Origin of the sequence: Rhodococcus sp. 27YEA15 (assembly GCF_049739425.1) — a bacterium.
GTDB lineage: Bacteria > Actinomycetota > Actinomycetes > Mycobacteriales > Mycobacteriaceae > Rhodococcus_F.
Window position 1 is genome coordinate 2,501 of record NZ_JBMHHW010000001.1, and the last position, 230,686, is coordinate 233,186.

At 63.0% G+C, this 230,686-nt stretch carries 204 protein-coding genes, 2 rRNA genes, 6 pseudogenes and 4 riboswitches (2 of these 216 cut by a window edge); of the genes and pseudogenes, 120 read left to right on the plus strand and 92 right to left on the minus strand.

Features of this window, described 5'->3' with window-relative positions; genetic code table 11:
• Nucleotides 1–2,824, plus strand: a 23S ribosomal RNA gene (locus ABH922_RS00010); it begins 309 nt to the left of the window's first position.
• A gap of 171 nt (nucleotides 2,825–2,995) precedes the next feature.
• Nucleotides 2,996–3,112: ribosomal RNA gene (gene rrf, locus ABH922_RS00015) — 5S ribosomal RNA — on the plus strand.
• Between the two features lie 62 nt (nucleotides 3,113–3,174).
• Here the strand turns inward: rrf and ABH922_RS00020 are convergent.
• Entirely contained in the window at nucleotides 3,175–4,632 is a 1,458-nt protein-coding gene (locus tag ABH922_RS00020; RefSeq protein WP_424804978.1) for a PLP-dependent aminotransferase family protein, read from the minus strand.
• Nucleotides 4,633–4,681: 49 nt separating this feature from the next.
• On the opposite strand from ABH922_RS00020, the gene ABH922_RS00025 reads away from it, so the two are divergent.
• Nucleotides 4,682–5,137 (plus strand): carboxymuconolactone decarboxylase family protein, encoded by a 456-nt coding sequence (locus ABH922_RS00025; RefSeq protein WP_424804979.1) that lies wholly within the window; start codon nucleotides 4,682–4,684, stop codon nucleotides 5,135–5,137.
• An 18-nt stretch (nucleotides 5,138–5,155) separates the two neighbouring features.
• On the opposite strand, the gene ABH922_RS00030 is transcribed toward ABH922_RS00025, so the two are convergent.
• Nucleotides 5,156–6,268: a GGDEF domain-containing protein gene (locus ABH922_RS00030; RefSeq protein ID WP_424804980.1), complete on the minus strand. Its 1,113-nt coding sequence runs from the start codon at nucleotides 6,266–6,268 to the stop codon at nucleotides 5,156–5,158.
• Between the two features lie 188 nt (nucleotides 6,269–6,456).
• On the opposite strand from ABH922_RS00030, the gene ABH922_RS00035 reads away from it, so the two are divergent.
• Both ABH922_RS00035 and ABH922_RS00040 read left to right on the plus strand, forming a co-directional pair.
• Nucleotides 6,457–7,101 carry a GntR family transcriptional regulator gene (locus ABH922_RS00035; protein ID WP_424804981.1) on the plus strand — a complete coding sequence of 215 codons (645 nt, stop codon included), beginning with the start codon at nucleotides 6,457–6,459 and terminating at the stop codon, nucleotides 7,099–7,101.
• An 8-nt stretch (nucleotides 7,102–7,109) separates the two neighbouring features.
• Nucleotides 7,110–8,369, plus strand: coding sequence for an MFS transporter (locus ABH922_RS00040; RefSeq protein WP_424809507.1), 1,260 nt, complete (start codon nucleotides 7,110–7,112; stop codon nucleotides 8,367–8,369).
• A 54-nt stretch (nucleotides 8,370–8,423) separates the two neighbouring features.
• Here ABH922_RS00040 and ABH922_RS00045 read toward each other — a convergent pair whose 3' ends face one another.
• The 6 genes from ABH922_RS00045 to ABH922_RS00070 form a co-directional block, all read right to left on the minus strand.
• Nucleotides 8,424–9,995 (minus strand): SPFH domain-containing protein, encoded by a 1,572-nt coding sequence (locus tag ABH922_RS00045; protein WP_424804982.1) that lies wholly within the window; start codon nucleotides 9,993–9,995, stop codon nucleotides 8,424–8,426.
• 11 nt (nucleotides 9,996–10,006) lie between these two features.
• Nucleotides 10,007–10,522: a hypothetical protein gene (locus ABH922_RS00050; RefSeq protein WP_424804983.1), complete on the minus strand. Its 516-nt coding sequence runs from the start codon at nucleotides 10,520–10,522 to the stop codon at nucleotides 10,007–10,009.
• 452 nt (nucleotides 10,523–10,974) lie between these two features.
• Nucleotides 10,975–12,303 carry a M1 family metallopeptidase gene (locus tag ABH922_RS00055; protein ID WP_424809508.1) on the minus strand — a complete coding sequence of 443 codons (1,329 nt, stop codon included), beginning with the start codon at nucleotides 12,301–12,303 and terminating at the stop codon, nucleotides 10,975–10,977.
• Nucleotides 12,288–16,181, minus strand: a complete 3,894-nt coding sequence (locus ABH922_RS00060) for a Pls/PosA family non-ribosomal peptide synthetase (protein WP_424804984.1) — start codon at nucleotides 16,179–16,181, stop codon at nucleotides 12,288–12,290. The genes ABH922_RS00055 and ABH922_RS00060 overlap by 16 nt, the downstream gene beginning before the upstream one ends.
• Nucleotides 16,182–16,301: 120 nt before the next feature.
• Nucleotides 16,302–18,191 (minus strand): BCCT family transporter, encoded by a 1,890-nt coding sequence (locus tag ABH922_RS00065; protein WP_424804985.1) that lies wholly within the window; start codon nucleotides 18,189–18,191, stop codon nucleotides 16,302–16,304.
• Nucleotides 18,192–18,609: 418 nt separating this feature from the next.
• Nucleotides 18,610–18,882 (minus strand): hypothetical protein, encoded by a 273-nt coding sequence (locus tag ABH922_RS00070; protein ID WP_424804986.1) that lies wholly within the window; start codon nucleotides 18,880–18,882, stop codon nucleotides 18,610–18,612.
• 350 nt (nucleotides 18,883–19,232) lie between these two features.
• Between ABH922_RS00070 and ABH922_RS00075 the strand changes: the two genes are divergently transcribed.
• From ABH922_RS00075 to ABH922_RS00125, 11 genes are all read left to right on the plus strand, one after another.
• On the plus strand, nucleotides 19,233–19,964 hold the full coding sequence (locus ABH922_RS00075; protein ID WP_424804987.1) for an SDR family oxidoreductase: 732 nt from the start codon (nucleotides 19,233–19,235) through the stop codon (nucleotides 19,962–19,964).
• 128 nt (nucleotides 19,965–20,092) lie between these two features.
• Nucleotides 20,093–21,433 (plus strand): purine-cytosine permease family protein, encoded by a 1,341-nt coding sequence (locus ABH922_RS00080; protein ID WP_424804988.1) that lies wholly within the window; start codon nucleotides 20,093–20,095, stop codon nucleotides 21,431–21,433.
• Nucleotides 21,434–21,467: 34 nt separating this feature from the next.
• A complete protein-coding gene (locus tag ABH922_RS00085; protein WP_424804989.1) occupies nucleotides 21,468–23,048 on the plus strand; it encodes a hydantoinase/oxoprolinase N-terminal domain-containing protein in 1,581 nt (526 codons plus the stop codon).
• The gene (locus ABH922_RS00090) at nucleotides 23,045–24,154 is read left to right on the plus strand and encodes a DUF917 domain-containing protein (RefSeq protein WP_424804990.1); all 1,110 of its coding nucleotides are present in this window, start codon (nucleotides 23,045–23,047) and stop codon (nucleotides 24,152–24,154) included. Before ABH922_RS00085 ends, ABH922_RS00090 begins: the two co-directional genes overlap by 4 nt.
• Nucleotides 24,155–24,175: 21 nt before the next feature.
• A complete protein-coding gene (locus ABH922_RS00095; protein ID WP_424804991.1) occupies nucleotides 24,176–25,213 on the plus strand; it encodes a DUF917 domain-containing protein in 1,038 nt (345 codons plus the stop codon).
• A complete protein-coding gene (locus tag ABH922_RS00100; protein WP_424804992.1) occupies nucleotides 25,210–26,745 on the plus strand; it encodes a PucR family transcriptional regulator in 1,536 nt (511 codons plus the stop codon). The genes ABH922_RS00095 and ABH922_RS00100 overlap by 4 nt, the downstream gene beginning before the upstream one ends.
• Before the next feature lie 60 nt (nucleotides 26,746–26,805).
• Nucleotides 26,806–26,920, plus strand: a riboswitch (SAM riboswitch).
• Nucleotides 26,921–26,971: 51 nt separating this feature from the next.
• Nucleotides 26,972–28,297 carry an aminotransferase class V-fold PLP-dependent enzyme gene (locus ABH922_RS00105; RefSeq protein ID WP_424804993.1) on the plus strand — a complete coding sequence of 442 codons (1,326 nt, stop codon included), beginning with the start codon at nucleotides 26,972–26,974 and terminating at the stop codon, nucleotides 28,295–28,297.
• Between the two features lie 48 nt (nucleotides 28,298–28,345).
• Entirely contained in the window at nucleotides 28,346–28,492 is a 147-nt protein-coding gene (locus tag ABH922_RS00110) for a putative leader peptide (RefSeq protein WP_424804994.1), read from the plus strand.
• Between the two features lie 50 nt (nucleotides 28,493–28,542).
• Nucleotides 28,543–29,157, plus strand: a complete 615-nt coding sequence (locus ABH922_RS00115) for a hypothetical protein (RefSeq protein ID WP_424804995.1) — start codon at nucleotides 28,543–28,545, stop codon at nucleotides 29,155–29,157.
• Between the two features lie 408 nt (nucleotides 29,158–29,565).
• The gene (locus tag ABH922_RS00120) at nucleotides 29,566–29,892 is read left to right on the plus strand and encodes a DUF6616 family protein (RefSeq protein WP_424804996.1); all 327 of its coding nucleotides are present in this window, start codon (nucleotides 29,566–29,568) and stop codon (nucleotides 29,890–29,892) included.
• A gap of 27 nt (nucleotides 29,893–29,919) precedes the next feature.
• Nucleotides 29,920–31,377, plus strand: coding sequence for an amidase family protein (locus ABH922_RS00125; protein ID WP_424804997.1), 1,458 nt, complete (start codon nucleotides 29,920–29,922; stop codon nucleotides 31,375–31,377).
• A gap of 55 nt (nucleotides 31,378–31,432) precedes the next feature.
• Here ABH922_RS00125 and ABH922_RS00130 read toward each other — a convergent pair whose 3' ends face one another.
• Nucleotides 31,433–32,113, minus strand: coding sequence for a lysostaphin resistance A-like protein (locus ABH922_RS00130; RefSeq protein ID WP_424804998.1), 681 nt, complete (start codon nucleotides 32,111–32,113; stop codon nucleotides 31,433–31,435).
• Between the two features lie 139 nt (nucleotides 32,114–32,252).
• Between ABH922_RS00130 and ABH922_RS00135 the strand changes: the two genes are divergently transcribed.
• Nucleotides 32,253–33,293 carry an NAD(P)H-binding protein gene (locus tag ABH922_RS00135; RefSeq protein WP_424804999.1) on the plus strand — a complete coding sequence of 347 codons (1,041 nt, stop codon included), beginning with the start codon at nucleotides 32,253–32,255 and terminating at the stop codon, nucleotides 33,291–33,293.
• Between the two features lie 562 nt (nucleotides 33,294–33,855).
• On the opposite strand, the gene ABH922_RS00140 is transcribed toward ABH922_RS00135, so the two are convergent.
• A complete protein-coding gene (locus ABH922_RS00140) occupies nucleotides 33,856–34,320 on the minus strand; it encodes a nuclear transport factor 2 family protein (RefSeq protein WP_424805000.1) in 465 nt (154 codons plus the stop codon).
• 128 nt (nucleotides 34,321–34,448) lie between these two features.
• Between ABH922_RS00140 and ABH922_RS00145 the strand changes: the two genes are divergently transcribed.
• The 3 genes from ABH922_RS00145 (at nucleotide 34,449) to ABH922_RS00155 (ending at nucleotide 39,073) form a co-directional block, all read left to right on the plus strand.
• On the plus strand, nucleotides 34,449–35,030 hold the full coding sequence (locus tag ABH922_RS00145; protein ID WP_424805001.1) for a TetR/AcrR family transcriptional regulator: 582 nt from the start codon (nucleotides 34,449–34,451) through the stop codon (nucleotides 35,028–35,030).
• Between the two features lie 82 nt (nucleotides 35,031–35,112).
• Nucleotides 35,113–35,772 (plus strand): class I SAM-dependent methyltransferase, encoded by a 660-nt coding sequence (locus tag ABH922_RS00150; protein WP_424805002.1) that lies wholly within the window; start codon nucleotides 35,113–35,115, stop codon nucleotides 35,770–35,772.
• A gap of 151 nt (nucleotides 35,773–35,923) precedes the next feature.
• Complete coding sequence (locus ABH922_RS00155) at nucleotides 35,924–39,073, plus strand: NAD-glutamate dehydrogenase domain-containing protein (protein WP_424805003.1); 3,150 nt, start codon at nucleotides 35,924–35,926, stop codon at nucleotides 39,071–39,073.
• Here the strand turns inward: ABH922_RS00155 and ABH922_RS00160 are convergent.
• The gene (locus ABH922_RS00160; RefSeq protein WP_424805004.1) at nucleotides 39,038–40,555 is read right to left on the minus strand and encodes a PucR family transcriptional regulator; all 1,518 of its coding nucleotides are present in this window, start codon (nucleotides 40,553–40,555) and stop codon (nucleotides 39,038–39,040) included. The genes ABH922_RS00155 and ABH922_RS00160 overlap by 36 nt on opposite strands.
• Before the next feature lie 184 nt (nucleotides 40,556–40,739).
• Here ABH922_RS00160 and ABH922_RS00165 point away from each other — a divergent pair, with 184 nt between their 5' ends.
• The 3 genes from ABH922_RS00165 to ABH922_RS00175 all read left to right on the plus strand — a co-directional run bounded on the left by ABH922_RS00165 (nucleotide 40,740) and on the right by ABH922_RS00175 (nucleotide 44,409).
• Nucleotides 40,740–41,426, plus strand: a complete 687-nt coding sequence (locus ABH922_RS00165) for a TetR/AcrR family transcriptional regulator (RefSeq protein WP_424805005.1) — start codon at nucleotides 40,740–40,742, stop codon at nucleotides 41,424–41,426.
• Between the two features lie 171 nt (nucleotides 41,427–41,597).
• Nucleotides 41,598–42,962 (plus strand): 4-aminobutyrate--2-oxoglutarate transaminase, encoded by a 1,365-nt coding sequence (gene gabT / locus ABH922_RS00170; protein WP_424805006.1) that lies wholly within the window; start codon nucleotides 41,598–41,600, stop codon nucleotides 42,960–42,962.
• Between the two features lies 1 nt (nucleotide 42,963).
• The gene (locus ABH922_RS00175) at nucleotides 42,964–44,409 is read left to right on the plus strand and encodes an NAD-dependent succinate-semialdehyde dehydrogenase (RefSeq protein ID WP_424805007.1); all 1,446 of its coding nucleotides are present in this window, start codon (nucleotides 42,964–42,966) and stop codon (nucleotides 44,407–44,409) included.
• An 88-nt stretch (nucleotides 44,410–44,497) separates the two neighbouring features.
• On the opposite strand, the gene ABH922_RS00180 is transcribed toward ABH922_RS00175, so the two are convergent.
• The 5 genes from ABH922_RS00180 to ABH922_RS00200 all read right to left on the minus strand — a co-directional run bounded on the left by ABH922_RS00180 (nucleotide 44,498) and on the right by ABH922_RS00200 (nucleotide 48,197).
• A complete protein-coding gene (locus ABH922_RS00180) occupies nucleotides 44,498–45,505 on the minus strand; it encodes an aldo/keto reductase (RefSeq protein WP_424805008.1) in 1,008 nt (335 codons plus the stop codon).
• Between the two features lie 137 nt (nucleotides 45,506–45,642).
• The gene (gene dszD / locus ABH922_RS00185; protein ID WP_424805009.1) at nucleotides 45,643–46,221 is read right to left on the minus strand and encodes an NADH:FMN oxidoreductase DszD; all 579 of its coding nucleotides are present in this window, start codon (nucleotides 46,219–46,221) and stop codon (nucleotides 45,643–45,645) included.
• 45 nt (nucleotides 46,222–46,266) lie between these two features.
• Nucleotides 46,267–46,365 (minus strand): putative leader peptide, encoded by a 99-nt coding sequence (locus ABH922_RS00190; protein ID WP_424805010.1) that lies wholly within the window; start codon nucleotides 46,363–46,365, stop codon nucleotides 46,267–46,269.
• A 48-nt stretch (nucleotides 46,366–46,413) separates the two neighbouring features.
• Nucleotides 46,414–46,887, minus strand: a complete 474-nt coding sequence (locus ABH922_RS00195; RefSeq protein WP_424805011.1) for a YbaK/EbsC family protein — start codon at nucleotides 46,885–46,887, stop codon at nucleotides 46,414–46,416.
• A gap of 206 nt (nucleotides 46,888–47,093) precedes the next feature.
• A complete protein-coding gene (locus tag ABH922_RS00200; RefSeq protein ID WP_424805012.1) occupies nucleotides 47,094–48,197 on the minus strand; it encodes a hypothetical protein in 1,104 nt (367 codons plus the stop codon).
• 124 nt (nucleotides 48,198–48,321) lie between these two features.
• On the opposite strand from ABH922_RS00200, the gene ABH922_RS00205 reads away from it, so the two are divergent.
• From ABH922_RS00205 to ABH922_RS00220, 4 genes and pseudogenes are all read left to right on the plus strand, one after another.
• Complete coding sequence (locus ABH922_RS00205; protein WP_424809509.1) at nucleotides 48,322–48,903, plus strand: TetR/AcrR family transcriptional regulator; 582 nt, start codon at nucleotides 48,322–48,324, stop codon at nucleotides 48,901–48,903.
• Between the two features lie 85 nt (nucleotides 48,904–48,988).
• A riboswitch (M-box (ykoK) riboswitch) is annotated at nucleotides 48,989–49,162 on the plus strand.
• Between the two features lie 353 nt (nucleotides 49,163–49,515).
• Nucleotides 49,516–49,761, plus strand: a pseudogene (locus tag ABH922_RS00210) (cation-transporting P-type ATPase); the annotation flags it as partial.
• Nucleotides 49,762–50,017: 256 nt separating this feature from the next.
• Nucleotides 50,018–52,210, plus strand: coding sequence for a magnesium-translocating P-type ATPase (mgtA, locus tag ABH922_RS00215; RefSeq protein ID WP_424805013.1), 2,193 nt, complete (start codon nucleotides 50,018–50,020; stop codon nucleotides 52,208–52,210).
• A 9-nt stretch (nucleotides 52,211–52,219) separates the two neighbouring features.
• Entirely contained in the window at nucleotides 52,220–52,933 is a 714-nt protein-coding gene (locus ABH922_RS00220) for an MgtC/SapB family protein (protein WP_424805014.1), read from the plus strand.
• Between the two features lie 19 nt (nucleotides 52,934–52,952).
• Here ABH922_RS00220 and ABH922_RS00225 read toward each other — a convergent pair whose 3' ends face one another.
• From ABH922_RS00225 to ABH922_RS00285, 13 genes are all read right to left on the minus strand, one after another.
• Nucleotides 52,953–53,420, minus strand: a complete 468-nt coding sequence (locus ABH922_RS00225) for a GNAT family N-acetyltransferase (RefSeq protein ID WP_424805015.1) — start codon at nucleotides 53,418–53,420, stop codon at nucleotides 52,953–52,955.
• Nucleotides 53,421–53,596: 176 nt separating this feature from the next.
• Nucleotides 53,597–54,727, minus strand: a complete 1,131-nt coding sequence (locus tag ABH922_RS00230) for a ParB/Srx family N-terminal domain-containing protein (protein ID WP_424805016.1) — start codon at nucleotides 54,725–54,727, stop codon at nucleotides 53,597–53,599.
• A gap of 117 nt (nucleotides 54,728–54,844) precedes the next feature.
• Complete coding sequence (locus ABH922_RS00235) at nucleotides 54,845–56,188, minus strand: FAD-binding oxidoreductase (RefSeq protein WP_424805017.1); 1,344 nt, start codon at nucleotides 56,186–56,188, stop codon at nucleotides 54,845–54,847.
• Complete coding sequence (locus ABH922_RS00240; protein WP_424805018.1) at nucleotides 56,185–57,060, minus strand: sulfurtransferase; 876 nt, start codon at nucleotides 57,058–57,060, stop codon at nucleotides 56,185–56,187. The genes ABH922_RS00235 and ABH922_RS00240 overlap by 4 nt, the downstream gene beginning before the upstream one ends.
• A 36-nt stretch (nucleotides 57,061–57,096) precedes the next feature.
• Entirely contained in the window at nucleotides 57,097–58,422 is a 1,326-nt protein-coding gene (locus ABH922_RS00245; protein ID WP_424805019.1) for an NtaA/DmoA family FMN-dependent monooxygenase, read from the minus strand.
• A gap of 16 nt (nucleotides 58,423–58,438) precedes the next feature.
• Nucleotides 58,439–59,245, minus strand: coding sequence for a hypothetical protein (locus tag ABH922_RS00250; RefSeq protein ID WP_424805020.1), 807 nt, complete (start codon nucleotides 59,243–59,245; stop codon nucleotides 58,439–58,441).
• Nucleotides 59,238–59,558, minus strand: a complete 321-nt coding sequence (locus ABH922_RS00255; protein ID WP_424805021.1) for a hypothetical protein — start codon at nucleotides 59,556–59,558, stop codon at nucleotides 59,238–59,240. The genes ABH922_RS00250 and ABH922_RS00255 overlap by 8 nt, the downstream gene beginning before the upstream one ends.
• Nucleotides 59,559–59,597: 39 nt before the next feature.
• Nucleotides 59,598–60,554, minus strand: coding sequence for an NAD(P)-dependent oxidoreductase (locus ABH922_RS00260; protein WP_424805022.1), 957 nt, complete (start codon nucleotides 60,552–60,554; stop codon nucleotides 59,598–59,600).
• Nucleotides 60,554–61,639 (minus strand): ABC transporter permease, encoded by a 1,086-nt coding sequence (locus ABH922_RS00265; protein WP_424805023.1) that lies wholly within the window; start codon nucleotides 61,637–61,639, stop codon nucleotides 60,554–60,556. The genes ABH922_RS00260 and ABH922_RS00265 overlap by 1 nt, the downstream gene beginning before the upstream one ends.
• On the minus strand, nucleotides 61,632–62,582 hold the full coding sequence (locus ABH922_RS00270; protein WP_424805024.1) for an ABC transporter permease: 951 nt from the start codon (nucleotides 62,580–62,582) through the stop codon (nucleotides 61,632–61,634). The genes ABH922_RS00265 and ABH922_RS00270 overlap by 8 nt, the downstream gene beginning before the upstream one ends.
• Entirely contained in the window at nucleotides 62,582–63,589 is a 1,008-nt protein-coding gene (locus ABH922_RS00275; RefSeq protein WP_424805025.1) for an ABC transporter ATP-binding protein, read from the minus strand. The genes ABH922_RS00270 and ABH922_RS00275 overlap by 1 nt, the downstream gene beginning before the upstream one ends.
• 1 nt (nucleotide 63,590) lies before the next feature.
• A complete protein-coding gene (locus ABH922_RS00280) occupies nucleotides 63,591–64,604 on the minus strand; it encodes an ABC transporter ATP-binding protein (RefSeq protein WP_424805026.1) in 1,014 nt (337 codons plus the stop codon).
• 6 nt (nucleotides 64,605–64,610) lie between these two features.
• Nucleotides 64,611–66,356, minus strand: coding sequence for an ABC transporter substrate-binding protein (locus tag ABH922_RS00285; protein WP_424805027.1), 1,746 nt, complete (start codon nucleotides 66,354–66,356; stop codon nucleotides 64,611–64,613).
• Between the two features lie 248 nt (nucleotides 66,357–66,604).
• Between ABH922_RS00285 and ABH922_RS00290 the strand changes: the two genes are divergently transcribed.
• Nucleotides 66,605–67,468, plus strand: a complete 864-nt coding sequence (locus ABH922_RS00290; RefSeq protein ID WP_424805028.1) for a LysR family transcriptional regulator — start codon at nucleotides 66,605–66,607, stop codon at nucleotides 67,466–67,468.
• An 81-nt stretch (nucleotides 67,469–67,549) separates the two neighbouring features.
• Here the strand turns inward: ABH922_RS00290 and ABH922_RS00295 are convergent, their stop codons facing one another.
• Entirely contained in the window at nucleotides 67,550–67,810 is a 261-nt protein-coding gene (locus ABH922_RS00295; RefSeq protein WP_424805029.1) for a hypothetical protein, read from the minus strand.
• A 61-nt stretch (nucleotides 67,811–67,871) separates the two neighbouring features.
• On the opposite strand from ABH922_RS00295, the gene ABH922_RS00300 reads away from it, so the two are divergent.
• A complete protein-coding gene (locus ABH922_RS00300) occupies nucleotides 67,872–68,201 on the plus strand; it encodes a hypothetical protein (protein ID WP_424805030.1) in 330 nt (109 codons plus the stop codon).
• Here the strand turns inward: ABH922_RS00300 and ABH922_RS00305 are convergent.
• Nucleotides 68,148–69,029, minus strand: coding sequence for a siderophore-interacting protein (locus ABH922_RS00305; RefSeq protein ID WP_424805031.1), 882 nt, complete (start codon nucleotides 69,027–69,029; stop codon nucleotides 68,148–68,150). The genes ABH922_RS00300 and ABH922_RS00305 overlap by 54 nt on opposite strands.
• 70 nt (nucleotides 69,030–69,099) lie before the next feature.
• On the opposite strand from ABH922_RS00305, the gene ABH922_RS00310 reads away from it, so the two are divergent.
• From ABH922_RS00310 to ABH922_RS00325, 4 genes are all read left to right on the plus strand, one after another.
• A complete protein-coding gene (locus tag ABH922_RS00310) occupies nucleotides 69,100–70,110 on the plus strand; it encodes an ABC transporter substrate-binding protein (RefSeq protein ID WP_424805032.1) in 1,011 nt (336 codons plus the stop codon).
• Between the two features lie 59 nt (nucleotides 70,111–70,169).
• Nucleotides 70,170–70,841, plus strand: coding sequence for a hypothetical protein (locus tag ABH922_RS00315; RefSeq protein ID WP_424805033.1), 672 nt, complete (start codon nucleotides 70,170–70,172; stop codon nucleotides 70,839–70,841).
• A 320-nt stretch (nucleotides 70,842–71,161) separates the two neighbouring features.
• A riboswitch (ZMP/ZTP riboswitch) is annotated at nucleotides 71,162–71,241 on the plus strand.
• Between the two features lie 23 nt (nucleotides 71,242–71,264).
• Nucleotides 71,265–72,137 (plus strand): bifunctional 5,10-methylenetetrahydrofolate dehydrogenase/5,10-methenyltetrahydrofolate cyclohydrolase, encoded by an 873-nt coding sequence (locus ABH922_RS00320; RefSeq protein ID WP_424805034.1) that lies wholly within the window; start codon nucleotides 71,265–71,267, stop codon nucleotides 72,135–72,137.
• 260 nt (nucleotides 72,138–72,397) lie between these two features.
• Nucleotides 72,398–72,808, plus strand: coding sequence for a hypothetical protein (locus tag ABH922_RS00325; RefSeq protein WP_424805035.1), 411 nt, complete (start codon nucleotides 72,398–72,400; stop codon nucleotides 72,806–72,808).
• A gap of 126 nt (nucleotides 72,809–72,934) precedes the next feature.
• Here ABH922_RS00325 and ABH922_RS00330 read toward each other — a convergent pair whose 3' ends face one another.
• A complete protein-coding gene (locus tag ABH922_RS00330) occupies nucleotides 72,935–73,330 on the minus strand; it encodes a pyridoxamine 5'-phosphate oxidase family protein (protein ID WP_424805036.1) in 396 nt (131 codons plus the stop codon).
• Nucleotides 73,331–73,594: 264 nt separating this feature from the next.
• Between ABH922_RS00330 and nrdF the strand changes: the two genes are divergently transcribed.
• Nucleotides 73,595–74,569, plus strand: a complete 975-nt coding sequence (nrdF, locus tag ABH922_RS00335) for a class 1b ribonucleoside-diphosphate reductase subunit beta (protein WP_424805037.1) — start codon at nucleotides 73,595–73,597, stop codon at nucleotides 74,567–74,569.
• Between the two features lie 410 nt (nucleotides 74,570–74,979).
• Here nrdF and ABH922_RS00340 read toward each other — a convergent pair whose 3' ends face one another.
• The 3 genes from ABH922_RS00340 to ABH922_RS00350 form a co-directional block, all read right to left on the minus strand.
• Nucleotides 74,980–75,126 (minus strand): hypothetical protein, encoded by a 147-nt coding sequence (locus ABH922_RS00340; RefSeq protein WP_424805038.1) that lies wholly within the window; start codon nucleotides 75,124–75,126, stop codon nucleotides 74,980–74,982.
• A gap of 14 nt (nucleotides 75,127–75,140) precedes the next feature.
• The gene (locus ABH922_RS00345; RefSeq protein WP_424805039.1) at nucleotides 75,141–76,262 is read right to left on the minus strand and encodes a DUF475 domain-containing protein; all 1,122 of its coding nucleotides are present in this window, start codon (nucleotides 76,260–76,262) and stop codon (nucleotides 75,141–75,143) included.
• A gap of 139 nt (nucleotides 76,263–76,401) precedes the next feature.
• The gene (locus ABH922_RS00350; RefSeq protein WP_424805040.1) at nucleotides 76,402–76,977 is read right to left on the minus strand and encodes a TerD family protein; all 576 of its coding nucleotides are present in this window, start codon (nucleotides 76,975–76,977) and stop codon (nucleotides 76,402–76,404) included.
• Between the two features lie 234 nt (nucleotides 76,978–77,211).
• Here ABH922_RS00350 and ABH922_RS00355 point away from each other — a divergent pair, with 234 nt between their 5' ends.
• The 10 genes from ABH922_RS00355 to ABH922_RS00400 all read left to right on the plus strand — a co-directional run bounded on the left by ABH922_RS00355 (nucleotide 77,212) and on the right by ABH922_RS00400 (nucleotide 87,630).
• Nucleotides 77,212–78,348 carry a hypothetical protein gene (locus tag ABH922_RS00355; protein ID WP_424805041.1) on the plus strand — a complete coding sequence of 379 codons (1,137 nt, stop codon included), beginning with the start codon at nucleotides 77,212–77,214 and terminating at the stop codon, nucleotides 78,346–78,348.
• Nucleotides 78,349–78,444: 96 nt separating this feature from the next.
• Nucleotides 78,445–79,602 (plus strand): HpcH/HpaI aldolase/citrate lyase family protein, encoded by a 1,158-nt coding sequence (locus ABH922_RS00360; RefSeq protein WP_424809510.1) that lies wholly within the window; start codon nucleotides 78,445–78,447, stop codon nucleotides 79,600–79,602.
• On the plus strand, nucleotides 79,599–80,900 hold the full coding sequence (locus ABH922_RS00365; RefSeq protein WP_424805042.1) for a phosphoribosyltransferase family protein: 1,302 nt from the start codon (nucleotides 79,599–79,601) through the stop codon (nucleotides 80,898–80,900). The genes ABH922_RS00360 and ABH922_RS00365 overlap by 4 nt, the downstream gene beginning before the upstream one ends.
• Nucleotides 80,897–82,006 (plus strand): cysteine protease StiP family protein, encoded by a 1,110-nt coding sequence (locus ABH922_RS00370; protein WP_424805043.1) that lies wholly within the window; start codon nucleotides 80,897–80,899, stop codon nucleotides 82,004–82,006. Before ABH922_RS00365 ends, ABH922_RS00370 begins: the two co-directional genes overlap by 4 nt.
• Nucleotides 82,007–82,050: 44 nt before the next feature.
• Nucleotides 82,051–82,872 carry an HAD family hydrolase gene (locus ABH922_RS00375; protein WP_424809511.1) on the plus strand — a complete coding sequence of 274 codons (822 nt, stop codon included), beginning with the start codon at nucleotides 82,051–82,053 and terminating at the stop codon, nucleotides 82,870–82,872.
• A 29-nt stretch (nucleotides 82,873–82,901) separates the two neighbouring features.
• Nucleotides 82,902–84,389, plus strand: a complete 1,488-nt coding sequence (locus ABH922_RS00380; protein WP_424805044.1) for a TerD family protein — start codon at nucleotides 82,902–82,904, stop codon at nucleotides 84,387–84,389.
• Nucleotides 84,390–84,552: 163 nt separating this feature from the next.
• On the plus strand, nucleotides 84,553–85,452 hold the full coding sequence (locus ABH922_RS00385) for an SGNH/GDSL hydrolase family protein (protein WP_424805045.1): 900 nt from the start codon (nucleotides 84,553–84,555) through the stop codon (nucleotides 85,450–85,452).
• Nucleotides 85,453–85,498: 46 nt separating this feature from the next.
• A complete protein-coding gene (locus tag ABH922_RS00390) occupies nucleotides 85,499–86,725 on the plus strand; it encodes a TerD family protein (protein WP_424805046.1) in 1,227 nt (408 codons plus the stop codon).
• A complete protein-coding gene (locus ABH922_RS00395) occupies nucleotides 86,646–87,053 on the plus strand; it encodes a hypothetical protein (protein WP_424805047.1) in 408 nt (135 codons plus the stop codon). The genes ABH922_RS00390 and ABH922_RS00395 overlap by 80 nt, the downstream gene beginning before the upstream one ends.
• 121 nt (nucleotides 87,054–87,174) lie before the next feature.
• Nucleotides 87,175–87,630: a tellurite resistance TerB family protein gene (locus ABH922_RS00400; protein WP_424805048.1), complete on the plus strand. Its 456-nt coding sequence runs from the start codon at nucleotides 87,175–87,177 to the stop codon at nucleotides 87,628–87,630.
• A gap of 5 nt (nucleotides 87,631–87,635) precedes the next feature.
• Here ABH922_RS00400 and ABH922_RS00405 read toward each other — a convergent pair whose 3' ends face one another.
• Together ABH922_RS00405 and ABH922_RS00410 are read right to left on the minus strand one after the other, a co-directional pair.
• Nucleotides 87,636–87,947 (minus strand): 2-oxo-4-hydroxy-4-carboxy-5-ureidoimidazoline decarboxylase, encoded by a 312-nt coding sequence (locus tag ABH922_RS00405; protein ID WP_424805049.1) that lies wholly within the window; start codon nucleotides 87,945–87,947, stop codon nucleotides 87,636–87,638.
• 126 nt (nucleotides 87,948–88,073) lie between these two features.
• Nucleotides 88,074–90,053 carry an amino acid transporter gene (locus ABH922_RS00410; protein ID WP_424805050.1) on the minus strand — a complete coding sequence of 660 codons (1,980 nt, stop codon included), beginning with the start codon at nucleotides 90,051–90,053 and terminating at the stop codon, nucleotides 88,074–88,076.
• A gap of 162 nt (nucleotides 90,054–90,215) precedes the next feature.
• On the opposite strand from ABH922_RS00410, the gene ABH922_RS00415 reads away from it, so the two are divergent.
• The 3 genes from ABH922_RS00415 (at nucleotide 90,216) to ABH922_RS00425 (ending at nucleotide 93,052) form a co-directional block, all read left to right on the plus strand.
• On the plus strand, nucleotides 90,216–91,745 hold the full coding sequence (locus ABH922_RS00415) for an LCP family protein (RefSeq protein WP_424805051.1): 1,530 nt from the start codon (nucleotides 90,216–90,218) through the stop codon (nucleotides 91,743–91,745).
• 133 nt (nucleotides 91,746–91,878) lie between these two features.
• Complete coding sequence (locus ABH922_RS00420; protein ID WP_424805052.1) at nucleotides 91,879–92,166, plus strand: hypothetical protein; 288 nt, start codon at nucleotides 91,879–91,881, stop codon at nucleotides 92,164–92,166.
• A gap of 55 nt (nucleotides 92,167–92,221) precedes the next feature.
• A complete protein-coding gene (locus tag ABH922_RS00425) occupies nucleotides 92,222–93,052 on the plus strand; it encodes a crotonase/enoyl-CoA hydratase family protein (RefSeq protein ID WP_424805053.1) in 831 nt (276 codons plus the stop codon).
• Nucleotides 93,053–93,139: 87 nt separating this feature from the next.
• On the opposite strand, the gene ABH922_RS00430 is transcribed toward ABH922_RS00425, so the two are convergent.
• Nucleotides 93,140–93,631, minus strand: a complete 492-nt coding sequence (locus ABH922_RS00430; RefSeq protein WP_424805054.1) for an inorganic diphosphatase — start codon at nucleotides 93,629–93,631, stop codon at nucleotides 93,140–93,142.
• Nucleotides 93,632–93,734: 103 nt separating this feature from the next.
• Between ABH922_RS00430 and dacB the strand changes: the two genes are divergently transcribed.
• The 18 genes from dacB (at nucleotide 93,735) to ABH922_RS00520 (ending at nucleotide 111,101) form a co-directional block, all read left to right on the plus strand.
• On the plus strand, nucleotides 93,735–95,144 hold the full coding sequence (dacB, locus tag ABH922_RS00435; protein ID WP_424805055.1) for a D-alanyl-D-alanine carboxypeptidase/D-alanyl-D-alanine endopeptidase: 1,410 nt from the start codon (nucleotides 93,735–93,737) through the stop codon (nucleotides 95,142–95,144).
• A complete protein-coding gene (locus ABH922_RS00440; protein WP_424809512.1) occupies nucleotides 95,144–96,214 on the plus strand; it encodes a zinc-dependent metalloprotease in 1,071 nt (356 codons plus the stop codon). The genes dacB and ABH922_RS00440 overlap by 1 nt, the downstream gene beginning before the upstream one ends.
• The gene (gene tilS / locus ABH922_RS00445; RefSeq protein WP_424805056.1) at nucleotides 96,215–97,192 is read left to right on the plus strand and encodes a tRNA lysidine(34) synthetase TilS; all 978 of its coding nucleotides are present in this window, start codon (nucleotides 96,215–96,217) and stop codon (nucleotides 97,190–97,192) included.
• Nucleotides 97,193–97,195: 3 nt separating this feature from the next.
• Complete coding sequence (gene hpt / locus ABH922_RS00450) at nucleotides 97,196–97,750, plus strand: hypoxanthine phosphoribosyltransferase (RefSeq protein ID WP_424805057.1); 555 nt, start codon at nucleotides 97,196–97,198, stop codon at nucleotides 97,748–97,750.
• A 419-nt stretch (nucleotides 97,751–98,169) separates the two neighbouring features.
• Nucleotides 98,170–99,465, plus strand: coding sequence for a hypothetical protein (locus ABH922_RS00455; protein ID WP_424805058.1), 1,296 nt, complete (start codon nucleotides 98,170–98,172; stop codon nucleotides 99,463–99,465).
• Between the two features lie 280 nt (nucleotides 99,466–99,745).
• Nucleotides 99,746–102,325, plus strand: a complete 2,580-nt coding sequence (ftsH, locus tag ABH922_RS00460; RefSeq protein ID WP_424805059.1) for an ATP-dependent zinc metalloprotease FtsH — start codon at nucleotides 99,746–99,748, stop codon at nucleotides 102,323–102,325.
• A gap of 63 nt (nucleotides 102,326–102,388) precedes the next feature.
• Nucleotides 102,389–103,006 (plus strand): GTP cyclohydrolase I FolE, encoded by a 618-nt coding sequence (gene folE, locus ABH922_RS00465; RefSeq protein WP_424805060.1) that lies wholly within the window; start codon nucleotides 102,389–102,391, stop codon nucleotides 103,004–103,006.
• A gap of 43 nt (nucleotides 103,007–103,049) precedes the next feature.
• Nucleotides 103,050–103,871: a dihydropteroate synthase gene (gene folP, locus ABH922_RS00470; protein WP_424805061.1), complete on the plus strand. Its 822-nt coding sequence runs from the start codon at nucleotides 103,050–103,052 to the stop codon at nucleotides 103,869–103,871.
• A gap of 1 nt (nucleotide 103,872) precedes the next feature.
• Nucleotides 103,873–104,238 carry a dihydroneopterin aldolase gene (gene folB, locus ABH922_RS00475; RefSeq protein ID WP_424805062.1) on the plus strand — a complete coding sequence of 122 codons (366 nt, stop codon included), beginning with the start codon at nucleotides 103,873–103,875 and terminating at the stop codon, nucleotides 104,236–104,238.
• Complete coding sequence (gene folK, locus ABH922_RS00480; RefSeq protein WP_424805063.1) at nucleotides 104,235–104,738, plus strand: 2-amino-4-hydroxy-6-hydroxymethyldihydropteridine diphosphokinase; 504 nt, start codon at nucleotides 104,235–104,237, stop codon at nucleotides 104,736–104,738. Before folB ends, folK begins: the two co-directional genes overlap by 4 nt.
• 20 nt (nucleotides 104,739–104,758) lie before the next feature.
• Nucleotides 104,759–105,226, plus strand: coding sequence for a DUF3180 domain-containing protein (locus ABH922_RS00485; RefSeq protein ID WP_424805064.1), 468 nt, complete (start codon nucleotides 104,759–104,761; stop codon nucleotides 105,224–105,226).
• A 68-nt stretch (nucleotides 105,227–105,294) separates the two neighbouring features.
• The gene (locus tag ABH922_RS00490; RefSeq protein ID WP_424805065.1) at nucleotides 105,295–106,482 is read left to right on the plus strand and encodes a DUF6779 domain-containing protein; all 1,188 of its coding nucleotides are present in this window, start codon (nucleotides 105,295–105,297) and stop codon (nucleotides 106,480–106,482) included.
• A gap of 109 nt (nucleotides 106,483–106,591) precedes the next feature.
• The gene (locus ABH922_RS00495) at nucleotides 106,592–107,533 is read left to right on the plus strand and encodes a Rossmann-like and DUF2520 domain-containing protein (protein WP_424805066.1); all 942 of its coding nucleotides are present in this window, start codon (nucleotides 106,592–106,594) and stop codon (nucleotides 107,531–107,533) included.
• Nucleotides 107,526–108,458, plus strand: a complete 933-nt coding sequence (gene panC, locus ABH922_RS00500; protein WP_424805067.1) for a pantoate--beta-alanine ligase — start codon at nucleotides 107,526–107,528, stop codon at nucleotides 108,456–108,458. The genes ABH922_RS00495 and panC overlap by 8 nt, the downstream gene beginning before the upstream one ends.
• Nucleotides 108,459–108,506: 48 nt before the next feature.
• Nucleotides 108,507–108,953 (plus strand): aspartate 1-decarboxylase, encoded by a 447-nt coding sequence (gene panD, locus ABH922_RS00505; protein ID WP_424805068.1) that lies wholly within the window; start codon nucleotides 108,507–108,509, stop codon nucleotides 108,951–108,953.
• 3 nt (nucleotides 108,954–108,956) lie between these two features.
• On the plus strand, nucleotides 108,957–109,775 hold the full coding sequence (locus ABH922_RS00510) for a type III pantothenate kinase (RefSeq protein WP_424805069.1): 819 nt from the start codon (nucleotides 108,957–108,959) through the stop codon (nucleotides 109,773–109,775).
• Between the two features lie 388 nt (nucleotides 109,776–110,163).
• Nucleotides 110,164–110,682, plus strand: coding sequence for a cysteine dioxygenase (locus ABH922_RS00515; protein WP_424805070.1), 519 nt, complete (start codon nucleotides 110,164–110,166; stop codon nucleotides 110,680–110,682).
• Nucleotides 110,679–111,101: a rhodanese-like domain-containing protein gene (locus ABH922_RS00520; protein WP_424805071.1), complete on the plus strand. Its 423-nt coding sequence runs from the start codon at nucleotides 110,679–110,681 to the stop codon at nucleotides 111,099–111,101. Before ABH922_RS00515 ends, ABH922_RS00520 begins: the two co-directional genes overlap by 4 nt.
• On the opposite strand, the gene ABH922_RS00525 is transcribed toward ABH922_RS00520, so the two are convergent.
• The 8 genes from ABH922_RS00525 to ABH922_RS00560 are packed head-to-tail and all read right to left on the minus strand — an operon-like array spanning nucleotide 111,095 to nucleotide 119,586.
• A complete protein-coding gene (locus ABH922_RS00525; protein WP_424805072.1) occupies nucleotides 111,095–112,717 on the minus strand; it encodes a helix-turn-helix domain-containing protein in 1,623 nt (540 codons plus the stop codon). The genes ABH922_RS00520 and ABH922_RS00525 overlap by 7 nt on opposite strands.
• On the minus strand, nucleotides 112,714–114,042 hold the full coding sequence (locus ABH922_RS00530) for a hydantoinase/oxoprolinase N-terminal domain-containing protein (protein WP_424805073.1): 1,329 nt from the start codon (nucleotides 114,040–114,042) through the stop codon (nucleotides 112,714–112,716). Before ABH922_RS00530 ends, ABH922_RS00525 begins: the two co-directional genes overlap by 4 nt.
• On the minus strand, nucleotides 114,039–115,136 hold the full coding sequence (locus tag ABH922_RS00535) for a DUF917 domain-containing protein (protein ID WP_424805074.1): 1,098 nt from the start codon (nucleotides 115,134–115,136) through the stop codon (nucleotides 114,039–114,041). The genes ABH922_RS00530 and ABH922_RS00535 overlap by 4 nt, the downstream gene beginning before the upstream one ends.
• 19 nt (nucleotides 115,137–115,155) lie before the next feature.
• Nucleotides 115,156–116,370 carry a M20 family metallopeptidase gene (locus tag ABH922_RS00540; RefSeq protein WP_424805075.1) on the minus strand — a complete coding sequence of 405 codons (1,215 nt, stop codon included), beginning with the start codon at nucleotides 116,368–116,370 and terminating at the stop codon, nucleotides 115,156–115,158.
• On the minus strand, nucleotides 116,367–117,275 hold the full coding sequence (locus ABH922_RS00545) for a DUF1028 domain-containing protein (protein WP_424805076.1): 909 nt from the start codon (nucleotides 117,273–117,275) through the stop codon (nucleotides 116,367–116,369). The genes ABH922_RS00540 and ABH922_RS00545 overlap by 4 nt, the downstream gene beginning before the upstream one ends.
• Nucleotides 117,272–118,096, minus strand: coding sequence for an alpha/beta fold hydrolase (locus tag ABH922_RS00550; RefSeq protein ID WP_424805077.1), 825 nt, complete (start codon nucleotides 118,094–118,096; stop codon nucleotides 117,272–117,274). Before ABH922_RS00550 ends, ABH922_RS00545 begins: the two co-directional genes overlap by 4 nt.
• Nucleotides 118,093–118,548, minus strand: a complete 456-nt coding sequence (locus ABH922_RS00555) for a YybH family protein (protein ID WP_424805078.1) — start codon at nucleotides 118,546–118,548, stop codon at nucleotides 118,093–118,095. The genes ABH922_RS00550 and ABH922_RS00555 overlap by 4 nt, the downstream gene beginning before the upstream one ends.
• Nucleotides 118,549–118,581: 33 nt before the next feature.
• A complete protein-coding gene (locus tag ABH922_RS00560; protein ID WP_424805079.1) occupies nucleotides 118,582–119,586 on the minus strand; it encodes an LLM class flavin-dependent oxidoreductase in 1,005 nt (334 codons plus the stop codon).
• Nucleotides 119,587–120,017: 431 nt separating this feature from the next.
• Between ABH922_RS00560 and fgd the strand changes: the two genes are divergently transcribed.
• From fgd to ABH922_RS00580, 4 genes and pseudogenes are all read left to right on the plus strand, one after another.
• Nucleotides 120,018–121,064: a glucose-6-phosphate dehydrogenase (coenzyme-F420) gene (gene fgd, locus ABH922_RS00565; protein WP_424805080.1), complete on the plus strand. Its 1,047-nt coding sequence runs from the start codon at nucleotides 120,018–120,020 to the stop codon at nucleotides 121,062–121,064.
• Nucleotides 121,065–121,084: 20 nt separating this feature from the next.
• A pseudogene (locus ABH922_RS00570) lies at nucleotides 121,085–123,608 on the plus strand (bifunctional FO biosynthesis protein CofGH).
• Nucleotides 123,605–124,273, plus strand: coding sequence for a 2-phospho-L-lactate guanylyltransferase (gene cofC, locus ABH922_RS00575; protein WP_424805081.1), 669 nt, complete (start codon nucleotides 123,605–123,607; stop codon nucleotides 124,271–124,273). The pseudogene ABH922_RS00570 and the gene cofC overlap by 4 nt, the downstream one beginning before the upstream one ends.
• 26 nt (nucleotides 124,274–124,299) lie before the next feature.
• Complete coding sequence (locus ABH922_RS00580) at nucleotides 124,300–124,704, plus strand: nuclear transport factor 2 family protein (protein WP_424805082.1); 405 nt, start codon at nucleotides 124,300–124,302, stop codon at nucleotides 124,702–124,704.
• A 7-nt stretch (nucleotides 124,705–124,711) separates the two neighbouring features.
• On the opposite strand, the gene ABH922_RS00585 is transcribed toward ABH922_RS00580, so the two are convergent.
• A complete protein-coding gene (locus ABH922_RS00585) occupies nucleotides 124,712–125,725 on the minus strand; it encodes an AraC family transcriptional regulator ligand-binding domain-containing protein (RefSeq protein WP_424805083.1) in 1,014 nt (337 codons plus the stop codon).
• Between the two features lie 148 nt (nucleotides 125,726–125,873).
• Here ABH922_RS00585 and ABH922_RS00590 point away from each other — a divergent pair, with 148 nt between their 5' ends.
• From ABH922_RS00590 to lysS, 3 genes are all read left to right on the plus strand, one after another.
• On the plus strand, nucleotides 125,874–126,629 hold the full coding sequence (locus ABH922_RS00590) for an SDR family oxidoreductase (protein WP_424805084.1): 756 nt from the start codon (nucleotides 125,874–125,876) through the stop codon (nucleotides 126,627–126,629).
• Nucleotides 126,626–127,780 carry a phosphotransferase family protein gene (locus ABH922_RS00595; protein ID WP_424805085.1) on the plus strand — a complete coding sequence of 385 codons (1,155 nt, stop codon included), beginning with the start codon at nucleotides 126,626–126,628 and terminating at the stop codon, nucleotides 127,778–127,780. Before ABH922_RS00590 ends, ABH922_RS00595 begins: the two co-directional genes overlap by 4 nt.
• Nucleotides 127,781–128,360: 580 nt before the next feature.
• A complete protein-coding gene (gene lysS, locus ABH922_RS00600) occupies nucleotides 128,361–129,872 on the plus strand; it encodes a lysine--tRNA ligase (RefSeq protein ID WP_424805086.1) in 1,512 nt (503 codons plus the stop codon).
• A 79-nt stretch (nucleotides 129,873–129,951) separates the two neighbouring features.
• On the opposite strand, the gene ABH922_RS00605 is transcribed toward lysS, so the two are convergent.
• On the minus strand, nucleotides 129,952–131,337 hold the full coding sequence (locus ABH922_RS00605) for an aspartate aminotransferase family protein (protein ID WP_424805087.1): 1,386 nt from the start codon (nucleotides 131,335–131,337) through the stop codon (nucleotides 129,952–129,954).
• 16 nt (nucleotides 131,338–131,353) lie between these two features.
• Entirely contained in the window at nucleotides 131,354–132,844 is a 1,491-nt protein-coding gene (locus ABH922_RS00610; RefSeq protein ID WP_424809513.1) for a CoA-acylating methylmalonate-semialdehyde dehydrogenase, read from the minus strand.
• A 172-nt stretch (nucleotides 132,845–133,016) separates the two neighbouring features.
• On the opposite strand from ABH922_RS00610, the gene ABH922_RS00615 reads away from it, so the two are divergent.
• Nucleotides 133,017–134,648 carry a PucR family transcriptional regulator gene (locus ABH922_RS00615; protein WP_424805088.1) on the plus strand — a complete coding sequence of 544 codons (1,632 nt, stop codon included), beginning with the start codon at nucleotides 133,017–133,019 and terminating at the stop codon, nucleotides 134,646–134,648.
• Between the two features lie 71 nt (nucleotides 134,649–134,719).
• Here ABH922_RS00615 and ABH922_RS00620 read toward each other — a convergent pair whose 3' ends face one another.
• Nucleotides 134,720–136,183 carry a PucR family transcriptional regulator gene (locus ABH922_RS00620; RefSeq protein ID WP_424805089.1) on the minus strand — a complete coding sequence of 488 codons (1,464 nt, stop codon included), beginning with the start codon at nucleotides 136,181–136,183 and terminating at the stop codon, nucleotides 134,720–134,722.
• A gap of 55 nt (nucleotides 136,184–136,238) precedes the next feature.
• Between ABH922_RS00620 and ABH922_RS00625 the strand changes: the two genes are divergently transcribed.
• The 10 genes from ABH922_RS00625 (at nucleotide 136,239) to ABH922_RS00670 (ending at nucleotide 148,478) form a co-directional block, all read left to right on the plus strand.
• Complete coding sequence (locus ABH922_RS00625) at nucleotides 136,239–137,234, plus strand: isopenicillin N synthase family dioxygenase (protein ID WP_424805090.1); 996 nt, start codon at nucleotides 136,239–136,241, stop codon at nucleotides 137,232–137,234.
• 55 nt (nucleotides 137,235–137,289) lie between these two features.
• Nucleotides 137,290–138,093 (plus strand): tyrosine-protein phosphatase, encoded by an 804-nt coding sequence (locus ABH922_RS00630; protein ID WP_424805091.1) that lies wholly within the window; start codon nucleotides 137,290–137,292, stop codon nucleotides 138,091–138,093.
• 620 nt (nucleotides 138,094–138,713) lie between these two features.
• Nucleotides 138,714–139,706, plus strand: a complete 993-nt coding sequence (locus tag ABH922_RS00635; RefSeq protein WP_424805092.1) for an isopenicillin N synthase family dioxygenase — start codon at nucleotides 138,714–138,716, stop codon at nucleotides 139,704–139,706.
• Nucleotides 139,706–139,984, plus strand: a complete 279-nt coding sequence (locus ABH922_RS00640) for a 2Fe-2S iron-sulfur cluster-binding protein (protein ID WP_424805093.1) — start codon at nucleotides 139,706–139,708, stop codon at nucleotides 139,982–139,984. Before ABH922_RS00635 ends, ABH922_RS00640 begins: the two co-directional genes overlap by 1 nt.
• 15 nt (nucleotides 139,985–139,999) lie before the next feature.
• Nucleotides 140,000–140,395 (plus strand): VOC family protein, encoded by a 396-nt coding sequence (locus tag ABH922_RS00645; RefSeq protein WP_424805094.1) that lies wholly within the window; start codon nucleotides 140,000–140,002, stop codon nucleotides 140,393–140,395.
• 57 nt (nucleotides 140,396–140,452) lie between these two features.
• Entirely contained in the window at nucleotides 140,453–141,751 is a 1,299-nt protein-coding gene (locus tag ABH922_RS00650) for a uracil-xanthine permease family protein (protein WP_424805095.1), read from the plus strand.
• Nucleotides 141,752–141,758: 7 nt separating this feature from the next.
• Nucleotides 141,759–143,180, plus strand: coding sequence for a dihydropyrimidinase (hydA, locus tag ABH922_RS00655; RefSeq protein WP_424805096.1), 1,422 nt, complete (start codon nucleotides 141,759–141,761; stop codon nucleotides 143,178–143,180).
• Nucleotides 143,181–143,237: 57 nt separating this feature from the next.
• The gene (locus ABH922_RS00660) at nucleotides 143,238–144,257 is read left to right on the plus strand and encodes a TIGR03842 family LLM class F420-dependent oxidoreductase (RefSeq protein WP_424805097.1); all 1,020 of its coding nucleotides are present in this window, start codon (nucleotides 143,238–143,240) and stop codon (nucleotides 144,255–144,257) included.
• 20 nt (nucleotides 144,258–144,277) lie between these two features.
• On the plus strand, nucleotides 144,278–145,579 hold the full coding sequence (locus ABH922_RS00665; protein WP_424805098.1) for a M20 family metallo-hydrolase: 1,302 nt from the start codon (nucleotides 144,278–144,280) through the stop codon (nucleotides 145,577–145,579).
• A 355-nt stretch (nucleotides 145,580–145,934) separates the two neighbouring features.
• Nucleotides 145,935–148,478, plus strand: coding sequence for an ATP-dependent Clp protease ATP-binding subunit (locus tag ABH922_RS00670; protein WP_424805099.1), 2,544 nt, complete (start codon nucleotides 145,935–145,937; stop codon nucleotides 148,476–148,478).
• A 68-nt stretch (nucleotides 148,479–148,546) separates the two neighbouring features.
• On the opposite strand, the gene ABH922_RS00675 is transcribed toward ABH922_RS00670, so the two are convergent.
• Complete coding sequence (locus tag ABH922_RS00675; RefSeq protein ID WP_424805100.1) at nucleotides 148,547–149,341, minus strand: LLM class flavin-dependent oxidoreductase; 795 nt, start codon at nucleotides 149,339–149,341, stop codon at nucleotides 148,547–148,549.
• A 278-nt stretch (nucleotides 149,342–149,619) separates the two neighbouring features.
• Between ABH922_RS00675 and ABH922_RS00680 the strand changes: the two genes are divergently transcribed.
• The 6 genes from ABH922_RS00680 (at nucleotide 149,620) to ABH922_RS00705 (ending at nucleotide 153,544) form a co-directional block, all read left to right on the plus strand.
• Nucleotides 149,620–149,919, plus strand: a complete 300-nt coding sequence (locus ABH922_RS00680; protein ID WP_424805101.1) for a hypothetical protein — start codon at nucleotides 149,620–149,622, stop codon at nucleotides 149,917–149,919.
• 83 nt (nucleotides 149,920–150,002) lie between these two features.
• Entirely contained in the window at nucleotides 150,003–150,929 is a 927-nt protein-coding gene (locus ABH922_RS00685) for a hypothetical protein (RefSeq protein WP_424805102.1), read from the plus strand.
• Entirely contained in the window at nucleotides 150,929–151,909 is a 981-nt protein-coding gene (locus ABH922_RS00690) for a hypothetical protein (protein WP_424805103.1), read from the plus strand. The genes ABH922_RS00685 and ABH922_RS00690 overlap by 1 nt, the downstream gene beginning before the upstream one ends.
• A complete protein-coding gene (locus ABH922_RS00695) occupies nucleotides 151,902–152,441 on the plus strand; it encodes an LpqN/LpqT family lipoprotein (RefSeq protein ID WP_424805104.1) in 540 nt (179 codons plus the stop codon). Before ABH922_RS00690 ends, ABH922_RS00695 begins: the two co-directional genes overlap by 8 nt.
• An 89-nt stretch (nucleotides 152,442–152,530) precedes the next feature.
• On the plus strand, nucleotides 152,531–153,013 hold the full coding sequence (locus ABH922_RS00700) for a nucleoside deaminase (protein ID WP_424805105.1): 483 nt from the start codon (nucleotides 152,531–152,533) through the stop codon (nucleotides 153,011–153,013).
• Between the two features lie 96 nt (nucleotides 153,014–153,109).
• Entirely contained in the window at nucleotides 153,110–153,544 is a 435-nt protein-coding gene (locus ABH922_RS00705) for an OsmC family protein (protein ID WP_424805106.1), read from the plus strand.
• Here the strand turns inward: ABH922_RS00705 and ABH922_RS00710 are convergent.
• Both ABH922_RS00710 and ABH922_RS00715 read right to left on the minus strand, forming a co-directional pair.
• Nucleotides 153,519–154,001, minus strand: a complete 483-nt coding sequence (locus tag ABH922_RS00710; protein WP_424805107.1) for a hypothetical protein — start codon at nucleotides 153,999–154,001, stop codon at nucleotides 153,519–153,521. The genes ABH922_RS00705 and ABH922_RS00710 overlap by 26 nt on opposite strands.
• On the minus strand, nucleotides 153,998–154,552 hold the full coding sequence (locus ABH922_RS00715; protein WP_424805108.1) for a DUF4352 domain-containing protein: 555 nt from the start codon (nucleotides 154,550–154,552) through the stop codon (nucleotides 153,998–154,000). Before ABH922_RS00715 ends, ABH922_RS00710 begins: the two co-directional genes overlap by 4 nt.
• Before the next feature lie 127 nt (nucleotides 154,553–154,679).
• On the opposite strand from ABH922_RS00715, the gene ABH922_RS00720 reads away from it, so the two are divergent.
• The 4 genes from ABH922_RS00720 to ABH922_RS00735 all read left to right on the plus strand — a co-directional run bounded on the left by ABH922_RS00720 (nucleotide 154,680) and on the right by ABH922_RS00735 (nucleotide 159,488).
• Nucleotides 154,680–155,894 (plus strand): sensor histidine kinase, encoded by a 1,215-nt coding sequence (locus ABH922_RS00720; RefSeq protein ID WP_424805109.1) that lies wholly within the window; start codon nucleotides 154,680–154,682, stop codon nucleotides 155,892–155,894.
• A gap of 34 nt (nucleotides 155,895–155,928) precedes the next feature.
• The gene (locus ABH922_RS00725) at nucleotides 155,929–156,582 is read left to right on the plus strand and encodes a response regulator (protein ID WP_424805110.1); all 654 of its coding nucleotides are present in this window, start codon (nucleotides 155,929–155,931) and stop codon (nucleotides 156,580–156,582) included.
• Nucleotides 156,583–156,651: 69 nt separating this feature from the next.
• A complete protein-coding gene (locus tag ABH922_RS00730; RefSeq protein WP_424805111.1) occupies nucleotides 156,652–157,281 on the plus strand; it encodes a DsbA family oxidoreductase in 630 nt (209 codons plus the stop codon).
• A 377-nt stretch (nucleotides 157,282–157,658) separates the two neighbouring features.
• Nucleotides 157,659–159,488 (plus strand): NAD(P)-binding domain-containing protein, encoded by a 1,830-nt coding sequence (locus tag ABH922_RS00735; RefSeq protein ID WP_424805112.1) that lies wholly within the window; start codon nucleotides 157,659–157,661, stop codon nucleotides 159,486–159,488.
• A gap of 58 nt (nucleotides 159,489–159,546) precedes the next feature.
• Here ABH922_RS00735 and ABH922_RS00740 read toward each other — a convergent pair whose 3' ends face one another.
• The 3 genes from ABH922_RS00740 to mhuD form a co-directional block, all read right to left on the minus strand.
• Nucleotides 159,547–160,311: a CbtA family protein gene (locus ABH922_RS00740; RefSeq protein ID WP_424805113.1), complete on the minus strand. Its 765-nt coding sequence runs from the start codon at nucleotides 160,309–160,311 to the stop codon at nucleotides 159,547–159,549.
• Nucleotides 160,302–160,496 carry a CbtB domain-containing protein gene (locus ABH922_RS00745; RefSeq protein ID WP_424805114.1) on the minus strand — a complete coding sequence of 65 codons (195 nt, stop codon included), beginning with the start codon at nucleotides 160,494–160,496 and terminating at the stop codon, nucleotides 160,302–160,304. The genes ABH922_RS00740 and ABH922_RS00745 overlap by 10 nt, the downstream gene beginning before the upstream one ends.
• Before the next feature lie 25 nt (nucleotides 160,497–160,521).
• A riboswitch (cobalamin riboswitch) is annotated at nucleotides 160,522–160,646 on the minus strand.
• Nucleotides 160,647–160,722: 76 nt separating this feature from the next.
• Nucleotides 160,723–161,031 carry a mycobilin-forming heme oxygenase MhuD gene (mhuD, locus tag ABH922_RS00750; RefSeq protein ID WP_424805115.1) on the minus strand — a complete coding sequence of 103 codons (309 nt, stop codon included), beginning with the start codon at nucleotides 161,029–161,031 and terminating at the stop codon, nucleotides 160,723–160,725.
• 45 nt (nucleotides 161,032–161,076) lie between these two features.
• Here mhuD and ABH922_RS00755 point away from each other — a divergent pair, with 45 nt between their 5' ends.
• Nucleotides 161,077–161,820, plus strand: a complete 744-nt coding sequence (locus ABH922_RS00755) for an alpha/beta fold hydrolase (protein WP_424805116.1) — start codon at nucleotides 161,077–161,079, stop codon at nucleotides 161,818–161,820.
• A gap of 12 nt (nucleotides 161,821–161,832) precedes the next feature.
• Here ABH922_RS00755 and ABH922_RS00760 read toward each other — a convergent pair whose 3' ends face one another.
• From ABH922_RS00760 to ABH922_RS00815, 12 genes are all read right to left on the minus strand, one after another.
• On the minus strand, nucleotides 161,833–164,442 hold the full coding sequence (locus ABH922_RS00760; protein ID WP_424805117.1) for a LuxR C-terminal-related transcriptional regulator: 2,610 nt from the start codon (nucleotides 164,440–164,442) through the stop codon (nucleotides 161,833–161,835).
• Nucleotides 164,443–165,113: 671 nt separating this feature from the next.
• Nucleotides 165,114–166,001: an A/G-specific adenine glycosylase gene (locus ABH922_RS00765; protein WP_424805118.1), complete on the minus strand. Its 888-nt coding sequence runs from the start codon at nucleotides 165,999–166,001 to the stop codon at nucleotides 165,114–165,116.
• 129 nt (nucleotides 166,002–166,130) lie between these two features.
• Complete coding sequence (locus ABH922_RS00770) at nucleotides 166,131–166,601, minus strand: hypothetical protein (protein ID WP_424805119.1); 471 nt, start codon at nucleotides 166,599–166,601, stop codon at nucleotides 166,131–166,133.
• A gap of 131 nt (nucleotides 166,602–166,732) precedes the next feature.
• Nucleotides 166,733–167,971, minus strand: coding sequence for an MlaD family protein (locus ABH922_RS00775; protein WP_424805120.1), 1,239 nt, complete (start codon nucleotides 167,969–167,971; stop codon nucleotides 166,733–166,735).
• Nucleotides 167,968–169,038: an MCE family protein gene (locus tag ABH922_RS00780; protein WP_424805121.1), complete on the minus strand. Its 1,071-nt coding sequence runs from the start codon at nucleotides 169,036–169,038 to the stop codon at nucleotides 167,968–167,970. Before ABH922_RS00780 ends, ABH922_RS00775 begins: the two co-directional genes overlap by 4 nt.
• Nucleotides 169,038–170,120 (minus strand): MCE family protein, encoded by a 1,083-nt coding sequence (locus ABH922_RS00785; protein WP_424805122.1) that lies wholly within the window; start codon nucleotides 170,118–170,120, stop codon nucleotides 169,038–169,040. Before ABH922_RS00785 ends, ABH922_RS00780 begins: the two co-directional genes overlap by 1 nt.
• The gene (locus tag ABH922_RS00790; protein ID WP_424805123.1) at nucleotides 170,117–171,109 is read right to left on the minus strand and encodes an MCE family protein; all 993 of its coding nucleotides are present in this window, start codon (nucleotides 171,107–171,109) and stop codon (nucleotides 170,117–170,119) included. Before ABH922_RS00790 ends, ABH922_RS00785 begins: the two co-directional genes overlap by 4 nt.
• Complete coding sequence (locus ABH922_RS00795; protein ID WP_424805124.1) at nucleotides 171,106–172,116, minus strand: MCE family protein; 1,011 nt, start codon at nucleotides 172,114–172,116, stop codon at nucleotides 171,106–171,108. The genes ABH922_RS00790 and ABH922_RS00795 overlap by 4 nt, the downstream gene beginning before the upstream one ends.
• Nucleotides 172,113–172,511, minus strand: coding sequence for a hypothetical protein (locus ABH922_RS00800; RefSeq protein WP_424805125.1), 399 nt, complete (start codon nucleotides 172,509–172,511; stop codon nucleotides 172,113–172,115). The genes ABH922_RS00795 and ABH922_RS00800 overlap by 4 nt, the downstream gene beginning before the upstream one ends.
• On the minus strand, nucleotides 172,474–173,298 hold the full coding sequence (locus ABH922_RS00805; RefSeq protein ID WP_424805126.1) for an MCE family protein: 825 nt from the start codon (nucleotides 173,296–173,298) through the stop codon (nucleotides 172,474–172,476). The genes ABH922_RS00800 and ABH922_RS00805 overlap by 38 nt, the downstream gene beginning before the upstream one ends.
• The gene (locus tag ABH922_RS00810) at nucleotides 173,295–174,140 is read right to left on the minus strand and encodes an MlaE family ABC transporter permease (protein ID WP_424805127.1); all 846 of its coding nucleotides are present in this window, start codon (nucleotides 174,138–174,140) and stop codon (nucleotides 173,295–173,297) included. Before ABH922_RS00810 ends, ABH922_RS00805 begins: the two co-directional genes overlap by 4 nt.
• Nucleotides 174,140–174,904, minus strand: a complete 765-nt coding sequence (locus tag ABH922_RS00815) for an MlaE family ABC transporter permease (RefSeq protein ID WP_424809514.1) — start codon at nucleotides 174,902–174,904, stop codon at nucleotides 174,140–174,142. The genes ABH922_RS00810 and ABH922_RS00815 overlap by 1 nt, the downstream gene beginning before the upstream one ends.
• A gap of 306 nt (nucleotides 174,905–175,210) precedes the next feature.
• On the opposite strand from ABH922_RS00815, the gene ABH922_RS00820 reads away from it, so the two are divergent.
• Entirely contained in the window at nucleotides 175,211–175,843 is a 633-nt protein-coding gene (locus ABH922_RS00820) for a carbonic anhydrase (protein WP_424805128.1), read from the plus strand.
• A gap of 92 nt (nucleotides 175,844–175,935) precedes the next feature.
• Nucleotides 175,936–176,688: a DUF4232 domain-containing protein gene (locus tag ABH922_RS00825; protein ID WP_424805129.1), complete on the plus strand. Its 753-nt coding sequence runs from the start codon at nucleotides 175,936–175,938 to the stop codon at nucleotides 176,686–176,688.
• A gap of 71 nt (nucleotides 176,689–176,759) precedes the next feature.
• Here the strand turns inward: ABH922_RS00825 and disA are convergent, their stop codons facing one another.
• Nucleotides 176,760–177,854 (minus strand): DNA integrity scanning diadenylate cyclase DisA, encoded by a 1,095-nt coding sequence (disA, locus tag ABH922_RS00830; RefSeq protein ID WP_424805130.1) that lies wholly within the window; start codon nucleotides 177,852–177,854, stop codon nucleotides 176,760–176,762.
• Nucleotides 177,855–177,938: 84 nt separating this feature from the next.
• Between disA and ABH922_RS00835 the strand changes: the two genes are divergently transcribed.
• Complete coding sequence (locus ABH922_RS00835; protein WP_424805131.1) at nucleotides 177,939–178,499, plus strand: PaaI family thioesterase; 561 nt, start codon at nucleotides 177,939–177,941, stop codon at nucleotides 178,497–178,499.
• Between the two features lie 6 nt (nucleotides 178,500–178,505).
• Here the strand turns inward: ABH922_RS00835 and radA are convergent, their stop codons facing one another.
• Together radA and ABH922_RS00845 are read right to left on the minus strand one after the other, a co-directional pair.
• Nucleotides 178,506–179,939 (minus strand): DNA repair protein RadA, encoded by a 1,434-nt coding sequence (radA, locus tag ABH922_RS00840; protein WP_424805132.1) that lies wholly within the window; start codon nucleotides 179,937–179,939, stop codon nucleotides 178,506–178,508.
• Nucleotides 179,940–180,047: 108 nt separating this feature from the next.
• Nucleotides 180,048–180,683, minus strand: coding sequence for a hypothetical protein (locus ABH922_RS00845; RefSeq protein WP_424805133.1), 636 nt, complete (start codon nucleotides 180,681–180,683; stop codon nucleotides 180,048–180,050).
• Between the two features lie 264 nt (nucleotides 180,684–180,947).
• Between ABH922_RS00845 and ABH922_RS00850 the strand changes: the two genes are divergently transcribed.
• From ABH922_RS00850 to rlmB, 5 genes are read left to right on the plus strand one after another with little or no spacing between them, the layout of a single operon-like run.
• Nucleotides 180,948–181,436 carry a CarD family transcriptional regulator gene (locus tag ABH922_RS00850; protein ID WP_424805134.1) on the plus strand — a complete coding sequence of 163 codons (489 nt, stop codon included), beginning with the start codon at nucleotides 180,948–180,950 and terminating at the stop codon, nucleotides 181,434–181,436.
• A 24-nt stretch (nucleotides 181,437–181,460) separates the two neighbouring features.
• Complete coding sequence (gene ispD / locus ABH922_RS00855) at nucleotides 181,461–182,156, plus strand: 2-C-methyl-D-erythritol 4-phosphate cytidylyltransferase (protein WP_424805135.1); 696 nt, start codon at nucleotides 181,461–181,463, stop codon at nucleotides 182,154–182,156.
• Complete coding sequence (gene ispF / locus ABH922_RS00860; protein ID WP_424805136.1) at nucleotides 182,147–182,623, plus strand: 2-C-methyl-D-erythritol 2,4-cyclodiphosphate synthase; 477 nt, start codon at nucleotides 182,147–182,149, stop codon at nucleotides 182,621–182,623. The genes ispD and ispF overlap by 10 nt, the downstream gene beginning before the upstream one ends.
• 11 nt (nucleotides 182,624–182,634) lie before the next feature.
• Nucleotides 182,635–184,029 carry a cysteine--tRNA ligase gene (gene cysS, locus ABH922_RS00865; protein WP_424805137.1) on the plus strand — a complete coding sequence of 465 codons (1,395 nt, stop codon included), beginning with the start codon at nucleotides 182,635–182,637 and terminating at the stop codon, nucleotides 184,027–184,029.
• A gap of 2 nt (nucleotides 184,030–184,031) precedes the next feature.
• Nucleotides 184,032–185,009, plus strand: coding sequence for a 23S rRNA (guanosine(2251)-2'-O)-methyltransferase RlmB (rlmB, locus tag ABH922_RS00870; RefSeq protein WP_424805138.1), 978 nt, complete (start codon nucleotides 184,032–184,034; stop codon nucleotides 185,007–185,009).
• 37 nt (nucleotides 185,010–185,046) lie between these two features.
• Here the strand turns inward: rlmB and ABH922_RS00875 are convergent, their stop codons facing one another.
• From ABH922_RS00875 to ABH922_RS00910, 8 genes and pseudogenes are all read right to left on the minus strand, one after another.
• Nucleotides 185,047–186,792, minus strand: coding sequence for an ABC transporter ATP-binding protein (locus ABH922_RS00875; RefSeq protein ID WP_424805139.1), 1,746 nt, complete (start codon nucleotides 186,790–186,792; stop codon nucleotides 185,047–185,049).
• Entirely contained in the window at nucleotides 186,789–188,408 is a 1,620-nt protein-coding gene (locus ABH922_RS00880) for an ABC transporter transmembrane domain-containing protein (protein ID WP_424805140.1), read from the minus strand. The genes ABH922_RS00875 and ABH922_RS00880 overlap by 4 nt, the downstream gene beginning before the upstream one ends.
• Before the next feature lie 106 nt (nucleotides 188,409–188,514).
• Entirely contained in the window at nucleotides 188,515–189,312 is a 798-nt protein-coding gene (locus tag ABH922_RS00885) for an AraC family transcriptional regulator (RefSeq protein WP_424805141.1), read from the minus strand.
• 127 nt (nucleotides 189,313–189,439) lie between these two features.
• The gene (locus ABH922_RS00890; protein WP_424805142.1) at nucleotides 189,440–190,117 is read right to left on the minus strand and encodes an LpqN/LpqT family lipoprotein; all 678 of its coding nucleotides are present in this window, start codon (nucleotides 190,115–190,117) and stop codon (nucleotides 189,440–189,442) included.
• Nucleotides 190,118–190,244: 127 nt separating this feature from the next.
• A pseudogene (locus tag ABH922_RS00895) lies at nucleotides 190,245–191,007 on the minus strand (LamB/YcsF family protein).
• Nucleotides 191,008–191,024: 17 nt separating this feature from the next.
• A complete protein-coding gene (locus ABH922_RS00900; protein ID WP_424805143.1) occupies nucleotides 191,025–191,906 on the minus strand; it encodes a metal ABC transporter permease in 882 nt (293 codons plus the stop codon).
• Nucleotides 191,903–192,751 (minus strand): metal ABC transporter ATP-binding protein, encoded by an 849-nt coding sequence (locus tag ABH922_RS00905; protein WP_424809515.1) that lies wholly within the window; start codon nucleotides 192,749–192,751, stop codon nucleotides 191,903–191,905. The genes ABH922_RS00900 and ABH922_RS00905 overlap by 4 nt, the downstream gene beginning before the upstream one ends.
• 79 nt (nucleotides 192,752–192,830) lie before the next feature.
• A complete protein-coding gene (locus ABH922_RS00910) occupies nucleotides 192,831–193,781 on the minus strand; it encodes a metal ABC transporter solute-binding protein, Zn/Mn family (RefSeq protein WP_424805144.1) in 951 nt (316 codons plus the stop codon).
• 139 nt (nucleotides 193,782–193,920) lie between these two features.
• Between ABH922_RS00910 and ABH922_RS00915 the strand changes: the two genes are divergently transcribed.
• A complete protein-coding gene (locus tag ABH922_RS00915; RefSeq protein ID WP_424805145.1) occupies nucleotides 193,921–195,009 on the plus strand; it encodes a LacI family DNA-binding transcriptional regulator in 1,089 nt (362 codons plus the stop codon).
• A gap of 1 nt (nucleotide 195,010) precedes the next feature.
• On the opposite strand, the gene otsB is transcribed toward ABH922_RS00915, so the two are convergent.
• Nucleotides 195,011–197,551, minus strand: a complete 2,541-nt coding sequence (otsB, locus tag ABH922_RS00920; protein ID WP_424805146.1) for a trehalose-phosphatase — start codon at nucleotides 197,549–197,551, stop codon at nucleotides 195,011–195,013.
• A 109-nt stretch (nucleotides 197,552–197,660) separates the two neighbouring features.
• Nucleotides 197,661–198,278 (minus strand): annotated as a pseudogene (kstR, locus tag ABH922_RS00925) (cholesterol catabolism transcriptional regulator KstR); the annotation flags it as partial.
• A 130-nt stretch (nucleotides 198,279–198,408) separates the two neighbouring features.
• Between kstR and ABH922_RS00930 the strand changes: the two are divergent.
• The 12 genes and pseudogenes from ABH922_RS00930 to ABH922_RS00985 form a co-directional block, all read left to right on the plus strand.
• Nucleotides 198,409–199,166: pseudogene (locus ABH922_RS00930) on the plus strand (hypothetical protein); the annotation flags it as partial.
• A 243-nt stretch (nucleotides 199,167–199,409) separates the two neighbouring features.
• Complete coding sequence (locus ABH922_RS00935; protein WP_424805147.1) at nucleotides 199,410–200,342, plus strand: LysR family transcriptional regulator; 933 nt, start codon at nucleotides 199,410–199,412, stop codon at nucleotides 200,340–200,342.
• An 81-nt stretch (nucleotides 200,343–200,423) separates the two neighbouring features.
• A complete protein-coding gene (locus ABH922_RS00940; RefSeq protein ID WP_424805148.1) occupies nucleotides 200,424–202,079 on the plus strand; it encodes an AMP-dependent synthetase/ligase in 1,656 nt (551 codons plus the stop codon).
• Nucleotides 202,080–202,253: 174 nt separating this feature from the next.
• Nucleotides 202,254–203,489 (plus strand): NAD(P)/FAD-dependent oxidoreductase, encoded by a 1,236-nt coding sequence (locus ABH922_RS00945; RefSeq protein ID WP_424805149.1) that lies wholly within the window; start codon nucleotides 202,254–202,256, stop codon nucleotides 203,487–203,489.
• 11 nt (nucleotides 203,490–203,500) lie between these two features.
• Nucleotides 203,501–204,091, plus strand: a complete 591-nt coding sequence (locus ABH922_RS00950; protein ID WP_424805150.1) for a GDSL-type esterase/lipase family protein — start codon at nucleotides 203,501–203,503, stop codon at nucleotides 204,089–204,091.
• A 106-nt stretch (nucleotides 204,092–204,197) separates the two neighbouring features.
• Nucleotides 204,198–205,211, plus strand: coding sequence for a beta-ketoacyl synthase N-terminal-like domain-containing protein (locus tag ABH922_RS00955; protein ID WP_424809516.1), 1,014 nt, complete (start codon nucleotides 204,198–204,200; stop codon nucleotides 205,209–205,211).
• A pseudogene (locus ABH922_RS00960) lies at nucleotides 205,099–206,682 on the plus strand (acyltransferase domain-containing protein); the annotation flags it as partial. The gene ABH922_RS00955 and the pseudogene ABH922_RS00960, both read left to right, overlap by 113 nt.
• A gap of 574 nt (nucleotides 206,683–207,256) precedes the next feature.
• Nucleotides 207,257–210,529 carry a KR domain-containing protein gene (locus ABH922_RS00965; protein WP_424805151.1) on the plus strand — a complete coding sequence of 1,091 codons (3,273 nt, stop codon included), beginning with the start codon at nucleotides 207,257–207,259 and terminating at the stop codon, nucleotides 210,527–210,529.
• Complete coding sequence (locus tag ABH922_RS00970) at nucleotides 210,526–212,523, plus strand: beta-ketoacyl synthase (protein ID WP_424805152.1); 1,998 nt, start codon at nucleotides 210,526–210,528, stop codon at nucleotides 212,521–212,523. The genes ABH922_RS00965 and ABH922_RS00970 overlap by 4 nt, the downstream gene beginning before the upstream one ends.
• Nucleotides 212,520–214,100, plus strand: coding sequence for a PfaD family polyunsaturated fatty acid/polyketide biosynthesis protein (locus tag ABH922_RS00975; RefSeq protein WP_424805153.1), 1,581 nt, complete (start codon nucleotides 212,520–212,522; stop codon nucleotides 214,098–214,100). The genes ABH922_RS00970 and ABH922_RS00975 overlap by 4 nt, the downstream gene beginning before the upstream one ends.
• Before the next feature lie 44 nt (nucleotides 214,101–214,144).
• Nucleotides 214,145–215,524: a pyridoxal phosphate-dependent decarboxylase family protein gene (locus ABH922_RS00980; protein WP_424805154.1), complete on the plus strand. Its 1,380-nt coding sequence runs from the start codon at nucleotides 214,145–214,147 to the stop codon at nucleotides 215,522–215,524.
• Between the two features lie 16 nt (nucleotides 215,525–215,540).
• Nucleotides 215,541–216,182 (plus strand): hypothetical protein, encoded by a 642-nt coding sequence (locus ABH922_RS00985; protein ID WP_424805155.1) that lies wholly within the window; start codon nucleotides 215,541–215,543, stop codon nucleotides 216,180–216,182.
• A 29-nt stretch (nucleotides 216,183–216,211) separates the two neighbouring features.
• On the opposite strand, the gene ABH922_RS00990 is transcribed toward ABH922_RS00985, so the two are convergent.
• The 8 genes from ABH922_RS00990 to ABH922_RS01025 form a co-directional block, all read right to left on the minus strand.
• On the minus strand, nucleotides 216,212–217,057 hold the full coding sequence (locus ABH922_RS00990) for a carbohydrate ABC transporter permease (protein WP_424805156.1): 846 nt from the start codon (nucleotides 217,055–217,057) through the stop codon (nucleotides 216,212–216,214).
• The gene (locus ABH922_RS00995) at nucleotides 217,047–218,006 is read right to left on the minus strand and encodes a carbohydrate ABC transporter permease (protein ID WP_424805157.1); all 960 of its coding nucleotides are present in this window, start codon (nucleotides 218,004–218,006) and stop codon (nucleotides 217,047–217,049) included. The genes ABH922_RS00990 and ABH922_RS00995 overlap by 11 nt, the downstream gene beginning before the upstream one ends.
• A 10-nt stretch (nucleotides 218,007–218,016) precedes the next feature.
• Nucleotides 218,017–218,880, minus strand: coding sequence for a metallophosphoesterase (locus ABH922_RS01000; RefSeq protein ID WP_424805158.1), 864 nt, complete (start codon nucleotides 218,878–218,880; stop codon nucleotides 218,017–218,019).
• On the minus strand, nucleotides 218,877–220,232 hold the full coding sequence (locus tag ABH922_RS01005; protein ID WP_424809517.1) for an ABC transporter substrate-binding protein: 1,356 nt from the start codon (nucleotides 220,230–220,232) through the stop codon (nucleotides 218,877–218,879). The genes ABH922_RS01000 and ABH922_RS01005 overlap by 4 nt, the downstream gene beginning before the upstream one ends.
• A gap of 105 nt (nucleotides 220,233–220,337) precedes the next feature.
• Nucleotides 220,338–221,504 carry an ABC transporter ATP-binding protein gene (locus ABH922_RS01010; protein WP_424805159.1) on the minus strand — a complete coding sequence of 389 codons (1,167 nt, stop codon included), beginning with the start codon at nucleotides 221,502–221,504 and terminating at the stop codon, nucleotides 220,338–220,340.
• A gap of 177 nt (nucleotides 221,505–221,681) precedes the next feature.
• Nucleotides 221,682–222,578: an alpha/beta fold hydrolase gene (locus tag ABH922_RS01015; RefSeq protein ID WP_424805160.1), complete on the minus strand. Its 897-nt coding sequence runs from the start codon at nucleotides 222,576–222,578 to the stop codon at nucleotides 221,682–221,684.
• 9 nt (nucleotides 222,579–222,587) lie between these two features.
• The gene (locus tag ABH922_RS01020) at nucleotides 222,588–223,124 is read right to left on the minus strand and encodes a YiiD C-terminal domain-containing protein (protein ID WP_424805161.1); all 537 of its coding nucleotides are present in this window, start codon (nucleotides 223,122–223,124) and stop codon (nucleotides 222,588–222,590) included.
• A 54-nt stretch (nucleotides 223,125–223,178) separates the two neighbouring features.
• Entirely contained in the window at nucleotides 223,179–224,360 is a 1,182-nt protein-coding gene (locus ABH922_RS01025) for an acyl-CoA dehydrogenase family protein (RefSeq protein ID WP_424805162.1), read from the minus strand.
• 176 nt (nucleotides 224,361–224,536) lie between these two features.
• On the opposite strand from ABH922_RS01025, the gene ABH922_RS01030 reads away from it, so the two are divergent.
• The 4 genes from ABH922_RS01030 (at nucleotide 224,537) to ABH922_RS01045 (ending at nucleotide 227,861) form a co-directional block, all read left to right on the plus strand.
• Nucleotides 224,537–225,490 (plus strand): PDR/VanB family oxidoreductase, encoded by a 954-nt coding sequence (locus ABH922_RS01030; RefSeq protein ID WP_424805163.1) that lies wholly within the window; start codon nucleotides 224,537–224,539, stop codon nucleotides 225,488–225,490.
• 239 nt (nucleotides 225,491–225,729) lie between these two features.
• Nucleotides 225,730–226,686 carry an ATP-binding cassette domain-containing protein gene (locus ABH922_RS01035; RefSeq protein WP_424805164.1) on the plus strand — a complete coding sequence of 319 codons (957 nt, stop codon included), beginning with the start codon at nucleotides 225,730–225,732 and terminating at the stop codon, nucleotides 226,684–226,686.
• A complete protein-coding gene (locus tag ABH922_RS01040) occupies nucleotides 226,683–227,483 on the plus strand; it encodes an ABC transporter permease (RefSeq protein WP_424805165.1) in 801 nt (266 codons plus the stop codon). The genes ABH922_RS01035 and ABH922_RS01040 overlap by 4 nt, the downstream gene beginning before the upstream one ends.
• A 147-nt stretch (nucleotides 227,484–227,630) precedes the next feature.
• Nucleotides 227,631–227,861 carry a hypothetical protein gene (locus ABH922_RS01045; RefSeq protein ID WP_424805166.1) on the plus strand — a complete coding sequence of 77 codons (231 nt, stop codon included), beginning with the start codon at nucleotides 227,631–227,633 and terminating at the stop codon, nucleotides 227,859–227,861.
• Here ABH922_RS01045 and ABH922_RS01050 read toward each other — a convergent pair.
• A complete protein-coding gene (locus tag ABH922_RS01050) occupies nucleotides 227,858–228,706 on the minus strand; it encodes a putative protein N(5)-glutamine methyltransferase (protein WP_424805167.1) in 849 nt (282 codons plus the stop codon). The two genes, ABH922_RS01045 and ABH922_RS01050, sit on opposite strands and share 4 nt — an antisense overlap.
• A 167-nt stretch (nucleotides 228,707–228,873) precedes the next feature.
• On the minus strand, nucleotides 228,874–229,458 hold the full coding sequence (locus ABH922_RS01055) for a TetR/AcrR family transcriptional regulator (RefSeq protein ID WP_424805168.1): 585 nt from the start codon (nucleotides 229,456–229,458) through the stop codon (nucleotides 228,874–228,876).
• 87 nt (nucleotides 229,459–229,545) lie between these two features.
• On the opposite strand from ABH922_RS01055, the gene zapE reads away from it, so the two are divergent.
• The gene (zapE, locus tag ABH922_RS01060) at nucleotides 229,546–230,487 is read left to right on the plus strand and encodes a cell division protein ZapE (RefSeq protein WP_424805169.1); all 942 of its coding nucleotides are present in this window, start codon (nucleotides 229,546–229,548) and stop codon (nucleotides 230,485–230,487) included.
• 11 nt (nucleotides 230,488–230,498) lie between these two features.
• Here the strand turns inward: zapE and ABH922_RS01065 are convergent, their stop codons facing one another.
• Nucleotides 230,499–230,686: the final stretch of a PE-PPE domain-containing protein gene (locus ABH922_RS01065; RefSeq protein ID WP_424805170.1), read on the minus strand. 640 nt of this gene lie beyond the right edge of the window; only the last 188 of its 828 coding nucleotides appear in the window; its start codon lies beyond the right edge, outside the window; its stop codon occupies nucleotides 230,499–230,501.

A 230,686-nucleotide genomic window follows, 5' to 3' on the forward strand; every position in this document is an offset into this window, starting at 1 on the left:
TGTGGGGTTGTGGGGTTCATTTTCTCGTTGCTGCCGCAGCGGGCAACAGTAAAAAATCATGGAGTTAGTGGAAGTGGTCTGGAACGGCCTGTCGTAGAGGGTGAGAATCCCGTACACGAAAACTTTGTGACTGTTGTAATGGAAACCCAAGTAGCACCGGGCCCGTGAAATCTGGTGTGAATCTGTCGGGACCACCCGATAAGCCTGAATACTCCCTGGTGACCGATAGCGGACTAGTACCGTGAGGGAAAGGTGAAAAGTACCCCGGGAGGGGAGTGAAATAGTACCTGAAACCGTGCGCTTACAATCCGTCAGAGCCTTTGAGTGACTTGTCACTGGGGGTGATGGCGTGCCTTTTGAAGAATGAGCCTGCGAGTTAGTGGTATGTCGCGAGGTTAACCCGTGTGGGGTAGCCGTAGCGAAAGCGAGTCCGAATAGGGCGAGTCAGTGGCATGCTCTAGACCCGAAGCGGAGTGATCTACCCATGGCCAGGTTGAAGCGACGGTAAGACGTCGTGGAGGACCGAACCCACTTAGGTTGAAAACTGAGGGGATGAGTTGTGGGTAGGGGTGAAAGGCCAATCAAACTCCGTGATAGCTGGTTCTCCCCGAAATGCATTTAGGTGCAGCGTCGCGTGTTTCTCACCGGAGGTAGAGCTACTGGATGGTCTAGGGGGCCTACAAGCTTACCGAAATCAGCCAAACTCCGAATGCCGGTGAGTGAGAGCGCGGCAGTGAGACTGCGGGCGATAAGGTTCGTAGTCGAGAGGGAAACAGCCCAGATCGCCAGCTAAGGTCCCTAAGCGTGTACTAAGTGGAAAAGGATGTGGGGTCGCGAAGACAACCAGGAGGTTGGCTTAGAAGCAGCCACCCTTGAAAGAGTGCGTAATAGCTCACTGGTCAAGTGATCCTGCGCCGACAATGTAGCGGGGCTCAAGTACACCACCGAAGCTGCGGCATTCACACAATAGCCCGTTCATTCCTTGCGGGGGGTGAGCCAGGTGTGTGGATGGGTAGGGGAGCGTCGTGTGGCCATGGAAGCAGCGGGGTGACCTAGTTGTGGAGGCCACACGAGTGAGAATGCAGGCATGAGTAGCGAAAGACGAGTGAGAAACTCGTCCGCCGAATGACCAAGGGTTCCTGGGCCAGGTTAATCCGCCCAGGGTGAGTCGGGACCTAAGACGAGGCCGACAGGCGTAGCCGATGGACAACGGGTTGATATTCCCGTACCCGTGTGAACGCGCCCATGATGAATCAGGAGTACTAACTGCCCTGAAGCCGCGAGAAGACCTTCGGGTCTCGAGTTGGTGGATGCGTGGGACCTTTCCTGGTAGTAGTCAAGCGATGGGGTGACGCAGGAAGGTAGCTGGGCCGGTCAGTGGTAATACCGGTGTAAGCGTGTAGGGCGTGTCCTAGGTAAATCCGGGGCGCATACAAGCCTGAGACGTGATGCGTAGCCGATTGAGGCGAATTCAGTGATCCTATGCTGCCGAGAAAAGCCTCTAGCGAGCTTTCACACGGCCCGTACCCCAAACCGACACAGGTGGTCAGGTAGAGAATACTAAGGCGATCGAGATAACTATGGTTAAGGAACTCGGCAAAATGCCCCCGTAACTTCGGGAGAAGGGGGGCCTCGTCTGGTGACGGAATTTACTTCCTGAGCTGGGTGGGGCCGCAGAGACCAGTGAGAAGCGACTGTTTACTAAAAACACAGGTCCGTGCGAAGTCGTAAGACGATGTATACGGACTGACGCCTGCCCGGTGCTGGAAGGTTAAGAGGACCGGTTAGCTTTTCGGAGCGAAGCTGAGAATTTAAGCCCCAGTAAACGGCGGTGGTAACTATAACCATCCTAAGGTAGCGAAATTCCTTGTCGGGTAAGTTCCGACCTGCACGAATGGCGTAACGACTTCTCAGCTGTCTCAACCATAGACTCGGCGAAATTGCATTACGAGTAAAGATGCTCGTTACGCGCGGCAGGACGAAAAGACCCCGGGACCTTCACTACAGCTTGGTATTGGTGTTCGGTTCGGTTTGTGTAGGATAGGTGGGAGACTGTGAAACGGTGACGCCAGTTATCGTGGAGTCGTTGTTGAAATACCACTCTGATCGAATTGGACCTCTAACCTCGGACCATGATCTGGTTCAGGGACAGTGCCTGGTGGGTAGTTTAACTGGGGCGGTTGCCTCCCAAAATGTAACGGAGGCGCCCAAAGGTTCCCTCAGCCTGGTTGGCAATCAGGTGTCGAGTGCAAGTGCACAAGGGAGCTTGACTGTGAGACTGACAGGTCGAGCAGGGACGAAAGTCGGGACTAGTGATCCGGCACCGGCAAGTGGAAGCGGTGTCGCTCAACGGATAAAAGGTACCCCGGGGATAACAGGCTGATCTTCCCCAAGAGTCCATATCGACGGGATGGTTTGGCACCTCGATGTCGGCTCGTCGCATCCTGGGGCTGGAGTAGGTCCCAAGGGTTGGGCTGTTCGCCCATTAAAGCGGCACGCGAGCTGGGTTTAGAACGTCGTGAGACAGTTCGGTCTCTATCCGCCGCGCGCGTAAGAAACTTGAGGAAGGCTGTCCCTAGTACGAGAGGACCGGGACGGACGAACCTCTGGTGTGCCAGTTGTTCCACCAGGAGCACCGCTGGTTAGCTACGTTCGGAAGGGATAACCGCTGAAAGCATCTAAGCGGGAAGCCTGTTCCAAGATGAGGTTTCTCACCCCCTCGAGGGGGTAAGGCCCCCGGCAGACCACCGGGTTGATAGGCCAGAACTGGAAGTGCGGTAACGCATGCAGGTGACTGGTACTAATAGGCCGAGGACTTACCACAAAGAAGCTACGCGTCCACTGTGCGGTATCTGAAACAACACAGATACCCGATCACCGAACATGATGTTCGCACCCACCCCCCACCCCAGCTCACCGAGCCGGCGACAGGGGTGGATCCGAACATGGTGTCCGCTGATCGCGGTTATCGTCCACTGTGACAGTTTCATAGAGTTACGGCGGCCATAGCGAAGGGGAAACGCCCGGTCCCATTCCGAACCCGGAAGCTAAGCCCTTCAGCGCCGATGGTACTGCACTCGACAGGGTGTGGGAGAGTAGGACACCGCCGAACACCCGTTAACCGAAAGCCCCCCAACACAGTTGGGGGGCTTTCGGCATTTCACAACTTGTTCGTCAGGGAGCTTTTGACGATCTGGCTGGGCTTGTGCGGGTCGAGTCCGGCCGGCTCGCACGTGAAGGCCGTTGTCGAAGAACGGATTCGATGGCGTCACAGAGCACTGTCAACGTGGCGGAATACAGTGAGAGTGCCGGCGTGCTGTAGCCGACCACGATGCCCTCGGCGAGGGTGCCGGAAGCATCGGGATGGCGAAACGTGGAAAGGCCCTCGATAGCGAGTCCGCGCTTCGCCGCAGCGTCGATCACAGTCCGTTCGGTACCGAGAGGAAGCCGCACAACTGCGTGAAGTCCGGCAGCTATACCTTCGATTCGAAGTTCCGGCAGTCGTTGTGTCAGCATGTCCACGAGTCGGTCACGGCGATGCCGATAGGCGACGCGCATTTTTCGTACGTGTCTGTCGAATTTTCCGGATTCGATGAAGTCTGCCAGCGTCAGCTGATCGATTGCGCTCACCCAACGTTCGTACGGACCTTTGAGATCGAGAACGGGCTCGACCAGATCTTCCGGCAAGACCATCCATCCGAGGCGGAGTGCCGGCGACAACGTCTTGCTCACCGTTCCGAGATACGCCACCTCGCGAGGAGCGATGCCCTGAAGGGCGCCAACCGGTTTCCGATCGTATCTGAATTCGCCGTCGTAATCGTCCTCGAGCAGCACACAGCCGTTATGAGATGCCCATTCGACTGCTATTCGACGTCTGTCGGCGCTCATCGGTCCGCCCAGCGGGAACTGGTGTGCTGGAGTCAGAAGCGCGCCCTTTGCAGTGGTTGACTTCAATTCTTCTGTATCCGTGCCGAATTCGTCGACGGCAATCGGGACGGTCGGCACGCCTTCGTCGGCGATGTACTTTCGATGCAGGTGTAGTCCATATGCGTCGACGGCGAGAGTCCCGGCGAGTGCTCGGGCGATCAGGGTGATGCCGTGCCCGGAACTGGCGCTGACGACGATCTGCTGTGGATGTGCCCGAGTGCCGCGAGTTCGGTTGAGATAGGTGGCCAACGCGATTCGGAGTTCAACGCGACCGCGGGGGTCCGTCGGCCCGAAGGCGTCGTTCGGGGCAGCGTTCAATACGCGCCTGATCGACGTGCTCCAGTCGCCGCGAGGAAACGCCGACACGTCGGGTGCGCCGGGCATCAGGCTGTACGTCGGCCGTCGTGTGATCGCCCGCGCAGACGGCGGAGCCGAAACGCCCGGGACCGGTGCGACGACGGTTCCGGAACCCTGTCGTGTGACGAGCCAGCCCGCCGCGGCCAGTTCTGTGTAACAACCTGCAACGGTATTTCGTGAGAGCCCGAGATCTCCGGCGAGCGCTCGCGCCGGCGGGAGCCTCGTCCCGGCAGTCAGACGCCCACTCTGCACGGCGTCGCGGAGGGCATGAAGTAGTGCAGCTTTCACACCAGTACCACTTGGCAATTCCAGGTGAAGATCTGCTCCCGAATTAGCCCATGAATTCATCGCTTGATTGAACCATGTTTGTGGGTCACTTCGGGATTACGGTGGAGGTATGACAACAACAGGACGACGACTCGACCTTGCGCAACTGGCACCCGAGGTCTACAAGGCGATGATCGCTCTCGATACCGCTGCCAGGAAGGGGCTCGATCCAGTTCTGGTCGAGCTGGTATTGACTCGGGCATCACAGATCAATCACTGCGCCTGGTGCGTGGACATGCACACCCGCGATGCTCGTGAGATCGGAGTGAGTGAGCAGAAACTGTTTCTGCTCAACGCCTGGGAAGAAGCGCGTGGACATTTTTCCGCGCAGGAACGGGCTGCATTGGCGCTCACCGAAGCCGTGACGGTGCTGACCGACGGATTCGTTCCCGACGACGTCTACGCGGAGGCCGCCGATCACTTCACGGAAGCCGAACTGGCACAACTCATCAGCGTCATCCTGACCATCAATGCCTGGAACCGGGTCGCGGTCACCACTCGGATGGCGCCGCCGGTTCGCGACTGATCCGGCCACAGACAACGGCTACTGATCACGCTGCTGCGTCGTGACGATGGTGTGGACGCGGCCACCACCTAGCCGTTTGCATTCGTACATTGCAGAGTCTGCGACCTTCAGAACCTCGGCGAAGGCCACGTCCAACCTTTCGTTCGGCGCGAATCCCGTGGTCCGGACGGCGACACCGATGCTCGTGGTGGAGGGAATCTGCTCGGAATCGGTCTGCATCGCCGGTCCGATGGAATCGAGAAGAGGGCCGATCGAGGGGATGGAGAGGCGGTGAACCAGGATGAATTCGTCGCCGCCCACTCGGCCGACCACCGCCTCCGACGGAGCCCACGAGGACAAGTGCTGAGCGACTCTCAAGATTATGCGGTCTCCGACGTCATGGCCGTACACGTCGTTGATCGTCTTGAATCTGTCGATGTCCACCGCAACGACGAGCAGGGCGACGCGATCGGCGGATCGGAATTTTTGAAGCAATATCTCGACCTGCCGATCGAGTCCTCGTCGGTTCAACAGCCCGGTCAGGGGATCGAGGTCGGAACTGGAGGCGTCCATGCTGAGCATCGTGACGATCTGTGAGATGAGGGCACAGATGATCAGAGCGGCAATCACCAGAATGAACTTCGACGCGCTTGTCGCCGGATCCGCACCGGGGCCGAACATGATCGGCTGAGCTGCCACCGCGATCATGCTTCCGGCGAAGACCAGATGTGCAATCTGCATCCTGGGATTGTGGAAGTAGGCGATATAGATGCCGACAAGGGCGAAGATCACGGCGGTGAGCAGCCGAGAGATCGCGTCGGGGTCACCGAGGATGACGACGGCGGCCACCAAGTCGCATCCGACGACCAAGCAATACGAGCGGTTTCGCGTTGTGCCGAAGATCCACCAGCAGATGCCACCGACGAAACACGCAAGTGCGGCTACCGCGTTGAAAAACAACGCCGTCGGACTGGACGGCCCGTTCAGGCTGTAGCGCGTAAGGACGGTATACACACCCAAGCCGACCAGGAGAACGCTGAACAGTACCCGAGATGCAGTGCTGAGCCCGTTGTCTCTGAGATAGCGGGTAAACCGGTCATACTGGTCTGGAAGGGTCAACCATTCGTGGATCAGTGTGCCGAATGCTTTCATTCGGAACGGCGCCTAGCTCTGTTCGCAGGATGTGAGCATATTCGCACTGTAGATCGTCGTCTCACGTGTCGCCCCGAATGCATTGGCTAATGCTAACTGGAAGTGTGCCAATCGCAGTGCGGAAGTGGCCAACGGCCACCCGGTCGGCGATTCGTCTGCGACCGGGAGTATAAATACATCTTGTGTCTATGTCGTATTCCGCAGCCGAGTCGGTGTTTCGCGATGTGAAGGAACTCATCCTGTCGGGGGAGTTGGCCGGTGGAGAATTGATCAGTGAGGGCGCGATTGCCCAGCGCACCCAACTCAGCAGGACCCCGGTTCGGGAAGCATTTCTACGGCTCGAAGCGGAGGGGTGGATGCGCCTCTACCCGAAGAAGGGGGCATTGATCGTTCCGATTGCGCAGGGGGAGGCCGAGCACGTAGTCGGTGCGCGACAACTGGTGGAGACCCACAGTGTCCGCGTCGTCAGCGAGCAACCCTATGCGCGCAAGCTCCTGGTCAACGAGCTCCGTCTGAATCTGGAGGAACAGCGGGCGATAGTCGACCGCGGTGACGTCGCAGCGTTCAGTGCTGTCGATGCAGACTTTCACAAGATGATCGTGGCAGCTGCCGCCAACCCCCTACTCGACGCGTTCTATGCGGGACTGCGCGATCGACAACGCCGCATGACAGCCAGGTCGATCGCACGCGATCCGGATCAGCTTCCGCGAATCCTGGCAGACCACGTCGAACTCGCGAATCTCGTCGATGCCGCAGATGCGGCCGGTTACGACGCCGCGGTCCTGACTCACATGCGCCAGGTCCACGGGCTCGGCCTCGGAGCATCTCGGTGACGAATACGGTGGCATCGAATCCGGGCACACCCGACGTGCCTACCAGCCGTCGCGCGAATTGGCTGTGGTTGTCCGTAGCGGCCGCCGTGTTCGCCGTGGCGTGGGGTGGGAACGAATTCACTCCCTTGTTGGTGATGTATCACCTCGATCACGGGTTTTCGCCAGTGCTCGTCGATCTCTTCCTCTTTGCCTACGTGGTGGGAATAGTTCCGGCACTTCTGCTCGGCGGGCCACTGTCGGACCGGCTGGGCAGAAGGCCGATCATGTTGCCTGCTCCGCTGATCGCCGTCGCGGGATCGATAGTGTTGGCGTTCGGCGCACATTCGGCCCCGATCCTGGTGATGGGACGAATTCTGTGTGGAATCGCACTGGGTCTCGCCATGGCAGTAGGCGGTACGTGGGTCAAGGAGCTTTCGTCCCGGCCTTGGGACGACGCGGCCTCGGAAGATGCCGGTGCGCGCCGGGCGGCGATGAGTTTGACGGCAGGATTCGCGTTGGGAGCCGGTAGCGCCGGGGTGCTGGCACAATGGGCGCCCCTACCAAGTGTGCTCGCCTATGCAGTACACGTGGTGATCACGCTGGTGGCCTGCGTCTTCTTGTGGCGGGCACCGGAAACGCGGATCGCTCAGCCGGGAGAAGGGCTGCGTCGTCTCGTCGACGATCTGAAGATCCCGTCTGCGAGTCACCGCCGCTTCCTCTTCGTTGTTGTTCCGTTGGCACCGTGGGTGTTCGGAGCTGCAAGCGTGGCCTACGCGGTGATTCCTTCCCTGATGACCGGGCACAGTGGCAGTGCGCCCATCGCGTTCTCGGCTTTGCTGTGTGTAGTCGCACTGACGTGTGGGTTTGCGATTCAGTCACTCGGTCGCAAGATCGATTCCACACGAAGTGCTCGCGGTGCGCTCGTGGCGCTCGTGTTCCTGGTGATCGGAATGGCTCTCGCAGCTGCGGTAGCGGCCACACCGGGCATTGCGGTGGCCGTCGTGGCCGCTGCGATCCTGGGCTGCGGATACGGAATGGCCTTGGTTTCCGGGCTTCTCGAAATTCAGCGCATCGCCGGCCCGAACGATCTGGCCGGGTTGACGGCCGTGTTCTATGCGATCACTTATATCGGCTTCGCCGTTCCGGCTGCGCTCGCCGTGGTTTCGGAGAGTTTTCCGGCGCTGACTTACACGGATACCTTGATCTTCGGTTCCCTTGCCGCTGCGGTTTGCTTGGTGCTCGTTCTGGTGAAGTCCCGATCACATGTGCCGTCTCCGCCACCGAGTTGACCTACGCCGAGGGCCCCCGATCCGAATGATCGAGGGCCCTTGACCGTTCATCTCTCAGGCGTCGACAGCGACGTTCTCGTCCTCTACCGACGACACCGGCGACGGCGTCGTCTCTACCGCGACGGCACCGTTGTTGTTCAACCCGTTGAGGATCCCTGTGATATCGACTCCGGAACTCTCCAGCGTCTCGATGACTCCGGCGATCACCTGGGGGCTGATGCCCAGGATCGAGCCGATAGAACTCTGAGCACCGTCACCACCGCCGACTATCGAGATGCGGTCGATGTCGCCGACCGGCTTGGCAGCGGCCGCAGTCGCATCGACCAGTGCGGTAAGGACGTCAGGGAGCGTGAGGAGTTGCGCCGCCTGTGGTGTGTACGAATTGAGGGCTTCGGCGATCTGGCGTTTACCGGCTGCTTCCGCTTCGAGCTTGGCGCGCAAGCCGTCAGCCTCGGCCTGCTGCTCGGCACGGACCGCGTCGGCGGCAACCTTACGGCCGTCGGCTTCTGCTTCCAGACGCGCCCGCAGACCGTCGGCGTCGGCCTGCTGTTCGGCCCGGGCAGCATCGGCGGCAAGCTTTCGGGCGTCGGCCTGGGCGCTACCGGTCTGGCGAGCCGTCTCGGCCTGCGCCTGAGCGCGCAGAATCGCGGCTTGACGCTCACCCTCGGCCCGGGCGATGGCGGCCTGGCGTTCGGCTTCCGCCGGTGCGATGACGTCGGCTTGCAATGCTGCCTCCGATTGCTGGGCGCGACGACGCTCTACTTCGGTGCGAGCCTCGACGCGAGCCGCTTCGGCCTGCTCGCGTGCGATGCCGACAGCCTTCTCCGCGGTGGCTTGTGCGAGCGGACCGGCTTGATCGGCTTCGGCGTTCTCGGCCTCGGTCTGTGCTCGTAGCCGAGCGAGTTCGACGTCGCGACGCTGGTTGGCGCTGGCAATCGCGGTGTCGGCCTCGGCTTGTGCGACAGAACCTGCTTGGCGCGCCTTGGCGGACTGGATCTGCGAATCACGTTCTGCTTCTGCTGTTCCGATGGCCGCATCGCGCTTGACCTCCGCGATGCGACGCTGACCGAGAGATTCCAGATATCCGTTGAAGTCGGAGATTCCGGCGATCTTGAGGACGTCGACCTCCATGCCGATGCGGGAGAGGTCACCGCCGGCCTCCTCGACCACACTTCTGGCCAGGCTGTCACGATTGGAGTTGAGATCTTCGACGGTCATGGTGGCGGTGATGCCGCGTAGGCTACCCGCGAGGATCTCGTTGATCTGGCGTTGCAGTTCGTCCAGGTCCGATGTCAGGAACCGTTGCACCGCAGTCTGAACGGCCTCGTCGGCGGAACCGATACGCACCAGGCCGACGGCCTCGACGTTCACCGGAACACCGTCGTTGGACAGGGCGTTCTTGAGGTTGATGCTGACGTTGAACGGTTCCAGCGACATGATGTCGACTCGTTCGATGCCGGGAATCTTGAACCGAGCGCCGCCACGAACGACTTTGGGTTTGCCGCGGCCTGTGAACACGGCCACTTCGTTGGGCGGAACCTTGATGTAGTTCTTGACGTAGATCGTTGGCAGAACGATGAAGACGACTACCGCGACGACAATCGCAATGACGATGACTGGCAGCATGTATCGAGTCCTTAGATCGCGTCGTCGACTGTGACGACGTGAAGGTATTGATCGTCTACATCGGCGATGTAGACGGTGGTGCCGGTGGTGAGCGCGATCGGCTGGGCGCTGACAGCTTTGGCTTGCACACGATTACCGTCTGGGTCGACGAAGGATATTTCGCCCCAATCGGCGGGTGAGATGGTCAATGTGACGGTACCGAGTAGCCCCTGATACGAGGTGCGTCCGATATGTGAATTATCTTGCTGTCGAAGGATATACGGCATGAGTAGCCCGCGGGTGACCGCTACGAGAATGCCGGCAACCACGACTGCGACGACAACAGCGAGTGGTGTGGACGCGCCGATCAGGTGCGCGGCGAGTCCACCTGCGCCGAAACCGAAAAGTGCAGTGGCCAAGGTGGTAAGGCTGAGGAAGGGGAGTCCGTCTGCGTGGCCACCACCGAAGTCGGCCACTTCGCCGACGGCGAAAGCGCCCACCAACGCGACAATTCCTACGACGAAACACAGTGTGAATATCAACGACATCGATTCCCCGATCCACCGTTCGAGGGACGCGCTCGAGCATCGTGTTGTCGGGCGTCCGCTCAACTGTCTTCATAGTAAAGGATCAGCTAAGGAAAACGGGGAGGCCGAGCTGTTTCGGCGTGGTGGGTGTACTGCTCGTCGAGCAGGGCCACGACGCAGCTCGGCTCGACAGTTCACCGGAAATGCTCGACCAAGTTCAATGCCGTGTGCGCGCTGCCGGAGTCGAGAACCCGCTCTCGACGATCGTCGCCGACGTACTCGCGCTACCGTCCTCGGTCGGCACAGCCGAGTGCGGCGTCGTACTTTTCCGCAAGATCCGGCATCCGATGCTTCACCGATCTCGCCGACGAGAAGGAACGGGACCCGATCTTCCACGCGGCACCCGCGCGCGAGTCAACCGGCGTGTGGCTGCACGTGCACACCGCGTGCTTCTCCCCGCTCCTCGGTGTCGATCAGAGACGCGGTAGCGCTTGCTGATACAGCCATGAATCCCAGAGAGACCGTAATGGGGTGTCGGTGAATCTCGATGCCAGGTCGGTGAACTGTTCTGTGCTGACCGTGTTGTGTCGGTGCTTGGCAGTCCACTGCCGGATCAACTCGAAGAACTTGTCGTCGCCGAGTGTGTTTCGCAACGCGTGCAATGTCAGAGCGCCCCGCTTGTACACCCGATCGTCGAACATCAGCTCGGGTCCGGGGTTGCCGACAACCAGATCTCGGGGTTTGCGCGCCAATCCTTGGTAGGCGTTGGCCGCCAAGCGGTCTGCCGACTGCCCGCCGGAGTTCTCGGACCAGATCCATTCTGCGTAACAGGCAAAACCTTCGTGTAGCCAGATATCGCACCACGCGCCGATGGTGAGGCTGTTACCGAACCACTGGTGGGCGAGTTCGTGGGCCACCAGACGCTCGGAGCCTCGTCGGCCGGTGCAGTGATTGGCGCCGAAGATGGACAGCCCCTGCGCTTCGATGGGAATTTCCAGTTCGTCGTCGGTGACGACCGCGGTGTAGCTGTCAAAGGGGTACGGGCCGAACAGTTTTCCGAACACCTCGATCATCTCGGGTTGGCGCCCGAAGTCGACGTCGAAGGAGGCGCGTAGACGCGGTGGATGGACGGCGAATACCGGAACCGGTGTCGCGCCGACCTGACGGCGCTCGTACTGTCCGATCTGAATCGTAGCCAGATACGTTGCCATCGGCTCGGTCTGCTCGTACACCCACGTCGTCTGGCTCGCTCGGATCTGCTTACGCACTAGTGCGCCGTTGGCGAGAGCGTGGAACGGCGAATCGGTGGTGATCGAAATGCGGTACGACGCTTTGGAGCTGGGATGATCGTCGCAGGGGAACCACGACGCGGCCCCGTTGGGCTGGCTGGCGACCAGGATGCCCTCGTCGAGTTCCTCCCAGCCGACCTCTCCCCACAGGCCCTTGATCGGCTCGGGATTTCCGTTGTACTGGATCGTCACGGACAAGACGCCACCGGCAGGAATCTTGGTAGCCGGGGTCACGATCAGTTTGCTGTTCTGGTGCGCGTACTTGGTACCGCGGGCACCGTTGACCGACACCTTGGACACCTGCAGATTCTGGGCGAGATCGAAACTGAATCTGGATCGCGTTTCGGTGGTGACAGCGGTGATCACGGTCTTGGCCGTCAACCTGTTACTGAAAACCTTGTAGGTCAGTTCCAGCTCGTACCGGGACACCCGGTATCCGCGGTTGCCGTTCTGCGGTAGGTACGGATCGATCGGCGCGTCCGCCGTCTTGACGGGCTTCACGAGGCGACCCAGGGGGCGATGGGATTACCCTGCCAGCGGGTGGACGGGGGAACGGTGTCACCTCGCATCACCAGTGACGCTGGTCCGACTGTCGCGCCCGCGCCGATACCGGCGGCCGGGAGCGCAACGCAGTGTGGTCCCAGTGTGGCTCCTGAGCCCAGAGTGACGGTATCCATGGACATGATCCGATCATGGAACAGATGGGTCTGCACGACGCACCCCCGTTCCACGGTTGCGCCGTCGCCCAGGGTCACCAGATCAGCCTCGGGTAGCCAATACGATTCGCACCACACGCCCTTGCCGATCTTCGCTCCGAGACCGCGAAGGAAGACGTTCAACACCGCAGTTCCAGTTGCGGCGCGCGCGAACCAGGGCGCCGCGACGGTCTCGACGAAAGCGTCGGCCACCTCGTTGCGCCAGACGAAGGAACTCCACAGTGGGTGCTCGACCTTCCCGATACGTCCGACGACAAGCCATTTCGCTGCGATGGTGATCGCGCCGGCCACGGCGCCTGCAGTCAACAGAACTACCCCGCTCACAAGTGCGGCACACCAGAATCCGACGGCACCGGCCAGCGCCTCGAGTCCGAACAGCACTCCGAGTCCGATCCCGAACGTCACCATCACGGGAATCAGTCTGCAGGTTTCCACCACGGCGCGGGCGATCTTCAGACGCATCGGCGGATCGAAGGTTCGGGCTGCATCGGTGTCCCCGGCGGCTCGCCGAAGTCGCACCGGTGGACTACCCAGCCAGGAGGACCCGGACTTCGCCTTCGACGGTGTCGCGGACAGGACTGCGACGAGTCCGTTCTTCGGGACGCGTCGTCCGGGCGCGGTCATACCGGAGTTGCCGAGGAACGCGCGTTTCCCGATCTTGGCCTGCTCGATGTGCATCCAGCCGCCGCCGAGTCCGTAGCTCGCCACCATGGTGTCGTCGGCGAGGAACGCGCCGTCGGAGACGGTGGTGAACTTCGGTAGCAGCAGGACTGTCGACGCTTCGACGTTCTTGCCGATCTTGGCACCGAGAAGCCGTAGCCAGCCTGGAGTCAACAAGCTGGCGTAGAGCGGGAACAGGAAGGTGCGCGCGGAATCCAGTAGGCGTTCGGTTGCCCAGACCTGCCAGCCGATTCGGCTGCGGACCGGGTGATAGCCGGGTGTGAGGCCGATCGAGAGAATGCGGACGGAAACCAGCGTCACGAGCGCGAACACGACAAGGCTCACGATCGTGGCGACGGGCAGCATGATCGACGACTGGAGGATGGCACTCGTCAAGGAGTCGGTGTCGCGAATCCACCACCCGATCAACGCGATTCCTACCATCAACGCAAAGATCGGCATGCCGGCCAGGAAGACGGAGGTGGCACCGTAGACGGGAACCCAGCCTGCGGCCCGTTTGGGATGTTCGGCGGGCCACGGATGATTCGCCTTACCGATCTTCGTCGCAGGTGAACCGGCCCACTGCTGGTTGGCTTTCACCCGTCCGAAGACGGCAGATCCAGCTTCGATGACTGCGCCGCGGCCGATGCGGCTCCCCGGCATCAGGGTCGAACGAGACCCGACGGATGCCCCGTCGCCGATCTTGATCTCGCCGATGTGGATGACGTCACCGTCGATCCAATGACCGGAGAGGTCGACTTCCGGTTCGACGGAACAGCCGTCGCCGAGTTCGAGCATGCCGGTGATCGGGGGCAGGGTATGGAGGTCGACACCACTGCCGATGTCCGCGCCGAGGGCGCGCGCGTAGTAGAGCATCCACGGAGCACCCGAAAGGTTGGCCGCGCCGCTGGCTTCGTTGAGCCGCAATGCCGTCCACAAGCGCAGATGTTCACTACCGCCGCGCGGATACGTACCGGGTCGAAGGTTGCGTAACAGCACCCGCGCGCCGGCGACGGCGATGGTCATACGACCGATCGGCGTGATGAAAACCACGAACGCGAGAAGTACCCACCACCACGAGACGGTCGGTGCCCAACTCACGTCGACGAACCATCCGAAGATATTGTTCGCTATCGCGAGCCAGGTGACCCATTGCAAACCGGTGAGCGTCGTCAACGGCAAGGTGACCGCAACCTGCGCCAGTTGGGTTTTCAGTGGTGTCGGCGCGACGATGCGCGGTTCCACCGTTTCGGTGGGTGCAAGGTCGTCGAGATATTCGGCCAACGAACCGAGACGCGGATGGTCGTAGAGTTGCGCGACCGTCACTTCGGGGAATCGCTCACGCAACGCGGTTACCAGCTGAGCTGCGGACAGCGATCCGCCGCCGACTTCGAAGAAGTCGTCGTCGAGGCCCGTGATCTGCGCGCCGAGAATCGATCCCCACAATCGGGCGACCCAGGCGGCGGTGCCGTCGAGACCCAGTGCGGCACCGGCGTCCTCACCGGCGCCGGGGAGCGGCCAGGGAAGTGCATTACGGTCGACTTTGCCGGACGTGCGCGTCGGCAATTCCTCCATCAACGCCAGACGTGGGACGAGCGCTGCCGGCAGTTGCTCACTGAGCAACGCGTGCGCGGCCTTGAGATCGAAGTTCGGATCGGTGCTCGCGATGTAGCCGACGAGCAGCTGGTTGCCGGCAGCGGTCTTCTTCACCGCGACCGCCGCGCCGCCGACGCCGGGGAGATTTTGCAATGCGTTGTCGATCTCACCGAGCTCGATGCGTCGCCCGCCGAGCTTGACCTGATCGTCCGCCCGTCCCTGGAACATCAGACCGCCCAGCTCGAGGCGCACCAGGTCGCCGCTGCGGTACGCCCGTTCCCAACCGAGGGAAGGCATCGGCGCGTACTTCTCCGCGTCCTTCGCGGGATCGAGGTAACGGGCCAGGCCGACGCCGCCGATCACCAGCTCACCGACCTCGCCCACCGCGACGGGATTGCTCTGAGCGTCGACGACCGCCAGATCCCAGCCGTCCAGAGGGAGGCCGATGCTGACGGGAGTCTTGCCGTCCATGAGAGCCCCGCACGCCACGACAGTCGCTTCGGTGGGTCCGTACGTGTTCCAGACCTCGCGGCCTTCGACGGCAAGGCGCTCGGCCAACTCGGGCGGGCAGGCTTCGCCGCCGAAGATGAGGAGCCGGACTGCTTCGAGTGCCTCGGCGGGCCACAACGACGCCAGTGTCGGCACCGTTGAGACGATGCTCACATCTCGGGAAACCAGCCACGGGCCGAGGTCCATACCGCTGCGCACCAGCGATCGGGGGGCGGGGACGAGGCAGGCGCTGTGCCGCCAAGCGAGCCACATTTCCTCGCACGACGCGTCGAAAGCGACGGACAACCCGGCCAGCACGCGGTCACCGGGGCCGATCGGTTCGTCTTGCAGGAACATCCTCGCCTCGGCGTCGACGAACGCCGCCGCATTGCGGTGACTGACCGCCACACCTTTGGGTGTTCCGGTGGATCCGGAGGTGAAGATGATCCACGCGTCGTCGTCCGGATTCGGCTCGCGGACCGGCGGATGCTCGTCGCGCGCCGGTGCCGTGCCCGGCCGGATACCGTCGCCGGTGATGATCGCTGTTACCTGTGCTTCGCCGAACACCAACTCGGCCCGTTCCTCCGGGTCATCGGCATCTACCGGCACATATGCGCCGCCGGCCGCCAAAATCGAGAGGATTGCCACGTACAGCGACCGCGATCCCGACGGCATCCGAATGCCGACGCGATCCCCGGCGCCTACACCTGCGTCACCGAGCCGGCGTGCGCCGAGCTCGATCTCGTCGAGCAATTCCGAGTACGACAGCGTGGTGTCCCCGTCGTCGATCGCCGGTGCCTCCGGGTGTGCCTCGGCCGAGGCACGCACGATGTCGATGAGCGTGCGCGGCGCAGGCGCATGCGCCGAGCGAAGGAAGACCGACGGAATCGAGGGCGATCGTTCCGTCTCCGTGTGCGGCTGAAGTGGCAAGCCCCTTGATCCTGTTCTACTCACAAAGCTCGAGTCCTACGAACTGTCGAGTTGTTATCCCACGACAAGTTTGCGAGTTGGTGAACAGATCTGCCTAACGCAACATGCCGGAAGCGCGGATCAATCAGTGGCGGCGCTTTCCTTGGATGCCTCTTCGGCTGCGGCGGCGTGCTGCGCATGCCCTTCCGCCGAATCGGCGAATTCCGGCGTGTCGAAGACCTCGCCGCCCAGTGGATCGACCATCTTCGAGTCCTCGGAGATGTCCACCGCCCCGGTATCCGGGTTGATGTTCACCGCATGGGCGGGAACTTCGTGGACTGCCACGAAGACGTGGGAGTCGCTCGGCTCCGTCGAGATGCCGCTCTTCGACGGCGTCAGCCCGGCGAAAGTCGACGAGATCTTCAGATCGCGGAGCCGCTTGGTGGTGGGCTGCGGAACATCGGTGGCGCTCGTCCCGTTGGTGGTCGAGACGCGCAGGTATCTGGGTGCTGCCGACACCTCGTAGCGGAAGGCCTTGAGCAGGGACAGGCAAGCCAGCGCCATGATGATCGAGAACGGCACCGCAGTGGCGATGGCAACCGTCTGCAGGGCGGTCAATGACCCGCTGCCGCCGACGATGAGTAGCACTGCGGCCGCGGCGCCGGCCAGGAACGTCCAGTAGACGCGGGTGATCGTCGGTGTCTCGAGGTTGCCGCCGGTGGCAAGGATGTCGATGACGATCGACCCCGAGTCGGCAGAGGTGACGAAGAAGAACACGATCACGACGATCGCCAAGACACTCGAGATGGTTCCGAACGGGAGCCCGTCGAGTAGATGGAACAGCGACGTGTTGGTGTCGACAGCGCCCGCCTCGTCGAGCATGTTGCCCTCGTTGCGCTGTCGCAGGATGGCGGAGTTGCCGAAGATCGTGAACCACAGTGACCCGACGAGCGTCGGTGCCAGCAATACGCCGAAAACGAATTCACGGATGGTGCGGCCACGGGAGATACGAGCGATGAACATGCCGACGAACGGCGCCCAGCTCATCCACCAACCCCAGTAGAAGATGGTCCAGGCGCCGGACCAGCCGTCGTCCGCGAACGGCGACGTACGCAGTGCCAGTTCGGGTAGCGCCTGAACGTAGCCACCCAGGTTCTGTACCCAGGACTGCAGCAGGAACAGGGTGGGGCCGAGAATCAGAACGAACACCGCGAGTGCTGCGGCCAACAACATGTTGATGTTGGAGAGCCATTTGAGGCCCTTCGCGATGCCTGAGACCACCGAGAACGTGGCCATGCCGGTGACGATGACGATGATGGCGATGATCAGCCAGTTTCCGGTATTCACCCAACCCAGGTAGTCGAGTCCGGCTGAAATCTGCTGAACACCGAATCCCAGAGACGTCGCGACACCGAACAGTGTGCCGACGATCGCTACGACGTCGATGGTATGCCCGAGCGGGCCCTCGATCCGCGCGCGCCCGAGCAACGGTTCGAGCAGCCAGCGGATCGACAGCGGCCGACCCTTGCGATAGGTCATGTATGCCAGGCCGAGACCGACGACGACGTAGATCGCCCATGCGTGCAGGCCCCAGTGGAACAGTGTCAGTTCCATCGCCTGGTTGGCAGCCGCGTCGGTCGAGCCGGGGATCCGGCCGGCGACGGGCGGCGTCACGTAGTGCGAGAGCGGTTCCGCGACGCCGTAGAACACGAGCCCGATGCCCATGCCCGCGCTGAAGAGCATCGCAAACCACGAGATCATGCCGAACTCGGGATTCTCGTCGTCACGACCTAGCTTGATGTTGCCGATCCGGCTGATTCCGCAGTACAGCGCGAAGACCACGAAACCGGTTGCAGCCAGGATGTACCACCAGCCGACCCCGTCGGTTATCGCATTCTTGAGAGTGTCGAAAGCATCCGCTGCTGTTCCCGCGTAGATCACCGCAAAGGCGATCAGGGCAAAGATCACTATCGACGCGGGAATGAATACGGGTTTCCGCAGTCCCTTCCACGCACTCTTGACCGCAGTCATTTCTCTCCTCGAACATATCGACATGCACAACGCCAATTCAGGCGGCTATCGGTCGCGTAGGTGGGCTTTTGCTCGCACCATCGGTTCAGACCAGGCTGTTGCTCGGAATTTCAACATAACCACAATGCCTCTCCATCTCAACTGAACGAAAGATACTGCACTGTCGAGAAATTTGTCGGAATACGAACACTCCTTGTCGCTAAAGTGTTGTTGAACATGACTATTGAGATGTATCATCCGGCGATCGAATCGAATTCGGTTGGTACCGAGCGGAAAAATGACCCGTCTCGACACCGGAGGGTCGACTCAATTGTCAAACCGATCGAATGATCTTGTCGGTCAGCCTTTTATCGGCTTCGGCGTGCGCCTGGGTGGGAATGCTGGATTCGAGACCTAACTGTGACTGTGATCGTCGCAACTATTCGTGGAAATCTTCCCGCTCGCCGGGGCGACTCCCGACGAGGATCGCGGATGCCTTCGGGCCGAGTAGGGTATGTCGTCCGCCCAGCGCCATGCTGGTGACAAGCGCGACTGCCTGTGGTAGTGGGCGGGCCACGTCCTGGGCGGCGCGGTTTCGATCCTCGTGTAGAAGGGTTTGGCGCGTGAGATGTGCCGTCCGAGACTCGGGCGGTGCGAAATGTCCACTACGACGCGTAGTTGTGCTCTGTGCGCCAAGGGTGACGGGTGTCATGTAGAGCACTCGAGCTGGGGGTGGGGTATGTAGCGGTCCAATGCCCGAGCGTGAGGCCTGAGCCCCTGCGTGACTGCCGGGCGGGGCGCGGCGACGATTTACTCGGCCACGTGCTTGTGGTCGATATCTTCGATATACGTTGTGGTGGAGCATATTCAAGTCCATCGACGATATATTCGAGACGTAGATGCCTGGCCCGAATGGTGGGCCGGTTTCCAGGGGTCACCGTTGTCGCCAGTGAGCGGGAGTGGTGGTGGACGTGGCGGAAATGTCTATATCGCACCTCCTGATGGTCGATACTGTGCTTATTGCCCATGTGAACGCCTGGTAGTGGGTCCTACAGTCGCCGTATGACTACGACACATTCTTCGTTGACGGGTAAGACCGTGGTTCTCATCGGCGGCGGAACAGGTATCGGCCTGCAGGTCGCGCACCTGGCCGTCGATGCGGGCGCCCAGGTGGTCCTCGGTGGCCGTACTGCCGTCAAGCTCGAAGCCGCAGTCGCCGAGTTGGGTGAATCGGCACGCTGGTTCACCGTCGACACCTCCGATGACGCGTCCGTGGCGGCATTCTTCGACAACGTGCCCAGTGTCGACGCGATCTTCACCACCGCCGCCGACTATCAGGTGGGTTCGTTCCGCGAACAGACCGTCGACGAGGCCGCGTCGCCGTTCACCTCCAAGTTCTGGGGGCAGTACCGCGTGGTACGCGCCGCACTCGACAAACTGACCCCGACGGCGTCGGTGGTGCTCATGTCCGGCGCAGCCAGTGTGCGCCCGCCCGCAGCAGCTGCCGCGTACGTCGCTGCGAACGCCGCCATCGAAGGGCTGGGTCGCGGGCTGGCCGTCGAGCTGTCCCCGGTGCGAGTGAACTCCGTCGCTCCGGGCACCATCGACGGGCATCTCTGGGGGCAGCGCCCGGCGCAGGTTCGGGAAGCGGCGTTCAGTTGGAGTGCAGAGCGCGCCGTCGTGGGCCGCGTCGGCACCGAGGCCGAGATCGCGCATGCGGTCTTCTATCTCTTCACCAATACGTATACGACCGGATCGACGCTCTACACCGACGGCGGATACGCGCTGCGCTGAGAGCGCCATCCTGTGCGAAATGCATTGCCGTAACCCGAAGAAACAACCTTGTGCCCATAGGCGTGGCCACCGACACATTCGTACGGTCTTCTCCGAGAACACTTCCCAACTAATTCGAGGAGCCCGTCATGGAAGCCAGATCCGACGGTAACGACTATGCGCTCACCCGCGTACCCGAGGAAGCCCGATATTCGTGGTTCTCGGTGGCAGTGCAGCGATTCGGTCAGGTGTCCGCGCTCGCGCAGTTTCTGCTCGGAGCGACACTCGGTTACGGCATGACGTTTTGGGGTGCGTTCTGGGCGCTCACTGCCGGTGCGGTCATCTTGGAGATCGTATGTATTTACATTGGAATCATCGGCGTCCGTGAAGGACTCAACACATCGGTGGTGGCCCGCTGGTGCGGTTTCGGTCATGCCGGTTCCGCGGTGATCGGCTTGGTGATCGGGATCAGTCTGATCGGCTGGTTCGGTATCCAATCCGCAGTCTCGGCAACAGGTTTGCACGCGATCATGCCGTTCCTGCCGCACTGGGCTTGGGCCTTGGCATTCGGTTTGGTGATCACCCTCGTGGTCTTGCGCGGCTTCGGGTCGATGCAGTTGATCGCTAACATCACCGTGCCGCTGTTCCTGATCCTGGTGGGCTGGGCAGTGATCTCGGAGTTGCGCAAGCACTCGATCGCCGATCTGGTGGCCTCGGCGCCGGCCGGTCCGCAACTGAGCTTCCTGGCCGGAACCACCATCGTCGCAGGCGGGTTCATCGCCGGTGCCGTCATCACACCGGACATGACGCGATTCAACCGTACGACGGGCGACGTCGTGAAGCAGACGCTCGTCGGAATCACCTTGGGCGAATACGTTATCGGTCTGACCGGTGTGCTTCTCGCCCATGCGGTTCGGAGCGCGGACATCACCGTGATCATCATGTCCTCGGTGGGCTGGGTCGGCGTCCTCGTGATCGTTCTCGGCACCTTCAAGATCAACGACTGGAACCTGTACAGTTCGGGGTTGGGCATCGTGAACTTCATCGACGTGGTGTTCGGGCGCAGGATCAACCGCGCCGTTGTCACCGGCGTCATCGGTGTGATCGGATCGGTTCTCGCCGCAGCCGGAATCCTCGGCTCCTTCAAGAGCTTCCTGATACTCCTGGGCGTCGGATTCCCGCCGATCGCCGGAATCATGGTGGCGGAGTACTTTGTGGTCAAGCTTTGGCGTAAGGAACTTGACGAGAGCCGGGACAACCGAGCGTTACCTGCCACGTCACCGACCTGGGTACCTGCCACTCTTGTGATATGGCTGATCTCCGCGCTGATCGGCAAATACGTCGCCTTCGGTCTGCCCTCCGTCAATGCGGTGGTCGCGGCCTTCGTCCTCTACGTCGTCGCGGGAAAGCTCGGCTGGATTCGCGGCGTCGGGCGCACCGCCACCGAGGAACCACACGAGTCGACAGGCGCGTCAGCCCTGACTCGCTAGCAAAGTATTCACTTACTGTAGAAAGGAGTTCGCGATGCGAATCGGAATCGACGTCGGCGGTACCAACACCGACGCGGTACTGATGGACGGCACCACGGTGATCGGGCACGTCAAACATTCGACGAGCAAGGACATCACCGCCGGAATCGGCGGAGCTCTGACGGCGCTGCAACAGCAGTACGCATTTGCTCCGAGCGCTGTTCAAGCGGTCATGATCGGGACCACGCACTTCCTCAACGCGCTCATCGAGCAGCGCGGTCTTGCTCCTACGGCTGCACTGCGATTGGGCCTTCCGGCTACGGCGGCGCTACCACCGATGGTGGGATGGCCCCGTGAACTTGTTGCGGCAGTGCAAGGCAAGCGTTACCTCGCGCACGGCGGTCACGAATTCGACGGTCGCAGAATCTCACCGCTAGACCCCGACGAGATTCGTCGGCACGCGCAGGACATGGCACGAAACGGAACCCGATCGGTGGCTGTCTCATCGGTGTTTTCCCCGGTGAATCTCGAGTGTGAAACCGTTGCCGCCGAGATTATCCGGGAAGAACTCGGGCCGAATGTCGCGATTTCCCTGTCCCACGAGATCGGCCGAGTGGGTCTGCTGCAGCGTGAGAACGCCACGATCATCAATGCGGCGCTGCGCGAATTGGCCGATCACATCGTGGACGGACTGGCCCGATCACTGGTCGAACACGGTATCGGTGCACCGCTGTACCTGAGCCAGAACGACGGAACGCTCATGGACATCGAGTACGCCCGGCGCTATCCCGTCGCGACGTTTGCCTCCGGCCCGACCAACTCCATGCGCGGCGCAGCCGTGCTGTCCGGACTGGCCAGTTGCGCCGTGATCGACATCGGCGGAACCACCACCGACGTGGGTGTCCTCACCAACGGATTTCCTCGCGAAGCCACCACCGAGGTCACGGTGGCGGGAGTCCGGACCAACTTCCGGATGCCGGACGTGTTCTCGATCGGCATCGGCGGCGGCTCCTTGGTGAGCTCCGAAGGCACAGTGGTCGGACCGGAATCGGTGGGCTACCAATTGGGATCTCGCGCACTCGTGTTCGGAGGTGACACTCTCACCGCCACCGACATCGCCGTCGCCGCAGGTCTGGCGGCCGTCGGCGATCGCAGCGCCGTCGCACATCTCGACCGCGCCCTGGTAGCTGCAGCGCTGCAAGGTATCTCACGTCGGGTCGCCGATGCGGTCGAGCAGATGCGTACGACGTCGAACCCGTTGCCCGTGGTGGCGGTCGGCGGCGGATCGGTATTGCTCGAGCGTGAACTTCCCGGTCTGGGTGCCGTCGTCCGACCGGAGAGGTTCGACGTCGCCAACGCGATCGGCGCGGCCATCGCGCAGGTCAGCGGTGAAGTGGATCGGGTCGAGGCAGTCCGCGAAGGATACCGTCAGGTGGTCGCCGACGATGCTCGTCAAGAAGCGATCGACCGGGCTGTTGCTGCGGGGGCACGGCCAGAGTCGGTGCAGATCGTCGAATTCGACGAGGTACCGATCCCGTACCTACCGGGCAACGCGACCCGGATTCGAGTGAAAGCAGTAGGTGACCTGGCGCTGCGCAGCAGTCCGGTCGCCGTCAGCCAGGAGAGCGCACGATGAGTTGGACACTACGCACCGCAGATCTCGACGACCTCGCCCGGGGCGCGGCACTGCTGGGCACGGGTGGTGGCGGTGACCCGTTCGTCGGCAAGATGCTGGTTGCCCAGGCCCTGGGCGAAGTCGGGGCGATCACTGTCCTCGACCCCGAGGAACTCGATGACGACGCGTGGGTGATCCCTGTGGCGCAGATGGGCGCACCGACCGTCGTCGTCGAGAAGATGCCGCGCGGAACGGAACCAGAACTGGCACTCACCACACTCGAGCGACATTCGGGGCGATCGGCCGATGCGACCATGCCGATGGAGTGCGGTGGCATCAACTCGATGATTCCCCTACTGGTTGCCGCACGGCGCGGGCTTCCGGTGGTGGACGCCGACGGCATGGGACGCGCTTTTCCCCAACTGGAAATGGAAACCTTCTCGGTCTACGGGATTTCGGCGAGCCCGTTGGCGATGGCCAACGAGCACGACGAGGTCGCGATTTTCGACACCGGTACGGACAACGCCAGGTTGGAGGGCCTGGCACGCGGGGTGACCGCACGCTTCGGCGGGATGGCACACATCGCGCAATATTCGATGACGGGCGCAGACGTCAAGCGCACGGCTATTCCTCGCACGCTGTCGTTGGCGCTGGCGATCGGTCGTTCCATCCGCGCCTCTCGTGAGCAGCGACTCGATCCTGTGCAGGCTTTGGTAGACGGTCTCACCGAGACAATCTACGGATACGGTCGAGTTCTCTTTCAGGGCAAGGTGATCGACGTGGACCGCCGAACCGACGAGGGGTTCGCTCGCGGCTCCGTCCGGATGGCCGGTGAGGACGGCGACGAACTCGAAGTGCAGTTCCAGAACGAGAACCTGTTTGCTCTGCGATCCGGTGTAGTGGTGGCGATGGTTCCGGACCTGATCTGCATCGTGGAGGCGGACAGTGCCGAGCCGGTCACCACCGAAGCGCTTCGGTACGGGCAACGGGTGGCAGTCATCGGCATCGCGACCCCGCCGATCATGCGGACACCGGAGGCGTTGGCGGTGTTCGGGCCGTCCTGCTTCGGTTTGGATCGTGAGTTCGTGCCGGTCGAGTCGCTCGAACGGGCGTGGCCGGCACAATAGCGAGCTGTGTACGGTCTGCGCGTGGTCCATGAGGTCGAACTCGACGCGATTGCGGCGGGTGCGGTTGTCCTGGGCTGCGGCGGGGGCGGCGACCCTCGTCTGCTCGTGGACATGCTGCGCCATCTGATCGCCTCGTCGGGGGTCGAGGTGCTTGCACCGCCCGAACTCCCCGATGACGCGCTGGTGATGCCGGTCGGACTCGTCGGCTCGGCGCTCGCGCTCGAGGAGCAGCTACCGTCCGGGCGCGAATTCGCCGACACCGCCGAAGCCATGTCCCGGTGGACCGGCCGGAGCCCCACTGCGGTGATGACGTTCGAGGGTGGTGGGCTCAATGCCCTCTCCGGTATCGCCGCCGCGCTGGCACTCGGGGTGCCGGTGGTCGATGCCGACCTCCTCGGCCGAGCGATGCCCCGGCTCGACCATTTCTCCTTGGCTGCAGCAGGTCTGGAATTGTGCCCCGTCACGTTGGCGCAGCCTGGTGGGTTGATCACCGTCGTCGACCGGGTGGACGTACCGGGTGTCGAGGTGGCGATCCGGTCGTTGATCGGGCGAACCAGTGGATGGGGGGCACTGGCACTTGCTCCCGTCGACGCGGGTACGGTTCGATCGGCGACCGTTCCGGGGACCTTGTCCCGAGCACACCGATTGGGTGAGCAGCTTGCGATGTCGCGGGGCCGGCGGGGCACTGCTGCCTTGATCGACGCGCGGGTGCTGGGGAGCGGCCGCGTGCGAGCAGTACGTAAGACGAGTGCAGACACCCGTCGCGGCAACGTCATCGTCGAAGACAGCGCGGCGGTCCTTCGGGTCGAATTCGAGAGCGAGTACCTCTGTGTGTCCTCGGACGGCGAGATGACAGCGACGTGCCCGGACATCGTCGTGCTCGTGGACGTCCGGACGGGCGACTTCGTTGCCTGTGAGTCCGTCCATCCGGGACAGGACGTCGCGGTCCTCGTTCTACCCGGACCGGCCTGGTGGTCCCAGGATCAGGTCAGGCTCGACGTGGTGGGCCCGAGAGCCTTCGGAATCGATCACGATGCTGTTCTCACGGAGGTGCGATGAGTGCGAGTGTTTCAGCCTTGCTGAATAATCCGCGGTTCGGCAGTGTTTACCGCCTGGCGGGCAGTGGTGATCCTGTTGTCACCGTCGTAGGGGCGCTCACGGCCGAGGCCACGAAGTCTGCTGCAGCGATCTCGGCCGCAGTCGGCTCTGGTTCGGTTCTGGTGATCCTCGATCGGATCGACACGGGGGAGTGGACCTTCGATGCGTTGCTCCGGCGAGCGGTGGCGACCGGATGTCAAGTTGTAGCGGTGGCCGAGCCGGCCGTCGACGACTCCAACCTCACGTTGTTGGCCGATCGACTCGGGGTGGTGGTTCTTGCGGTCACGGATCCGTGGAGGTTCGGCGTCGAGCTCCGTGATCTGCTGTCGAATTCGCGGTCGGTGATGGCCGATGCCGTTCTCCGAGCCACGCACGCCGGGCAGCGCGCCGGTCTCACCGTCGAGAACCTACTGTCCGTGCTGCTGAACACTTTTCAACGACCATTCCTTGTCCTGGATGCGGCGGGTCGCCCACTGATCGGTGCGGACGTGTTCACCGAGAACGATCGTCTGGTCGCGGGTTCGTTGTCAGACCGGAGCGCGCCCACCACTCTGGAACTCGATTCGGGTGGAGTGCTGATCGCCTGCCCGGTGATGTCCGGAGGTGTACGCGAACCGTGGCTCGCTGTGGTGCTTCCGGTACGCCAGAGTGTCGAAGAAGCTTCTCTGGCGGTGGTTCTCGACGTCGCATCGTTGGCGGTGGGGCACAGGCTGGCAGTGGCGCGCATGATCGACGAACGGGAGGCGCGCCGGCGAAGCGCGCTGTTGAGTGAGCTCGTCGACACCACCGGCGACGCCACGCCCGGTTTACTCAGGCGTGCGCTCGACGCCGGCTGGGCACTGGACGGTTGGCATATCGGCATCAAGGTCCTGACCGTCGCAGACGTAGACCTGGTTGCCAGACGCAGCGAGGTCGCGGAGGCGTTGGCAGCGGAGGGCATCACCGCCAACGTCGTGGAACAGGCCGACGGGTGGGCCTCGTGGACCACGCTGCCGGGCGAGCCGCGCCCGGAGTCGATCACTCGGCTTGCCGAGAGCATCCGCGCAGCTCAGGATCGCCTGGATCCCACGATGGACACGTGGTTCGGCGTCGGACGGGCACATGAGGGACCTGCGGGAATCGGTATCTCGCTGTCGGAGGCGGGCGACGCCGCCCGCCTGGCGGGTTCACGTTCTCAAACCGGACGATTTCTGCACGTCGACCGACTCGGGTTGGCTCAGTTGTTGCTGGCTTGGACACGAACCGACACGTTCCAACCCGCGGCTGCGGCACTGCTCGCGCCACTGCGGGCCGCCGGGGGCGAGCTGCTCGACACGTTGTCTACCTACCTCGACGAGGAATCGTCGCTGGCACACACCGCTACTCGAATGGGATTGCACCGCAACACTGTTTCCAGCCGGATCGAGCGCATTCAGCGGCTTCTGTCAGTCGATCTCGGCGATCCGGAGACGCGGCTCGCATTGCACCTCGCGTGCCGAACAGTCCGGGAGTGACGCGCGCCATTCAGATTTCGTCTTGACAACCGGGGGACGTAACTGCCATCCTCGTTTGCAGGTCACGAGTACCAGTGTTCAGCCCCGGCTTGCTGGTCGGCAACCCTCCTCCGCGGTGGGGTGCTCCGGGTGACGACCCGGCTGCATTCGAAAACGAATGTGGCAAGCGCGGACTCGTCCGGGAACTTCACCCGAAAAGAGTCCTTGAACGTGAGGATTGTCTTCGATGACTGCTGTTTTGAGTGCCGACGCCTGCCGCACCGCGCCGATCGCCCAGGTTTCCGGCTCCGACCTTCTGGTTCCCCTCGTCCAGGGTGGCGAGCTGCCGTACGCCAACTTCGACTATGCGGCGAGCGCTCCGGCATTGTCGCAGGTCACAGACCGCATTGCGGAACTGCTGCCGACGTACGCCAGTGTTCACCGCGGCGCGGGCTACGCATCGCGGATCTCCACCCTGACCTACGAGAACGCTCGCGAATCGGTGTCGCGTTTTCTCAACTGTTCCGAGGACCAGGTGGTCGTCTTCACCCGCAACACCACTGATTCGCTGAACCTGCTCGCCCAGTGCGTACCGGGAAGCACCGTTGTGCTCGACGTCGAGCATCATGCAAACCTGTTGCCGTGGAACGATGCTCGCGTCGTCACTGCCGCAGACACCGTCGAGGAGACTATCGAGCGCCTGGTGGCCGAACTGTGCACCAAGCCCGCTGCGCTGCTCGCCGTCACCGGGGCATCCAATGTCACCGGTGAGATCTTGCCGATTGCTCGCCTGACCGAGATCGCACACCGACTCGGCACCCGCATCCTGGTGGACGCCGCTCAACTGGCACCCCACCGTCGTATCGACTTGCAGGAATGCGGCGTCGATTACATCGCGTTCTCCGGTCACAAGCTCTACGCGCCGTTCGGTTCCGGAGTGCTCGCCGGTCGCCGTGACTGGCTCGACCAGGCTCAGCCGTACCTCGCCGGCGGCGGCGCGGTGCGTGAGGTCACGACCACGTCCACCGAGTGGGCATGTGCGCCCGCTCGCCACGAGGCAGGCTCACCCAACGTGCTCGGTGCTGCAGCCATTGCCGCCGCCTGTGAAACCTTGCAGGCCTTGGACTTCGATGCGATCGCCGAGCACGAGAAGGCCCTGACGGAGCAGCTGACCGACGGATTGTCCGCCATTGTCGGCGTCGACGTGGTTCGGTTGTGGGCCGACGCTCCCGACGCGGTCGGAATCGTCACCTTCACCGTCGCCGGCTACGAGCCCGGTGAGATCGCGGCGTTTCTGTCCGCCGAACACGGCATCGGTGTCCGGGATGGACGTTTCTGCGCACATCCGGCACTGGCACGCCTGGGCCTGTCCGGAGGTGCCGTGCGTGCGAGCCTCGGGCTGGGGAGCAGCTCGGACGACGTACAGCGATTGATCGACGCCGTGAAAATCCTGGTTTCCGATCAGCGTGATTGGAACTACGAGAAAACGGCGGGTTCCTGGAATCCGGTGCCCGAGACCCGCAGCTTTCTCGTCGGGTCAGACGAGAAAGCCGGTGCCGCCGAGTGCGTCTGAGCTGAGCTCGGTCACCGAAAACCCGAACGGACCACTACCATGGTGAACATGGCAACAGCAGAACTCATGGGCGCATCGCGTGCTTCCGTGAGCCGCTGGGATGTTTCCGATATTTCCGTGAGCAGCTGGGCTGCCCATTGGGGCCGTCGCCATGTCGACCTCTGCCGTACGTCGTCAGGAATGTGTTCGAGCTGACGATCGTCTCGCGCTCATCACGATTTTTTCTGATTTTCGGAGGTCTACAGATGTCTTCACGTACTTCACCTGCCCTGCACGTAGCGGTCGAGCTCACCGGCGCAGGCCATCACCCGGCAGCGGCGTCTGCCCCGGGAAACTCGCCTGTGATCGGTGGCGACTACTGGGTTGACCTCACCGAGAACGAACGTGTCCTCGATTTGGCCGCATTTCCTACCAATGTGGTAAGGATTCGCGCTTCCGACCTGCGTGAAGCCCAACTCGAACGCGCACGCGTCCGGACCGCGATCGCCGAGGAGGGTCGCGACCCAGACAGTGTCGTCGTGCTCGTCGATCTCGAGATCCTGATTGCCCCGGAAGCGCGTGCCGCGCGCAAGGAATTGGCGCAACTCGACAGTGCACTCACCGAGCGCCGTATCCCGTCCTCGCTGCACTACGTCGGCACCCCGAGCGGGCTCGGTAGCCTGATCGCCGATATCAGAGCTGCTGACGTCGCGGACGGCGTCACGTTGCTGCCGCTGGCCCTACCGCGCACGCTCGAGTATCTGGTGGACGGAACGATTCTGTGGCTGCAGGATCGTGGGCTGGTCACGGCCTCCACAGCAGTCGACGATGTGCTCGGACGTTTCGGTCTGCCGCCTCGTCAGCGCACTCTCGCTTCCTGATCGATCTTTTTTCCCAACTGGGGGATCGCCGAATTTGTCGGTGGTCCCCCAGTTTTGTCATGTCCGAGCAGAAATCGACCGATGTCTGATATTGACAATTTTAGGTCAATTTTTCTCCGTGACGTTCAACGGCGCCGAGCGTTATGGTTTCTGACGTAGCACCCGAGTTCTCATCGGGAAAGACTCGAGGTTCACAGCGAGGTGAACCAGGTAATACGCGCTTGCGCCTGCCGCTCCGACTGGCGAGACCCGATCGTTCAATATGTGCCAAGTGTATTGAAATGTGTTGCATGCCAACTAGTTAGATCAAATTATGATCAGCTGGTTGTGTCAGGGTCTGTCGGGCGAAATGCGAGACGGCGAGGAGTGTGGTCCGATATCCGAATCCAACGCGCAGGGGTGTGGTCGATGGTCTTCGTTGTGGTCGAACTGTGGAAGGCGAACGCGGCGTTCGCGAATCTGAGCCGATCCGACCGGATCGAGTTGTTCGAGGGTGTCCGAAACAGTGTGAAATCTTTGGATGGATGCACAACCCTCGGGTGGGGTCGAATAGATGGATCAGGCGACAGTCGCGCCTCGGGGTTCGACTGGTTCGCCATCTGGGAAGTCGCGTCGGTCGAGTACTTTCTCGATTCCGTTCAGGGTTCGGGTTGGTACGACTACTTCGACCAAGTCAACGTGCACGGCGAATTGAAGTCTGTCGACGAAGTTTCGGACTTGATCGTGGAGTCGTGAATTCGGATCGGCAGGTGGCGACAAAATATGCGTGATCGCTCGAACGACGACGGCCGGACGGCAGGCGGCCGCGAGAAACAAGACAGGGGATTGATGATGGGCTTGGTTCATTGTTTCACTGAAGAGGATTCGATCGGCAACTCGGACGCGACCGACCTTGCGTACCGGATACGGGCCAAGGAGGTGTCGATCGAAGAGGTCTTCGCCGATACCGTGACCCGAATCGAGAAGGTCGAACCGATCATCAAGGCCGTCCAGTGCGCTGACTATGTGACGCCCGAGAGCAGCGGTGACGTTTCTGCGCCGTTTCACGGAATCCCGACCTTCGTGAAGGACAACACCATGCTGCGTGGATTTCCGGTGCGGATGGGATCGAAGGCAACACGATCTGATACCGCTACCGAGAGCGACGAGTACGGCTCGGCGTTCTCCGGAATGGGATTCACTCTGCTGGGAAAGAGTAAACTCCCCGAGCTGGCGGGTCAGCCCACTACTGAATACGAGGTTGGAGATCCGACCGTAAATCCTTGGAATACAGGACATTCCGCTGGCGGTTCGTCTGGTGGCGCGGCAGCGCTGGTCGCCTCCGGTGCAGTGACGGTCGCTCACGCCAATGACGGCGGCGGATCCATTCGAATGCCGGCCGCCTGGAACGGTTTGGTGGGTATGAAATGGAGTCCGGGCCGTCACATCACGGGCATTCCCAGGAATCCGGCCGTTCCCGACTTCGTCAGTCAGGGCGTACTCTCGAGGTCGGTTCGTGATCAGGAAAAATACATGATTGCGATGGACGCGCAATCCCCGCGAGGTGCCCGCAGCGGTCCGGTGTCGTCCGGTCGATACAGCGGTTCGAAGTATCGTGTCGGCATCATTTCTCAGGCGTACTTCGACATCGATGCGGAAGTGGCCGCAGCTGTCACCGACATCGGCGGCCGCCTGGCGTCGCGGGGACTGCCGGTCGCCGGCACCGCACTGCCCTACGGTGCTGAATTCATCGAAGCGTTCTACCTGTTCTACGGCTACGCGACCGCGGGATTGGTGGGGCTCTTCGGTCTGGACCCGGCCGCGTTGGAGGTGTTCACTCGCGAGATCATGCTCAACTCGACGAGCAAACCAGATGCAACCGAGGAAAGTCTCGCGAAAATGAGAGCCTTCGGCAAGGACGTCTACTCGAAATATTTCTCGGATTTCGATGTGATCATCACCCCGGTCGCTCCACATGCGGCACCCGAACTCGGGTACCTCGGTCCACTACCTGATTTCGAGACATCGAGCGAACGGTGGCGAAAATCCATCGTGTTCGGCGCCCAGTGCAACATTGCGGAGGCTCCCGCCATATCGGTTCCGGTAGGTCTGTCGACAACGGGGCTCCCGATCGGAGTGCAGATACTCGGAAAGCCGGGCGATGATGCGGTCGTGCTCGATCTCGCCTATCTGGTGGAAGAGGCTGCCGAGTTCTCGCAGTTGGCCTATATCGGTGCGTGACGTGCGGATGCCATCGTCGATGCAAAACGAACGACGAGAGTTTCGTCGGCGATGATCAGGTCGACACAGGCAGAAGATGAGGCAGAACCACGATCATGCTGGATGTCCAGATCATGTGAACGATGATCGGGGCAAGTAATCCTCCGGTCCACACCCGCATCAGGGCGGTGATGACACCCAGGCACAGCGCGGCGAAGACCAACATGACACTTGCGGACGCCGCAGTCACCAATCCGTAGAGGAGGGTGCTCACTGCCACCGGATGCCATTGGCGGAAGGCATCGAAAAGTGCTCCGCGAAAAAAAAGCTCCTCCGCGACGGCCGTGACGGTAGCAAGGAGAATCACCATACCGATCGACCCGGCCGTAGCGCGTTCCAGAACGGTGACGACATTTCGTTCGAGGGCGGGTATGTACCGAACGATCAGGGCGCCGACGGTGAAGACGGCGACGCATCCGGCACCGACGAGAACAGGCAGTCCCAGATGGGTCGCCGCCCACGACCGAACAGGAGGCGCAGGTGCAAGCGGAATCCGCCGGTCGATCAGGGCACCGGTGAACCAGCAGAGAGCCAAACAGAGCGTCGCAACGTAGAAAAGTGGGTGTGACGCGTCTGTCTGGAATGTGACCCCGAGGAAACCGGCACCCACCACGGCGATCAGAACCAGTACGATGCGGGTTCTTGTCTCGTCTCGGGGGAGTTGGCGATTGCCTGTCGGCGGGCATGGGCTACTCATGTGCGACTCCTTCCGCTTGTCGGGCCGGACCGGACTCCGCTACCTCTCGCCACCTGGTCGAGGCCACCCGGAGAAGCTAGGGTCGAGCATAGTCGGATTCTCGTGTTGTTCCGAGCGCCGGCGGGGAAATGGGGGGGCAATGAGAATTCTGGTTACCGGTGCCGGCGGATATGTTGGTTCACGGTTGATCACCGCTCTGATCGTGGACGGCCATCACGTCCGGGCGGCCTTGCGAGATCCGGCGCGGGCGATGAATTTCGTCTGGGGCAATGCGGTCGAGACGGTACATTTCGATTTATCTGTTTCCGAATCCTTCGATCGCGCAACTCGCGACATCGACACGGTGTTCTATCTGGTTCACTCGATGGCGCACGGTGACTTCGCTCGAAAAGACCGCGAAGCCGCACACACTATGGCCCGAGCGTGCGCGAGAAACGGTGTGAAGCAGATCGTGTACCTGTCGGGTTTGGTGCCACCGAAAGTCGATCTGTCCGAACATATCCGGTCTCGGCTCGAGGTGGAAGAGACATTCCTGGGCGGGTCGGTTCCGGCGATCGTGCTGCGTGCTGCTGTCGTCATCGGTGCCGGATCGACGTCGTTCGAGCTGATCCGGCGACTGACGGAAAGGATGCCCGTCACTGCCTTCCCGCGCTCGGCCCGAAGCATGGTCCAGCCCGTCGCGATCGATGACGTCATCGAAACACTGTGCTGCGCAGTGCTTGTCAAGCCTCGAAATGATCACTTCGATCTTGGTGGGGATGAAGTTCTTTCCTACTCCGACCTTGTCGAGCGGTACGCGAGGATTGCCGGACTGCGAAGTCTCAGCTTCAGCGTTCCGTATCTGCCCACGGTCGTTCTCGGGCAGGCTGCTGCCGCTGTCTCGGGTATACCTCGCGGTACCGTCCTCGCGCTGGTGGAGAGCCTCCGCCACGACATGATCTGTCGAGATCATCATGTACGGGGAGAAATACTGTCCGACAGGCACGCCTTCCTGGGGCTCGACGAGGCGATATCGCGATCGTTGGCTTGGGCCAAGACCGGAACCGACCCCGACGGTGACGTGCAATCGGCAGCCGAATCGGATCCGGAGTGGTCAGGTGGAGACGTATACATGGTCGACGGCCTTCCTGTGCGTCGGCCAGGGGGAGTACTTGCTCGGTTGTTGCTCGGATGCCGATGATGCCAACTCGTGCCACCGAAGCGCCTGCTTCCTTCCGGAAGCAGGCGCTTCGCGCTCTCCAGGATGGATGAACACTGTGGCTACGTGAGATGGCCGACGAGGGCAGGGGCGCCGGAAGATTCCTCGGACTCGCACTTCGGTCGTTGGAGATCACCGGCGAGTCGGCATTTCGGTCGGGACATCGGAAGAGGTGACCGACGGCTTCGAATTCGGGCCCGGACTGGTTCCTGACCTTCTGTGGCAGCTGTTCACGGAACGAATGGAGAACGATCGCGTCGGTAAAGATAGTGCAGCAGAAAGGGTTCCTGCCACATCTGTGGTTGCGGACGTCGATGGAGTGATTGTGGGTCGGGTGTCGATCCGTCACCGACTCGACGACTATCTGTTCCGAGCGGACAGGCATATCGGTTACGGAGTTCTCCCCGCGTTTCACGGGAGGGGAGATGCCGTCATCGAGAAATGTGGAGGAAGACGGGATTTCGCGGTTTTGGGCGCGGAGGATCACCGATCGCGCGGCGCTACCGGCTGTGATGCCGACGGTCGATCGGTGAGACGCCCTGAATCAGGCTGCTGAAGAACGAGTTTCGGTCCAATCGACGATGAGGTTGCGCTCGGCGAAGTACCATGCGCCGTTGATCTTGGCGAAGGTGTCGAGGTAACGCAGTGACGCGATCATGATCTTGCGCTCACCGTCCGTCGTGAAGAGGTGATGGGCAATGGTGTAACTCTCGCCGGTAGCGGAATCGCCGTCGAGCGTGACGGTGCTCTGACCGTTGAAGTGCGTGGTTGCCTCGTACTGATTGAGGTCGGCGAAAACCGGGGTAAGGGCTTCGCGGCCGTCGAGTGCGTAGGACGGTTCGGTGCCCTCGCCACTCATGAACACGACGAAGCGTGAGTTCTCGGTGAACAGTGCCTTCTGGCCTTCGGCGTCCCGCCGATCGGCACAGTGAGCGTAGGCATCGAAGAGTTCTCGGATCGCAAGGCGATCGGCGGCTTCGGCGGGGCTGATGGTGGTGTGTATTGCCATGGTTGATTCCTTTGTCCGGAGTGGCGGCACCGATCCGGGAGAGTGCCTCGAACCGGTATAGTGGGGACTTGTCCACTTACCGTTTCCACCATAAGTGGAAAGTTCCCCACTTGCAACCAGGAGTCCGTGTGGCCGACCGATCGACGACGATGCGCGCGGACGCGAAGCAGAATCGCGACGCGATTCTGGTGACCGCGACGGCGATTCTGACCGGGTCCGAGGATGTCGACGTGTCGATGAATGCCATCGCGAAGCTCGCCGGCGTCGGAAACGCGACCTTGCACCGCAACTTCCCGACCCGTGAATCCTTGATTCTGGCTGTTTACGAGCATGAAGTGGACCGGGTGGTGGCGAGTGCGCACGAGTTGCTCGAGGACAATGCGGCACCCGATGCATTGCGACTGTGGGTGGCCCGGCTAGCGCAGTATGCGATGACCAAACGCGGTTTGGCGGGTGCGCTTCAAACGGCCAGCTACTCGGAGGATGCGCATTTCGCGGACATCTACGACGCGATTTCGGGGGCGTTGGCCTTGCTGCTGTCGGCGGCGGAGGTCGAGGGTGCCATCACGCCGGGCGTCGATCCGCACGACGTTTTGCTCGCGCTGGCGGGGTTGTGGCAACTGAGCCCGGAAGGGGACTGGAAGGCGCAGGCCGAGCGTCTTTTCGGGATCGTCTATCGAGGAATCGGCGTCGACGATTCTCGGCGGTGACCCGGCCGCGCACTACCGCACGTTTTGCTGTTTCGGCAAGAAGTATTGCGAGGGTGGAGCGGTCTGGTTCATCCTTGACCGCATGAGCCACGATCACGATCACGACACCACCGAGAACCCGTTCGCAAAAGCCGACGTTCATTTTTGGAACGCTCTCTACAGCGAGCGTGCGGCACTGTGGAGCGGAAACCCCAATCCGCAACTGGTAGCCGAGGCGTCGGATCTACTCCCGGGAACGGCACTCGACGTCGGCTGTGGGGAGGGCGCCGACGCATTGTGGCTGGCGCGTCGCGGATGGAAGGTCACCGGCACGGACATTTCGTCGGTGGCGTTGGGTCGCGCTGCGGCGCACGCCGACGAAGCAGGTCTCGCCGTCGAATGGCTCGAAGCCGACCTCACCACGTGGGATCCGCACGGGCGCTCGTTCGACCTCGTGTCGGCACAGTTCTTCCACATGCTCGAACCCGCTCGTGGCGTTCTGTTTCGTGCTCTCGGTGAACTGGTCGCCCCAGGGGGGCGTCTGCTGATAGTCGGCCATCATCCCGACGACTCGCCGTCGGCGCATCATCGCGAGCTACTGCACTCCACCGACTACGTCGAATCCCTCTTCACCGAAGGTTGGACCGTGCTGGTCTCGGAGTCGCGGAAACGAGATGTGCCTGTCAATCCGGATATGCCGCACACGACGGATACCGTTGTGCTGCTTCAGCGAATCGGCACCTCTGCCGACACCGCGTCCTGAACTGCGCTGCTCGCCTGGTCCGAGTGGACAATGCAACTGCCGAAATGTAGTGGATGACGAGGGGTCGTGCTCCTATCGGGCACGGCCCCTCTGTCGTGATCGAGGCAACACTGGAAATGTTCGGATCCGATAATTTCCAGGAGGGTGTTCAATGGCGAGCACATCATCTGCGACCACGTCCGCAGCGGCAGCATCGACGAGACCGGTGGGCGGTGACGGCCCCGACGACCCGACGCTCGAATTGGTGGCAGAGCTCGCCGCGGCGGGCCGCCGACTCGTCTTCCGCCGAACCGACCAGCTGACCGGCGTCGTGCTGTGGCCGTCCGGAGAGCCCTCCCTCTCCGACCTGTGCGAAAACTTCGAATCGCTCGGACTCCGAGTTTCGACCCACCGGCCATTGCCGACTGTTCTGGGTTCGGCTCACCATTTCACGTTCGAGGCCGACAATTTCGACACCAGTCCGCTGGAGAAGATGGCGGCAGCGTTCGAGGCCGTCGTCGCCGGTCGTACCAGGATGGACGCGTACTCCAGCCTGATCGGCAAGGCCGACATCACTTGGCGTGACGCGGAATTGCTACGCGCAGCATGTCGTTTTCTCGCCCAGGCGCGAATCGGCCTGTCCGAGAGCTACATCGTGGGGGTGCTCGCTGCCAAGCCTCTGTTCGTGCGTCAGGCGATCGAACTCTTCACCGCACGTTTCGATCCCGCCGTCAGCGGTGACCGCGACAGCGTCGTCGCATCCGCGTCCGCGAAGATCAACGAATCGGTGGACAGCGCAGACACTCTCGACGAGGACCGGGTGCTACGCGGGGTTCGTTCTTTCCTGCAGGCGAGCGTGCGCACCAACTGGTACCTGCGTAGTGACGACGGTGAGCCGCTGCCGTACGCGTCGTTCAAGATCGACTCGCAGCTGCTGTCCACACCGCAGAAGACGGTGCCGTTCCGCGAGATCTACGTCAGCGCCCCCAACGTCGAAGGGGTGCACCTGCGTAGCTCGCTGATCGCACGCGGTGGTCTGCGGTGGTCGGATCGTCACGAGGACTTCCGCACCGAGGCGCTGAGCCTGATGAAGACCCAGAGCGTGAAGAACGCGCCTATCGTGCCCTCGGGAGCCAAGGGGGCTTTCGTCGTCCGAGGAACGTCGTCGCCGACACCGGCTCAGGTGCAGGAGTCGTACGGCACGTTCATCAGTGGCCTCCTCGACGTGGTGGACGACATCTCGGACGGCCGGCTGGTTCGTCCGGACGATGTGATCGCGTACGACGGCGAGGACTCGTACCTCGTCGTGGCCGCCGACAAGGGAACCGCACGATTCTCCGATGTCGCCAACGGCATCGCCGTCGAGCGCGGCTTCTGGCTCGGCGACGCCTTCGCGTCCGGGGGTTCGGCGGGCTACGACCACAAGGCGATGGGCATCACCGCGCGCGGAGCCTGGGTGGCCGTGCGCCGGCACTTCGCCGAGCGCGGTCTCGACGTCGACACCGATCCGTTCACCGTCGCCGGTATCGGCGACATGTCCGGGGACGTCTTCGGTAACGCAATGATGCTCTCGCGCAAGATCCGTCTGGTCGCGGCCTTCGATCACCGGCACATTTTCCTCGATCCGAACCCGGATGCGGAGACGACGTTCGCCGAACGCGCCCGGCTGTTCGAGGCGCCGCGCTCGTCGTGGGACGACTTCGATCGCAGCGTTATGTCCGAGGGCGGTGGTGTCTACTCGCGCAACGCGAAGTCGATCCGGCTTTCGGCTCAGGCACGCGCGGCGCTCGGTGTCGTCGAGGAGAACCTCACTCCCCAGGAACTGATCCGGGCGATCCTGCGCGCTCCGGTGGACCTGCTGTGGAACGGCGGCGTCGGCACCTATGTGAAGGCGTCGACGGAGAGCAGCATCGACGCCGCCGACCCGTCGAACGACGCCGTCCGGGTGAGCGCGGACGAGCTGCGAGCGACGGTCGTCGGCGAAGGCGGCAATCTCGGCTTCACCCAGCGCGCCCGCATCGAATATGCCGCGGGCGGTGGACGAATCAACGCCGACTTCATCGACAACGCAGCCGGTGTCGCGACGTCGGACCGTGAGGTAAACATCAAGATCGCCCTGGCCGGACTCGACACGAGCGAACGCGACACGATCCTCGCCGCAGCCCAAGGCGAAGTCGCGGCGTCGGTACTCGAGGCCGGCGAAGACCAGACCCTCGCCATCAGCCTCGCCGAGCACCGGGCGCCCGCCCTGCTCGACCAGCACGAGCGACTGATCGAGAACCTGGTCTCCGCCGGGGCGATGAAGCGGATCGAAGAATTCCTTCCCGATTCCAAAGCTCTCGCGCTCCGGGCACGGGCCGGGCAAGGACTCCTGCGTCCCGAACTTGCCGTGCTGGTGGCGCAGTCGAAGAACATCCTGACCGCAGAACTGAGGGCGTCCGTCGTTCCCGACAACCAGATCTTCGCCGACCGGTTGCCGAAGTACTTCCCGGCCCCGGTGGTCGCGGCCGCGCCGGACGCGGTGCGTAGCCATCGGCTCGGGCGCGACATCGTCATCACCTCCATGGTCGACGAACTGGTCAACCGCGTCGGACCCGGAGTGCTGTTCCGACTCGAAGAGCATCTGGGAGTGCGTAGTCCGGAAGCAGCGCTCGCCTACGCGGTGGTCAGCGAAGTGCTCGGGACCGAGGAGTTGCGCCGCGACGTCCTGGACTCGGATCTGGGTGCGAGCGGCAAGCTGAACGTCCTCGACCGACTGCAGCAGTTGCTGGAGTCGGAGATGAGCTGGGTACTGCGACGGCCGGGAGCGGCCGGCCGGTTCATCGTGAATCCGCGAGCCGACATCGACCGGTGGTCGGCACCTGTCCGCGAACTCACCGGCGGCGTGGCTGCGGCCGAACGCATCGAAATATCTTTCGGAGCCTTGGCTCTGGCCGACATCGCCCTCCAGGAGAACGCACCGATCAAGGCCGCGGCGTCGGTATATCGGGAACTCGCTGCGGTGCTCGAACTCGGCGATATTCTCGGGGGAGTCGATACGGCCGCCGGTGCATCGCATTGGGAGGTCATGGGCGGTGCCGCCATCCAAGCGCGACTGAACAGGCGGTTCGCAGACCTGGTAGCGAGCTCTCTCGACGCGGGAAACGATGCGGTAGCGCGGTGGGCTGACTTCAATTCCGTTGCGCTTGACAGGTTTACAGGACTGATGTCGCGGGTGCGACGGGATGGCCGGACAGATACGGCCAAACTGAGCACCGTCGACGCGGAACTGGAACTCCTGGTGCGGTCAGCGACCCTCCCAGGCCAGCAACGAGAGCAGTAGTTCGGCCCGAACTCGCGCCTGTCCGAGGTCGCAGTGCAACAGCTCCTCCACGCGAGCGACGCGACCTCGGAGGGTATGCCGGTGCACGCCGAGTTCAGCTGCGGCAGATTCCCATTGGCCGTTCGCCTCGAGATAGGCGCGCAGCGACGCCGTCAACGCAGTCCCGTTGGCCGCGTCGTGTTCGGTGAGTACGGGAATCGTATCGGCGGCCATGGCGATCAGTGCCTCCCTGGCCGGTTCGGACGCGAGAATTGTCGAACCGGTCAGGGCTTCGAACTCCACGAGCCGCGACGTGGTCGTCGTGAGGTTGGCGGCGGCGCGGGCCTGGATCAGAGCGCGCGGTGCGTCGAGCAGCCTTTGCGCAGTGCTGATTCCGGCTCGTACCGTCTTGGCGTCGTGGGCCGAGAGCTGTGCCAGTAGCGATCGCGCGGTATCGGCGGTGTCGCCGCCACGAAGCAGTATCGTCAGGTTGTCGTCGCCGGATTGGGCGAACAGCGGCCGGCCGGCGCGCGCCAGTGCGCTGTCGAGTTCACGAAGGATCGGTCCGAGTCCTGGCCCCCGGAGGTGCACGATCCGAATCAGCCCGTCCGTGTCGCCGGCCTCGTCCAGATACGCAGGGATGTCACCTTCACTGAACCTGCCGTCGAGAAGGAGACCTAATGCCATGGAGTTCAATCGAGTTCGTTCGGAACGCAGGCGCACCGGCTTCTCGAGTTCGAGAGTGAGCAGTGAGACGGCATGTCCGAGGAGCACTCGGTCGATGTTGCCGAGCGGTCCGGGCCCAGCCATCGCGAGATAGCCGTGCCAACTGTCGGTGACGCCGACGGGCGACAACGTCAACGTCCGATCCGGCGTGCTCTGCGAGATCGACGCGGGAGCGCCTTGATCGCGGGTGCTCTTCGCCACCTCACGCACCTCCGCGATCAGCGCCTTCTGAGTGGCGGGATGCACGGCAGTGGTACGGTCGCCGACGAACGCCACCGACGTCTTCGTGGCCGTAGCCAATTCGCGCACGATCGCCGATACCCCGCCGCGCAGGGCGACGCGCGTGATCCGCGTCTGCACCTCGGCCGCCCGCAACACCGACTCGTACTCCTGTTGACTCAACCGCGTCATCACCGCGCGGGTGACAGCGGCGAACGGCGTCGTGAAGGGGACCTCGAGCAGCGGCAGGCCCAGTTCTCTGGCTGCGATCACCAGTTCCGTCGGCACCGACTCGTGCGACAGACCCGTTCCGAACCCCAGCGCGGACACCTTCGCGCGCGCCAGCTTGCCGACGTACTCGGTGTAGTCGGCGGCGCCGGCAGTGGCGAACGCCAGCCCGGTGGTGAGTACCAATTCGCCACCGGAGAGCCACGGTGTGGGATCGGTCAGCTCGGTGGCCTGCGCAAAGGTGATCTCCGCCGTGGCGTCGCCGCGATCGGTGAGCAGCGTCAGGGACAGGTGCTTCTGACGCAGAAGCCACGAGATGGGGACGGTCACCCGATCAAGGCTAGTTGTAGCGTCCAAATGCTCTTATCGAGTAGTGCATTTCGTGCGATCGGGTTGTTCGCCGGAGTGTGGATCCCGAGGCTGCGCGTCGTGCATGAGCCATCGCCACTTCTTGTTCACGTGATGTTTCTTTTGAAGTTCGGCGGTCTCGTAATTCCCGGATACCTTTCGAAGTTTGAATACAGGCGTTCTCGAAATCGAGATAGATCGCCCGGCTGCGACAGTGGGCGCTGGACCTGTGACGTCGGCAACGGCCCGCGAGTCCGCGATCGCAGTGCACCGCGGCCCCGGCCGTCCCCGCGACGACGCCCTCGACGAACAGATCATCGACGCGACGCTCGCGCTCATCGACGCGGAGGAGGCCGTGACGGTCGCACGGATCGTCGAACTCAGCGGCGTCAGCCGGGCGGCTCTGTACCGCCGCTGGCCGTCGTCGACGGCTATCGTCGCTGCGGCACTCGACTTCGGACGCGTCGTACCGCCCGACATTCCCACCGACGGCGACCTGCGTGCGGGCGTGGTCGCCGTCATGGTGGGTGATCCGGCCTCGGTGACGGCGACCGGATACTCCGACGTGCGTTTCCGGCACCGGATCCGCCTCGTGATGGCTGACCGTGCACTCCAGAAAGCCTACTGGTCGTCGCATGTAGCGCGGCGTCGTGTCCCGCTGGAATCGGCCTTCCGTGTTGGTATCGAGCGGGGCATTTTACGTGCCGACCTTGACGTCGAGGCATGCTTCGACGCGATCTCCGGTGCGGCGTATCACCAGATCGTGGTGCGCGGCGATCGATTCGAGGACTCGGAGACGAAGGTGCGTCTACACGCTGCATTCGACGTCATCTGGCGCGGAATGTCGGCCTGAGCTCTGCGGCTCGGATCACCTCCCGTGGGCCGTGATCTTCCGCCTGGCGGCAAGGCCAGGGCCGTGCCGATATGGAGTAACCGGCCGATCTTGATTGTCCATTTCGGCAGTGTTTCGCGGAACCTGTGGGTCGCATACTCGAATGCAGTACACAACCGAGAGGGTGGTCACATGAGTGCAATCGAATATCGGCTTCCACAGGAACGTCGCATCGTCACGGAGTTCCCCGGGCCGCGCTCGGCTGCACTCGCGGAGCGCCGCAAGAAGGTAGTCGGCGCAGGCGTCGCCTCCACCCTCCCCGTCTACGTCGCCGACGCCGACGGCGGCGTCATCGTCGACGTCGACGGCAACTCGCTGATCGACCTCGGTGCCGGTATCGCGGTGACCAGCGTCGGCGCTTCCAACCCGGCAGTCGTCTCGGCCGTGCAGGATCAGGTCGCGCACTTCACCCACACCTGTTTCATGATCGCCCCGTACGAGGGCTACGTCGAGGTCGCCGAGCGTCTTGCCGAACTCACCCCCGGCGACCACGAGAAGCGGTCGGTGCTGTTCAACAGCGGTGCCGAAGCCGTCGAGAACGCGGTGAAGATCGCCCGCCATGCCACGGGCCGCGACGCCGTCGTCGTGTTCGACCACGCCTACCACGGCCGCACCAACCTCACGATGGCACTGACGTCGAAGTCCATGCCGTACAAGAGCGGTTTCGGCCCGTTCGCCCCCGAGGTGTACCGCGTCCCGATGTCGTACCCCTTCCGTGAGGGACTGAACGTCGACGGCTCGACGATCACCGGTGAGCAGGCCGCGCAGCGCGCCATCACGATGATCGAGAAGCAGGTCGGCGCAGCCAACACCGCCGCGATCCTCATCGAGCCCATCCAGGGTGAAGGTGGATTCATCGTTCCCGCAGAAGGATTCCTGCCGACGCTCGTCGCGTGGGCGAAGGAGAACGGCGTCGTCTTCATCGCCGACGAGGTGCAGACCGGTTTCGCTCGCACCGGTTCCTGGTTCGCCAGCGATCACGAAGGCATCGTCCCCGACCTGATGACGCTCGCCAAGGGCATCGCGGGCGGACTGCCGCTCGCCGCCGTCACCGGCCGTGCCGACCTGATCGACGCCGTCCACCCCGGTGGCCTCGGTGGCACCTACGGCGGAAACCCGGTTGCCTGCGCCGCCGCGCTGGCATCCATCGACCAGATGCGTGTGCTGGACCTGGCTGCCCGTGCGCGCACCATCGAGACCACCGTTCTCGGCCGGATCACTGCGCTGGCAAAGGAACTCGACGTCATCGGTGACGTTCGCGGTCGCGGCGCCATGCTGGCGATCGAATTCGTCAAGCCGGGTGGGCAGGAACCCGACGCGGACATCACCAAGGCCGTTGCGGCTGCGTGCCTCGACGCCGGTGTCGTCATCCTCACCTGCGGTACATTCGGAAACGTGATCCGTCTGCTCCCGCCGCTGGTCATCTCCGAGGAGTTGCTCGACGACGCCCTGACGGTTCTCGAGACCGCTATCCGCTCTGCAGCACAGGAGAACTGACATGTCGAACGTCTCCGATCTTCTCGACTCGGTACCGCAGGGTCTCTGGCTCGGCGGTAAGCTCGTTCCCGCCGAGCAGACCTTCGCGGTGTACAACCCCGCCACCGGCGAAGAACTCGCCCAGGTCGCGGATGCCACCGCAGCCGACGCGGCCCGCGCCCTCGACCTCGCCGCAGCGGCGCAGGACGACTGGGCGGCCACCCCGGCGCGGGTGCGCGGCGAGATCCTGCGCACCGCCTTTGATCTGTTGCACGCCCGCACCGACGATTTCGCGTTGATGATGACGCTGGAAATGGGTAAGTCGTTGGCGGAGAGCCGCGGTGAGGTCAACTACGGCGGTGAGTTCCTGCGCTGGTTCAGCGAAGAAGCCGTCCGTATCGGCGGACGTTTCACGCAGGCGCCGGCCGGTAACGGTCGCATTCTGGTCACCAAGGAGCCGGTCGGACCGGTCCTGGCGATCACGCCGTGGAACTTCCCGCTCGCCATGGGCACCCGCAAGATCGGACCGGCTCTCGCGGCCGGCTGTACCATCATCGTCAAGCCTGCCGAGGACACCCCGCTGACCATGCAGCTCCTCGGCCAGGTATTCGCCGACGCCGGTCTGCCCGACGGTGTGCTCTCGATCCTTCCGACGTCCGACGCGGCAGCGGTCAGCGGACCGTTGATGGACGATTCCCGTCTGCGTAAGGTCACGTTCACCGGCTCGACGGGTGTGGGAAAGCTGTTGGTGCGCAACGCCGCCGACAAGCTGCTTCGCACGTCCATGGAGTTGGGCGGCAACGCGCCGTTCCTGGTCTTCGACGACGCCGACATCGATGCAGCAGTCGACGGCGCAATGCTGGCGAAAATGCGTAACGGCGGCGAGGCCTGCACTGCGGCCAACCGCATCTACGTCGCGAACTCGGTGCGTGAGGAGTTCACCGAGAAGTTCACCGCCAAGGTCGCCGCCTTGAAGGTGGGCGCTGGTGATGCCGAGGGCACCAATATCGGTCCGTTGATCAACGCCAAGCAACTCGCTACCGTCACCGGGCTCGTCGACGACGCTGTTGCCAAGGGTGCCCGGGTGCGGACCGGTGGGTCGGCTCCCGAAGGGGCAGGGTTCTTCTTCACTCCGACGGTTCTCGATCAGGTGCCGGCCGATGCGCGGTTGCTGAAGGAGGAGATTTTCGGGCCTGTTGCGGCAGTGGTCGGTTTCGATACCGAGGACGAGGCGATCGCGGCGGCGAACGACACCGAGTACGGACTGGTGGCGTATTTCTACACTCGTGATCTGGACCGCGCGATGCGGGTGTCCGGCAAGCTGGATACCGGCATGGTCGGTGTCAACCGGGGTGCGATCTCCGATGCGGCGGCGCCGTTCGGGGGCGTCAAGGAATCGGGCTTCGGCCGTGAGGGCGGCACCGAAGGTATCGACGAGTACCTCGACACGAAGTACGTAGCACTGTAACTTGCTGTGCGCCTTTATTGACCGCGGGAGGTTGACAAAGGCGCACAGCAAGTACCGCCGGTGTACGGATGCCGGGGGCTTCGCGCTGTCAGCGAGGTGACAGATCGACTGCGTGTGCGTCGATACGGGCAAGCTCGTCGGTGCTCAGCTCCGCGAATCCGGTGGCTGCGAGGTTGTGCTCGAGTTGTGCAACCGAACTGGCCCCGATCAGTGCCGACGTGACATCGGGGCGGCGCAGAACCCATTGCAACGCAAGCTGTGGCAAACTCTGGCCACGCTCCTGCGCGATACGGTTGAGTTCCTCGGCGTGGCTGACGTAGTCGGCGGTGATGTCGTTCGCGGACAGGAACGCGCTGTCTGCGGCGCGGGAATCCTGCGGCACGCTGCCGCTCAGGTACTTGTCGGTGAGCAATCCCTGTGCCAGCGGGGAGTACGCGATGGTCCCGGTGCCGGTCTCCGTCGCGGCGTCGAGTATTCCGTCTCGATCGATATGTTGATCGAGGATCGAGTATCGCGACTGGTGAACAAGCAACGGGACACCCTCGGCGGCGAGAAGGTGGGCGGCTTCGAGAGCACGATCGCGACCGTAGTTCGAAATACCCGCGTACAGAGCCTTGCCGGAACGGACCGCCGACACGAGGGCTCCCACCGTCTCCTCGAGCGGTGTGTTCAGATCAGGGCTGTGCGAGTAGAAGATGTCGACGTAGTCCAGCCCGAGATCACGAAGGCTGATGTCGAGAGAGCTGAGAAGATGCTTGCGCGATCCACCCGAGAGGTACGGGCTCGCGCCGATCGGATTACCGGCTTTGGTCGTGACGACGATCTCCTCGCGATACGGCGACAGATCCTCGCGCACTATCCGGCCGAAATTCTTCTCCGCGGACCGTGACGGTGGCCCGTACCGGTTGGCCAGATCGAAATGCGTGACCCCGAGGTCGAAGGCACGCAGGACGATGTCGCGCTGCGTGGTGAAACTGCGGTTGTCACCGAAGTTCTGCCACAAACCGAGCGAGAATTCGGGAAGCTGTAATCCGCTGCGACCGGCCCGGCGAAACCGGATCGTGTCGTAACGAGAATCGGCGGCACTGAAAGTCATGGGATGTCCTGTCTGTCGAATGAGGCGGGCGCATGTCTGCGACGACAGCCCGGCCGTACACGGCAAGGTGCCTCCCAGACGCGATCAGCATCTCGAAAGCACCTTGTCGGCAACTTTTTTCGTATGAGGGATGTGGGTTATGCCGGTTCGTCGTCCAGTGGCGTGGGGCGGTAGTACTTTCCCTCGTGGTAGAGCAGGGGAGCGGCAGCCGACTCGTCGTCGTCCTCAGCGTGCACCCGGGTGACCAACCCGATGACGAGAGTGTGGTCTCCGACCGGGATCAGCTGATCGACGGTCACTCGAATCCAACTCGGGGTGCCGTGGATGACCGGCTCGCCGGTCTCGAGGACGCCCCACAGCGATTTGTCGGCAAAACGCTGATCGGCACTACGCGCGAAGCGTTGGGACACGTGCTGCTGATGCTCTCCGAGGAGATGGATCACCAACGACTTGGCGGCTTTCAACGCGGTGATACTCGACGACGTCTCCGCGATGTTGAACGACACCAGCGGCGGTTCGAGCGACACCGAGGAGAACGAGGTGGCGGTGAAGCCTACCGGTCCGTTCACGGAATCGAGAGTCACGACGGTAACTCCGGCGGGGTGGCGTCCCAGTGCGGCGCGGTAATCGCCGGCACTGATGCCCGTGGACAACTCCGGCGTCGCGGACGCATCGGTGGTGGTGTGGCTGGAAACGGCATTCGGCTTGTCAGACAACGGGAACTCTCCGGCTAGAAACGCAAGATATGGAATGTGCTTGATTCAAACTGTGTCAGACGTACAGAGGCACGCGTCGGTGCGGCACAGATCGACGTGCCGTCGTCGCCAGAGTGTGGTGGGGGTTCTTCGCGCGCTGAACATGGTGGCTTCAACTATAAAGGGGTGCTCTCCCGCGTGGGTTCGGGCGGATCAGTCGACGTCTATCGCGAGCCCGGCGGTGATTCGTAGTAGTTCCGAATATGTGGTGCGAAAGACGGTGGTGGGGTGCCCGGCGGCGGCCCACAGTTGGGGGTATTGCGCGAGTGCGGTGTCGACGTAGGTGGGCAGATTGGTGGGGTGACCGAGCGGGGCCACTCCGCCGATGGGTTGGCCCGTCGCGGCCTTCGCCGTCTCCAGCGGTGCGCGAGTGAGCTTTCCTTCCATCCGCCGGCCGGTCTTGTCGAGATCGACCTGATGCGCCCCGGACACCAACAGCAGCACCGGATCGTCGTCGAGGAGGAAGACCAGTGACTTCGTGATCGCGCCCACGTCGACCCCGACAGCGGCCGCAGCGTCGGCGGCGGTGTGCGTCGCCTCGGCCTGGGTGACGATGATGCCGTGGTGGCCTCGCGATATCAGGATCTCGGCGACGTGCGCGGCGTTGGGATGCAGAAGGCTCGTCATGAACCCAGGGTAAGGCCGGGCGGCGTCCGCCACGACTGATACGGGCGACGGCCGTGGCAAGTCCGTTCGGAACTTCGCGCTGCTGCGTCGAGTGTCGAGTGCGTCGACTCTCGAGAAAGCCGCCCGAGTTTCGCCTGAACACGCCGATGCCCTCCGCATGGGCGAAGGGCATCGGCGTCGCGATTTCAGACGGAACTACCGAAGCGTCAGACGGCGTCCGCAACGGCAGGTGCGGGGGCGACGTCGGCGGACCGTCGGCTCGCGCGTGCGGTGAAGCCGAACAGGAGCGCGGCGCCGATGAAGGCGTAGATGAACAGAGTCAGTGCGGGCTGGCCGATTCCGACGTTGCTGAAGTAGACGATGCTTCGAACGCCCTCGGTGCCTGCTCCGGGGGTGATCCATCGACCGATCGCGGCATAGAACGACGGGATCACGTTGGATCCGAATGCGCCTCCGGCGCTTGGGTTGCCGAGGATGACGAACACTGCGATCGCCAACGGAACCGCGAGAACGCCGATGGCAGCGCGTAGTCCGATGGTGAACATGGCAGTTCCGAAGACCACTCCGGCGCCCAGGATCCAGAGCGGGAACCAGTGCCCGGAGAATGTGCCAAGGATGTGAGTGGTGATGAGGGCACCCAACGCTCCGGAGATGATCGAATAGATTGCGATCACGCCGGTGTGAATGCCGGCCTGGCGCAGTGTTTTCGGTGCTCCGATGAACAGTCCGATCGCGGCGGCCAGAAGGTATCCGCCTACGACCCAGCCGACGGAGAGGTAGAAGCCGGACAGTCCGCGGTTGTCGTGTGTGCCGACCGGAACCTCGTCGCGGACGACGAACTCGCGGTTCTGGCTCGACTCGACCTGGTCGAAGATCGCTTCCAATGACGTCGCGATGGAACTGCCACCGGCGCTGGCGGTGATCAACGTGTCCGGACCGGCCGGGTTGACGACGAAGGCACCAAGAATTTCTCGATCGTGAATCATCCGGCGAGCAGTGGCAGTGCTGTCGATCACCTGCGCGTCCAGGGGATTGCCGTCGATGGCGTTGAGCTTGTCGGCGACCTGCTGGTCGATACCGGCCGGAGCGCCCTGCTCTGCGATGACCGCGATACCGATGTCGCGGGGCGTCGGCTGATGGAAGGCGGCCACGTAACTGAGGATGAAGCCCAGTTGAAGCAGGAGTACTCCGACGAACAACACGGACATCACCTTGGTGGAGCCGTACTTGGCCAACAGGTTGTCGCTCGGGTGGTCGGCAGTAGTTGCCGGACGAGTTGGTGCCGCGTGGGCTGGTGGTGTGGTGGTCATGGAAGTGAACTCCTCTTGCCGGGTGAAACGCTTGTCGATACCCAAGGTATTGAATACTCTAGGTATCGTGTCTGAATCTCGTCAAGCGGAATGGACCCCGGCGACCCGCCCCGGACGTGACGTGGTGCGCAGAAGACTGCTCGACGCTGCGGCGGAGGAGTTTGCCGAGCGTGGATTCAGTGCTGCACGTCTCACTGAAGTCGCCCGCCGCGCCGGCTTCACCAAGGGGGCGGTGTACTCCAACTTCGAGTCGAAACAGGATCTGTTCGCCGAGTTGTTCGCCCAACGCTCCCTGGAGATGGCCGGCCGGATACTTGCCGAGATCGCCGGAATGAATCTGACCGATGCCGCCGGCCAGGGTGCCGAGTCGATTGCAAGTTGGGTGGTCGACGATCCGGGGTGGTCGCTGTTCGTGCTGGAGTTCGGCGTCATGGCCGGGCGTGACCCGAGCGTCGCGCAGGCATATCTGCGTGAGCGACGTCACTTGAGAAGTCAGTTGACCGATCTTCTCTACGAACGTGCGCGGGACTGGGGAGTCGCCGATTCCCTGGACGTGCGGACAACCGTTATTTCGTTGATGGCCCTGATGTCCGGGCTTGTGCTCGAGCATTCCGTCGATCCGGAAGAAGTTGATCGTGAAGTGATCGGCGCAGCCGTCACCGCCCTCTTCGCCGGCGCGTTTGCCCGCTCCGGACTGCCGACGTAGAAACGCTCTCGCCTAGCGCCGGCGAACCTGCGATGTGGAGCCGTCTCGATTGACAGTCAACGTATTTGAGAACTACTCTCTTGGGGCAGTACCTCGTTAGGTGAGGCTTCTGCACGAACACAGGCCACTGATCTCACGACGTCGAGAGACGCCCAAGGTTAGGACAGATCTCCCCGGCTTAAGGGGTGATCCGAAGTGGCTTCCTGGTTGAGACCGGGACACGTCGTGCAGTGCCAAAACTCGGACGTGGAGGTGTTTTCGCAGGTCGAGCTGGATTTTCCGGTGGCGGCGAGAGTGCGTCGATATTCGTTTCATCCTGACTTCGTGCTGCGTGCACGCCATGAGGCATCTGCCGATGCCCGATCTGTCAGGAGGTGACCACCGTGGACGACCCGCCCAGTCGATATCCGACTCGCCATCTTTTTCCTGCCGACGGTGCTCACCTCGGTCGCTGACCGCTGTCCTTCTTCGGTTACCTGCCGCTTCGCATCCTCGGACCCATCCACGCGGCACCGCCGCGTCCGCTGACGACTTCTGCTCTCGCTCAGCACATTCTGCTGCCCTGACGATGTCGCGCACCGGCGTTCGTCCGGGCTGCCGAGGGGACCTGCCATGTCATTTTCAGTTCTCGCCCTACGGTCACGCAACATCAAAAGGGCTCCACAACAGACGAATTCCGCGATCCTGGCGAAGCAAAGGGCTCAGGAATTGGTCGACTACGCAACTGCCGACACGCGGACCGTTCTGGCGGATCTCACCACAACCGCCAACGGACTGCGCTGCGATCAGATCGACGACCTGCGTACGCAATTCGGTCCCAACGACGTCCGCCACGATCGCCCGGCCCCGGCGATCGTGCAGTTCGCGGAAGCATTCAAGAATCCGTTCATCTTGATTTTGGTGTTCCTCGCCATGATCATGGTGATGACCGACATCGTCTGGGCAGACCCAGTCGACGGCCCCGACTACACCGGTGTCATCACGCTGAGCGTCATGATCGCCGTCAGCGTCACACTCCGGTTCTGGCAGGAATACCGCTCGAGCCGTGCCGCCGAGGCCTTGAAGGCAATGGTGACCACCACCGTCGCGGTCACCCGAAAAGATCAACGATACGGTGGTCACCGTCGAGATTCCGATCGAACAACTCCTACCCGGAGACGTCGTGCAACTGGCGGCGGGAGACATGATTCCGGCAGACGTCCGGATCATCCGGGCCAAAGACCTGCAGATCAACCAGTCGATGCTCAGTGGCGAATCGATGCCGGCGGAGAAGGTGTCCGAACCGTCGTCCGCGCTCGATACCGACCGACTCCTCGAAGCCGACAACATCGGCCTCATGGGTACTTCGGTGGTGTCGGGTTCCGGAACGGCTGTGGTGCTGCACACCGGAAAGAGCACCTACTTCGGTGCGATGACGGCACAGTTGGCGTCGAAGCGGCCGGAGACCAGCTTCGACGTCGGGGTCAGGAACGTCAGCTACCTGTTGATCAAGTTCATGATGATCATGGTGCCCGCGGTGTTCGTCATCAACGGACTGACCAAGGACTGGAGCTCGGCCTTGCTGTTCGGCGTTGCCACCGCGGTGGGGCTGACACCGGAGATGCTGCCGTTGATCGTGACGGCAAATCTTGCCAAGGGTGCATTGCACATGTCGCGTAGGAAAGTGATCGTCAAGCAGATCAACGCCATTCAGAATTTCGGGGCCATGGATGTGCTGTGTACCGACAAGACCGGGACGCTCACCGAGGACCGTATCGTTCTCGGTGAGCACCTCGACACGGCGGGACGGCGCTCCGACGGTGTGCTGCGGCTTGCCGCGATCAACTCCGTCAACCAGACCGGGCTGCGAAGCCTGATCGACGACGCCGTCATCGATGCTGCCGGACCTGAACTGGTGGAGGACCTGACCCGTCGGCACGTACTGGTGGACGAGATTCCGTTCGACTTCAAGCGGCGCCGCATGTCGGTGGTGATCACCGAGGGCGATGCGGATCTGGTCGTGACGAAAGGTGCAGTAGAAGAACTACTTTCGGTGTGCAGCTCCGTCGAGCTCGACGGTGCGGTGCGCGAGTTGACTCCCGCGATTGTGGCCGGAGTCGATCGGCTGGTGGCCGAACTGAACGGCCAGGGTAAGCGCGTGTTGGCGGTGTCGACTCGCACGGTCACCGAGGATCAGCGCCGCGACTACTCCACTGCCGACGAGACCGGTATGACGCTGGTCGGTCTCCTTGCGTTCCTCGACCCGCCGAAGGACTCGGCCGCCGGAGCAATCGATGTGCTGTCCGCGCACGGTGTTGCAGTCAAGGTGGTGACCGGTGACAACGAACTGGTAGCCGAAACCGTCTGCGGCAAAGTCGGTATCGATGTCGGAACCGTCGTCTCCGGTGCCGAGGTGGAAACACTCGACGACGACGCGCTCGACGAACTGGTGGAGCGGACGACGGTATTCGCGAAGGCCGATCCGATGCAGAAGGCGCGGATCGTGGAATCGTTGCGACGCGTCGGCCACACTGTCGGGTTCCTCGGCGACGGGGTCAACGACGCACCGGCACTGCGCGCCGCGGACGTCGGAATCTCAGTGGACACGGCAGCGGACATCGCCCGCGAATCGGCCGACATCATCTTGTTGGAGAAGGATCTCGGAGTTCTCGAACAGGGTGTCATCGAGGGCCGTCGCACTTTCGGCAACATCCGGAAGTACGTCAAGATGACCGCGTCGTCGAACTTCGGCAACGTGTTCTCGGTCCTGGTCGCCAGTGCGCTGCTGCCGTTCATCCCGATGATTCCGGTAGTTCTGTTGCTGCAGAATCTGATCTACGATCTGTCGATGCTGACGATCCCCTGGGATCGTGTCGACAAGGAGTTCTTGTCGAAGCCGCGCAAGTGGGAAACACAGAGCCTTCGCCGGTTCATGGTGTTCATCGGACCGATCAGCTCGATCTTCGACATGACGACCTTCGCTCTGATGTGGTTCGTCTTCGCAGCGAACACCCCGGAGCATGCAGCACTGTTCCAATCCGGGTGGTTCATCGAGTCGTTGCTCTCCCAAACCCTGATCGTCCACATGATCCGTACCCGCAAGATCCCGTTCCTCGAGTCGCGGGCGTCACTGCCGGTACTCCTGAGCACCGGGGCTGCGTGCGTGTTCGCACTGGTGTTTCCGTTCACGGACCTGGGCCATTCGCTCGGGCTCGTGTCACTGCCGTGGACGTACTTCCCGTGGCTGATCCTCACCCTCGCTGCCTACTGCATCGTCACCCAGGCAGCCAAGGGCATGTTCATCCGTCGCTTCGCGACCTGGCTGTAGGAGTTCACTGTGGAGATCCACGTCATCCTCGTACGGATAGCACTCGGGCTGCTGCTCGGCGCCGGCGTCGGTATCGAAAGGCAATGGCGCTCGAGGATGGCAGGCCTGCGGACCAACGCACTGGTGAGTCTGGGTGCCACGCTCTTCGTCATCATGGGTGCGTACGGGTTCGACGGGCCGGATGCCGATCCGACACGTGTTGCGGCGCAGATCGTCTCCGGGATCGGTTTTCTCGGTGCCGGAGTCATCATGAAGCAGGGTGCCACCGTCACCGGCCTGAACACTGCAGCCACGCTGTGGGCCACCGCTGCGGTCGGCGCCCTGGTGGGCGGCGGCATGTACTGGGTAGCGGTGGCAGGTACCGCAGCCATCATGTCGGCCAACACGTTGCTGCGTCCGTTGGGGCGGATGATGGATCATCAGCCCGTGCGAGTCGGCCGGGAAGTGCCGCCGGCCGACTACACCTTCGAGGTCACGTGCCGAGCTGACGCCGAGGCGCATATCAGGGGTTTGACGGTGCAGTCGATTTCACGGCCGGAGTTCCAGCTGCGATCGGTCCAGTCGTTCGACATCCCGGACAGCGATCGAGTGCGGGTGGTCGCGGAACTGGTGGCCGCCGAACGTGACGACGGACTGCTCGAATCCGCCGTCAGCAGGTTGAGTCTGGAACCGCTCGTCACGCACGTTCGGTGGGAGGTGGATGCACCGAACAGGGTCGAGTGATCGTGGTGCGGCCACCGGGCTAGTGCGAGCGATCCTTCGCCAGATACACAACCCCGGGAATATCGTTGTCGGTCTTGGGTAATGGATCGTATCCGGCGCGTAGGTATCGACGGATGTTGCGCGCGCTCCTGCTACCGGTGAACAGGGCGAAACGAGTGATGTGAGCCGGTGCCTGCTGTTCGACATGTTCCAGAAGACGTCGACCGAGTCCGTTGCCCGCCAGGTCGGGCGCGACCATGAGGCGGCCTATCTGCCAGGTGGCGTCGTCCGAAGTACCACGGACGGCTCCGACGAGGCGGTGGTCGAGTCGAGCGGTCCAGACCGTCGACGCCTGAACCCAGGCTCGCACGGTTGGCAGGTCTTCGTGAAGCGGCGGAATATCCGTACTGCCGTTGACCACGGCTTCCGTTACCCAGCAGCAGCGTTGCAGAACAAGTATTTCCGCTGCGTCGTCGACGGTCGCGCGCGCGATGACGATCTCCCTCATCGTTCGATCTTGCACTATGAGTCACCGATCCAGACCAGCGAGTGGGCGAGGGAGATCAACGTGGATTCGTCGTCGCCCGCGGCAGGACCTCGGCGGTGACGCTCGTGTACGAAGACGGCACCGGATGCCTCACACATCCGGTGCCGTCTGCTCGTACTGGGGTCGAGATCCTCAGATCAGAGAGTCGCCTTGTACGCCAAGGCATAGGCGAGCTTGCCCGGCTTGCTGTCGGAGTACGGCGTCGAGAGCTTCGCGAATTCGCCCTTCGACTCCGATTTGCCGTCGTTCCACGAAGAGAGCACTCCCAGGTCCTTGGCCGTTGAATTACCGTTCACCACGGCCGATCCCGGCAGGAGTGTCTGAGCTTTGGTCACGGCCTTGACAGTATCGAGATAACTCGCGAAATCGCCGGTGTTCCACGAATGCAGGTCCACCGAGGAAGAATCGCGAATCCAGGCGCCCCAGTAAAACTCCTGAAACGCAATTCCGGTGGAAGAGAATCCGATATCGCGCGAGAAGTACGCCAGGCTCCGGTATTTGTCGTCCTGGAAGCCCGCCAGAGCGAGATTCTTCGGAAGAGTCTGAGGAATGACCGGGTTGTTCTCGGCGTCGCGTGTCCACACCCACTTGTTCGCCGCCATTTCGGTCCAGAACCGGCTCTCGCTCAGCGAGCTGAGATTTCCGACAACCCGAAGTCGCAGCGGAACATTCGCTCCACCGCCGGATGTTTCGTAGAAGGAAGTCAGGGTGTGATGACCGTCAGTCAGATACAGGGCGCCTCGCGGGCCGACCACCACGGTTTTCATCTCGGCCTTGCTCGACGCGGTTTCCTTGCCGACAGCGATCTTGCAGGTGAAGGTCGACGGATCTGTCAGCGTCGCGGTGGCGCTTGCGCTCTTGGCCTCGCCCTGACCGTTGGCTTCGCACCAGTCGTCGAACTTCTTGTTGATCGAGTCTTTCCCGAGCGAATAGCGCCCGAGTTTGTAGTACACCTGGTCGTAGCCGACGGACGGCTGAGTTGCTCGTACGTCCCCGATGCGGACGTCGACGATATCGCCGGTCTCGGCGCACAGGTACGGCGAGTTCTCGGTCTTCGCGGACTGCGATCCGAGATCCGGTCTGGACAGTGACCCGAAAGCCGGCCCGGCTGGTGATCCGAAAGCCGGCCCGGCCGGCGACCCGGTGGACACCGATCCGCAGTCGACCGTGTCGGCGGATGCCGAGGCAGGGATGCCGAGTAGTGCAGTGGCTCCGACCAAGGACAGTGAGGCAATGGCGGAACAAGCTGATCGTCGCACCGAGAACATGATCGGAAAGGCTCCTGAAAGGTAAACACGATAAAAATGGCTTTTGCGACAATAGTCCATATTGGTGTGCGTGTGGGGAGCTACGTTTCGGCGTATGACGTGCACGGGGCGGTGTAATCAGATGGCTTTGCCTGGGTTCAGGATCCCTTTCGGATCGAGGGCGTGACTGATGGTGTGGTGCAGCGCGGTGACGCCGGGGCCCACTTCCTCTTCCAGCCAACGACGCTTGAGCGCGCCGACACCGTGCTCGCCGGTCACGGTCCCACCGAGGCGTAACGCTGCTGCGAAGATCTCACCGGCCGCAGTCAGTGCCCGTTCGTCACCTTCGTCTGCGAACGGGGTGACCACGAGTGGATGCACCGTGCCGTCCGCAGCATGCGCGAACGTGTAGATCGCGGTGTCGGTTCTCGCGGCGATGTCGGCGACGGTACGGATCATCTCCGCGAGTCGGGACCGAGGCACGGACACGTCCTCGATGAACACCCGGCCGAGACGTTCCAGGGCAGGTAATGCACTGCGGCGTAGTTCGACGAGTTGTTCCGCGCGCGCGTCGTCGGTGGCAATTTCCACGGAGATCGCACTTTTCCGCAGCACTGCAGCCACCGCCTCGGCCTCGAGATGCGCAGCGGGCCCGTCGGTCTGGAGCAGAAGGTAGGCCCCGCCCTCGACGCGTCGCCCCAGATGGTCTGCGACAGCGGCCAGGGTGGCCGAATCCAGTAGTTCCGCCATCGCCGGCTCCACGTCCAGTGTGCCGATCGCGGCCGCTGCGGCCGCTGCCGTGTCGATGGATTCGAACGATGCGCCGAGCGTGACCACGGTGCTCGGTAGCGGTCGAAGTTTCACCGTGGCGCCGACGACGACGCCGAGGGTCCCCTCCGAGCCGACGAACAGAGACGTCAGGTCGTAACCGGCAACGCCTTTGACGGTACGTCGGCCGGTGTGGATCAGCGCTCCGTCGGCGAGCACCACATCCAGTCCGAGTACCGATTCGCGGGTGGCCCCGTACTTGGCGCACCGCAACCCGCCGGCATTGGTGGCGATATTGCCACCGATCGTCGAGATTGCGACACTGGCCGGGTCCGGGGCATAGCGCAAGCCGACAGCCCCGGCGGCTCGGTCCAGATCTGCGGTGACGACACCGGGTTCGACCACGGCCAGACGATCCGCCGGAGCGATCTCGAGGATTCGGTTCATCCGGCTCAGCTCGAGAATGATGCTTCCGTCGGTGGCGGATGCACCGCCCGCCAGCCCACTTCCGGCTCCGCGCGGGACCACCGGAACCCCGGCATCGGATGCCTGCCGTAGCAGCTCCTGCACATCGGCAACGGTGCGTGCGACGACGAGCCCGTGCGGCCGGCCGGCCGGCCGCCACCCCGACCGATCCCAGCGATACGCGTCGACCACCTCGGGTGAATCGATCCAATCGCCATCGGGCAACACCGGAACGAACGACGTGGTCATCGCATTTCCTCGCCATTGTCGCTGCCGACGGCGACCGGACGCGCAGGATCGTTCGACCACTGACTCCACGAACCGGGAAACAGAGTTGCGGACACGCCGATGGCCGCAAGAGCCAGTGCCAGATGAGCGGCCGTCACCCCGGACCCGCAGTACACGGCCACAGTCTTGTCGCCCGACACTCCTAGCCTGGCAAAGCGCTCCGCCAGCGCCACCTCGTCGAGGAAATATCCGTCGGTGAGATTCTCGGATGTGGGCGCGCTGATCGCACCCGGAATATGCCCGGCCCGCGGATCGACCGGCTCCACTTCTCCGCGATAGCGCTCGGCCGCTCTGGCGTCGAGAAGTACGCCGGTAGAGGCCAGTGCCGCTGCGCCGTCCGCGTCGACGACTGGGAGGTGCCCACCATCGAGGCGCACTGCACCCGGGCTGTTCGGCGCCGGCTCGCCGGTCCGCACCTCACCGCCGCGTGCTTTCCAGGCACTCAGGCCGCCGTCCAACACGCGCACGGCTGTGAGGCCGCCCCACCGGAGCAGCCACCAGGCGCGCGCGGCAGACAAACCGGAACTGTCGTCATAGATCACCACCTGCGAGTCGTCCTCGATTCCCCAGGCCCGCGCGGACTTCTGCAGGTCCGCCACGTCCGGAAGTGGGTGCCTGCCGAGCGCAGGCGACGGGGCAGCGGCGAGCTCGGCGTCCAAGTTCACGAATCGCGCTCCGGGAATATGCCCGGCCAGATAGGGGGCATGATTGTCGGTCACGCCCAGCGCCCATCTGACGTCCAGTAGTACCGGTGGTGTCGCCGAGGACAATTCGGCGGCCAGGGCATCGGCAGTGACGAGGACGGTGGTGCGATTCGAGTGGGTGACGGTCATCGGTCGGCCTTTTCTTCTCGTTCGGTACGGGTGGAGTCAGGATTCAAGGACGCGGCCGAGGCTGGTACGCAGGTGCGGCGATGCGTACTCGGTCTGGACGTACCCCTGCTCTTGCAGAATGGGAACCACCAGGTCGATCATCAGCTCGAACGATTCCACGTCCGCGGCCTGGAAGTTGTATCCGTCGCAGATTCCGGCGTCGAACCTGCCCGCCATCTCGCGCGCCACCGTCTGCGGGTCACCGACGACCACCCAGTGCAAGTCCAACTGCACCAGATCGCGCACTGTGGCGCGTTCGACGACGGCGTACTCCCAGTAGCGTCGGTAGAAGCCTTGGTGCCGTTGGAAATCCGACGTGTCGGGCAACCTGTCGAGCGGAACCGGCTCGTCGAGGGGAAGATCCGAGAGCGAGATCCCCAGGAACAGTTCCACGCGGGAGCGGTTTGCCTCGAAATCGATGCCCGCCAGGAATTTCCGACGCTTCTCGATCGCTTCCGCCGCGGTGGTGCCGACGAAGCAGCGGATTCCCGCCACCACGATCGGCGGGCTCACCTCGGGCCGGAGTTCGCGGGAACGAGAGTGTATCTGCTCCACGTAGTCGCGGCCCTGCTGCGGAGTCGGTTGCAGGGAGAAGACGATGTCCGCGATGGACGCCGCCAGATCTATCCCCTCCGGGGAAGCACCGGCCTGGACGATCAGCGGATCGACCTGCGCCGGTTGCGGCACGTTGAGTGGGCCCTGTACCCGGAAATACTCACCTACGTGGTTGATCTTGTGGATCTTGTCGGGATCGACGTCGACGCTCCGGTCCGGGCGCACACTTGCCGCATCTCGGTCCCAGCTGCGCCACAGTGCACGGGTGACCTGGACGAATTCGGTGGCTCGCCGATAGCGGTCACCGTGCGACGGCAGCTCGTCGAGTCCGAAATTTCGGTAGTCCTCACCCGTACCCGAGGTCACGACGTTCCACCCGGCCCGACCGCCGGAGAGAAGGTCCATCGACGCGAATTGGCGGGCCAGATTGTAGGGTTCGGAGTAGGTGGTCGACGCCGTGGCGATGATTCCGATGTTCTCGGTGTGGGCAGCCAGATACGCCATGAGCGTGATCGGCTCGAAGGGTGAGGAGCGGTACAGCGGAAACCGTAGCGCGGCCGGGGTGGTCTGGACGGTGTCACCCTGAAAAACAGCGTCGTATTTCCCTTCCTCGCAACGCTTCACGGTGTGAAGGACGCTCGGATAAGCCATCGGCCCACCGGCGGCGTCGGTACCGACCGACCAAAATCCGTCCCCGAAGCCCAGCGTCTGGATCAAGACCATTCGGCGCTTCGGCGATCCCGGCGAAGCCTTCTCTGTATCTGACATTTTCCGTCTCCTGTCTCTACCGAGGCCCGAACTGCTCGAGCAGCCAGTTCGGCATCCGCACGATGTCGAGGCCGCTGATGCGGTCCCGTTCCGGGCTGCGGCGCTGCTCCGGGTGGCCGGGCCAGCGGATACGTATTTCCTTGCCGACGTGGGACACAGTGTCCTGGAAGCTGATCGGGCTGCCTTTGAGATGTGCGGCGAAATCAGTCAGGTCCACCCCGGTGTCGAGAAGCGCCGGATCGTCCCACCACAGCTCCAGAACCCCGTCGAAGACCGGATTGCAGTCGAGGTACCGGTCGGTATCGGCAACGCTCTGGACGTGACGCACCAGTCCGGGAATTGTCGAGCGCACCAGAGCTGGAAGAGTGTTGTGCCACCAGGACTGGAACTCCGCCGTGCCCGCCGTGTGGTGCTTGCGTACCAACAGAACACCTTTGGTCAACCCTTCGGTGCCGGGCTCCACGTCGTGTCCGAACTTCACCGACTCGATCGTGGACAGCTCGACCTGCCGACCGGGGGTCTTGTCATGCAAGGTGAGTCCGTCGCGACCGGAGAGCAGCCGGTTCGGATCATCCTTGCACGACTGATGTGAATCCACGCTCTCGAACCAGCATTCCGCATGCGCCAGATAAATAGACTGCGAGAACGGCGCGAGCCGCTGCGAGGTGCCGTGCAACTGGATGTATCGGCGAATCTGATCCATTTCCAGTGCGACCGGCCCGTGAATCTCCTGGAAATGGTAGAAGTAGTACTCCTCGGATATGAACGGGTTTTTCGGATTGAATCCGAACCCCTTGACCGTCAACACGTCTGCGCTACTCATCGCCGGGCTCCGTCCTGGCTTCCCGGGAAGCCAGGACGTACTCGCGTGCGATCTCGAGGCCGTCGCGCAGTTCGGCGATGCGTGACCATGCACGCGTCGGTGCATCAGGACCCGACGCGAGCAGAGCCTCGAACTCTGTCGCCGAATCGGCCTCACCGATCACCAGACGTCCACCTCCGACCAGTGCATAGATCTGACGGATCGACCCGTCGGCGAGTCTGGCTTCGAACCAGGGAACCTGCCGCTGTGCGATGTCGAGCGCTTCGGCCTCGGTGAGCGGGCCGTGATGACCGATGGCGACGAACGTGGCCATGATGTGTTCCTGCTTTCTCCGATGGTGCGGTGGACGGTGTCAGTAGCCCTCGGCCGGGTCGACCACACCGAGAAGTGGTTCGGACCGCAGATATCTGCGGACGTTCTCGACGAAGCGGTCCACGGTGCCGGGGATCGTGCGCGGATCAGCCCACGAGACATGGGGGCTGACGTCTACCCTGGGATGTGAATAGAACGGATGACCGGCAGGCAGTGGCTCCGGTTCGGTGGCGTCGAGGGTGGCGTGTCCGACTACGCCGGACTCGAGTGCCGCCAACAGCGCTGTGTGGTCGATCAATTCGCCTCGAGCGACGTTGATCAGGTGTACCCCGGGTTTGGCGAGGGCCAATGCCTCCGCGTCGAGAAGGCCACGCGTGTGAAGTGTGGCCGGCGCGGCCACCACCAACACGTCCGACTGCGACAGCACGTACTCCAACGGAGCTACAGTGACTCCGTCGACGGCACTGGGTGCGGATGATCGCCGAGTGGTGAGCACGTGGTATCCGAATGCCAAGGCGCGCTTGGCTACCGCACGTCCGATCTCACCGAACCCGATCAGTCCCAATGTGGTTCCCTCGACCGCGCCGAGGCCCTCGATCAACGGTGCGACATCGGTGGTCGGTTCGTGTACCCACACCTTCGGGATTCCTCGTCGGCGGGCCAACATGACGGCGAGAACCCAGTCCGCCATGGGTGCGGCCTGGATACCGCGTCCACAGGTGGCGATACGACCGGTCAGCAGCGCCGGGGGAATACCGTCGATACCCGCCGATGCGACGTGAATCCAGTCCAGTCCCGCCGCCCACTCGGTGTCCACTGTGCCGTCGTCCGCGGTGGGAATCTTGGGCGCGGCGAACAACACCGTGGCCTCCGGCGGAAGTGGCGCACCCTCGTTCCAGCCCTGGTCGACCACGTTCAGATCGGGGAGCGCCGAGCGCAGTCGATCCCCGATCCCGGGTCCTAGTTGGTTGGCGATGGTCAATGGCGCTGTCGACATCAGTGTGTCCGGCTTTCTCGTGCAGTCGGGGTCTCGTCGGTACCGCGAACACGTTCACCGATCCGGTTGAAGCTGAAGATGGTCAGGAACATGAAGGCACCGGGGACGAGAGGGATGAACGGGTATTTCTGCAGTACGGTCAGCGAACCTTCGGCGATCATGTTTCCCCAGGTCGGAGTTGGTTGCTGTAAGCCGAGACCGAGGAAGGCCAGGGAACCTTCCGCGACGATGACCACAGCAATCATCACGAACGCGTACGCCAGCAACGGCATGATCACGTTCGGCGCCAACGTCCGGACCAGGATGCGGGTATTGGTTGCGCCGAGAGTGCGGCTGGCAGTGACGAAGTCACGTCCGGCGAAACGGATGGTGTTCGCCCGCGCGAGCCGGACCATCATCGGGGTGATGACCACAGCGAGCGCTCCGCCCTCCCAGAGAACGGCAGCCGGAACCGAGGGCGGCGGTCCGATCACCGAGGCGATCGCCACCAGGAACAACAAGGCCGGAAAGGCCAGTGCGGCGTCGACGAGCACGCCGACGACGGCGTCGAATTTGCCCCTCGTGTAGCCGGATACCAACCCGAGGGTGCCGCCGACCACCAGCGCCACCACCACGGCAAACGCGGCGGTGGCCAAGCTGACCCGAGCCGCGTAGATCGAGCGCGCCAGCAGATCGAGGCCGAGATTGTTGGTACCCAACGGGTGAGCCGAGAACAGATCCGGCGGTTGATTTCCGGCCTCGGTGAGACTGGCCACGGTATCGGAGGCGTTGCCGAGTGGCAGCACGTCGGCGAAGATCGCCGCCGCCGTCAGAAGCACGAGCCAGGCCGCCGACAACCAGAACCCGGCGTCGAACCCCGGCCCCCACAGTGCGGTTCCGGCCCGGACGATTCCGCGATGGATCACCAGAAGACCGATCAGGACCGCCAGAGTGCTGAGCAGTCCGGACAAGTCCAGCCAGAGCCCGGCAGCGATCAAAGCCAGGCCGAGGGCGAATGAACCGCCTGCCAGACCGAGAGTCAACGGACGGCTCAGTGGCGGAATCCGTTTCAGGTTCGGAAGGCGGAGCGTTGAAACCTCAGGCATGGCGAGTCCTCGGATCGAGATAGCCGTACAGGGCATCGACGACGATGCTGATCACGAGATAGACCACGGCGACGACCACGACACCGCCCTGCACTATTCGATAGTCGTGTGTGAGAGCGCCGTTCACGATCGCCTGACCCAGGCCGGGGAGCGCGAAAACCTGCTCGATGACGAAGGTACCGCCGATGATCCGGCCGACGCTGATACCGGTCAAGGTCAACACGGAGAACGACGAGGGTCGCAGTGCTTCCCGAACGAGGACGTGCCAGGTGGGCATGCCCTTTGCTCGCGAGGCGACGATGAAGTCCTCCTGCAAGGTGGTGTGCATGTCGCTGCGCAACAGGCGGGCGAACACCAGCGACTCCTCGATCGCCAGGGCCAGAGCGGGCAGGAACGCGTGGTACAGATTTGCGCCCCACCCTTCCTCCGTGGGTCTGGCCCAACCACCGATCGGAAAGACCTGCCAGTTCACCGCCAACAGCAGCACCAGCAGTACCGCCAACAGGAAGTTGGGGATCGACAACAGCGCGAACGAGGTGGTCGACACCGCGCGGTCGAACCGGCTGCCCGGCCGGTACGCCGACCACATTCCGACCGGAATCGCAATGGCGAGAGCCATGAGCAGAGTGAGCACGGCCAGTTCCAGGTTCACCGGAATTGCCCGCGCCAGAACGGTTGCCACCTCCTGCTGTGGTGGAACGAGCGTCGTGCCGAAGTTTCCCTGGAATACGTTGCCCAGCCAGGAGAGGTATCGGGCGAAGAGGGGGTCGTCGAGCCCCAACTCCTGACGCATCGCGATGTAGTCGTCGGGAGAAGCGTTGTCACCCAGAATGTTCACCGTCGGGTCACCGGGAGCGAGGTTGACCATGATGAAGGCACCGAAGGTGACGAGCAGCAGGATCGGTGCCGTCGCGATCAGTTTGATCCGCAGAGCCGTGGACATTACCGTACTCCCACTGCTGCGGACGATCCCCCGGCATGATGGCATGCTACGTACTGCCCAGCGGTCAGTTCACGGATGGTGGGTTCTTCGGCGGCGCAGCGGTCGTCCGCCAGTGGGCAGCGAGTCCGGAATCTGCAACCGGACGGCGGATTCAGTGGCGAGGGTAGTTCACCGTCCGTCTCGGCCGGTAGATCGGCTGCTCCCGCTCCGGGTACGGCCGAGAGCAGGAGCTTGGTGTACGGATGGGCGGGATTCGCGCAGATCTCGTCCGACGGGCCTACCTCGCAGATCTTCCCCAGATACATGACGATCATCCGGTCGGACACACTGCGGACCACCGCAAGATCGTGCGCGATGAACACCATGCTCAGCGCAAACGTGTCCTTCATGTCCTCGAGAAGGTTGACGATCTGGGCCTGGACGGAGACGTCGAGTGCGGCAACCGGTTCGTCACAGACGATGAGTCTGGGGCCGAGTACCAGTGCCCGGGCAATACACACCCGTTGTGCCTGACCACCCGAAAGCCGGCGCGGCGTGCGCTCTCCGAAGATCTCCGGATTCAAGCCGACTGCCGACAACATCCGGTCCACCGTCTCGGCCGAGGCAGCGACATCCAGCGTCCCTTGGATGTCGAGGCCTTCGGCGACGATCTGGCGCACCGTCAACCGGGGATTCAGCGAGGACATCGCGTCCTGGAAGATCATCTGCATCCGAGGTCTGATCCCACGAAGGTCCTTGGCGTTCAACGTCGTCAGTTCGGTACCGTCGAGCTTCACGGAACCCGATGTCGGGGAGGGGATCTGAAGTATCGCCCGCCCGGTCGAGGACTTACCGCAGCCGGACTCGCCGACCAGACCCACCGTCTCACCTTCGAGTACGTCGAACGAGACGTCGGACACCGCATGGACGACTTGCCTGCGGCGGACCGGAAACTCCGCGACGAGGTGTTCGGCGCGCAGCACGGCTGTGGCGCCGTCCCGTAGATGCGCGGTTCCTGAACCAGCCATGTCAGAGACCTCCGGACGGAACAAAACATGCAGCAGAATGATTTGCGGTACCGGAGAATTGCGGTACTTCGGTGTGGCATTTGTCGACGGCGAATGTGCATCGCGGGGCGAACCGGCAGCCGGCCGGTAACCGCGTCGGGTCCGGGATGGCGCCGTCGATGCTTCGGAGCCTGGTGTGCAGCGGCTGATCCATCGAGGGAATCGCAGCCAGCAGCGCATCGGTGTACCGGTGTCGCGCACTGCTCAGAATGGCTGCGGCCGGACCACGTTCGACCAGGCGGCCTGCGTACATGACCGCAATCCGATCGGCACGATCGGCCACCACACCGAGATCGTGGGTGATCAGGATCATCGCCATCCCCAGATCGCGTTGAATGCTGCCGAGTAGATCGAGGATCTGCCGTTGCACCGTGACGTCGAGTGCTGTGGTGGGTTCATCGGCGATGATCAGCTTGGGGGAGCATGCCAGGGCGATCGCGATGGTGACCCGTTGCCGCATGCCACCCGAAAGCTCATGGGGGTACTGCCGGATTCGCCGCGCAGCCTCCGGAATCCGGACCAGGTCCAGTAATTCGACCGCCCGACGAGTGGCATCTTGCCGAGACAGTCCCAAATGTACCCGCAAGGGGTCTGTCAGCTGTGCACCGATCCGACGCACCGGATTGAGCGAGGTCATCGGATTCTGTAGGATCATCGCCAGCTCGCGGCCATTGATCGACTGACGTCGACGAGCCGGCATCCGAAGGAGATCGACGCCGTCGAACCTCGCTTCACCCTCGACCTCGGCGGCGGCCGGAAGAAGCCCCATCAGTGAGCGCACGAGAAGTGACTTGCCGGAACCGGATTCGCCGACGATGCCCAAGGTTTCGCCGGGGCGCACCGAGAGGTCTACACCGTCGACGACCAGCGCGGCCTGCCCGTGCGGTTGTGGGAACCGCACGGTGAGCCCGCGGACGGCCAGCAGCGGTTCTGCGCTGCTTGCGGCCACGGGCTCACCGAGGGTTGAGGACTGCATCGCCATCTAGGACAGCCAGGCCTTGTCGAACAGGATCGAATTGATACCGGCCAACTCCAGACCGTGCAGCTTGCCCGACACGATCAGACCTGTCGGAAGCTGGACCAGCGGCACGGCAGGCATGGTGTCGTTCCACCGCTCGGCGACGGTCTTCAGCGCAGCCCGCTGCTCGTCGGGCGTCGACGCCTTACCGAGATCGTCCCAGGACTGTGCCAGCGGCTCGTCGACGAAGCCCATCGAGTTGGACGAGCTGATCGCCTGCTGCAACTGGACGAACGTCTGCGTGAAGTCGGTGGACGAGATGCCGAAGCCCCAGTTCACGACGTCGTAGTCACGGGAGGAGAGAACCTTGGAGATGAGGCTGGTCAGATCCACCGAGCAATCGCAGGTCACATCGAACCCAGCCTGCTTGAGCTGTGCGCTGACAGCCTGACCCCAAGCGGTTCCGGCCGGATCGTTCTGCGACAGCACACGGATCTTGCCGTCCCAGCCTTCCGACTTGGCCTGCTCGACCAGCTTCTTGGCGTTGTCGAGGTTGTGGCTGGGGAACGCAACCTCGGGATCCCAGTTGGTGCCGCCGAACGTTCCGTCGGCCGGCACTGCGGCGTCGGCGAACGCCCGGTTGTTCACGATCGACGGATCGAGCGCCGCGGCAACTGCCTTGCGGACCGTCGGATTCGATGTTGCAGTGGGGATCTGGGCGGTGGAACCGTCAGGCTTGCCCTCACAGACGTTCTGGGGTTGATTGCCCTTGCAGATCACGTTGCCGCCGTTCATGGCCGCGATGTTTCCGAGATACGAGGTCGTCTTCACGACGTCGAACCCGTCCTTCTCGGCATCGGCGAGAGTGCTCGGATCACGCACGAAGCCGGCGTCGAAGCTTCCGGTCTTGACGGCCTGGAAGGTGGACGGCGCACCGTCGAGCTTCTTGAACGTGAGGCCGTCGAGCGGAACGTCACCGCCGTAGTAGTTGTCGTTGCGGACGAACTGCACCGACTCGCCCGGCGTGTAGGACTTCAACGTGAACGGGCCTGCGCCGGCGTCACCGGGGTTGAGATTGAAGGCATCGGCGCTGCCTGCCTTCGCGAATGCCGTCGGCGAGTAGATGATTCCGTTCACTCCGCCGAGAACGAACGGGAAGCCCGCCCACGAGCGATTCAAGTCGTACTCGACGGTCAGGTCGTCCACGACACTGATCGACTTCACGAACCCGGACGGGCTGATGTACGACTTCGCGGGATTGACACCCGATTCGATTTCACGGTCGTGAACGAACTTCACGGCATTCGCGTCGTACGCAGTTCCGTCGGAGAACTTGATCCCCGGCTTGATCTTCAACGTCCACTTGGTGAAATCGTCGTTGGGCTCCACGGATTCGGCTGTCCGCATCTCGTACTTGCCGGTGTCCCGGTCCAGTCGCACGAGCACGTCGTACAGTGCGAACTGTTCCAGCGTGCCGGTAGTGGCACCGGCGTTCGCGAGCTTCGCCGGATCGAAACCGGGAGTCGGCGCGCCCAGCCCGATGGTCGGTGTGCCGCCGCGAACCGGTGTGGCCGAGTCGGATGCGGCGGTCGAGGTGCCCGACGTATCGGTGTTGTCACTCGTGCTGCACGCGGTAAGCCCGGCCACGACACCGATTGCCGCCACTGCGGCCACTATTCGACGTGATCGACGTGTGACGTGCGCGCGGCGGGCGGGTGTGAGCGCCGAATCCTCCTTCGAAGAAGAGGACCGTTCTCGGAAATTGAGCATTTCTCACCTGGGGTCTGTGGGGGTGGAATGTCTGACGGCAAAGAGAGGCCCCCGGGTAGCTTTCGTCACGCCGTCGGGGCTTTGCCAGGTTGGTCGTCTTACACAATCGACGTCCAACAACACCCGGTGATCACATTGATCGCGTTTCGTAATCGGTGTAACCTGCGAGGCTGTGGCCTCGGCAAATGGTCGGGCTGTGGAACGGCACCGTCACGCTTTTTCGTGACCATCATCACTTTGGATTCGGCATGTCGGTTGTACTTGACATCGTTGCGCTTCGTAGTTACATCGCGATAGCCGACTACGGTGGCTTTCGCCACGCAGCGGAAGTGCTTCAGCTTTCGCAATCTGCGATCAGCGCACACGTGCGGCGTCTGGAAAAGACCGTCGGCCGCCCACTGGTGGAACGTCACGGGCGCGGAAGTAGGTTCACCCCAGACGGGGAGCTTCTACTGGGCCGGGCCCGAGTGATATTGGCGGCGCACGACGACGCGGTCACTCAGCTTCGAATCAACCAGGAACCGGCCGAGGCAGCCGTCGCGTTCACCATCGGAGCGCCGGAGCATGCGGCCGACGTGATCCTGCCCCGCATCCGCGAGGCCCTGCACGAGAACTATCCGGGGTGCTCGGTCTACTTTCGGATCGACCGTGCCGCGCATCTGCGGAAGGGGATCGACGACGGCACCGTCGACGTCGCACTCTTCCTCGGTGCGCCGCAGACTCCGAATGCGGAGTCGGCCGGCCGAGTGTCGCTGGCCTGGTATGCAGCCACTTTCTGGTCGAGGCCGTCCGGCGCGGTCCCGCTGGTCTCGATCAACGAACCGTGCATTCTCCGCCAGCGCGCCCTGTTCACCCTCGCCCACCACGATCTGGCCGGCGACGTCGTCTGCGACACCGGCCATCTCGCCGGAGTGCTGAACGCAACCAGGGCGGGCCTTGGAGTTGCGTTGTTGGCGCAAGGGTGCGTCCCACCGGAAGGGCTCGAACGGCGGATGGATCTACCGGATGTGGAGCCGGAATTCCTCCACGTCCGATCCAGGGCCGGGATGAATCCCCGCATAGCGCAGATAGTGGCCGACGCAACCCGCCACGCTGTTCACCGCGAACGGTGAACTGCGTGGCGGGTGATTCGAACTGTTCGTGATCCACTCGTGAAGCACCTGTCGATCCGGATGCCGATCAGGACGCGACTGTCATTCGCAGTCGTCGGCTTGTTCGTCGCGAGGAAGGTCTGACGCCTTCGATGCGGCCGGAACCCACTCACGCAGCGGTTGAACAACTTCGGAATAGAAAGTTTCTGCCGATACCGTGACGCGGTTGATGAAACCGGCGGCGGTGCCCGACCTCTTGCTGCCGAGATTGAAGGGCGACGCTTTCAACTGGCGCACAATCCAGGTGACACGTTTTCCGGCGGTGCCTTCGTCCGGTGCCGAAACGGTTGTAGCGCAGCTCACCTTGTTCGTCCGCAGATCGGCGATGATGTGGAGTTCTCCAGCCGCGTCCGGTATTCGCAGCGTGGCGCCCCCTTTTCCCGCCTTCGGTACCTGCGCCGACGTCACAGGCCGACACCACATTCAGTGCCTGGGAAAGGTTGCCGCGCTGATCGATGCCGTTGTTGTCGCAGCCCGCGAGGATGCCGACACCGCCCGATCCCTGTACGCATTCATCCTGCTCGGGGCCCGCACCGACCACCAGATTTGCAGGATCGACGATACGTTCAACGAACTGGGCATCGACATCGGCAACCACGATCGACGACGCCCACCGCCTCAGCTGTACAGCCAGGCAGGCTCAGTCTTCGACGTCGAAATCATCGAGAACGGTCATGCGCGGGTTGCGCTCTAGTTCGCGCTCGTAACGCCTCAACCGCGCTTCGTCGATCTCGGAACTCGTCAGATGTCGACGCCAATAGCCGAACACCTCGACCTCAGCGCGCGTCATCGCGCGTTCGCGCCGGAAGTGATTACGGATGCGACGCATTTCATCATGCTCGCCGCACGCCCAGACGGTCACCTCTGCAGGGTGGGCGTCGCTGAACTCCAGTGCTGCGGCAACGAGGCTTCCGGTCGTACCTGCTTCCACGGCGGCCGGACGACGGATCCAGTGCACGGTGACGCTCTCGCGCTGAGGGAGGTCGCTGACGACAGCCTCGTCGGGTGTCTGCACCCAGGCTTCGCCGGGGTGGCCATCGGGCCAGTCCCGCAAGATGGTCGCGAGTGCCGGGATCGCGGTCTCGTCGGCGAACATCCCCACCGGCACACCGTCGACGAACGGAGGACAGAAGTGCGGGCGAGGGCCGAGGATCCGCACACTCGTTCCCACTGTCGCGTGTTCAAGCCATTGCATCACCGGACTGCTTCCTGCATGCCGGACGACATCCACCTCGATCACGATTTCGTCGTCGATGTGGCACGAGCGCACGGTGTATACGCGCGAGACGGTATCCGTCGAGGTGACGTCCGGCAATTCCAGACGGATCGCAGGATTGGTGACGCGCCAGCGGTCACGATCGCCTTCATGGTCGACCGTTGCGGTAAGCCGGACGACGGACGGGGCGAGGTCGCTGATGCGGATCAGTGTCATCGTGCCGTGATTGACGCCGTCGCGGTGATCGGGATGATCCAACACTCGACGGTGGCGGCCGCCGTACAGAGGGCCCTGTTTTTCGTCCATTATGCAATCTTCCTTATTTAATGCCGTAAGGTTGCCCTTACTATAACTGACTTCGTGAAGGATCACACCTATGCACCACATTCATCGAAGGGCAACGGGATTCGCCGCGCTCGCCATCGCCGCACTCACGCTCACCGCATGCAGCTCCACTACCGCTGACGTCGAGAGCGGCGATGTCACATCATCGATCGTCATCGAACACGCCTACGGCACAATCGAACTCGACAAGGCTCCCGAGCGAGTCGTGACGCTCGGCCTGCTGGAAACCGACGTGACGCTCGCCCTCGGGGTCACCCCGGTGGCGATCGCGAAGTTCTTCGCCACTCCCGACGGCGTCGCACCGTGGCTGGCGCCCGTGCTCGAGGAGACGCCGCAAATTCTCGACACGACGACGACAGGCGCCAACGGAGCGGACCTCAACGTGGAGCGGATAGCGGCGCTGCAACCGGACCTGATCATCGCCAACACCTATACACAGCTCGGCAAGTACTACGACCAGCTCTCAGGTATCGCACCTGTACTCGGGCCCGGCGAGTCGAACTATCTCCAGCTCGGCTGGCGCGATCAAACGACCAGCATCGCCGAAGCGCTCGGCAAGTCCGAGGAGGCGTCCGCGCTAATCGCCGATGTCGACCGGCAACTGACCGACGCGGCGGCGAAGTATGCCCAGATCGTGGGCCACGACTACACCCTCTCGCTCGGCACTCCGGATCAGATCAAGGTGATGAACGATCCGGCTGACGCGAGCGTGGAGATCATGAACGCGTTCGGACTGACGTTCAGCGAGACCGCATCGGCTCTGCCTGGGCTAGGTGACGGTTCCGGCTCAGCCGGGGTCTCCGAGGAAAATATCGCGGCCATCGACGCGGACATCGTCATGATCGGCTACTTCGGCGCCGGCATCCAGAGCCACTGGGAAGGATCGTTGCTTTTCCAGGATCTGTCAGCGGTGAAGAACGACGGCTACATCGCGATGGATCTGTCCGCGAGCACCGCACTGCGGAACCCGTCTCCGCTCTCGATCCCGTACGTGATCGAGCACGTCATTTCGGGGAACATCGTGCCGGCACTCGCGAAGTAGCCATCGGTGCCGGGGACGCATGCCGCGCCCCCGGCACCTCGGCTGACAGGATGAGGCATATGGAGCCCCAACCCGAGTCACGTCCACGCGGCCGACCGCGAAAGATAACTCGTGAGGCGATCGCCGAGGCCGGTCGGCGGCTGACGCTGCCGCGGGTGACCGTCGCCGATGTCGCGGACGAACTCGGCGTCGGAATCCGTTCGCTCTACAAGCACACGAGTGGGATCGCCGACATCCAGGTGATCACGGCGGAGGAGATCTTCGCCGGGTGGCAGGCGCCGTCTGTCGAGGACGTCGCACTCGACGCCTACCTCCTCGAGGTAGCCGTCTCACTTCGTCGGCTCGCAAAAGAGAATGCCGGCATCGCCGGGTTCCTCGTACGTAACTCGCAGGACATCTCGCCCAGAGTTCTCAAGGTGATGGACGCCCACCATCAGGCTGTGGCGGAAGCGTACGATCTGCCGTTGCCGCAGGCATCGCTCCTGCTGTCCGCGGTTGCCGAGCACGCGCTGTCCGTCACGGACGTCGTGCACAGCCACGGTGGACGAGCTCGCGATTACGAGCGGATGGCGCGCAACACGGAGTTGCCCGCTCTCTCGGCTGCGGCGCGAGAAACGCGCCATCACGACGATGACAACTTCTTCCTCTTCGCCACACGCGCACTCATCATCGGACTTCTTGCATTGATCAACGAGATCGTGGCGGACGGCAAGGAGGCCACCGAGTCCTGAGCAGAATCAGATCCTCGCTGCCGCCACTGACATACTGATCCACCACCGACGGCTCCTGCGACAACGCCCGATCGCTGTAGACATTCATCCTGCTCGATGTCTTACCGACCAGCAGATTCGCGGGGTCGACGAGCTGGGCATCGACATCGGCGACCGAGATCGGTGACACGACCTGCTGCGTCGGAACGGGAGTCTGCAGGCATCGTTGCGTGTCACCCACGGTTTGCGGATTCTTGTGGTTGCTGCAACAGCGCACCCAGCGAGACTTTGAGCCGAGTGGAATTGGCTGGACTGGTCGGAGTTGAAACTGCGCGTTAGGCTTGCTGCTGCGCGACTGGCGCGGGTGGGTGACCACCGGGGAGCGTGAGCAGGGCCGACATCGACCGCCTGGGTGTCTCTCGATCTTTATCGAGAGGACTGAACATGAGTGCACGCATCATCGACGGCCGTGCGGTAGCCGCAAAGATCCTGGACAAAGTAGGCCGCGAGACAGCGCAATTCACCCAAGAGCATGGTCGGCGTCCCTGCCTCGCGACCGTGCTGGTCGGCGACGATCCCGCCTCACACACCTACGTCCAGATGAAGCGCAATCGGTGCGCCGAGGCGGGGATGGAGTCGCGCTACGTTGAACTCCCGCGCGAGATCACCACCGCCGAGCTCGTCTCGGAAATCACCACCGCCGAGCTCGTCTCGGAAATCACCACACTGTCCGAGGATCCGACGGTGGACGGCATTCTGCTGCAGCACCCCGTACCCGCACACATCGACGAACGCGCGGCGTTCGAGGCAATTGCGCCGGGTAAGGACGTCGACGGCGTCACCATGCACAGCTTCGCTGCAATGGCCTTCAACGAGAACGGATTTCATTCCTGCACGCCGGGCGGGATTCTCCGACTCCTGGACGCCTACGATGTCTCGCTCGCCGGAAAAGACGTCGTCGTGGTCGGTCGAAGCCCCATACTGGGAAAGCCGGTGGGAATGCTGTTGTTGGCTCGGGATGCGACCGTCACGTACTGCCATTCCCGCACCAGCAACTTGGCTGATCACGTCCGAAACGCCGACATCGTCATCGCTGCCGTCGGACATCCAGAACTGATTCGTGGCGAGTGGATCAAAGAGGGCGCGGTTGTGGTTGATGCTGGTTACAACCCCGGCAACGTCGGCGACGTCGAGTATTCCAGCGCTGCCGGGCCGGCGCGTCTGATCACTCCGGTGCCCGGTGGAGTGGGCCCGATGACCATCGCAGTCCTACTCGAGCAGACACTGGCCGCCGCGAAAGCGACTGTCTCCCGGTAGCTGCGGTGAACGACACCGTCAAGGTCCCGGTGCGGGTTCGTCCGAACACTGACGAAAGCCGGCCCGTTCGACGGGCACGACCGGGCGACACCCTGGCGGTATGGCGCCTCGACCGGCTCGGCCGCGACATCGAGTCATTCCCGATCCGACTGCTGAACCACTCGAACTTCCATTGTGGCCGTAGTTCGCAGTCCTTCTGGTGCAGCAACTAGCCGCCTCCGAGTCGGGCCCGACCGACAGGCCGGTGCCCAGGCCGTACGATGATCAACGGTCGTCGCGCTGACACCTCCCGTCGCATACAACCAGTACTGACCACACTCGAGGCTGCGGTGGCGGACGGAACGCAGCTCGGTGTCGCCGGGATCGCCAGGGTCGCAGGAGTGGACCGCACCTTCCTGTACCGCCACAAGTGCCTGCCGGCACAGATCTGCACGGCTCAAGCTGCGCCGACAACCAATGCCGAGGAATTCGGCTGCGGTAAAACGGGAATCGTTGCACGCGGACCTCGCCGACGCACACAACGCATCACCCGCTTCGCCGCCCACAATGCACTCCTGGAGCGGAAACTCGCCGAACTGCTCGGGCAGCAGGTCGTCGACCTCACCGGCCGCCTCGAAGAACGCGACCAGGAACTCGACGAAGCAAGAACCGCGGACTCTTCACCAATATGAACACGCAATATGAACTCGGTAGCGTGTAGTCTCGTTCACTCGCCGGGCGGCGATCGACCTTTCGCTCGGCGTGTGGTGAAATTCATTGTGGCAGAAGGGGATGTCGAGTGTTTTTCTGTTTCTCCCCTAGATGCGTGTTCCTGCGGTGCTTCCGGGTTTGAGGGTGAAAATTTCCTCGATGTGAACCAGGACCGCACATTTGGGTGCGGCCATTCCTCGTTCGGATGCAAAGTGGACTGCGTTGTCGAACGCAGGTCCCGAATCGTGCACCTGCGCGGAGCCGAGGAACCGGTATCCGTCGAGCGCGGCACGGTCGATGACAGCCACCGCGATTTTCGAGCCGGCACGAATGTTGCGCAGGGTCTGACCGCCGGTGTTCTCGTTGAAGATCAGTGTGGAGTCGTCGTATACCCGTAAGGATCGTTTTGGACCGATGTTCGGCAACGCCCCGTCTGTGACGGTTGCCAAGATCGGTAGCTGCTCACTGAGCATCGCGGTCATCTCACTGGTGAGGGTGTGCACTGAAATGAGGTCCTTCCTGGTCGTCGATCCGTCATCCGAACTCACTCCGACTCTCGGAATTCGGTATGCCGAACTAAACTATCAGGCAAGACGAACTATGGCCTACACTGCCTATATAGTGCGATATGTGGTGCCGAATATCGATGGCACGTCTATATGTAGTGATCTTTCCCTGGTTGCTGAATGTGAATGATGGGAAAACATCGGCCGACTGACAGTGCAGACGATCTTGCGTTGGCCGAACAAAAAGAAGGAGCTGTGCACATGAACGAAGTCTCGGGCCCGAGCGATGCGATCGAGGCAATCAATTGGAACGAGGTGCCGGACGAGAAGGACGTCGAGGTGTGGAATCGGCTCACCACGAATTTCTGGCTCCCCGAAAAAGTACCGTTGTCGAACGATCTCCCGACCTGGCAGTCCATGACCCCCGAACAGCAAACCCTGACGGTCCGGGTGTTCACCGGACTGACACTGCTCGACACCATGCAAGGGACTGTCGGATGCATCGAGATGCTCGCCGACTCCGCGACCGCTCATGAAGAAGCCGTCTACACGAACATGGCATTCATGGAATCGGTGCACGCCAAAAGCTACAGTTCCATCTTCTCGACTCTGTGCTCGAGCAAGGAAATCCGCGACGCTTTCGCCTGGTCACGACAGAACGAGTTCCTGCAATGCAAGGGACGAATCATCTTGTCCTACTACCGAGGTGACGACGCGCTGAAGAAGAAGATCAGCTCTGTAATGCTCGAATCCTTCATGTTCTACAGCGGTTTCTACCTCCCGATGTACTGGTCAGCCCGATCGATGCTCACCAACACCGCGGACATCATCCGCCTGATCATCCGCGACGAAGCAGTCCACGGCTACTACATCGGCTACAAATTTCAACGCGGATACAGACTCGCCGACACTGGACGAAGAGCCGAACTCGAAGACTTCGCGTACTCCATGCTCACAGACCTGTACGAGAACGAAGTCCGCTACGCGCACTACTTGTACGATCCCCTGGACATGACCGAACCGGTGCTGCCCTACATGCGGTACAACGCCAACAAAGCTCTCGCCAACCTCGGATTCGCGGATCTGTTCCCTCGTGAGCAATGCCAGGTAGCGCCCGAGATCCTGTCTTCCCTCGACCCGGGAGCGGCCGAGAACCACGACTTCTTCTCCGGATCGGGCAGTAGCTACGTCATCGGCAAGACCGAACACACCACCACCGATGACTGGAACTGGTGAGCACGCACCACACCCAGTTGCATGTGTTCTATCCACATCTCGGGCCCTGAACTGCGCGAACCATGGTGCGAATGATGCGTCACCAAAGTAAACATCGTGACCTGCGACCGCTGCGGCATGGCCGGACATCCGACTGCGGTGCGCCCGGACGGAACGATCTGCCGCACCTGTTGTCAACACGAACCGCAACGCACCGAGAATCGCATCCGCTGCGGACGAGTCCGTACCCCGTCCACGAGAGACGACTCGGGCGATCCGCAGTGCCCGACCTGCTACCGCCACCCTCATCCGCCCGGACTCGTGCGCCACGTGTTCACATATCGCGGTCCTCACGGAATAGACCTCACAAGCCGCGCGGTCTGCGGACCGTGCGCAGGCTCCTCGATCGACTATCGCTGCACGACGTGCGATCAGCCCGGCCAGCACTGCGCCGGAACCTGCAATGGCTCCACCATCTGACGGGAACGCTGACCACAGAGCCCGCGACTCTGATCAGACGCCGTCGTGATCCACGGTGTGAAGTACGAAATGCCCGCAACCTTTTCGGTTGCGGGCATTTCCACGAACGATGTCAGACGTTCGAGTTCGCGTTTTCGACTGCTGCTTCGTCCTTTTCGATTCGCTTGTTGCGAACGAGGCTGGTGACAAAGGCGGCGCCGATAAGGAAGACGCCGACGAGACCGGTGATGATCTCGTTGATGTGCACACCGATGGAGATCATCAGAATGACGGACAGAGCACCGATGGCCCAGTGCGCGCCGTGCTCGAGGTACACGTAGTCGGCCAACGTGCCCTTGCGGACGAGGAAGACCGTGATGGAGCGGACGAACATCGCACCCACGAAGCCCAGACCCAGAGCGATGATGATCGGGTCGGCTGTGATCGCAAACGCGCCGATGACGCCGTCGAAGGAGAACGACGCGTCGAGAACTTCCAGGTACAGGAAGAGGAAGAAGCCGGCCTTGCCCGTGGCCTTGGCGAGCTGAGTAGGGCCACCAGATTTGGCGGTGACCTCGTCCTCGTCGCCTTCTTCGGGAAGGTTGAACAGCTCACCCAGACCGTTGACCGCGATGTAGGTGATCATGCCGAGAACTCCGGAGATCATCACCGTCGACACCTTGTCGTCGGCGGCGACGAAGGCCGCAGTGCACACCAGGACCAGACCGGCGACGACGACGGACAGCTGATCCAGCTTGCCGATGCGGCCGAGCGGTCGCTCGAGCCAGGACAGCCAGGTGACCTCACGCTCTTCGAAGATGAAGCCGAGGAACAGCATCATCAGGAACATGCCGCCGAAGGCCGCGATCTGTGGATGCGCATCGGTGAGGATGGTCTCGTAGCTCGGGTCTCCGTTGGCGAACGTCGCCGCACCGTCCGCCGGTGGATTCAACGCGAGATCGAGCGCAGCGGCGGGACCGAGGCCCGAAGCCGCCCAGACGATCACCAGGGGGAACACCAGGCGCATGCCGAACACGGCGATGACCACACCGACGGTGAGGAAGATCTTTTGCCAGAATTCACTCATCCGTTGCAGGACGGTGGCGTTGATGACGGCATTGTCGAAGGACAGAGACACTTCGAGAATGGACAGAATGACGACGAGGAACAGTGCCTGAGGGCCGCCGTAAATGAAGGCGACGATCATGGCAATGATCGACACAACGAAGGACAAGCCGAATATTCGCAGTACCACGGAGCGTAGCCCTTTCTATTTGGTCAATGCAGTGTGGTTACTGCACGCGGATTCTCACCGCATCCGGCGTGCGAAACGGGGAGGGTTCCACACATTACTGTGGAACCCTCCCCGAGTCAGCACACAGGGATCGAACGGATCAGACGTTGACGCCGTAATCCCGAGCTATACCGGCCAAACCGGACGCGTAGCCCTGTCCGATTGCGCGGAACTTCCACTCCGCACCGTTGCGGTAGAGCTCACCGAACACCATGGCGGTTTCGGTGGATGCGTCCTCCGACAGATCGTAGCGAGCGAGCTCGTTTCCGTTGGCCTGGTCGACGATGCGGATATAGGCATTGCGGACCTGGCCGAAGGACTGGGCGCGAGCCTCGGCGTCGTAGATCGAGACGGGGAAGACGATGCTGTCGACCTCGGCGGGCACTGCGGCGAGGTTGACGTTGACCTTCTCGTCGTCACCTTCACCTTCACCGTCGGTGTTGTCACCCTGGTGTTCGATGGACCCGTCCGGCGAGCGCAGGTTGTTGAAGAAGATGAAGTGCTGGTCCGAGAGAACCTTCTTGTTGGTGCCCGCTGCGATAGCGCTGGCGTCGAGGTCGAAGGCCGCGCCGGTGGTGGAACGCGCATCCCATCCCAGTCCGACAACCACCGCTGTCAGGTTCGGAGCCTCCTTCGTGAGAGAGACATTGCCGCCTTTGGTCAAGCTGACGCCCATTCAGGGGTCCTTTCAGGAGAAGTGTCATGACCACCGCCGTGCGGAGCCAGATGGGTGTTACCCCCACCACCCTAACGGGAATCGTGATGACTGCACCGTGAGTGTGCTCGTCGACGGGGAGAGAACGACGAAGACCCGTAGTATTCAACCGTGGTGGGCAGATGGACGGAGCGCTTCAACCGAGGCGCGCGATCGGGGGAAACGGTCAGTCGGGCGCGAGAGGCGCAGACGGCCATGGTTTCCGCGTTTCTGGACATGGACAGAAGGCAGACAATCGCGGCGGCGGCAGTCGACGCCTCCGCCGAACTCTTTCCCGAACGAGGACTGGGGCGACTGTGGGAGCCCGTTCGTGACCAGTGCTTTCAGGCCGGATCCGATTACCTCGCGGCCACCGAGCGGTTCGGAAACGATCACGTGTTGCATCAAGACCCGAACGGGGCCAGGCTGGCGTTTCAGAACTCGGTTCGTCAGCTGGTCGACGCGGCGCAAGGGGTGGACGCGTTCTACAACGCCCATCGTGGACACCTCGAGAAGGCAACGTCCACGATGTCGACGATTCCGGTTCTCGCGCAGCAGGCCAAGACGGTGGCGCAATCGGCCCGAAATGCACTGGCAGCCACCGAACAGCGCTACCGCGAATATCCGTCGGTGGTCGCCGCGTCCGAGGAGTTGGAGACGGCGATCGCCGCGCTCGATTCGGCACGCTCGCGTGGGCGGGCCGAATCCGTGCGGTCCGACGCCGAACGGGTACGAGAAGCAGCATCAGCGCTCGAGGACGCGGTAAAGCAGGCACCGGACACGCAGCGCCGAACCGAGATGACAGTCTCGTCGGTGTCGACGAGACTGTCTGCGGTGCGGACCAGAGTAGATCGACTGGATCCCGCGTATTCGGCACTGTTACGGGAGTTCAATGCCGCCAGTTCCGCTGATCTGGTGGACAACAGCAGCCGAAGCCGAACCCACATCGATCAGGCCGACATCGATCTACGTGAGGCGAAGCAGTCGCTGGCCGCAGGCAATCCCGAACATGCGCTCGCACTGATGGCGGAGGCACGCTCACATCTCGCCGATGCCGAAGCCTGCGTCGACGCCGTGACGAACAGGTTGTCGACGTTGCGGGAGGTTCGGGCGGACCCGGCCAAGAAAGAGCGTGAGGTCCGGTTCCGATTGAAAGACGCACAGATGTTCGCTGTTAACCAAGGGTTGGTGGCGCAGTGGGGTTCGGTGCTCGATGCTCAGATAGCGCGTCTCGAGCGCGCGAGCGCCTCGCTGACGGGAACTCATCCGGACTACTGGTCGTATGTAGTTCAGTTGGATTCCGTGGAGGCGTTCATCGGTGAGACCGTCGAGAAGATGCGGGCACGCCCCTGACGAGTCGTGCCGGTCGTTCATCGAGACTTGCCGCACGGAAAGTGCGGTGGCGGGGAAATGGTTCGTAGGTGGTATCAGGTGACGGAGAGTAGGGACATGCGGCATTTTCATCACCTCGAGGAGGATCTGCGGCACACGCTGTTCCTGCACGAACCGCACTCGTTCGTCGACGGTGACGATCGAGATCTGTTGGCGCTCGCGTTGGGCGCCACCCTCTACGTGCCGGCGACCAGAGCGGGCCTTGCCGACATCGTGGGTAAACGCGCAACCGAGGGCGTGAGTTCGATGGTTCTCGACCTCGAGGACGCCGTGGCCGACCATGAGGTGGACGATGCGCGCGCAAACGCCGTCCGGGCATTGGATGCGTTGGCGGAGACCGACGCGGCGAGCATGTTGTTGTTCGTGCGAGTGCGCGCTGTAGGGGACATCGACAAGGTGGCCGCGTCGTTGACCACAGGCCGAGCTGCGCTGACGGGCTTCGTGATCCCCAAATTCGGCAGCGATACCGGAGCGGTTTTCCTCGACGCGGTTGCTGCCGCATCCGAACTTCTCGGTAAACATCTGTACGCGATGCCGGTACTGGAATCGCCGGCACTGGTGCATCGCGATACCCGTGACCGTGAATTGTGCACCATCAGCGGCATACTCGCCAGACATCGTGATCGGATTCTGGCCGTTCGGATCGGTGCCACCGACATGTGCGGCACGTTCGGAATTCGACGGGACCGCGACCTGACCATTTACGACGTCCGGGTGATCGTCGACGTCATCGCCGATATCGTGAACTATCTGGGCCGCTCCGACGGCACCGGATTCGTCATCACCGGTCCGGTCTGGGAGTACTTCGCCGATCACGAGCGCATGTTCCGTCCGATGCTGCGAGCAACCCCGTTCGAGGAACACGACGCCGTTCTCTTCCGTCGCCACCTCGTCAGCCGCGATCTCGACGGACTGCTCCGCGAAATCGCCTTGGATCGCGCCAACGGAATGCAGGGCAAGACGGTGATCCATCCGTCGCACGTCGCAGCTGTGAACGCACTGTCTGCCGTCACACACGAGGAATACCACGATGCGCTCGACATTCTCGGCGGAGACGACGGCGGAGTTCAGGCGTCGGGATACCGAAACAAGATGAACGAGATGAAACCGCACCGTAACTGGGCTCGGCAGACCGCTCTGCGGGCGCAGGTCTTCGGAGTGACGAACAAGGGGATCACCTTCGTGGACCTGCTCACCGCATTGGTCGATCGATGACCGGAACCTCCTGGGCCACTCAGCGATTCGGACTCGATCTCGTTCATCACGATTCGTCGACTGGACGCACGATCACGGATCTGGTGACGCCGGGCTTGCGTCGTAATCCGAAACGAGCGCACCTGCTCGTGTCGACGGTACTGGGTAAACACGTCCCCACCGCACCGGCGGCGGTGATCGGGGCCGGTGAAGATCTGGCAGATCTGGTGCGAGCCGACCTAGGTGCCGGCGTCGACGTGCTCGTGCTCGGATTCGCCGAGACGGCAACCGGTTTGGGTCACTGCGTGGCGACACGGCTGCGGGCTCGCTGCTATCTGCACTCGACCCGGCGCGAGGTACCCGGTGTGGAAACCGTGGCAGGTTTCGAGGAGGGTCACTCGCACGCCACCAGCCATCAGTTGCAGCCGACGTCGGTGGAAATCTTCGGAGGTGACATTCCGCTCGTGTTGGTCGACGACGAGATCTCAACCGGAGCAACGGCAATCGATGCGATTCGTGCCTTGCACGGCCATTTTCCGCGAAGGCGCTACGTGGTGGCGTCGCTGGTGGACATGCGTACCGACGAGCACCGGCGTGTCTGCGACGAGGCTGCCGCCGAACTGGACGTGCAGATCGACTACGTCAGCCTCGCACGAGGATCGACAGTGCTCCCGGCGGACTTGACCGAACGGGTGACGGCTCTCGAGGCCCCCGAACTCAATCCGATCGGTGAGCGCCACGGAACGCTGTCCGGCGTCGAGTTGCCTTGGCCGGCATCGGTACCCGACGGCGGCAGGCACGGATTCCTGGTGACGGACAACGCCGCCTTCGACGCCGGCATCCGCGCCGCGGTCGAGGTGTTGGTCAGCCTCGTGGAACCGTCCCGGCCCGTGATCGTCATCGGTCACGAAGAGCTGATGTACCTTCCGTTGCGGATCGCGGAGAGTTTGGAAGCTGCTGGGCGCAGAGTCCTTTACCAAACCACCACGCGCTCGCCCGCGTACGTCGTCGACAGCCCGAGATATCCGCTGCGTCGGGGATTCACGTTCGTAGCGCCGGAAGCCGGGCAGGATGCTCCTCGATTCGTCTACAACGCGAGATGGCCCGACCCCACCGTCGACGCACTGGTGGTGCTCGTGGTGGACTCGCCGGCCGACACCGACAGATTGACCGGCCCGGACGGGGTCGTGGAAGTGCTGCGCAATTCCGGGACCGACGTGCTGGTCGCGACAGTACGGGGGGCTGATCCGGCGGCGCTCCGCGCCGTCAGAGCCGATCCGCCGGTTTCACGAGATTTCAGAGCAGGAGCGCACGCGTGAACGAACCATTGACCGGCCCCAAGTTCGGATCCTACGCGTCAGGCGAAGTGAAGTGGCTGCTGAAGGACCTTTCGCACGTGGATCTCGAAGCTGATGTTCTGCTGCGGGAGAAACGTATTCAGTCGGGGCAGGCGCACTATGCGGAATCGCTGCCCGTCGAGTACCAGCCGGACCAGGCCTACCGCGAACTGTTCGACACCGTTCTCGAGAACAGTGCGGTACGACTGGCTCGTGCTGTCGGCACGGTGACCGATCTGGTTCTCGCCGAACGTGGAAGCAACATCACCTTGGTCTCGTTGGCCAGGGCGGGCACACCGATCGGCATTCTCATGCGAAGGTGGGCGCAACACACTCGCGGAGTGACCCTGCCGCACTATGCGGTATCGATAGTGCGAGGCAAGGGTATCGACACCGTCGCGCTGGACTACCTGGCACATCATCACGACTCGGAGAACGTCGTCTTCGTCGACGGGTGGACCGGGAAAGGCGCCATCGCCAAGGAACTCGACGTGGCACTGACCGACTACCACGTTGCCGGTGGTGCACACTTCAACTCGGATCTCGCCGTACTTGCCGACCCAGGTCACTGTGTGCGAACTTACGGCACCCGTGACGACTTCCTCATCGCATCGGCGTGCCTCAACTCGACGGTCTCCGGACTGGTGTCCCGCACAGTCCTCAACGACGACCTGATCGGACCGGCCGATTTCCACGGCGCCAAGTTCTATGCCGATCTGGCAGAGGCGGACGTGTCCAATCGGCTGCTCGACGTGGTCTCGTCCCAATTCGACTCGGCACGAACGGGTGTTGCCGACGATCTGGCCGAGGTGCTCGCCTCGGACCGGACGCCGACGTGGTCTGGATGGGAGTCGGTGGAGAAGGTACAGGCCGACTACGGCATCGCCACGGTCAACTTCGTCAAACCCGGTGTAGGCGAGACAACGAGAGTTCTCCTGCGCAGACTTCCCTGGAAAGTTCTCGTTCGGGAAGCGGACGCACCGGAACACGCACACATCCGATTACTGGCACGCGCCCGTGGAGTCACCGTCGAGGTGGTGCCGGGGCTCGCATATTCCTGCGTCGGACTGATCAAGGACGTGACGTGAACGTGCCGTCGCCGGCGTTGATCGCCACGGACCTGGATCGAACAATGATCTACTCGAGCGGCTCGATGGGGCCGCCGCCGCATACCTCGCCGGTATGTGTGGAGCACTATAACGGCGGGCCACTGTCCTTCATGGCCGTCGACGCCGTCGACCTCCTCACCGACCTCGCTACCCGGGTACCGGTGGTTCCGGTGACGACACGAACGATCGCCCAGTTTCAACGGATTGATCTTCCCGGTGCTCCCTGGCGCTACGCGATCACCAGCAACGGCGGAAACGTACTCGTCGACGGTGTTCCGGACGCGCAGTGGCGGAAGGTGATCGAGCGCAAGAGCAACGCCGGTGCGGCGACATTGGCGGCGATCGAGGCCGAACTTCGGTCCCGAATCAGCGATTCCTGGGTCAGTTCACTACGGGTTGCCGACGAATTGTTCGCCTACCTGGTCGTGGATCTGGACGCGATGCCCACACAGTTCTTCGGGCAATGGCGACAGTGGTGCGCCGAGCGCGAATGGAACGTCTCGCGTCAGGGCCGCAAGATCTACACGATGCCCGATTCGGTATCCAAGTCCCAGGCGCTGGCCTACGTACGCGGCCGGATGATCGAGGCCGGGGAGTTGGCCTCCGATGCCACGGTATTGGCCGCCGGAGACGGAGCGCTGGATGCCGACCTGCTCGAATACGCCGATGCCGGGATCAGACCCCGGCACGGTGAGCTCGAAGAACTGGACTGGAATCGACCGACCGTTACTGTGACAGGAGCGTCCGGTATCGCGGCGAGTACGGAGATCCTGAGTTGGTTCTGCGCACAAACCGATGCGGCGTCGGCGCTCGATCGACGAGAATCCGAACAGATTCTCGAGTAGTTCACGCACTTTCCGTGAAGGGGAATGAGTTGTCTGTATCGCTTGCCAAAGGCCAGAACGGCCCGTTGAACGTTTCGGACGTCGTCGTCTCGGTGCAACTGGCCGCAGCCGCCGACCTGTCTGCGCTGCTCGTGGCAGGCAACGGGAAAGTACGTTCGGACGCCGATTTCGTGTTCTTCAACCAGCCCACCGGACCAGGTGTGCAGTTGATCCCCAATCCTTCCGGTATCGCCGCCTTGCGGATTTCGCTGGCCGGGGTGCCCTCGGATATCGAGCAGGTACGTGCCGTCATCACCCTCGACGACACCACGTCGAACTTCGGGCGTACCGCCCCGCCGATCGCCCGGGTGGCCGATGCCGCCGGAACCGTCCTCTACGAATACGTGATCGAAGCGCTCAGCACCGAATCGATCGTCATCGCGCTCGAGGTCTACCGGCGCCAGGGTGCGTGGAAGATCCGCGCAGTCGGCCAGGGATACGCCGGCGGATTCGCTGCCCTGGTCACCGATCACGGTGTGTCGGTCGACGACGCACCGGCGCCCCCCGCATCGACGCAGGCGCCCCCGATCGCGCCCCCGGCGCCTGTCACGCCACCGGCCCCGGTGCCACCGGCCCAGCCGTATCAGGCTCCACCAGCCCAGGCTCCTCAGCATCAGTCGTACAGCGCAGCGCCCACTCCGCCGCCGTACACCCCACCTCCCTCGTACAACCAGCAGCCCGGCTACAACCAGCAGCCCGGCTACAACCAGCAGCCCGGCTACAACCAGCAGCCCGGCTACAACCAGCAGCCCGCCTACAACCAGGGGCCGACACCGCCGGCATATCCGCCGCCGGCATACAACCAGCAGCCACCCGCAGCGCCGCCGCAGGCCGTACCGCAGCCACCCGCCGCCCCGCAGCCACCCGCCGCCCCGGGTGAGGTCAGCCTCGTCAAAGGGCGCACCGTCAGCCTCACCAAGGGGCAGAAAGTCACCCTCCGCAAGGAGGGCGGCGTAGCCCTGACGACGATCCAGATGGGACTGGGCTGGGATCCGATCAAGAAGAGTGGCCTTTTCGGCAGTCGCACCCCGGACGTCGACCTCGACGCATCCGCACTGCTGTACGCCGATGGAAACCTTGTCGACGTCTGCTACTACGGGCAGCTCACGTCCAAGGACGGGTCGATCCGTCACATGGGCGACAACCTCACCGGTGCAGGCGAAGGTGACGACGAGGTCATGCTCGTCGACCTTCAACGCGTTCCGGCACACGTGAACGCGATCATCTTCACCGTCACGTCGTACCGTGGTCAGACTTTCGAGCAGATCGACAACGCGTTCTGCCGGTTGGTGGACACCACCACCAACTCCGAGCTGGCCCGCTACACCCTGCAGGGCGGTATGCGATACACCGGACTGGTGATGGCGAAGGTGTACCGAGTTGCAGGCGAGTGGAAGCTGCTGACCGTCGGTGAAGGCATTCAGGCCAAGCATGCCGGCGAGGCCGCTCCTCAGCTCGGCCGGTTCCTCACCCCGTAACCGGCAATCGCTTCCCATCGGAGTTCTCGTTCGAGCTCTGGTGGGAAGGTCCGCTTTCTCACCTCGTCATCGGTTAACCTCACCAGCAGACGCAGCACTGCCACCACGGCGTGCTGCGTCTGCTGTGAACGGCCACTCGGGCCGATTGCGATGACGAGAGGGTATGGCGCAGTTGACGATCAATCGAGGTAGCCGAATCTCGCGTGTCATGGCAATCGTGATCGGTGTGGTGCTCTCGACCGCGATACCGGGAGCCGGTGCCCAAGCGTCGACCCCCGTCCTCGACGGATCGCACACGCCGATCAAATACGTGGCACTGGGCGACTCACGAGCGTCCGGGCCGCGGCTGGAACCGATGTACTCGGATTCGTGTTCGCGGTCCTACGAGAACTATGCGGGCAAGATCGCGCGCGATCTGGGTTCGGTCGAGTTCACGGATGTGTCCTGCAGTGCGGCGCGCGCGGAGAACGTCATCGACACCCCTCAGCGCATTCCCAATTACTGGCCGGTTCAGCTGGACGCTGTTCATCCTGACACCGATCTGATCACCGTGTCCATCGGCGGTAACGACTCCAACAACCTGTTTCTCGGCCCGCTGTGTGTCTCACCGGCACCGGACACGGACCGCGGCTGCCGCTACGACCCCTTCACGGAATGGGTGGCGCAATCCGGGATCGACCGTGCGACGGCATCTCTGGATCGAGTGCTCGGCGCCGTCACCGAACGGGCTCCGAACGCCCGGGTCTACCTGATCGGCGAAGGTGGCATGGTGGGACCGCGCGGATGCTGGCCGAACTTGCCGTTCTCGGACGCCGACGCCGTCTGGTTCACCAACTACTTCACGCGATACACGCAGCAGTCCACCGCAGTTGCACAGGCGCACGGGGTTCAGGTGATCGACATCGCCGCACCGAGTATCGCCGGTGGACACGACGCGTGCGCCGAGCCGGAGCAGCGGTGGTTCGAAGGGATGTTCTCCGAGTCGACGGCGCAGCGGCTGCATTTCACCGATGCCGGGATGCGAGCTGTCGCAGACCGCGTGCTCGCGGACTTCGCCGGTTGAGCGCTTGCAGGTTCGGCTGTGCATGGCATAGTGCGTGACTGTGGCCATGACATTCGTTCCAGGGCAGAATGCCCCACTGTCGAAGTCCGCGGTGATCTTTCGCGCCTTCAGCCGGGCACCCTTGGATCTGTCGGTACTCGTCGCCGATGTAGATCAGCGGGCCCTGTCGGCGCAGGACTTCGTCTTCTACAATCAACCCGCCACCGCCGGTGTGCAACTCGACGGCGAAATGGTGCGCGTGGATCTCGATCAGGTTTCCGATGATGCGGTGACCGTTCTGTGCATCGCGAGTCTCGATCCCGCAGCGCCGACCACGGGTTCCGGTTCGCTCGAAGGGCTTTCGACCACTCTCGGTGACAGTTCCGGAGCGCTGCTCGGCGAGTTCACGATTGCACCGCACGTCACCGAATCGGCGGTGATCTGTTGGGAGTTGTATCGGCGCCGGGGTGGATGGAAGGTTCGTGCGGTCGGGCAAGGGTACGGCGGCGGTTTGACCGAACTCCTCACCGTCCACGGCGTCGAGGTGGACGACGCGCCGACGAACACGACTTCCGCCTCGAAACGCGGTGATTCGGACATGGTTCCGTTGGAGCCGGGACGTGGGCTCGAGCGTATCTGGATGATCTTCGAGGATGCGTCGAGATCCGCAGCGTCACTCGTCTCGAGTAGCGACTACGCCCTTGCCCGTTTGGACGACGAACTGACCCTGGCGGTAGCCGAACCGTCGGCGCGAAACTCTCCCCGCGGTGTCGCTGCCCGGGAAGCCGCGCAACGACGTCACGACGAACTGGTCGAGGTCGCCCGGGCAAATCACGAGCGGGACAGCCTTCAGCTCATCCGCGAGCTGTCCGTCGTCGACTCCGAGCTGCCGGCGGCGATGGCGTCGTGGCAGTCGCCGGTGTGGGCGAGGATGAACACCGATCACGATCTGACGTCGACCAGCGAAGGACTACGACTCGGGGAGTTGTCGGCGCCCGATCGCAGCGCCCTGAAGATCCCGTATTGCCTACCGCTGCCACTGCGCCGCCCGATCTGGGTGGACAGTTCGGGCCGGCGGTGCCGCGGTAGGGGTAGTGGGAGCACTGGCGGTGCGGATCCTCGCCGCCGGAGTGATGCCGTTACTCGACGTCGTCGACCTGACCGGTTCGTTGGCCACACTGACCGAGCGGCTGACGGGGATTCTCGCCGGGCCGGTGATCGCCGACCACTCGGCGATCACCGCACGTCTGACGTCGTTGGTCGCCGCCGTCGACACCGAGGCGCTGGCGCGTGAGAGCGGAATGGGCGATGTGGGCAGTTCCGTTCGAGTTCTCGTTCTCGGCGACTTCCCGCACGGATACTCGTCCGAGGACATGGCGATGGTGGGGTATCTCGCCGAAGAAGGCAATACGATCGGGCTGTCGATTCTACTGGTCGGCGAGTCGGGCTCGGCGTCGATGGAGCCGACATCCGCGCGTTTGGCCGATGTCTGCCTGCACCTCTCGGCGATCGGAGACGACGAAGTCCACGATCCGTGGACCGGCACGGCGTGGCGTTTCGAACCCGACCGACTCGACCCGGCGAGTCAAGCGCACGTGCTTGCTCATTTCGGGCGGCGCTGACATCGGACGAGCGGCGGGGATATCTCGTGTCCCCGGACCGGGTGAATTGGCGGATCGGTCCACACGCGGGCACAGTGGAACTGCGTCCGCGCTCGGTGGACGCCGGACCCTGAGGAGACCGATGGCATTCTGGGATCAATTGAAAGCCAAGGCGAAAGAGATGAACAGTCAGCTCGCCACCAAGACCGGTCAGTTCCGGAACAAGGAATTCGCCAACGCCAGCATGGCGATGTGTGCGCTGATCGCAGCGGCGGACGGTTCGATCGACGAGTCCGAGCGCGCGAAAACCGCGGCCTTGATCGCGAGCAACGAAGCACTGGCAGTCTTCCCGCCAGACGAGTTGCGTCAGAAATTCGACTGGTACTGCAGCAAGTTGTCCTCGGACTTCGAATTCGGGAAAGTCGAGGCCACGGCGACGATCGCCAAAGTGAAGTCGAAGCAGGATCAGGCACGGGCGGTGATACAGATCGGCATCATCATCGGCGGCGCCGACGGGAACTTCGACCAGTACGAGCGCGCGGCAGTCCGCGACGCGTGCTTCGCCGTCGGCATTGCTCCAGCCGAATTCGATCTCTGACGACGTCAGTATTCGGGGTAGCCGCCCTCCGGCCCGAGCATGCGCTCGATCCGAGCGTGTGTGACAGCCGTCAGGACGGTTCCCCGACCGACAACGTTCGACCGGTTCGGGAAGATCCGCTCGATGTCCTCGTCGGAGAGATGCAGTATCGCATCCTCCGCTCGCGTATGTACGTCCTCATGATTCGCGAAAGGCCTTCCATCGCTGACCCATTGGGCCCACGTCAGCGAGCCCGCACATTCGAAGAGTGCATACACTGCCTTCTGTCTGGACAGTTCGTTGAAATGATCCAAGCCGATCGACTGATGAAACAACACGCCGCCTCCACTCGATTCCGCCTACCCGCTACTGTCGCCGATGCTGCACCCTTCGATCCGCCGAGGAAAGACTTGATCACCGAATTATCGAGTTCTTAACACAGCGGCGCGATCTCGCCCTTCGGTTCAGACGACGTGAACGTTAGGTCGCAGCGGCGGCCGCGGTTCGGCCCGGCGCAACACCTCTCTGGTGACGGTGGCTGTTTCGCCGTCGCCGAAGAGCAGGAACCGCAGTAAGTACACCAGCGGGTTCCCTTCGGTCCATTCGAAATACGCGTTCGGTATCACGGCACTGACATCGCGAGTTCGAAGGAGCACCGCGGCGATCGTGTTGGGCACCGCGGGACTGTCGACCCACAAGATCCGATGCTCACCGCGGCGCCGGCCGTGAATGAGTAGATCTGCAGTGAAATCCGAGGAATCGGTGATATTGACTTCGAGGAACACGATCGACTCCGAGGCCGGAATGTTACTCCGCGCCCGCATCCGGGTTTCCTTGCACCAGTACTCGTCGTCGCCGTCGTCGTGGAGATGATCCGTGTCATGGGCAACTATCGTCAGATAGCCTTTTTCCGCGGATTCTCGAATGAAATCCATTGCCGTTTCGTCGAATTCGACTTCAGTGGTTCTCAGTTCGAAAGCTCGGAAGACCCGAGACAGGAACGAGACCACCAGAATGGCCGCGATGAAGAACGACGCGACCTTCACGCCGTCCGGCCGTTCCACGATATTCGTGACCGTCGTGTAGACGAACATCGCGGCGATGAGACCGAAACCCGCGAACAGTGCCCGCTGCCCGCGCCGTCGCGCGGACAGCGCCACGGCCACCGAGGCGGACGAGATGAGAACCAGTACACCGGTCGCGTACGCGGAACTCTGCGCGTCCACTCCGGCCTGAAAGTAGATCGTGACCACCACAGCGATGACGGTGAACATCAGAACCAGGGGCCTGGCAGCCCGAGTCCACGACGGCGCCATGCCGTATCGAGGTAGGTAACGCGGAACCAGATTCAACAGTCCGGCCATCGCCGACGCGCCGGCGAACCAGAGAATGAGGATGGTGCTGAGATCGTAAACGGTGCCGAACGCCGATCCGAGATAGGAGTGCGCGAGAAACGCCAGGGCTCGTCCGTTTGCGGAACCACCCGGTTGGAACTCGTTCGCCGGAATCAAGATCGTCGTCACCAGACTCGAGGTGAGCAGAAAACCGCTCATGATCAGTGCTGCGGTCGTCAACAGCCGTCGCACACCCGTGATGCGCCCGGTCGGATCAGCCTCGGTATCGCCCTTACTTCCCTGGATTTGCGGCATCACGGCGACACCCGTCTCGAACCCGGACAATCCCAGCGCGAGTTTCGGAAACACGACGAGTGCCAGCAGAATCATCATCAGCGGATTGCCGTGGTCGACCGTCATCGCGCTGGTCCAGTCCGCTACCAGCGACGGTGCGGTGATCACGTGCCATGTGCTCACCGCGATCACCACCACGTTCAAGGTGAGATACAGCGCCACCAGTGCGACCGCGATACCGATCGCCTCGGTGAACCCGCGCAGGAACACCGCAGACAGCAAGCCGAGCAGTACGAGCGTGATGATCACCGCGTGCCCCGTCAGGAACCCCGGAGCCAGTGGATTCTCCACCAGATGTGCAGTGGCGTCGGCCGCCGACAACGTCATGGTGATGAGGAAATCGGTGGCGGCGAAACCGAGAAGGACGAGCACCAGGAGCTTTCCCCGCCACTTGGGTAGCAATTTCTCGAGCATCGCGATCGATCCCTCGCCGTGCGGACTCTCGCGGGCCACTCGGCGGTAGACGGGTAGCGCGCCGAAGACGGTGAGCAGAATCAGGACCACCGTCGCCAACGGAGCGAGACTGCCTGCAGCCAGTGCGGCGATACCAGGTTGGTAGCCGAGGGTGGAGAAGTAGTCGACCCCGGTCAAGCACATCACTTTCCACCAGGAGTGACGGTGCTCCGTGGTGGGTACCACTCGGTGCGGGCCGAGGTATCCGGCCGGCTCCTCCGTGATGTCGGCGAGCAGCCACCCTCTGACCTTGGTTCGTGCCCCACGTTTTCGCTGTACGTGCTCGCCGTTACTGCCCACCATGCGATCGCCTTCCGGACCGGCTTCGATGAATCGTGCGTACGACGCGGCTCCGACCGCGTGGGATACGGCTTCAGGTCTACTCCGTTATCCACCCTCGGGGGTGATTCGTCGTAGTGATGCCTGTGTAGGTTCTCCTCAGATTGGGCCGCTAGGGTGACTTTCGTGGATTCACGCGCCCGTCACGCGGCAGTCAAGCGGAAACCTCACCGGGCGCCACAACGTGCGAGGGCAGCGGTGGGGCGTCGACTCCTCGCCGGGGCCATGTCTGCGGCGGTGCTCATCGGCGTGGGCGGTGTGTGGTACATCCAGTCCGATCTGACATCCGGCCTCAATCGATCGGACGCGCTGTCCGCGCTGGGCGCCGACGCGGGCTCCTCGCTCGACGGGGACACGAATATCCTGCTGATCGGACTCGACAGCCGTAAAGCCATGGACGGCAGTGATCTGCCCGCGGAATTCGTCACCGAGCAATTGCACGCCGGTGACAGCGACGTGGGAGGGTACAACACCAACACCCTGATCCTGCTGCACGTTCCCGGTGACGGCAGCAAGGCCAGCGCCGTGGCTATTCCACGTGACGACTACGTGGCCGTTCCCGGATACGGGATGGCGAAGATCAAAGAGGCATACGGCATGGCAAAGGCCGACGCCGATGCGAAACTTGTCTCGCAGGGAATCACCGATCCCGCTGTGCGGGAGACGAAAGCGCGGGAAGCCGGCCGGCGTTCGACACTCGCAACCGTGCAGAATCTGCTCAAAGTGCCGATCGATCATTTCGCCGAGGTGAATCTGATCGGATTCTACGACGTCGTCTCGGCCATCGGCCCCATTCAGGTGTGCCTGAACAATGCTGTGCAGGATGACTTCTCGGGTGCGAATTTCCCGGCCGGAGTGCAAACCCTGAATGCGTCACAGGCATTGTCGTTCGTTCGGCAGCGACACGGTCTCGACAACGGCGACCTCGACCGGACACACCGGCAACAGGCCTTCATCAGTGCCGTGATCACGAATCTGAAAAGTTCCGGCGTCATGGGCAACATCCCCAAGATGACTGCCCTCGCCGATGTGGTGAAGAAGGACATCGTCATCGACTCGGCGATGGACCCGGTCAAATTCGCTACTCAGGCAACAGCTCTCGCCGGCGGGAACATCGATTTCCACACCCTCCCGATCGAGGGATATCAGACGATAAACGGGCAGGACGTCAACACTGTCAACCCGGCCAGGCTTCGTAAGGAAGTGGCGAGCATCTTCGCGGGCAATGGACCGGTGCCGCAGACTCCGGATCCCTCGCTCGACGCTCTGACCGGCAGTCGCAACGAAAAGGTGGATGTGCGCAACGGAACGGCCGTCGACGGCTTGGCGGCGTCCTATGCCGCTACGTTGACCGCACGTTCGATCGTGGTCGGGGAGGTCGCCACCGGGCCGAGCACCGCCACGACGACGGTGACGTACGGTGTCGGTGCCGAAGCGGTCGCACAAGCCTTGGCTGCCGAGCTGGGAATTTCCGCAGTGGCCGACAACACACTCACGGGTGAGACGGTGTCCGTCTTGATCGGCGAGGACAACGCGCAGTCGATGTTTGTCGCCCCTGTTGCTGCTCCGACCTCGATCGATCCGATTCCGGACTCCGGACCGCAAGGTGCACCCCTTCGGGCCGATGCCAACGGTGGCATCCCCTGTGTCGACTGATTCTCAGGAAATTCGTAGCTTGCCGCACTGAATTCTCAGGTACGCAGGTCTACATTGGTGAAGTCGATCTCGTTCGGGTGCTTGATATTTGGATCTCTCGGACGGGAGTGTGCAGTGAGGAAAGGACTGTCCAATGGCTACTCCAGTTTTGGTAAAGAATCTCGACGCCGTGAACGTGCGGACCGTGCCGCAGTCCGGAAACGTTCGGACCATGCCGCAGTCCGTAAATGTTCGGACCATGCCGCAGTCCGTGAATGTTCGGACCATGCCGTTGTCGCAGTACCTCAGTGAGCACCCGATCGATCGAGCGTTTCCGTCCACCAGTGAGCGGGTCGCCAAGATCGCGATGCTGACGATGTTCGGTCTCATGGCACTGACCGTCCTGCTTCTCGTTCTCGACGAGACTGGTCTTCTCGGTTGACGGGTCTTCTCTGACCGGTCTTCTCGATTGACCGGACTGTGGTTACTCTCGGGTAATGACTGAGCAAAAGAGCTGGAATGCGTTCACCGTCGAGCGCAAGGATCACGTCGCCCAGGTGACGCTGACCGGTCCGGGCAAAGGGAACGCGATGGGACCCGACTTCTGGAGCGAACTCCCGGAGATCTTCGCCGAACTGGACGCCGACCAGGATGTGCGAGCCGTAGTCTTGGCCGGCTCCGGCAAACACTTCTCGTTCGGGCTCGATCTGCCCGCGATGAGCGGTGGATTCGGTGCAGTTCTCGCCGACAAAGCGCAAGCCGGACCACGGACGACGTTCCACGACATGATCAAGCGGATGCAGGCCGCGATCAACGCCGTGGCCGACTGCCGTAAACCCGTCATCGCGGCAGTGCACGGTTGGTGCATCGGCGGCGGTGTCGACCTGATCACCGCAGCGGACGTTCGTTACGCCAGTGCCGATGCCAAGTTCAGCATCCGGGAAGTCAAAGTCGCGATCGTCGCCGACATGGGCAGTCTCGCACGACTGCCCGCGATCATCGGTGACGGCCATCTGCGTGAATTGGCGCTGACCGGTAAGGACATCGACGCCGCTCGCGCCGAGAAGATCGGACTCGTCAACGACGTGTTCGACGACGCCGAGGCGGTTCTGGCCGCAGCTCACGCGACGGCTACGGAAATCGCACTCAACCCGCCGCTCGTCGTGCACGGCATCAAGGATGTTCTCGATCACACGCGCAGCGCCGGCGTCGACGACAGCCTTCGATACGTCGCGGCCTGGAACGCGGCGTTCCTGCCGTCTCGAGACCTTACCGAGGCCATCACGGCGGTCTTCCAGAAGCGTGCGCCGGAGTTCCGCGGCGAATAAGGACACCGCGCCCGACACCCCGAACGACGCAATCCCCGCACACCGAATCGGTGTGCGGGGATTGCCGTGACTGACCAGAAAAAGGCGTCAGTGTCCGCCGTTGTCGGCCAGACGCTTGATCGAAGCCTCGATCTCCGCCTCTGCCTCGGCGCGCCCCACCCAATCGGCACCGGTGACGTGCTTGTTGGGCTCCAAGTCCTTGTAATGGACGAAGAAATGCTTGATCGCGTCCAACTCGAACTGCGAGATGTCGCTCAAGTCCTGAATGTGATCCCAGCGAGGATCGCCCGCAGGAACACACAGAACCTTGTCGTCGCCGCCGGCCTCGTCCACCATCTTGAACATGGCAACGGGGCGGGCCTCGACGATGACGCCGGGGTAGACGGACTCGGGAAGCAGAACCATGGCGTCGAGCGGATCGCCGTCCTCGCCCAGAGTGTTCTCGATGTATCCGTAGTCGGCCGGGTAGCCGAAGGCCGTGTAGAGGTAACGGTCCAGCTTGACGCGGCCGGTCTCGTGGTCGACCTCGTACTTGTTGCGTTGACCCTTGGGGATCTCGATAGTGACGTCGAACTCCACGCCGATTCCTCGCTGTCGTCTCGGTAATGATTCGTCGGAAGGATATCGGTTCAACGATAAGGTTGCCTGACCACCCAGGAAGCAGAGCACAGACGGAGGGACGTTGTCGGGCGAAGGAAAGAAGAAGATCGGCTCGTTGGAACAGAGCCGACGACGCACCACCCGAATTCTGCTCGCAGTCTGTGCGGTGATCGTTCTCCTCGTCGCAGGCATCGTCGTCGTCAAACTGGGCGCCTCGGGTGAAAGCCACGGAGCCGCACCCGTCTCCACGTCACCGCAACCAGCTCCGGTGACACCGTCGCCGCAGGTCGTGCCCGTTCCCACAGATGCGCCGATACCGACAGCGTCTGGGATTTCGGCTGCCATCGGCGCGGCCGTGAAGAATCCCGACCTGGGTAAATTCACGGGTATCGTCGCGGATGCCATCACCGGAAACGTGCTGTGGAGCACAGATCCGTCGACGCCGATGACCCCGGCCTCGACGACGAAAGTGCTCACCGCGTCGGCAGCCCTGTTGACCTTGCCGATCGATCATCGAGTCGCCACCACCGTCGTCGCCGGTGCGGAACCCGGACAGTTGGTACTCGTCGGCGGTGGCGATCCCACCCTGACCGCCACGCCGAAGGGGCAGAGCGGCTACTACGCTAACGCCCCCCACATCGCGGATCTGGTCGACCAGATCAAGGCGTCCGGCACCGCGGTGACGAGCATCGTGGTGGACAACAGTCGCTTCACGGGAGAGACCATGTCCAAGGGATGGTTCCCGGCCGACATCGCCGCCGGCTACATCACCCCGATCGAATCGGTGATGATCGAAGGTGGACGGCTCGACGGCACACAGGACGAATCGCCGCGATCGGAAACCCCGGCACTCGATGCCGGAAAGGTACTGGCGCAAGCGTTGGGTATCGACCCGGCTGCGGTGAGCCTCGGCACCGCCCCGAGTGGAGCCAAGACCGTTGCGAGCGTGCAATCGGCCCCCCTCGGCGATCGACTGCTGCAGATGATGGAACACTCCGACAACGTCCTTGCCGAAACCATCGGCCGCGAGATCGCCATTGCGGCCGGGGGAGAAGCGTCCTTCACCGGTGCCGTCGACGCGACGGCCACAGCGCTCGCGGCCGGCGGCTTCGATCTCACCGGCGTCTCGTTGCACGATTCGAGCGGGCTTTCCGTCGACGACCTCATCCCGGCCGACGTACTCGACCGCGTGATGACCGCGGCCGCAGGCGCCGGTGACCCGAAGCTGAGATCGCTACTCGACTATCTCCCGGTCGCAGGCGGAACCGGCAGTCTCTCGGATCGTTACTCCTCCGGCAGTCGCACCGGAGCAGGCTGGGTCAGAGCGAAGACGGGAACTCTGTCGACCGCCAGCGCGTTGTCAGGGTTCGTGGTCGATCAAAACGGTCGAGTGCTCACGTTCGCGCTCATGTCCAACGATCGACCGCCAGAAGTGAGCCGTCCAGCCCTGGACGCCATCGCCGGAGCATTGAGGAATTGCGGGTGCACATAGTGGCCGACCAGACTCCGACAGACGAAGATTCGGCCGGTCTCGGCGCGGCAGTCGACTGGGCTCTGGCTGCCAAAGCCGGCATCAAACTCGCGCCGAGCGGCCCGCCGATGTCGCGGTACACCCTCGAGACCGCGACCGCCGAACTTGCCGACGCTTCCGAGCGCGCCGAACTTCCGGTTCGCGCCGTTACCGGCTTGGCCGACGGACTTCCCGTCCCGGCCGCCGACGTGCTCGACCGGGCAGGCTGGGTGAGAGCGGCATCCCGGTCCATGGCACATCTGACCGGTGCCGACCCGGACGGTAACGGCAAGCTGCTGCTGGGTAAGCCGGCGGGTCTGCAGGCCGGTGCCATGCTCGCCTACCTGTCGTCGGCCATCCTCGGTCAATACGATCCGTTCACCGGCGAGCACGGGAAATTACTGCTGGTCACCCCCAACATCGTCACGGTCGAACGTTCGTTGCGCCTGAATCCGAGCGACTTCCGGCTCTGGGTCTGCCTCCACGAGGTCACGCATCGCGTCCAATTCTCGTCGTCGCCGTGGTTGGCCGGATACATGAAGGAATCCGTCGACACCCTCGGAGCAACGGTCGAGGAGCCGATGACCGACGTCGTCGGTAGGATCGCGGCGCAACTGCGGTCCCGAGGCGAACCCGACTCCGGCAGCGATGCAGCCGCAGGCGGAATCATCGGTTTGCTGCGGGCCTCGCAACCGGAACCACAACGTGACGCCCTGGACCGGATGCTCGTCCTCGGCACTCTGCTCGAGGGGCATGCCGATCACGTGATGGACGCCGTCGGGCCTGACGTCGTCCCGTCGGTGGTCGCCATCCGCGCAGCATTCGACCGGCGTCGCCGACGCACGTCGAACCCCGTCCAACGGCTGATCAAGATGCTGCTCGGCATGGACGCCAAGATGGCCCAGTACGTGCGCGGCAAGGCATTCGTCGATGCCGTCGTCCTGAAAGTGGGAATGGACAACTTCAACACCGTCTGGACCGGGCCCGAAACACTGCCGTTGCTCGACGAGATCGACGACCCCGGCGCGTGGGTGACGCGCGTTCTCGGCTAGATGTTGCTTCCGGAAACTGTTGCTCTGCTCGAACTGAGGCAGGCGGTGCGGGCCTGGACGGCCACGTACGCCCCTGGCCGAGAGGTGGCGGTGGCTCTCTCCGGAGGTGCCGATTCGCTGGCTCTGACGGCTGCTGCCGTGGCCGAAGTGCCCAGCGTCGACGCTTTGATCGTCGATCACCGACTCCAGGACGGTTCGGCGGACGTGGCGAGAACGGCAGCCGATCAGGCGCTGGCGCTGGGTTGCCGGTCGGCAACCGTGTTACCCGTGCACGTCGCGCCGGGTGGCAGCCTCGAAGCCGCCGCCCGGGTCGCCAGGTATCGGGCGCTCGACGACGCGAGGGGGCGCGTGCCGGTACTGCTCGGCCACACCCTCGACGATCAAGCCGAGACAGTCCTGCTCGGGCTCGCGAGAGGGTCGGGCGGCAGATCCATCCAAGGCATGGCTGCCCACGACCATCCGTGGGGCCGGCCGTTCCTCGGATCGCGGCGTGCGGTGACCGAAGCCGCGTGCGCCGACCTCGGAATCACACCGTGGTCCGACCCGCACAACGACAACCCCGAGTTCACCCGGGTACGGCTACGACACGAGGCACTACCGCTGCTCGAAGACATTCTCGGTGGGGGAGTGGCCGAAGCGCTGGCCAGAACGGCAGCTCAATTGCGTGAGGACGGCGAAGTTCTCGATACGAGATCGACCGCCGTTCTCGAGAACGTGACGGTGGACGGTGAAGTGGGCGTGGACACACTCGCACTGGAACCGGTTGCACTGCGGCGCCGGGTATTGCGAGCGTGGCTTCTGCAGGGTGGCGCAAAATCGTTGACCGACAAGCAGTTACGGACAATCGACGCATTGGTTACGGATTGGCGAGGGCAAGGTGGCGTCGCCGTGGGCGGTGGAACCCCGGAGGCGAGGTTGGTGGTGACCCGACGACGTGGCAGTCTGGTCCTCGGATTCGAAGACCGACGAAGGGTTTGACGCGTGTACGAGGGCGACATCGCATCGGTACTGATCTCCGAAGAGCAGATCCGTACACGAACCGCGGAACTGGCGCAGGAAATCGCCAAGCGCTACCCGGAAGGCTCGCCCGAAGGTGATCTGCTGCTGATCGGCGTCCTCAAAGGTGCCGTCTTCTTCATGACAGACCTGGCGCGGGCACTGCCGGTGCCGTCTCAGATGGAGTTCATGGCAGTCAGTTCCTACGGATCGTCCACCTCTTCCTCGGGCGTCGTGCGCATCCTCAAAGACCTCGACAAGGACATCGCCGGGCGTAACGTCCTCATCGTCGAGGACATCATCGACTCCGGTCTCACACTTTCCTGGCTGATGCGCAACCTCAAGACCCGCAACCCTGCCTCACTCGAGGTCGTCACCCTGCTCCGCAAGCCCGACGCCGTCAAGATCGACGTCGACGTCCGCGACGTCGGCTTCGACATCCCCAACGAATTTGTCGTCGGCTACGGCCTCGACTACGCCGAGCGCTACCGCGACCTGCCGTACATCGGCACTCTGGAGCCGAAGGTCTACGGCGGCTGATCTACTGCGCACCGCCGGCCCCTGTGCGGCTGTGTGCTCTGGCCGGAAAACCGACCTGAGTACAGAAAGGTGCCGGTGACTGCTGCCGACAGGATTCGGGAACGTTCACTCGAGAGTGTCGTCAGCAACGCGCTCGACGGATTCACTCGTGTGTTGTCGAAACTGGCGTGTTGTCGAAACTGTCGACGACTCGCCAGGTCGTCGTGTTTTGTGACGAGGACCGGTTTGCCACTGCGATAAGGAAACTCGCTGCCGAGGCTCGACTGGTCGAGGTGATGAACGACCCGAAGGCGACGGTCGACGGGACACTCACCCGATGGCGGCGACGTGGCGATCCTGTTCGAGAGTGCATGACGATCGCGAGGTCACGTCGGTTCGCTCGGATATCGTGATCGCGACAAACCGGAGGAAGGCTCGATGTGGTCGACAACGACAATGTGATTCCCGTATGGACGCTGGCAACCAGAGAGGTCGCGGCTCCGTTCCACTCGGACGAGGAAGTGTTCTCGCCCGCGCGCCTCGCCGAATTGCGGACGATTCTGGCCGTTTTGGCGGAATCTCCGATCGTCACCCTCGAAGCACATCCCCTCCCGACGTCGACCGATCTCGGTCGCGGCATCCATCTCGACAGCGCCAGTCCGCTGGCGTCCCATTTGGCACAGCTGATAAGTCAGACGCCGAAGGTGGAATCGACAGTTGTGGGCGGGGAGGCCTTGTACCGCATGGTGGTGCCGGCCAAGGTGGCTGCGCAGGTCGGTAGTGGTCTGGTCAAACCGATGCAGGCAAAGGCAATTGCCGGTGGGGTGCACGGTGCGCTCGTCGGACAGTCCGGAATCGTGGCTCAAGCCACCTTCGTGCCTGTTGCCGGGAAGTCCGCGGCCGTCGGTGCAGTTGGCGGCTCTGCGGCTACAGCGGGTGCCGCAGTAGCCGGAGCGGGCGTATTGACAGTCGCGGCGCCGCTGGTGTTGATGGCGCTCGCAGTCGGCGTCAGCGCCCACGCCGACCGTAGGCGTGAACAGGCGATCGAGAAGATCACCACATTGCTCGAAAAGCTCAACGACAATGCGTTGCTACACGAGCGCAATGCGTTGAACGGATGTGTGGGTGCCATCGACACGGCGACAGCGATTCTCTTGGACCAGGGCCGGATCGGCGCGTCGGTGGGTCTGGACTCTGCAGTTCACGCGATCAGCGTGGGTATAGCGGCCGCCGAGGGTCGCTTGAAGAAGTGGCAGGAAGGACTCCAGCGTGTGAAATCGGGGCGCATCGAACTCGACAGGCTCCGAGCCGAGTTCGAGGGGATCGACGAGGACGCCGGCGAGTTCCGTGCGCACCTCGAACTTGCCGCGCTCGCCATCGCACTCAAGAAGCGAGTCATCGTCCTGCAGGCTGTGGAGCATGCCCAGATGGATCAGGAAAACCCGTTCGAGAGTTTCACTCGCGCATTGAAAGGTGACCAGCAACGCGTCTCGAAGCTGGAATCGGGGATTGCGGCGTTCCTGCTGGGATTGGGCGAACTGAAAGTGGATCGTTCCCACGGTGTGCGTGACTTCGTGTTCAAGTCGAGCGAGGTGGACAAACTGTTGCGGACTGCATACCTGTTGCGGGAGCTCGGCGACGGAGCGGAACTGTCCGATCACGATTCCGATGTGGCCATCGAGATCGCACGCAAGAGCGACGGGTCGGTCGTCGTGTTTCCCGCTCTCGTCGCCTAGATCGATCGGGGTGGGCATTTTTCGTGTGGTCTGCCGGAAAAGCGCACCACAACGGGTATGAACATGTTCGCTGACAGAGAACTGCGCACTGGCGAAGCTCGGGAACCTGCAAGCGCAGGCGCTCGTTGAAGGTCATGACTACCGTTCAGGCAATGCAGCACGGTTGCTTGCGGGCATCGACGGGGCCGATCGCGGTAACCTGCAGGTGTCCGGTCGAGCGCCGGAAGGCGACCCGGCAGACCCGCACTCTCGAAAGGACCGGCCATCTCGGCCGACCTGTATGAACCGTAAGACTGTTTTCCGTAACGTGCTACTCGTAGCGGTCGTGCTGATGGTGTTCTACGCCTTCAGCTATTTCGGCAACGACACGCGTGGCTTCAAGACCGTCGACACGTCGGTCGCGATTGCTCAGATCGACGCAAAGAACGTCAGTTCGGCGCAGTTCGACGATCGTGAGCAGCAGGTTCGTCTGTGGCTGAAGGACGGTAACGACGCCACGGACGGTCAGAAGGAGATACTGGCCAAGTTCCCCGAAAGCGCATCGGGGCAGATCTTCAACGGCCTCGAGGGTGCCGGACTCGACACGTTCAACACCAAGGTCACCCAGGACAGCTGGTTGACGTCGATCCTGCTGTTCATCCTGCCGATGATCATTCTCTTCGGCATTTTCTTCTTCGTCATGAGCCGTATGCAGGGTGGCGGCGGTCGCGGCGGAATGATGGGCTTCGGCAAGTCCAAGGCGAAACAACTGTCCAAGGACATGCCCAAGACCACGTTCGCCGACGTCGCCGGCGCTGACGAAGCGGTCGAGGAACTTTACGAGATCAAGGACTTCCTGCAGAATCCGGCGCGCTACCAGGCTTTGGGCGCGAAGATCCCGCGTGGTGTTCTGCTCTACGGTCCTCCCGGTACCGGAAAAACCCTGCTCGCTCGCGCAGTCGCAGGCGAGGCAGGAGTCCCGTTCTTCACGATCTCGGGTTCCGACTTCGTCGAGATGTTCGTCGGCGTCGGCGCCTCGCGTGTGCGGGACATGTTCGAGCAGGCGAAGCAGAACAGCCCCTGCATCATTTTCGTGGACGAGATCGACGCAGTCGGTCGCCAGCGTGGTGCAGGTCTCGGCGGGGGACACGACGAGCGCGAGCAGACCCTCAACCAGCTTCTCGTCGAAATGGACGGCTTCGGCGATCGCACCGGCATCATCCTGATTGCCGCAACCAACCGTCCGGACATCCTCGATCCCGCGCTGCTGCGTCCGGGCCGCTTCGATCGGCAGATTCCCGTCGGGGCTCCCGACCTGGCAGGCCGCCGCGCGATTCTGCGCGTGCATTCGCAGGGCAAGCCGATCGATCCCAACGCCGACCTCGAAGGTCTCGCCAAGCGGACAGTGGGCATGTCGGGTGCCGATCTTGCGAACGTCATCAACGAGGCCGCACTGCTGACCGCTCGTGAGAACGGGGCCGTCATCACGGAGGCTTCACTCGAGGAATCGGTCGACCGCGTCGTCGGTGGCCCGCGCCGCAAGAGCCGCCTCATCAGCGAGGAAGAGAAGAAGATCACCGCGTACCACGAAGGTGGACACACTCTTGCCGCGTGGGCGATGCCTGACATCGAGCCGGTCTACAAGGTCACCATTCTCGCCCGCGGTCGCACCGGCGGGCACGCGATGACGGTGCCGGAAGACGACAAGGGTCTGATGACGCGGTCGGAGATGATCGCCCGCCTGGTGATGGCGATGGGTGGCCGAGCGGCCGAGGAACTCGTGTTCCACGAGCCCACGACGGGCGCCTCCTCCGACATCGACATGGCCACCAAGATCGCACGATCCATGGTGACGGAGTACGGCATGAGCGCGAAGCTCGGTGCAGTGCGCTACGGCCAGGAGGGCGGAGATCCGTTCCTGGGTCGTTCGATGGGCGTGCAGTCGGACTACTCGCACGAGATCGCTCGCGAAATCGACGAGGAAGTTCGCAATCTCATCGAGGCCGCTCATACCGAGGCCTGGGCCATTCTCAGCGAGTATCGCGATGCGCTCGACTTGCTCGCGACCGAGCTCCTCGAGCGTGAGACATTGACCCGCAAGGATTTGGAGAAGATTCTGGCGGGCGTCGAGAAACGGCCGAGAATCACGGCGTTCAACGATTTCGGTGGGCGTACCCCGTCGGACCGTCCGCCGGTGAAGACGCCTCGTGAGCTGGCGATCGAGCGCGGCGAGACCTGGCCGGAGCCTGTCGCCCCGCCGACGCTGGTCAAATCAGGTGCCTCGGCCGTGTCGAACAACGGAAACAACGGAAATGGCGTGCCCAACGGCTACGTCCAGCCGACCTATCAGCAACCTGGCCCGGCGTCGAACACCGTGCCCCAGCCCGGAACCCCGGACTACGGTGCCCCGGCTGGATGGTCGGCCCCCGGCTGGCCGCCGCGTGAGAACCAGGCGCCCAACTACCCGGGACAGCGATCGGGTGGATATCAGGCACCGCAGTACCCGGACCAGCAGCAGGCGCCGGGACCGGTGAATCACGGTCAGTACCCGCAGCCCGGTCAGGGGCAATATCAGCAGCCTGCCCCCGGCCCGTACGGTGCGCCGAATCCGGAACAGCAACACCCCGGCCAGCAGCAGTACCCGGATCAGCAGCAGTACTCCGGACAACGTCACGTTCGTGGACCCGGTGCGTCACCGGAGTACCCGGCTCAGTACCCGGACGACAGCCGCCACACGGACCCCAATCTCGGCAACGGCCACCGAGAGAATCAATGGCACTCTCCGGAGTCGGATCAGCAGCAGACTCCGCCGTCACATCATTCGACCGGAGACGACGGGCCGAGCACAGCCCGATGGGACGGACCGGACGGATCGCGTTGATCGCGCGCCATTAGGCTCGTGGGGCGAGGGGAAACCAGTGAATGATTTTCGAGGAGTGTTCGGTTGTCGGTGAATGAAGTGACCAACGGACTGGTCTCGCTCGGAACGGGACGCGAGTTCGATCAGGCGCGAGCGGAAGCAGCAGTGCGTGAGCTGTTGATCGCCGTGGGTGAAGATCCCGACCGCGAAGGCCTGCTCGACACGCCCGCGCGGGTTGCCCGCTCGTACAAAGAGATTTTCGCCGGTCTCTACACCGAGCCGGACGAGGCGCTCAACACCACTTTCGACGAGGGACACCAAGAGTTGGTTCTGGTTCGGGACATCCCGATGTTCTCGACCTGCGAGCACCACCTCGTCTCGTTCCACGGCGTTGCGCACGTCGGCTACATACCCGGCCGATCCGGCAAGGTCACCGGGCTGTCGAAGCTGGCACGGGTAGTCGACCTGTATGCGAAGCGTCCGCAGGTGCAAGAGCGGCTGACCAGTCAGATCGCGGACGCCCTGATGCGCAAACTCGACCCGCGCGGAGCGATCGTCGTGATCGAGGCCGAGCATCTGTGCATGGCAATGCGTGGTATCCGGAAACCCGGCGCGAGCACCACCACGTCGGCGGTACGCGGGCTTCTGCAATCCAGCGCGGCTTCCCGGTCGGAAGCGCTGGATCTCATTTTGCGTAAATGACAGATGTGACCTCGATCTTCAGAGCTGAGGGAGATCAGGCCCGATGATCGTGATGGGAATCCTGAACGTCACCGAGGATTCGTTTTCCGACGGTGGCCGCTTCCTCGATCGGGATGCGGCCATCGAGCGGGGTCTGCAGATGCAGCGTCTGGGCGTCGATGTCGTCGATGTCGGTGGTGAGTCCACGCGCCCAGGCGCTATCCGTGTCGATCCGGCATTGGAGGCGTCGCGGGTGACTCCGGTGATCGAGGAACTTGTCGCTGCCGGTGTGCGGGTCAGTGTCGACACGATGCGTGCCGACGTCGCGGCCGGAGCGATCGAGGCGGGCGCTGCGATCGTCAACGACGTCTCCGGTGGTAGAGCCGATCGTGGCATGGCTGCGGTGGTAGCGGATGCAGGCATCCCGTGGATCCTCATGCACTGGCGCTCCGGTGTGGACTACGTCCATCGTGGCTCTGCATCTCATTACACCGACGTAGTCGACGACGTACGCGACGAACTGCTCGTGCAGGTCGATCTGGCGCTGAAGGCAGGCGTCGATTCGTCGAAGATCATCCTCGATCCGGGGCTGGGTTTCGCGAAGAACGCCGACCACAACTGGGCTTTGCTACATGCACTTCCGGCGTTCACGGCCCTCGGTTTCCCCGTTCTGGTGGGTGCGTCCCGGAAGCGTTTCCTCGGATCGTTGCTCAGCGATCCGGACGGTTCCCCTCGGCCGCCTGCGGGTCGGGAGACGGCGACAGCAGTGGTGTCGGCTCTGGCGGCGCGTGCGGGTGCATGGGGTGTTCGGGTACACGACGCACGAGCCTCGCTCGATGCGATGGCGGTGGTCGGGGCATGGAATCGTGGGCGAGAGAGGATCTGAGATGGGCGACCGAATCGAATTACGTGGTTTGAAGGTTCGTGGTAACCACGGTGTCTTCGATCATGAGAAGCGCGATGGGCAGGACTTTCTCGTCGACGTCACGGTCTGGATGGATCTGTCGCAGGCCGCGGCCTCCGACGATCTGACGGATACCCTTCACTACGGAGAACTCGCCCAGGCCGCGGCCGACATCGTCGGTGGTCCGCCGCGTGATCTCATCGAGACCGTGGCCGGTGAGATCGCCGACAAGGTTCTGGAGGATCGGCGAGTGGAGAGCGTCGAGGTGGTTCTCCACAAGCCTTCTGCGCCCATTCCGCTGGTGTTTGCCGACGTTGCGGTGGTCGTGCATCGGACGAGGTCGGCGTGAGCCGGGCCGTACTGTCCATCGGTTCGAACATCGGTGACAGCCTGGCGCACCTGCAGTCCGTGGTTGACGGCCTCCGCGACGTCGTCGAAGCGATCTCTCCGGTGTATTCCACGGCACCGTGGGGTGGGGTCGAGCAGCAGGACTTCCTCAATGCCGTCGTGGTCGTCGACGATCCGACGGCCGACTGCACCGAATGGCTCCGCCGTGCGCAGGCGTTGGAGGAAGCAGCTGATCGGGTGCGCGAGCAGCGGTGGGGTCCTCGTAGCCTCGACGTCGACATCGTGGTCTGCGACGACGTCGTCAGCACCGATCCGGAGTTGACGCTTCCGCATCCGCGGGCACACCTGCGCGCTTTCGTCCTGATTCCGTGGCTCGACGTGGAGCCGGCGGCAACGCTCACCGTCGACGGTCGGCAGGCTTCGGTGGCCGAGTTTCTGGCCGAACTCGACTCGTCCGAGCGAGACGGTGTCCGGCTCGTCGACGCGATTCTGATCCGGTGACCGAGCCGGACCGTGGCCGGATGAAACCGACACGCATCGGTGAGCTGCTCGTGTTGGTGGTGATCGCCGCCGTGAGTTCCTGGATTCTGATCCGGGGGTTCTACGGATCCATTCCGCCCGTCCCGGTCTACGCTGGTGGATCGCTCTATCTGGTGGCGGCAGCGGAGTTCGTCTTCGCGTTGGTGATCCGCTCACGGGTGAAGAATCGACAGATCGGGAGCGGTCTTCGTGATCTGCATCCGATCACCGTGGCGCGTGCCGTCGCGTTGGCGAAGGCCTCGGCCCTGGTGGGGGCGGTGACGTCCGGAATCTGGGTGGGTGCGCTCGTGTACCTCGTGCCACAACGAAGTTCTCTGCACGCGGCGTCCGCTGACGCGCCGGGTGCGTGGGTTGGACTGGGCGCGGCGGTAGCTCTCGTCGCGGCCGCGTTGTGGCTCGAACGTTGTTGCAAGGCACCAGAAGATACACCTGGGACGCCGAGTCTGTGACGGCCTGGTAGGCAAATCACCTCCCGGGGTACGTGGCTCCTGCGCCGGCGCGCAGTACCCTTGCACCCATGACGAACTCTGGTCGATCGAAGTCTGCGCGGCGAACGACGCGCAGCGCGAGCCAGATGATCATCGCCGGTCTTCTCGCTCTCGCGGTTATCGCGTCGGTTTTTCTCATCTTCAGCAACAGCGTGCAACTGCTCCGTGTGGGTTTGGTGGTCGCTCTCTGGGCGGCCACGCTGGGCGCGATCGCGATGACCAAATACCGTCGTGAGTCGGCATTGGACAAAGCGAAGGTCGTGGACCTGCAGACGGTGTACGAATTGCAGCTCGAGCGTGAGATTTCGGCGCGGCGTGAGTACGAACTGGGTGTCGAGAACCGGGTGCGCAGAGAAGTCACACCGGAAGCGGAGGAGTTGGCGGCCCTTCGCGCCGAGCTCGCGACGCTGCGCAGGAACCTCGAAGTGTTGTTCGAGGGTGGCCTGCTGCAGGAACGGGCTGCGCTCAAGACGGAGTCGACGCGGGTCGCCGAACTCGGGGGTAGCTCGTACTCTACCTACCAACCCGCCGCGTCCGGCTTGTACGTGCCGGGTGTGGGCCAGAGTGCGAGTCAGCCGCCGCCGAATGTCGGCGGTTTGGCCTCTCCGTCGGACGAGCCGGTGACGGCGGAGACCACGGTGGTTATCTCGGACAACAGCTGGCAGGAAAGCGGCTTCGCAGTGCCGCGGAACCTACGCACCTCCAGCACGCACCGTGCCGGGGAGACGCCGAGTGTTCCGGTACCGCCGAAAGGCCCGACCGCCGAGTCGAAGCCCGCCGAGTCGAAGCCCGTCGAGCAGCCGAAGCCGCCGGAGAATCCGGTAGCTGACGCGACGCCGGTGCCGCGGGCGAAGATCAAGCCTGCGGTGGTAAAGCCGGACGTCGTCGAGCCGAAGCCCGTCGAGCAGCCGAAGCCGCCGGAGAATCCGGTAGCTGACGCGACGCCGGTGCCGCGGGTGAAGATCAAGCCTGACGTGGTGGAGTCCGAGATCGTCGAACCGGTTGACGAGTCCGTCGGTCAATCGTCGGCGGTGCCGGACGACGCCGAGCCGGCACCCCACGCGGAGACTGCCTCACGCCGGCGTCGGCGAGCAGAACCTGAACCGATCGTCGGCGGGGCTCATTCGAACGGGCTGACCGTCGCCGAGATCATGGCCAATCTGCGCTCGACCGACTCCGACGACAGCCCCGGCGGACGCCGCCGGCGACCTGACTGAGTTCTAGATCACCCTCTCGGACGTGGCACCGTGGTCCGGACGAGAGATATTGTCGCCTCAGAACGTCTGGTACCCGCCGAGCGGGACTGGAACGAACGAGAGGAATACGGTGACTTCCTTCGGGATCACTAACGCGCCTGCTCCTGCCCGTTTGACGGTGGGGATCGTATCCGGAGGGCGTGTCGGTACGGCACTCGGTGAGGCCTTGGAGCGGGTCGGTCATGTTGTCGCTTCATGTTCGGCGGTGTCCGCAGCGTCTGTCGCCCGTGTCGGTACTCGGTTGCCGGATACCGACATTCTTCCGGTGCCAGAGGTGGCTGCACGGTCGGAACTGCTGATTCTGGCTGTTCCCGACGATCAACTCGCAGATCTTGTCTACGGTCTGGCCGCCACCCATGCGGTGAAGCCGGGGACCATCGTCGTGCACACGTCCGGTGCCAACGGCATCGGTATTCTTGCTCCACTCTCGGATCTGGGAGCGCTGGCGCTGGCCGTACATCCGGCCATGACGTTCACCGGGCATGCCGAAGACACGGCTCGGTTGTCGTCGGCGTGTTTCGGTATCACGGCCGCGGACGACGTCGGGTATGCCATCGCTCAGGCACTCGTTCTCGAGATCGGCGGCGAGCCTGTACGCGTTCGCGAGGAGAATAGGAAGCTCTACCATGCGGCGTTGGCGCATGGTAGTAATCACCTGGTCACCCTTGTCGTGGACGCCGTGGAAGCATTGCGCGCATCCCTGGAAGGTGACGAGCTGCTCGGTCAGCAATTGATCGACGGTGACCCGGGCGGAGTCGCGGAGCGCGTGCTGCAACCACTGCTCTCGGCGGCATTGGACAATGCGTTGCGACGTGGACCTTCGGCGCTGACCGGGCCGGTGGCGCGGGGCGACGCGGGTGCGGTCGCGACGCACCTGCAGGTGCTGACGCAGCTGGACCCGGAGTTGGCGGCCGGGTATCACGCGATGTCGTTGCGGTCCGCTCAGCGAGTGGGTGCACCGATCGAACTGTTCGAGATTTTGGCTGACATGAAAGGCGAGCGTCGTGAGTGACCTACAGGGCGGATACAAGCGTGGAGAACTGACGGTTCACCACGAGCCCGACAAGCTGCGGCGTGTGTCTCGGGCGCTGCGTGGCGTCGGTAGGCAAGTTGCCCTGGTACCTACGATGGGCGCCTTGCACGCCGGCCACATCGAGCTGGTTCGCCAGGCGAAGATCACCGGTGCCGTCGTGATCGTGTCGATTTTCGTGAATCCTCTCCAGTTCGACGAGGGCGAAGACCTGGATGCGTATCCACGCACTCTGGACGCCGATCTCGACTTGCTGCGTGCCGAGGGTGTCGAGTTGGTATTCGCTCCGAGTGTGAAAGCGATGTACCCGCGAGGACCACGCACCACGATCGTGCCCGGCCCGCTGGGGAGCGAACTCGAAGGTGGCTCACGCCCGAACCACTTCGCCGGGATGCTGACGGTGGTCGCGAAGCTGCTGCAGATCGCGGTACCCAATCACGCGTACTTCGGGGAAAAGGACTACCAACAGCTCACGTTGATACGGCAGATGGTGTGGGATCTGAACTTCGATGTCACTGTCGTCGGTGTACCGACGGTTCGTGAGTCGGACGGGTTGGCCCTGTCCTCGCGGAACCGCTACCTGGACGAGTCGCAGCGAAGCGTCGCGGTGGCTCTCTCTGCTGCACTGATCGCAGGCGCCCACGCTGCGTCCGGTGGGGCGCAGGCAATCCTCGAGACCGCCCGGGCCGTACTGGCAGCCGCTCCCGATATCGAAGTGGACTATCTCGAGGTCAGAGGTGTCGATCTCGGTCCAGCCCCCGAGCGGGGGGACGGTCGCCTGTTGGTGGCTGCCAAGCTAGGTTCCACGCGCCTGCTCGACAACGTCGGGGTCGCTGTCGGAACCGGATTCCTCGAACGAGACACCGATCCGTCGGCCGACCTGGTCGACGATCTGTTTTCGCGCTGATCGCATTACATCGAACGCTCTTGCACGTATCCACGAGTTAGGACCGACATGTTTCGCACAATGATGAAGTCGAAGATCCACCGCGCCACCGTGACCCACGCGGACCTGCACTACGTCGGTTCGGTGACCGTCGACCAGGATCTGATGGAAGCCGCCGATCTACTCGAAGGTGAGCAGGTCTGCATCGTGGACATCGACAACGGTGCTCGACTCGAGACATACGTCATCACCGGCGAGCGCGGTAGCGGTGTGATCGGAATCAACGGTGCGGCAGCGCATCTGGTCAAGCCGGGCGATCTCGTCATTCTGATCGCCTACGGCGTGATGAGCGAGGAAGAAGTTCGCGAGTACCAGCCGCGCGTCGTCTTCGTCGATGCGGACAACAAGCAGGTAGAACTCGGTTCCGATCCGGCACATGCGCCGGAAGGCTCGGGTCTGATCACTCCTCGGACGCTCGCGGCACTCGACGCCGAGCGCGAATCCAGCTTGGTCTAACCGGTGTTACTCGCGGTCGACGTCCGGAACACCAGCACGGTCCTCGGCCTCTACTCCGGGATCGGGGACAACGCGAAACTCGTGCACGACTGGCGAATGCGTACAGATTCGCGCGTGACTGCCGACGAACTGGCGTTGACGTTCCGTGGGTTGATCGGCGAGAAGGTCGAACAGGTCACCGGAGTCGCTGCCCTGTCCACCGTTCCCGCCGTGTTGCGTGAGATTCGGGTGATGTTGGAGCGGTACTGGGGCCGGGTTCCGCATGTCGTGGTCGAACCAGGGGTTCGCACCGGCGTGCCGTTGTTGGTGGACAATCCCAAAGAGGTCGGTGCCGACCGGATAGTCAACAGCCTTGCCGCGCATCACCTTTACGAAGGTCCGTGCGTAGTCGTCGACTTCGGCACATCCTCGACGGTCATCGATCTCGTATCGGCGAAGGGCGAGTTTCTCGGCGGGTGCATTGCTCCGGGGCTGGAGGTCTCGATCGATGCCCTGGCTTCGCAGTCCGCGGCGCTGCGTCAGGTGGAACTCGTCCGCCCGCGTTCGGTGATCGGGAAGAACACCGTCGAATGCATGCAGTCGGGAGCGGTATTCGGGTTCGCCGGTATGGTCGACGGCATCGTGCGACGCATCGGCGACGAGTTGCCCGAATTCAGTGGCAGGGGGGTCGCTGTCATCGCCACTGGTGACAGTGCGGCGTTGATCGTGCCGGAATCGGAGACGATCGATAATCTCGAACGGGATCTGACTCTCGAAGGTCTGCGTCTGGTTTTCGAACGCAATCAGGCGCGACGGGGGGCGGGGCGTCGCCCGACGGCGTGACCGGCTCGCTACTGCCACTACGAGCCTGGTTCCGCGGCGAGCACACCCAGCCGCGTGGTTCGACTTCGATCAGCTCGGTCCGGTGCAATTCGTTGCCGGATTTGTGACGTTCACTGCGCGTGCTCGTGCTCGGTGTTTCGCAATGGCGGAAGTTGTGTCAGAATGGTCAGCGTGAATCAGTGCGCGAGGGCTCAGGAGTGTTGTCGAGGCTGACTGCTGCCTTGACCAATTCACACCTCCTTGGAGCATGCTCGTGCTTTCCACATATTCTGCAGATCTCTCTGTTTTCAGCTCTACCTCAGGTTTGGACCGCCGTGGTTCTGCCGCACTCAAATCCACTCGTTCGGCATCCGCTCGTCGAGTCGGTTCCCTCGGGAGCGGCGCTTCCTTGCCGACCCGCCTGCGACCGGCCGACCTACTGCGGTTGACTGACGAGGGCGCGAACGGCGTTCTCGACGGTCGCTTCGATCACCTGCTGCCGGATACATTTCCGGCACTCGATCGGTGGGCGACTCGCCTGCATGCCGACGACGACGTCGATGTGTGGTTGATCAGTTGGGTACCGGATCGCAACACCGAATTACACGACCACGCCGGATCTTTCGGCGCACTCACCGTGCTCAGTGGCGCGTTGACCGAATTCCGTTGGGCCGGTGACACACTGGTAGAGCGTCAGCTCGACGCAGGTGATCAAGCGTCCTTCCCGCTCGGCTGGGTCCACGACGTGGTCCGGGCCTCCGATACAAGCGACTCCACCGGTGAAATCAGCCCCGATGCGCCGACTTTGAGTGTCCATGCGTACTCGCCGCCGCTGACGGCGATGTCTTACTACGAAGTCACCGAACATCAGACGCTTCGTCGCACTCGTACCGAGCTGACCGACCTGCCCGAAGGGGGCTCCAAGTGACCATCGACCAGATGCTCGACGACGCTCGCGCACAAATCGACCGCCTGTACGTTTTCCAGCTCGCCGAAGCATTCCATCGTGGAGCGATTTTCGTCGACATCCGCCCGCAGGCGCAGCGCGCAATCGAGGGAACGCTACCCGGCGCGCTGGCAATCGAGCGGAACGTTCTCGAATGGCGACTCGACCCCACCAGTAGCGCGCACTTGGCACTGGCCACCGATCACGACGTCGAGTGGGTGATCGTCTGCTCCGAGGGGTACACCTCGAGCTTGGCCGCGGCGTCGTTGCAGCAGCTCGGCCTGCACAATGCCACCGATCTGGTGGGTGGATACCAGGCGATCAAGGCGGCAGGTCTGCTCGGCGCGCTCAGTGGAGAGCGTCATTGCACCCGCGAGTTGGCAGCGGTCGCCGCTCACTGAGAGTGCGGCAGCGGGTCTTCTCGCGAGTTGTCCATGTTCGACACTCGGGTGGACAGATGCAGGATCAGTCGGTCGTCCGGATCGGTGAGATCGAAGCCCAGTGCGGCGCGGACTCGTTCGAGTCGCTGAAGAACCGTGTTCCGATGCAGCCCCAGTGCGTGAGCTGTTGCGGTGGCGGAGGATTCGTTGTCGAGATAACAACTCAGTGTCTTGACGAGATCGCCGCTGGGGTCCACAACGGTCAAAGGCTCCAGGATTCCGAGTGCGCCGTCCCTCATGGACTGGGCTTCGAACCAGCCAGAGAGCAAGCGCGCGGTGCTGACCGACGTCACGTGTTCGACGGCAAAGGGCGTCGACGCGCTCCGTGCGACCGTCGCGGCCTGTTTGGCTTGGACGATGGATTTCTTGATACCGGCAGCGCCGAACTCGGCGCCACCGATACCGGCACAGAATCGGTAGTCGTCGTTCTTGTCGAGAGCGGAGAGGACGCTTCTCACCGTCGGGGCCAGCACGTCGACTGCCGACTGCTCGTGTGCGGTGTCGTCGTCGTCGGAGGTGGTCCAGAACACGTAACCGTCCGACTGCTCGATGACGGCAGTGTCGATTCCGTACCCGGCCAGTGATTCTTCTATTGCAGTCAGGGTTTCGCTGTGATGGGCCGAGTCGGTGTGCTTCCAGGTGATGTACACGGCGGTATGCCAGCCGCCCAGCCGCCAGCGTAGGGCGCTGCTCTTCTCCAGGGTGCGAGGGGAGACGTCGTCCGCTTGATCGAGGATTTCGCCGAGCAGCATCGAACGATGCCGGCTCTCCCGCTCGATATGTGCTGTTCGCGAGGCGAGCAGCACACTGTAGGACAGTGCCGCGATGGTCATGGCCTGGGTGATCGCATCCAGCAGAAAGTTCGGGCATGTCTGGGTGGCGGCAACCAGCCACAGATTGGCAGAACTGTGCGGAGCCAGTTGAATAGGTTGTAGGACTACCGATTCCGTCTCCGCAGTGGTGAAAGATCCAGGACGTGGGTGCGTTGCGGACATCAAGTTCCGACCCTCGGGAAGACCGGCCAATCGGTGACATCGTTCGGCGCCTGCCACCAGGCGTCCTTCGGCGTCGACCATCGCGATGTCGGCGTCGACCGTCCGGGACAACGCGGCGATCAGTTGTCGGGCGTTGGTGGGCGCAGTCCGGAACCGGTGGACGGCGTCGCTGACGATACGCAGGGCGGCGATCTCCGGAGCGCGCACGTATTCGTCGCAGGCGGTGACGGTGGCGCCGGTGTCTATGGAATCGACCACGACCAGCGGGATGGACAGCCGGTCCGCGAGGGACGTCGTCGCGAGCGAGACGGTCCGGCCTGTTGCTTCGAGCACCAAACCGGCCACCGCGGCACTGTGCGCCATACGCAGTGCCAGATCGGTCGAAACATGCTCCGCCTGAATCGCTCCCGGGGTGAACACGATCAATGTCCCAGGTGGGACGTCTTTGATCCAGTGCGCGTCGGCGCACGGCATCACTCGGGTTACTCGACGGTCGAGTCCGCTGTCGCCACCGATCACCCGGTGGCCGGGCAGTACGTCGAGTGCGAGGAGTTGTCGGACGGTCACTGCGGAGGTCTTCATTCGAGCGGTCCTGTCGCCATGGCGCTCAGGCGCACGCACGTGCTGGTCACGTATGTGAGCGGAGTGTCGCGGAATCGCACGATCTCGATCCGTGCTGGATCGGCACCCGCGCGAATCGCAGCGTCGACGGCGTCGGCACGCGCTGCTGCAACACATTCGGCGTACGTCCTGTCCACGAATCGGTACACGCGATCGACGGATCCTCCGGCGTGAGCGGTGGCAGCTCCGACCGCCCCGGCCAGCGGGCCCAGTTGCGAGTGCAGAATCGGCGGTGGGCACAGGGCGTTCGTCGCCGATGACGCGGTGAGGAGAACGACCGGCGCCTGTCCCAGCCAGGAGCGCATTCTCGCGATCAGTTGTGGCAGTTTCGGTGACATCGATCTCTGGTCGATCCGGGTCTTCCACAGGCCGGTCGACGATGTGGGTACGCCGAACACCGTTGCGTTGTGGTGTGATTCCCACGGAATCCCGTCGGCGATCGCGGTAACGTACGTGTACGTGGGGGATTCGTGTACCACCAGCGCGTCCTCGAGAGAGTGCTCGTGACGAATACCGGCGAGAGCCCCGGCGCGGGTGGATTCCCGTACCCGTGACGGTTGACCGATCATATCCGGTACCGACATCAAGGTGCCGTCGCCGCCGATGACGTGCATCGGGGCGTCCACTCCGCAGTTGCCTAGTAGTTGTGCCATCTCGGCGGCCACCCGCTCGGTGCGTGCGGTGGTCGCGGCGTCGAGAATCGTCACGTTTTCGCGCTCGATCAGGCCGATCCCGCCTGCGGCCCCGCCGAGTGTGACGACGGTACCCGGTCCGAGTATGTCGGCGACCGTCGATGCCGCCGCCGTTTCGTGAGCCGATGCCGACTGCGAGTTCGTTCCGACGACGGCACACGCGCGGATGTCGTTCGCTCTGCACGTCCGGGCGAATTCTTCGACGGCAGCGATGTCGAGCTCGCAGCGCGGGCGTCCGTCGTAGTCGTGTCCACCGGCGACGACGGCGGTGGGCCCACCGACGATCGCGGTGAGGGCCTGCGGCCAGCCGAACATCGGAGGCACCGAGGTGGTGGTCGGTGCTGCCAGTCGCAGCACTCCCACTCGTTCTGCATCCCTGGGGATTACGGCCGTCGAGGTTTCTCCCAGACCGGCGACCATCACTCGGGCGACGGTGCGAACGTCGTGTCCGCGGAGAACTTGATCGAGTAGCTCGGCCACTGCGGTGGTGGAACTTGTGCGACCGACGATCCCGGTGACGACGGTACCGTCGTCACCGACGAGTACGGCGGCGGGGCGGGTCCCGAGTGAGATTCCCAGTGACATGGCGTTCATTCGCGGTATCCGACCGAGACGGGGTCGATGTCGAAACCGAAGACGCGGGGACCGATCAGCGCGGCTGCTTCGTCCGTGTGCCATCTGCGGTCTCCTGGCGCTGCGACCACTCGAATATGTTGTCCGCGTGAGAGAGAGGTGTTCTGCACCACCGATCCGGTTTCGGCGTCGAGGACGGAGATGATGTCCGGCACTGTGGTGACGGGAGTTCCGTTCAGTGTCGCGATCAGGTTCTCGCTCTGTTGATCGAGCCGCAGAATGTCGACGGAGGTGTCGGCACGGTTCTCCCCGAACACGGTCACCACGGCGTTTGCTGTCCCGGCGGTGACTTCGTGCACGACTTCGACGACAGTACCTTCGAACACGATCCGGCCGTCGCAGGCCGCCAGGCATCGTTCGACGGCGTGATCGTCGCCGGATTCCATGTCGAGTACCAGGCGACCGAGTTCTATTCCGCGTGAGAGTGCGCCGGCGCTACCGTGTGCGCGAACGTCTCGCGCGGTGATCTCGTATGCGCTGACCACCGCAACCATGCCCATCTCGGTCAAGGTGGCCCGCAGCAGGTTGCTCCCGCTCTGCTCGCTGCCGGCTCGCATGATGCTGTAGGAACCCGACGAGCCGACCATGTAGATCGGGGAGAGCGGAAATCCGGCCAGGGTCAGGAAGGTCATCTCCAGCGCGGGAAAACATCGCTGCATGAGGTCGGCGTCGATGCACGGCAAGTCGAGTTCCGCTGCCACCACGATCGGGAACAGCCCGTTCACCGGTCCCATCTGCATCGGGAGTATCGCTGCACACGGGCGGCCGAGGTGTCGTTCGATCACTTCGCGAAGGAGCAGGATCTCGGAGCGGCCGGGGAACGCTTCGACGACGGCGCTCGGGGTGCCGCCCATGACCACCGGTAGCACCACGGCGTCGTCGTCGAGATCGGCGGCGTCGATCAGCGTCACCGGTCCGCGCTGTAGCAGTGAATGCCGCAACATCTGCACGGGAAGCAGCGGGTCACCGCCGCCGCCCGAGGCCAGGAACGACACGCCGGCAGACAGACGGTCCACGTCGTCGAGCGTCAGGTGGCGCATGGGCGGGTAGGTCACCTCGTCTCGGTGGTCGGGGTCACCAGGATACGTTGTCGGCGCGTGACCATTTCCGATTTCCGAAGGTTGCGAACACGTCGGCAAAGGTGGTGGCGGCGCGAACCAGATCGTCGATGCCTACCCATTCGCCTGCGGTGTGTGCATGGGTCATGGAACCGGGGCCGTAGACGACGGTGGGAATGTTCAATCGGTTCCGCAGGATTCGGGCGTCGCTACCGAGCAGTGAGCCTGCGACGGTGGCGGGTCCGGAGCGCCCGACGGCGATGTCGGCAACGAACTGTACGAACGGGTGTTCGGCGGGCAGTTCGGACGCCTCGACGAAAGTGCGGGTGCTGATCGTGTAGTCCACCGGCGGGTCCATCCGATCGAGTCGATCGGTGATCGATGCCGTGACCTGTGCGCAGTCCTGGCCGGGCAGGGTGCGTCGGTCGACGGTCAGGGTGCACGAACTGGCGACGACGTTGGCTGCGGTGCCGCCGGAGACGGTTCCGACATTGGCGGACGGTTGACCGAGCAACGGGTGAACCGGGCCGCCGAAGTCGGCGAGTTGGAGTTCGAGGATGACTCTGGCCGCGTCGGCGATCGCCGAATGGCCGAGCGCCGGATCGCTACCGTGGACGGCCCGCCCCGTGATGTGGATGTCGGCCATCAACGCGCCGCGTTCGGCGATTCCGACGTGCAGTTCGTTCGGTTCCGGGACTATGCAGGCGTCGGCCACGATGAGATCGGCGTCGGCGAGAGCGATCGTGCCGAATTCACCACCGGTTTCCTCGTCGGCGACAAGGTGGAAGACGATGCCGCAATCCATCGTGACTCCGGCGTCGAGGTTCGCTCGGTATCCTTCGACGGCGGCGGCGATCCCACCCTTCATGTCGCAGGCCCCACGGCCCACGACGCGGTCGCCGTCGATCACGCCGGCGAACGGATCGACGTCCCATTCTCCGGCGCGAGCGGGTACGACGTCGATGTGGCCGTTGATCATGATGATCGGTCTCGAACCGTCCACCGGCCCGGCAGTGGCCAGGAACGACGGCCGCCCGGGAACCGGTTCGAAAACTGTTGTTTCACAGTTTAGTTCGGCGAACACCCGGTCGAGCACCGAAATGATCGCGCCTTCGCCACCCGGCGGGTTGGAGGTGTCGCAGCGAATCAGGGCTGCCGTCAGATCCGCAACGCGGTCGGCACGGACGTGATCTGCGCCCGGGCCGTGGCCGGGCCGGGCGTTCCCGCTCACAGGTACAACTCCGGATCGTCGAGAAAGCCCACCGCGGCCGCCGATTTCAGATACTCCTTCAGATGCGGGGCTCGAGCGAAGACCGAATCGAACGCGGTCCGCGCTTCGTCTCTGCGACCGGCGCGTGCGAGAAGCACGGCGCGCCAGAAGCGAGCTTCGCTGTTGTCTCCGAGGACCGCGTCGGCAGCGGCGAGGTCGCCGAGAGCCTGCTCTAGCTCCTCGTCCGGAACGTTCTCGTACTGCCCCATCATGATTCGGGGTGCGAACATTACCGATCCCACCTTGTCGAACGCGCGGTGCAGCGGCAGCAAGCGCGCGAGCTCACCGACCGGATCCGTGTGATCGTCCACCCGGATGTCGAAGATGGTCTCGTTCCAGGGCGTCGTCGAGGGTGTCCCGGACACGACACGTAGACACGACGACTGACTTCCCCGCGCATCCCCGCCGGCTGCCTCGGCGGCAATCAGGGCGGCCACCAGACGGTCGGCCAAATCGCCGGTCGAGTTCCGGTACGCCTGCACCATCCGATCGGGAATGGTGTCATCCGCCAGCATGTTTCCGGCTGCAGCCACGCCGGGGCCGATCGCGTGACCTGATGACGGCACGCAGGACGATCCGGTGTGTGCGGTGGCGGTGCCGGTGGCGTCGACGAACGCCAACTGCCGATACGCGCTCAGGGCGTCGCCGGCGACAACCGCCTTCAGTGCGTCGTCCGCCCGATCGCCGCCCGCGAGCCGGTCCAGGGCCTGCGGCCCGAAGTCGATGTTCACGAATGCCTGGGTGGCGACGGCGCCCACCCCCGGAGCCAGCCAACCGACGAGTCGGCCGACTCCGAAGAAGTGCGATTGTGATGCGAGACCGAGCCGGCCGGTCTCCTCGTCACGGGCCACGATCGAATACGTCACGGCTTCGGGGTCCCTTCTCTCGACCCGGACCAGAACTGTTCGAGGATGGCGGCCACGGCCGCCGGTGTTTCGACCATCGGCAGGTGGCCGACGCCGGGCAGTTCGGCGGAGGTTCCGCCAGTGGCGGCAGCGAACTCGGTGGACATGGCGACCGGGCAGGTCGGATCCTCGGTGCCGGCAATTGCGTGCGTCGGTGCCGATATCCGGTCGGTGCGGTCACGGATGTCCGCGCCGAATGCGCCGCGCAGGATATCTGCCACAACGGATTCGGGACGGTCGCCGATCGCCTCGAGGGCAACCGCAACGATCTCCGGTGATCGGAACTGCGTCCCCAACACCTGTGGGATCAGCTCGGCGAAGTACGTCGTCATCCCGGCGGCATCGAGTTCGGCGACCATGGCGGCGATGGCGTCGTCACCGACGCCGGTGCCGAGGGTACTTCCGAACGCCGCGACACTGAGTACTCGATTCGGGTGCGCTGCCGCAGTGGCGGCAGAGATCGTACCGCCGAGTGAACCCCCGACCAGATGGGCCGCCTCCACCCCGTGCGCGTCCATCGCGGCGACGACGTCCTCGACGTATCCGTCCACCGTGTACGGGCCGACCTGAGCCGACCGTCCATGGCCGCGAAGATCGAGTGCGAGAGCGTCGATGCCGAGGAGCCCGACGACCTCGTGCCACACCCTGGCCGATGTGTTGATCGGGTGTACGAAGACGACGGCACCACGCGAGGGAAGGCTGGAACCGCCGGTGTACGTCACGACCTGCCCAGCGCCGCCGACGATCTCGACGGCGCCGGGGTTCCAGTTCGAGCTGGTCACTGGTCGCCGTATTTCAGCGCTCCGGCAGGTGCCGCGCCGCTGACGTGCATGTGCCACATCGTCCACGTCGCGTTGCCGGCTCCGTCGTCCTTGCGGTAGATCTCGGTGTACCGGATGGGGGTGTCTCCGGATTCCTCGAGGGCTCCCGACGGGGTGGGCATCAGCAGGCGTGCGGTGGCGTCGCCGGCCAGCCAGGCGACATCGCCGATGACGTGGAACTGGGGGTCTCCGACGTCCTTGATCTCCGTGATGTCGACGCCGACCCGCTTGAGGCCTTCCCACAGCTTCACCTTGTCCGGGGCACCGCGATAGGTGAATCCGTTGAGATTGAACTGCAGGTAGTTCTCACCTTCGGCGAAGAATTCACCGAGTCCTTCGCTCTGCAGGCCCACGTTGGCCTGGAACCATGCGTCGTGGACGGCGCGGACTGCATCTGCATCGGTGCTGCTCATGAGTGCTCCTTGTTCTGCTGGGGGTCGAAGGTGTCAGACAGAGGTGGTGATGAGTTCGGAGATCGCGGCGAGTGTCTGCTCGGCTCGCGCCGCCGGAACGGGTGAGACGACGACGGCGTCGGCACCGGCCTCGTAGTACTGGGCGATCTTGGCCCGGCAGTCGTCGACCGACCCGGCAACGGCGAACGCGTCCACCCAGCTTTCGGGCATTTCGGCGGCGACGATCTCGGGGCCGCCGCGGGAGAGCATGTCCGCGATCTGCTCGTTCGCACCGATTGCGGCGAACAGCGGACACGGACCGGTGGCGGCGATGTAGAAGGCGAGTATCTGCTTCATCTCTTCGCGGACCGTCTCGGCCAGTTCCGGATCGGACGTGACGTTGGCCAGCAGCAGAACCGAGATCGACGGCTTGGTGTCGCGCCCGGCGGCGGCCGCAGCGTCGTCGAGCTTCTTGCGCGCGGCTTCCACGTATTCGACGGGGGAGAGTGCGCTGACGATGAGACCGTCGGCCAGCTCGCCGGTGAGGGCAATGCCCTTGTCTCCGAGGACACCGGTGTACAGCGGGACCTCTTCGGCGACGGGGTGGGTCAAGGTGACCTCGCGGAAGGTGAAGGTACGTCCCTCGGCCGATACCGTCTCGCCGGCGAGTAGCGACTTGAGCGAGGTCAGCGTCTCGCGCAGAGCGCTCATCGGGGATTTGGTCGTCAGCCCCATCTGGTTGGTCCAGGCCGGGACACCGTGCCCGATACCGGGCAGGATGCGGCGAGGGAATGCGCGGGCGAGGGTGGCGATCTCCATCGCGGTGACGGCGGGGTGACGCACGACGGACGCGACGACACCGATGCCGACGGGAATTGTCGTCGTTGCAGCCAATGCAATTGCTGCAGTGGCCATTCCGCCGCCGAAGAAGTAGTCCTCCGGAACCCAGAGTTCCTGAAAACCGAGATCTTCGGCCTGTTTGGAGATGGATGCGACGTCTTCGGGGGGTGTGGCGCTGGCGAGAAGAAGGCCGATACGGCCTGTGGGTGTCGCGTTCATAGCGTTCTCCTTCGTCGGGCAACTGGGGAATCCAGCACGATTGCTGCGAAAAGTCGAGATTGCGCTCGCCGTCGGGTGCCCGGGGGTGTGTACCGAAACGGGCCGTCGGCGTGGCGATTGCCCAACCATAAACACTGGCGATCCATTAGTCAGCGTTCAAATCGCCCATACGAGCCGACCGCACTAGGCAGATTGCCTACCGGAATCGGCAGGAGTAATTTTTCTTCGGCTTTCTCCTTTACTCCGGGAAATGTGCTGCTAGTGTCGTTTTTCAATCATCATTTCGCTTCGGTTGTGCCCCTCGGTGGCCGCCGATTGTCCCGTTGCGATGCCTTCGCTCGACATTCTGCCCAGTGGTTCTCACCATCGAGGTCGACTATGTGAGGAGTAAGGCCGCAACTACGCCACACCATCATCGGAAGGCCGCGTACATGAACACTCGCGCAGACGGTCCACACGGACTGAAGTTGGGATACAAAGCGTCGGCGGAGCAGTTCGGCCCACGCGAGCTGGTGGAACTCGCGGTACTGGCCGAGTCGTCCGGCATGGAATCGGCGATGGTCAGTGATCATTTCCAGCCGTGGCGGCACAACGGTGGGCACGCGCCGTTCTCGCTGGCGTGGATGACTGCCGTCGGTGAGCGGACCGAACGAATTCAGCTCGGAACATCGGTGCTGACACCGACTTTCAGATACAACCCGGCGGTGATCGCCCAGGCCTTCGCGACGATGGCTTGTCTGTACCCCGGCCGGGTCATGCTGGGCGTGGGTAGCGGCGAGGCACTCAACGAGATCGCGACCGGCTTCGAAGGGGAATGGCCGGCGTTCAAGGAGCGCTACGCCCGACTCCGGGAATCGGTCACGTTGATGCGTGAATTGTGGTCGGGCAACCGGGTCGACTTCGACGGTACCTACTACCGCGCCCGCGGCGCCTCCATCTACGACGTTCCCGACGGCGGTGTCCCGGTGTACATCGCCGGCGGTGGACCACTCGTCGCCGGATATGCCGGCCGGTCCGGAGACGGCTTCATCTGCACCTCCGGCAAGGGGATGGAGCTCTACACCGAGAAACTGATGCCGGCGGTGACAGAAGGTGCAGCGAAGGCCGGACGCGACATCGAAGACATCGATCGACTGATCGAGATCAAGATTTCCTACGACACCGACCCTCAGGCAGCACTCGAGAACACCCGATTCTGGGCGCCGCTGTCGTTGACGCCCGAGCAGAAGCACTCCATCGAGGATCCGATGGAAATGGAGCGCGCAGCAGACGAGTTGCCCATCGAACAGGTCGCAAAGCGCTGGATCGTCGCATCCGACCCGGACGAGGTGGTGGCCCAGGTCAAGCCGTACGTCGATGCCGGGATGAACCACCTCGTCTTCCACGCCCCCGGCCACGACCAGCGACGCTTCCTCAGCCTGTTCCAGCGTGACCTCGAACCGCGCCTGCGAGCGCTGTCCCCGGATACCTCGGCGTGACCGCGCTGCCGAATCCGTCCATGCCGAAACGAGTTCCGTCGGAGTCGGCCATGCGGCGGGTGTTGCGCCGGGCACGGGACGGCCTGGTCCTCGATGTCGACGAGGCAACGACGCTGTTACATGCTCGTGGTTCGGATCTTGCCGATCTGTGTCGCTCCGCAGCCAGGGTTCGTGATGCAGGTCTGATCGCGGAGAACCGGCCGGGTATGGTGACGTACTCCCGCAAGGTGTTCATTCCGTTGACCAGACTGTGCCGCGATCGGTGCCACTACTGCACGTTCGTCACGGTCCCGGGAAAGCTTCGGACCGAGGGTAAGTCGATGTTCCTCGAGCCTGACGAGGTGATTTCGATCGCGCGTGCCGGTGCGGCTGCTGGTTGCAAGGAAGCGCTGTTCACCCTCGGTGATCGACCCGAAGCCCGTTGGCCCGAAGCTGCGCAGTGGCTCGACGAGCGTGGGTACGGCTCGACGCTCGACTACCTGCGGGCAATGTCCGTTCGGGTTCTCGAAGAGGTCGGCTTGCTACCCCATCTGAACCCGGGTGTGATGACCTGGGAGGAACTCTCACGACTCAAACCGGTCGCGCCGTCCATGGGTATGATGCTCGAGACGACCTCACGCGAGTTGTTCGAGAACAAGAGCGGTGCGCATCACGGGAGTCCGGACAAGGATCCGTCGGTCCGATTGCGCACCCTCGACGACGCCGGACGACTCGGAATCGCCTTCACCACCGGCATTCTGGTCGGTATCGGAGAGACCATTCGGGATCGCGCGGAAACGATCGCCGCTATCAGGGCTTCCCACAAGATGTTCGGACATATCCAGGAAGTGATCGTGCAGAACTTCCGGTCCAAGCCCGACACGGTGATGCGCCTCGAACCGGATGCCGATTTCGAAGAGTTCCAGGCGACCATCGCGGTGGCTCGTCTACTGTTCGGGTCCGGCCATGCGCATCCAGGCGCCCCCGAACTTGGTGAACGCCTCGCAGTGCCGAGCCCTCGTCGACGCCGGTGTCGACGACTGGGGCGGTGTTTCGCCGGTCACGCCCGACTTCGTGAATCCCGAGCGCCCGTGGCCGGAATTGGACGCCCTGACCGAGATCACCGCGGACGCGGGCTTCACCCTCGTCGAACGGATTGCGGCGCAGCCACGATACGTGTTGAAGGGTTCGCCGTGGATCGACCCGCGGATCGCGCCGCACGTCGCGGCACTGGCCGATCCACACACCGGACTCGCCAGGACGGACGTGCTGGCAACCGGAATCGAGTGGCAGGAACCGGATGCGGCGTGGGAGTCGATCGGCCGGGTGAACCTGAACACCGACATCGATTCCACGGGAAGACTGACCGATACCCGTAGCGACCTCGAGTCGGCGTTCGGTGACTGGGAATCCGTTCGCGAACAGGTCACCAATCTGAACGCGCCCGCCCGCCTGAACCGAGACGTCGCCGCAGCGTTGCGGAGCGCCGAGCGTGAGCCGGGGAACTGCTCCGATGCCGAGTACCTGGCTTTGGCCAACGCGGACGGTCTCGACCTGGAAGCGGTTGTCCGGCTCGCGGATCAGCTACGCCGAGATCGTGTCGGCGACGACGTCACCTACGTGGTCAACCGGAACGTGAACTTCACCAACATCTGTTACACCGGCTGCCGGTTCTGCGCCTTCGCGCAGCGAAAGGGAGATGCGGATGCGTTCTCCCTGTCCACCGCCGAGGTGGCGAACCGCGCCTGGGAAGCGCATGTGGCCGGGGCCACCGAAGTCTGCATGCAAGGTGGTATCGACCCCGAGCTTCCGGTCACCGCATACGCAGACCTCGTGCGGGCGATCAAGGAGCGAGTGCCGTCGATCCACGTTCATGCGTTCTCGCCCATGGAGATCGTCAACGGGGCGTCTCGCGCCGGCGCTTCGGTTCACGATTGGCTCACTGAACTGAAAGCTGCTGGGCTCGACTCTATTCCAGGTACCGCGGCCGAGATCCTCGACGACGAGGTTCGCTGGGTGTTGACAAAGGGGAAGCTGCCGACGGCGACGTGGATCGACATCGTCAGCACCGCGCACAGGTTGGGAATCCCGTCCAGTTCGACCATGATGTACGGCCATGTCGACAACCCCGAGCACTGGGTAAAGCATCTACGTGTGCTGCGCGGAATACAAGAGAACACCGGTGGTTTCACCGAGTTCGTGCCGCTGCCCTTCGTGCATCAGAGTGCCCCGCTGTACTTGGCCGGCGCATCGAGGCCGGGTCCGACCATGCGCGAGAACCGGGCCGTGCACGCACTGTCACGGATCATGCTCGACGGCCGCATCGAGAACATCCAGACCAGCTGGGTGAAATTGGGAACCGAGGGCACTCGGGCGATGCTGGACGGCGGAGCCAACGATCTCGGTGGAACGCTGATGGAGGAAACGATCTCGAGAATGGCAGGCTCGCAGTTCGGGTCGGAGAAGACCGTCGAGGAACTTCACGCCATCGCGGGCGGGATCGGCAGGCCCGCCGTCGAACGCACCACCACGTACGCCGCCACCTCGGTCACGAGCCGGCCATGACGAACTGGGCGGTGATCGTTCCCGTCAAAGCGCTCTCGCAGGCCAAGTCGAGGCTCGACGTCGGTGGTAGCGAGAATCGAATGCTCTGCGCGACCGCGTTTCTGCTCGACACATTGTTCGCGCTGGAACGCTGCGCGGAAGTCCAGTCCGTCCTGGTTGTGTCCCCGGACCATTCACTGGGCGGTCGAATCGGATGTTCTGTCGTCGAAGACCGTGGCTCCGGTATCGACGATGCCGTGGGAATCGGTCGGTCGTCGCTGATCGCGAAAGGACACCGAGGGCCGGTCGCGGTGGTGCTTCCCGATCTGCCGGCATTGAAGTCTGCGGATGTCGACGAACTGCTCCGATCCGTTCCGTCCGACCGCTGTGCGTTCGTGGCCGACGCGGACCGGACCGGAACAACCTGCGTGAGCGCGCCGTCCGCGATGGAACTGGCAACCGGCTTCGGGGCCGGCTCGGCAGGACGGCACCGAAGTATGGGACATGCCGAGGTGCTGCTGACCGTCGCATCGCTACGCCATGACGTCGACACCATCGAACAACTATCGCGCGCAATAATATTGGGCGTCGGACCCGACACGACACGGCTGCTGGCATCGGGCCGGTTCCAGGTGGGGTCCGAGTGTGACTCTCTCGCCGCGCAAGTACATCTCCAAGATTTCTGAGACGACAACAGAGAGGGAATGCCGACATGGCAACCGACACACAAACCCGGAACAAGGAAATAGTGGCGCAGTTCTGTACGACGTTCTCCACCGGAGATGTCGACGCGATCCTGGACTACTTCGCTGCCGATGCCCTCTGGCACATCACCGGCAGTATCGCTACCTCCGGTGACTACGACATGGTCGCGTTTCGAGAGTTCGTCACCGGTGTGGGTCAGATCGCGGAAGGCGGGGCCATCACCTTCACCTACGTCGATTCGATTGCCGAGGGCGACAGGGTGGCCGCGGAAATCACATCCACGGCAGTGTTCGTGAACGGTCGAACCTACAGCAACGAGTACTCCTGGCACGTCGAGATCCGCGACGGAAAGATCTGGCGGCTGCGGGAGTACCAGGACACCGCGCATACCGTTGCCGTCCTGGCTCCTTGACTCGTTCTCATAGAGGAGTTGTTGCGCGCTGCCGAATCTCGCGTGCGGTGGCGCTCCACCAGCGGCGAGCATATCGGCTGAACGTCGCCTGATCGTCGAGTCCGACAGCAGCAGCGATCTGGGCAAGTGGCAGGCGGGTTTCGGTCAGGAGCACCCCGGCGCGTTCACGGCGTACGTCGTCGAGGATCGCGCCGTAGGTCGATCCCTCGCCGGCGAGGTGGCGTTGAAGCGAACGTGCCGACATCGCGAGCAGGGTCGCGGTTGCTTCGACGTCGAGTCGACCGGTGCCCAGGGACTGGCGCACAAGCCCCCTTGTCCGGGTGGTGACAGTCAGCTCGGCGTTTTCCTGATGTTGTTCGAGATAGCTCAACGCGAGGTACCTGGCGGTGAGATCGCTGTCGGCGATGGGCCGGCTGGACAGTGATCGGGGGACTCTCAGCACTGCGGCAGCACATCCGGCCGTGACGTGTGCGCCGAAGAGTTCTTCGTACCGGGTCATCGGCCCGACCGCCTGGTGCGGTAACTCGACACCGCGCAGTCCGTACTGTCCACCGTTGAGCTGGACGAGCGTTCGATGCAGGAACAACAATCCCATGTCGATGCTCTGTGGTGGTGCGGTGATGCCGGGGGGATACCCGTACCGATAGCCGACGACGCCCCGGACGTTCCTCGGATCCGCGACGAGTTCGACACTGAGACTGCGGGCGTGGACGAACAGGTACTTGTCGGTGCAGTCGAGCGCCTCCCCGATGGAGCGGGAATTGCGAACGGCGATGGCGAGTGGACCGAGCAGGTCGAGATCCTGTCGCAATGCCACTCTCAGACCGAGATCGGGGCAGTTCAGCGTCCGTGCTGCAAGTTCGAGCATCGTGGCCACGGCAGTGTCCCTGATCAACAGTTCGTCACTGTCCAGTGCCGGACGGGGAAGTCCGGCACGAGTGGCGAGTGTATCGGCGTCACCCCCGAGTTCCTCGACGACGTCGCGAACCCCCCGTAAGCCGGCAGACCTGATCCATGCCACGGTTCGAGTGTGCCGTCGATGGCGCGATCAGTCAAATTCTTGGCGTAATCTGTCAAGTTCGAGATGCGTCGAGTATCTACGGTGAAAGCATGGTCTTCACAGACGAGTACAACGAGGTTGCCCGGCGGCGAACGAATCGGATCGGCCGATGAATGTGCGTCGAGGCTCGATCGTCATCACCGGTGCCAGTTCAGGTTTGGGGGCGGAGATGGCTCGCCAATTTGCAGCATCTGGCTACGACTTGGGGCTGGCGGCCAGGCGGGCGGATCGACTCGACGATCTCCGGAAGGAGGTTCTCGACGCTCATCCGGAGCGCAGAGTGGAGGTGGCCACGCTCGACGTCACCGACGGTGACGCTGTACACGCGGTGGTCACCGATCTCGACCGGCGCCTGGGCGGTATCGATCGGTTGATCGCCAACGCGGGCACCGGTCAGGGTGCGGCACTGGGAACCGGCGGCTGGGAAGCCAATCGGATCACCGCCGAAACCAACTTCGTCGCAGTTCTGGCCCAGGCCGACGCCGCCATGGAGATCTTCCGCAGGCAGGGGAGCGGTCACCTGGTTCTGATCTCGTCGATGTCGGCGATTCGAGGTATGCGCCGGTCCATGACCACCTACGCCGCGAGCAAGGCCGGTGTCGCCGCCGCCGCGGAAGGTCTACGCGCGGAGAATCTGAAGGGCGTCGACATTTCGGTGATCCACCCCGGGTACATCGCATCGGAAATGAATGCCCATGTCCGCGAACGCACTCCGTTCCTCGTCGACACACCTACCGGCGTGCGGGCGATGGTGGCCGCCATCGAGAGGCGCCGGAAGAAAGCGTATGTACCTGCCTGGCCGTGGGTGCCGATCGGTGTCGCGATGCGCATTCTGCCTCTGTCCGCGGTAAGGAAACTGACGTGAGCAGATCGGTTCGACGGTCTTCGCGTGATGCTGCCGTCGAGGTGCGGGACGAGGACTCCTTCGACGTCGAGGCCCTCACCAGTTGGTTGCGTCGACGCATCGATCCTGAATGCTCGCAGTCGCTTTCGGGAACACCTCAGGTCAAGCAGTTCTCCGGAGGCGCGTCCAACCTCACCTACCTGCTCAGCTATCCCTCGGGTCGAGAAGTGATAGTGCGACGCCCGCCGCCGGGTACGAAATCCGAAGGGGCACATGAGATGGGCCGGGAGTATCGAGTGCAGACGGCGCTGCGTCCGCACTTTCCGCTCGTGCCCGCCACCATCGCCCTGTGTGAGGACGACAACGTCATCGGAAGTTCGTTCTACCTGATGGAACGCGTCGACGGCCCGATCCCGCGGCAGGAGCTTCCGCCCGCAATTTCATACACCCCGGAGCAAGTGGCAGACCTGTCGCGCCGCGTCGTCGACATCCTCGTCGATCTGCACAGTGTGAAGATCGAAGGAACCGAACTCGCCGCGCTCGGTAAAGGCGACGGCTACGTCAACCGTCAGATCGAGGGCTGGGCCAAGCGGTACGACGCAGCTCGAACCCGCAACGTGGGCTCTTTCTCCGTAGTCGTCGAGTGGCTGCGGCTCAACCAGCCGGCAGACCGTTCGGCAGTGCTCGTCCACAACGACTTCCGGCTGGACAACATCGTCCTCGACTCCGCTGACCCTACGGTTCCGGTTGCGCTGTTGGACTGGGAGATGGCCACCGTCGGTGATCCGTTGATGGACCTGGGAGGTGCCCTGGCCTACTGGGTCCAAGCCGACGACGACTGGCTGTTCCGACGATTTCGCCGACAGCCCACCCATGTGCCGGGGATGCTCACCCGACGTGAAGTCGTCGCGCGCTACGTCGAACGAACCGGGATCGACCTCACCGAGGAACAGTGGACGTTCTACGAGGTCTTCGGTCTGTTCCGGCTTGCCGGGATTTGTCAGCAGATCTACTACCGCTACTACCATCGCCAGACCACCAACCCGGCGTTCCGTAGCTTCGGAATTGCCGTTCTCGCCCTCGAATGGCGTTGCCGCCGGATCATCCGCAACATCGAACGGCGGGGCGGGCACGGAACCGCGCAGAGGAGAATCGGAGACGCGCAGGTGTGAGCTCGCCGGACCGGCACGGGAAGTTGTCGCGATCGAACGGGAGCTCCGAGCCGACGAGTATTCGGCAAGAGTGAGCGAGTCGACGCCTACCTCCAGTCCGATCCACTCGTCGACGCCCGTCCCGGCAACCACGTCGGTGGCGCCACTGCCGAGCAGTACGCCCGAGGTGGCGTCGCTGCGTAGACCAACGGCTCGTACTCCACCACTGACCCTGCCTGTGCGAAGGTGCGGGTGGAAGCGAAGACGAACCCCAATCCAGGGGGTGGCTATCCCTACGACCCGGAGGAAGTCCTCACCGGCGTCGGCTGTGATGCCCACCTACGCTGATCCCGCGAGTGGACTGTGGCGTTCTCTCGCAGTACGTTCGGGGGCCGGGTTCTCCCTCACCGAGAAGTTCCGGAAACGAATGCGGCTCCTGTGCCCGACTGGACTGCGTGTCGGTGCAGGCTTCCCGATGGTCGATTCGTTCGCGAATCGATCCGGTAGGAAGCCTCGGTTCGAGTGAAACTGCGAGGTTCGCCGTCGCCGCTGACCTACCAGCGACAAACTCGGTGGACGCGGCCCAGTAGTCTTGTACCTCGTGAGTGATGTAGAAACCCAGCCAGTCGACGACACCCCCGAGCAGCTTCGCATCCGCCGTGAGAAGCGTGAGCGAATTCTGGCGCAGGGGCAGGAGGCGTACCCGGTGTCGGTGGATCGCACCCACACTCTCGCGCAGATCCGCGCCGAATATCCGGAACTCGAGCCGGACACCGCAACCGGTGTTCAGGCAGGCGTCGTCGGCCGCGTCATCTTCATGCGCAACACCGGCAAGCTGTGTTTCGCCACCGTACAAGAGGGTGACGGCACTCAACTGCAGGCCATGATCAGCCTGGCCGGCGTCGGCGAAGAGGCCCTGGCGGCCTGGAAGTCCGACGTCGACCTCGGCGACTTCGTCTTCGTCCACGGCGAGATCATCAGCTCGCGTCGCGGCGAACTCAGCGTGATGGCCGACGCCTGGCAGCTCGCCTCCAAGTCGCTGCGACCGCTCCCCGTCGCGCACAAGGAGATGAGCGAGGAGTCTCGCGTGCGCCAGCGCTACGCCGACCTCATCGTGCGCCCGGAAGCCCGCGACAATGCCCGCAAGCGCGTCGCCGTGGTCCGGGCACTGCGCAACGCGCTCGAGGATCGTGGTTTCCTCGAGGTCGAGACCCCGATGCTGCAGACGCTGCACGGCGGAGCCGCGGCCCGGCCGTTCGTGACGCATTCCAATGCACTCGACATCGACCTGTACCTGCGTATCGCGCCGGAACTGTTCCTCAAGCGTTGCGTTGTCGGCGGTATCGAGAAGGTCTTCGAGATCAATCGCAACTTCCGTAACGAGGGTGTCGACTCCACACACTCGCCCGAGTTCGCGATGCTCGAGACGTACGAGGCGTACGGAACGTACGACGATTCCGCGAAGATGACTCGTGAGCTGATCCAGGAAGTTGCGCAGGCGGCCTTCGGCTCGCTGGTCGTCACCTTGGCCGACGGTTCCGAATACGACTTCAGCGGCGAATGGCAGACCCTCGAGATGTACCCGTCGCTCTCGGCCGCCATCGGGACAGAAGTCACCCCGGACACGACGGTCGACGAGCTGCTCGCGCTCGCCGCGCAGGTCGGCCTCGAGGTGCCCAAGGACAAGGGTTACGGACACGGCAAGCTGGTCGAGGAACTGTGGGAGCACCAGTGCGGTGATCAGCTGTACATGCCGACGTTTGTGCGTGACTTCCCCGTCGAGACGTCACCGCTCACTCGTGATCACCGCAGCAAGAAGGGTGTCACCGAGAAGTGGGACCTGTACGTGCGCGGTTTCGAGCTGGCCACCGGCTACTCCGAACTGGTGGACCCGGTCATCCAGCGTGAACGTTTCGTCGACCAGGCGCGTCTCGCGTCGGCCGGTGACGACGAGGCGATGGTGCTCGACGAAGAGTTCCTTGCCGCGATGGAGCAGGGCATGCCACCGACCACCGGAACGGGCATGGGCATCGACCGTCTGCTGATGGCGCTGACGGGCTTGGGTATCCGCGAGACCATTCTCTTCCCGATCGTTCGGCCCGCAGCACGCTGACTTCCACCAGAACGGGTCTCGATCACACTGTGTGGTCGAGACCCGTTCTGCTCTCGTGCGGCGTTCGAACAGGCTCCGCTCAGGACACGAAGGTGTCCGCCACGGCGAACGCCTCGTCGAGGATGGCGAGTCCGGCTCGCGCTTCGTCGGCAGTCACCGTGCACGGCGGCACGACGTGAATGCGGTTGAAGTTCGCAAACGGCAGTAACCCAAGGGATTTGCAGGCCGCGATGACGTCGTTCATTGCAGCACTGGAACTGCCGTACGGGGCCAAGGGTTCCTTGGATGTTCGATTCTTGACCAATTCCACGGCCCAGAACACGCCGCTTCCCCGAACCTCGCCGACGCTGGGGTGCGCGTCGGCCAATGCCCGCAGCCCGGGACCGATCACGGTTTCTCCTATGGCCGCGGCATTTTCGACGATCTTCTCCTCGGTCATCGCATTGATGGTCGCGACCGCGGCAGCGGTTGCGAGCGGGTGTCCGGAATAGGTGAGACCACCCGGATAGGGGCGGTGATCGAAGGTCGTGGCGACAGTCGAACTGATCGCGACACCGCCAAGGGGAACGTAACCCGAGTTGACGCCCTTTGCGAAGGTGAGGAGATCGGGTACGACGTCGAAGTGGTTGATGGCAAACCATTTTCCGGTTCGCCCGAAGCCCGACATCACCTCGTCAGCGATCATCACGATGCCGTACCGGTTGCAGATCTCGCGCACTCCCGCCATGTATCCGGGCGGCGGCACCATGATGCCGGCAGTTCCCGGTATCGATTCCAGAACGATCGCGGCGAAAGAGGTCGGTCCTTCGAGCTGGATCAATTGTTCCAGATGAGCGAGTGCGCGTTCGGTCTCCTCCTGCTCGGTGGTCGAGTGGAAGACGGACCGGTAGAGGAAAGGGCCGAAAAAATGTACGGTTCCGGAGTTTCCGTAGTCATTCGACCACCGACGGGGGTCGCCGGTCATGTTGATCGCGGTGTCGGTGCCGCCGTGATACGAACGGTACCTGGTCAACACCTTGTAGCGTCCGGTGTGTAGACGCGCCATACGAACCGCATGTTCGATCGCATCGGCACCACCGTTGGTGAAGAAGATCTTGTTCAGATCACCTGGAGTGCGGTCGGCGATCAGGCGGGCTGCCTCCGACCGGGCCGCGTTGACGTACTGCGGAGCGACGGTACACAGCTTGGCAGCCTGAGCTGCTATTGCCGCAACAACTTTCGGATGCTGATGGCCGATATTGGTGTTGACCAATTGCGAAGAGAAATCGAGAATCCGTGCGCCGTTTCCGTCCCAGACATACGAGCCCTCCGATGCCGAGATCACCATCGGGGTGATCTCGGCCTGCGCCGACCACGAGTGGAAGACGTGGGCTCGATCGAGTTCGTAGGCGCGGGCGCTCTCGGCGGTCGACGCTTCTACGGTCAATCCGTTGGGTAACACTGTCGAGTACATGTCGGTAGTCATGAATCCTCCTCTGCGTTCAGTTGTTTTCGGGGAAGCCTAGGTTGATTCCGCCGTGGCTGGGGTCGAGCCAGCGGGTGGTGACGACTTTGCCGCGGGTGAAGAAGTGGATGCCTTCGGTGCCGTGGGCGTGGCTGTCGCCGAACAGGGAGTTTTTCCAGCCGCCGAAGCTGTAGTACGCCATGGGGACGGGGACGGGGACGTTGATGCCGACCATGCCGACTTCGATGTCGTTGTGGAAGCGTCGGGCGGCGCCGCCGTCGTTGGTGAAGATCGCGGTGCCGTTGCCGTAGGGGCTCGCGTTCACGAGGTGGAGGGCTTGGTCGTAGGTGTCGACGCGGACGACGCAGAGGGCGGGTCCGAAGATTTCGTCGGTGTAGATGCTCATGTCGGTGCTGACGTGGTCGATGAGGGTGGGTCCGAGCCAGAAACCGTCGGGTCCACCGTTTGCTTGCACTGTGCGTCCGTCGACGACGACGGTGGCTCCGTCTTTTTCGCCGGTGTCGATGTAGGAGGCGACTTTGTCGCGGTGGGCTTGGGTGATGAGGGGGCCCATGTCGGGGTTGGTGGTGCCGTCGCCGGTGGTGAGGGTTCGGGTGCGTTCGGCGATTTTGGTGACGAGTGTGTCGGCGATGTCGCCGACGGCGACGAGGACGCTGATGGCCATGCAGCGCTCGCCCGCCGAGCCGAAGCCGGCGTTGACCATGGCGTCGGCGGCGAGGTTCAGGTCGGCGTCGGGGAGGACGATGGCGTGGTTCTTGGCGCCGCCGAGTGCTTGGACGCGTTTTCCGTTGGCGGTGCCGGTGGTGTAGACGTACCGGGCGATGGGGGTGGAGCCGACGAAGGAGATCGCTTTGATCGCGGGGTTGCTGAGGAGTTCGTCGACGGCGGTTTTATCGCCGTGCAAGACGTTGAAGACTCCTGCCGGGAGTCCGGCTTCGGCCCAGAGTTGAGCGATCCACAGGGCGGCGGTGGGTACTTTTTCGGAGGGTTTGAGGACGACGGTGTTGCCGGTGGCGATGGCGAGGGGGAAGAACCACATCGGGACCATGGCGGGGAAGTTGAAGGGGGAGATGATCGCGACGGGTCCGAGGGGCTGACGGAAGGAGGCGACGTCGATGTTCGTGGACGCGTTTTCGGTCATGCCGCCTTTGAGTAGGTGTGCGATGCCGCAGGCGAATTCGACGACTTCTTGGCCGCGGGAGACTTCACCGAGGGCGTCGGAGAGGACTTTGCCGTGCTCTGCGGTGATGATCTCGGCGAGTTCGCCTTTGCGGGCGTTGAGAAGTTCGCGGAAGGTGAAGAGGACAGTGGTGCGTTTGGCGAGTGAGGTATCGCGCCAGGCGGGGAACGCGGACTCGGCGGCGTCGATGACGGCCCGCGCGTCCTGCACGTTTGCAAGGGCAACGCTGCCGGTGACGATGCCGGTGGCCGGATTGGTGACCGGAGCGGTGTCGGTGCTGGTGCCGGCGAAGAACGTACCGCCGGACCAGTGGCTGACAGTACGAATGGAGGTGGTGCTCGACGCAGTCACTGTTGGTCCTTCCTGTTGTGCGGTTTCTCCGCAGAATTCCACTATGAGCTGGACACACACCTGGACGCTGCCCTCGAGCTGTAAGCAAACAGTTGATTGGCCATACATGTTGTAATATCCGAAATGTGAAGACCGCTGGAGTACTCGGATGTCGGTGACCATCGCCGAGATTCTCGATCTCGAACTGGTAGTCAACAGCCGGCCTGACGTTCTTGCAGGTGACGGCGGGTTGAACGCTGTGGTGCGGTGGGTGCACGTATCCGAACTCGAACGCATTGGTTCACTGATCCGTGGCGGCGAGTTGGTATTGACCACGGGTATGGCGCTGACCGCCCCCGCCGATCGTGCAGTGGCCTATCTGGTGAGCCTCGTCGATGCGGGCGCTTGCGGGCTGGTGGTGGAGTTGGGCACGTTGATCGACGCGGTTCCGGCGTCGGTAGTAGCCGCAGCTCGGAATCGAAGTTTTCCATTGATAGTGTTGGGCAAGGAAATTCGGTTCGTTGAGCTGACCGAGATCGTGCATCAGCGAATCGTCGGGGAACAGTATTCCAACATCGAGTTCTCGCGAGACGTCCATGAGGTGTTCACGGCATTGAGCCTCGAGAACGCGCCGGCTGACGTCATTGTCGAACGCGCCGCTCGGATGTGTCGCGCATCTGTGGTTCTCGAAGACCTCGGTCACAAGGTTCTCGCGTACTCCGCCAGTGGCGACGCACCGGAAGATCTGTTGGCAGACTGGGAGCATCGTTCGCGGCTGTCCGTCGAACAGGGGAGCGGTCGCGATCTCGGCGGCGAAACGTGGCAGACCACGCCCGTCGGGTTGTCCGGCCATCACTGGGGCAGGCTCGTTGTGCCGATCCCCAACGACCGCGAATTGCCGGTACGGATGGTTCTCGAACGCGCTGCGCAAACCCTCGAGTTGGGTCGCATGGTGGAGCGGGACCGGATCAGCCTGACTTTTCAGGCGCAGGGCAGCCTGCTCGGGGATCTTGCTGCCGGCGCCGTGAAGAGTGAGACCGAAGCGCTCACACGTGCGTCGGCTGTGGGGGTCAAAGCGGCAGCGTTGTACATACCGCTCGTGATTCGCATCGCGTCCGCGCGTGACGCCGCGGCGCTCACGCTCCAACGTCGCACCAGGCAGCTCGCTGAATTGGCCGCAAAAGAGGCTGCTGATCTAGGGATTTCCTCGCTGATCGGGCTGTGGGGGGAAATCGAGGTAGCTGTCATCCTGGGGGTGCCGAGAAAAGTCCGGGAAGATGTTGCGCTGGAGAAGTTCGCGTTGGCGTTGGCCGGAGGTGGGCGCCCGAACGAAAGCGGCGCCGGTCGGGTCATCGGAGTCGGACCGGCCGATTCCACCTTGAGCGCCGCAGCATCGTCGATCCGCGAAGCTGCTCACGCCGCTGAGGTTGCCGGCTCGATGCGTCACAGGTCGCCTCAGTTGTATTACCGCACCAGTGAGCTGAGGATCCGTGGCTTGATGTCCCTGCTCGCCGAGGACTCCCGAATACAGGCCTTCGTCGAGTCGGAACTCCAGAAGTTGTTGGCATACGAGGCCGCACACGGTGAGGGATTACTCGAGCTGCTCCGTCAATTCCTCCACACGGGTGGAAACAAATCCGAACTGGCACGCCTCGCCCACCTCAGTCGGCCGGCACTGTACAGCCGACTGGACAAGTTGGAACGGATACTCGACGTCGACCTGTCGGACGTCGAATCCAGACTGTCGCTGTATGTCGCTCTGGTCGGCTACGAGCAACGAACGGCGCTTTATGTGCGCTGAGAGAGATGCTTGATGTGCGCTGAGCGAGATGCTTGATATGCGCTGAGCGAGATATCGAATGCACTGCACTGCTATTCGCTGTCGGAGGAATCCAATGAGAACATGGCCAGCGCCGTGAAGACGGTCATCCGGTGCTCGGGTTCGGCCATGAACGAACCGACGATCTGTTCGATGCGGCTGATTCGACTGCGAAGCGTATTGGGGTGGACGAACAGGGATCTGGCGGATTCGGTGACGTTGCAGTCAGTTGCCCGCAATGCGCGCAACACTCGTCGCTGATCGAGGCTCTCGGGTGTGGAATCGGCTACCGAACCCAAGGTCTCGGAGACGAAACTGCGGCGCGCGTGCTCGGGAAGTTGATAGAGAAGTCCGAGAACGCCCAGATCCCGGTATCTGGTGACACGATTGATCGCTCCCACCCGTCGACCCACCGACACTGCGCGTTCGGCCTGCCGGAACGAACTCGGATAGCTTCGGGGATCGTCTACGTCCTCGCTCACTCCGACGGCCAACGGAACCTGCACCGAGCGATACAGAGCCCGCACGAAAGAATCGAGTTGGGTGGTCGCCTTCATCATGACGACGACGGTGCCTGCATTCACCACGACGATCGCGTCCGCGTCGAATCGGACCGCGACAGGCATCATGGCGATCCGCAACTCGTGCAAACCTTCGATGTCCACGCGCACCCCGAACGGCTCGATACCCAGGCATACGACGGGGTGGCGCGGGAACATGGACAGCCGACGGGCTTTACGTAGGCTGACTTCACGTTGCAGAAGATCCTCGCCGAGAATGTGTTTCAGATTGCGAGCGCGTTCGGTGGTTCTGTCGTCCGCTGTGGTGTCCGACAGGGCGACGTGCAGTCGAAAAACCGGTGCGAGCGCTGTGAGGAGCCGCCTCTCGTCGGCGCTGAGGGACACCTCGCGATGAATATCGAGAGTTGCATTGCCCGAGTTGTTTTCGAGAAGAGGGAAGGAGATGTGTCCAGACTGAGTCGGGCGAGTGGGAGCGATCGACAGCCGGGCTTCGCCGCCGAGCGCGAGAGTCACGGCGTCGAGGAGTCGTGGTAGATCGTCGGCAATCGCAAGCATCGAGTCCGGAACGGAATGCGAGTGGCGGACCTGTACCGCAGAGCGGGTCAGCAATTCCGTGATCTGTGCTTCGATCTCGGTAGGCGAACCACCACTTCGATTCCAGATCAGGCTGACGTTGCCGCGCTCGGCCGCAGCCACGGCCTTCGGTGGTGGATTGACCGACCGAGAAGGGCTGACGAACACTGCTGCGGGGCCCTTGGGCAGGAACTGTTCGAGGATCGGCACCAGGTCGGGAAGAGGGCCGTTCGGGTGTGGTGGACGCCATTCGAGAACGACGAGTATCCCGGTCAAGGCGGCCTCCACATGAGCTGCGTTTTCGTCGAGGACTGCGGTGATCAGGGTTTCGGTGGCCACGGTTGTGACCAGTCGGCCTCCGGTGGACATCGCGATATCGGTGGGAGTGCGGCCTGCTGCCGCGGTGGTACCGCCCGCTGACATCGACAATCTCCTCCTCGGGTATCCGAAATGTCCATAGATCAGGCAGAGTAATCGCATGCTGACCATCCCGCCGATCGATCTGACAGCGGCCCGACGTGATCCACAGTCGAGATCCGCACAGATCGAACTTCTCGATACCGCGTGCTCGCGGATCGGCTACGGCTTTGTCACCGGTCACGGTATTCCTACCGCACTTCTCGTGGAGTTGTACGAGGTAAGTCGCCAGTTCTTTCTCCTGCCCGACGATGAGAAGTGCAAGGTGGCTCAACCGGCGCCTGAGCAGGTACGCGGCTGGAGCGGGACGGGATCGGAGGGCATGTCCTACTCGCTCGACGAGGAATCACACGGTGACCTGAAGGAGAAGATGGACATCGGGCCGGTGACGGGTGCGACTGTCGGGGAACCGGGAGCGGAACCGCTCTCGTACCCCAACCTGTGGCCCGCGTATCCGGCGCGGTTTCGGAGCGTCTGGGAGCAGTACTACACCCACATGCAACGCGTAGGCGCTGAACTGTTGTCCTTGGCGGCCGAAGGGTTCGATCTGCCGGGTGACTACTTCGAGCCGTTGTTCGATCGAGAACTGAGTATGCTTCGGGGCCTGTACTTTCCGCCGCAACTCGAGCGTCCCGTGGTCCACCAGTCGAGGGCGGGTATTCACACCGACTACGGTGCGTTCACCGTCATATCGGCCGAATCATCGCCGGCCGGGCTCGAAGTGCTCGACGCGGACGGTGAATGGGTGGAGGTGGCGACCACTCCCTCGACGCTGGTCGTGCTCGTCGGCGATCTGCTGGCGGAATGGACCGGAGACCACTGGCCGGTGTCGCTGCACCGAACTGCAAACCCGCCGCGGTCGATCGCCGTCGACGACTCGCGTTCGAGCTTCGCCTTCTATCAGCATCCGAACTTCGACGTACCCGTCACCGAACTACCGCCATTCGTTCCCTCCTCGCGCGTCGGTCGACCTGATCCGCTGATCGCCGGAGCACACCTCACGGAGAAATACCTCCGCCAGACGACCTTCGGTCGCCGCCCCAGCGCTGAGAAATGAGCCCGAAATCCCTGCTCACCCGAGTCAACCCCTGCAACACAGCCAAGGAGTCAACTTGACCACTGAACCGCTCGACCGCCGCGTCTCACTGGCGAGCGCCCCGAACCTGCGCAGCCTCGGCGGCATATCCGTCACCGGCGGAACTGTCCGTCCTGACACGCTCTACCGGTCCGCGACTCTCGCACACCTTGCAGACGAGGACGTCACGGCCTTCGAGGCCCTCGAAATCACCACGGTGTACGACTTCCGCACCGCTGCAGAGCGAGAAGGCGCCCTCGACCGTCTGCCCGAAGGATCGCGCACGATCTGGCTCGACGTGCTCGCCGACAACGCCGATAACGCCGCGGCCACCGGATTGCTGATGACCGACCCCGCAGCGTACGCGGCAACGGTCGACGCCGGACGTGGGATCGCGCAGATGGAGGAGGCGAACCGTAACTTCGTCAGCCTGCCGTCAGCGCTGACGGCCTACCGCTCGTTCTACCTCGATCTGATCGACCGGAACCGCACCGGCGCAGCACTCTTTCACTGCACCACGGGCAAAGATCGCACCGGATGGGCCGCGGCGTCGTTCCTGCTGTTCCTCGGCGCCGCAGAGGAGGACGTGCTTTCGGATTATCTGCAAACGAATATCGATCTTGCACCGATGACCGATCCCATTCTCGCGTTCGTCGAGAGCAAAGACATCGACCCCGAACTGATTCGGCCCCTGCTCGGTGTCCGAGAGAGTTATCTGGGTGCAGCGCTCGACGAGATGCGAATTCGTTTCGGCACCGTCGAGGACTACCTCCGAGACGGGCTCGGTCTCACCAGTGAGGACGTGGCGGTGCTTCGAGAACGATTCACGCAGGCACGCTGAACCCGACCGGAACCTGAAGCTGGACGCGGGGGAGGAGCCCGGACTGCTGGGAACGGCTCCTCCTTCGCGTAATCTCGCACGAGGGTACCTGGGCTGCAGGTCTTTTCCGACCGCCGAAGTCACCGTCCGTAACCTGCTGGGCACCCTCGGCGCCCCGCATGACGTCAGTGCCGACTCGATCACCGCTACCGTGCCCACCGCGCATGCCGGGAAAATTGTGTTCCCGGCGCCGCCCCGAGTCCCTGCTCGAGGTCCGATCGGTGGGTGCCGATGTGTCCCTCCTGCGGCGTGCTCGGAGGTGTGAGGCGATCGCCAGAGGCTCACCGGAATGTGGCTCGAACGGCATCAACGGACACTCGGACTTCTATGCACATCGCCTGACGCGGACAGAAGCGATACGCAGACCGATGAGACGGCTCTTGCGGGAGTGTGAACAGCGAAGTGGTGGTGTTACATCGGCGCACCCTCACGATACGAATACGTAATCGTCGGTTACACAGGTGTTTCCGATGTGACGATGTGACAGAACCGGGCCTCGACTTCCGGTAGGCGACGGCATTGTCGGCGTGGTGCGGCACGAACAGACTGGGTGACAACCTTTCTTGGTAAGGAGAACCCGGATGTCAGTAGTTCCCACCATCGACATCTCCGCCCTGCGGAGAGACGACGACCATGCGAAAGCCGTAGTGGCGAGTGCACTCGATCATGCCTGTCGTGAGATCGGTTTCTTCCAGATCACCGGCCACGGCATCGGAGAAGAGGTGATAGATGCGATGTATCGAACGTCAGATCGGTTCTTCTCGCAATCCGACGACGAGAAACAGCGTGTTGCTCAGCCCAACCCGGACACAGTGCGCGGGTATTCCTCTATCGGTCAGCAGTCCTTCTCGTACAGCGAGGACGTACACCAACCACGCGACCTGCACGAGAAGTTCGACGTCGGCCCGGTCGACGTGGATCGAGACGACCCGTACTACTCGGCCGAGAACGCAGGTCATCACTTCTTGCCGAATCAGTGGCCGGGAGGCGTTGACGGTATGGAAGAGGCGTGGACCCGCTACTACCGACTGATGAACGAGTTGTCGAGGCTGTTGATGGAGGGGTTCGCCCGCGGGTTGGGGCTGGCTCCGGACTACTTCGTCGACAGCATCGACAAGGACATCAGTATGTTGCGTGCCATCAACTATCCGCACCTCACCACGCCGCCGCAGCCTGGCCAGATGCGGGCCGGTGCACACACCGACTACGGCAGTCTCACAATTGTTCGGCAGGAAGTGGCGCCGGGCGGGCTGGAAGTATTCACCGTCGACGGAGACTGGGTGCCAGTCCCGGTGATCCCTGGTGCGCTCGTCGTCAACATCGGTGACCTGATGGCGCAGTGGACAAATGACCGGTGGATCTCCACCAGACACCGAGTGCGAACTCCGGCACCGGACGCCGCCGGGAACACCCGGCGCATGTCTTTGGTCTTCTTCCATCAACCCAACTACGACGCGATGATCGAATGCTTGCCCACATGTATGGATTCTGGCGAGCAGCCACGCTATCGGCCGATCAGTTCGGGTGATCATCTCACCGAGAAATTCTCCAAGACGATTGCGCTGGCACCGTAATGATCTCCGACTCGGACTTTCGGATCGATTTGCGGCGCAGCGGACAACTGATCCACGTGCCCTCCGATCGGACTGCTCTCGCTGCGGTTCGTGACGTCCTTCCCGGAGTCGAGTTCGACTGCCTGATCGGAGAATGTGGCGCGTGCGTGGCAAAAGTATTGGCGGGTGAGCCGGATCATCGAGACACGGTTCTCTCCGTCCGCGCCAAGGCCGCGGGAAGACGAATAATTCTGTGTGTCAGCAGATCCAATACCGAAACACTCGTTCTCGACCTCTGACGAAAGGAGCGCACAATGGACGTTGCTCTGTCTTTCTCCAGTCTGTGCGCGCGGGATATCGTTGCACTGAGCGACTTCTACGGCAACCTGTTCGGCCTCGAGGAGGTGCTGGCCCTTCGTTCTCCCCATTTTCGCGGGTTGACGATAGGTGAGACGATCCTCGGTTTCAGTGGCCCGGCGGTGTACGATCTTCTCAATCTAATTCCACCGCAACCGGAATCGACCGGTGTACAGAGCTTCCTCACCTTCGAGGTTCCCGATGTCGACGCGGTGAATTCGGTGACCGATGCCGCCGTGAACGCCGGTGCCACCTGTGTCAGCGCGCCCGCTCGCACGTATTACGGTGCATGGCAGTCGGTTCTGCTCGATCCCGAAGGTAACGCGTTCCGGATCAACCATCTCGCTCTCTGACCTTGCTCACTTCATCTCGACAGCGCCGTCGAACCGTCCTGCTGAAAGGGAGAACGCATGTCCATGTTCGATTGGCAACTCGAGACCGGTGACACGGTTGTCGCTCCACACCAGCGACTGACGTGGCCACGCACCGTGGGAATCGGTCTGCAGCACGTGGTCGCGATGTTCGGGGCCACCTTCCTGGTGCCGGTCCTGACCGGATTTCCGCCCGCTACCACCCTCTTGTTCTCGGGTATCGGGACGATTCTGTTCCTGATCATCACGCGTAACCGTCTGCCGAGTTACCTCGGTTCGAGTTTCGCGATCATCGCGCCGACCATCGCGGCGAGCGCCTCACACGGTCAGTCCGGTGCGCTGGGAGGGATCGTCGTCGTCGGTCTGTTGCTCGTGATCATCGGAGTGATCGTGCATTTCAGTGGAATCGGGTGGATCGAATCGCTGATGCCGCCCGTGGTGACCGGCTCGATCGTGGCGTTGGTCGGATTCAATCTGGCTCCCGTGGCGAAGGCCAACTTCGTTGCAGACCCGATCACCGGCTTCGTCGTCCTGGTCCTTCTGCTGCTGTCGCTGGTTCTGTTTCGCGGACTTCTCGGGCGACTGGCGATCTTCCTCAGTGTTGTTGCGGGCTACGCGATCGCGCTTGCTCGCGGCTTGATCGACACCAGCGTCATCGGCAATGCCGCCTGGTTCGGGTTGCCGCACTTCACCGCGCCCACCTTCCATATCTCGGTGCTGCCCATGTTCATCCCGGTAGTCCTGGTCCTCGTGGTCGAGAACATCGGGCATGTGAAGTCCATCAACACGATGACGGGAATCGACAACAGCCCCCGCATCGGTAAGGCATTGGTGGCAGACGGACTCGCAACGGTGCTGGCCGGTAGCGGCGGTGGATCGGCGACCACGACCTATGCCGAGAACATCGGAGTCATGGCTGCGACGAAGGTGTATTCGACCGCCGCATACTGGGTGGCGGGCGGCGCAGCGATCCTGCTCGGACTCTCCCCGAAGGTCGGCGCAGTGATCGCCTCCATTCCGCCAGGTGTGCTCGGCGGAGTCACTGTGGCACTGTACGGTCTCGTCGGAATTCTCGGTGTACACATCTGGGTGACCAACAAGGTTGACTTCTCCAAGCCCATCAACCAGTTCACCGCAGCCATTGCGCTGGTGATCGGTATCGCCGACTTCTCCTGGACCGTCGGCGACCTCAGCTTCGGCGGAATCTCGCTCGGTGCCATCTCGGCCGTGTTGATCTACCACTCGATGCGGTTGATCGGACGGTGGCGGGGCACCGTCACGGACGTCGCAGCCGACGACGAAGTCGGACCGGTTGTCCACGTCGAAGAGATCAGGTGACATGCCCGTGACCACCATATTGATCAGCGGCGGCTCGGTGATCTCGACGACGGGCAGGCAACTGCTCGACGTCTTGATCGACGGTGAAACGATCGTCGCGCTACTCGAACCCGGTACTGCTGTCTTCGGGACGGAACTGGCCGCGAACGTGGACACCGTCATCGACGCCACTGGCAAGTACGTCATTCCCGGTGGGGTGGACGCCCACACTCACATGCAGATGCCCTTCGGCGGTACCACGGCATCCGATACATTCGAGACCGGCACTCGGGCAGCAGCATTCGGCGGAACCACCACGATCGTGGACTTCGCGATCCAAACCCCGGGGCAGCGCTTGCAGGACACGTTGGCGACCTGGCACGACAAGGCGTCCGGAAACTGCGCCGTCGACTACGGTTTCCATCAGATCGTCGGTGACGTGAACGACGAATCTCTTTCCGCGATGTCAGAACTGGTGACGGAAGGGGTGAGCAGTTTCAAGTTGTTCATGGCGTACCCGGGGGTGTACTACTCGGACGACGGACAGATCCTGCGGGCCATGCAGAAATCCGCCGACATCGGTGCGCTGATGATGATGCACGCCGAAAACGGAATCGCCATCGACGAACTGGTGAAGCAGCACCTGCGCCGCGGGGAGACCTCACCCTACTATCACGGTGTCTCACGGCCGTGGCAGCTGGAGGAAGAAGCCACTCATCGTGCCATCATGCTCGCAGACGTCACCGGCGCACCGCTGTACGTGGTGCACGTCTCTGCCAGACAGGCACTCGAGCAGATCGCCACAGCGCGTGGTCGAGGTGCGAACGTCTTCGCCGAAACCTGCCCGCAATACCTGTATCTGTCGCTCGAAGAGCAACTGGGGGCGCCGGGGTTCGAGGGAGCCAAATGGGTGTGCTCGACCCCGCTGCGCTCACGAGCGGAGGGTCATCAGGACGAACTCTGGAAATTCATCCGCACGGGAGACGTCGCCGGAGTGGCGACGGACCACTGCCCGTTCTGCATGGTGGATCAGAAGGAACTCGGAATCTCCGACTTCTCCAAGATTCCCAACGGGATCGGGGGAGTGGAGCATCGACTCGACCTCATGTATCAGGGCGTGGTCGAGGGCCGGATCAGCCTCGAGAAATGGGTAGAGGTGTGCTGCACGACACCGGCCCGCATGTTCGGGATGTATCCGAGAAAGGGCGTCATCACTCCCGGGGCGGACGCCGACGTCGTCGTCTACGACCCGGCCAGCCACACGAGTATCGGCGTCGAGAAGACACATCACATGAACATGGACCACTCGGCCTGGGAAGGGTTCGAGATCGACGGCGCGGTACAGACCGTTCTCTCCCGCGGCAAGGTGATCGTCGAGTCGAGAACCTACCTGGGCGCACGTACGGACGGACGATTCGTTCGCCGGGGCCTGTCCCAGAATCTGCTGTGATACAGCGATTTTCCGCCAGTCACGTTTCGTGACGATCACAAAGACAGGAGCGAACACATGGACTTCGGTGTAGTCATGCAATGCAATCCGCCCGCTTCACGGGTGGTCGAACTCTCGGTTGCCGCCGAGAATCGTGGATTCACCCACGTCTGGACGTTCGATTCTCACGTGCTGTGGCACGAGCCGTACGTCATCTACAGCCAGATCCTCGCCGCCACCAGGAACATCGTCGTCGGTCCCATGGTGACGAACCCGCTGACCCGTGACGCCACGGTTACCGCGTCCACCTTCGCCACACTGAACTCCATGTACGGCAATCGCACGGTGTGCGGAATCGGGCGCGGTGACTCGGCTGTGCGGGTGCTGTCCGGCAAGCCCTCGACTCTGAGCACCCTGCGGGAAAGCATCTCGCTGATCAAGGAACTCGCCAACGGGCGAAGCGCAGTGGTCAACGAGACCACGGTGCGGTTTCCGTGGGCCGAGAAGTCGCGACTGGACGTCTACGGTGCCGGTTACGGACCACGCGCGTTGGAGATCATCGGACAGGTGGCTGACGGCTTCATCCTTCAACTGGCGGATCCGGCGGTGGTCCACTGGACGGTGGGCAAGGTTCGCCAGGCCGCGGAAGCCGCGGGGCGGGACCCGGATTCGGTGACCATCGTCGTAGCCGCCCCGGCATATGTCGGTGACGATGTCGACCATCAGCGTGACCAGTGTCGATGGTTCGGTGGGATGGTCGGCAATCACGTCGCCGATCTGGTGAAGACCTACGGCGGCGACGGATCCGGGGTTCCCACGGCCCTGACCGATTACATCGAGAACCGCGAGGGGTACGACTACAACGAGCACGGTCGAGTCGGCAACACTCATACGACATTTGTTCCGGACGAGATCGTCGACCGCTTCTGTCTACTCGGCCCCGCCGAGCGCCACGTCGAGCGGCTGCAGGAGTTGCGCGATCTCGGCGTCGACCAGTTTGCCGTCTACCTGCAACACGACGGGAAAGAGCAGACGCTGAATGCATACGGCGAGAATGTGATTCCGGCACTCGCCCCAGTGGTGGCGGCTCGGTCGTGACCGGAGAGAAAGGAACCAGCATGGCTGCAGAGCAGAAACGATTGCGCATCGTGCCCGACCAGGCAGCGAACGCGGCATTCCTCGACGATTTCGTCGTCATGTCCGGCTTCGGCGTGACCCCGGCCGGCGGCGTCGAGAGGCAAGCCGCGACCGCCGCCGACGCGGAGAATCGCCGGTGGCTGGCCGAGTGGTTGAGCGACCGCGGATTCACCGTGCGTTACGACCGAGTGGGCAACATGTTCGGACTCCACGAACTGGTGCCCGGTGCGCCCTACGTTCTCGCGGGCTCACATCTGGACAGCCAACCGCGTGGTGGACGCTTCGACGGTGCTTACGGAGTGCTCGCGGCCGCGCATGCCGCTGACCGTCTTCGGCGGTATCACCTCGACAATCCGGGTCGAGCCGTCCACAACATCGCCGTCGTGAACTGGTTCAACGAGGAAGGCTCACGCTTCAAACCGTCGATGCAGGGCAGTGGAGTGTTCACCGGAAAGATCGACCTGGCGGCGGCGCTCGCCACCGAGGACGGCGACGGCGTCTCGGTGGCGGAGGCACTCGGCTCCTGGGACATGCTCGGTGACACCGATGTGTTCGCCGTCGGACCACAGCACACTTCGCCCGGTCACACCGTCGCGTCGTACGCGGAAATTCACATCGAGCAGGGCCGCGAACTGGACAAGGCCGGCGTCGACATCGGGGTGGTGCCCTCCACCTGGGGCGCCGACAAATACGAGATCTCGGTGATCGGAGCGCAGTCGCACACGGGAGCCACCGCCATAGCCGATCGGCAGGACGCACTCTACGGCGCGGCGCGGGTGGTGGTCGCCCTGCGTGAACTGGCCGACGAGTACGGCGACGACCTCCACACATCCTGTGGCCAACTCAACGTGTACCCGAACTCTCCGGTCGTGGTGGCGCGGGAGGTGAACATGCATCTCGACCTGCGCTCGTCCTCGGACGAGTTACTCGAAGAGGCAGCGGCGAAACTTGCGCGCACCTTCGCCGAGATCGAGTTGTCCGCAGACGTGGAGATCGAACGTCGTTTCGCGCACACCTGGAAGGGACACACCTATCAACCGGAAGGCGTGGCCCTGGCCGAAGACGTGATCGATGAACTCGGGCTGAGCCGGATGCGAGTGCGTACCCGCGCCGGACACGACTCGACGAACATGAAGGACCTCGTCCCGACGGTCATGCTGTTCGTTCCGAGCGTCGACGGGGTCTCCCACGCGGAGAACGAGCTGACGCTCGACGACGATCTGATCGCAGGTGTGGACGTCTTGTCCGAGACCATGGCAAGGATGGTGGAGGGCGAGCTGTAGCGTCCGCGCGCACCCGACCGTCGCCGATTTGCCCGCGTCAACTGCTCGATTCACCCCGTCCGGCCTGGTTCTGGACCTGTTCGCTTCAGGCGTACAGGTGATGGGAAACGATTGCCGGAGCTGCGACGTTGTGAACGATAAGCAAGCCGGATTCCGCCACCAATCGGGTGGAGGAGCAGCAGGTGGCCCCCGCGCCTACTAGAGTAATAAGTGGGGTCGTGCAACCTTTGTCGATCGTGGACGCCAGTCTGCTCATCGGCAAGGCGATCAGTCTGTAGTGCCGGAGCGAAACGCGGCGACCAGGGACGAGACATCCGGTCTCGAACCTGCAAGCCGGAAAGTGTGAGGGAGAGCGATGTTCGAAAGGTTCACCGATCGCGCGCGGCGCGTTGTCGTCCTGGCGCAAGAAGAAGCCAGGATGCTCAACCACAACTACATCGGCACGGAGCACATTCTTCTCGGCCTCATTCACGAGGGCGAGGGTGTTGCCGCCAAGTCGTTGGAGTCGTTGGGAATCTCCCTCGAGGGAGTCCGCAGCCAGGTCGAGGAGATTATCGGCCAGGGCCAGCAGGCTCCGTCCGGTCACATCCCCTTTACGCCGCGCGCCAAGAAGGTCCTCGAGCTGAGTCTGCGCGAAGCGCTGCAGCTCGGACACAACTACATCGGTACAGAGCACATCCTGCTCGGCCTCATCCGCGAGGGTGAGGGCGTCGCAGCCCAGGTTCTGGTCAAGCTCGGTGCCGATCTCAACCGCGTCCGCCAGCAGGTCATCCAGCTGCTGTCGGGCTACCAGGGCAAGGAACCCACCGAGACCGGTGGTACCCGCGGAGAGGCCGGCACGCCGTCCACCTCGCTGGTGCTCGACCAGTTCGGTCGCAACCTGACGCAAGCTGCCCTCGAAGGCAAGCTTGACCCGGTCATCGGCCGTGCGAAGGAAATCGAGCGCGTGATGCAGGTTCTCTCGCGTCGCACCAAGAACAACCCGGTGCTCATCGGTGAACCCGGTGTCGGTAAGACGGCTGTGGTCGAGGGTCTGGCTCAGGCCATCGTCAACGGCGAAGTTCCCGAGACCCTCAAGGACAAGCAGCTGTACACGCTCGACCTCGGGTCGCTCGTGGCCGGCAGCCGTTACCGCGGTGACTTCGAAGAGCGCCTGAAAAAGGTCCTCAAGGAAATCAACACGCGCGGCGACATCATCCTGTTCATCGACGAGCTGCACACCCTGGTGGGTGCGGGTGCGGCCGAGGGCGCCATCGACGCGGCCTCGATCCTCAAGCCCAAGCTGGCTCGCGGTGAGCTGCAGACCATCGGTGCCACCACTCTCGACGAGTACCGCAAGTACATCGAGAAGGACGCCGCTCTCGAGCGTCGTTTCCAGCCGGTTCAGGTCGGCGAGCCCAGCGTCGAGCACACCATCGAGATCCTCAAGGGTTTGCGCGACCGTTACGAAGCACACCATCGGGTGTCCATCACCGACGGCGCACTCGTGGCAGCCGCAACGCTGGCCGACCGCTACATCAACGACCGGTTCCTGCCGGACAAGGCGATCGACCTCATCGACGAGGCGGGCGCGCGAATGCGCATCCGTCGGATGACTGCACCGCCGGACCTGCGCGAATTCGACGATCGCATCGCCGACGCACGCCGCGAGAAGGAATCCGCGATCGACGCACAGGACTTCGAGAAGGCTGCGAACCTGCGCGACAAGGAGAAGACCCTCGTCGCTCAGCGCGGTGAGCGTGAGAAGCAGTGGCGTGCGGGAGACCTCGACGTCATCGCCGAGGTCGACGACGAGCAGATTGCCGAGGTTCTGGGCAACTGGACCGGCATCCCCGTCTTCAAGCTCACCGAGGAGGAGACCACCCGTCTGCTCCGTATGGAAGAAGAGCTGCACAAGCGGATCATCGGCCAGGAAGAGGCGGTCAAGTCCGTCTCCAAGGCAATCCGTCGTACGCGTGCAGGTCTGAAGGATCCCAAGCGTCCCTCTGGCTCGTTCATCTTCGCCGGTCCGTCAGGCGTCGGTAAGACCGAGCTGGCGAAGTCGCTCGCCAACTTCCTGTTCGGTGACGACGACGCACTGATCCAGATCGACATGGGCGAGTTCCACGATCGCTTCACCGCTTCGCGTCTGTTCGGTGCCCCTCCCGGGTACGTCGGATACGAAGAGGGCGGCCAGCTCACCGAGAAGGTCCGTCGTAAGCCGTTCTCCGTTGTACTGTTCGACGAGATCGAGAAGGCTCACCAGGAGATCTACAACACCCTCCTGCAGGTTCTCGAAGACGGTCGTCTCACCGACGGACAGGGGCGCATGGTCGACTTCAAGAACACGGTGCTGATCTTCACGTCCAACCTCGGTACGTCCGACATCTCGAAGGCGGTCGGCCTGGGCTTCAGCTCGGGAACCGGCACGGAGTCGAACTACGAGCGGATGAAGCTCAAGGTGCACGACGAGCTGAAGAAGCATTTCCGTCCCGAGTTCTTGAACCGTATCGACGACATCGTCGTCTTCCACCAGCTCACGAACGAGCAGATCGTCCAGATGGTCGACCTCATGCTTGCTCGCGTCGAGGTGGCGCTCAAGAACAAGGACATGGCGATGGAGGTCACCGAGAAGGCCAAGTCGCTGCTGGCCAAGCGCGGATTCGATCCGGTACTCGGTGCGCGGCCGCTGCGCCGCACCATCCAGCGCGAGATCGAAGACCAGATGTCGGAGAAGATCCTCTTCGGGGAGATCGGACCTGGTCATATCGTGCTCGTCGACGTCGAGAACTGGGACGGCGAGGGCGCAGGCGAGGATGCGAAGTTCACGTTCACGCCCACCAAGAAGTCCATCGACGTTCCCGACGCCCTGCCGGTGGAGCTCTCGAAGGCAAGTGAGAGCGAAAGCGCCGCAGAGTAATACACAGCAGTAGACGAGAGCGGGCGGTATCCGAAAGGGTGCCGCCCGCTCTCGTACGTATGTGCGTGTCAGGTCAATCGTTTCATCACGGGAGCAAAGACATCCGTGAGTGACGACGGCACGATGATCTCGTCGACGCCCCATCGCGTGTACAGACCCTCGAGTAGTTCTGCCGCCACGGCCGGGTCCGCGTCCAGTAGGCCGACCGCGCCGACTTCTCGTAGTTCGGTGTCGGTCATGCCGGTCATCCGTCGTACCCAACCGTCGACGTGATCGCCGATCCCGCCGATCTGAAATGTGAGTGGAATATTCGGGTTGGTGCTCGACCTGATCACGTCGACCATCGAATGTAGCTGTGCCTCGGTGGCTTGTGGCTGTGCCGCGAGCCCGATTCGGTCGGCGTACCCGGCCGCAGCGATCAGAGCCTTCGGTCCGCCCGCTGTGACGATCACCGGAGGTGCTGGATCAACAGACTCACGCACGATCTGCACCGTCTCCGCGACCTGCGCGCGCCGTTCGGGCGCCGAGCCCCACGGCAGCCCGGCTGCCGCCGCTTCCGCTGCGGCGTCGGGTCTTCCAGAGCTGATACCGAGTTCGAATCGACCGTCCGAGAGATTTTGCAACGCATCGACTTCACGGACAGTTGTCGCCGCGGTGCGGGTAGGTGCCGCCAACACCCACGAGCGCAATTTGACTGACTTGGTCACGACGGCGGCGGCTGCGAGATATGGAAACGGTGACGGAGTTACGTAGGTGTCGGGGAGAAGGATCGTGGAGTATCCGAGTCCTTCGGCGCGCTGTGCTTCGTCTGTCCACGCCTGCCCGCCTGCGGGGAAGGTTATGTAAGCGAAGGTAAATGGCATGGTGATCAACAGCTTTCGATAGGTTTACGAAGTGTTACCGTTCCGAATGCGAGTTGGTGCGTTGTCGATCGATACCGCTTGCGGCCCAGTCCGCGTTCGGTGTCCTGAAGTGGGAGATGATCGACCCGAATGCGCAGCACGATCCCAGTACAGCTTCGTCCGGTTCTCGGTATCGGTCAACTCATGGGTGGTTCACTTCGGTCATTTCCGACGACCGGAAACATCGAGTCCGGTCTGTTATTCTCGCCGGGGGGTGGGTTCGAGTTAGAGGGGGAATCGTGACGCTGCAGGTTGATCCGGAGATGTTGAGGGCTTTTGCGCAGACGGTCGAAAGTGCGGCTGGTGGACTGGAAAACACCGATGTCACCACCGCGTTTTCTGTCGTCGAAGACGCGCTGCCCGGAACCGATTTGCGGGCGTCCGTCGAGCTAGGTTGTGGTGCGGCGATACTGGCGCTCGAAAACATGTGTGAACGTTTACGTGTTGTTGCCGATATCGCAGACGGAGTGGCAGACGACTACCGGATCACCGAGGACGACTTTGCCATGAAGCTCCGCATGATGGACGTACCTTCGTGACGCTCACTGTTCCGGACGTGACTTGCTGGGATTCAAATGCACTGCAGAACAGTGCAAATGGATTGGTCGCACTGGCACAGAGAGTGGAAGAGTCGATTCACGAAATTGTCGTCGAGCAGGATTCGCTTGTCGGCGCGTGGACAGGCGCGGGTGCTCGAGCTGCCGCAGCGCGGGTGATGGGTGAAAAGCGCCTGGCGGACCGCGTAACGTCGTCATTGCGGGCGCTCGCGAACGACTACAGCTCGGGCGTGGGGGCTTTGGAAGCCGCGAGGGAACATCTGCTGTCGTTAACCATCGACGTCACCCGCCGCGGGTTCACGGTGCGGGACAACGGAGTCGTCGATGCCAGTGAAAAGCTTGCACAATTCCCGAAAGAGCCTGCGGTGCAAGTTGAACTGGCGAGGATGCGGATCGAGAAGGAAGCGTGTGAGGCGACGATCAAAGTGGTCGAAGCTTTGAAGGAATGTGATTCGATTGCCACTGCCGCCATCGGGATGATTCGTGCATCGACGGATCTGCTCGAGCGGTCTGCTCAGGCGGCCACTCCTGGCGAGGTGGTGGTGCGAGACGACGGAGGATTTTCCTGGCGTCCCGATGTGCCGGCAACGGCTGCAGCGTCGGTGGTCGGTGTGATGACCGATGCGACGGGGCGTGGCTTGGCGAGTGGGGCGGCATCTGTAGGTGACGATGTCGCCCGGTCGATCGGGAAGGGTCTCGGCCCGTTCGGAGCGGTACTGGGTGCTGTACCCGCGATTGCCAACGACATCAACGGGGGAATGGATCCCACCAAAGCCGTTGTGTCCGAGGGTGCGGGGGCGGGGGTTGGGCTGTGGTTCGGTGGTGTGTCGGGCAGCTTTTTGTCGAGTGCTGCGGCGGGGGCACTGGGAGGATCGGCGGTTGCACCTGGGGTCGGGACCGCAGTGGGTTTCGTGGCCGGGGCTGTCGTTTCCGGTGGCGTGGCCTTTGGTGTGTCGAAGGGCGTGCAATTCGTGTGGGACACGATCTTCTGATGGCAAACGAAGTGCTTTCTGAAATCAGAAGAAAGATCTCTGACGAAAAATATTATCCGTATTGGCCCCAATCTATACGCTACCCGTTCATTTTTGTTTTTCTGTGCTTTGTTGCGCTCTCCATTCTTGCTCTGCGAGCACTGGTTCGAGATGGTTTGCACGAAAATCATACTGTTGTTATCTCGACCGTATTGATTTTGGTTGCAGTGGCGGGAGGATCTGCCGCATTATGGTCCGCAGGTTTTCGCTACTTCGGACTTTCGAAGAGAATTGCGGCTACGCGTTCGACGAAGTACGGTTCGGGTGTGGTGATCCCAGCGAACAGAGCTGTCGATGCGATGATTGCCTTACTTGTGTTGGTTGGGGTATACGGGCTGACATCTGCATACTTGCACTACACGAGTGCATCGATGTCACTATTGCCGTTTGGCCGCGACACATCGAGTGGTGCCAATTACATGGCTGTTCTCGGTAGTCTCGCATGCGCCTTGGCTATTTTGTTCTTGGCATTTCGCTCGAATACCGATTATCGACTGTATTCGGACGGGATGGAGAGGAATGTTCGCGCAGGGCGACTGTCGGTGATGAAAGGAAGGAAATCTTTTATCCGTTGGGAGAGTATCGACCTCGTTCTTACTCAACGTTCAATCGGTTACTCTGGCGTCGAAACTCGAAACAATCAGATGAAGATAACTACGACGAGCGACATTATTCATTCAAGAATGATGAAGCGTGAATCATTGACAGAAATCACTGTTCAGGTGAGCCTTCTTCCCGTTGAACCTAATGCCTTGACAAGTCTGATCAGATACATGAAAGATCATCCCGAGTACAGATACATGCTCGGCGAACCGAATGCTCGTGAGTTGCTGCGTCCGTTGCCGTTACGTGAGCGCTTCCGGCGTGCGAGACAAGCGAAGTCGTCGACTGGACCAGGCTGCCGTCCTACCGATCAGTCGGAGAGGTCGACCGATGTTTGACGGGACATCGAGTCCTCGAACGATCGCTGAATATCTGTCCGGTAGGGGTGTCGAGTGCATACCCGTGGTCGCGGACCCATCGTCTGGCACCGTTGCGTCGACGGTGCTCCTACCGGGATGGATCGCGGCCCCGACCGGATCGTTTCCAGCGGCGCAGCAAGTTCTGGTCAATCCGTCACATGGGGAGTCTGGGTGGGTTTCGAATGCAGTCCTACTTCACGGGCGACTATCTGAACACGTACCCGCGGACGAATTGCTCGAGTGTGCTCGTGCTGATGCCAGAGGGTTGCCGTCGTGGATGGAATTCGAGACGAGCAGTGCGCAGTTCCGCGGGCAAGCAGCATTTTTCATTCGTGGGATCTACTCGATCGAGGACTTGATGCTCGATGCCACGTCTCGCTACGTCGTTACCGAAAGTAGTTCCGGGCAATACCTGACCCAGTTGACCGTTACGGTTCCTGCGGCTGTCTACGACGAAGTGGCGGTGGACGTTTCAGTGTTCAATCTTGCACTGAACATTCAAGTGCGGTAACGCGATTTCGGTGATCGGTAAGAAACTGGCTCTCGGCAGATAGAGTCTGCGGACATGCACGGTGTGGCGACGGACGAAGAGGTTCAGCGGTGACGGACGAGACGGAGATGAGGCACCTTCGTCGGTGCGTCGAACTTGCGGAGGAAGCGTTGGGTGCAGGCGACGAGCCTTTCGGCTCCGTGTTGGTCGCTGCGGACGGTACGGTACTTGCGGAGGACCGTAATCGTGTCGGAGTGGGTGACGAGACCCGCCATCCCGAGTTCGAGCTGGCCCGGTGGGCGGCGGCCCACCTGACAGTGGACGAGCGTTCGGCATCAACGGTATTCACATCAGGTGAGCATTGCCCGATGTGTTCGGCTGCGCACGCCTGGGTGGGGTTGGGAAGGATCGTCTACATCTGCTCGGCCGACCAACTCGGCGGCTGGTTGGCGGACTGGGGTGTCGAACCCGCTCCTGTGCGCGCTCTGACGATCAACGAGGTGGCACCGAACATTCCCGTGCAAGGTCCGGTGGCGGAGTTGGTGGACCAGGTTCGTGCTCTGCACCTGGCCCTCCATCAACGGAAGAGGTGATTGTTCGGTCTCGCATAGGTGTGACTTCACATCCCCCGGGTACGGTCGAGGGGTAAGGCGTACATCGCACCAGCGAAGACGGAAGTGGAGACAACAATGCCAACTCGTACCGCACGCACCGCCTGGAACGGCACCCTCGAAGCTGGATCGGGGCAGGTCGAGCTCACCAGTTCCGGTGTGGCTACGTTCGACGTGTCGTTTCCCAAGCGTGCTGCTGACGAAGCCGGTGGCACTACCAGCCCGGAAGAGTTGATCGCCGCTGCGCACTCGTCGTGCTACGCGATGCAGCTGTCCGCGTTGATCGCCGAGGCAGGCGGAACGCCGCAGAGCCTCGACATCACCGCCGACGTATCGTTGGGCCCGGACACCGTCGGATTCAAGCTCACTGGCATCAAGCTCACCGTTCGCGCGGAGGTCGACGGCCTCGACGCCGCCGGTTTCGCGAAGGTGGCGCAGGACGCGAAGGAAACATGTCCGATCAGCAAGGCACTGACCGGCGTCGAGATCACCTTAGACGCGGCGCTGGACTGATTCTGCCGGTTTCGGGCGCCGAGACCGGCGCCCGAAACCGTCTGCGGGAGATGACGAGAGCGCTCCCTGCCAGGACCGGCAGTACCCACAGATCCGTCACGTCGCGGTAGACGAGGATCGGTGTGAGGTCGCCGGAGAAACCGGCGAGGACGTACCGTAGAACCCCGATCGCGTACTCGTAGGCATCACCAACCACCGGAACCAGCTTCACCGCGGCAAAGCCGGCACCGGTGACGGCGATGGACCAGACGATCGCTGCACGACCAACAATGCTGCGAGTGCTGATCTCGAGAATCGAGAGCATCAGGAACGGAAACACGAACACCCCAGCGACGTCGGAAAGCTTGCCCGTCAACACGTTTCCGTACACACCTTTGAGTACGTGGTCGTTGAGTAGAAGCACCCCGACGGATGCCAGTGCCCAGGGACTCAGCAGCAGATCGCCCGGCCGGGTCATGACAGGTTGATGGTGGCGGAGCCGGACGAGAACAGGTTGCACTTGAACTGCAGGCGCAGCCCGGTTGCGGCCTCCGGAACCTCGTAGGCGAGTTCACCTCGCCGAGCGGCCCCTGGCGCGAGTTCGCCGTCGACACCGGCGGTGGAGCTGCCGGTGATGGTCATGTTGTACGACTTGTTGGTCGAATCCTGCAGCTCGAAGCACATGATGGACGACACCGTCGACGGCTTGCTGCCGTTGTTGGTCACCTCGGTGTCGACGACGACGTACCGGTTGCCGGCGGCGGGGGTGATGAAGTCGTTGGTCGAGACGTACGGGTCGACGACGCCGTGGACCTGGACACGCCAGTCGCCGAGTTCGACGACGTCGCCGACCCCGAAGGCTGCGGCAGGTGCCGACGACGAGCCGTTGTCGTCGACTTTCTCGGCGGTGTCGCTCTCGCCGGACGCGATGGTGGCGAACAGGGTTGCGCCGACGGCGAGGACGAGGAGGGGGGTGCGGGAGAGATCGCATGGTATGCGCCTTTCGGAAGTTGGTATGGCACAAGTCAACGATGTGACGGGTGTCCGGCGCGTCAGTCGAATGATCGGCTCGCCTCCTCCTTTCGGTCGGAATTGACGGCTCTGTCCATCCGTTAGCCGGATTCGTCGAGTCGGTGTCGCTCGATACTCTTTCTCGATGATCAGCACCAGAGGAAATGCCGTGCGGCGACGCGTATGGACCACTGTCGCCGTTACGTTCAGCATCTTCTGCTCGATCATGACGGCGAGTCTGGCTGGGTCCTCCGGAAACATCCCGGTGTGGAACGTCGCCCTCGGATTCGTGTTGAGCGCGGCCGGCGGGATCGCGCTGGTGTGGCGACACCAGCAGCCGTGGCCGGTGTTGGCGATGACGCTGATCGGCCCGCTGTTCTTCGCGACGGATGCAACGGCATCGCTCATTGCCCTGTTTGCGGTAGCCGCGTTCGCGCGCGGACTCCGGCTGGCGGGGGCGGCGGCTGCCGTGTTCGTGGTGTGCGGAATATCGTTGACCTACGACGCTTTTCGTAGTCGGGAGTTCTCGGTCCTGACGATGGGTACTCGGACACCCGAGGACGGTAGCGAGCTCGTCCACTACGACGTCGCACTGTGGATCCCGTGGGTATCGGCTGCGGTGATGGTCGGAATCGTCGTGGCGCTCTCGCTCCTCGCTCGTACCAAGTCAGCTCTCGTGGAAGCCGAGCACGTCCGAGATCTGGCCACCGAGAAAACGGATGTGCTGCGGGAGGAGATGATCCGAGCGGAGGAGCGAACCCGCATCGCCCGGGACATGCACGACACCATTGCCGCAAGTTTGAGCCGGATCTCGCTGTTCGCAGGTGGGTTGCAGGTCAATGCCGCCGACAACCCCGAGAAGGTGGTCAACACCGCGGCGATGATCCGGACCACCGCACACGAGGCGTTGGACGAACTCAAAGGCATCGTCGGCGTCCTTCGCGGGAACGGGGATCGTCGTGAGCACGGTGGACATCAGGGAATCGATGCTCTCGGCGACCTGGTCAACGGCGCTCGCGCCGCGGGAATACACTGCCGGCTCGAAGCCGAACTGCTACCCGGTGACGTCGGCATGTTGGCAGGTCACGTCTGCTATCGCGTCGTGCAGGAGGCGCTCACCAACGTCCAGAAGTACGCGAGCGATCAGATCCTCGTCATCTCCGTCCAAGGCTCACCACACGAGGGAATCCGCATACGTGCTCGTAACAAGCTCAGTGATCGTCCACCGATGACGTCGAACGGATCGCGCTCAGGTCTGCGGGGGTTGGCCGAGCAGGCTCGTGACATCGGGGGCAAAGTGGAGGCAGGCGTGATCGGTGAGGACTTTCTGGTCACCTGCTGGGTCCCCTGGTCCTCGTAGCGTTGTCGGCGCTCCTGGGTAATCTGAGCGCACCATGGACACCGACCCGCGTATCACCGTGCTGATCGTCGACGACGATCCTTTCGTTCGCCACGGTATGAAAGACATTCTCCAGGCTGCGCCGGACATCGTGGTGGTGGCGGAGGCAGAGGACGGAGATCAGGTCGCAGGCAAAGTGATCCGCTTCCGGCCGCACGTGGTGCTGATGGACCTGAAGATGGCGCGCGTCGGCGGGTTGGACGCGACCCGCGAATTGATGACCATGCCCAAGGCGCCGAAAGTCATCGCGATGACGGCGTTCGACGTCGACGACATGGTGGTCCGCGCCGTCGAGGCCGGGGCGCACAGCTTCTTGAGCAAGAGCGAAGCGCCGCAAGCATTTCAACAGGCAGTGCGGGTAGTGGCTGCCGATCACGCATTGTTCAGCCGGGAGTCGATCCGGGCGATAGTGGCGGCGACCCCGCGCCCACCGGTGCGCGATCAGGCTCCACTGGCTGTTCTCACCGAGCGTGAACGCGAAGTCCTCGAATTGTTGGCGACGGGGCTCGGTAACGCAGACATCGCGGCGCAGCTGTACCTCGGTGAAACCACCGTCAAAACCCACGTGTCGTCGACGTTCGCCAAACTGGGCGTGTCCAACCGGGTCAGTGCGTCACTGGTTGCGTACCGCTGCGGTCTGGTCGTGTGACGGGGACTAATCCCACCCCTGTTCGTTGTTGCACCTTCGGTGACCGATCAAATCGTGATTGACCAAGACGTGACCATCGAAGTGTGGTCGGATATCGCCTGTCCGTGGTGCTACATCGGCAAGACGAAGTTCCTCGCGGCTCTGGATCGTTTCGAGAACAAGGACCGTGTCAACGTTATCTGGCGTTCGTACCAGCTGGCACCCGAGACTCCGGTGGGGGAGGGCCGTACCGAACTCGACGCACTCGTCGAGATGAAGGGCATGGCACCGGATCAGGTTCGGCAGATGTTCGGGCACGTGACCACGACGGCCGCGGAGGTCGGGCTGACGCTGAACTTCGAGACGGCGATCGCAGCCAACACCTTCGACGCGCACCGGTTGCTGCACCTGGCCGGCGACAAGCAGGACGCTCTCCTCGAGGCGCTCTTCCAGGCGCACTTTCGAGACGGGAAGGTCATCGACGACCGTGAGGTGCTGACAGAACTGGCTGCGAGCGTCGGACTCGACGCGGACACCGTACGCGAACAACTCGACTCCGATGCCGCTGTCGAGGCTGTCCGCGAGGACCTGTCGACGGCCCGACAGCTTCAGGTGAGCGGCGTCCCGTTCTTCGTCGCGAATCGTGCGATCGCGGTGTCCGGAGCTCAACCCGAAGAGGTGTTCCTGCAGCTGCTCACTCAGGCCTCCGAACCCGCCTGAGACGAACGCACGGCCGGAGCACGAGAGAGCGGCAACAGCTGCAGTTCGCTCGCCGGTAGGGCCGGCGTGACGGCGGCGTGGTCCACGAATCGACAGGCCTGCGCGACGACGATTCGCGCGAGGTTCTTTCGCAGCGTCAACTTGGCCGACATTTCGGGCGATGGATCGCATTTTCCGCCAGGTCATTTCCGGGTGAGTTGGGAAACCCATCCGCTTCGGGTGGCCGCGTGCAGTGACGCCGCCGGACTGTTCACCGGCGAGCCCACTCTCCGCTCGGCGATGATCACAAGTGCGCACATTGCAACCGACTGCAACGCTTGTGACCCCCACCACTTCTGATGTGTGCTGTGTATCACATTCACAAAGAAGGAGAAGTGATGACGCAAACCATCGAACCCGCAGTTGCACCTGGGCTCACGGCTGTAACACCTCAGGAGCGCGTCGACGCGTGGTTGGCGGATTTCGAGGCGGCGCTTGCAGCTCGTGACATCGAGCGAGTTGTAGGCAAGTTCGCACTCGACAGCTTCTGGCGTGACCTAGTCTCGTTCACCTGGAACATCAAGACCGTCGAGGGGCGCGAGCAGATCGCCGACATGCTCACCGACCGTCTCGCGGACACCGATCCGTCCGGATTTCACACCACCGAGACACCCGACGAAGCCGATGGGGTCACTTCTGCCTGGATCGCGTTCGAGACGGCAACCGGCCGGGCGCACGGACACCTTCGTCTCAAGGGCGACGAGGGCTGGACCCTGCTTACGTCGTTGCAGGAACTGAAAGGGCACGAGGAAGGCAAAGGCACCCGTCGCCCGCGTGGCGCGAAGCACGGCGCTGACCCGAATCGCATCACCTGGGCGGAGGAGAAGGAGATCGAGGACCGCGAACTCGGTTACACCACACAGCCGTACGTGGTGATAGTCGGCGGCGGGCAGGGTGGCATCGCGCTCGGTGCACGGATGCGTCAGCTCGGGGTTCCGGCAATCGTGATCGACAGTCATGCGCGCCCCGGTGATCAGTGGCGTGGCCGCTACAAGTCCCTGTGCCTGCACGACCCGGTCTGGTACGACCACCTGCCGTACATGCCCTTCCCCGAGAACTGGCCGGTGTTCGCTCCCAAGGACAAGATCGGCGACTGGCTCGAGATGTACACCAAGGTCATGGAGGTTCCGTACTGGAGCTCCACCACCTGCACCTCCGCGTCGTTCGACGAGAAGACGCAGGAATGGACCGTCGAGGTCAACCGTAACGGCGAGCAGTTGACGTTGCGTCCCAAGCAGTTGGTGATGGCGACCGGCATGTCCGGCAAGGCGAACGTCCCGACGTTCCCCGGTCAGGACAAGTTCCTCGGCGATCAGCACCACTCGAGCAAGCACCCCGGCCCGGATCAGTACGTGGGCAAGAAGGTCGTCGTCATCGGCGCGAACAACTCCTCGCACGACATCTGCGGCGCCCTGTGGGAGAACGGCGTCGACGTCACGATGGTGCAGCGCAGCTCGACGCACATCGTGAAGTCGGATTCCCTCATGGACCTCGGTCTGGGCGATCTGTACTCGGAGCGCGCACTGGCCGCCGGGATGACCACGCACAAGGCGGATCTGACCTTCGGTTCGCTGCCGTATCGGATCATGCACGAATTCCAGATCCCCGTCTACGACGCCATCCGCGAGCGCGACAAGGACTTCTACGATCGTCTCGAGAAGGCCGGCTTCGACCACGACTGGGGCGACGACGGCTCGGGCTTGTTCATGAAGTACCTACGACGCGGGTCGGGCTACTACATCGACGTCGGTGCAGCCGAACTCGTTGCCAACGGTGACATCAAGCTTGCCCACGGCAACATCCGTGAACTCACCGAGAACAGCGTGATCCTCGAAGACGGCACGGAACTGCCTGCCGACGTGGTGGTCTACGCAACCGGTTACGGCTCTATGAACGGGTGGGTGGCAGATCTGATAGGTCAGGACACCGCCGACAAGGTCGGCAAGGTGTGGGGCCTCGGCTCGGACACGACCAAGGATCCGGGGCCGTGGGAGGGTGAGCAGCGCAACATGTGGAAGCCGACGCAGCAGGAAGCGCTGTGGTTCCACGGCGGAAATCTGCATCAGTCGCGCCATTACTCGCTGTACCTGGCCCTGCAGTTGAAGGCCCGTTACGAGGGGATCCCGACCCCGGTCTACGGACTTCAGGAAGTACATCACCTGACCTAAAAACTGCTGTGCGCCTTTGTCAACCCCCGAGGGTTGACAAAGGCGCACAGCAAACGGGTCAGCGGACCGCGAACTTGCGAGCGATCTCGGAGTTCTTGGTGGCCCGGTCGGTCAGGAAAGCGAAGGCCAACCCCAGCACCAGCCAGAGCGTTGCCTGGGTGGCGAGGGACGAGAGTCGGAACTCCCAGAGCAGGGTGGCCGGGAAGTCGGAGCCCACCTCGTTGACGCCGGGAAGTGAGATGTATCCGATCGCGACGATCACCAGGAAAGCTGCGACCGGAGCGGCGATGCGCACGGACAGGAACTCGTGTCCGGCGACGGCTTTCGCGGCAGCTGCGGCAGCGGTGACGGCCAGCAGTCCGAGGATCACGGCAGCGAGCCACAAGAGGGTTCGCTGGTTGATGGTGTCGGGATCACCGACGGCCGGAGGATTGGCCGGGTACTTGAAGAACGGTACGGCCTCGATGGCCAACCAGCCTCCGACGGCGATGATGATCGCCAGTAGCGGTCCAGACATTGTGGTGATTCGACGACCGTAGTGGGCGACGACGGCGAAGATCGCTCCCAGCGCGAGCCCGGCCAGCGAGGTGGCCAGGAACAGGCCGCCACGTTGGCCGTCGCGACTGACTAGCGGGGCTTCTTCGTCACCGTGGGTGTGACCGGCGGATCCGTCGGCAGCACTGTCGGCCTCTTCGATCGCGATGGCGGCATTGACGTGCGGCTCACCGAGCACGAACGCGACACCGCCGGCAAGGATGCCTGCGATCAAACCGGCCAACAAACCACGAATGAGAAGCTTCGTGAAATTGTCGACTAGTGGCACGGCAGGCCCATCAGGTGGCGTCCGTCGTGCATGAGTTCATGCATGTACATGCCGGTACGAGATATCGCGCCCTGGTCGAATCCGACCACGTAGAGCGCGAGCATCGAGAGCAGCACCACGGCTGCGGCGATCCAAGCGAGTCGAGCCGAGTCGATCGACGAATCGGGAGAATAGGCGAGAGCCATCGAAGCCTCCTGGGATTTTCGCGTCCCCTAGGTCCATGCGATGGCCGAAGTATCTGGCTGTCTGGGCGTGCGGGACGCCCAGAATTACAGTGGCGCGACCGCTCCGGGCTTGCACCGGATTCCTGTCGAACCATCGCGTTAACAAGCGAACTTTGGCACTACGGCCCGCTCGTGTCAACGCGTGAGGAGGATTGTGCTCGCAACGCGAGCACAATCCTCGACCGGATCAGCTCTTTGCTGCCACGTCCAGGACAACTTCGAACTCGAGCAGCGATGCGCCCGAGGCTACCGGCTTCGCGCGTTCGCCTGCATGAGCTTCACGAGCGGGGCCGTCACGCCAGTCGGCGAATGCCTGCTCGGACTCCCACTGCGTCACCACGAAGTAGCGGCTCTCACCGGCGGTGGGGCGAAGGAGTTGGAATCCGAGGAATCCGGGAGAGTTCTCCACGGCGTGAGCACGCGCTCCGAACCGCTTCTCCAATTCGGGGCCTGCACCCTCGGGAACTTCGATTGCATTGATCTTCACGACTGCCATGGAATCGACATTACCTGTGTGTCCTGCGCGCGTACGGTGACACTCGTGTTGCATGACGAAGGTGGGAGCGGCAGGCCGATTCTGTTGTTGCACGGACTGATGGGCAGTGCCCGCACCTGGCGTCGGCACGTCCCGTGGATTCGGCAGTTCGGTCACGTCTACACCTTCGACGCGGCCGGCCACGCACGACCGGCACCGGCCGAACTGACCACGGAAGCGTTCGTCGAGGATCTTACGTCCGCCGTCGCGGAGATCGGCGAGCCGATGATCGTGATCGGGCACTCGATGGGTGCGCTGCACGCCTGGTGCTTCGCGGCTGCACACCCGGACAAGGTGACGGCGTTGGTGCTCGAGGACATGGCCCCCGACTTTCGGGGGCGCACCGCTGCGGATTGGGCGCAGATGGTGGCGGCGTGGCCGCAACCGTTTGCATCGGCGGACGCCGTGACCGATTTCTTCGGCCCGGTGGCCGGGCAGTATTTTCTCGACTCGTTCGAACGCCGCGACGACGGCTGGTACCTGCACGGAGATGTCTCCACTTTCCGCGACATCTCCGAGGAATGGGGTATCCGACATTTCTGGGATCAGTGGAACGCGGTGTCGGTTCCCGCACTGCTCGTCGAGGGCGAGTTCACGATCACCCCGCCGGGGCAGATGCAGGAGATGGCACGGCGACCCGGCACTCGCTACGTGCGTATCGCCGACGCCGGACATCTCGTTCACGACGATCAGCCGGAGTCTTACCGCGCCGCTGTGACGGATTTACTCGTCGAACACCGTCGATCCTGAGTGGTGTTCGTTTCAGAGCAAGCGCAGTTCCCGCGCGTTGGCAATGGCCTCGTTCTTGTTGTGCGCGTCGAGCTTTCGGTACATGGTCCGGAGTTGGGTCTTGACGGTGTTGACGGATACGAAGAGTTTGTCGGCCATCGCCGCCGACCCCAGCCCCAGCGACAGCAGTGCCAGCACGGTGCGTTCGCGCTCGGTCAGAGAGACTATGTGCACCGATGGTGGGAAAGGTTCCCGGTGAAGGGAGTTCCGAAATTCGGCGAGCGCGGGCGAGTCGGTTTTCGCTGCTGATTCCAGGCGGTCGACGTCCGCTGCGGTAATGGTCGAGAACGGCCGGAGTAGTCCCGTCTGGTCGGCGATGCTGCACGCTTTGGACCAGGCGTCGGTCGCGTATCGCTGCTCTCCCAGCGCGTCGTGTGCAACTGCTTGGACGAGTAGGGTTTCCATGTGCGCGCGCGGATACGAATCACGTGCCCAGTCGAATTGGTGGCATAGTGCGATGGCGGCCTCGGGGTGGCCGGTTCGTTGACGGAGTCGAGCGACCGACGTCAACGTCCACGGGTTGGACGCGGGATCGACGATGCGCTCGGCGAGGGCTGCCGCCTTGTTGCCTTCGCCCAGCGCCAGCAGTAGATCTGTCTCGGTGGACCTCATGAGCGGTGTGGCGAACGCCGACGGAGTGCATTGCTTCGCGTGTGCCGCCACGGCGGTTTGTAGCAGCGGCAGAGCGGTGAACGCGTCGTTCTCGGCTAGAGCGAGTTGGCAATGCGCGTATGTCACGAAAGCCCACAGTTCCTCGCTCTCGGTCGGATGTCCCAACTCTTGCAAGGCTCGGCGAGCTGTCGAGAAGTCGAGTGAGTCGAGTGCTGCCAATGCCGTGGCGACCAGTCCGGCAACCTTGACCATCGGCCCGAGCCAACTGTGGGAGTTGGGGTGTTTCCGCTCCATGACCGACCAATGCCGGGCCTGGCGAGGCTCTCCGAGTATCGCCCAGCTCATGGCGGCACTGCCCGCTGCGTTGCGGGCGACGAAATCGATACCTTGGGAGACCCCGCCCCAGTAGGCCGTTCGGGCTTCGATGGTCGATTCGGCGAACCGACCGTTGAGCTGATAGGTGATTGCGAACTGCAACCGCATGATCGGAAGCTGGTTGCTCACGTTCTCGGGATGGTGTTCGAGGGCGCTGCGGCTCAGATGGGCCAGCCTGCGCGTTATTTCGGTGGCCCGGTCGCACTCGCCGGCGAGCCTGAGCATGATCGACCGAACACAACCGGCGCTCAGAGCGTCGCGTGCACGTGGACTTGCACCCAGCTCGTCCAACTCGGCAACGGATGTGGGCAGAGCGTCGGCCACCACCTCGGCTTCCGATTCTGGCATCGCGAAAAGGCGTTGACCGGCTTGGACGACGGGGTGATGGTCTGCTGCCGCGGCAGGTATCCGTCGAAGAGCGGAACGGACCGCTTCGAGATCGGCGGCGATCATCGTCACCCAGTGTTGTTCGATGATATCGACCGCCAGCGTCCAGTTTTCGGAGTCGACCGCGTACTCCAAGGCCGACGAGTGACGTCCGGCCTCGAGTTGGTGGTGCGCGAGAAATGACAAATTTCGGGTGTAGTCGTCTCCGGTCGAATCCCGGTGTGCCAGTAGGGACCGGCGAATCGCAGGCGCCAGTTCCCAGGTCGGGATTTCCTCGCTTTCCGACCTGGATAGCACTCCGGCAGTTTCGAGAGCGACCAGGCGGGCGTGTATCAGGGCATCGGGTTCGCCCGATTCGAACAACACGGCGGCGGTTTCGACGGTCAGGGTACGAGCCGGCGCCGTCGCCAGGGTGAATTCGTACTGGTTCGTCGTGCGTGCGCTCGCGAGAACGACGTCTCTGGTGTAGCGGTCGACGGACCTTTGGACGTGGTGTTCGAGTCGGCGGTCGCGGTCGTCGGTGGCTGGCAGATTCTTGATCGCGGTCACGGCCGAGTGCACTAGTACCGGGAGCCCGCCGACCAGCGCGGTGAGATGCGCTGCATCCCCCTCGGACACTGTCGCGCCCGCTGATTCCAGTAGACGCTCGGTGTCCTCGACGGTGAACAACAACTCTTCTGTGTTGATCACTTCGTGGTCGATGTCGAGAAGGTACGGTTCGGGAAAGAGCCGAAGACCGGTCAGTGTCACTATCAGGTCCAGCTGGTGGCAGTGTGAGACCAGCTCGATCAGCTGATCTTCCAGGCTCTCCGCGTCGATCATGTCCGGTCGCACGAGGACCAGTAACGTGGGTCGCTGTACCGTGTTCACGGCCCTGACCAATTCGGTGAACGGATCAGTCGGCCCGTCGGAGGAGTCCGGTCGAGTCACTCCGGCCGCATGGAAGCGCTGGGCTACCGTACGCCAGTACACCGCAGGGTCCACGCCGTGACCTGGGGCGGACATCCATATCAGTACGCGCCGCGGGTCCGGATTCGATCGGAGCCACGACGCGATCAACGAAGACTTGCCGTATCCGCTCGGTGCGCGTATCAGGGTCAGGGCGGCACGTCGATCGAGTTTCTCGAACAGGTCGAGGCGAGGAACGAACCCGAGGGTGCTGTGGTGATCGGGGGTAGCTGCCCAGTCGTGGCCGTCCTTCCCGAGCATTGCCGAGGTCCCCTTCTGTGTTCAGCTCCGCCGGAAGTATCGAATTGGGCGAAATATCCTGATTGCCGATTGACAGACTGAGCGTAGCTGGTGCCACTCCCAAGCGCTCAACTCAGGGCGTTTCACCCGAGATATCACCTGTTTTGTCCGAACTTCACCCGCATAATCACGCGCTCACCTGTGGCTTTTCCTTCCATGCGAGTACTTCGATGGAACTTAACTCGGTGTTCGCCGAAGGTGGCTCGGATTCTGTCGGAAAATCGCTTGCGTGGGGATGTGTGAGCAGTGCTGTGCGGATCGGTCCTGCCGGAATGCCGCCGAGGTGCCCGCGAGCAGGTAGACGGGTCAGGAGGCGCCGAGTAAGACAGAGGTTCGGCCTCGTGTCGGTGAGCACGGTCCTGGTGGTCGCGGAGGCTGTATCGGGTGCGACGACGCTACCGCCGGTGGGGTCGAGCGCAGAGGTCGGCGGTGGGTCCGGGTTGTCGATCGAACTGTCGGCTGCCGGTTGCCGGTCGGTTCTCGTTCGAGGGCTCACTGCCCGGCGACTATCGCCGGGCTGTGGATGGTCGAGCGCCTTGGGTACCGATTCGGAACGGGCGACGTGCACCTGGATGTCTTCGAAGAGTCGCCGAACGGCCTGATCTCATGCTCGGACGAGTCGTGGAAAGTGGCTACCGCTGATCGCCGCCCTCGCCCGCCAGCGCGAAAAGGCCGTCGGCGGTCTGCTCGACCAAACCGTCGACCAGCAGGGAGTGGAGCGCGCGGTCTCGCTGGCCGGGGTCGATCAGCCAGACGACGTCGAGTCGAGCACGCTCTACCGGGTGATGACTCTCGCGTAGGACGGCCATCAGCTTTCCTCGAACCTGACGGTCTGTGCCGGCGAACTTCTGTACCTTCTTCGGTGGTCCGGTGTGGGCCGGTTTTCCCGCGACAACCCATGCGCAGTTCGGCAACGGGCACTGCTCGCAATCGGGTGTGCGGGCGGTGCAGATCAGAGCGCCCAACTCCATGAGTGCAGCCGAGAACGTTGCCGCACGCTCTCGCGTCCGGGGAAGGAGCGCTGACACGTCGGCGAGATCGCGCGTATTGGAAGGATTCCCAGGTTCGGCCGCTCCATGGACGGCGCGGGCAACAACCCGTCGTACGTTGGTGTCCACCACGGGAACTCGCCGGCCGTACGCGAAACAGGCCACTGCACGTGCGGTGTAGGAGCCGATTCCGGGCAGACCGAGCAGCGTATCGACGTCGTCCGGTACCACGTCGCCGTGCTGTTCGGCCAGAACGCGTGAGCATTCGTGCAGTCGCAGTGCTCGCCGCGGGTACCCGAGCTTTCCCCAGGCACGAAGGACCTCGGCTTGGCTCGACGCCGCCATCGCCGACGGTACCGGCCAGCGCCGAACCCATTCTTCCCAAATCGGGGCGACGCGAACCACCGGTGTCTGTTGCAGCATGATCTCGCTCATCAGGATCTGCCAGGCGCTGACGCCGTCGCGTCGCCACGGTAGATCGCGGGCTGTGTCGGCGTACCACTTCAGCAGTACTGACGATTCCACGGACACCTCGACTGCCAACTCCTCGGTTTGTTGCGAACGTCCGAGTCTATCGGCAGCGTCGCCACACCCCATCGAGGTCCGGCTGTGGGTCCGGCGCAGCGATGGCTTCCGGTGCAGAGGTAGATGCCGTACCGATCACAACAACTGCACGTCAGCGAGTTTCCACGTGCCGTCCTCGCGCACGAGAGACAGTTGCATTCGATTTCGGTCGATTCGAGGGTCGGGAGAGTTCGTGTTGGTGATCGTCTGATCCAGGAAGACCAACACCTCTGCGTTGTCACGGTCGGCACTGGCGAGACCGGCGGACAGGATCTGAGCGGACGACGTCGCCTGATACTGCACGATCATGTTCTGCAGATTGGATGCCACCTGCGCGTACTGCCCGGCGAACTGGCCCACCGAATTGTCGCGCACCACCGACAGATTCTGATCGAGATTCTGGAAGTTGTAGGTGGCAAGGTCGGTAGCGAACTTCTTGCCACTGTCGAGGGCGCTGGTGCGGGCGTCGTCGTCGAGTGAGGACTGCCATGTCGTGTAGCCACCCCACCCGAGTGCGGCCAGTACAACGAGAATCCCGGCCAGCAGCGGCAGAAACCGTGTGCTCACGCGACGGCGGGTCGGAGTCGAATCGTTCGAGGAAGAAGAAGGTTCGACTGTCGAGGTGTCGTCAGTGTGAGTTTCTTCTTCGGAAGGCTTCGCCGGCGACACCGAGGTGCCCGTTGTGGTGTCATCTGTGGTCATCGTGTCCCCTGGACTAGTAGTGCGGCGAAGGACGAGTCGCCGAGAACGGTCTGCTGGCCGCCGTTGACGCCCATCCGGATGGACGTACCGTCGCCGGCGGCGACCGTGCCCGAGCTCGGATCGTAGGCTGCGACGCCGGCTATCCGCCCCGATTGGTCCGGGATGTTCTGCGACCCACGGTTCTGGATTCTCCCGGACTCGTCCGTGCAGTGCTGATCTTTGTTCAGCGGTGACGGTGAGACGTCCTGCACCGAGCGTCGCGGCGTGTCGTACATGCAGACAGGCCCCACTGCGGTGACCAGATTCAACTGCGCCCGCCCGCCACTGACGATGGTGCTCAGCTTCTCGAAGCCCTGCGGAACCACCATCAGGAGAGCATCGACGGCGGGCATTCGGGTAGTGACGATCTGTGTGGACACCAGCGAGTTCGCCAGTAACAGACTGAAGGACTGACGGTTCTCCTCGATCAGCGGTAGTACCTGTTCGGAAAGGATTGCCGGACTCCGATCGAGCAGCGTGTGAAGCTGCGGGTCCGAGCTTCGAACCTGATCGGTCAATTGACGAAGTGTGCGAGCGACGTCCGGGAGCGCTGCGATGTTGTCGGCGTTTGCAGCGTAGAGACTGCGGAAGTTGTCCGCGAGTGTATTGACCTGAGGTTGGACGAGAACCGCTGTGCGGGAAAGAACGTCGAAGCTGTCGACGATCGTCTGAAGGTCCGTACCAGAGCCGCGTAGCCCTGTCGCGAGTTCGCGGGTCAGTGTTTTCACGTCTTCGGGTTTGACGGTGTCGGCTGCCGCATTGAAGTTCGAAATCACCGAACCGAGTGGTGCCGGCACCGATGTGCGTTCGCGGGGAATCACCGAACCGTCGGACAAGTAAGGTCCGCTGTCGGACTCGGAGGTCAATTGCACTTTCAGCACCGGAACCGCGGTGTCCTGGCTGATCGCCGCGTTCGAGTCGACAGGGACGTGCTGATCCGCGCGCAACGACAGTGTCAGCACCACGGTGTCACCGCCGGACGTGATGTCGATCGATGACACGTCGCCGACGGTCACGCCGCGGTACGCCACTTCACTGCCGGCCGAGATTCCGGCCACATTGTCGAATTCGGCTGTGACGGTGATTGTCCCGGTGAACGGATTCCCCACTCCGACCTGGTGGAGGACGTACGTCGTACTCACCACGGCGATGAGGAGAAACGCCACGATCTCGAAGTACACGACTCGGCTCTTCATCGAGTACCGCCTTCGAGTGGGGTCGACAGCGGAACGTTCGGATCACGAGGGGGTAGCGGTGCGAGTACGGGGGCCGCACCCGGAATGATCTCGTTGAGCAGCCCGGACAAAACTTCGGGTATGTCGACGTCAAGATCGATGTTGACGTAATCTCCCGGGATCGCGCGAAGAACGAGGGCACGCGCGTTGTCGAGGTCTGCCATCGTCTTGTCGAGAGTCGGTCCCATTGCGGTCAGCTGATCGAGGATGGGGGAGAGTTTCCCGTTCACGTCGACTATCTGTTCGCTCGAGCGATCGAGTACGGCTGTTGCGGCGGAGCTGAGTCGATTCGTCTGATCCAGGAGATCGAGAAGTGGCTGCCGTTGATCGGTGACCACTTTCAGCGCCGGGGTCAATGTCTTGATCCCTTCGTCCAGCACCGCGCTCTCGTCGCCGACCGTCGCGGTGAGCCGATCGAGGGAATCGAGGGCTGAATTCACCGAGTCCTTTCGGTTGTTCACCGTAGTGAGAAACGAGTCCACTCGCGCGAGTAGATCCCGGATCACGTCCTCACGACCGTCCATCACTTGATTCGCCTCGTGGATGATGCTTTTCACCTGTGCCAAGCCACTACCGTTCAACAGCGTGCCGACAGCGCCGAGTAATTGGGCCACATCCGGGCCGCGCACGGTGTGAGACTGGTCGACGACGGATCCCGGTTCCAGAGCAGTTGCAGAAGAGCCCACCGGAACGTCGAGACCGACGAATGCGTCGCCGATGGGCGTCGACAATTCGATCCGGGCCGTCGTGTCCGACGGAAGTTCTATGGCGGAATCGATCTCGACGTGCACCACGGCCGCGAACCTGTCCGCGGTCATCGACGTGACTCGCCCTACCACCGCCTGCCCGATACGAACTTCGCCGCCTACCGGAAGTAGTGATGCATCCGCGAACTCCAAAGTCAGCGGATACGAATCACCCGACACGCCAAGGCCGATCGGAAGGTGCTGAAAATTCAGGCTGCATCCGGCCAGCACCGATACGGCTCCGAGTGCAACGACACATGCCGCGCCCCGCTGCGTCGACATCACCGGACCCCACCGAGTATGCGAGCCAAGTCGGAATCATCCGATGCAACCGGGAATTCGATCGGGTTGACGAGGCCGGGGCCGGTGCAGATCGGAAGTGGCATCTGTTGGCACAGCGCTCGGGTGGAATCGAACTGCGACAGATTGGTGCCCACGTTCAGACGAACCCGCGCCCTGCCGTCGTCGGTGACGAGATTGGCCACGTTCTGAAATCCGGTGGGGGCGGTGTCCACGACCTCGCGAAGCTGATCCTGTTTTGTCGCTATCGAGCCCGTCAGTTGGGCAAGGGTTCCCATGTCGTCGGTCAGGGCCGAACCGTGTTCGGACAACAGCGCCGACACCTGACCCAGCAGGGTTGTCACGGAATTGAGTGCCCCGCTGATATTCTCGCGCTGGTTCGAAAACTCCTGCGCTGTGGCGGTGATCGAATTGGACAGTGAATTCACCTGTGTCTGATTGTCTGCGATCGTTTGTACCAGTGTGTTCAGATTTCCGACGAGTTCGGTCATGTCCGGGCCTGCGCCGGCGAGCACCGAACTGGCTCTGGCGATCGACTGCACGGCATTTCTGAAGGATTCGCCGTTGCCGTCGACAAGATCTGCGCTCTTTCCGACGACGTCACCGATACCGCCGCCGTCTGCGCCGGGCCCCAGCGCGACCAGTAGGTCGTTGACCGAACTGGTGAGTTGATCCCAGGTCAAAGGTGAGTGGGTTCGCTCGAGTGGGATCACGGCGCCGTCGGACAAGGTGTCACCGCTCTCGTAGCCGGGGCCCAGTTCGACCGTGCGGTCGCTGATGACAGACGGTGAAAGGACCCAAGCCTGCACGTCGGCGGGAACACGCGTACCGGCAGGCAGACTCACCTCGACGCGCACCCGTGAACCGTCCGGAACCACTCTCTCGACCCGTCCACTGGGTACACCGAGTATCGTCACCTTGTTTCCCGCGAAAATGGCATCGGTAGAAGCGAATTCGGCTGTCACGATCAGTTTGTGATCAGGCCGGACGTAGTACACGATCGCCCCGATCGCGCACAGGGCGATTACGGCGAGCGCAGCGATCTTACGAGCAGTGGAAGTCATCGGCACCCCTGCACGAGACCGACGGCGCACAACCAGTTGTCGGGAATGAGAGTGGCCGGAGAATTGAGGTCGAGCCAGTTGCCGTTGCCCGACGCGTTGGTGACGTAGCGGACGCTCGGAGCGAAGTTGTCCAACAGCGTTGTCAGTGACTTCTCGTTGTCGGAGAGCACCGCGGTGACATTGTGAATGTCGGTCAGAACGGAATCGACCAGCACCTGGTTCTCGCCGAGGAATTGGGTAAGGGTGGTCGAGAGACGATCAAAGTCGACGATCAGGGAGTTCAGGACTTCACGTCGGTCCGATATCGTTGCCATCACCAAGTCTGCATTTCCGAGAAGAGTTGTCAGAGTTTGCTTTTGATCGACCAAGGTCTGTGTCGTCTGCTTGGCCCCGGCGAGTAGAGAACTGATCGAATCGCCGTTGTCACCGACCACTGTGGAAACAGTGTCGATTCCTTCGAGTGAGCGGCGGATCAAGTCTGTATCCTTCGGGGCGACATCGGATATCACGGACAGCATGGCGCGTACTTGCTGCAGATCGAGATTGCTCGTGGTGGACCCGGCGTTGCGACCCAGATCGTCGAGAGTGAACGGAACGCTGGTGTTCGCGAGCGGGATGGTCGATCCGGCCGCCAGCGTTTCGGTTCCGTCCGGAGTGACGTCGAGCGATCGGCGTCCGAGGAGGGTCGAGATCTTGATGTCCGCTCGGGATCGATCACCGAGTCGCACCCCGTCGTCGAGACGGAACACGACGTCGACGGAGTTGCCGGACACGGATATCGACTTCACCACTCCGCTGGGAACACCGGCGACGTTGACCGGGTCATCCGGAGCGAGTCCGGTCGCGTTGGCGAAAGCGGCATGGTACTCGTTGGTCTTGAGCGTCAAAATGAGTTGAGGGATCACCAGAGCCGCGATCACCACCGCGACGCCGACGAGAACACAGACGATGCCGTTACGGACCGGATGCTTGACTGTCAGCCAGTTCATCGACACACCGGCGAACGTTCGGGTCCGCCGAGTGCAACCGACTGGCCCAGCGCGCTGAGACGGAAATTGCAGAGGTACACATTGGTCCAGCTGCCGTAGCTCATGGCGACCCCGAGTTGTGTGAAGAGCTGATCGAAGGCGGATATCCCGGTGCTGAGCGCCGGCTGATGTTCGACGATCGTGGTGGACGAATCATGAATCGAGTTCAGGGTGGATGCGAGAGTCGGCTCGACTCGAGACACGAGATCGTCGAGAGACGATGTGAGTTGTCCGGCGGAAGTAACTGCGGTGGAAATCTTCTCGCGATCCTGGGCGAGCCCGTCGACCATCGTGTTCAAGGTGTCGATCATCTCGACGAAGTTGGGTCGGTTTGCGGTGGTGACCACCAGAACTCGGTCGAGATTGGCGATCAACCGATCCAGTACTTCGTCGCGGGCGGCCAGGTTCTCCGAGACTGCCACCGTCTGCGTCAGTAGGTTTTCCACAGTGGACCCTTCGCCTTGGAAGGCAGTCACCACCTGGGCGGCGAGGTTGTTGACCTCGCCGGGGTCGAGAGCGTCGAACAGAGGGCGGAACCCGCCGAGGATGTCGGTGAGATCTATGGCGGGCTGGGTGTTCTCGACCGGGATCGTGGAACCGGACGGCAGATAGTCCGACGGTGTGGCGCCACTCGGCCCTGGTTCGATGGAGATCGTCCGAGCGCCCAAGAGATCTGCGTACCGTACGACGGCCCGTCCGTCCGCCGGAATACGTTGATCCGAACTGAGATCGAAACCGACGACTGCCTGATTGTTCACCAGATCCACACTGTCGACGCGACCGACCCGAACCCCCGCGATCCGGACGTCACTACCGGTGACCAGACCGGATGCATTGACGAACACTGCCCGATACTTCGAACTCGGTCCGGACACCGGGTCGATCAGGGTGCCGGCGACGATCACGGTGGCGAGGATCGCGACGACTACGAACAGTCCGAATCTGACGAGACTTTTTCTCGTACTCACGGCCGCACCACCGTCGTGCCGCGTAACACCGGGCCGAGGACCAGGTTTTCCATCGCACCTCCACTGCCGGTGAGTGCCGCGACCACGGCACGTTCGGTGTCACTGCCGACCGGTCCCACAGTTCCCCCCAGCGATGCCGGTGCGGCCGGGCAGTTGGTCCCCGGAAAGTCGCCGTATCTTGGGCAGTCCGAGTTTCGATACGGGTACAGCTCGGTGGTCGTCAACCTGATGTCGGCGTTCAGCCACGGGCCGTCGGCCAAGGCGGGCGGCAGATTTGTCGTGAGGCTGCGCAAACCGGAGTAAACGGTGGTGAGTTGTCCGGGTCGTGACATGAGTGCGCCGGTGAGCGTATCGGCGTCATCGACGATGGTGATGGTTCGATCGCTGGTTTTCACCCACGACGTCCGCTGCTGCGGCGCCGGTGCGGGTTCCAGCCTGAAGCAGGGCGGCCACACCCGATGCTTTGTCCGTCACCGTGGTGGACGTGGTAATCGAATTCTTCAAGGTAGCCAACAGATCCGGGGCGCTGAGGGAGAGTGACCCGGCGAGCGCGGCGACGTCGTCGAGATCGTTTCCCAGTCCGTCGATAACCGGTTGCGCGCCGACCAACGCGCGGTCGATCGAGTCCAATGAGTTCCCGACCTTCGTGCCTTTTCCGCTCAGCGCCGTCGAGATCGCGGTCAATGCCGCGTTCAGGTCGGCCGGATCCAACGATGTGACCAGCGTGTAGATTCGGGAAATCGCCTGGTAAAGCTGGACCGATTCCGAAGACTGGTCCGCAGACAACCGTGTTCCCGGCGTGAGGGAAGGACCACGAGAGAGCCCGTCGGGTTGAATCAGGTCGACGAAGAAGTCCCCGAAGATGTTACGCGGCATCAGACGAACCTGGCTGGTGGACGGTATATCGGCGAAGGAGTCCCGATCGATGGAAAGAGAGACATCGGAACTGGTTGTACCCGCATTGATCGCAGCGACCGAGCCGACCACCACTCCGCGATACTGCACCGACGATCCGGTCTTCAGCGCTCCGGCGGCGGCGGGTACCACCACGGTTACCTCCGAGGTGCTTCCATGATTTTCCACCCCTCGGGAGAACAGGAACACGTACGCGCCGAGCAGTACCACCACTGCGAGAAGCCCTCGAAGTACCAGACTTGATCGACCGACTCCGGAGACGTTCATGCGGTGAGTCCCGGTACGTGAGGTTTGAGTCCCCAGAGTGCGATGGTCATCGCCACATCGGTGAAGGCGAGAAATACGATGCTGGTGCGCAGCGCCCGACCCGCCGCTCGTCCGACGCCTTCCGGTCCGCCGGTGGCGGTGTAGCCGTAGTAGCAGTGGACCAAAGTGACGACGACAGCGAAGACCATGACTTTGACCAGGGAGAGCCAGATGTCGTTGGGGGAGAGGAACAGGCTGAAATAGTATCCGTACGTTCCGCTGGACTGCCCCTTGATCTGGGTCACGGCCAGCGCGGTCGCCATATAGGAGGCGAAGAGACCGACGAGGTAGAGCGGAACGACTGCGATGAGAGCGGCGATCATGCGGGTGGTGACCAGGTAGCGCATCGACGGAATCGCCATGACCTCGAGGGCGTCGATCTCTTCGGAAATCCGCATCGCTCCTAATTGTGCGGTAAATCCGGTTCCTACCTTGGCGGCCAAGGTAATTGCCGCGACCAGAGGTGCAACTTCGCGCGTGTTCGCAATCGCGGACATGACGCCGGAAAGCGGTGCGAGTCCCACGAGGTTGAGCCCGCGGTATCCCTCGAGGCCGATTTGCGACCCCGCGAAGAAGGAGATGGCGAAAATGACCACGACGCTGCCGCCGCCGGCCAACAATGTTCCCGAGCCGAAAGCGACTTGGGCGACAAGTCGGGCAATTTCCTTCCAATATCGAGCGAAAGTTGCGGGTACGGAAGCGATCACGCGACCGTGGAACGTGAACTGGTCTCCGAGTCGGCTCAGCCCGCCGAGGGCGCGATCGCCGGTCCGTCTGACATGTCGTGCGATGGGCAGGTGCATCAGTAGGCACCTTTCGCTGACACGAACAACGGATAGATCTGCGTGATGGCAAGGTTGGCGACGAAGACGAGTATGAACGAGAGTACGACAGTTTCGTTGACGGCGTCACCGACCCCCTGTGCGCCCCGTTTGACTGTCAAACCCTTGTAGCTCGCGACAATTCCGGAAATCAGGGCGAACGAGACGGCCTTGACTCCGGAGGCGATGAAGTCGCTCGGCTGGCTGAACTGAACGAGATTTCTCAGGAAGCTCTGCGCGTTACCGTCGAGAACGAGAACATGGACGAAAAGGCTTGCGCCCAAGCCGATCACGAGGACTATGGAATTCAACAACAGGCACACCACGGCAATGGCGATCATGCGGGGAACGACCAGTCTTTCGAGCACCGGCAATCCGAGAACCTCCAGTGCGTCGATCTCCTCGCGAATGGTGCGGGCGCCGAGGTCTGCGCAGATTGCCGAACCGCCCACGCCTGCGATGATCAAGGCGCACACCAGTGGTCCGGCCTGACCGATGATGAGGAAGGCGACAACGGCACCACTGTACGAACCGGCCCCGATCTGATCTGCCAGCGAACCGATCTGGAGAGCTACCCCTACCCCGAGTGGGATCATCACAAGCGCGGAGGCGACGGACGTGACGTTGGCGAGGAACCACATCTGGTCGACGGCCTCGCGCCACGCCAGTCGTCGGTGCCGCACGGTGGTGACCACGGCGACGCACACGCGAATCGTGAAAGTGAAAAGGAGTCCGATTTCGCTCATCGCCGTGGACACGGCATTGGATTTGCCTGATTTGTCTGATTGCGTCGAATCGGCATCGACTTCCGTCGGATGTTTGCCGGGATCGGCGCTCGACGTCAAGTTGTCCCCTCCCGATTTTCCCTCTCGGTTCGAGAGTGCATTTTGAGGTAATTGCGATCACACTCTCCCCGCGAAGTGCAATGAATCACTACGGGAGAAGGTATCAGCAATCTGACTTCTAAGTAAGGTGCAGTTTCGGGCGACCGCCGCGCGACCTGCGCGCATTCCCGTGGTGAAGTGGAAACCCGGCAGGTGCACAATAGGGAAATGCCACGATCAAGTCCGCTTTCCGCATGGAAATCCCTCCGCGAGGGCAACGAACGTTTTGTCGGCGGTTCGTCCATTCACCCCAGCCAAGGAATCGCCGACCGGGCAAAACTGGTCGACGCGCAGCACCCCACGGCGGTGCTCTTCGGCTGCGGTGACTCACGAGTAGCCGCCGAGATCATCTTCGACCAGGGGCTCGGCGACATGTTCGTCGTACGGACCGCCGGTCACGTCCTCGACGACTCGGTGCTCGGGTCCATCGAATACGCGGTCCACGTCTTGAACGTGCCCTTGATCGTCGTACTCGGCCACGACGGATGTGGTGCGGTGAAGGCCACCCTCGACGCCCTCGACAACGGCAATGTGCCGGACGGTTTCATCCGCAGCGTCGTCGAGCGGGTAGCGCCCTCCATCATGATGGGCCGTAACGAGGGATTGTCCACCGTGGACGAACTCGAATCCCGTCACGTCGTCGAGACCGGGTCGTTGATCATGCAACGGTCGCGGATCATCGCCGACAAGGTCGACAAGGGTGCCTGCGCGATCGTCGGAGTCACCTATGCGCTCTCGGACGGTCGCATGCGGGTACAGGGGGCCGTCGGAGACATCGGCGAGACCGCAGCGGGCGAATAGGCCGGCGCCCGGACGTCCTCGTCCGTAACGGTCAGCCGACACGCCGACCCGGCTGACCGTTGCGGGAGCTCATGCCAACTACCGTTGAGTCCGTGTTGGAACCGAATGGACCACTGCCCCCCGAGATCTACTGGCGCCGCCGGGTGTTGGCCATCGGTGCCGCCGCCGTCGTGCTGGCGCTTCTGGTCTGGGCGATCGTGGCGCTGGTCGGGGGCGGCGACGATTCGCCGGAGTCCAATCCGGCCGCCGCGAGTTCGTCGGCGACCACAGGAGTGCCCTTCACCCCGGATCCGTCGGCGAGCGCGGCCCCCGGCGGCGGATCGAGCGGTGGCGGATCGGGCGGCGGGTCGGGTTCGAATGACAACGGATCGGGCAGTGCCTCGTCCACCACGGCAACCTCCTCGGCAACCGCCACGAGCGCTGCGGCTGCGGTTCCGGCCGGACAGTGCCCGGACTCGTCCCTGGCAGTGAAGGCGACGGCCGACAAGGCGACCTTCGCGGCGGGCGAGGAGCCCAAGTTCACGATCGTCATCACCAACATCGGTTCGGCGTCATGCGACCGGGATCTGGCCAGTGGACTTCAGCAGGTGCTGGTCTACAGCATCGACGGCAAGACTCGCCTGTGGTCGAATGTCGACTGCTACCCGCAACCGGCCGCTGACGTGAAGACGCTGGCGCCTGGCGATCAGGCGGCGTTCACGATGTCCTGGACCGGTACGACGTCCGCTCCCGATTGCCTGACCAACACCAACTCCGAGCGTGTCCCGGTCGGACCCGGCGCCTACACGGTAGTCGGACAGCTCGGTGCACTGCGAAGTAACCCGGAGCCCTTCAATATCGCCTAGCCAGATTGCCTGAAGGCGGTCGAGGCCGACTGGGACGCATTCTGCAACCACGTGGCCTGCGCTGCCCCAGCTCAGTTGTAGGAGCCGGTGATCGATGTTTCGGCCAGTCGGGACAAGCCTTCACGGATGTGTCTGGCCCACAACCCGCCGATGCCTTCCACCGACTGCAAATCGGCGGCCGTGGCGGCGAGCAGTGACTGCAAGGTGCCGAACGATCCGACCAAGCGGTGGATCTGATGGAACTGCAACCGTGGGACACGCATCAGGACGCGATAGCCCCGCGGTGTCATGGGTGTGTCGAGAGCCTCGATAGTGCCCGGATACCCGAATACCCGAGCGAGTGCCGTCAGGTCGAGAAGATCGGCATCCGAGACTCGGTCCAGAGCTGCCAGAACCGTGTCCAACGCCGCGGTTCCGATCGGTTCCGACGACGCGAGGTAATCGCGGACGACGAGTTGGCGGGCGATGTCGTTGTCGCCCACCAGCTCTTCGAGTTGAAGCGCCAACTGCCGGCCGTCGGTGCCGAGTTCGAGTACGTCCTGCTCGATTTCGATGGACACTCGGCGGACCATTTCCAGTCGCTGTACGACGGTCAGCGCGTCGCGAAGCGTCACGAAATCCTCGATCTCCACCACGGAGAGTTGGCGGGTGACCTCGTCGAGGCGCGCCTTGTAGCGTTCGAGCGTCGCGACCGCCTGATTGGCTCGCGACAAGATTGTGGCCGAGCCGTCGATGACGTGGCGTACGCCGCCCACGTACACACTGACGATGGACATCGACTGGCTGACCGAGACCACCGGATAGCCGGTCTGGATGGCCGTACGTTCGGCAGCGCGATGGCGCGTACCCGATTCGACGGTCGGGATCTTGTGATCGGGAACGAGTTGGACGTTGGCGCGCACGATGTGGGTGCCGTCGGTGGACAGCACCACGGCACCGTCCATCTTCGACAGCTCTCGCAACCTCGTCGGCGCGAACTCGACGTCGAGATTGAAGCCGCCGTCGCAGAGCGCCTCCATCGCGTCGTCGTAGCCGAGGACTATGAGCGCGCCGGTACGGCCGCGGAGGATCCGTTCGAGACCGTCACGCAGTGCGGTTCCGGGTGCCAACCTCGCGATGGTCTCGCGCAATGCCGAGGACTGACTGTCCGCCATCGCACTGATCATCGAGAACTCCCTGCTGAGGTTGACGTCACTTCGTGTCGGGTCTGCGTAGCGACATGCGCTGGTCCCCGTTTAGATTACCTATCCATGAGTAGTGCCTGGACCTTGCCTGATGACCTGACCGTTCCCGAAGTTGCCGAATCTTTCGTGGCAGCGGGCGAGGAATTGCCGCCGCACTGGTCCAAATGTTTCGGATGCGGCGACGACCAACCGTCCGGAATGGCGATGACTTTCGTCGCCGGTGTCGGGCTGAGCGTCACCGGACGACTGGAAGTGGCGAAGAAGTACCAAGGCGGCCCCGGTGTCATCCACGGCGGCATCTTGTCGTCCGCATTCGACGAGACACAGGGCATGGCGTGTCTCGCCTTGGGTACGCCCGTCGTGACAGGTCATCTGGAGATCGATTTCGCCCGTCCGATCCCGCTGGGTTCGGTACTCGAGTTCCGTGCCCGTGTCGACGGTACGGTGCGCCGCAAGGTCTACACGAGCGCCGAGGCGTACATCGTCGACGGTCCGGGATCGGATCCCGACACGGCGGTCGGTACCTCTCGCGCACTGTTCGTGACCGTGACCGCCGAGCATTTCGTCGACACCGTCAAGTACGTCGACGGCGTTCCTCGATCGCCGTTCGGGACGTCCGCTGTCTGAGGACGTTCAGTCGACCTGCGCGAGCTTGGGGCGCGGCGGATTCTGCTTGCGGCCGGTCATCGCGGCCCAGGACAAGGCATCGCCCAGGTTCGCGACCTCGTGCACCCGCATTCCGGGAACCTTCGGGCCGGAGTCGACGGGCACTATCGCACTGGTGAACCCGAGCCGAGCGGCTTCGATCAGACGCCGATTGACGCCGGCGACGCGACGAACCTCGCCTGCCAGTCCGACTTCACCGAGTATGACGAGTCCGGCCGGAACCGGTTTGCCCTTCACCGCCGAGGCGACGGCCACGGCGAGCGCGAGATCGGCGCCCGGTTCCGTCATGCGCATTCCGCCGACAGTGGCCGCGTACACGTCGGATTTGGCGATCGAGACCCCGGCCCGCCGTTCGAGGACAGCCAGAACCATGGCGACGCGGGCGGTGTCCAGGCCGCTGACCGCGCGGCGGGGGGTCGGTAGCGGAGTGGGTGCGACCAATGCCTGAACTTCGCCCAGGAGAGGGCGCTTGCCGTCCATCATGACGGTGACCGCAGTGCCTTCGACTGCTTCTTCGCGGTGGTGCAGGAACAGGCCGGACGGGTCGCTGATCTCGTGTATGCCCTGATCGCTGAGCTCGAAACAGCCGACCTCGTCAGCTGCGCCGAACCGATTCTTGACCCCACGGACCATGCGCAGGGTGGAGTGCTTGTCGCCCTCGAAGTGCAGGACGACGTCGACGAGGTGCTCGAGCGATCGGGGCCCGGCGACGGCGCCGTCCTTGGTGACGTGACCGATCAGCAGTACCGGTATCCCGCTGGCCTTGGCCAGTGACGTCAGAGCGCTCGTGACGGCTTTGACCTGGGTGACTCCGCCGACGACGCCGTCGACGTCGGCGGCGAGCATGGTCTGGACGGAGTCGACGATCAACAGTGTCGGCTTGACCTGTTCGACGTGCCCGAGAATGGTGGCGAGATCCGATTCGGCCGCGAGGTACATCCGCTCGTGAACCGAATTGGTGCGATCTGCGCGTAGTCGGACCTGGCCTGCCGATTCCTCACCGGTGACGTACAGTGCCCGGTCTTCGGGACTGCGCATGGCCCACCGGTAGACGACCTCGAGGAGCAGCGTCGATTTGCCGACGCCCGGCTCGCCGGCGAGGAGGACCACGGAACCGGGTACGACGCCGCCGCCGAGAACGCGATCGAGTTCACCGATTCCCGTCGGCTTTGCCTGCGTCGACTTGCTGTCGATCTGGGTCAGCGGTGTGGCAGGCGTCGTGGGTAGCACCGCTCCCGCGCCGGCTTTCGCGAGTGATGCACCGGCACGGCCGGCCACCGGCGCGACGACGGTGACTTCCGACATCGAACCCCACGAATCGCAGTCCGGGCACCGGCCGACCCACTTGGGCACGACGGACTGGCATTCGGAACAGCGGTAGTTAGACTTGGCTTTGGCCACCTGGACAGACTAGAGGCGGGGTCCGACATGGACCCCGCCTCTGGTGGCTGCATCAGTGCGTGAGCGAAACCTGTTGCCCACCTGTTGTTCTGGAACCCCTTCAGGGTTTCAGTGTCCGCCCGAACCTTCGACCGGCGACTTGTCGGAGATGTTGCGCTCGAGCAGCGGGCCTGCGTCGACGGGAACGTCGAGGGTGACGGGTCCGGCCTTCTCGAAGGTGAAGGTGACCGGGACGGTCAAGCCTGGGCGAACACCGGCCTTGATGTCCTCGAGCACGACGAGGGTGAGGGCGGACGGTGCATCCGAGTTCTCGTCCTTGTTCTTGATCTGGGTGTCGGCGAGATCGACTGCGGACTGGTCGGCAGGCACCTGTCCGGCCTGCAGGCTCGACTGCGGCTTGATCGTGAGGCCGCCGGTCTCTTCACCCGCGATGACCCGCGCGGCGTAGTCGGTGCTGATGCGGATCAGCTTGTCCGTGGTTTCGTTGCTCTCGTTCACGATCGTGAAGGCGAGAACGGCGTTGCCGCCGGGTTCGATGCTGTACTCCTCGGAAGAGGGGTACGCGATGTGCACGTTGCGTAGCGCAAGTTCGCCGACATTCGCGGTGTTGCCGTTCACCGCGGCCTGCTGGACGGCGGTCTGGCTCACCTGGCCGGAACTGCATGCGGACAGCGCGATGGCTGCGCCGGCAGCGAGCGCAATGGCGGTGGCGACTCGGCGAGTCGGCTTACGGATAGCAGTCACGGTTCGTCCTCCAGGGCGTCAGGTTCGCACTCCACTAGGCAGAGTAGTAGTCAGCTCTCGCGGGCCGGTCGCTGGGTAGTCACAACGGTTGTCTGAGTAGGGCTTCGACCGGTGGCGCGAGGCCTGCTACCGGCCGCGCGATGCACGCGCATCTGGGCCTGTCAAGCCCTACGCTCGAGTAAGGATGCCCCTGACCTGCACAGTTGATGAGTGGTCGCTTCCCGAACGTGTTAAACTAGTGGAATCGAAAGGGGCACGGGACACATGATTTTCAAGGTCGGAGACACCGTCGTATACCCCCATCACGGTGCGGCGCTGATCGAAGCTATCGAAACCCGCACCATCAAGGGTGAGCAGAGGGAGTACCTCGTTCTCAAGGTTGCACAAGGCGACCTCACAGTACGGGTTCCTGCAGACAACGCCGAATACGTCGGAGTTCGTGACGTGGTCGGACAAGAAGGCCTCGACAAGGTTTTCCAGGTTCTGCGCGCACCACACACCGAAGAGCCCACCAACTGGTCTCGTCGATACAAGGCAAATCTCGAGAAGCTGGCTTCCGGTGACGTGAACAAGGTCGCCGAAGTTGTTCGGGACTTGTGGCGTCGTGAACAAGATCGCGGACTTTCCGCAGGTGAGAAGCGAATGCTTGCCAAGGCCCGTCAGATTCTCGTCGGAGAGCTCGCGCTCGCCGAGGGTACTGATACCGAAAAGGCCGACATCATTCTCGACGAGGTCCTCGCGACCGCGTCCTGAACTGACGAACGAACAAAGCTGACAGTGTCGGTAGTAGCGCTGGTTCCTGCCGCGGGTCGGGGAGTGCGTCTGGGCGAAGATGTGCCCAAGGCATTCGTCGAACTCGGCGGGCGCACCATGCTTGCACGCGCGGTCGATGGTCTCCGGGATTCCGGAGCGATCGACCGCGTTGTCGTCATTGTGCCGCCGGAGATGGTGGCCGAGGTGCGGGCGGACCTGGGAAGCGCTGAGGACGTCGTCGTGGTTGCCGGGGGTTCCGAACGTACCGACTCGGTACGGGCCGGACTTGCCGGCGCGGGTGACGCCCGGTTCGTGCTCGTGCACGACGCAGCCCGGGCGCTGACACCGCCGTCGGTGATCGCGCGAGTGGTCGCACAGTTGCGGGCGGGAAGTTCGGCGGTCATTCCGGTGGTGCCGGTCACGGACACCATCAAGTCGGTTGACGCATTCGGGGCGGTCACCGGGACCCCGCAGCGCAGTGATCTGCGCGCAGTGCAGACACCGCAAGGTTTCGATGCCGCGATACTGCGGCGGGCATACGACGAGGTCGGCGCGGTTGCCACCGACGACGCCGCTCTGGTCGAACGGCTAGGAGTGACCGTGCAGACCATCGAAGGGGACGCATTGGCGTTCAAGGTGACCACTCCCCACGATCTGGTGTTGGCGCGGGCATTGCTGAACGGATCGGGTTCAGGACGGGAGCTTTCTTCGTGCGAGTAGGTATCGGCACCGACGTTCATCCCGTCGAGGTAGGGCGGCCGTGCTGGATGGCAGGGTTGTTGTTCGAGGATGCCGATGGATGTTCCGGCCATTCGGACGGCGATGTTGCGATACACGCCTTGTGTGACGCACTGCTGTCGGCGGCCGGACTCGGCGACCTGGGTTCGGTTTTCGGTACCGGCCGTCCCGAGTGGGACGGTGTGAGCGGGGCCAGGATGCTCGCCGAAGTGCGCAGACTGCTCGAAGAGTCCGGGTTCGCTGTGGGTAACGCGGCGGTGCAGGTCATCGGTAACCGGCCCAAGATCGGGCCGCGCCGCGCCGAGGCGCAACAGGTGCTTTCCGACATTCTCGGCGCTCCGATTTCCGTGTCCGCGACCACCACGGACGGACTCGGTCTGACCGGTCGCGGCGAAGGGATCGCCGCCATCGCCACCGCATTGGTCATGACAACCCATAGCGACAGGTAAGATCGCTGGTCGTGACCCTGCGCCTATACGACACCGGTACGCGGGCCCTTCGGGATTTTGTTCCGTTGGCCCCTGGACATGCATCGGTGTATCTGTGTGGGGCTACTGTCCAAGGAGATCCGCACATCGGGCACGTCCGTAGCGGTGTCGCTTTCGACGTTCTACGACGTTGGTTGCTCGCGCACGGTAGCGACGTTGCGTTCGTACGCAACGTGACCGACATCGACGACAAGATCCTCAACAAAGCCGCCGACGCCGGCCGCCCCTGGTGGGAGTGGGCCGCGACGTTCGAGCGATCGTTCGCCTGGGCATACGACCAGTTGGGTGTACTTCCCCCGTCCATCGAACCGCGAGCCACCGGCCACGTGACACAGATGGTCGAGATGATGCAGCGACTCATCGCGAACGGCCATGCGTACGCGGCGGGGGGCGACGTCTATTTCGACGTGCAGAGTTACCCCGAGTACGGCGCGCTGTCCGGGCACAAACTCGACGACGTCCATCAGGGGGAGAGCGCCGCCGAGAGCAAGCGTGATCCCCGCGACTTCACGTTGTGGAAGGCTGCGAAGCCCGGCGAACCGTCGTGGCCGACACCGTGGGGTGCGGGTCGTCCCGGTTGGCATCTCGAATGCTCGGCGATGGCCGAGTTCTATCTCGGTGCCGCGTTCGACATCCACTGCGGTGGGCGTGACCTGGTGTTCCCGCATCACGAGAACGAGTTGGCCCAGGCCAAGTGCGCCGGTGACGACTTCGCTCAGTACTGGTTGCACAACGGCTGGGTGACGATGAGTGGCGAGAAGATGTCGAAGTCGCTCGGCAACGTTCTGTCGGTGCCGAACGTGCTCGCGAAGGTTCGCCCTCAGGAACTTCGCTACTACCTCGGTAGCGCGCACTACCGCTCGAACCTGGAGTACTCGGACGAGGCCCTCGCGGAGAGCGCGAAATCGTATCAGGGGCTGGAGACGTTCGTTCTGCGCACGAACAAGCGCGCGGGTGGTGTCGAACTCGGAACCTGGACGGACGGTTTCGCGGAGGCACTGGACAACGATCTGTCGGTCCCGATCGCCCTGGCCGAGATCCACGGCAAGGCAACCGAGGGAAACTCGGCGCTCGCCGCCGGTGATCTCGGCGCGGCTCGGGTGGCGGCCGGACAGGTGCGGGCCATGCTCGCGATCCTGGGCGTCGACCCACTCGATGCACATTGGACGCAGTCCGGTGGCGACACCGAGACGGCGATGGAAGCGTTGGACGTGTTGGTGCGCGCCGATCTCGATCGGCGGCAGCAGGCGCGGACGGAAAAGAACTGGGCGGTGGCGGACGAGGTCCGTGATCGCCTCATCAAGGCGGGTATCGACGTAACCGATACTCCCGACGGACCCGAATGGTCCCTGAAGGCAGGGCAGTAACAATGGCTGGAAACTCGAGCAGGCGCGGCGCAGTCCGAAAGGGCGGCACCAAGAAGGGGCAGGTTGCCGGTTCCGGCGGCCAGCACAAGCGCGGTCTCGCCGGCCGCGGTGCGACACCTCCCGCCGAGGCGCGTACCAAGCATCCGGCGGCGAAGCGTGCAGCACGCGCCGCTCGCGCGGACGAGAAGCAGAACCAGGGCCGCGGCGGTCGCCCGGGTCCGGGTCGTAAGGTTCTCGACGGTCCCGAGACCGTCCTCGGACGCAACCCGGTTGTGGAGTGCCTGCGCGCTGGTGTTCCGGCGACGGCGCTGTGGGTTGCTGTCGGTACCGAGAGTGACGACCGGTTGAAGGAATCCGTCCAGCGGGCTGCCGACGCCGGTATCTCCATCCTCGAGGTGCCGCGTTCGGACCTGGATCGTCTCAGCGCCAACGGCCTTCACCAGGGCATCGCCCTGCAGGTTCCGCCGTACCGTTACGCGCACCCCGACGACCTGCTGTCGGAGGCACGTAAGCACTCCGAGCCGCCGCTGCTCGTTGCGCTCGACAACATCACCGACCCGCGCAACCTCGGTGCCGTGGTGCGTTCGGTGGCCGCGTTCGGTGGACACGGCGTCGTGATCCCGGAGCGTCGTAGCGCCAGCGTCAGTGCCGTGGCCTGGCGTACCAGCGCGGGTGCGGCAGCTCGTCTGCCGATCGCTCGCGCGACCAATCTCACTCGCACACTCAAGGACTGGGCGTCCAAGGGTGTTCAGGTTGTCGGTCTCGATGCCGAGGGTGACACCACCCTCGACGATTTCGACGGTAGTGGTCCCGTGGTGATCGTCGTCGGCTCCGAAGGTAAGGGGCTGTCGCGTCTGGTCCGCGAGAACTGCGACGCCATCCTGTCGATCCCGATGGCCGGCCCCGTCGAATCGTTGAACGCGTCGGTGGCCGCCGGTGTGGTCCTGGCCGATGTCGCTCGTCGTCGCCGCATCAGCTGATCTGATTTTTACCGGTAGACGGTCTGGTCGGCCCGAATCACCTTCGGGCCGACCACGCCTCCCATAACCGCGCGTACGTTCCGTTCATGCCGATCAACTCGTCGTGTCTGCCGCTCTCGACCACGCGTCCGCCGCTCATGACGAGAATTCGATCGGCGCGTACAGCTTGGCTCAGGCGGTGGGCGATCACGATGCTGGTCCGCCCCGTCACCGCGACTTCGGCCGCTTCGTCGAGTAGATCGGCTGCGGTGGTTCCGGCTTCGGCTGTCGCCTCGTCGAGAATTACCATCGGTGGGTCCAGCAGGATCAGTCGGACGAGGGCCAGATGCTGTGATTGGGCCGGAGTCAACGCGTGTCCGCTCGCGCCGACGCGAGTGTCGATACCGTCGGGGAGGTCGTGTATCCATTCGGCTTTCGCAGCGTGGATCGCAGCCGTGATGGTGGTGTCGGTGGAGCCGGGTGCACACAGTCGCAGATCGTCGGCGACGGTACCGACGAAAACGTGCACTTCTTGACTGATCAGAATGATCCTACGTCGGAGTTCTGCGTCGACGAGCTCACCGATCGGCATACCGTTCACGGTGATTCGTCCGCTTTCGGCTGATACCGTGCCCGCCAGAAGTTTGGCGAGTGTGGTCTTGCCCGCGCCGCTGGTCCCGACCACGGCGATACGTTCGCCGGGCGAGACCGATATCGACACTCCGTCGACGACGGGATCGATTCCGTTGTAGGAGTAGGAAACATCGGTCAGAGCTATGTCGGCAGATTCGGTGACCTTGTCGGTCACGAGATGTGACGGGCGCCCGGGCAGAGCGGTGACTCCGACGAGTCTGGCGAGACCGGCCCCGGCGTCCTGCAATTCGTCGACGTTGGAGAGGAACACCGCGATAGGACCGAAGAGACTGTGGAAGTACAGCGCGGCGGCAGTGGCGGCGCCGATGGACACCGAATCGGTGCTCACCAACCAGTATCCGACGCCCAGAACCGCTGCCAGTCCGAGCAGTTCTGCGCCGTTGAGTTGCGCGAAGAAATTGGTGCGCAGCCGTACTGCCACCATGTCGTAGCCGATGGCATGTTCGGAGGTCTCGGCGATCCGGTCGATGTGGGCGTCGCCACGACGTAACGCCGTGACAGTGTCTGCGCCGCTGATGGTTTCGACGAGTTGTTGTCCGCGACTGGCCTGCGCGGCCCGGGATTTGCGATAGACGGGCCCGGACCGTCGCAGGAAGTGCCGCAGCGCGAAGTAGTGGATCGGTGCTATCGCGAGTATCGCGACGGAGAATCGCCAGTCGATCACTCCCACGCCGACGAGGGTCAGCGAGATGGTGAACAGAGCGGACACGGTGGCGGGCAGTACCCGTGCGATGACCGTGTTGACGGATTCGACGTCACCGGACACTCGCGATACCAGATCGCCGGTTCCGGCTTCTTCCACGAGCGACGACGGCTGCGCGAGCGTCGCGGCGAACACGTCCTCACGTAGGTCCGCCAGGGCGTGCTGGGCGACGTTCGCGAGTAGTTGGGTGCTCCACCAGGACAGGGCGACTGCGGCAGCTGCAGCGGCGAGCATCACGACGGTGATCCATACCAGCGACGAAAACGGTGCACCGTCGGTCACGGCGTCGACCATCAGTCCGAGTAGTGCCGGGGTGGACAGCCCGCACGCGGTGGCGGCGAGGAGAACCACCGTGGTGAGAAGCAGTGCACGCCTGCGCGGTCGCAGCAGTGCGAGCAGAGCGCGAACGGTGTCCGAGGTGGACGCGATGGGCAGGATCGCGGTCACAGTGCCTCCACGCGTACGTCCACGTCGACGACCCGGTCGCAGGAGTGCAGCAGCGTCGGGCTGGAGGTGATGATCAGGATGGTCTTGCCGGGAAAGCTCTTCAGCGCGTGTGCGATACGGTCTTCGGTCACCGAATCGACGGCGGTCGTGGGTTCGTGGAGTACGAGTACCGGTTGCGGTTGATGCAGGGCGCGCGCGAGGAGCAGTCGCTGACGCTGTCCGCCCGAGAGTTTCTTGCCCTGCTCGCCGACTTCGGAGTGCTGTCCGTCGCTCAGGTGCGTCAACACGTCGTCGAGGGCCGACGCGGTCACGGCGGCCGGGTCCAGCGCCCCGGTGGCGAGGTTGTCGAAGACCGTTCCGGTGAACACGGTTCCCTCGTGGGCCGACACGAACACGAGGTCACGGAGCCCGTCCGGTCCCAGTGCGGTTGCATCGGTGCCGAAAACGACGACCTGATCGGCTTCGAGTGGCGTCCGGTAGCCCAAGCGGAGGGCAAGTCGGTGTGCCGAGTCGTCGGCGCGTATCCCGATCAACTCGCCGCGAGAGGCGGAGACGACAGTTCCGTTGTCAGTGGTCACCCGCAGGATCTCGGCGTCCGCTTCGGTGGAATGTAGCGTTGTGGTAGAACCGGATTCGATCAGCGATGGCTCCGTCAGCAGTTCCGACAACCTGCGGGCGGAACCACGTTTGGCGGCCAGCTCGGCCCCGAAGAAGCCGAGGGTTTCCATGGGGCCGGCGATGACGCGACTCAGGCCGACGATCGCCACGAAATTCCCGACCGTGATCGAGCCTTGGTGGGCCATCGCGGCAGCACCCAGCGTCACTGCCGCCAACACTGCTGCGGAGACACCCGAGTTCAGGGCGGTCAGGCTGGACAACGCCCGAACCTTACGAATTGCCGCGTACATCGACTCGCGGCTGGCCCGGGTGTATCGCGCCACTGCGGACGGTTCGGCCCCGATGCCTTTCAGTACCCGCAGTCCGAGCGTGAAATCCGTTGCCAGGGTGCCGGCTTCGGCAGCTTTGGATTGCTCGGCGTAGACGCGTTCGTCCAACGGTGAACTGATCTTGTGGATGAAGACGAGCTGCGCCGCTGTGATCGTCACGACGATCACAGCCAGCGGCCACGAGAGCACGGCCAGTGATGTCACCGCGGCGGCAAGACCGGCGAAAGCCGAACCCTGTTCGGCGACAACCCAGGAGAACCCGGACACGTGCGATGCGTCCGAGGTGGAGATGGTCAGCACCTCACCGGCAGAGCGTTTGGTGCGCATTCCGTGGGCGTCGAGGACGCGGCGAGCGGCAGTGAGCCGAAGATCGTGTTCGCCGTAGACGAATACGCGAGTGTTCAGACGATTGGCGATCCGCCACGACAGTGCCAGGCCGACGAACAGTGCCGTCAATACCGCCAGCCAGGTCAGCAGCGCTGTGCTGTCGGATCGCCCGATCGCCCGGTCGACGACGACACCGATGAGGACGGGGATCAAGGCCTGCGCTACCTGATACGCCGCGTGCCCGGTCACCGCCGTTACCAGCAGTAGCGCGCGCCCACCGGAGAAGGAACCGACTCGAATCAGGTGCAGGGGTCCGGAGTGAGATTTCGGCGGCGCTGACACTTCTGACACTCCTCGACCGGTCCCGAACCTACGTGCGGTACAACGGTAGGTCCGGTCGGCGATCGGAAAGTGCTCTCAGATGCCAACAGCTGTGCGGTAGCGGCCATCAGGCGGACAACTCGCAGGCGTCGGAGTGGTAGTTCTTCGGTGTGCGCCCGGTGACTTTACGAAACACGCTGGTGAAGGCGCTCGGCGTCTCGTAGCCGACGCGCCGGCTCACGGTCGCCACCGGAACCCCGGCCGCGAGGTATGTCATCGCTGCTCGTACTCGAACTTGGATTCGCCATTCGGTGAAGGACATCCCGGTGCCTCGGGCGAACACACGACTGAGAGTGCGGGGGCTGCCGCCGACGGTGTAAGCCCAGTCGGCGAGGCTGCGTTGATCCGCCGGATCGGCGATCAGTCGGCGAGCGACGGCGAGCGCTCGTGAATCGAGTGGCATCGGCACCGCGACGTCCGTGGCCTCGATCGGTGCGAGGGTGTCGAAGACGACGGCCTCGGCTCGTCGACGTGCCTCGGTGGGCATGTTTCGTTTGTGTAGATGCAGCAGCATGGTCTGGACGACGTCGTCGACGGCGATGATGGCGGGTCGGTGCCAGGGGTGTGGGAAGTCTTCGGGGCGGAAGTACGTGAAACGAGCTTCCGTGGACGGTCCCAGGGTGATGCGGCGAGGAGTCCCTGCCGGTATCCACATCCCGACGGTGGGGGGAACCTGCCAGGCGATGTCGCCCAGGTGCGCCGTCATCGGACCGGACGCACCCCAGAGCAGTTCGTGCTCGGGATGCACTGTTTCCCGCCAGTTCCGCTTCTCGTCTCGGCCGACGGTGACGGTGGTGCTCGCGAAGGGAAGCGGCACGTACCGCCCTGCGGGAACTGCCCAGTGCGGGAATCCGGAGACGCTCATCGGCGCAGTATAGCCCGGCTATTTAGGTAATGCTTCCCTATGGTGGAGTGAGCGTCCGGGGCGATACGAAACGGTGGGCCGAGGAAACCTCGGCCCACCGTTCGAAGAACGATCGTGCTGTTGCAGGTCAGCCGAACTCGATCGAGGTGTTGATCTCCTCGACCTCGTTCGACGTCTCGAGGTTGTCGATGTCGGTGAACTGGTTGACGAAGCTGATCACGTACACCGGAGAATTCGCGTCGGCCTGGTAGGCGACGACGGTCATGACCGCGTAGACCGGTACGTCGACGTTGGGGGCAACCCAGGTACCGGCGAGACGGAATGCTTTGTGCCCGTCGACGTCGATGTCGCTGTACTTGACTTCGTTCCACGCGTTGAGGGCACTGACACCGGCGCGGCCGGCGGCGAGAGCATCGTCGAGCGGGGCGTTTCCGGCCTCGTCGATGGCGACGGTGGTGTTGGGCGAGAATCCGCTCGGCTCGGTCGTGCTGCTCTGCAGTAGATCGACGATCCCGGCGGGGACCGTCGCAGCGTGGGTCCAGGTGGCCGGGAGGCTGAGCGTGATGACCGGTGCGCCGGCGATGTTTCCGTCCGCCAGAGTGATGCGCTCGCCGCTGAAGGGCGTACCGTCGGACAGCTTGCCGTCGACGTCCTCGACTACCGAGGTGCTCTCGGTGGTGCTTTCGGAGGAGGTGGTGTCGGTGGCCGTGACGTCGTCGTCCGAGCTGCTGCATCCGGAGAGGACGAGAGCTGCGGTGGCGAGTGAGGCGAATCCGAGGGCAAACTTGCTGCTCTTTGCGCGCATGTCGTGAATATCCTTGTCGTTCTCTTGGCCACTGGATGCCGACGGCAACAATGTTGACCGGCTGACAATATCAGTGCAACGAACAAGTGCCCCGACACCGAATGGGTGCGATCAGGCTGGAACTCCGCTAGCAAAAAGGGGTGATTCGGATATTCGACTTCTCGAGCAGTAGACGGATGGCGGACGCGCTCGCGACGGCGGCCGGATTGTCTCCGTGAACGCAGATCGAATCCGCCGAGATGCGGAGGGTGCTTCCGTCGACGGCCTCGACCTGACCGGTCGACACCATTGCGCGCACCCGCTCGGCGATCGCGACAGGGTTGTGCAGAACTGCTCCGGGCTCGTTCCGGGGGACCAGTGTTCCTGCGGCGGTGTACCCACGGTCCGGCGAACGCCTCACGTACGACCGGTAGTCCCGCACGTTCGGCCTCGACCAGGAATATCGACCCGGGAAGTCCCAGCACCGGTAGTGAGCTGTCGTAGGCCAGGACGGCGGCGACCACTGCCCGCGCCTGTTCGCGGTGGTGGACTATCGCGTTGTAGAGCGCTCCGTGGGGCTTGACGTACGTGACACGTGAGCCGGCTACGCGGGCGAGGCCGTCGAGCGCACCGATCTGATAGACGACGTCCGCGGTCAGATCCGCGGGTGCGACGTCCATGAAGCGCCGCCCGAAGCCTGCGAGGTCCCGGTAGCCCACCTGCGCGCCGATTCGCACGCCGTCGGCTGTGGCTGAACGGCAGGTTGCCAGCAGAGTGGTCGGATCTCCGGCGTGGAATCCGCAGGCGATGTTCGCGCTCGTGACGATCTTCAGCATGGCGTCGTCGTCGCCCAGCGACCAAGCCCCGAATCCCTCGCCCAGGTCACTGTTCAGATCGACGGAGAAACTCATGCCGAAATTCTAGAAGGTCAGGCGTGTGCCGGAATCCGCCCGGCGTTCTTTCGTCGCGCCGATCCGAGTAGTCGGCACACCAGGTAGATCACGAACGAGACGGTCGTGACGAAACTCGACACCGGAACGCCTGGCGCCAGTGAGAGCAGGATGCCACCCACCGCTGCGAGTTCTGCGAAGACGACCGACAGAATCGTCGCCTTGAGTGGGCTCGCCGTGATGTACGCGGCCGCGGCGGCCGGGGTGATCAGCAGCGACATCACCAACAGTGCCCCGACTATCTGCACACCGAGCGCGGCGGTGATGCCGACCAGAACGGCGAAGACGATGGACAGGATGCGGACCGGAACCCCACGCGCCGCCGCAACTTCGGGATCGGTACTCGCGAACAGCAAAGGGCGGTAGATGAATCCCAGTGTGCCGATGACAACCACCGCGCACAGTAAGAGCAGCTCCAGGCCGGTGTTTCCCGGTGCCACGATCTGCCCGACGAGCAGCGAGAAACTTGTCCCCGTGCGGCCGTCGTACGCCCAGAGGAACAGCACGGACAGGCCCAGGCCGAACGCCATGATGACGCCGATCACCGAATCCCGGTCCCGGGCCTTGGCACCGAGCAGGCCGAACAGAACCGCCGCGACCACAGACCCCACGATGGCGCCGAATCCGACACCTATCCCGACCAGTAGGGCCGCAGAGGCGCCGGTCAGCGACAATTCGCTCGTACCGTGCACGGAGAACGACATCTGACGGCTGACGATCAGCGGGCCGATGATTCCGGCCAACAATCCGAGGATCGCGCCGGCGATCAACGCCTGCTGGACGAAGTCGTACTGCAGAAGATCGACGGTTGCCGATACGTCGAACATCCGCGACATCGCATCGGTGAATTTGTTGCTCACGCGTGGTCCTCGGCGCTCGGGTGTGATTTTTCGACATGGTGGACGCCTTCGCCCGGACGGGGTCCACCTGCGCTGCCGAGTGCGTCGATGGCGTCACCGGTTCCCACGACGACCAGCCGACCGCGCATCTGCAGCACTTCGACGTCGGTGTTGTACAGATCGGAAAGAACCTCGGACGTCATGACCTCGGCCGGTGTGCCGATGCGGAACTTGCCGTCGACGAGATACAGCACCCGATCCACCAGCGGCAGGATCGGATTGATCTCGTGGGTCACGAACAGAACCGCGGTGCCATGGGTGCGGCGACGCTTGTCGATCAGGGTGGACACCAGATGTTGATTGGCGAGGTCCAGGCTGAGTAGTGGTTCGTCGCACAGCAGGATTCGCGGATCCCCGACCAGTGCCTGTGCGATCCGGAGGCGCTGTTGCTCGCCGCCGGACATGGAACCGATGGGGGCGTCGGCGAACGACTCGGCGCTGACCTGGGCGATGGCGTCGTCGACGATGGCACGCCGACGCGCGCGGTGACGCAGTCCGGTTCCCCATCGGTGGCCGTCGACGCCGAGACCGACGAGATCGCGCCCTCGAAGCGGGAGACCGTCGTCGATGGATTTCTGCTGCGGGATGTATCCGACGTGAGAGTTGCCTGCCCGGGCCGGGGCGCCGACGATCTGCGCGGTACCTGCGCTGAGTTGGAGTTGGCCGAGCAGGATCTTGAGCAAAGACGTCTTGCCGGATCCGTTGGGGCCGAGAACTGCGACGAATTCGCCTGGCTGCACTTCGAGATCCAGCCCGTCCCAGAGGGTGCGGGCGCCGAAGGACAGTTGGGCGTTTTTCAGTGTCACCGCAGGTACTGCGGTTGCGGGCACAGGGCGGTCCGCGGGAGTGTCTGTCACAAGCCGATCGGTTCTTCCGAGGGATGAATTACTGGGCATCGAGAGCTTGTGCGAGCGATTTCGCAGTCTGCGTCTGCCACTGAATGTAGTCCAGCCCTTCCGGCAGGGTTTCGGTCACCTCGACGACCGGGACCGAAGCCTGCTCGGCCGTCGCGCGCATGTCCTGGGTGACTTTGTCCTGGGTCTGGATGTTGTAGACCAGAGCTTTGGCTTCTTTGCCTGCGAGTAGTTGACGAGTTGCGGCGATGGCTGCCGGTGCCGGATCGTTGCCGTCTTCGATGGCGCTGGTGAATTCTTCCGGGGTGGCGTCCTCGAGCTCGGCGGCTTCGAGGAGGTAGTGCGCGATCGGTTCGGTCTGGGCGACGGGAGTTCCCGCATGTGCCTTCGCGATGGAGTCGGTGATGGTTGTGATCCCGGCCAACTGCGTGCCGTAGGCGGCGGCATTGTCCTTGTAGGCGGCGGCGTTGTCAGGGTCGAGAGCGCCCAATTGGTCGGCTACCGAGTTCACCACTGCCTCGACAGTCGGGATGTCGAACCAGACGTGTTCGTTGACGGCGCCGTGGGTGTGCCCGTCGTGGGACTCCCCGGCGGTCTCACCGGCGTGGATACCGCCGTCGAGGAGGTCGTACGCGTTGACCGTCTTCTGGTCTTTGTTGGTCGAGCCGAGAATGTCGGTGACGAACTGGTCGTATCCGCCGCCGTTGTAGACGACGAGCGAGGCGTCGGTGATCTTCGCGGCCTGGGCCGGAGTGGCTTCGAAGGAATGTGGATCGGCCGAGGGCTCGTTGATGATGGAGGTGACTTTCAGCTTGTCACCGGCAACTGCCTGTGCGACGTCGCCCCAGACATTCGTCGACGCGACGACGGTGATGCCGTCGTCCTTCGGCGAGCTCGATCCACACGCGGTGAGCGCGACGGCGGCGGTGATCGATGCGGCCGCGAGGGCGGCCGCGGTGCGGAATTTCATCGACGAACGCACGGATTGTTCTCCTGTACCAAGGGTGGGCTTACTGCTATTGGAAACCGTTACCGTTACACATTAGCGCATAGTGGCTGGTAGGTCACCTTCAACTCAGCCCCGCCGCGCCGACTCGAGCCGTTACCGATAACGTCCGTTTATGCCCCGGTCCCGTCAGCCTCGCCGTCAAGCCACTCTGGCGTCGCTCGCCGCCGAGCTCAATGTGTCGAGAACTACGGTCTCGAACGCGTACAACCGACCCGATCAGCTTTCCGCGGAACTTCGGGATCGAGTGCTCCAAGCGGCCAAGCGGCGCGGTTATCCCGGACCTGATCCGGTGGCCCGCTCGTTACGCACGCGCAAAGCGGGTGCCGTCGGGCTGCTGCTCACCGAGGCGCTGAGTTACTCGTTCCGGGATCCGGCCGCCATGAGTTTTCTCGCCGGTCTCTCCGAGTCGTGTGAAGAGGCCGGGCAAGGTCTGCTTCTCATCCCGGCCGGCCCCGGACGCGACGAGGTCGACGCGGCAGCGCTCGTACAACAAGCCGGAGTCGACGGTTTTGTCGTCTACTCCGTTGCCGACGACGATCCGTATCTGGCTGCGGTCCTCGAACGCCACATACCGATAGTGGTCTGCGATCAACCCCGCGAGATTCCGGGAGCATCGCTGGTCGGAATCGACGACCGCGCTGCGACGCGCAAAGTGGCCGACTACCTTCTCGGCCTCGGGCACACCGACATCGGGGTGTTGTGCATGAGGTTGGGTCGGGATCGAATGGACGGCGTAGCGAGTCAAGAGCGGCTCACGTCGCCACATTTCCACGTCCAGCGTGAACGAATCGAAGGTGTCCGCGACTCGCTGACCGCGGCCGGGCGTGACCCGCTCTCGCTCACTGTCATCGAGCGGTACGTGCACACGTCGCAGTCCGGGCACTCCGCCGCAGCCGAGGCGCTTGCCACCAACCCGAACATCACGGCCCTGATCTGCACCACCGACGTTCTGGCCCTCGGCGCTCTCGACTGGGCCAGATGGCAAGGTATCGATGTTCCGGGGCAGCTGTCGATCACCGGCTTCGACGGCGTCTCGGAGGCGCTGCGCGAGTCTTTGACGACGGTGCGTCAACCGCAGGAGGAAAAAGGCAGGCGCGCGGGTTCGCTGCTGATGTCTCCGTCGGGTTCGGGTATTCCCGTCGTCGAGATGTTGGACACCGAATTGTTGGTGGGTCGAACGGCGGGTCCGGTCCGCACCTGAGTCAGGCGAGCAATTGTGCGCAGCGCAACAGCCCCAGGTGGCTGTAGGCCTGCGGATGGTTGCCCAGTGACCGTTCGGCGACCGGATCGTATTCCTCGGCCAGGAGGCCGGTGGGCCCGGCCGCCGCGACGAGTTGGTCGAAGAGCGCTTCGGCCTGGGATCGTTGACCGATCAGCAGATATGCCTCCACCAGCCAGGCAGCGCAGAGATGGAAGCCGCCCTCGACTCCGGGCAGGCCGTCGTCGTGGTGGTAGCGGTAGACCGTCGATCCGCTGCGCAATTCGGCTTCGGTGGCGATGACCGTGGCGGCAAAGCGCGGATCGGTCGGATCGATCAGCCCGGACAGTCCGATGTGCAGAGTTGCGGCATCGAGATCGGTTCCGTCGTAGGCGGCGGTGTACGACGCTACGTCTTCCTTCCAGCCCTTCTCCCGTACCTCGTCGGCGATCTGGTCCCGCAGTTCGGCCCATTCGGGCTGGGCGTCACGGCCGAAGCGATGTGCGAGGACGACCGCCCGATCGACCGTCACCCAGCCCATCACCTTGGAGTACACGTGGTGGCGTGGGTTGTCGCGGATCTCCCAGATGCCGTGGTCCGGTTCGAACCAGCGGCGTTGGACGGCTTCGACCATCGCGCACACGAGTTCCCAGTCGCGGTCACTCAAAGGGTTTGTGGAGCCGTTCTTTTCGCGCGCACTTGCCAGTGCCACGATCAGTTCGACTATCGGGCCGAACACGTCGAGTTGAACTTGCTGATTGGCTGCGTTACCGACACGGACCGGTCGTGATCCGGCATACCCGGGCAGGGAGTCGATGACGGCCTCGGGGGGAAGCGAGGTGCCGTGCAGCGTGTACAGGGGATGCAGGCGTTCCGGTCCTGGCAGGGTTTCGAGCACCCGGTGGACCCAGTCGAGGTAGTTGTCGGCCTCGGCGGTGGATCCGACGCTCACGAGGGCGGTGGCGGTAAGGGCCGCGTCGCGCAGCCAACAGTACCGATAGTCCCAGTTACGCACTCCGCCTATCTCTTCGGGAAGGGATGTCGTGGCAGCGGCCATGATGGAGCCGGAATCGGCATGAACGAGCCCGCGCAGGGTCAACGCGGAACGCTTCATCAGGTCCGGTTTCAAGCGCGGGAGGGTCAAGGTTTTCGCCCAGTCCGCCCAGTACGCCTCCGAGTTGGCGCGTCGTTCGTATTCCGGAATTTCCGATGGGCCGATATCATCTGTTCCGCAACGTAATTCGAGAACAACGTCACCTTTGGACGGTTCCACGATGGCGTGCGCGGTCTGCTGGTTGCCGTCGGTGGCGATATTCCACTTCACCCCGGGGGAACGGAGTACGTACGGTTCGTTGGTGCCGAGAACTCGAATGCCGTCCTCGGTCACGTCCAATGTGACCTGGCTCTGGCCGAACTCCGGCCGCGGCGCGAAGGAGACCACCGCGTCGGCGTTACCGGAAATGATGCGGGTCAGGTCGGTTCGACCCTGATTCACGTCGTGTGGCAGATAGTCGGTGACTGACAGACTGGCCCAACGGGTTTGGATCGTCATGGTGGAATCGAGATACTTCTGACTCAGGGGTAGTGCCGTGCGGCGGGGCCCGACGGAGAAGTGACCGGCATCGGTTCCGCCGAGTAGGTGCGCGAACACTGCTGCGGAATCGGGTTCGGGATGACAGAGCCAGGTCAGCGTCGCGTCGGGTGTCACCAGGGCGACGGTACGTGGGCTCGCGAGCATCGAGAGCCGCTCTATGGGCGGCGCGTCGGCTCCCGACAGCCACGTGCGACGCTCGTCGAGCAGGAAAGCCAGTGCGGCAGCGACGTCTCCGGTGTCGTTCACGCGGTAGTCGGCCATGCTGTCGCCGTCGCCGACTTTGATGCCGACGTCCGGCCCCTGTAAACGTGAGAACGCTTTTTCGTCGGTGACGTCGTCGCCGAAGAACACTGCCGCGGTGGCGCCGTCCTGATGACGTATCAGATCGAGAGCGTGCCCCTTGTCGGTGGCGATGACTGCCAGTTCGACCACCGATTTCCCTTCGGTGACCTGAACTCCGGTCCAGAGCGCGGCATGTGTGCGCACCGCGTTCAGGGCTCTCGCGGCATCGTCGACGGCGGCGTTACGCACGTGCAATGCCACGCTGGCCGGCTTCTTCTCCACGGTCGCACCGGAGGTCTCTGCGGCGATACGCGTCAATTCTGTGACGGCTTCGGCAAGCAGCGCCTTGGCGTCGGTGTCGATGGCGTGAACGAATCCGATGTCGAATTCCGAACCGTGGCTGCCGACGAGTTGAACCTCGGCGGGCAACCGCGACAGCGCTGCCAGATCCTTGAGGGCTCGCCCGGAAATCACGGCCGCGGAGGTCGAATCGAGGCTTGCGAGCGCACGCAGCGCGCGAACAGATTCTTCGCGGGGATACGCCTTGTCCGGGTTACTGACGATCGGCGCCATCGTTCCGTCGTAGTCGGAAGCGACGAGTAGTCGCGGTGTTCGGGCGACGATGGACAACGCTCGGCGAAGTTCGATGGGGAGATCTTGTGCGCTCACCTGTTCAAATCTAGGTGAAGATCTCGGAGTCGGCTTGCCCGGTGGACGACGAACCGAATCGTCGCCCACCGGAGGCACTCGTGGAGGTCTGGCTCGCGGTCGGGCCGGTCTCGCCCAACAGCAGCTCAACGGTCAGCTCGAGCCGGTTTGCCACGTCGGTTGCCGACGCTCGCCGAGTGAGCCAGGCCACCAGGTTGGACAGCCACACGTCGGAGATCACACGCGAGATGGCCAACTGTTCGTCGGTGGGTTCGTCCTCGGTCATCGCGCGGGCGAAGAGTCGATCCATCAGTTTTCCCACCTGGTCGACCTCGGCGGCAGCCGAGGCGTCGGCGAACATGAAGGCGCGCGTCATGGCTTCGGTGAGGAGGGGATCGCGTTGCATGGCGCGGGTGATCAGGCTCAGGATCAGTTGCATGCGCTCGAGCGGCCCGGCGCCGGGCGGGATCTTTCCCTTGGATTCGATCTTCTCGAATTCGCGGGCCAGTGCGGAAACCAGCAGATGCACCTTGGACGGGAAATACCGGTAAAGGGTTCCGACGGCGACGTCTGCGCGCTCGGCCACGGCACGCATCTGTACAGCTTCGTAACCGCCCTTGGATGCGAGTGCGAGTGTCGCATCGAGAATGCGCCTCCGCCGTTCGCGTTGCGCGCTGGAACCGAGATCGTCGTCGCCGAGGGTCGCTGCGACTACCGCAGTGGTTCGGGGTCTGGGAGGTGTGGTCATTGCCGGTTTCCTTCGTGCCTCGACTTCTTGGCCGGGTGTCATATTAGAACACGTTCTAAACAGGTGTATCACGTATCGAGAGGCGGGAACCAGTTGCGACGATCGCCGCGACCGACGAACGCCGAGCCGCATGTGTGGCCGTCGAGGACTGGTCGCGCTCGGCGGAGCCGATGGCTGCGGTACGCAGGAGCCGATGGCTGCGGTACGCAGGAGCCGATGGCTGCGGTACGCAGGAGCCGGCGGCTCCGAGGGCCTGACCTACGACGCGGTGGACACGATCGACAAGTGCGAGCCGCCGGCCGACGGTCTGACTTTGTGCACCATGGACACCAACACCGAAGTGGCTGTGGCGCATTCGGTCGGGATCCCGTATCTGACGATCTTCGGTCGAATTCACCACGGCGGGGGTGCGGTTGCTGCCACCATTGAGCAGGCGGCGATGGCAGTGGCGGCCGGGGTCGGCGATGTAGTGGTGAGGTAACGGGCGTCGACGAATGATCTGGTGCACGTTTCGGTCAGATGAATTCCGGGCTCGTGGCGGTTGCCCACCGAAAGCATGCCGCCGCCCAGGGTAGTGGCGCGGATCGGTACGTCATGACCAGCCACTACCGTGAAGGACTGACCGGATTGACTGAAATGGGCCTTGTGGGAGAACGGCTCTGGGCGCAGAGCGGCCTCACCTCGGCGGTGCCGTCGAATGGGGCGGGAGGCTCTCGATCGACGACCCGTGGTGGCCGACTGGGTGAGGCTTGCATTCACGGGATGAACGGTGTCGCCGAAGGCGTTTGTCAGCTGCGCGGTACCTCGGTCAACCAAGTGCGCGGCATCGACAACGTGGTGGTCACGGCAGGCGCCGCCGTGTCGACGTCCGCACTGGTGGTGACCCGTCGACGCTGGGTGTCCCGATACTGCCCACTGCTCCCAGGTCCGACCGTACGGTCGGGTACCGATCGATCGATGGCCTTGCCCGCTGGTTGTTTCGCGGAAGGCGAGGTGTCCCACCGTCCAATCGTGTGCCGACCGTACCCAGATGTTGTGTGGCCCACACCTCTCGCACGCCCTGTCTTCGCTCTATTCACCGCCTGTTCCCTCTGGTGAAGTAGTTTCGTGGTGGTCTAGCTGGGAGCGCTCATGGAGTTCAGGCATTTGGTCTCTTTCATCACCATCGCTGAGGAGCTGCATTTCGGGAGAGCCGCGACACGATTGCACCTTACTCAGCCTTCCCTCAGTGCTCAGCTGCAGAAGCTGGAGAAGTCACTCGGAGTTCGACTCGTCAATCGAAATTCTCATGAGGTTGGATTGACCTCCGCGGGAAAGGAATTCGAGTCCCAAGCGCGGCTCATCGTTCAGCAGGTGGAGAAGGCGGCCTTGATCGCGAAGGCGACAGCGGCCGGACGTGCGGGATCGCTCAACGTCGGTTACAACCTGCCGGCCAGTAGGTTCGTCTTGCCCGCGGCGTTGGCCACGATGAGCGTGACGAATCCCGACGTGGTCATTTCGTTATGGGAGAAGAGGACTGGTCCTCAGCTGACGTGCCTGACCGATGGGACGCTCGATGTCGCCCTCGTGTACGGATACCCTCGCACCGCCGACTTTCGATATCGCAGAGTGCTGCGCAATGTCCCGTTGGTGGCAGTCGTCGGAAAGGGCCACAGTTGGGCTGGGCGGTCGGCGGTCTCGTTCGCTGAGCTTGCGGGGCAATCGTGCGTGATGTTCTCGCGCGAGCAGTGCCCGGCGATGTACGACTCGATCTTCGCGGCGGCGTCGGACTCGAAGATAGCGCTCACGGTGGTGCAGACGGCAGACGACCCGGGTGCAACCGCACACATGGTCTCGGTGAAGCCATTGGTGGGGTTTGCCTCGATATTGCGAGCGAATTCCGGTGGTCTCGGGGTGACGGGTGCAAATTCGGTAGCCGTCAAATTGTGTGATCCGGTGCCCACTATCGATCTCTATGCGGTGTGGAGGTCGGAAGAAGTTAATCCGGCGGTATTTTCGTTCCTGGAAAGTATTCAACAATTGGATGATATGAAAAATATGGACGGATCATGTGCTGCCATTTGATTGTGGCGATAGAAATATACATTCGTGCACAAGTTTTGTTTTCATTGCCATGACCGGATGTAGTGTCGAATACTTTTGTGCATGAATCGTATATCGTCGACCGGTGACGGAATATTCTTGGATGAACATGCGGGTCTCTATTCGATAGTGGCCGACGCGGCCACTCGACATCCGCAGCGGCCGTCGGTAGGGGCGGGGGTGAGTGGACCGGTCTGGACGTGTGCCGAACTCGACGCCGGGGCGCTGGCGTTGGCATCGAAGTTCCTCGGACTGGGAATGCAAGCCGGAGATCGGCTGGCTGTTCTGGGACGTACGAGCCTCGACTGGGTGTTGATCGACCTCGCGGCCCTTGCGATCGGTGTGGTGATCGTTCCGGTGTATCCGACGTCCTCCGATTCGCAGATCGCACATATCGTCGGCGACTCGGGGGCTGTCTTCTTCGCTGCCGAAACAGCGGAAGACGCAGTCCGGTTGCGGCGCGCCGGTGCTGCCGACGTGTTGTGTTTCGCCGACATATCCGGATGGTCGTCTACCGGCGAGCATCCCGAACTCGGTGATCGGGTCGCCGCGGTGAGGCAGGCGGACACCGCCATGATCGTCTACACCAGCGGAACCACCGGCCCCGCCAAAGGCTGTGTACTCACGCATGGAAACGTGTACGCGTCGTCCGCCAACACCGTCCTGCAGACCGGTGACCTGTTCGGAGGTGGCTCGGGTGCGCAGGCGGTGACCGTGCACGCACTTCCCCTCTCACACGTATTCGGTCAGACCATCCTCTTTGCGTGTCTGTTCGGTGGAAGCCGGACGCATCTTCTGGGGAGCATGCCGGAACTGGTGCCTGCGCTTGCCGAGATCGCACCTACTTTTCTGGCGCTGGTGCCGTACGCGCTCGAGAAGATCCGGAAAGCCGCACCAGCCCTATCTGGAGCGAAAGGTGTTGCTGTGCAAGATGATGCCGATAGTTCGATGTTCGGCGGGCGTTTACGGAACGTGATTTCCGGCGGCGCCTCGCTCGACGACACGACAGTCGACTTCTTCGCCGACCGCGGGGTCCGGATCCTGAACTGCTACGGGATGACGGAGACGGCGACCGCAGCCACCGTCAACCGGGTGCAGGACAACAAACTCGGATCGGTGGGGCGGCCGATTCCGGGAACGTCCGTGGGCATTGCCGACGACGGCGAGGTGCTCATACGCGGAGCGAACGTTTCCCCGGGGTACTGGGGTGCGGCGGCCGATCGATCGGCAGTCGATTCGGACGGCTGGTTGCATTCGGGCGACATCGGACAGCTCGATACCGACGGCTTCCTGCGGATCACCGGAAGGAAGAAGGAGATCCTGGTGACTGCCGGTGGAAAGAACGTTGCACCGACACCGTTGGAAGATCGGCTCAGACTCCACCCGGTGGTGAGCAACTGCATGGTTCTCGGTGACGGTCGTTCATTCGTCGCGGCGCTGGTCACCCTCGATGCGAGCGCGCACGCACGGTGGTTGCAGACACATTCGAGCGCTGATGCGGGACCGACGTCACCCGAGCTGCTGGCCGAGTTGCAATCGGCGGTGGACGACGCAAATTCGTTGGTTTCGCGAGCTGAGTCGATTAGAGCGTTTCGGGTGGTGGACGGGGATTTCACAACTCGTGACGGATTGTTGACTTCGTCCCTGAAGCTGCGTCGACGAGTGATCGAGGATACGTATCGTTCGGTCGTGGAAGACATGTATTCCGATCGCGTGTGAATTTGCTTCGTCGGCACGGTTAATTTCATGTTTCTTCGCCGGTATTTGAATACCTTCTTCAATAGTCGGGACCAATCGGTCGATCAATGTCGAGATCTCGGATGGATTCGATTAGCGGGTTCGAATGATACTCGGTATCGAAATCAGCGTCCCGAGAACGAGGGAGTAATCGATATGTACGACGTCATTGTGGTCGGAGCCCGAGTTGCGGGTTCTCCCCTCGCGATGCTTCTTGCCAGGCAGGGTCATCATGTTCTGCTTGTCGATCGAGTGTCGTTTCCCAGCGATACCATCTCGACCCATTACATTCACCAGGCCGGCTTGTCCCGCTTGCAGGACTGGGGGCTGCTGGATCGAGTGATCGCAAGCGGTTGTCCTCCGATCACCCATCTCCGGTTTTCGTACACCGACATCGCGCTCCGGGGATTCGCCGACCCGATCGACGGGTTGACCGCGGTGTACTGCCCGAGACGAACGGTGTTGGACAAGATTCTGGTCGATGCTGCCGGTGAAGCGGGAGTTGACGTGATCGAGAATTTCACCGTCACCGAATTACTCGAAGAGGGGGGTCGTGTCACCGGAATTCGCGGACACGAAGGTGACGGTGCCGAGGTCGAGTTCTCGGCGCAGTTGGTCGTGGGCGCAGACGGAGCCAATTCGATCGTCGCCAAGAAGGTCGACGCCCAGATCTATCGAGGTGCGCCTGGCGGTTGCTTCGTCTACTACTCGTACTACTCCGGTCTCGACTGGGGAATGCAGCATCGGACCGGCTTCGGTGAGCAGCAGTTCGCGTCGTGGCCGACCAACGACGGCCTGTCGCTGGTGGCTGTGATGCGGAAGAGGGAACGGTTCCGGCAATTCCGCTCGAATCCCGACGACGGTATCCAGGACATCGTCAGCGCGATAGATTCGGAGCTCGGAGAAGAACTGCGCGGCGCGGCAACTCGGGAGGAGCGGTTGCGTCCGATGCTCTATCCCGACAACTACTACCGCCAATCCTTCGGCTCTGGATGGGCTTTGGTGGGCGATGCCGGATATCACAAAGACCCGTTCACCGGATGGGGGATCACCGACGCGTTCAAGTATGCGCAGTTGCTGTCCGAGCGGGTGCACGAAGGGCTCACCGGTGACCGGCCGATGCTGGAGGCTCTTGCCGAGTACCAGAACTCACGTGACGCACAGAGCCAGGGCACGTACGAGTTGACCACCAGCATCTCCGAATTGAGTCTGACGCCGTACTACGATTCGGTCTTTCGCGCCGCCGGTAGGAGCGAGCGGTACACCAAACGATTCTTCGGCCTCATCGCCGGCGGAATCACGGGTGAGGACTTCTTCGCACCGGAGAACCTCGCCGCGCTCTACGCGGAGGTGGATCTGCCCACGCGAGACCGACACCTGACTGCCGTATGAACGGGCAGACGATGACCTTCCTGGGTGACAGCTTCGTGGAAGGTCGCGGAGATCCCGGACCGGGCGGCCGATACCGTGGGTGGGTTCCACGACTGGCCGGTCAGTTGGGTGTGCGCAGTGCCCTGATTCGGAATCTCGGAACCCACGGCGCCACGACGACCGCCGTGATCGAGCATCAGCTTCCGCGCGCACTGACTTCGGGATCGCCGGTGGTCGGCGTCGTCGTGGGTGTCAACGACCTGATCAGTGATTATGCAGCGGAGCGATTTTCGGACAATCTTCGTCAGATTTTCGGTGATCTCAGTGCGAGCGGTGCACTCGTGTTCACCGCCACCTACCCGGATATCCCCGCCAGGCTTCCCGTCCCGGACCGATTCAAGGAACTGCTGCGCGACCGGTTCACCACAGCGAACTCGACTCTCGTAGGCGTCGTGGCTGAAACCGGGTGCCACCTGATCGATCTTGCCGGGGGAACCGAATGGGAGCAGGACGAGATGTGGGATTCCGACGGTCTGCACCCGAGCCCCCTCGGACATCGGTCTTTCGCTGCAGCTGCCGCGGAACTGGTTTTCGGAGCGAGCGCCACCACCATTGCTGCTTGAGCCACCCCGATCAACACAGAGAGGAACACTTGTGAGTGTCGCATCCGCTTCGACGCCCGTACTCGACGACCGCCGGCTGGCCCGAAACCCCATCGCGATCGTGGGAATGTCAGGACTGTTTCCGAAGGCACACAACCACCGCGAATACTGGCAGAACATAGTAGACGGTCTCGACTGCACCGAGGACGTTCCAGCCTCTCGGTGGAGTCTCGACGACTATTACGACGAGGACCGCAGCGCCCCGGACAAGACGTACTCGCGCCGAGGTGCCTTCCTGCCGGACGTCGATTTCGATCCGGTCGAGTTCGGGTTACCACCGAACCAACTCGAGGTCACCAGCACTATGCAGACCCTCGGTCTCGGGGTCGCACGAGATCTGCTCGTCGACGCCGGTGCGACGGATTCGCCTTGGTACGAACCGAATCGAACCGGGGTCGTGATCGGAACGACAGGGCCGGTCCCGCTGATGCATCCGCTTGCCGCTCGCCTGTCCACCCCGGTACTGAAGGAAGCGGCACGTAGCTGCGGCCTCACCGCGGCGGACGCAGATGCCGTCGCGGAGAAGTTCGTCACGGCTTTCGCTCCGTGGGAGGAGAATTCGTTCCCGGGTCTACTGGCCAACGTGGTCGCCGGACGGATAGCCAATCGATTCGGTCTCGGTGGAATCAACTGCACGGTCGACGCTGCATGTGCGGCCTCACTGGCGGCGATCCGGATGGCGATCGCCGAATTGCTGGACGGTCGCGCCGACACCATGATCACCGGTGGGGTGGACACCGAGAATTCGATCTTCATCTACATGTGTTTCAGCAAGGTGGGTGCTCTCTCGCCGACCGGTCGGATCAGCCCGTTCTCCGACGAAGCGAACGGTACGCTGCTCGGCGAGGGCATCAGCATGCTGGCCTTGCGTAGGGCTTTCCGACGCCGAGCGCGACGGGAATCGGATCTATGCGGTGATCCGCGGGCTCGGCTCGTCCAGCGACGGCAGGTCGAAGAGCATCTACGCCCCGCGTGCCGAAGGCCAGCGGGTGGCGCTCGATCGGGCGTATGTCGATGCGGAATGCTCGCCGTCGTCCGTCGAGTTGTTCGAGGCGCACGCCACGGGAACGGCAGTCGGTGATCGGACGGAACTGAGCGCGCTCGGCGGGCTGCTGTCCGACGCGTCGGACGATTCTCGATTTGCGGCAGTCGGCAGCGTGAAATCGCAGATCGGCCATACGAAGGGGGCGGCCGGTACCGCTGGAGTGATGAAACTGGCTCTCGGCCTTCATCATCGGATACTTCCCGGAACTATCAACGTCGATCGACCGAGTCGCGAGATCGCGCCGGATTCCGCCCCGTTCTATGTCAACACTCGTACCAGACCGTGGATCAAGGACCCCGAGCGACCGGTTCGCCGCGCTGCCGCCTCGGCAATGGGATTCGGTGGCACGAACTTCCACGTGGTTCTCGAGGAACATCCGTCCTCGCGTTCGGGAGCCGTCGCACTGCATCGGACCGCGCGGGCCCACTTCTGGCATGCAGCGGACTTCGCGTCGTTGGTGAACTCCGTTCGCAATGAATCGGCCGTCGATGCCGAATCGATCCCTGCCGACCATTTTCGGCTCGGCTTCGTGTCGTTGGATGCGGAGAACGAAGAGCACCTCCGCGCACTGGCCGTCGAGCAGTTGACCGACAATCCGGATGTGCCGCACTGGAATCATCCGGAAGGTATCTACTTCCGATCCAGCGCGTTGACCGGGCTGCGCGTCGCCGCCTTGTTCTCGGGCCAAGGGAGCCAGTACGTCGACATGGGTGCCGGTGCCGCGATGGCCGTACCGCCGGTGACGGACAGTTTCGACTCGGCCAACGCGTCGTTCGCCGGTTCGTCGACCAGACTGGGTGCGGTGGTGTTTCCGCCTCCGGCGTTCGACGATCGTGCCCGCGGTGTCCAAGACGAAGCGCTGCGCCGAACCGAATACGCGCAACCTGCTATCGGTGCGTTGTCCGCCGGGCAGTTCCGATACCTGAGCGACATCGGTTTTCGGGCGGACGGATACCTGGGCCACAGCTTCGGTGAGTTGACGGCGCTCTGGGCATCCGGCGCGTTGGCGACGAAGGACTTCTTCGCGCTGGCTCGCGCTCGCGGACAATCGATGGCGCCGATTCCCGGTGCCGCCGCCGGCACCATGTTGGCGGTGGCGGCACGCCGAGAGGACGTCGACGCGATAGTCCTCGACATCGACGATGCCTGGGTGTGCAACCACAATGCGCCGGATCAGATTGTGGTCGGAGGCGGTGTCGATGCGATAGACGTCCTGGCGAAGGTTTGCGCCGAACGTGGATTCGCCACCCGAGAATTGCCGGTGGCAGCCGCGTTCCACACGCCGTACGTCGAACATGCAGTAGCTGCGTTTCGGCCCGTGGTGAACTCGGTCCGGATCGGCACACCGGACGCTACGGTGTACGCGAATTCGCCGAACACCAGTTACGGCGACGACCCTGAGGTGAACGCCCAGAACCTGATCGACCAGCTACTCGAGCCGGTGGAGTTCGTATCTGCGCTCGAAAGGATGCATTCGGACGGATGCACGGTGTTCGTGGAGTTCGGCCCCAAACAGATACTGACGTCGCTGGTGCGGCGCACCCTCGGTGACGGTGTGGTAGCTGTCGCCACCGACGCCGGGCCACTCGGTGACAGCGATCTGGCGCTCAAGCGTGCGGCCACGCAGTTGGCTGTGCTCGGCCTGGAACTCGACGGGATCAATCGATACCAGGATCTGACGACCGTCGAACCCGGACCCGCCGGGATGAGCGTCATGCTCTCGGCCCCGGAATACGTTCCACAATCGCGCCGGGACGCCTATGCGGCGGCGCTGGCCGACGGCTACCAAGTCGAGACGACAGCCCTTGCGCCGACGCCGCCGGAAACTGCTTGCAACGGTGACTACCCGGAGCTCTGCGGCGGTCGTGCCGGGGCCACCCGCCGGGTCCGAGACGAACCCGGCTTCGGAATACGACTCGATATCGGAGAATACTGTGACACTGTCCTCGCGCCGAAACGGAGTCGATGTCGAGTCGGCACTGAATCAGCATGTTTCGACTCACAACAACTATCTGGACGCGCAATTGGACCTCGCGAGGCAACTGGCCGGGGCTCTGCGTTCCGAACGCCTGGACGAGTCGATGGTTCGGGCCATCGAGGCGGTCAAGGATCACGGTATCGCGATCAGCCACTCCCATACCAAGGCGGGCGAGGTGCTCGGCCGCCTGGCCGAACTCGAAACAGGTTTGTCCGCAGATCATTCCACATGGCAGACGGTGGAGTCACGAGAGGAGCCGGCGCGCGCCCTGGCTCCGGCACCCGTAGCGCAGTTGGTGCCGGTTCATCGTTCTGAAAACGCCTCTTCGGCCGAGGTTTCGGACGTGGGCAACAGTTTGTCCGCGCCGGCGACCGTGATCGCGTCGGTGGACGGCACCGCTGATCGGGTGGATCCGTTGCCCGATGCAGCGGGCTTGTTGGCGGTGTTGCGTGAGGTGGTGGCGGACAAGACCGGATATCCGGTGGCGATGGTCGATCCGTCGATGGATCTCGAGTCCGATCTGGGTGTGGATTCGATCAAGCGGGTTCAGGTGCTCGGTGCGGTGCAGGAGCGTTTTCCGTTGTTACCGAGTTTGGGGCCGGAGCAGTTGGGTGTGTTGAGAACTCTCGATCAGATCGTTGCTGCGATCGTCGCCTCGGTTTCGGCCGAACCGGAAACCGTTACGCCCGATCTCGGTGCGGCGGACTCCGAGCCCGATGCAGCGGGCTTGTTGGCGGTGTTGCGTGAGGTGGTGGCGGACAAGACCGGATATCCGGTGGCGATGGTCGATCCGTCGATGGATCTCGAGTCCGATCTGGGTGTGGATTCGATCAAGCGGGTTCAGGTGCTCGGTGCGGTGCAGGAGCGTTTTCCGTTGTTACCGAGTTTGGGGCCGGAGCAGTTGGGTGTGTTGAGAACTCTCGATCAGATCGTCGGAGCGCTCGTGCAGGGGAGTGATGTCCACCCAAAAGCTGAAGCCGCGGCGATTCTGTCGCGGCATCGAGTAGCAGTGGTGGCATTACCCGCAATCGACACTGCCACGGACGCATTCCGGCATTCGGCTCGCGTGTTGACGGTGACGGTGGACGATGCCGACTGCGCCGACGCGGACGCGGTAGGTGCCAGGTTCCAAGCCGCGGGATGGCATGTAGACCGAGTGAACGTCGACGGCTCGCTCGAGGACGTCGAGACCGACATCGGCAACGTGATGGGCGACGATCTGGATCTGTGTTTACTTCTGGTGAATCGGGATTCGGATTGGGCCGGAGTTCAGCGAGTACTGGCTGCCGCGATTCTGGTGGCCAAGAGCGCAGTCGGTCCGCTGTCAGCGGTGCGGGACAGTGGAAGCCGCGCCGCATTTGTCACTCTGACCCGTATCGACGGTGCACTCGGTTTTCTGGGGACGGGCAACCCGGTGTCCGCCATGGTCGGTGGCGTCGGTGGTGTGGTGAAGACCCTTGCTGTCGAGCATCCGGGGCTTTTCTGCCGGGCGCTGGACGTCGATCCGGAAATCCCGTCGAGCGCGGTGGCAGATGTCGTGCGTGCCGAGATCGAGGACGGCGCCACGGACACCGTGGAAGTGGGAATCGGCCCCACCGGAGACCGAGTGACGGTGGTTCCCGCTGCATACGGATCCACCCTCGAGCGAACGGAAATTCGTTTGGATGTCGAGCCAGGCCCGTCCACCTTGACCGGCGACGACGTGGTCTTGGTCACCGGGGGTGCGCGGGGGGTGACGGCGCGCTGTGTTCGGGATCTTGCCGATCACTGTGCCGCACGTTTCGTACTGCTCGGCCGAACGCGGACGGCCGAGGAACCGCAGTGGGCGAGTGGTGTGCCGGACGACCGGCTCAAGGCGGCAGCGATCAGTGCGCTGGCAGCATCCGGAGTGACACCCCGGCAGATGGACAGTGCGTGCTCCGACGTTCGCGCCGTCCGCGAGATACGAACCCTGTTGGCATTTCTCGGCGAACGTGCGGAGTATCTGTCGGTCGACGTGACTGATCCAGATGCTGTCCTCGAACAGATCGGTGCGCGACGCGATGTGATCACAGCCGTTGTTCACGGCGCCGGGGTTCTCGCGGACTCACTGATCGAGGAAAAGACGACGGCCGAGATCAGCCGGGTGTTCGGCCCCAAGATCGGTGGTCTGGCAGCTGTGCTGGGTGCGCTGCGCTGGACTGACGAGGGTTCCCGGCTTCGTCATCTCGTCCTGTTCGGTTCGGTCGCTGGCCGGTACGGTAACTCGGGCCAAGCCGACTACGCTGCGGCGAACGAGGCCCTGGGTAGATTTGCTTCGACACTGAAGTCGTCGAAACCGGACTTCCATGTCACCACCGTCGACTGGGGCGCGTGGGATGGCGGGATGGTCACTCCCGAACTACGCGGGTACTTCCTCGAACGTGGTGTTTCCCTTCTCGATCCGAGGCTCGGTTCCAGGTTTTTCACCGAACAGTTCACGTCGGAGCGGAGAAACGACGTCGTCGTCCTCGCCGGTACGGCGGAGCCGTTGGGCGCCGGTGTGGTTCGATCGACGAACGTCACGATCCGACGAGACTTCGGCGATCTGTCCGACCATCGGATCATCACGGCACATCGCATCGGTACGGCGGCGGTACTTCCCGCAACATTCGGTCTCGGCGCGATGATCAACATCGTGGAGCGAGCACATCCCGGTCTGATCGTGTCGGTAGTTCGAAATTTCAAGGTGCACCGGGGAGTGGTGTTCGATCACCCGGTTGCGGGATTCGATGTCGACCTGGTTCCGGCATTCTCCGCCGACGGCGACGTCGAGTTGCGGGTCGATGCCTACGGAAGCGAATCCGGTCGTCGAGTACCGTGTTATGCCGCCACACTCGTTCTGGTGGACGCTGTCCACCGAGCGCCTTCGATACCCGTTGACTGGCCCTCGTCCGGCGAAGATGCCGAGATTCTCTATCGTGAGGCCAGGCAGTTCCATGCCCCGGCTCTTCAAGGTATGAAAGAGATCCTGGTCGAGGACGACACCCGAATCGTGGTGAAATCCAAGATATCCGGAACCGCGGTGAATCTCGGATCGTACGCTGGTGCTCTGCACAATCCGGTTCTGGCGGACGTGATTCTGCAGGGCCCGCCGGTCCTGGGATACCGATTGAGTGGGTCGGCGTGCCTGCCCATGTCGATCGGTCGCGTCGACTACTACCGACAATTGCCCGATGATCTGCCCTTCATCGTTGTCGTCGACAATGTTCGACGGGCAGCTGCCGAGTTGCTGATGGATGCCACCGCTGTCGATGTCGACGGCGTGATCTTTCAGAAGTTCGCCGATGTCGCGGTAGTGAACACGCCGGACCTGTCCGAGAAATTCCGCGAATCAGTGAGGCAGTGGATTCGATGAGCAGTGCACCCCCCGTACTCGAGTTCGACGGAGTTCCGTTCGACCCCGTCGGTGCTACACGGACTGAAATCTCCTCTACGAAAACAATATCGGCGCCGTCGGGACGCGCCGACGTCATCAGAGCGCTGCGGTCCTCGATCGGTGCCGATACGGTGCTCGCGGAAATGCGATCGGCAATGACAGCTGCGCATTCGGCCGCCGTCGCTGCTCAGGTTTCGATGCAGCGGCGGATAATTCGACACGCTGTCACCGGTATGTCCGCACCAACGTCCGGCGTGACCCCGATCGCTGCCCCAGCCGCGGAGGGAGCATTCAAGCCGCTTGCCAGGTCGGTGGTGACCGCCCTCGACCGTTCCGCGCTGAGCCTGCTTGCTCAAGGCGCGACATCGGAGGTGTTCGGGCCCGCCTACGACCAGTCGAGTGCCAACCCCGAGCTTCGACCAGCGCTCGGCGTGGGCATGGCACTCGACGACGTGTCCGAGATCCGCCTTCGTGGCGGAGCATCGGGGTTGGGCGCACTGTCCGCGCGTTTTCGTGGTGGTGCGCGAGCGGCGGCCGTGCAAGCAGGTGAGGTGTTCGCCCTCTACGCCGGGCTACACCTGTGCATCGCGGATGCATCGTTGGTGGCGGAGGTGTCGGGCGCAGAAGCCGATTCCGACGTGCCGGACCCGCGCGCACTCGAACTGACGGTGACCGAGATCGACCTGGTGCCTCGACCGCATCTGACGGTCGAGGTGCTCTGCACCGACACGCGTGGTGCGATATCGGTGACGCTGACCGTGCAGGAACGCAGCGGTACACCGATCGGACCCGGTCCGGGCGGGGTTCTCGACGCCTGGACGGGTCGCGTGGCCGCCGACGGGAGTCGCGCACTGCTGAGCGAGTTCCACATGGCGCATCTGGCGCGCGGTGACCAGGCAGTTGCCCTCGGTCCGGAATTCGGCCACTACACCGGGATCCGTGCCACCAGGCTTCCGTCGGGCGGGCTGTTGCTGGTCGACCGGGTAGTGGAATTCGACGGGCAGCGGGGTGTTCTCGATCAGCCTCAGGCATACCGGAGCGAGTACGATTCGCCCGCCGACTCCTGGTACTACTCGGATACGGCCAATCACTCCATGCCGCACTTCGTCTACATGGAGACGTCGCTGCAAGCTGCGCTCCTGATGGGATACTTCCTCGGCCCGACGCTCGATGCCCCGGACACGACTCAGAGTCTGCGTAATCTCGGTGGAACCGCGACGGTGCTGCATCGGGTGGACCTGCGAGACCGTACCGTCACACAGCACTCCCGACTGCTGTCCACGACTTTGCTGCCGGGTTCGTCCCTGCAGAGCTTCGACTACTCGTTGTCCGTGAACGGTCGCGCCTTCTACGAGGGAGAGACCATGTTCGGATACTTCAGTGACGAGGCACTCGGCAATCAAGCCGGACTTGATGCCGGCACGCTGGTTCCGACATGGATTTCAACGCAAGGTGATTCGATCGACAGGCGTCGTATCGACGTGGCGGGTCGTCGAGCGGACGATTCGGCAGTTCTGTGTTCGCGAGGGAAGTTGGCTCTACTCGACTGGATAGACGTGGTGGACGGCGGCGGGCATTTCGGCCACGGCTGTCTGCACAGCATTCGCCGCATCGATCCACAGGACTGGTTCTTCGCCCGGCACTTTCATCTCGATCCGGTGATCCCGGGGTCGCTCGGCGTCGAGACGGTGATCCAGGCGATGCAAGAATGGATCATCGACACCGGAACCGCGGCCGAGTTTCTCGACCCGGTCTTCGTGATTCCACCGGGAATCCCGTTCACCTGGAAATATCGCGGTCAATTTCTGCCTTCCGACGTCACGTGCGAGGTGGAAGTTCACATCAAATCGGTCACGACGTCTTCGGGCGGTGTGATCGTCGTCGCTGACGCGTCGTTGTGGAAGCCGGGACTACGAATCTACGAATTGTGTGACATATCTGTCGAACTCGTCGAAAGGAAAGCCCTCGCATGACTGTCGAGACCACCGCACCGGTGGCGCCCGAGTTGGCCCGCACGGCTTCGAGCGTCCGGGGTGTGCTCCTCGATCTGGATCGTCCGTGTTGGGTGATACGGGATTCGATCGGTATCGGACTCACCTCGCTCGAATCTGTCGCCGGTAGCCGTGAAGTGCTCGCAGCGGTCGGACCCCTGTCTCCACAATCGTTGGGTGACAGTAGATTCACTGCCTTTCACGGCATCGGGTACGCGTACGCGGCTGGTGCGATGGCCAACGGCATCTCGTCACCGGACCTTGTGACGGCCATGGCGCGAGCAGGCTACCTGGCCACGTACGGCGCCGCCGGTATCGTTGCGAGCAAGATCGATTCGGCGCTCGCTGCGCTCTCCGCAAACCTCGGCGATACACCGTTTGCCTGCAACCTCATCCACAGTCCGACCGAGCCAGCCCTGGAGCGGGCGATCGTGGATGCCTGTTTGCGGCACGGAGTTCGCTGTGTAGAAGCGTCGGCGTTCATGGGTTTGAGTCACGAGGTGGTTCGCTACAGATTGTCCGGGCTTTCACTCGATGCCGCGGGTCGGACTGTGCGCGGACATCGGCTGATTGCCAAGGTTTCTCGTGTCGAGGTCGCGGAGTTGTTTCTCCGCCCCGCTCCGCGTGCGATCGTCGCAGCGCTGGTCGCACGCGGGGACGTCACCGCCGATCAAGCACGATGGAGCGAACAGATACCGATGGCAGACGACATCACTGCCGAAGCGGACTCCGGCGGCCACACCGACCGACGACCGATGACCGTACTTTTTCCGGAACTTGTTTCCGCCCGCGATCGCGTTCACCGTGAACTGCCTGCACTCGGTGAAGTACGGATAGGGGCGGCGGGCGGTATCGGAACTCCCGCAGCAGCGGCGGCGGCCTTTGCGATGGGCGCCGCCTATGTGGTGACCGGTTCCATCAACCAGGCGACCGTCGAGGCGGACCAATCCGTCGCCACCAAAGCGCTCCTCGCCACAGCCGGTGTAGCCGACTGCACCATGGCACCGTCCTCGGACATGTTCGAACTCGGAGTGCAGGTTCAGGTGTTGCGGCGCGGCACGATGTTCGCCGCCAGAGCCCAGCGCCTGTACGAGATGTATCGAGAATACGACGGGCTGGACTCGATACCACCGCGTGATCGCGTCGAGTTGGAATCGACGATCATGGGACGAGAACTCGACTCGATATGGAATGAGTGCACCTCGTACTTCGGGGAACGAGATCCGGCCCAACTACGAGGTGCAGAAGCCGACCCGAAACGAAAGATGGCATTGGTCTTCCGCTGGTACCTCGGGTTGTCGTCGGGGTGGAGCATTCGGGGCGATGCCGAGCGGGTGACCGACTACCAGATCTGGTGCGGACCGGCTATCGGCGCATTCAACGGTTGGACGGCGGGTACCGCGCTCGCGGATCCCGCCGGCCGGCGAGTCGCGGACGTCGCACAGCACATGATGATCGGAGCCGCGTACTTGACGAGGATCGCGCAGCTGCGGGCAGCCGGGGTGCGGCTGCCATCCGAAGCGACGCATTACATTCCGGCACGCGCCGGCCGCTCATGACCCGCGAGGACGATCGTCGAGAGTCGGCTCGGTTACTGAACTCTGTGTCCGATTACAGTGCCACCTATCTGCTTGATGCTCGCACGGACCGGACGGGTCCTGTCGCCGAACGGGATTCGTTGCGGCTCGGGTTCGAACGGCGTCTGCCCGATGCGGGTGTCGCCGCCGCGTCGGTGCTGGACGAACTCGTGACACTGGGCGAACCCGGCTTACTGCATTCCGGCGCACCGACTTTTCTCGGATTCGTGATGGGCGGAGCTTATCCGGTGGCTGTCGCCACCGAATGGCTCACCTCGCTGTGGGACCAGTGCGGCGCGCTGTACGCCACCAGTCCGACCGCGTCGGTGGTGGAAGAAGTTGTCGCACAGTGGCTGATCGAACTCTTCGGGCTCGCCTCCGACACCTCGGTCGGTGTGACGACCGGTTGTGCAATGGCGAACCTCACCGGGTTGGCGGCGGCGAGGCACAGTGTTCTGGCCGATCGAGGGTGGGACGTGGAGCGTCGCGGGCTCTTCGGCGCTCCGGAACCGCGGATTCTGGTCAGCGCAGGTTGCCACGCCACCGTGTTCCGGGCAATTCGACTGCTCGGTATGGCTGGTCAGATCCGAGTCGTCGACACCGACAATCAGGGTCGGATGTCGCTGCACGCTCTCGATCGAGAATTGGTGGCGTCGTCCGGTCCACTGATCGTCTGCGGTCAGGTCGGCAACGTCGACACCGGGGCGGTCGATCCCGTCGACGCGATCTGCGATGCCGCCCGTGCGCGTGAAGGCTGGGTTCATCTCGATGCAGCCTTCGGCATGTGGGCTGCTGCGGGTCCTTCCGTGCGACACCAGGTCGCGGGCCTGGCTCGCGCCGATTCCTGGGCGACCGACGCGCACAAATGGTTGAATGTCCCCTACGACTGCGGGATCGTGCTCTGCGCACGTCCCGACGCCCATCGCGCCGCAATGCGTACCAGTGCCGAGTACCTCACCCCGGCGACCGGCGGCAGTCGAGATCCGGTCGACTTCACGCCGGACATGTCACGACGTGCGCGCAGCCTGGTCCTGTGGGCCACACTGCGCCATCTCGGCGCCGCGGGCGTCGCAGATCTGATAGATCGCAGTTGTGCGTTCGCCCGAGCTATGGCCGCGGACCTTGCTCGCGTCGACGGAATCGAGATTCTCAACGACGTGGTTCTCAATCAGGTTCTGCTGACATTTCGAGCGCGCGAGGGTGTATCCGAATCCGAGCACCTCGAGCGGGTCGTCGACGCACTGCACCGCGGCGAGACCGCGTGGGCGAGTCCTACCCGTTGGCGTGGACGAGCCGCGCTGCGGTTGTCCGTATGCAATTGGCAGACCACGGCCGAGGACGTGGAGCGAGCCGTCGCAGCCGTCACGGCTGCACATTTATTGTCAGATGTTCGACAAACCGTATGACACAGGAGTTTTCGTGATGACCACAACCGACGAACCCGCACACGCTGTTCGTGTCACGGCCAGTCCCGACCTGGACGCCGTGTCGGCAACTCTGACCGCAGCTTTCCACGACGATCCGGTCATGGCGTGGGCGATACCATCCGGTACCGATGATCGCGAACGGTACCTCGGTGCCTTCTTTCGCCTGACAACTCGGTTTCTGCTCGACCACGGCGGGCTGGTGGCCATGTCCGCCGACTACCGGGCCGTACTCGTCTGGTCGGGCGTGGGAGAGGAAGCCGACGCGTCCGAGAACGAGGAATTCCTGGACCTGCTGTCGTCGCAGACCGGACCCAGTGGTGATCGTGTACGAACTCTGATGGCGGCCTTGGACGATCACCACCCGGTGGGGTTGCCGCCTCACTTTCACGTTCTGTACGCCGCCGTCCGACCACACGCTCGCGGAGACGGTATCCGTCGCTCGCTCACCGGGGCGCTTCGCGCGCTCCGACACCGCGAGCAGATCGGGGCCTACGGCGAAGCCTCGAGCCTGCGTAGTCTGCGGCTGTGGGAGCGACTCGGTGGCGAACGAATCGGTGCCGCCATCGAGCTACCGGACGGTGGACCGTCCCTGTATCCCTTCTTCCTTCCGGCCCCGAGCAGTCCGGACACGCTGTAGATCCGGGCCGAGCCGATACCGCTCCGGGCCTACTTCAGCCCGGAGCGGACGAAGGCATTGACGATATGTTTTTGCAGGACCGCGTAGAGGACGAACACCGGCAGGCAGGCAAGTCCGGCTACTGCCATCATCGGCCCCCAGTCGTTGCCTTCGCTGCCCATGAAACTTCGCAGCCCCAGTTGCACCACCGAGTTGCTGCGTTGGAGTACCACCGCGGGCCAGAAATACTCGTTCCACGAATTGACGAACAGCAAGATGGTGAGGGCGGCCAGCGCTGGTCTCAGGTTCGGCACCACCACGGTCCACAGTATGGACCAGGACGAGCGACCGTCCATTTTAGCCGCCGCCACCAGCTCTTTGGGAAAACTCGTCATATGTTGACGCATCATCAACACTCCCAACGCGGAGCACAGGGTAGGCACGATCACCCCGGCCAGATTGTTGATCAATCCGAGCTTGTACAACAGGACGTAGTTGGGCAGCATCGTTACCTGAAATGGGACCAGCCAGGTTCCGACGAAGGCCAGATACAACAGACCCTTGAACTTGAAGGTGAACATCGCGAAGGCGTACGAAGCGAGCAACGCCACCAACAGCTGGCCGGACGCCGAGATCGCTGCCACTGCGAATGTGTTGCTCAGCAACCGAACCAGGTCGACCTTGTCGGCGGCATCCACATAGTTCTCGACCGACATCGGCCACGGAAACGGGGCGAGGGAACTGACGTCTTGCGGACGACGTAGCGACGTCGCAACCAGCCAGTACAGCGGGAATCCACACACTACGGCGATGGCGATGAGGCTCAGGTGTCCGCGAACCCGAGCCGAGCCCGGAGATGTCGAACCCGTGTCGGTCGGGTCGATGCTAGTCGTCATGAAATGAGATCCTCTCGGAGAGCCAGATCAGGATTCCGGCAACCGCACCGAAGCCGATGAAGAGCATGATCCCTGCAGCCGCGCCGAGGCCGGCATCGAAGCTGTGAAAACCGTAGTCCCACAGTAGGTAATAGATATTGGTGGTGGACTGTGACGGTCCCCCCTGGGTCAGTGTGTCGATCAAGGGAAAGGTCCACTGGGCGCTCAGTAGAACCGTCATGAGCCCGAGGAACACCAGGGTGGGCGACAACAGAGGGAGCGTGATCCACCTGTCGATCTGCGACCTGCTCGCGCCGTCCACAGCAGCGGCATCGGCGTAGTCGTTGCTGATACCGGCCATACCGGCGGAGACCACCAGGACTGCGAATCCCATGAAGTGCCAACCGGTGATGATCGTGACAACCCAGGGAGCCGTGGATGGTTCGTGAATCCAGTTGACGTCGGTGCCGAGCACTCGGTTGACAATCCCGGCGCCTGGATCGAGTAGCCACTGCCATACCGCAGCACTCGCGACAGGCGCCACCAGGAACGGGGCGAAGATGACGGCTTGGTAGAGCGCTCGCGCCGGTCCCCGCACAGCGCGGGTGGCGAATGCCACCACGACCGGAAGGACCAGCGAGAACGGCAGTAGACCCAGTATCAGAACAACTGTGCGCCAGATCGAATCGCCGACCTCGGGTAATTCGATCAAGCGTTGGTAGTTGTCGGCCCCGACCGGCACCATCGGGGTAGTCGGAAGGAGATTCCACGAGTAGACGGAAAGTTGCGCTGCCTGTATCAGCGGCCGGTAGGTCCACACGACGAGCAGAACGAGAGCCGGAGCCAGGTAGAGATACGGGATCACCGCGCTGCCCGACCGCCTCGCCACGGACGGTCGGGCAGCGGTGACAAGCGTCTCGGAGGTCACCACTGGTTCAGCCCCGAGCGAAGCCTCTGACGTCACCAGCATCGGGTTCGCCTCATCCGGTCCCCAGTGACAGCGCGTGAAGCTTGTCGAGCACGTCCTGTTGCGGCTGGTCGTACACCGGAACGGAAACGGTGTCCTCGACTGCGGTGGCAACGATCGACGAGCCGATCAGATCGATTCGGCTGAACCCGTAGCCGGTCACCCCCCGGTGCCGTCCGACCGGTGCCACCGGATCCACTCGATACGACATGGCGGGACCCACCCACACCGGAATTCCGGCAATGGCACCGGCGCCCGTGTGATGCGCGTGCCCACACAGAATCATCCGCACGTCGGAGTGCAGTAGCACTGCTTCCAGGTGTTCTGCGGTGGCGAGCTTGAGGTAGTCGACAGTTGCGACCGGGGACGGGATGGGCGGATGGTGCTGAATCAGCACCGTACCCAGCTCGTTGGGTCGTGAGAGCTCGTCGGCCAGCCATGCCAATTGGTCGGCTTCGAGCCTGCCGTCGTGTCTACCGGGGGTGGTGCTGTCCAATACCACGATCCGTAGTCCCCGGACATGGTGAACGGCGTCGTACGGGCCGCGGCCGGAGTCGTCGGCAGGACCGGCGTCGAACATCTCGGTGTACATCGCGTCACGGTCGTCGTGATTTCCGACAGCGCAGATGACGTGCGCGTCGAGCTCGCGGGCTACCGGATCGACGGCGGCCCGTAACCTGCGGTACGACAGTGGGGAACCGTCGTCACTGAGATCGCCGGAGAGCACGATGGAGTCGATTCGTTGACCGGACGCGACCAGTCGGTCGAGTACCGAGCGCAGGTTCTCGAGGGTATTCACCTGTCCGTGGACCAGCTCGTCGTCACCGCGGATATGGGTGTCGGTCAGATGGGCGATGGTTACCGCGGGCTCGATCATCGGACTGGCAGAAGCGCAGTGGCCTGCTTCTGGGCGGCCTCGAGTGTGGACCGTGGATCGGCGCCCTGGTAAACAATGGCCTCGACGGCATCCATCATCGAATCCCGAATTTGCAGGTAGCTGTTACCCGGCATGGATATCCACGGTTCCATGGTGGCAAGCTGCTGCAGATTCGGTGCGAGCAGAGGACTTTTGGCTGCCCAGTCCTTCAAACCGGCCGGATCGTCGACCAGTCCGGTTCGGAGAGGGAGATACCCGATGCCTTGTGAGATCTCGGTGTAGGCTCGCTCGCTGGTGAGGAACTTGACGAGTTCCCAGGAAGCGCGTTGTTTGGCGGCATCGGACGCGAACACGAACAATGAAGCGCCGGAATTGGTCGGAACGGCGGCCTTGGCGTCGAAAGTGGGCATCTTCGCGGCGCGCAGATCCCACGAATCCTTGGCTCCCTTGGTGAAAGTTCCTTGAATAGCGCTTGTCTCGAGGATCATTCCCAGATCACCGCGCGCGAATGCCTCGTAGCCCTGTTGCTGACTCAGCTTCGGTGTCGAACCGCTCTCGACCAGTTTTTGGGCCATGGCAGTAGCTTCCACCGCCGGCGGGTCGGCGAAGGTCAAGGTCTTACGGTCCTCGGAGATGACCCGGCCGCCGTCGGACCTGACGAGGCTTTGGAAGCACCAGTCCTTGGCGGACTTGGTGAGACAGTCGAGATAGACACCACCCTTACCGGTTTTCGACGCTATCGCCGCAGCATCGTCGGCCACCTCACTCCAGGTCGTGGGCGGATCCGCAGGATCGAGACCGGCCTGCTCGAACAGCGAAGCGTTGTAGTAGAAGACAGGTGTCGAGAACACGAACGGCACCCCGTATGTGGTGCCGTCCCAATCGGCCAGTGTGCGAGCCGTGGGTGCGTAGGGGTATGTAGCGCCGTCGAAGTTCGCCTGGACGGCGTCTTTTCCGAAGAGGCCGTCGAGTGACTTCGCGCCCAACTGGTGGATGGTGAAATCGAGGTCACTGAAGCCGAGTTGGGCGACGTCCGGTGGTGCGCCCGCAACAGTCTGACTCTGGATGCTCGAGATCGTGTCGGTGGCAGGGTTGGGACTGTTGCCCTGCGGCTTCTGTGCTGTGACAGTGATATTGGGATGGAGTGCTCTGAACTCGTCTATCAACGAGTTGAAGGTATCCGTCCACGCGCCGGCGAGGCCGTAGTTGTAACTCTCGAACACGATGGACACCTTCTGGTCCGCGCTCAGTTCGGGCACGGGGGCGGCGTCGGGAGCGGTGGTCTCGGCTGACGTGCTGCCCAGACCGCCGCACGCGGTCAGTAGCGTCGCGGCGACAGCGAGGGCGGCCAGGGATACGGTGCGATGTCGCCGGCGCGTCCGGCGCTGGGTTTGTTTCACGATGCTCTCTCCTGATTGCTCGAATGATTGTGCTGGCAGAAAACTTCGGATCGTCACTCAGGAAGCAGACAGCGCCGCGTCATGACCGATCGAGCGAGTGGAAGGGGATGCGGCCCATGTCAACCGCTTCCCGGACTCGTGGTCGAACAGATGAACGTCGCGGGAGTCCACGACGAGTGGAGTCTGCACCCCGACGCGCAGTGGCGTCGGGCGAGGAGTGCGCAGGCACAGTGTCGCGGCACCGACCCGAACATGGACGACCTCTTCGCTTCCCAGATTCTCGATGCCGGTGACGGTTGCCCGTAGCCGGCCGTGGCGCTGCGCCGTTCCACTTCGCGGGTTCGTCTCGGAGTTCGTCAGTGCGCGAATTCGCTCGGGCCGGATTCCCACGGTGACAGGTCGTTCATTTCCCTCGGTGTCGGCCCGCAACCCGAGGAAGAGGTTCACACCGTCGGCGACGGCGTGGAGTTCGCCGCCCCGGACCACGATCTCGGCGTCGAGCAGGTTCATCGGCGGCGCACCGAGAAAAGAGGCCACAAAGGTAGATCGTGGTGCATCGTAGAGTTCGGTAGGTGTACCCACCTGGGCGATCGTTCCGTTGTCCAGGAGCGCAATTCGCGTGGACATCGTCATTGCCTCGACCTGATCGTGTGTCACGTAGACGAAGGTCGTGCCCAGTCTGCGGTGTAGCGCGATCAGCTCGGTCCGGGTGGCGCTGCGTAACTTCGCATCGAGGTTGGACAGAGGTTCGTCCATCAGGAAGACTCCTGGCTCGCGTACCATTGCCCGCGCCAGCGCGACGCGTTGACGCTGACCGCCGGACAGGGCGGCCGGACGCCTGTCGAGTAGTTCCTGCAACCCGAGGAGTTCGGCGACATGTGCTACCCGGCTGCGGATATCCGATTTAGCCATCTTGCGAGCGCGGAGCGGAAATCCGATGTTCTTACCGACGTTCAAATGCGGATAGAGGGCGTAGCTCTGGAAGACCATCGCCACGTCTCGTGCACGAGGAGGGGTGTGAGTGATGTCGAGGTCGCCGATACTGATCCGCCCGGCGGACGGGGACTCCAGTCCGGCGATCATACGAAGGAGTGTCGACTTCCCACAACCACTCGGTCCGAGCAGCACCATGAACTCGCCGTCGGCGATATCGAGATTCACATCGTGCACCGCAGTGGCAGAGCCGAATTGCTTCGACACTCGCTCCAATTGTATTCGTGACATCCACGTCTCCTCGTTTGTGTATCACCGAATGGCAGCATCTCTGCGTGACCGGTGAGTGAACAGCGGTGTCGGCTCCGATGCAGTCGGTCTCGGCAGCGGCGAAGCGAACTGGGACGATAGTCGCCGCGTTGTCGGGGATCGGAAGATTCGATGGCCGCACCGACGTCCGGTGGGGGATCAGGTGGGGGGAACGGCTGATCTTATCCACGCCGATACCGATACCGCGATCTCCGCGGCGTCTTTCAACCACTCGAAGTGGTCGCGATGGATCACCGGGGAATCGTCGCCGATGTGCCAACGGGTCACCTGCGCGGCGGGCATTCGGCGAGTCAGGAAGTCCACATTCGACTTGGGGCCGAGACGGTCGTCCTCGAGCGAGATGGCGAGGACCGGAAGTGTCATCCGGGCGAGCAGACGATCGTACGGTGTGTCCGACCCCTTCGGCCGGTAACGGCTCGTCAGCGAATGCATCGACCAATCCACCATGACGCCGCCCGCCATGGCGCCCGGGATGAGCACCCCGCCCGGCCAGTAGCCTTTGACTCGTGAGATCAGGCCGATCCACTGAATGTCGACGAGGGCCTCCAGCCATCGCCGCGGCCCGAATGCGCGCCAGTACACCGTGCCGGTGCCTATGACGGTGACGCTTGCAACGGTGTCGGTGTGGGCAGCGGCGAAGAGGAGCGCCAGTTGCCCCCCGAGGCTGTGTCCGAACAGATGGATTCGTGCTCCCGGGAAACGACGCTGCACAGCTTCGATGATCGAGGGCAGATCTGATTCGATCATCTCGCGGTAGCCGAAGTTCTTTCCCTCGCGCAAGGCCGGGAGGCTCTCACCCTGTGACCGGAGGTCGGTGGTCACCACCGAAAGATTCTCTCTGTTCAGCGCTTTGGCCAGTGGAAGATAGTGTTTCGCCTTCATGACCATGGCGGGCAACACCAGCACGACCGGTGCGTCGGGCTCTGCTGCCGGAAGAACACGCAAGGTGAACTGCGCATCGTCGACGGTGGTGACGATCACGGGCTCGAGGAGGATGAACTCCGAGGGCGGTTTCGTCGGGGAATCCGAGGTCATGGCCGGCCTCTACACGCGAGCTGTGGTGTCGGCGGCAACGTCGCACACGTAGTCGAAGGTGAACTTCGCTACCACGACATCGTTGTCGTCGAGAAGTAGTGCCTTTCCCGATAATTCGAAGCGTGCATCTCGATCGACGGTGAGAATGTCGTGCAATTCGTGTTGATCGACGCGAGCTACCGCCCGAATCCGGCCGATGGCAGGTTTGCGATACGACGCCGTTGCCGCCCGGAGGACGAGCTGGGTCACGGTGCCGAGGCGAGTTGCCGCGGCACCGACGAACGCGGCCGCACCGGCGATGTCGGCGGCGGTGAAGAGTGCACCGGCATGCACGGTGCTCATGTGGTTGAGGACGTGAGGTTGTGCCGGTATCTCCACTACCGCACGGTCCGGCCCGATCTCGGTGATGGAGGTTCCGACGTGATTTCCGAAGGGCACCATCGAATTCGAGACAGTGCGAAGATGTTCGTAGTCCGGTTCGATCGAGTCGATCGGGCCGTAAACAGCGGCGAACCCGGTCAGGCTGCCGGTGATGTTCGTGGTCATGTCTGATCCTCCGAAGTAGTCGATGGTAACGGGAAGGTCGATGTGTGCCGGGTGCTAGGGATGCGCTCGGAGAACTCGTCTGGCGATGGACCAGCGCAGAACCTCGGATGGCCCCTCGTAGATACGAAAAGCCCTGGCCTCGACGAGGAAACGGGCAACCAGATGATCTTCACAGACACCGAGGCCACCGTGTAGCTGCACGGCACGGTCCAGTACCCGCCACACTGCCTCGGACACGAACGTCTTGGCGATCGAGGCATCGTGCCTGGCGGCCGAGGACGCGGCACCGAACTCGTCGATGGATTCAGCGGCGGTGCGGATCACACCACGCGCCGCAGCGATGTCGATTGCATTGTCCGCCACCAGACCCTGCGCCATACCGTGCTCGGCGATCGGTACTCCGAACGCGGTTCGATTGTTGATGTGTTCGGCCGCCATGTGGTGTGCGCGAACGGCCAGACCCAGCCAGTTCATACAGAACACCAACCGCGACGGTGCGAGTCTGACTTGGGCGTACTGCATTCCGAGGCCAGGTTCACCCAGCACGGCGTCGCTCGGTACCGCGCAGTCGACGAACTCCACCTCGCAGTGACCACCAGGCACGCTGTGGTCGAGTGTCGGCATTCGTCGACCGATATGCAGTCCTGGATTGTCCTGGTCCACCAGGAACATCGTGGGCCCGTCCTCGGTTACCGCAACGCAGATGGTGAACGCGGCGCCCTCGGCGCCGGTGGTGAAGTGTTTGGAGCCGTTGATCGTCCAGCCGGATTCCGAGCGAACCGCCGTGGTGCGGAGCATCGACGGATCGGAGCCGGCCCCGGGGCCGGGTTCCGTCATGGCTATGGAGGAGCGAATGTCTCCGGCCGCCAACGGAGCTAGGTAGCGTATCTTCTGAGCATCCGTTGCAGCGTGCTCCAACAGATGAATGTTGCCGTCGTCCGGTGCCCAACAATTCATCGACAACGGCCCGAGCAGGCTGGCGCCGGCAGCCTCGAGAACCCGCGCCTGCGCACGAGTGTCGAGACCGAGGCCACCGTAGCGGCGGGGGGACAGTGGCCCGAACACGCCGACGCTCTTGGCTTCGCGCTGCAGCTCGAGGCGTAACTTGTCGTCGACGATGCGGCCGTCGACGATCACGTCACGTTCGATCGGAATGACGTACTCACGAATGAATTCGGAGGTCCGTGCGACCAGGCTGTCGGTCGATTCCGGCGTGGTTGATTCGAGAACAGTCATGAAATCGTAGTCGCTTTCGTGTGGTGGTATCACTCTTCGACGGGCCAAGTGTTGCGGGGCGGTGAGCTGCTCGCTCTCGCGATAGCCAACGCCGATAGGTCCAGTTGATCGGAGCTTTCGCCGTGCAACCGGTCCCACTCCCGACGACGCTGGACCGCAACGAGTGAGGAGTGGTGATGTTCTGCGACGACGGACTTTTTCCCACGATCGTGGTCGATCGACACGACGAGGCCGACGGTGTGGTTTCGTTGACACTAGCCCTGCCTGACGCCGGGGAATTGCCTCGGTGGGCCCCTGGCGCGCACATCGACGTCGCGGTCCTCGATGGCGAGGTCCGACAGTACTCCTTGTGCGGCGATCCCTCGACCGCGGACAGTTGGCGTATCGCGGTGCTCCTTCAACCGCATGGTCGTGGCGGTTCGGACTATCTACACCGCACGGCCCGGATCGGATCGACTCTCCGTGTATCGCTGCCGCGCAACAATTTTCCGCTGATCCGAAGTGAATCCTATATCTTCGTCGCCGGCGGTATCGGGATCACGCCGATTCTGCCGATGATCGAGGCGGCGCAGAGCGCTGGTTCGCCGTGGAGGTTGTACTACGGCGGCAGAACCACGTCGTCGATGGCTTTTCTGGACGAGTTGGCCCCGTATGCGAGTCTGGTGAGCGTCGTCTCCCAGCAGGATTCCGGTTTGTTGCCGATCGCGCAGATTGTCGCCGGTGGCCCTGACGGTGCCCAGGTGTACTGCTGTGGTCCGGAGCCGTTGTCGGCGGCGGTGGAGGCCGAGTGCGCCGCGGTCGGCGTCCGATTGCACGTCGAGCGGTTCGCTCCCCGCCCGGTCGGTGACGCGTCGTCATCGGAGACCGCGTTCGACGTGCGGTTGGCGGGTTCGGGGGTGACCGTGCGAGTGGAGGCGGATCAGTCGATCCTGGCCGCTGTGGAGTTGGCCGGGATCGTAGTCGAAGCATCTTGCCGAGAAGGCACCTGTGCGAGTTGTGAGACCACGGTGCTCGAAGGCGAGGTCGATCACCTCGATTCCGTACTCACCGAGGACGAGCGGCGGCAGAACAGTTCCATGATGTTGTGCGTCTCGCGCGCTCGGACCGCGACGCTGGTGCTCGATTTGTAGGTGCCGGTCGATTTCGGCGCGAGCGAACCCGAGAACGGCAGCGCACCTTCCTCGACGAGCCCCTCATGCCTTCGGCGTCGCCGGGACGAAAATACGGAGAAGAAGCATTCGGATCCGGTGTGGTCGGGTTCGAAATCTCGTGGTCGGTGAACACGGGAACGGTGCGGAGCTGACAAAATACCTGGAATCCTGGAAACAATTGCCTCACACTGGAGCGTGACCTTCAATGGGGAGTATTCATGACCGATGCGATAGTGGCTGAAGGGCTTGTCAAGAGGTACGGCGATGTCACTGCTCTCGACGGAGTGGACATCAGGGTGGCAGAGGGTTCCGTGATGGCTCTCCTCGGTCCGAACGGTGCGGGAAAGACCACCACGGTAAGGATTTTCACGACTCTTCTGGTTCCGGACGAAGGGCGCGCGACGGTTGCCGGCCTGAATGTGGTCGAGGATGCGCGGGTATTGAGATCCAAGATCGGAGCTTCCGGACAGTACGCGGCTGTGGACGAGTACCTGACCGGCTACGAGAACCTGGACATGGTCGGACGTCTGTATCACTTGGGCGCCAAAGCAAGTAGGGGTCGAGCTCGAGAGTTGCTCGAGCAGTTCGATCTGGTCGAAGCAGGTGATCGTCCGGTGAAAGGCTATTCCGGCGGTATGCGTCGTCGTCTCGATCTGGCAGGTGCGTTGGTGGCAAGGCCACAGGTACTCTTTCTCGACGAGCCGACCACTGGTCTCGATCCCCGCGCGCGGCTCGGACTGTGGGATGTCATCGAAGACCTGGTTGCCCAGGGCACCACCCTGCTGCTCACCACGCAGTACATGGAGGAAGCGGAGCGTCTGGCGGATCAGATCGCGGTAGTCGACCGAGGGACGGTCATCGCCCGGGGCACGTCCGACGAGTTGAAGGCCAGGGTCGGCGGCGAACGTATCGAATTGAGTGTGCAGGACGTCGGGGACCTGGACGCGGTCTCGACCGAGTTGAGTTCACTCGCAGTGGGCGAGATACGGATACAGGAGAACATCCGTCGCATCACCGTTCCGGTCGACGGAGGCACGGATGCGCTCGTGACCGCGCTGGGTCGACTGTCGGATCGAGGCATAGCGGTGTTCGACGTCGGGCTACGACGGCCGACAATGGACGACGTGTTCCTCACGCTCACCGGGCACCAGGTCGAACTGGAGGACGGACAATGAGCGTGCAGATGGTGATCGGTGACGGTCTGACCGTTGCCCGGCGCAACGTGATCAAGATCAAGCGCGTGCCGGATCTGCTGGCGTTCACGATCTTGTCGCCGATCATGTTCGTGTTGCTGTTCGCCTACGTTTTCGGCAGTGCCATCTCGATACCGGGAACCTCGTATCGCGAGTTTCTGATCGCCGGAATTTTCGCTCAAACGGTGATCTTCGGTGCCACCTGGACGGGCCTGGGTATGGTCGAGGACCTGCAGAAAGGAATCATCGACAGATTCCGGTCGCTCCCGATGGCTCCGTCGGCGGTGTTGGTCGGGCGTACCTCGAGTGATGTCCTGATCAACGTGATCAGTCTCGTCGTCATGTCGCTGACCGGGCTGCTGGTCGGGTGGCGGATTCACTCCAGTCCACTCGAAGCGTTGGCCGGATACGTGCTGTTGTTGTTCTTCGCCTACGCCTTGTCGTGGATGATGGCGGTTGTGGGCTTGTGGATTCGGACGCCGGAAGTTTTCAACAACGCCAGTTTCATCGTGATCTTCCCGCTGTCGTTCATTGCGAACACATTCGTCGAGACCACCAACTTTCCGGCGGTGCTCAAAGTGATCGCGGAGTGGAATCCGGTCTCGGCGGTCACCCAGGCAACGCGTGAATTGTTCGGTAACACCAACCCGGCCATGACGGTACCGGATGCCTGGCCCTTGCAACATCCGGTGTTGGCATCTGTCCTGTGGACTGGCGCGATACTCGTGGTCTTCGTTCCGCTTGCTCTGCACCGCTATCAGAAGGCGGTCAGTCGCTGACAGTGGGGGAAACGGGCTGACGAGCTTTCCCCACCACTTGCCGGCCCGCGATCTCCGGCCGATCCGGCCTCGGTGACCTGCACCGTAGTCCATCAGGGCGAGCCAACCCGGTCCCCGTCCACCTGTCGTGCATTTGTGCTGCGACAGGTGGACGTCAGGAACGGATCTATTCCACTGCAACGCATCGTCGGCGCCAACGTCTTGGGGGACAGTCGGATTGAGCTGAAGGTGATCGTCGTCGAACTCCACGAAGTAGCCGGTGCGGCTCCAGTCGGCGACACATGTCCCGCCCACGCCGGTGACGGCCGAATCACTGCGGTCGAGGGCATGTCTGGCGGTGCCCCTGATCGTGGTCAGGACCATGATCTTCCCGGCTAGGGGAGCCCAGCTTCGGTGTGAGGCGCCTCCGACCGAGACCGCGAAGAATTTTTCACGGCGGGTTTGACTCCGACGGCGACGGTCGATTCGGTGTCCGCGAGATACGTCGAATGCGCGGATAATCCGCCGTCGACGAGTGACCGAAGGGTGTGTCTACGTTGTTGCGAACTGGTCTCCACCAGCAGGTGGCCGCCGGGTGCCAACCACTGTGAGGCTGCGGCAGCCACCCGACGTTGGATCGAGGTGCCGTCGACTCCGCCGTCGAGTGCGGCGCGCGGTTCGTGAAGGCGGGCTTCAGGCGGCAGTAGCCTGATGGAGCCGCTCGGTACGTACGGCGCGTTGGCGACTATGACGTCGATACGCCCGCGAAGGCTTGGCGGCAGCGGGTCGTAGAGATCACCGACCAACACCCGGCTGTCGGGCCGGAGGTTTCGTCGCGCGCAATGCACCGCTGCGGGGTCCACGTCAACGGCGTACAGTTCGATGCCGTCGACTGTAGATTGTGCGAATGCGCCGATTGCTCCGGTGCCGCAGCATAGTTCGAGCATGATGGAGCCTGCGTGCAGGTATGTACAGGCTTGACGGGCGAGATGTTCGGTGCGCCGTCGAGGAACGAACACTCCTGATTCCACGTGAATGCGGATTCCGCAGAACTCCGCCCAACCGAGAATCAACTCCAGTGGTTCGCCGCAGACTCGCCGCGCGAGAAGGGCATCGAGATCCGACGGGTCGGGTGCGGCGTGCATCAACAGGCCGGCTTCGTCTTCGGCGAAGACGCAACCAGCGGCACGGAGGGCGGCGACAACTGCCCGATAGCGTACTTCGGTGTGTTGTCGAGCAGACACGAGTTTGCCTTTCCGGTGATACGGTGCAGGCGCTCTCGTCGACTAGACCACAGGAATGGCGACCGGGAGCACCGTTACTGACGGAGCGGTAATGGAACTCACCTCCTCGATCTGCATGCGTCGACGTAGGTCACCGTACCGGACGGCTGCGATCTGCGCAGTGCTGTTCATTCCGGGGAGCTGCCGGCGTCTCGGTGTATGCCGTCGAGATACGCCTGGATGGGTACGCGGAGGTCGCGAATGTTGTCCGTGGCATCGCCGGCACTGCGCGCTCCGATGCTGCGATCGAATATCAGTCCTTCGAGAAGGCTGACGAAATCTTCTGCAGGGGTGTTGTTTTCGTCGAGATTTCGGTCCGGGAAGAGGGCGCGCGCTTTATCGGTCGAGAAGAGGCACTTGACGAGAAGGCTGTGCAGAATCGCATTCTCGCGTGTCTCCAACAGCAGCGCGTACCGGGCAGTCAACTCGTCACTGCGGTTCGAGAGCAGATCGTCGAGATACGCGGCTGTGAGACCGGCGATGTCCGAGTGGGTGTCGGCCAAGAGGTCGTACGTCGATCGGGAGCGGTCGACGATGAACAGGGCTGTCGCTTCGATCAGGGCATCGCGTGTTCGGAAGTAGTAGGACGTCGATCCGTTCGGTAGCCCGAGTTCCCGGTCGACTGCTCGATGTGTGAGGGCCTTCGTGCCGTGTCGGGCGATGATCGACACTGCAGTCCGACTGATCAGGGTGCGGCGCTCTGCCTGGCCCATCGATGCTTCCCTTCGCGTAGTGCGGCTCACATTGACCGTGTCGTCGGAGACATTCTAGCCTTGGCTCTACAAATGTAGAGGAGTCTCATGTTTCTGGACGGCTGGCAAATCGCGGCGCAGTCGGCACTGACGGAGCTTCGTTCGCGGGTCGACGGTGGCTCGGGAACTGTCGGTGGCGGCATCTATCTGTGGGGGAGCGTCGGTCGTGGCAAGTCGATGCTGATGGATCAGTTCTACGACGCAGTCTGCAAAGCGAAGCAGCGAAAGCACTTTCATCAGTTCTTCGTCGACCTTCATCGAGCCGCGCACCGGATCGGCTCGATGTCGTCGGCTGTGGACCAGGCCGTTGACGAGATCGACGTCCTGTGTTTCGACGAATTCCATGTCGACGACGTCGCCGACGCGATACTGCTGTCCCGGGTCCTCGATGCGATAATTCGGAGAAAAGTGACCCTCGTCGTCACGTCGAACGTTCCGCCGTCCGATCTATTGCCCAACCCGCTTTTCCACGACAAGTTCCTCCCCTCGATCGCTCTGATCGAGGAGAGTCTCGACGTGATCGAGTTGGGTGGATCGATCGACTACCGCCTTTCCGGTAGTGCGGGACCGACAGACGGACGATTCGCATCCGGCCGATTCCTGGTCGACGAGAAATCGGCAGCGGTTGGGCCGGAGGAAAGAATAGTTCTCACTGTCGGTCGACGACAGCTGACATGCGCGGCGATTCGGGACCGTGAGATCCAATTCGACTTCGAAATGCTGTGTTCTGCACCTACATCCGCTTCCGACTACCTGGAATTGGCGGATGCCTACGACGCATGGGTGATCCTCGGGGTCCCTGTGTTGAGAAATGTGCCCGAGTTCGCCCTGCGTAGATTCGGCAATGTCGTCGATGTTCTGTACGACAGAAATGTTCGGCTGACCGTCGTGGCAGCTGCGCCGCTGGACGTACTGGTCGACGGTATTCGAGGCCAGGAGGGGGCAGCTCGCCTGTGTAGTCGTCTCGGCTTACTGTCGCATCGACCGTGAATCAGGCTGTGCTAATTGCCTCGGCCCAGACCCGCGCTGACGGCGGCCCGCACGTAGGGAGTCAGATTTTCCACCACTCGGTCGATCACCGCGGTCGCGACATCAGGGAGAGGTAATCGTGAAGCGGGGGAATCGATTACCACGGAAAGAGGTGGTGGTGGTGTCGACTCGGTCATCACCGGCTGATACGTGTTGTGTT

Coding starts and splice junctions, on each gene's coding strand:
- ABH922_RS00020 (WP_424804978.1), bottom strand. CDS start 4,632: ATGAATTCATGGGCTAATTCGGGAGCAGATCTTCACCTGGAATTGCCA.
- ABH922_RS00025 (WP_424804979.1), top strand. CDS start 4,682: ATGACAACAACAGGACGACGACTCGACCTTGCGCAACTGGCACCCGAG.
- ABH922_RS00030 (WP_424804980.1), bottom strand. CDS start 6,268: ATGAAAGCATTCGGCACACTGATCCACGAATGGTTGACCCTTCCAGAC.
- ABH922_RS00035 (WP_424804981.1), top strand. CDS start 6,457: ATGTCGTATTCCGCAGCCGAGTCGGTGTTTCGCGATGTGAAGGAACTC.
- ABH922_RS00045 (WP_424804982.1), bottom strand. CDS start 9,995: ATGCTGCCAGTCATCGTCATTGCGATTGTCGTCGCGGTAGTCGTCTTC.
- ABH922_RS00050 (WP_424804983.1), bottom strand. CDS start 10,522: ATGTCGTTGATATTCACACTGTGTTTCGTCGTAGGAATTGTCGCGTTG.
- ABH922_RS00065 (WP_424804985.1), bottom strand. CDS start 18,191: ATGACTGCGGTCAAGAGTGCGTGGAAGGGACTGCGGAAACCCGTATTC.
- ABH922_RS00070 (WP_424804986.1), bottom strand. CDS start 18,882: ATGACACCCGTCACCCTTGGCGCACAGAGCACAACTACGCGTCGTAGT.
- ABH922_RS00075 (WP_424804987.1), top strand. CDS start 19,233: ATGACTACGACACATTCTTCGTTGACGGGTAAGACCGTGGTTCTCATC.
- ABH922_RS00080 (WP_424804988.1), top strand. CDS start 20,093: ATGGAAGCCAGATCCGACGGTAACGACTATGCGCTCACCCGCGTACCC.
- ABH922_RS00085 (WP_424804989.1), top strand. CDS start 21,468: ATGCGAATCGGAATCGACGTCGGCGGTACCAACACCGACGCGGTACTG.
- ABH922_RS00090 (WP_424804990.1), top strand. CDS start 23,045: ATGAGTTGGACACTACGCACCGCAGATCTCGACGACCTCGCCCGGGGC.
- ABH922_RS00100 (WP_424804992.1), top strand. CDS start 25,210: ATGAGTGCGAGTGTTTCAGCCTTGCTGAATAATCCGCGGTTCGGCAGT.
- ABH922_RS00105 (WP_424804993.1), top strand. CDS start 26,972: ATGACTGCTGTTTTGAGTGCCGACGCCTGCCGCACCGCGCCGATCGCC.
- ABH922_RS00110 (WP_424804994.1), top strand. CDS start 28,346: ATGGCAACAGCAGAACTCATGGGCGCATCGCGTGCTTCCGTGAGCCGC.
- ABH922_RS00115 (WP_424804995.1), top strand. CDS start 28,543: ATGTCTTCACGTACTTCACCTGCCCTGCACGTAGCGGTCGAGCTCACC.
- ABH922_RS00120 (WP_424804996.1), top strand. CDS start 29,566: ATGGTCTTCGTTGTGGTCGAACTGTGGAAGGCGAACGCGGCGTTCGCG.
- ABH922_RS00125 (WP_424804997.1), top strand. CDS start 29,920: ATGCGTGATCGCTCGAACGACGACGGCCGGACGGCAGGCGGCCGCGAG.
- ABH922_RS00130 (WP_424804998.1), bottom strand. CDS start 32,113: ATGAGTAGCCCATGCCCGCCGACAGGCAATCGCCAACTCCCCCGAGAC.
- ABH922_RS00135 (WP_424804999.1), top strand. CDS start 32,253: ATGAGAATTCTGGTTACCGGTGCCGGCGGATATGTTGGTTCACGGTTG.
- ABH922_RS00140 (WP_424805000.1), bottom strand. CDS start 34,320: ATGGCAATACACACCACCATCAGCCCCGCCGAAGCCGCCGATCGCCTT.
- ABH922_RS00150 (WP_424805002.1), top strand. CDS start 35,113: ATGAGCCACGATCACGATCACGACACCACCGAGAACCCGTTCGCAAAA.
- ABH922_RS00155 (WP_424805003.1), top strand. CDS start 35,924: ATGGCGAGCACATCATCTGCGACCACGTCCGCAGCGGCAGCATCGACG.
- gabT (WP_424805006.1), top strand. CDS start 41,598: ATGAGTGCAATCGAATATCGGCTTCCACAGGAACGTCGCATCGTCACG.
- ABH922_RS00175 (WP_424805007.1), top strand. CDS start 42,964: ATGTCGAACGTCTCCGATCTTCTCGACTCGGTACCGCAGGGTCTCTGG.
- ABH922_RS00180 (WP_424805008.1), bottom strand. CDS start 45,505: ATGACTTTCAGTGCCGCCGATTCTCGTTACGACACGATCCGGTTTCGC.
- ABH922_RS00190 (WP_424805010.1), bottom strand. CDS start 46,365: ATGTTCAGCGCGCGAAGAACCCCCACCACACTCTGGCGACGACGGCAC.
- ABH922_RS00195 (WP_424805011.1), bottom strand. CDS start 46,887: ATGACGAGCCTTCTGCATCCCAACGCCGCGCACGTCGCCGAGATCCTG.
- ABH922_RS00200 (WP_424805012.1), bottom strand. CDS start 48,197: ATGACCACCACACCACCAGCCCACGCGGCACCAACTCGTCCGGCAACT.
- ABH922_RS00225 (WP_424805015.1), bottom strand. CDS start 53,420: ATGAGGGAGATCGTCATCGCGCGCGCGACCGTCGACGACGCAGCGGAA.
- ABH922_RS00230 (WP_424805016.1), bottom strand. CDS start 54,727: ATGTTCTCGGTGCGACGATCAGCTTGTTCCGCCATTGCCTCACTGTCC.
- ABH922_RS00235 (WP_424805017.1), bottom strand. CDS start 56,188: ATGACCACGTCGTTCGTTCCGGTGTTGCCCGATGGCGATTGGATCGAT.
- ABH922_RS00240 (WP_424805018.1), bottom strand. CDS start 57,060: ATGACCGTCACCCACTCGAATCGCACCACCGTCCTCGTCACTGCCGAT.
- ABH922_RS00245 (WP_424805019.1), bottom strand. CDS start 58,422: ATGTCAGATACAGAGAAGGCTTCGCCGGGATCGCCGAAGCGCCGAATG.
- ABH922_RS00250 (WP_424805020.1), bottom strand. CDS start 59,245: ATGAGTAGCGCAGACGTGTTGACGGTCAAGGGGTTCGGATTCAATCCG.
- ABH922_RS00255 (WP_424805021.1), bottom strand. CDS start 59,558: ATGGCCACGTTCGTCGCCATCGGTCATCACGGCCCGCTCACCGAGGCC.
- ABH922_RS00260 (WP_424805022.1), bottom strand. CDS start 60,554: ATGTCGACAGCGCCATTGACCATCGCCAACCAACTAGGACCCGGGATC.
- ABH922_RS00265 (WP_424805023.1), bottom strand. CDS start 61,639: ATGCCTGAGGTTTCAACGCTCCGCCTTCCGAACCTGAAACGGATTCCG.
- ABH922_RS00270 (WP_424805024.1), bottom strand. CDS start 62,582: ATGTCCACGGCTCTGCGGATCAAACTGATCGCGACGGCACCGATCCTG.
- ABH922_RS00275 (WP_424805025.1), bottom strand. CDS start 63,589: ATGGCTGGTTCAGGAACCGCGCATCTACGGGACGGCGCCACAGCCGTG.
- ABH922_RS00280 (WP_424805026.1), bottom strand. CDS start 64,604: ATGCAGTCCTCAACCCTCGGTGAGCCCGTGGCCGCAAGCAGCGCAGAA.
- ABH922_RS00285 (WP_424805027.1), bottom strand. CDS start 66,356: ATGCTCAATTTCCGAGAACGGTCCTCTTCTTCGAAGGAGGATTCGGCG.
- ABH922_RS00290 (WP_424805028.1), top strand. CDS start 66,605: ATGTCGGTTGTACTTGACATCGTTGCGCTTCGTAGTTACATCGCGATA.
- ABH922_RS00305 (WP_424805031.1), bottom strand. CDS start 69,029: ATGGACGAAAAACAGGGCCCTCTGTACGGCGGCCGCCACCGTCGAGTG.
- ABH922_RS00310 (WP_424805032.1), top strand. CDS start 69,100: ATGCACCACATTCATCGAAGGGCAACGGGATTCGCCGCGCTCGCCATC.
- ABH922_RS00315 (WP_424805033.1), top strand. CDS start 70,170: ATGGAGCCCCAACCCGAGTCACGTCCACGCGGCCGACCGCGAAAGATA.
- ABH922_RS00320 (WP_424805034.1), top strand. CDS start 71,265: ATGAGTGCACGCATCATCGACGGCCGTGCGGTAGCCGCAAAGATCCTG.
- ABH922_RS00325 (WP_424805035.1), top strand. CDS start 72,398: ATGATCAACGGTCGTCGCGCTGACACCTCCCGTCGCATACAACCAGTA.
- nrdF (WP_424805037.1), top strand. CDS start 73,595: ATGAACGAAGTCTCGGGCCCGAGCGATGCGATCGAGGCAATCAATTGG.
- ABH922_RS00340 (WP_424805038.1), bottom strand. CDS start 75,126: ATGCCCGCAACCGAAAAGGTTGCGGGCATTTCGTACTTCACACCGTGG.
- ABH922_RS00350 (WP_424805040.1), bottom strand. CDS start 76,977: ATGGGCGTCAGCTTGACCAAAGGCGGCAATGTCTCTCTCACGAAGGAG.
- ABH922_RS00355 (WP_424805041.1), top strand. CDS start 77,212: ATGGTTTCCGCGTTTCTGGACATGGACAGAAGGCAGACAATCGCGGCG.
- ABH922_RS00360 (WP_424809510.1), top strand. CDS start 78,445: ATGCGGCATTTTCATCACCTCGAGGAGGATCTGCGGCACACGCTGTTC.
- ABH922_RS00365 (WP_424805042.1), top strand. CDS start 79,599: ATGACCGGAACCTCCTGGGCCACTCAGCGATTCGGACTCGATCTCGTT.
- ABH922_RS00375 (WP_424809511.1), top strand. CDS start 82,051: ATGATCTACTCGAGCGGCTCGATGGGGCCGCCGCCGCATACCTCGCCG.
- ABH922_RS00385 (WP_424805045.1), top strand. CDS start 84,553: ATGGCGCAGTTGACGATCAATCGAGGTAGCCGAATCTCGCGTGTCATG.
- ABH922_RS00390 (WP_424805046.1), top strand. CDS start 85,499: ATGACATTCGTTCCAGGGCAGAATGCCCCACTGTCGAAGTCCGCGGTG.
- ABH922_RS00400 (WP_424805048.1), top strand. CDS start 87,175: ATGGCATTCTGGGATCAATTGAAAGCCAAGGCGAAAGAGATGAACAGT.
- ABH922_RS00410 (WP_424805050.1), bottom strand. CDS start 90,053: ATGGTGGGCAGTAACGGCGAGCACGTACAGCGAAAACGTGGGGCACGA.
- ABH922_RS00420 (WP_424805052.1), top strand. CDS start 91,879: ATGGCTACTCCAGTTTTGGTAAAGAATCTCGACGCCGTGAACGTGCGG.
- ABH922_RS00425 (WP_424805053.1), top strand. CDS start 92,222: ATGACTGAGCAAAAGAGCTGGAATGCGTTCACCGTCGAGCGCAAGGAT.
- tilS (WP_424805056.1), top strand. CDS start 96,215: ATGTTGCTTCCGGAAACTGTTGCTCTGCTCGAACTGAGGCAGGCGGTG.
- ftsH (WP_424805059.1), top strand. CDS start 99,746: ATGAACCGTAAGACTGTTTTCCGTAACGTGCTACTCGTAGCGGTCGTG.
- folP (WP_424805061.1), top strand. CDS start 103,050: ATGATCGTGATGGGAATCCTGAACGTCACCGAGGATTCGTTTTCCGAC.
- folB (WP_424805062.1), top strand. CDS start 103,873: ATGGGCGACCGAATCGAATTACGTGGTTTGAAGGTTCGTGGTAACCAC.
- ABH922_RS00485 (WP_424805064.1), top strand. CDS start 104,759: ATGAAACCGACACGCATCGGTGAGCTGCTCGTGTTGGTGGTGATCGCC.
- ABH922_RS00490 (WP_424805065.1), top strand. CDS start 105,295: ATGACGAACTCTGGTCGATCGAAGTCTGCGCGGCGAACGACGCGCAGC.
- panD (WP_424805068.1), top strand. CDS start 108,507: ATGTTTCGCACAATGATGAAGTCGAAGATCCACCGCGCCACCGTGACC.
- ABH922_RS00525 (WP_424805072.1), bottom strand. CDS start 112,717: ATGAAGACCTCCGCAGTGACCGTCCGACAACTCCTCGCACTCGACGTA.
- ABH922_RS00530 (WP_424805073.1), bottom strand. CDS start 114,042: ATGAACGCCATGTCACTGGGAATCTCACTCGGGACCCGCCCCGCCGCC.
- ABH922_RS00555 (WP_424805078.1), bottom strand. CDS start 118,548: ATGAGCAGCACCGATGCAGATGCAGTCCGCGCCGTCCACGACGCATGG.
- ABH922_RS00560 (WP_424805079.1), bottom strand. CDS start 119,586: ATGAACGCGACACCCACAGGCCGTATCGGCCTTCTTCTCGCCAGCGCC.
- fgd (WP_424805080.1), top strand. CDS start 120,018: ATGAACACTCGCGCAGACGGTCCACACGGACTGAAGTTGGGATACAAA.
- cofC (WP_424805081.1), top strand. CDS start 123,605: ATGACGAACTGGGCGGTGATCGTTCCCGTCAAAGCGCTCTCGCAGGCC.
- ABH922_RS00580 (WP_424805082.1), top strand. CDS start 124,300: ATGGCAACCGACACACAAACCCGGAACAAGGAAATAGTGGCGCAGTTC.
- ABH922_RS00590 (WP_424805084.1), top strand. CDS start 125,874: ATGAATGTGCGTCGAGGCTCGATCGTCATCACCGGTGCCAGTTCAGGT.
- ABH922_RS00605 (WP_424805087.1), bottom strand. CDS start 131,337: ATGACTACCGACATGTACTCGACAGTGTTACCCAACGGATTGACCGTA.
- ABH922_RS00615 (WP_424805088.1), top strand. CDS start 133,017: ATGTCGGTGACCATCGCCGAGATTCTCGATCTCGAACTGGTAGTCAAC.
- ABH922_RS00620 (WP_424805089.1), bottom strand. CDS start 136,183: ATGTCAGCGGGCGGTACCACCGCGGCAGCAGGCCGCACTCCCACCGAT.
- ABH922_RS00625 (WP_424805090.1), top strand. CDS start 136,239: ATGCTGACCATCCCGCCGATCGATCTGACAGCGGCCCGACGTGATCCA.
- ABH922_RS00635 (WP_424805092.1), top strand. CDS start 138,714: ATGTCAGTAGTTCCCACCATCGACATCTCCGCCCTGCGGAGAGACGAC.
- ABH922_RS00640 (WP_424805093.1), top strand. CDS start 139,706: ATGATCTCCGACTCGGACTTTCGGATCGATTTGCGGCGCAGCGGACAA.
- ABH922_RS00645 (WP_424805094.1), top strand. CDS start 140,000: ATGGACGTTGCTCTGTCTTTCTCCAGTCTGTGCGCGCGGGATATCGTT.
- ABH922_RS00650 (WP_424805095.1), top strand. CDS start 140,453: ATGTCCATGTTCGATTGGCAACTCGAGACCGGTGACACGGTTGTCGCT.
- ABH922_RS00660 (WP_424805097.1), top strand. CDS start 143,238: ATGGACTTCGGTGTAGTCATGCAATGCAATCCGCCCGCTTCACGGGTG.
- ABH922_RS00665 (WP_424805098.1), top strand. CDS start 144,278: ATGGCTGCAGAGCAGAAACGATTGCGCATCGTGCCCGACCAGGCAGCG.
- ABH922_RS00670 (WP_424805099.1), top strand. CDS start 145,935: ATGTTCGAAAGGTTCACCGATCGCGCGCGGCGCGTTGTCGTCCTGGCG.
- ABH922_RS00675 (WP_424805100.1), bottom strand. CDS start 149,341: ATGCCATTTACCTTCGCTTACATAACCTTCCCCGCAGGCGGGCAGGCG.
- ABH922_RS00690 (WP_424805103.1), top strand. CDS start 150,929: ATGGCAAACGAAGTGCTTTCTGAAATCAGAAGAAAGATCTCTGACGAA.
- ABH922_RS00695 (WP_424805104.1), top strand. CDS start 151,902: ATGTTTGACGGGACATCGAGTCCTCGAACGATCGCTGAATATCTGTCC.
- ABH922_RS00705 (WP_424805106.1), top strand. CDS start 153,110: ATGCCAACTCGTACCGCACGCACCGCCTGGAACGGCACCCTCGAAGCT.
- ABH922_RS00710 (WP_424805107.1), bottom strand. CDS start 154,001: ATGACCCGGCCGGGCGATCTGCTGCTGAGTCCCTGGGCACTGGCATCC.
- ABH922_RS00720 (WP_424805109.1), top strand. CDS start 154,680: ATGATCAGCACCAGAGGAAATGCCGTGCGGCGACGCGTATGGACCACT.
- ABH922_RS00725 (WP_424805110.1), top strand. CDS start 155,929: ATGGACACCGACCCGCGTATCACCGTGCTGATCGTCGACGACGATCCT.
- ABH922_RS00735 (WP_424805112.1), top strand. CDS start 157,659: ATGACGCAAACCATCGAACCCGCAGTTGCACCTGGGCTCACGGCTGTA.
- ABH922_RS00745 (WP_424805114.1), bottom strand. CDS start 160,496: ATGGCTCTCGCCTATTCTCCCGATTCGTCGATCGACTCGGCTCGACTC.
- mhuD (WP_424805115.1), bottom strand. CDS start 161,031: ATGGCAGTCGTGAAGATCAATGCAATCGAAGTTCCCGAGGGTGCAGGC.
- ABH922_RS00760 (WP_424805117.1), bottom strand. CDS start 164,442: ATGCTCGGGAAGGACGGCCACGACTGGGCAGCTACCCCCGATCACCAC.
- ABH922_RS00775 (WP_424805120.1), bottom strand. CDS start 167,971: ATGAAGAGCCGAGTCGTGTACTTCGAGATCGTGGCGTTTCTCCTCATC.
- ABH922_RS00780 (WP_424805121.1), bottom strand. CDS start 169,038: ATGTCGACGCAGCGGGGCGCGGCATGTGTCGTTGCACTCGGAGCCGTA.
- ABH922_RS00785 (WP_424805122.1), bottom strand. CDS start 170,120: ATGACTTCCACTGCTCGTAAGATCGCTGCGCTCGCCGTAATCGCCCTG.
- ABH922_RS00790 (WP_424805123.1), bottom strand. CDS start 171,109: ATGAACTGGCTGACAGTCAAGCATCCGGTCCGTAACGGCATCGTCTGT.
- ABH922_RS00805 (WP_424805126.1), bottom strand. CDS start 173,298: ATGAACGTCTCCGGAGTCGGTCGATCAAGTCTGGTACTTCGAGGGCTT.
- ABH922_RS00810 (WP_424805127.1), bottom strand. CDS start 174,140: ATGCACCTGCCCATCGCACGACATGTCAGACGGACCGGCGATCGCGCC.
- ABH922_RS00815 (WP_424809514.1), bottom strand. CDS start 174,904: ATGAGCGAAATCGGACTCCTTTTCACTTTCACGATTCGCGTGTGCGTC.
- ABH922_RS00820 (WP_424805128.1), top strand. CDS start 175,211: ATGCCACGATCAAGTCCGCTTTCCGCATGGAAATCCCTCCGCGAGGGC.
- disA (WP_424805130.1), bottom strand. CDS start 177,854: ATGATCAGTGCGATGGCGGACAGTCAGTCCTCGGCATTGCGCGAGACC.
- ABH922_RS00835 (WP_424805131.1), top strand. CDS start 177,939: ATGAGTAGTGCCTGGACCTTGCCTGATGACCTGACCGTTCCCGAAGTT.
- ABH922_RS00850 (WP_424805134.1), top strand. CDS start 180,948: ATGATTTTCAAGGTCGGAGACACCGTCGTATACCCCCATCACGGTGCG.
- rlmB (WP_424805138.1), top strand. CDS start 184,032: ATGGCTGGAAACTCGAGCAGGCGCGGCGCAGTCCGAAAGGGCGGCACC.
- ABH922_RS00885 (WP_424805141.1), bottom strand. CDS start 189,312: ATGAGCGTCTCCGGATTCCCGCACTGGGCAGTTCCCGCAGGGCGGTAC.
- ABH922_RS00890 (WP_424805142.1), bottom strand. CDS start 190,117: ATGCGCGCAAAGAGCAGCAAGTTTGCCCTCGGATTCGCCTCACTCGCC.
- ABH922_RS00915 (WP_424805145.1), top strand. CDS start 193,921: ATGCCCCGGTCCCGTCAGCCTCGCCGTCAAGCCACTCTGGCGTCGCTC.
- ABH922_RS00935 (WP_424805147.1), top strand. CDS start 199,410: ATGGAGTTCAGGCATTTGGTCTCTTTCATCACCATCGCTGAGGAGCTG.
- ABH922_RS00940 (WP_424805148.1), top strand. CDS start 200,424: ATGAATCGTATATCGTCGACCGGTGACGGAATATTCTTGGATGAACAT.
- ABH922_RS00945 (WP_424805149.1), top strand. CDS start 202,254: ATGTACGACGTCATTGTGGTCGGAGCCCGAGTTGCGGGTTCTCCCCTC.
- ABH922_RS00950 (WP_424805150.1), top strand. CDS start 203,501: ATGACCTTCCTGGGTGACAGCTTCGTGGAAGGTCGCGGAGATCCCGGA.
- ABH922_RS00955 (WP_424809516.1), top strand. CDS start 204,198: ATGTCAGGACTGTTTCCGAAGGCACACAACCACCGCGAATACTGGCAG.
- ABH922_RS00965 (WP_424805151.1), top strand. CDS start 207,257: ATGGTTCGGGCCATCGAGGCGGTCAAGGATCACGGTATCGCGATCAGC.
- ABH922_RS00970 (WP_424805152.1), top strand. CDS start 210,526: ATGAGCAGTGCACCCCCCGTACTCGAGTTCGACGGAGTTCCGTTCGAC.
- ABH922_RS00975 (WP_424805153.1), top strand. CDS start 212,520: ATGACTGTCGAGACCACCGCACCGGTGGCGCCCGAGTTGGCCCGCACG.
- ABH922_RS00985 (WP_424805155.1), top strand. CDS start 215,541: ATGACCACAACCGACGAACCCGCACACGCTGTTCGTGTCACGGCCAGT.
- ABH922_RS00990 (WP_424805156.1), bottom strand. CDS start 217,057: ATGACGACTAGCATCGACCCGACCGACACGGGTTCGACATCTCCGGGC.
- ABH922_RS00995 (WP_424805157.1), bottom strand. CDS start 218,006: ATGCTGGTGACGTCAGAGGCTTCGCTCGGGGCTGAACCAGTGGTGACC.
- ABH922_RS01000 (WP_424805158.1), bottom strand. CDS start 218,880: ATGATCGAGCCCGCGGTAACCATCGCCCATCTGACCGACACCCATATC.
- ABH922_RS01010 (WP_424805159.1), bottom strand. CDS start 221,504: ATGTCACGAATACAATTGGAGCGAGTGTCGAAGCAATTCGGCTCTGCC.
- ABH922_RS01015 (WP_424805160.1), bottom strand. CDS start 222,578: ATGACCTCGGATTCCCCGACGAAACCGCCCTCGGAGTTCATCCTCCTC.
- ABH922_RS01020 (WP_424805161.1), bottom strand. CDS start 223,124: ATGACCACGAACATCACCGGCAGCCTGACCGGGTTCGCCGCTGTTTAC.
- ABH922_RS01025 (WP_424805162.1), bottom strand. CDS start 224,360: ATGACTGTTCTCGAATCAACCACGCCGGAATCGACCGACAGCCTGGTC.
- ABH922_RS01030 (WP_424805163.1), top strand. CDS start 224,537: ATGTTCTGCGACGACGGACTTTTTCCCACGATCGTGGTCGATCGACAC.
- ABH922_RS01035 (WP_424805164.1), top strand. CDS start 225,730: ATGACCGATGCGATAGTGGCTGAAGGGCTTGTCAAGAGGTACGGCGAT.
- ABH922_RS01040 (WP_424805165.1), top strand. CDS start 226,683: ATGAGCGTGCAGATGGTGATCGGTGACGGTCTGACCGTTGCCCGGCGC.
- ABH922_RS01055 (WP_424805168.1), bottom strand. CDS start 229,458: ATGGGCCAGGCAGAGCGCCGCACCCTGATCAGTCGGACTGCAGTGTCG.
- zapE (WP_424805169.1), top strand. CDS start 229,546: ATGTTTCTGGACGGCTGGCAAATCGCGGCGCAGTCGGCACTGACGGAG.